Source organism: Paenarthrobacter sp. NPDC089307 (assembly GCF_040685055.1).
Taxonomy (GTDB): Bacteria; Actinomycetota; Actinomycetes; order Actinomycetales; family Micrococcaceae; genus Arthrobacter.
This window is the reverse complement of sequence record NZ_JBFBHE010000001.1, coordinates 172,527-403,212: the sequence shown is the minus strand read 5'-3', so window position 1 is coordinate 403,212 and position 230,686 is coordinate 172,527. Positions and strand designations below refer to the sequence as shown.

At 61.3% G+C, this 230,686-nt stretch carries 204 protein-coding genes, 9 tRNA genes, 4 pseudogenes and 1 riboswitch (1 of these 218 running past the window's edge); of the genes and pseudogenes, 115 read left to right on the top strand and 102 right to left on the bottom strand.

Translation table 11 applies throughout. The features are described from left to right. The 5 genes in view from AB0N72_RS01865 to AB0N72_RS01845 are tightly spaced (at most 30 nt apart) and all read left to right on the top strand, a layout consistent with a single transcriptional unit that may run on beyond the window. A protein-coding gene (locus AB0N72_RS01865) for an ABC transporter substrate-binding protein (RefSeq protein ID WP_363931610.1) crosses the window boundary here: on the top strand, positions 1–98 show its final stretch. It extends 1,138 nt beyond the left edge of the window; the window shows 98 of its 1,236 coding nt (coding positions 1,139–1,236); the start codon falls outside the window, past its left edge; its stop codon occupies positions 96–98. 9 nt (positions 99–107) lie between these two features. After that, the gene (locus tag AB0N72_RS01860; RefSeq protein WP_363931608.1) at positions 108–1,097 is read left to right on the top strand and encodes a sugar ABC transporter permease; all 990 of its coding nucleotides are present in this window, start codon (positions 108–110) and stop codon (positions 1,095–1,097) included. A 7-nt stretch (positions 1,098–1,104) separates the two neighbouring features. Further along, complete coding sequence (locus AB0N72_RS01855; protein ID WP_363931607.1) at positions 1,105–1,956, top strand: carbohydrate ABC transporter permease; 852 nt, start codon at positions 1,105–1,107, stop codon at positions 1,954–1,956. A 30-nt stretch (positions 1,957–1,986) separates the two neighbouring features. Beyond that, positions 1,987–2,760: a ThuA domain-containing protein gene (locus tag AB0N72_RS01850; RefSeq protein WP_363931606.1), complete on the top strand. Its 774-nt coding sequence runs from the start codon at positions 1,987–1,989 to the stop codon at positions 2,758–2,760. Then, a complete protein-coding gene (locus AB0N72_RS01845) occupies positions 2,757–3,902 on the top strand; it encodes a Gfo/Idh/MocA family oxidoreductase (protein ID WP_363931605.1) in 1,146 nt (381 codons plus the stop codon). The genes AB0N72_RS01850 and AB0N72_RS01845 overlap by 4 nt, the downstream gene beginning before the upstream one ends. 78 nt (positions 3,903–3,980) lie before the next feature. On the opposite strand, the gene AB0N72_RS01840 is transcribed toward AB0N72_RS01845, so the two are convergent. Next, on the bottom strand, positions 3,981–4,919 hold the full coding sequence (locus AB0N72_RS01840; protein ID WP_363931604.1) for a LysR substrate-binding domain-containing protein: 939 nt from the start codon (positions 4,917–4,919) through the stop codon (positions 3,981–3,983). A gap of 232 nt (positions 4,920–5,151) precedes the next feature. Here AB0N72_RS01840 and AB0N72_RS01835 point away from each other — a divergent pair, with 232 nt between their 5' ends. Both AB0N72_RS01835 and AB0N72_RS01830 read left to right on the top strand, forming a co-directional pair. After that, positions 5,152–6,270 (top strand): PrpF domain-containing protein, encoded by a 1,119-nt coding sequence (locus AB0N72_RS01835; protein ID WP_363931603.1) that lies wholly within the window; start codon positions 5,152–5,154, stop codon positions 6,268–6,270. A gap of 11 nt (positions 6,271–6,281) precedes the next feature. After that, complete coding sequence (locus AB0N72_RS01830; RefSeq protein WP_363931601.1) at positions 6,282–7,730, top strand: SLC13 family permease; 1,449 nt, start codon at positions 6,282–6,284, stop codon at positions 7,728–7,730. 173 nt (positions 7,731–7,903) lie between these two features. Here AB0N72_RS01830 and AB0N72_RS01825 read toward each other — a convergent pair whose 3' ends face one another. The 4 genes from AB0N72_RS01825 to arr all read right to left on the bottom strand — a co-directional run bounded on the left by AB0N72_RS01825 (position 7,904) and on the right by arr (position 12,139). Continuing rightward, positions 7,904–8,365: a hypothetical protein gene (locus tag AB0N72_RS01825; RefSeq protein ID WP_363931599.1), complete on the bottom strand. Its 462-nt coding sequence runs from the start codon at positions 8,363–8,365 to the stop codon at positions 7,904–7,906. After that, on the bottom strand, positions 8,362–10,791 hold the full coding sequence (locus AB0N72_RS01820) for a nitrate reductase (RefSeq protein WP_363931598.1): 2,430 nt from the start codon (positions 10,789–10,791) through the stop codon (positions 8,362–8,364). Before AB0N72_RS01820 ends, AB0N72_RS01825 begins: the two co-directional genes overlap by 4 nt. Before the next feature lie 78 nt (positions 10,792–10,869). Next, a complete protein-coding gene (locus AB0N72_RS01815; protein WP_363931597.1) occupies positions 10,870–11,295 on the bottom strand; it encodes a ChaB family protein in 426 nt (141 codons plus the stop codon). Between the two features lie 433 nt (positions 11,296–11,728). Further along, positions 11,729–12,139 (bottom strand): NAD(+)--rifampin ADP-ribosyltransferase, encoded by a 411-nt coding sequence (gene arr / locus AB0N72_RS01810; RefSeq protein WP_363931596.1) that lies wholly within the window; start codon positions 12,137–12,139, stop codon positions 11,729–11,731. Positions 12,140–12,289: 150 nt separating this feature from the next. Between arr and AB0N72_RS01805 the strand changes: the two genes are divergently transcribed. From AB0N72_RS01805 to AB0N72_RS01795, 3 genes are read left to right on the top strand one after another with little or no spacing between them, the layout of a single operon-like run. Next, the gene (locus AB0N72_RS01805; protein ID WP_363931595.1) at positions 12,290–13,336 is read left to right on the top strand and encodes a homoserine dehydrogenase; all 1,047 of its coding nucleotides are present in this window, start codon (positions 12,290–12,292) and stop codon (positions 13,334–13,336) included. Further along, the gene (locus AB0N72_RS01800; RefSeq protein ID WP_363931594.1) at positions 13,329–14,744 is read left to right on the top strand and encodes an aldehyde dehydrogenase family protein; all 1,416 of its coding nucleotides are present in this window, start codon (positions 13,329–13,331) and stop codon (positions 14,742–14,744) included. Before AB0N72_RS01805 ends, AB0N72_RS01800 begins: the two co-directional genes overlap by 8 nt. Beyond that, positions 14,741–16,150 carry an aspartate ammonia-lyase gene (locus AB0N72_RS01795; RefSeq protein ID WP_363931592.1) on the top strand — a complete coding sequence of 470 codons (1,410 nt, stop codon included), beginning with the start codon at positions 14,741–14,743 and terminating at the stop codon, positions 16,148–16,150. The genes AB0N72_RS01800 and AB0N72_RS01795 overlap by 4 nt, the downstream gene beginning before the upstream one ends. Here AB0N72_RS01795 and AB0N72_RS01790 read toward each other — a convergent pair. Beyond that, the gene (locus AB0N72_RS01790; RefSeq protein ID WP_363931591.1) at positions 16,125–16,580 is read right to left on the bottom strand and encodes an Lrp/AsnC family transcriptional regulator; all 456 of its coding nucleotides are present in this window, start codon (positions 16,578–16,580) and stop codon (positions 16,125–16,127) included. The genes AB0N72_RS01795 and AB0N72_RS01790 overlap by 26 nt on opposite strands. 118 nt (positions 16,581–16,698) lie before the next feature. Continuing rightward, entirely contained in the window at positions 16,699–18,045 is a 1,347-nt protein-coding gene (locus AB0N72_RS01785) for an aspartate aminotransferase family protein (protein WP_363931589.1), read from the bottom strand. 129 nt (positions 18,046–18,174) lie between these two features. On the opposite strand from AB0N72_RS01785, the gene AB0N72_RS01780 reads away from it, so the two are divergent. Next, on the top strand, positions 18,175–19,764 hold the full coding sequence (locus AB0N72_RS01780; protein WP_363931588.1) for a PucR family transcriptional regulator ligand-binding domain-containing protein: 1,590 nt from the start codon (positions 18,175–18,177) through the stop codon (positions 19,762–19,764). 52 nt (positions 19,765–19,816) lie between these two features. Here the strand turns inward: AB0N72_RS01780 and AB0N72_RS01775 are convergent, their stop codons facing one another. From AB0N72_RS01775 to ppsA, 3 genes are all read right to left on the bottom strand, one after another. Further along, a complete protein-coding gene (locus tag AB0N72_RS01775; protein ID WP_363931586.1) occupies positions 19,817–21,322 on the bottom strand; it encodes a CoA-acylating methylmalonate-semialdehyde dehydrogenase in 1,506 nt (501 codons plus the stop codon). Between the two features lie 159 nt (positions 21,323–21,481). Further along, positions 21,482–22,324: a pyruvate, water dikinase regulatory protein gene (locus tag AB0N72_RS01770; RefSeq protein WP_363931585.1), complete on the bottom strand. Its 843-nt coding sequence runs from the start codon at positions 22,322–22,324 to the stop codon at positions 21,482–21,484. Further along, a complete protein-coding gene (gene ppsA / locus AB0N72_RS01765) occupies positions 22,325–24,733 on the bottom strand; it encodes a phosphoenolpyruvate synthase (protein WP_363931584.1) in 2,409 nt (802 codons plus the stop codon). 343 nt (positions 24,734–25,076) lie between these two features. Between ppsA and AB0N72_RS01760 the strand changes: the two genes are divergently transcribed. The 5 genes from AB0N72_RS01760 to AB0N72_RS01740 are packed head-to-tail and all read left to right on the top strand — an operon-like array spanning position 25,077 to position 29,721. After that, positions 25,077–26,396, top strand: coding sequence for a four-carbon acid sugar kinase family protein (locus AB0N72_RS01760; RefSeq protein WP_363931583.1), 1,320 nt, complete (start codon positions 25,077–25,079; stop codon positions 26,394–26,396). Between the two features lie 18 nt (positions 26,397–26,414). Further along, complete coding sequence (pdxA, locus tag AB0N72_RS01755; RefSeq protein WP_363931581.1) at positions 26,415–27,452, top strand: 4-hydroxythreonine-4-phosphate dehydrogenase PdxA; 1,038 nt, start codon at positions 26,415–26,417, stop codon at positions 27,450–27,452. A 60-nt stretch (positions 27,453–27,512) separates the two neighbouring features. Next, the gene (locus tag AB0N72_RS01750; RefSeq protein WP_363931580.1) at positions 27,513–28,304 is read left to right on the top strand and encodes a DeoR/GlpR family DNA-binding transcription regulator; all 792 of its coding nucleotides are present in this window, start codon (positions 27,513–27,515) and stop codon (positions 28,302–28,304) included. 29 nt (positions 28,305–28,333) lie between these two features. Then, positions 28,334–29,083 carry a dienelactone hydrolase family protein gene (locus AB0N72_RS01745; protein WP_363931578.1) on the top strand — a complete coding sequence of 250 codons (750 nt, stop codon included), beginning with the start codon at positions 28,334–28,336 and terminating at the stop codon, positions 29,081–29,083. Between the two features lie 5 nt (positions 29,084–29,088). Next, positions 29,089–29,721: a nucleoside/nucleotide kinase family protein gene (locus AB0N72_RS01740; protein WP_363931576.1), complete on the top strand. Its 633-nt coding sequence runs from the start codon at positions 29,089–29,091 to the stop codon at positions 29,719–29,721. Between the two features lie 5 nt (positions 29,722–29,726). Here the strand turns inward: AB0N72_RS01740 and AB0N72_RS01735 are convergent, their stop codons facing one another. After that, positions 29,727–30,767 (bottom strand): AAA family ATPase, encoded by a 1,041-nt coding sequence (locus tag AB0N72_RS01735; RefSeq protein WP_363931575.1) that lies wholly within the window; start codon positions 30,765–30,767, stop codon positions 29,727–29,729. Positions 30,768–30,960: 193 nt separating this feature from the next. On the opposite strand from AB0N72_RS01735, the gene AB0N72_RS01730 reads away from it, so the two are divergent. The 6 genes from AB0N72_RS01730 (at position 30,961) to AB0N72_RS01705 (ending at position 37,504) form a co-directional block, all read left to right on the top strand. After that, positions 30,961–31,707: a GAF and ANTAR domain-containing protein gene (locus AB0N72_RS01730; RefSeq protein ID WP_363931573.1), complete on the top strand. Its 747-nt coding sequence runs from the start codon at positions 30,961–30,963 to the stop codon at positions 31,705–31,707. A 105-nt stretch (positions 31,708–31,812) separates the two neighbouring features. Beyond that, positions 31,813–32,238, top strand: coding sequence for a hypothetical protein (locus AB0N72_RS01725; RefSeq protein WP_363931572.1), 426 nt, complete (start codon positions 31,813–31,815; stop codon positions 32,236–32,238). A gap of 200 nt (positions 32,239–32,438) precedes the next feature. Then, positions 32,439–33,932 (top strand): ornithine decarboxylase, encoded by a 1,494-nt coding sequence (locus AB0N72_RS01720; RefSeq protein WP_363931571.1) that lies wholly within the window; start codon positions 32,439–32,441, stop codon positions 33,930–33,932. A gap of 3 nt (positions 33,933–33,935) precedes the next feature. Beyond that, positions 33,936–35,717, top strand: a complete 1,782-nt coding sequence (locus AB0N72_RS01715; protein ID WP_363931570.1) for an N-acetylglutaminylglutamine amidotransferase — start codon at positions 33,936–33,938, stop codon at positions 35,715–35,717. Positions 35,718–35,764: 47 nt separating this feature from the next. Next, a complete protein-coding gene (locus AB0N72_RS01710; RefSeq protein ID WP_363931568.1) occupies positions 35,765–36,574 on the top strand; it encodes a carbon-nitrogen hydrolase family protein in 810 nt (269 codons plus the stop codon). A 108-nt stretch (positions 36,575–36,682) separates the two neighbouring features. Then, positions 36,683–37,504 carry a gamma-glutamyl-gamma-aminobutyrate hydrolase family protein gene (locus tag AB0N72_RS01705; protein WP_363931567.1) on the top strand — a complete coding sequence of 274 codons (822 nt, stop codon included), beginning with the start codon at positions 36,683–36,685 and terminating at the stop codon, positions 37,502–37,504. Between the two features lie 27 nt (positions 37,505–37,531). Here AB0N72_RS01705 and AB0N72_RS01700 read toward each other — a convergent pair whose 3' ends face one another. Further along, a complete protein-coding gene (locus AB0N72_RS01700) occupies positions 37,532–38,272 on the bottom strand; it encodes a GAF and ANTAR domain-containing protein (protein WP_363931566.1) in 741 nt (246 codons plus the stop codon). 107 nt (positions 38,273–38,379) lie between these two features. Between AB0N72_RS01700 and AB0N72_RS01695 the strand changes: the two genes are divergently transcribed. Genes AB0N72_RS01695 through AB0N72_RS01685 form a run of 3 tightly spaced genes read left to right on the top strand, consistent with a single transcriptional unit; the run spans position 38,380 to position 40,418 of the window. After that, complete coding sequence (locus tag AB0N72_RS01695; protein WP_363931565.1) at positions 38,380–39,072, top strand: histidine phosphatase family protein; 693 nt, start codon at positions 38,380–38,382, stop codon at positions 39,070–39,072. A 24-nt stretch (positions 39,073–39,096) separates the two neighbouring features. After that, positions 39,097–39,651: a DUF3090 domain-containing protein gene (locus tag AB0N72_RS01690; protein ID WP_363931563.1), complete on the top strand. Its 555-nt coding sequence runs from the start codon at positions 39,097–39,099 to the stop codon at positions 39,649–39,651. Further along, positions 39,651–40,418 carry an SCO1664 family protein gene (locus AB0N72_RS01685; RefSeq protein WP_363931562.1) on the top strand — a complete coding sequence of 256 codons (768 nt, stop codon included), beginning with the start codon at positions 39,651–39,653 and terminating at the stop codon, positions 40,416–40,418. The genes AB0N72_RS01690 and AB0N72_RS01685 overlap by 1 nt, the downstream gene beginning before the upstream one ends. Before the next feature lie 57 nt (positions 40,419–40,475). On the opposite strand, the gene AB0N72_RS01680 is transcribed toward AB0N72_RS01685, so the two are convergent. Next, entirely contained in the window at positions 40,476–40,856 is a 381-nt protein-coding gene (locus AB0N72_RS01680) for an STAS/SEC14 domain-containing protein (RefSeq protein ID WP_363931560.1), read from the bottom strand. A gap of 619 nt (positions 40,857–41,475) precedes the next feature. Here AB0N72_RS01680 and AB0N72_RS01675 point away from each other — a divergent pair. Continuing rightward, positions 41,476–41,670: a hypothetical protein gene (locus AB0N72_RS01675; protein WP_363931666.1), complete on the top strand. Its 195-nt coding sequence runs from the start codon at positions 41,476–41,478 to the stop codon at positions 41,668–41,670. A gap of 407 nt (positions 41,671–42,077) precedes the next feature. Here AB0N72_RS01675 and AB0N72_RS01670 read toward each other — a convergent pair. Both AB0N72_RS01670 and AB0N72_RS01665 read right to left on the bottom strand, forming a co-directional pair. Beyond that, a pseudogene (locus tag AB0N72_RS01670) lies at positions 42,078–42,725 on the bottom strand (sigma-70 family RNA polymerase sigma factor); the annotation flags it as partial. A 177-nt stretch (positions 42,726–42,902) separates the two neighbouring features. Next, positions 42,903–43,637, bottom strand: a complete 735-nt coding sequence (locus AB0N72_RS01665) for a hypothetical protein (RefSeq protein WP_363931559.1) — start codon at positions 43,635–43,637, stop codon at positions 42,903–42,905. Between the two features lie 917 nt (positions 43,638–44,554). On the opposite strand from AB0N72_RS01665, the gene AB0N72_RS01660 reads away from it, so the two are divergent. The 4 genes and pseudogenes from AB0N72_RS01660 to AB0N72_RS01645 all read left to right on the top strand — a co-directional run. Next, positions 44,555–46,078: a SpaH/EbpB family LPXTG-anchored major pilin gene (locus AB0N72_RS01660; RefSeq protein ID WP_363931558.1), complete on the top strand. Its 1,524-nt coding sequence runs from the start codon at positions 44,555–44,557 to the stop codon at positions 46,076–46,078. A 176-nt stretch (positions 46,079–46,254) separates the two neighbouring features. After that, positions 46,255–47,178 (top strand): class C sortase, encoded by a 924-nt coding sequence (locus AB0N72_RS01655; RefSeq protein WP_363931557.1) that lies wholly within the window; start codon positions 46,255–46,257, stop codon positions 47,176–47,178. Between the two features lie 431 nt (positions 47,179–47,609). Beyond that, the gene (locus AB0N72_RS01650; protein WP_363931555.1) at positions 47,610–48,014 is read left to right on the top strand and encodes a VOC family protein; all 405 of its coding nucleotides are present in this window, start codon (positions 47,610–47,612) and stop codon (positions 48,012–48,014) included. Beyond that, positions 48,011–48,295 (top strand): annotated as a pseudogene (locus AB0N72_RS01645) (helix-turn-helix domain-containing protein); the annotation flags it as partial. The gene AB0N72_RS01650 and the pseudogene AB0N72_RS01645, both read left to right, overlap by 4 nt. A 276-nt stretch (positions 48,296–48,571) precedes the next feature. Here AB0N72_RS01645 and AB0N72_RS01640 read toward each other — a convergent pair. Genes AB0N72_RS01640 through AB0N72_RS01615 form a run of 6 tightly spaced genes read right to left on the bottom strand, consistent with a single transcriptional unit; the run spans position 48,572 to position 55,320 of the window. Continuing rightward, entirely contained in the window at positions 48,572–49,615 is a 1,044-nt protein-coding gene (locus tag AB0N72_RS01640) for an NAD(P)-dependent alcohol dehydrogenase (protein ID WP_363931554.1), read from the bottom strand. 49 nt (positions 49,616–49,664) lie between these two features. Then, positions 49,665–50,645, bottom strand: a complete 981-nt coding sequence (locus AB0N72_RS01635; protein WP_363931553.1) for a D-2-hydroxyacid dehydrogenase — start codon at positions 50,643–50,645, stop codon at positions 49,665–49,667. Then, positions 50,642–51,760, bottom strand: a complete 1,119-nt coding sequence (locus AB0N72_RS01630) for a tartrate dehydrogenase (protein WP_363931551.1) — start codon at positions 51,758–51,760, stop codon at positions 50,642–50,644. Before AB0N72_RS01630 ends, AB0N72_RS01635 begins: the two co-directional genes overlap by 4 nt. Beyond that, positions 51,757–53,307, bottom strand: coding sequence for an aldehyde dehydrogenase family protein (locus AB0N72_RS01625; protein WP_363931550.1), 1,551 nt, complete (start codon positions 53,305–53,307; stop codon positions 51,757–51,759). Before AB0N72_RS01625 ends, AB0N72_RS01630 begins: the two co-directional genes overlap by 4 nt. 32 nt (positions 53,308–53,339) lie before the next feature. Beyond that, complete coding sequence (locus AB0N72_RS01620) at positions 53,340–54,617, bottom strand: FAD-binding oxidoreductase (RefSeq protein WP_363931549.1); 1,278 nt, start codon at positions 54,615–54,617, stop codon at positions 53,340–53,342. A 28-nt stretch (positions 54,618–54,645) separates the two neighbouring features. Beyond that, complete coding sequence (locus tag AB0N72_RS01615) at positions 54,646–55,320, bottom strand: haloacid dehalogenase type II (protein ID WP_363931548.1); 675 nt, start codon at positions 55,318–55,320, stop codon at positions 54,646–54,648. A gap of 330 nt (positions 55,321–55,650) precedes the next feature. Here AB0N72_RS01615 and AB0N72_RS01610 point away from each other — a divergent pair, with 330 nt between their 5' ends. The 7 genes from AB0N72_RS01610 (at position 55,651) to AB0N72_RS01580 (ending at position 62,965) form a co-directional block, all read left to right on the top strand. Continuing rightward, the gene (locus tag AB0N72_RS01610) at positions 55,651–56,574 is read left to right on the top strand and encodes an ABC transporter substrate-binding protein (protein WP_363931547.1); all 924 of its coding nucleotides are present in this window, start codon (positions 55,651–55,653) and stop codon (positions 56,572–56,574) included. 47 nt (positions 56,575–56,621) lie between these two features. Beyond that, positions 56,622–57,518 (top strand): amino acid ABC transporter permease, encoded by an 897-nt coding sequence (locus AB0N72_RS01605; RefSeq protein WP_363931544.1) that lies wholly within the window; start codon positions 56,622–56,624, stop codon positions 57,516–57,518. After that, positions 57,515–58,282, top strand: a complete 768-nt coding sequence (locus tag AB0N72_RS01600) for an amino acid ABC transporter ATP-binding protein (RefSeq protein WP_363931542.1) — start codon at positions 57,515–57,517, stop codon at positions 58,280–58,282. The genes AB0N72_RS01605 and AB0N72_RS01600 overlap by 4 nt, the downstream gene beginning before the upstream one ends. A 3-nt stretch (positions 58,283–58,285) precedes the next feature. After that, positions 58,286–59,419, top strand: a complete 1,134-nt coding sequence (solA, locus tag AB0N72_RS01595) for an N-methyl-L-tryptophan oxidase (RefSeq protein ID WP_363931541.1) — start codon at positions 58,286–58,288, stop codon at positions 59,417–59,419. Positions 59,420–59,498: 79 nt separating this feature from the next. Then, a complete protein-coding gene (locus AB0N72_RS01590) occupies positions 59,499–60,752 on the top strand; it encodes an aspartate aminotransferase family protein (RefSeq protein ID WP_363931540.1) in 1,254 nt (417 codons plus the stop codon). 26 nt (positions 60,753–60,778) lie between these two features. After that, on the top strand, positions 60,779–62,233 hold the full coding sequence (locus AB0N72_RS01585; RefSeq protein WP_363931539.1) for an NAD-dependent succinate-semialdehyde dehydrogenase: 1,455 nt from the start codon (positions 60,779–60,781) through the stop codon (positions 62,231–62,233). A gap of 39 nt (positions 62,234–62,272) precedes the next feature. Further along, entirely contained in the window at positions 62,273–62,965 is a 693-nt protein-coding gene (locus tag AB0N72_RS01580) for a GntR family transcriptional regulator (RefSeq protein ID WP_363931538.1), read from the top strand. A gap of 69 nt (positions 62,966–63,034) precedes the next feature. On the opposite strand, the gene AB0N72_RS01575 is transcribed toward AB0N72_RS01580, so the two are convergent. After that, on the bottom strand, positions 63,035–63,391 hold the full coding sequence (locus AB0N72_RS01575; RefSeq protein ID WP_363931537.1) for a cupin domain-containing protein: 357 nt from the start codon (positions 63,389–63,391) through the stop codon (positions 63,035–63,037). A 262-nt stretch (positions 63,392–63,653) separates the two neighbouring features. Between AB0N72_RS01575 and AB0N72_RS01570 the strand changes: the two genes are divergently transcribed. Next, complete coding sequence (locus AB0N72_RS01570) at positions 63,654–65,810, top strand: glycogen debranching N-terminal domain-containing protein (RefSeq protein ID WP_363931535.1); 2,157 nt, start codon at positions 63,654–63,656, stop codon at positions 65,808–65,810. A gap of 73 nt (positions 65,811–65,883) precedes the next feature. Here AB0N72_RS01570 and AB0N72_RS01565 read toward each other — a convergent pair whose 3' ends face one another. After that, a complete protein-coding gene (locus AB0N72_RS01565; protein ID WP_363931534.1) occupies positions 65,884–66,114 on the bottom strand; it encodes a hypothetical protein in 231 nt (76 codons plus the stop codon). A 249-nt stretch (positions 66,115–66,363) separates the two neighbouring features. Between AB0N72_RS01565 and AB0N72_RS01560 the strand changes: the two genes are divergently transcribed. The 8 genes from AB0N72_RS01560 to AB0N72_RS01525 all read left to right on the top strand — a co-directional run bounded on the left by AB0N72_RS01560 (position 66,364) and on the right by AB0N72_RS01525 (position 73,523). Further along, complete coding sequence (locus tag AB0N72_RS01560; RefSeq protein ID WP_363931532.1) at positions 66,364–67,053, top strand: haloacid dehalogenase type II; 690 nt, start codon at positions 66,364–66,366, stop codon at positions 67,051–67,053. Positions 67,054–67,068: 15 nt separating this feature from the next. Continuing rightward, positions 67,069–67,539 (top strand): RidA family protein, encoded by a 471-nt coding sequence (locus AB0N72_RS01555; RefSeq protein WP_363931530.1) that lies wholly within the window; start codon positions 67,069–67,071, stop codon positions 67,537–67,539. Between the two features lie 116 nt (positions 67,540–67,655). Next, positions 67,656–68,762 carry an alanine racemase gene (locus AB0N72_RS01550; protein WP_363931529.1) on the top strand — a complete coding sequence of 369 codons (1,107 nt, stop codon included), beginning with the start codon at positions 67,656–67,658 and terminating at the stop codon, positions 68,760–68,762. Positions 68,763–68,802: 40 nt separating this feature from the next. Beyond that, complete coding sequence (locus tag AB0N72_RS01545; RefSeq protein WP_363931527.1) at positions 68,803–69,537, top strand: SDR family oxidoreductase; 735 nt, start codon at positions 68,803–68,805, stop codon at positions 69,535–69,537. A 45-nt stretch (positions 69,538–69,582) separates the two neighbouring features. After that, positions 69,583–70,989, top strand: coding sequence for an FAD-dependent oxidoreductase (locus AB0N72_RS01540; protein WP_363931525.1), 1,407 nt, complete (start codon positions 69,583–69,585; stop codon positions 70,987–70,989). 121 nt (positions 70,990–71,110) lie between these two features. After that, a complete protein-coding gene (locus AB0N72_RS01535) occupies positions 71,111–72,244 on the top strand; it encodes an FAD-dependent oxidoreductase (protein ID WP_363931524.1) in 1,134 nt (377 codons plus the stop codon). Positions 72,245–72,422: 178 nt separating this feature from the next. Beyond that, positions 72,423–73,085 (top strand): GntR family transcriptional regulator, encoded by a 663-nt coding sequence (locus AB0N72_RS01530; protein ID WP_363931523.1) that lies wholly within the window; start codon positions 72,423–72,425, stop codon positions 73,083–73,085. A gap of 24 nt (positions 73,086–73,109) precedes the next feature. Then, a complete protein-coding gene (locus AB0N72_RS01525; RefSeq protein ID WP_363931521.1) occupies positions 73,110–73,523 on the top strand; it encodes a methyltransferase domain-containing protein in 414 nt (137 codons plus the stop codon). Here AB0N72_RS01525 and AB0N72_RS01520 read toward each other — a convergent pair. Next, a complete protein-coding gene (locus AB0N72_RS01520) occupies positions 73,497–73,862 on the bottom strand; it encodes a VOC family protein (RefSeq protein ID WP_363931520.1) in 366 nt (121 codons plus the stop codon). The two genes, AB0N72_RS01525 and AB0N72_RS01520, sit on opposite strands and share 27 nt — an antisense overlap. A 225-nt stretch (positions 73,863–74,087) precedes the next feature. On the opposite strand from AB0N72_RS01520, the gene AB0N72_RS01515 reads away from it, so the two are divergent. Continuing rightward, complete coding sequence (locus AB0N72_RS01515) at positions 74,088–74,567, top strand: MarR family transcriptional regulator (RefSeq protein WP_363931519.1); 480 nt, start codon at positions 74,088–74,090, stop codon at positions 74,565–74,567. Positions 74,568–74,587: 20 nt separating this feature from the next. Further along, positions 74,588–75,121 (top strand): DinB family protein, encoded by a 534-nt coding sequence (locus AB0N72_RS01510; RefSeq protein ID WP_363931518.1) that lies wholly within the window; start codon positions 74,588–74,590, stop codon positions 75,119–75,121. 141 nt (positions 75,122–75,262) lie between these two features. Here AB0N72_RS01510 and AB0N72_RS01505 read toward each other — a convergent pair whose 3' ends face one another. Next, positions 75,263–78,607: a galactose oxidase-like domain-containing protein gene (locus AB0N72_RS01505; protein WP_363931516.1), complete on the bottom strand. Its 3,345-nt coding sequence runs from the start codon at positions 78,605–78,607 to the stop codon at positions 75,263–75,265. A gap of 748 nt (positions 78,608–79,355) precedes the next feature. Here AB0N72_RS01505 and AB0N72_RS01500 point away from each other — a divergent pair. Genes AB0N72_RS01500 through AB0N72_RS01490 form a run of 3 tightly spaced genes read left to right on the top strand, consistent with a single transcriptional unit; the run spans position 79,356 to position 82,655 of the window. Beyond that, positions 79,356–80,819 carry an extracellular solute-binding protein gene (locus tag AB0N72_RS01500; protein WP_364081156.1) on the top strand — a complete coding sequence of 488 codons (1,464 nt, stop codon included), beginning with the start codon at positions 79,356–79,358 and terminating at the stop codon, positions 80,817–80,819. Positions 80,820–80,865: 46 nt separating this feature from the next. Continuing rightward, on the top strand, positions 80,866–81,798 hold the full coding sequence (locus tag AB0N72_RS01495; RefSeq protein WP_363931514.1) for a sugar ABC transporter permease: 933 nt from the start codon (positions 80,866–80,868) through the stop codon (positions 81,796–81,798). Then, positions 81,795–82,655 (top strand): carbohydrate ABC transporter permease, encoded by an 861-nt coding sequence (locus tag AB0N72_RS01490; protein WP_363931513.1) that lies wholly within the window; start codon positions 81,795–81,797, stop codon positions 82,653–82,655. The genes AB0N72_RS01495 and AB0N72_RS01490 overlap by 4 nt, the downstream gene beginning before the upstream one ends. A 295-nt stretch (positions 82,656–82,950) precedes the next feature. Here the strand turns inward: AB0N72_RS01490 and AB0N72_RS01485 are convergent, their stop codons facing one another. The 9 genes from AB0N72_RS01485 to AB0N72_RS01445 all read right to left on the bottom strand — a co-directional run bounded on the left by AB0N72_RS01485 (position 82,951) and on the right by AB0N72_RS01445 (position 91,438). Then, positions 82,951–83,403, bottom strand: a complete 453-nt coding sequence (locus AB0N72_RS01485; RefSeq protein WP_363931510.1) for a VOC family protein — start codon at positions 83,401–83,403, stop codon at positions 82,951–82,953. A 147-nt stretch (positions 83,404–83,550) separates the two neighbouring features. Further along, positions 83,551–84,300, bottom strand: a complete 750-nt coding sequence (locus AB0N72_RS01480; RefSeq protein WP_363931508.1) for an SDR family oxidoreductase — start codon at positions 84,298–84,300, stop codon at positions 83,551–83,553. A 119-nt stretch (positions 84,301–84,419) separates the two neighbouring features. Beyond that, on the bottom strand, positions 84,420–85,406 hold the full coding sequence (locus tag AB0N72_RS01475) for a Gfo/Idh/MocA family oxidoreductase (RefSeq protein ID WP_363931506.1): 987 nt from the start codon (positions 85,404–85,406) through the stop codon (positions 84,420–84,422). 141 nt (positions 85,407–85,547) lie between these two features. Then, a complete protein-coding gene (locus tag AB0N72_RS01470) occupies positions 85,548–86,909 on the bottom strand; it encodes an MFS transporter (protein ID WP_363931505.1) in 1,362 nt (453 codons plus the stop codon). 95 nt (positions 86,910–87,004) lie between these two features. Next, positions 87,005–87,997, bottom strand: coding sequence for a Gfo/Idh/MocA family oxidoreductase (locus AB0N72_RS01465; RefSeq protein ID WP_363931504.1), 993 nt, complete (start codon positions 87,995–87,997; stop codon positions 87,005–87,007). Further along, positions 87,997–88,896, bottom strand: a complete 900-nt coding sequence (locus tag AB0N72_RS01460; protein WP_363931503.1) for a sugar phosphate isomerase/epimerase family protein — start codon at positions 88,894–88,896, stop codon at positions 87,997–87,999. The genes AB0N72_RS01465 and AB0N72_RS01460 overlap by 1 nt, the downstream gene beginning before the upstream one ends. Before the next feature lie 4 nt (positions 88,897–88,900). Next, positions 88,901–89,467, bottom strand: coding sequence for a VOC family protein (locus AB0N72_RS01455; RefSeq protein ID WP_364081153.1), 567 nt, complete (start codon positions 89,465–89,467; stop codon positions 88,901–88,903). After that, positions 89,464–90,459, bottom strand: coding sequence for a LacI family DNA-binding transcriptional regulator (locus tag AB0N72_RS01450; RefSeq protein ID WP_363931501.1), 996 nt, complete (start codon positions 90,457–90,459; stop codon positions 89,464–89,466). The genes AB0N72_RS01455 and AB0N72_RS01450 overlap by 4 nt, the downstream gene beginning before the upstream one ends. After that, positions 90,452–91,438: a Gfo/Idh/MocA family oxidoreductase gene (locus AB0N72_RS01445; RefSeq protein ID WP_363931500.1), complete on the bottom strand. Its 987-nt coding sequence runs from the start codon at positions 91,436–91,438 to the stop codon at positions 90,452–90,454. Before AB0N72_RS01445 ends, AB0N72_RS01450 begins: the two co-directional genes overlap by 8 nt. A gap of 139 nt (positions 91,439–91,577) precedes the next feature. Between AB0N72_RS01445 and eda the strand changes: the two genes are divergently transcribed. The 5 genes from eda to AB0N72_RS01420 all read left to right on the top strand — a co-directional run bounded on the left by eda (position 91,578) and on the right by AB0N72_RS01420 (position 96,311). Then, on the top strand, positions 91,578–92,225 hold the full coding sequence (gene eda, locus AB0N72_RS01440; protein WP_363931499.1) for a bifunctional 4-hydroxy-2-oxoglutarate aldolase/2-dehydro-3-deoxy-phosphogluconate aldolase: 648 nt from the start codon (positions 91,578–91,580) through the stop codon (positions 92,223–92,225). After that, positions 92,225–92,782 (top strand): AAA family ATPase, encoded by a 558-nt coding sequence (locus tag AB0N72_RS01435; protein ID WP_363931498.1) that lies wholly within the window; start codon positions 92,225–92,227, stop codon positions 92,780–92,782. The genes eda and AB0N72_RS01435 overlap by 1 nt, the downstream gene beginning before the upstream one ends. A 283-nt stretch (positions 92,783–93,065) precedes the next feature. Next, positions 93,066–94,484, top strand: a complete 1,419-nt coding sequence (locus tag AB0N72_RS01430) for an MFS transporter (RefSeq protein ID WP_363931497.1) — start codon at positions 93,066–93,068, stop codon at positions 94,482–94,484. Between the two features lie 116 nt (positions 94,485–94,600). Further along, positions 94,601–95,413, top strand: a complete 813-nt coding sequence (locus AB0N72_RS01425) for a sugar phosphate isomerase/epimerase family protein (RefSeq protein WP_363931661.1) — start codon at positions 94,601–94,603, stop codon at positions 95,411–95,413. 106 nt (positions 95,414–95,519) lie between these two features. Then, positions 95,520–96,311, top strand: a complete 792-nt coding sequence (locus AB0N72_RS01420; RefSeq protein WP_363931496.1) for an SDR family oxidoreductase — start codon at positions 95,520–95,522, stop codon at positions 96,309–96,311. A gap of 446 nt (positions 96,312–96,757) precedes the next feature. On the opposite strand, the gene AB0N72_RS01415 is transcribed toward AB0N72_RS01420, so the two are convergent. The 4 genes from AB0N72_RS01415 to AB0N72_RS01400 all read right to left on the bottom strand — a co-directional run bounded on the left by AB0N72_RS01415 (position 96,758) and on the right by AB0N72_RS01400 (position 101,188). Beyond that, entirely contained in the window at positions 96,758–97,789 is a 1,032-nt protein-coding gene (locus AB0N72_RS01415) for an aldo/keto reductase (RefSeq protein WP_363931495.1), read from the bottom strand. 135 nt (positions 97,790–97,924) lie between these two features. Next, positions 97,925–99,721: a selenocysteine-specific translation elongation factor gene (gene selB, locus AB0N72_RS01410; RefSeq protein WP_363931494.1), complete on the bottom strand. Its 1,797-nt coding sequence runs from the start codon at positions 99,719–99,721 to the stop codon at positions 97,925–97,927. A gap of 3 nt (positions 99,722–99,724) precedes the next feature. Next, positions 99,725–101,056 (bottom strand): L-seryl-tRNA(Sec) selenium transferase, encoded by a 1,332-nt coding sequence (gene selA / locus AB0N72_RS01405; protein WP_363931493.1) that lies wholly within the window; start codon positions 101,054–101,056, stop codon positions 99,725–99,727. 37 nt (positions 101,057–101,093) lie between these two features. After that, positions 101,094–101,188: transfer RNA gene (locus tag AB0N72_RS01400), tRNA-Sec, on the bottom strand. Between the two features lie 43 nt (positions 101,189–101,231). Between AB0N72_RS01400 and selD the strand changes: the two genes are divergently transcribed. Then, positions 101,232–102,257, top strand: coding sequence for a selenide, water dikinase SelD (gene selD, locus AB0N72_RS01395; protein WP_363931492.1), 1,026 nt, complete (start codon positions 101,232–101,234; stop codon positions 102,255–102,257). 14 nt (positions 102,258–102,271) lie between these two features. Here selD and nrfD read toward each other — a convergent pair whose 3' ends face one another. Genes nrfD through fdh form a run of 3 tightly spaced genes read right to left on the bottom strand, consistent with a single transcriptional unit; the run spans position 102,272 to position 107,691 of the window. Next, a complete protein-coding gene (gene nrfD / locus AB0N72_RS01390) occupies positions 102,272–103,363 on the bottom strand; it encodes an NrfD/PsrC family molybdoenzyme membrane anchor subunit (protein ID WP_363931491.1) in 1,092 nt (363 codons plus the stop codon). After that, a complete protein-coding gene (locus AB0N72_RS01385) occupies positions 103,360–104,370 on the bottom strand; it encodes a 4Fe-4S dicluster domain-containing protein (RefSeq protein WP_363931490.1) in 1,011 nt (336 codons plus the stop codon). The genes nrfD and AB0N72_RS01385 overlap by 4 nt, the downstream gene beginning before the upstream one ends. Further along, entirely contained in the window at positions 104,371–107,691 is a 3,321-nt protein-coding gene (gene fdh / locus AB0N72_RS01380) for a formate dehydrogenase (RefSeq protein WP_363931489.1), read from the bottom strand. A 263-nt stretch (positions 107,692–107,954) separates the two neighbouring features. On the opposite strand from fdh, the gene AB0N72_RS01375 reads away from it, so the two are divergent. After that, positions 107,955–108,362, top strand: coding sequence for a rhodanese-like domain-containing protein (locus tag AB0N72_RS01375; protein ID WP_363931488.1), 408 nt, complete (start codon positions 107,955–107,957; stop codon positions 108,360–108,362). Positions 108,363–108,440: 78 nt separating this feature from the next. On the opposite strand, the gene AB0N72_RS01370 is transcribed toward AB0N72_RS01375, so the two are convergent. Then, positions 108,441–109,382 (bottom strand): LysR family transcriptional regulator, encoded by a 942-nt coding sequence (locus AB0N72_RS01370; protein WP_363931487.1) that lies wholly within the window; start codon positions 109,380–109,382, stop codon positions 108,441–108,443. Between the two features lie 120 nt (positions 109,383–109,502). Here AB0N72_RS01370 and AB0N72_RS01365 point away from each other — a divergent pair, with 120 nt between their 5' ends. Genes AB0N72_RS01365 through AB0N72_RS01355 form a run of 3 tightly spaced genes read left to right on the top strand, consistent with a single transcriptional unit; the run spans position 109,503 to position 112,137 of the window. Then, positions 109,503–110,495, top strand: a complete 993-nt coding sequence (locus AB0N72_RS01365) for a DUF1852 domain-containing protein (protein ID WP_363931486.1) — start codon at positions 109,503–109,505, stop codon at positions 110,493–110,495. A gap of 20 nt (positions 110,496–110,515) precedes the next feature. Then, positions 110,516–111,562, top strand: a complete 1,047-nt coding sequence (locus AB0N72_RS01360; protein ID WP_363931485.1) for a methionine synthase — start codon at positions 110,516–110,518, stop codon at positions 111,560–111,562. A 2-nt stretch (positions 111,563–111,564) separates the two neighbouring features. Further along, on the top strand, positions 111,565–112,137 hold the full coding sequence (locus AB0N72_RS01355; protein ID WP_363931484.1) for a flavin reductase family protein: 573 nt from the start codon (positions 111,565–111,567) through the stop codon (positions 112,135–112,137). 861 nt (positions 112,138–112,998) lie between these two features. Here AB0N72_RS01355 and AB0N72_RS01350 read toward each other — a convergent pair. Beyond that, positions 112,999–113,169: a helix-turn-helix domain-containing protein gene (locus AB0N72_RS01350; protein WP_363931483.1), complete on the bottom strand. Its 171-nt coding sequence runs from the start codon at positions 113,167–113,169 to the stop codon at positions 112,999–113,001. A 92-nt stretch (positions 113,170–113,261) separates the two neighbouring features. On the opposite strand from AB0N72_RS01350, the gene AB0N72_RS01345 reads away from it, so the two are divergent. Together AB0N72_RS01345 and AB0N72_RS01340 are read left to right on the top strand one after the other, a co-directional pair. Further along, complete coding sequence (locus AB0N72_RS01345) at positions 113,262–113,594, top strand: helix-turn-helix transcriptional regulator (RefSeq protein WP_363931482.1); 333 nt, start codon at positions 113,262–113,264, stop codon at positions 113,592–113,594. Continuing rightward, positions 113,591–114,247 carry a hypothetical protein gene (locus AB0N72_RS01340; RefSeq protein ID WP_363931481.1) on the top strand — a complete coding sequence of 219 codons (657 nt, stop codon included), beginning with the start codon at positions 113,591–113,593 and terminating at the stop codon, positions 114,245–114,247. Before AB0N72_RS01345 ends, AB0N72_RS01340 begins: the two co-directional genes overlap by 4 nt. Before the next feature lie 149 nt (positions 114,248–114,396). Here the strand turns inward: AB0N72_RS01340 and AB0N72_RS01335 are convergent, their stop codons facing one another. Beyond that, positions 114,397–115,026 carry a beta/gamma crystallin domain-containing protein gene (locus AB0N72_RS01335; protein ID WP_363931480.1) on the bottom strand — a complete coding sequence of 210 codons (630 nt, stop codon included), beginning with the start codon at positions 115,024–115,026 and terminating at the stop codon, positions 114,397–114,399. A 1,337-nt stretch (positions 115,027–116,363) separates the two neighbouring features. Between AB0N72_RS01335 and AB0N72_RS01330 the strand changes: the two genes are divergently transcribed. From AB0N72_RS01330 to AB0N72_RS01310, 5 genes are all read left to right on the top strand, one after another. After that, positions 116,364–116,717, top strand: coding sequence for a beta/gamma crystallin domain-containing protein (locus tag AB0N72_RS01330; protein WP_363931478.1), 354 nt, complete (start codon positions 116,364–116,366; stop codon positions 116,715–116,717). 88 nt (positions 116,718–116,805) lie between these two features. Next, positions 116,806–117,771, top strand: a complete 966-nt coding sequence (locus tag AB0N72_RS01325) for a hypothetical protein (protein ID WP_363931477.1) — start codon at positions 116,806–116,808, stop codon at positions 117,769–117,771. Between the two features lie 64 nt (positions 117,772–117,835). Further along, on the top strand, positions 117,836–119,110 hold the full coding sequence (locus AB0N72_RS01320) for a hypothetical protein (RefSeq protein ID WP_363931476.1): 1,275 nt from the start codon (positions 117,836–117,838) through the stop codon (positions 119,108–119,110). Further along, positions 119,091–119,810 (top strand): ABC transporter ATP-binding protein, encoded by a 720-nt coding sequence (locus tag AB0N72_RS01315; protein ID WP_364081150.1) that lies wholly within the window; start codon positions 119,091–119,093, stop codon positions 119,808–119,810. Before AB0N72_RS01320 ends, AB0N72_RS01315 begins: the two co-directional genes overlap by 20 nt. Next, positions 119,788–121,086 (top strand): ABC transporter permease, encoded by a 1,299-nt coding sequence (locus AB0N72_RS01310; protein ID WP_363931475.1) that lies wholly within the window; start codon positions 119,788–119,790, stop codon positions 121,084–121,086. The genes AB0N72_RS01315 and AB0N72_RS01310 overlap by 23 nt, the downstream gene beginning before the upstream one ends. A gap of 887 nt (positions 121,087–121,973) precedes the next feature. Here the strand turns inward: AB0N72_RS01310 and AB0N72_RS01305 are convergent. Continuing rightward, complete coding sequence (locus tag AB0N72_RS01305) at positions 121,974–122,324, bottom strand: hypothetical protein (RefSeq protein WP_363931474.1); 351 nt, start codon at positions 122,322–122,324, stop codon at positions 121,974–121,976. Between the two features lie 828 nt (positions 122,325–123,152). Then, positions 123,153–123,896 (bottom strand): GAF and ANTAR domain-containing protein, encoded by a 744-nt coding sequence (locus AB0N72_RS01300; RefSeq protein WP_363931473.1) that lies wholly within the window; start codon positions 123,894–123,896, stop codon positions 123,153–123,155. A 623-nt stretch (positions 123,897–124,519) separates the two neighbouring features. On the opposite strand from AB0N72_RS01300, the gene AB0N72_RS01295 reads away from it, so the two are divergent. The 6 genes from AB0N72_RS01295 to AB0N72_RS01270 all read left to right on the top strand — a co-directional run bounded on the left by AB0N72_RS01295 (position 124,520) and on the right by AB0N72_RS01270 (position 130,219). Next, positions 124,520–125,707: a glutamate--cysteine ligase gene (locus AB0N72_RS01295; RefSeq protein ID WP_363931472.1), complete on the top strand. Its 1,188-nt coding sequence runs from the start codon at positions 124,520–124,522 to the stop codon at positions 125,705–125,707. A gap of 12 nt (positions 125,708–125,719) precedes the next feature. Beyond that, a complete protein-coding gene (locus AB0N72_RS01290; RefSeq protein WP_363931471.1) occupies positions 125,720–127,105 on the top strand; it encodes a M20/M25/M40 family metallo-hydrolase in 1,386 nt (461 codons plus the stop codon). Positions 127,106–127,242: 137 nt separating this feature from the next. After that, on the top strand, positions 127,243–127,710 hold the full coding sequence (locus tag AB0N72_RS01285; protein WP_363931470.1) for a DUF4383 domain-containing protein: 468 nt from the start codon (positions 127,243–127,245) through the stop codon (positions 127,708–127,710). Between the two features lie 660 nt (positions 127,711–128,370). Further along, positions 128,371–129,105, top strand: a complete 735-nt coding sequence (locus AB0N72_RS01280; RefSeq protein WP_363931469.1) for a GAF and ANTAR domain-containing protein — start codon at positions 128,371–128,373, stop codon at positions 129,103–129,105. 86 nt (positions 129,106–129,191) lie between these two features. Then, positions 129,192–129,908, top strand: a complete 717-nt coding sequence (locus AB0N72_RS01275) for a GAF and ANTAR domain-containing protein (protein ID WP_363931468.1) — start codon at positions 129,192–129,194, stop codon at positions 129,906–129,908. Between the two features lie 8 nt (positions 129,909–129,916). After that, positions 129,917–130,219 carry a hypothetical protein gene (locus tag AB0N72_RS01270; RefSeq protein ID WP_363931467.1) on the top strand — a complete coding sequence of 101 codons (303 nt, stop codon included), beginning with the start codon at positions 129,917–129,919 and terminating at the stop codon, positions 130,217–130,219. A 532-nt stretch (positions 130,220–130,751) separates the two neighbouring features. Here the strand turns inward: AB0N72_RS01270 and AB0N72_RS01265 are convergent. After that, entirely contained in the window at positions 130,752–132,260 is a 1,509-nt protein-coding gene (locus AB0N72_RS01265) for a PucR family transcriptional regulator ligand-binding domain-containing protein (protein ID WP_363931466.1), read from the bottom strand. 182 nt (positions 132,261–132,442) lie between these two features. On the opposite strand from AB0N72_RS01265, the gene AB0N72_RS01260 reads away from it, so the two are divergent. The 4 genes from AB0N72_RS01260 to AB0N72_RS01245 all read left to right on the top strand — a co-directional run bounded on the left by AB0N72_RS01260 (position 132,443) and on the right by AB0N72_RS01245 (position 137,643). After that, entirely contained in the window at positions 132,443–134,044 is a 1,602-nt protein-coding gene (locus tag AB0N72_RS01260; protein WP_363931465.1) for a cytosine permease, read from the top strand. A gap of 60 nt (positions 134,045–134,104) precedes the next feature. Then, complete coding sequence (locus AB0N72_RS01255; protein ID WP_363931464.1) at positions 134,105–134,884, top strand: creatininase; 780 nt, start codon at positions 134,105–134,107, stop codon at positions 134,882–134,884. A 65-nt stretch (positions 134,885–134,949) separates the two neighbouring features. After that, entirely contained in the window at positions 134,950–136,200 is a 1,251-nt protein-coding gene (locus AB0N72_RS01250) for an aminopeptidase P family protein (RefSeq protein ID WP_363931463.1), read from the top strand. Between the two features lie 378 nt (positions 136,201–136,578). Further along, a complete protein-coding gene (locus AB0N72_RS01245) occupies positions 136,579–137,643 on the top strand; it encodes a transposase (RefSeq protein WP_363931462.1) in 1,065 nt (354 codons plus the stop codon). Between the two features lie 987 nt (positions 137,644–138,630). Here AB0N72_RS01245 and AB0N72_RS01240 read toward each other — a convergent pair. The 13 genes from AB0N72_RS01240 to AB0N72_RS01180 all read right to left on the bottom strand — a co-directional run bounded on the left by AB0N72_RS01240 (position 138,631) and on the right by AB0N72_RS01180 (position 151,456). Then, positions 138,631–139,596 carry a quinone oxidoreductase gene (locus AB0N72_RS01240; protein WP_363931461.1) on the bottom strand — a complete coding sequence of 322 codons (966 nt, stop codon included), beginning with the start codon at positions 139,594–139,596 and terminating at the stop codon, positions 138,631–138,633. 19 nt (positions 139,597–139,615) lie between these two features. Further along, positions 139,616–140,650, bottom strand: a complete 1,035-nt coding sequence (gene dmpG, locus AB0N72_RS01235) for a 4-hydroxy-2-oxovalerate aldolase (RefSeq protein ID WP_363931460.1) — start codon at positions 140,648–140,650, stop codon at positions 139,616–139,618. Continuing rightward, a complete protein-coding gene (locus tag AB0N72_RS01230) occupies positions 140,647–141,603 on the bottom strand; it encodes an acetaldehyde dehydrogenase (acetylating) (protein WP_363931459.1) in 957 nt (318 codons plus the stop codon). Before AB0N72_RS01230 ends, dmpG begins: the two co-directional genes overlap by 4 nt. Before the next feature lie 39 nt (positions 141,604–141,642). Next, positions 141,643–142,452 (bottom strand): fumarylacetoacetate hydrolase family protein, encoded by an 810-nt coding sequence (locus tag AB0N72_RS01225; RefSeq protein ID WP_363931458.1) that lies wholly within the window; start codon positions 142,450–142,452, stop codon positions 141,643–141,645. Between the two features lie 81 nt (positions 142,453–142,533). After that, positions 142,534–144,150, bottom strand: a complete 1,617-nt coding sequence (locus tag AB0N72_RS01220) for an ATP-dependent acyl-CoA ligase (protein ID WP_224089925.1) — start codon at positions 144,148–144,150, stop codon at positions 142,534–142,536. 13 nt (positions 144,151–144,163) lie between these two features. Beyond that, a complete protein-coding gene (locus tag AB0N72_RS01215; RefSeq protein WP_224089924.1) occupies positions 144,164–144,463 on the bottom strand; it encodes a hypothetical protein in 300 nt (99 codons plus the stop codon). Next, positions 144,460–145,602 (bottom strand): thiolase family protein, encoded by a 1,143-nt coding sequence (locus AB0N72_RS01210; protein WP_363931457.1) that lies wholly within the window; start codon positions 145,600–145,602, stop codon positions 144,460–144,462. The genes AB0N72_RS01215 and AB0N72_RS01210 overlap by 4 nt, the downstream gene beginning before the upstream one ends. A 75-nt stretch (positions 145,603–145,677) precedes the next feature. Further along, complete coding sequence (locus tag AB0N72_RS01205; protein WP_091466909.1) at positions 145,678–147,027, bottom strand: MFS transporter; 1,350 nt, start codon at positions 147,025–147,027, stop codon at positions 145,678–145,680. A gap of 70 nt (positions 147,028–147,097) precedes the next feature. After that, positions 147,098–148,153: an amidohydrolase family protein gene (locus tag AB0N72_RS01200; RefSeq protein ID WP_224089922.1), complete on the bottom strand. Its 1,056-nt coding sequence runs from the start codon at positions 148,151–148,153 to the stop codon at positions 147,098–147,100. A 39-nt stretch (positions 148,154–148,192) separates the two neighbouring features. Next, positions 148,193–148,738 (bottom strand): 3-hydroxyanthranilate 3,4-dioxygenase, encoded by a 546-nt coding sequence (locus AB0N72_RS01195; protein ID WP_224089921.1) that lies wholly within the window; start codon positions 148,736–148,738, stop codon positions 148,193–148,195. Beyond that, the gene (locus tag AB0N72_RS01190; RefSeq protein ID WP_224089920.1) at positions 148,735–149,196 is read right to left on the bottom strand and encodes a RidA family protein; all 462 of its coding nucleotides are present in this window, start codon (positions 149,194–149,196) and stop codon (positions 148,735–148,737) included. Before AB0N72_RS01190 ends, AB0N72_RS01195 begins: the two co-directional genes overlap by 4 nt. Then, positions 149,193–149,981, bottom strand: a complete 789-nt coding sequence (locus AB0N72_RS01185) for a fumarylacetoacetate hydrolase family protein (RefSeq protein WP_224089919.1) — start codon at positions 149,979–149,981, stop codon at positions 149,193–149,195. Before AB0N72_RS01185 ends, AB0N72_RS01190 begins: the two co-directional genes overlap by 4 nt. Further along, entirely contained in the window at positions 149,978–151,456 is a 1,479-nt protein-coding gene (locus AB0N72_RS01180) for a 2-hydroxymuconic semialdehyde dehydrogenase (RefSeq protein ID WP_363931455.1), read from the bottom strand. Before AB0N72_RS01180 ends, AB0N72_RS01185 begins: the two co-directional genes overlap by 4 nt. Positions 151,457–151,577: 121 nt before the next feature. On the opposite strand from AB0N72_RS01180, the gene AB0N72_RS01175 reads away from it, so the two are divergent. The 4 genes from AB0N72_RS01175 to AB0N72_RS01160 all read left to right on the top strand — a co-directional run bounded on the left by AB0N72_RS01175 (position 151,578) and on the right by AB0N72_RS01160 (position 156,588). Beyond that, positions 151,578–152,519, top strand: coding sequence for a LysR substrate-binding domain-containing protein (locus AB0N72_RS01175; protein WP_224089918.1), 942 nt, complete (start codon positions 151,578–151,580; stop codon positions 152,517–152,519). Between the two features lie 131 nt (positions 152,520–152,650). Further along, complete coding sequence (locus AB0N72_RS01170) at positions 152,651–154,297, top strand: thiamine pyrophosphate-binding protein (RefSeq protein WP_363931454.1); 1,647 nt, start codon at positions 152,651–152,653, stop codon at positions 154,295–154,297. 56 nt (positions 154,298–154,353) lie between these two features. Next, on the top strand, positions 154,354–155,193 hold the full coding sequence (locus AB0N72_RS01165) for a cyclase family protein (RefSeq protein WP_363931453.1): 840 nt from the start codon (positions 154,354–154,356) through the stop codon (positions 155,191–155,193). A 615-nt stretch (positions 155,194–155,808) separates the two neighbouring features. Beyond that, complete coding sequence (locus tag AB0N72_RS01160) at positions 155,809–156,588, top strand: isocitrate lyase/phosphoenolpyruvate mutase family protein (protein WP_363931452.1); 780 nt, start codon at positions 155,809–155,811, stop codon at positions 156,586–156,588. A 397-nt stretch (positions 156,589–156,985) separates the two neighbouring features. Here the strand turns inward: AB0N72_RS01160 and AB0N72_RS01155 are convergent, their stop codons facing one another. Further along, complete coding sequence (locus AB0N72_RS01155) at positions 156,986–157,363, bottom strand: MerR family transcriptional regulator (protein ID WP_363931451.1); 378 nt, start codon at positions 157,361–157,363, stop codon at positions 156,986–156,988. Positions 157,364–157,671: 308 nt separating this feature from the next. On the opposite strand from AB0N72_RS01155, the gene AB0N72_RS01150 reads away from it, so the two are divergent. From AB0N72_RS01150 to AB0N72_RS01130, 5 genes are all read left to right on the top strand, one after another. Beyond that, the gene (locus AB0N72_RS01150; protein WP_363931450.1) at positions 157,672–158,613 is read left to right on the top strand and encodes an aromatic alcohol reductase; all 942 of its coding nucleotides are present in this window, start codon (positions 157,672–157,674) and stop codon (positions 158,611–158,613) included. Between the two features lie 451 nt (positions 158,614–159,064). Then, positions 159,065–160,096: an ROK family protein gene (locus AB0N72_RS01145; protein WP_363931659.1), complete on the top strand. Its 1,032-nt coding sequence runs from the start codon at positions 159,065–159,067 to the stop codon at positions 160,094–160,096. 265 nt (positions 160,097–160,361) lie between these two features. Then, positions 160,362–161,003, top strand: a complete 642-nt coding sequence (locus AB0N72_RS01140) for a DUF4192 family protein (RefSeq protein WP_363931449.1) — start codon at positions 160,362–160,364, stop codon at positions 161,001–161,003. Continuing rightward, entirely contained in the window at positions 160,961–161,320 is a 360-nt protein-coding gene (locus AB0N72_RS01135) for a hypothetical protein (RefSeq protein ID WP_363931448.1), read from the top strand. The genes AB0N72_RS01140 and AB0N72_RS01135 overlap by 43 nt, the downstream gene beginning before the upstream one ends. 389 nt (positions 161,321–161,709) lie before the next feature. Continuing rightward, positions 161,710–162,558 carry an MBL fold metallo-hydrolase gene (locus AB0N72_RS01130; RefSeq protein WP_363931447.1) on the top strand — a complete coding sequence of 283 codons (849 nt, stop codon included), beginning with the start codon at positions 161,710–161,712 and terminating at the stop codon, positions 162,556–162,558. Between the two features lie 46 nt (positions 162,559–162,604). Here the strand turns inward: AB0N72_RS01130 and AB0N72_RS01125 are convergent, their stop codons facing one another. From AB0N72_RS01125 to AB0N72_RS01105, 5 genes and pseudogenes are all read right to left on the bottom strand, one after another. Beyond that, positions 162,605–163,444, bottom strand: a complete 840-nt coding sequence (locus tag AB0N72_RS01125; protein ID WP_363931446.1) for an MBL fold metallo-hydrolase — start codon at positions 163,442–163,444, stop codon at positions 162,605–162,607. A 58-nt stretch (positions 163,445–163,502) separates the two neighbouring features. After that, positions 163,503–164,117 carry a CGNR zinc finger domain-containing protein gene (locus AB0N72_RS01120; protein WP_364081146.1) on the bottom strand — a complete coding sequence of 205 codons (615 nt, stop codon included), beginning with the start codon at positions 164,115–164,117 and terminating at the stop codon, positions 163,503–163,505. 80 nt (positions 164,118–164,197) lie between these two features. Further along, a pseudogene (locus AB0N72_RS01115) lies at positions 164,198–165,112 on the bottom strand (alpha/beta fold hydrolase); the annotation flags it as partial. 42 nt (positions 165,113–165,154) lie between these two features. Then, entirely contained in the window at positions 165,155–165,973 is an 819-nt protein-coding gene (locus AB0N72_RS01110) for an alpha/beta hydrolase (protein WP_363931444.1), read from the bottom strand. A 2-nt stretch (positions 165,974–165,975) separates the two neighbouring features. Further along, complete coding sequence (locus tag AB0N72_RS01105; protein WP_363931443.1) at positions 165,976–166,458, bottom strand: hypothetical protein; 483 nt, start codon at positions 166,456–166,458, stop codon at positions 165,976–165,978. A 234-nt stretch (positions 166,459–166,692) separates the two neighbouring features. Between AB0N72_RS01105 and AB0N72_RS01100 the strand changes: the two genes are divergently transcribed. Together AB0N72_RS01100 and AB0N72_RS01095 are read left to right on the top strand one after the other, a co-directional pair. Next, positions 166,693–168,012: an MFS transporter gene (locus AB0N72_RS01100; RefSeq protein ID WP_363931442.1), complete on the top strand. Its 1,320-nt coding sequence runs from the start codon at positions 166,693–166,695 to the stop codon at positions 168,010–168,012. A gap of 158 nt (positions 168,013–168,170) precedes the next feature. Next, positions 168,171–169,019: an MBL fold metallo-hydrolase gene (locus tag AB0N72_RS01095; RefSeq protein ID WP_363931441.1), complete on the top strand. Its 849-nt coding sequence runs from the start codon at positions 168,171–168,173 to the stop codon at positions 169,017–169,019. A 1,149-nt stretch (positions 169,020–170,168) separates the two neighbouring features. Here the strand turns inward: AB0N72_RS01095 and AB0N72_RS01090 are convergent. From AB0N72_RS01090 to AB0N72_RS01080, 3 genes are all read right to left on the bottom strand, one after another. Next, positions 170,169–170,939 (bottom strand): SDR family oxidoreductase, encoded by a 771-nt coding sequence (locus tag AB0N72_RS01090; protein ID WP_363931439.1) that lies wholly within the window; start codon positions 170,937–170,939, stop codon positions 170,169–170,171. Between the two features lie 249 nt (positions 170,940–171,188). Continuing rightward, positions 171,189–172,082: an MBL fold metallo-hydrolase gene (locus AB0N72_RS01085; protein WP_363931438.1), complete on the bottom strand. Its 894-nt coding sequence runs from the start codon at positions 172,080–172,082 to the stop codon at positions 171,189–171,191. A 534-nt stretch (positions 172,083–172,616) separates the two neighbouring features. Further along, positions 172,617–173,666 (bottom strand): AraC family transcriptional regulator ligand-binding domain-containing protein, encoded by a 1,050-nt coding sequence (locus AB0N72_RS01080; protein ID WP_363931658.1) that lies wholly within the window; start codon positions 173,664–173,666, stop codon positions 172,617–172,619. 141 nt (positions 173,667–173,807) lie between these two features. On the opposite strand from AB0N72_RS01080, the gene AB0N72_RS01075 reads away from it, so the two are divergent. The 7 genes and pseudogenes from AB0N72_RS01075 (at position 173,808) to AB0N72_RS01045 (ending at position 183,109) form a co-directional block, all read left to right on the top strand. After that, positions 173,808–174,767 carry an AraC family transcriptional regulator gene (locus AB0N72_RS01075; protein ID WP_363931437.1) on the top strand — a complete coding sequence of 320 codons (960 nt, stop codon included), beginning with the start codon at positions 173,808–173,810 and terminating at the stop codon, positions 174,765–174,767. A 169-nt stretch (positions 174,768–174,936) separates the two neighbouring features. Further along, positions 174,937–175,845 carry an alpha/beta hydrolase gene (locus AB0N72_RS01070; protein ID WP_363931436.1) on the top strand — a complete coding sequence of 303 codons (909 nt, stop codon included), beginning with the start codon at positions 174,937–174,939 and terminating at the stop codon, positions 175,843–175,845. A 9-nt stretch (positions 175,846–175,854) separates the two neighbouring features. After that, complete coding sequence (locus AB0N72_RS01065; RefSeq protein WP_363931435.1) at positions 175,855–177,861, top strand: acetoacetate--CoA ligase; 2,007 nt, start codon at positions 175,855–175,857, stop codon at positions 177,859–177,861. Positions 177,862–177,934: 73 nt separating this feature from the next. Further along, the gene (locus AB0N72_RS01060; protein WP_363931434.1) at positions 177,935–178,387 is read left to right on the top strand and encodes a tautomerase family protein; all 453 of its coding nucleotides are present in this window, start codon (positions 177,935–177,937) and stop codon (positions 178,385–178,387) included. A 94-nt stretch (positions 178,388–178,481) separates the two neighbouring features. Continuing rightward, positions 178,482–179,696 (top strand): acetyl-CoA C-acetyltransferase, encoded by a 1,215-nt coding sequence (locus AB0N72_RS01055; RefSeq protein ID WP_363931433.1) that lies wholly within the window; start codon positions 178,482–178,484, stop codon positions 179,694–179,696. Positions 179,697–180,004: 308 nt separating this feature from the next. Beyond that, positions 180,005–181,330 (top strand): MFS transporter, encoded by a 1,326-nt coding sequence (locus AB0N72_RS01050; RefSeq protein WP_363931432.1) that lies wholly within the window; start codon positions 180,005–180,007, stop codon positions 181,328–181,330. 774 nt (positions 181,331–182,104) lie between these two features. Next, a pseudogene (locus tag AB0N72_RS01045) lies at positions 182,105–183,109 on the top strand (IS481 family transposase). Between the two features lie 413 nt (positions 183,110–183,522). Here AB0N72_RS01045 and AB0N72_RS01040 read toward each other — a convergent pair. The 3 genes from AB0N72_RS01040 to AB0N72_RS01030 all read right to left on the bottom strand — a co-directional run bounded on the left by AB0N72_RS01040 (position 183,523) and on the right by AB0N72_RS01030 (position 186,564). Continuing rightward, the gene (locus AB0N72_RS01040) at positions 183,523–184,062 is read right to left on the bottom strand and encodes a flavin reductase family protein (protein WP_363931431.1); all 540 of its coding nucleotides are present in this window, start codon (positions 184,060–184,062) and stop codon (positions 183,523–183,525) included. 33 nt (positions 184,063–184,095) lie between these two features. Beyond that, the gene (locus AB0N72_RS01035) at positions 184,096–185,118 is read right to left on the bottom strand and encodes an ABC transporter substrate-binding protein (RefSeq protein ID WP_363931430.1); all 1,023 of its coding nucleotides are present in this window, start codon (positions 185,116–185,118) and stop codon (positions 184,096–184,098) included. Positions 185,119–185,220: 102 nt separating this feature from the next. Continuing rightward, a complete protein-coding gene (locus tag AB0N72_RS01030; RefSeq protein WP_363931429.1) occupies positions 185,221–186,564 on the bottom strand; it encodes an NtaA/DmoA family FMN-dependent monooxygenase in 1,344 nt (447 codons plus the stop codon). A 367-nt stretch (positions 186,565–186,931) separates the two neighbouring features. On the opposite strand from AB0N72_RS01030, the gene AB0N72_RS01025 reads away from it, so the two are divergent. From AB0N72_RS01025 to AB0N72_RS01005, 5 genes are all read left to right on the top strand, one after another. Then, positions 186,932–187,810, top strand: coding sequence for a sulfurtransferase (locus AB0N72_RS01025; protein ID WP_363931657.1), 879 nt, complete (start codon positions 186,932–186,934; stop codon positions 187,808–187,810). Between the two features lie 575 nt (positions 187,811–188,385). Beyond that, the gene (locus tag AB0N72_RS01020; RefSeq protein WP_363931428.1) at positions 188,386–189,705 is read left to right on the top strand and encodes an NtaA/DmoA family FMN-dependent monooxygenase; all 1,320 of its coding nucleotides are present in this window, start codon (positions 188,386–188,388) and stop codon (positions 189,703–189,705) included. Continuing rightward, on the top strand, positions 189,702–190,493 hold the full coding sequence (locus tag AB0N72_RS01015) for an ABC transporter ATP-binding protein (RefSeq protein WP_363931427.1): 792 nt from the start codon (positions 189,702–189,704) through the stop codon (positions 190,491–190,493). Before AB0N72_RS01020 ends, AB0N72_RS01015 begins: the two co-directional genes overlap by 4 nt. Then, positions 190,483–191,298, top strand: coding sequence for an ABC transporter permease (locus tag AB0N72_RS01010; RefSeq protein WP_363931426.1), 816 nt, complete (start codon positions 190,483–190,485; stop codon positions 191,296–191,298). Before AB0N72_RS01015 ends, AB0N72_RS01010 begins: the two co-directional genes overlap by 11 nt. Before the next feature lie 21 nt (positions 191,299–191,319). Next, positions 191,320–192,162: a sulfurtransferase gene (locus tag AB0N72_RS01005; RefSeq protein WP_363931425.1), complete on the top strand. Its 843-nt coding sequence runs from the start codon at positions 191,320–191,322 to the stop codon at positions 192,160–192,162. Here AB0N72_RS01005 and AB0N72_RS01000 read toward each other — a convergent pair. After that, entirely contained in the window at positions 192,142–192,642 is a 501-nt protein-coding gene (locus AB0N72_RS01000; RefSeq protein WP_363931656.1) for a GNAT family N-acetyltransferase, read from the bottom strand. The two genes, AB0N72_RS01005 and AB0N72_RS01000, sit on opposite strands and share 21 nt — an antisense overlap. 96 nt (positions 192,643–192,738) lie before the next feature. Further along, the gene (locus AB0N72_RS00995) at positions 192,739–193,233 is read right to left on the bottom strand and encodes a helix-turn-helix domain-containing protein (RefSeq protein ID WP_363931424.1); all 495 of its coding nucleotides are present in this window, start codon (positions 193,231–193,233) and stop codon (positions 192,739–192,741) included. 122 nt (positions 193,234–193,355) lie between these two features. Between AB0N72_RS00995 and AB0N72_RS00990 the strand changes: the two genes are divergently transcribed. From AB0N72_RS00990 to AB0N72_RS00980, 3 genes are read left to right on the top strand one after another with little or no spacing between them, the layout of a single operon-like run. Next, entirely contained in the window at positions 193,356–194,078 is a 723-nt protein-coding gene (locus AB0N72_RS00990) for an SDR family oxidoreductase (protein WP_363931423.1), read from the top strand. A gap of 31 nt (positions 194,079–194,109) precedes the next feature. Beyond that, positions 194,110–194,634, top strand: coding sequence for a PaaI family thioesterase (locus AB0N72_RS00985; protein WP_363931422.1), 525 nt, complete (start codon positions 194,110–194,112; stop codon positions 194,632–194,634). Continuing rightward, positions 194,634–195,665, top strand: coding sequence for a TDT family transporter (locus tag AB0N72_RS00980; RefSeq protein ID WP_363931421.1), 1,032 nt, complete (start codon positions 194,634–194,636; stop codon positions 195,663–195,665). The genes AB0N72_RS00985 and AB0N72_RS00980 overlap by 1 nt, the downstream gene beginning before the upstream one ends. Before the next feature lie 697 nt (positions 195,666–196,362). Here the strand turns inward: AB0N72_RS00980 and AB0N72_RS00975 are convergent. Beyond that, positions 196,363–196,444: transfer RNA gene (locus AB0N72_RS00975), tRNA-Leu, on the bottom strand. A gap of 198 nt (positions 196,445–196,642) precedes the next feature. Between AB0N72_RS00975 and AB0N72_RS00970 the strand changes: the two genes are divergently transcribed. Then, positions 196,643–197,248, top strand: coding sequence for a response regulator (locus AB0N72_RS00970; protein ID WP_363931420.1), 606 nt, complete (start codon positions 196,643–196,645; stop codon positions 197,246–197,248). 134 nt (positions 197,249–197,382) lie between these two features. Here the strand turns inward: AB0N72_RS00970 and pyk are convergent, their stop codons facing one another. The 11 genes from pyk to hisI all read right to left on the bottom strand — a co-directional run bounded on the left by pyk (position 197,383) and on the right by hisI (position 212,637). After that, the gene (gene pyk, locus AB0N72_RS00965; RefSeq protein WP_363931419.1) at positions 197,383–198,876 is read right to left on the bottom strand and encodes a pyruvate kinase; all 1,494 of its coding nucleotides are present in this window, start codon (positions 198,874–198,876) and stop codon (positions 197,383–197,385) included. A 55-nt stretch (positions 198,877–198,931) separates the two neighbouring features. After that, the gene (locus AB0N72_RS00960) at positions 198,932–200,389 is read right to left on the bottom strand and encodes a glutamate synthase subunit beta (RefSeq protein ID WP_363931418.1); all 1,458 of its coding nucleotides are present in this window, start codon (positions 200,387–200,389) and stop codon (positions 198,932–198,934) included. Next, on the bottom strand, positions 200,382–204,995 hold the full coding sequence (gene gltB / locus AB0N72_RS00955; protein WP_363931417.1) for a glutamate synthase large subunit: 4,614 nt from the start codon (positions 204,993–204,995) through the stop codon (positions 200,382–200,384). The genes AB0N72_RS00960 and gltB overlap by 8 nt, the downstream gene beginning before the upstream one ends. Positions 204,996–205,254: 259 nt before the next feature. Next, positions 205,255–206,409, bottom strand: coding sequence for a prolipoprotein diacylglyceryl transferase (gene lgt / locus AB0N72_RS00950; RefSeq protein WP_363931416.1), 1,155 nt, complete (start codon positions 206,407–206,409; stop codon positions 205,255–205,257). Between the two features lie 21 nt (positions 206,410–206,430). Beyond that, on the bottom strand, positions 206,431–207,243 hold the full coding sequence (gene trpA, locus AB0N72_RS00945; RefSeq protein ID WP_363931415.1) for a tryptophan synthase subunit alpha: 813 nt from the start codon (positions 207,241–207,243) through the stop codon (positions 206,431–206,433). After that, positions 207,243–208,634, bottom strand: a complete 1,392-nt coding sequence (trpB, locus tag AB0N72_RS00940) for a tryptophan synthase subunit beta (RefSeq protein ID WP_363931414.1) — start codon at positions 208,632–208,634, stop codon at positions 207,243–207,245. The genes trpA and trpB overlap by 1 nt, the downstream gene beginning before the upstream one ends. 114 nt (positions 208,635–208,748) lie before the next feature. After that, positions 208,749–209,567, bottom strand: a complete 819-nt coding sequence (gene trpC, locus AB0N72_RS00935; RefSeq protein ID WP_363931413.1) for an indole-3-glycerol phosphate synthase TrpC — start codon at positions 209,565–209,567, stop codon at positions 208,749–208,751. A 2-nt stretch (positions 209,568–209,569) separates the two neighbouring features. Next, complete coding sequence (locus AB0N72_RS00930; protein WP_363931412.1) at positions 209,570–209,842, bottom strand: HGxxPAAW family protein; 273 nt, start codon at positions 209,840–209,842, stop codon at positions 209,570–209,572. A gap of 132 nt (positions 209,843–209,974) precedes the next feature. Continuing rightward, positions 209,975–210,586 carry a Trp biosynthesis-associated membrane protein gene (locus AB0N72_RS00925; RefSeq protein ID WP_363931411.1) on the bottom strand — a complete coding sequence of 204 codons (612 nt, stop codon included), beginning with the start codon at positions 210,584–210,586 and terminating at the stop codon, positions 209,975–209,977. Further along, the gene (locus AB0N72_RS00920) at positions 210,583–212,163 is read right to left on the bottom strand and encodes an anthranilate synthase component I (protein ID WP_363931410.1); all 1,581 of its coding nucleotides are present in this window, start codon (positions 212,161–212,163) and stop codon (positions 210,583–210,585) included. The genes AB0N72_RS00925 and AB0N72_RS00920 overlap by 4 nt, the downstream gene beginning before the upstream one ends. 57 nt (positions 212,164–212,220) lie before the next feature. Then, positions 212,221–212,637, bottom strand: a complete 417-nt coding sequence (gene hisI / locus AB0N72_RS00915) for a phosphoribosyl-AMP cyclohydrolase (RefSeq protein WP_363931409.1) — start codon at positions 212,635–212,637, stop codon at positions 212,221–212,223. 89 nt (positions 212,638–212,726) lie between these two features. Here hisI and AB0N72_RS00910 point away from each other — a divergent pair, with 89 nt between their 5' ends. Further along, positions 212,727–213,371 (top strand): TIGR03085 family metal-binding protein, encoded by a 645-nt coding sequence (locus AB0N72_RS00910; RefSeq protein WP_363931408.1) that lies wholly within the window; start codon positions 212,727–212,729, stop codon positions 213,369–213,371. Between the two features lie 86 nt (positions 213,372–213,457). Here AB0N72_RS00910 and hisF read toward each other — a convergent pair whose 3' ends face one another. The 15 genes from hisF to AB0N72_RS00835 all read right to left on the bottom strand — a co-directional run bounded on the left by hisF (position 213,458) and on the right by AB0N72_RS00835 (position 225,386). Further along, complete coding sequence (gene hisF, locus AB0N72_RS00905; protein WP_363931407.1) at positions 213,458–214,234, bottom strand: imidazole glycerol phosphate synthase subunit HisF; 777 nt, start codon at positions 214,232–214,234, stop codon at positions 213,458–213,460. Positions 214,235–214,279: 45 nt separating this feature from the next. Next, entirely contained in the window at positions 214,280–215,140 is an 861-nt protein-coding gene (hisG, locus tag AB0N72_RS00900; RefSeq protein WP_235520531.1) for an ATP phosphoribosyltransferase, read from the bottom strand. A gap of 86 nt (positions 215,141–215,226) precedes the next feature. Continuing rightward, on the bottom strand, positions 215,227–215,490 hold the full coding sequence (locus AB0N72_RS00895) for a phosphoribosyl-ATP diphosphatase (RefSeq protein ID WP_018778638.1): 264 nt from the start codon (positions 215,488–215,490) through the stop codon (positions 215,227–215,229). A 104-nt stretch (positions 215,491–215,594) separates the two neighbouring features. Continuing rightward, positions 215,595–216,080 carry a 6,7-dimethyl-8-ribityllumazine synthase gene (ribH, locus tag AB0N72_RS00890; RefSeq protein ID WP_363931406.1) on the bottom strand — a complete coding sequence of 162 codons (486 nt, stop codon included), beginning with the start codon at positions 216,078–216,080 and terminating at the stop codon, positions 215,595–215,597. A gap of 18 nt (positions 216,081–216,098) precedes the next feature. Further along, entirely contained in the window at positions 216,099–216,806 is a 708-nt protein-coding gene (ribA, locus tag AB0N72_RS00885; protein WP_363931405.1) for a GTP cyclohydrolase II, read from the bottom strand. After that, a complete protein-coding gene (gene ribB, locus AB0N72_RS00880) occupies positions 216,803–217,498 on the bottom strand; it encodes a 3,4-dihydroxy-2-butanone-4-phosphate synthase (RefSeq protein WP_363931404.1) in 696 nt (231 codons plus the stop codon). Before ribB ends, ribA begins: the two co-directional genes overlap by 4 nt. Further along, entirely contained in the window at positions 217,495–218,124 is a 630-nt protein-coding gene (locus tag AB0N72_RS00875) for a riboflavin synthase (RefSeq protein ID WP_363931403.1), read from the bottom strand. The genes ribB and AB0N72_RS00875 overlap by 4 nt, the downstream gene beginning before the upstream one ends. Beyond that, positions 218,124–219,251 carry a bifunctional diaminohydroxyphosphoribosylaminopyrimidine deaminase/5-amino-6-(5-phosphoribosylamino)uracil reductase RibD gene (gene ribD / locus AB0N72_RS00870; protein ID WP_363931402.1) on the bottom strand — a complete coding sequence of 376 codons (1,128 nt, stop codon included), beginning with the start codon at positions 219,249–219,251 and terminating at the stop codon, positions 218,124–218,126. Before ribD ends, AB0N72_RS00875 begins: the two co-directional genes overlap by 1 nt. Beyond that, on the bottom strand, positions 219,248–219,940 hold the full coding sequence (pnuC, locus tag AB0N72_RS00865; RefSeq protein ID WP_363931401.1) for a nicotinamide riboside transporter PnuC: 693 nt from the start codon (positions 219,938–219,940) through the stop codon (positions 219,248–219,250). The genes ribD and pnuC overlap by 4 nt, the downstream gene beginning before the upstream one ends. An 89-nt stretch (positions 219,941–220,029) precedes the next feature. Next, positions 220,030–220,186: riboswitch (FMN riboswitch) on the bottom strand. A 77-nt stretch (positions 220,187–220,263) separates the two neighbouring features. Further along, positions 220,264–220,938 carry a ribulose-phosphate 3-epimerase gene (gene rpe / locus AB0N72_RS00860; protein WP_363931400.1) on the bottom strand — a complete coding sequence of 225 codons (675 nt, stop codon included), beginning with the start codon at positions 220,936–220,938 and terminating at the stop codon, positions 220,264–220,266. Positions 220,939–221,016: 78 nt separating this feature from the next. Beyond that, on the bottom strand, positions 221,017–222,567 hold the full coding sequence (locus AB0N72_RS00855; protein ID WP_363931399.1) for a transcription antitermination factor NusB: 1,551 nt from the start codon (positions 222,565–222,567) through the stop codon (positions 221,017–221,019). Next, on the bottom strand, positions 222,564–223,484 hold the full coding sequence (gene fmt / locus AB0N72_RS00850) for a methionyl-tRNA formyltransferase (RefSeq protein WP_363931398.1): 921 nt from the start codon (positions 223,482–223,484) through the stop codon (positions 222,564–222,566). Before fmt ends, AB0N72_RS00855 begins: the two co-directional genes overlap by 4 nt. Then, the gene (gene def, locus AB0N72_RS00845) at positions 223,481–224,053 is read right to left on the bottom strand and encodes a peptide deformylase (protein ID WP_363931397.1); all 573 of its coding nucleotides are present in this window, start codon (positions 224,051–224,053) and stop codon (positions 223,481–223,483) included. Before def ends, fmt begins: the two co-directional genes overlap by 4 nt. 50 nt (positions 224,054–224,103) lie before the next feature. Then, positions 224,104–225,006: a cytochrome gene (locus tag AB0N72_RS00840; protein WP_363931396.1), complete on the bottom strand. Its 903-nt coding sequence runs from the start codon at positions 225,004–225,006 to the stop codon at positions 224,104–224,106. 308 nt (positions 225,007–225,314) lie between these two features. Further along, a tRNA-Val gene (locus AB0N72_RS00835) sits at positions 225,315–225,386 on the bottom strand. 249 nt (positions 225,387–225,635) lie between these two features. On the opposite strand from AB0N72_RS00835, the gene AB0N72_RS00830 reads away from it, so the two are divergent. The 9 genes from AB0N72_RS00830 (at position 225,636) to AB0N72_RS00790 (ending at position 229,621) form a co-directional block, all read left to right on the top strand. Next, positions 225,636–225,708 (top strand) — tRNA-Gly (locus AB0N72_RS00830). Positions 225,709–225,754: 46 nt separating this feature from the next. Then, a tRNA-Cys gene (locus tag AB0N72_RS00825) sits at positions 225,755–225,825 on the top strand. 38 nt (positions 225,826–225,863) lie between these two features. After that, positions 225,864–225,938, top strand: a tRNA-Val gene (locus AB0N72_RS00820). Between the two features lie 56 nt (positions 225,939–225,994). Beyond that, a tRNA-Gly gene (locus AB0N72_RS00815) sits at positions 225,995–226,067 on the top strand. 24 nt (positions 226,068–226,091) lie between these two features. After that, positions 226,092–226,166, top strand: a tRNA-Val gene (locus AB0N72_RS00810). Positions 226,167–226,222: 56 nt separating this feature from the next. After that, positions 226,223–226,298 (top strand) — tRNA-Gly (locus AB0N72_RS00805). A 176-nt stretch (positions 226,299–226,474) separates the two neighbouring features. Next, complete coding sequence (locus tag AB0N72_RS00800; protein ID WP_363931395.1) at positions 226,475–227,929, top strand: amino acid permease; 1,455 nt, start codon at positions 226,475–226,477, stop codon at positions 227,927–227,929. A 95-nt stretch (positions 227,930–228,024) separates the two neighbouring features. After that, the gene (locus tag AB0N72_RS00795; protein ID WP_363931394.1) at positions 228,025–228,255 is read left to right on the top strand and encodes an antitoxin; all 231 of its coding nucleotides are present in this window, start codon (positions 228,025–228,027) and stop codon (positions 228,253–228,255) included. 148 nt (positions 228,256–228,403) lie between these two features. Continuing rightward, the gene (locus AB0N72_RS00790) at positions 228,404–229,621 is read left to right on the top strand and encodes a benzoate/H(+) symporter BenE family transporter (protein WP_363931393.1); all 1,218 of its coding nucleotides are present in this window, start codon (positions 228,404–228,406) and stop codon (positions 229,619–229,621) included. Between the two features lies 1 nt (position 229,622). Here AB0N72_RS00790 and zapE read toward each other — a convergent pair whose 3' ends face one another. Continuing rightward, positions 229,623–230,663: a cell division protein ZapE gene (gene zapE / locus AB0N72_RS00785; RefSeq protein WP_363931655.1), complete on the bottom strand. Its 1,041-nt coding sequence runs from the start codon at positions 230,661–230,663 to the stop codon at positions 229,623–229,625. Positions 230,664–230,686: the final 23 nt, after the last annotated feature.

Genomic DNA, 230,686 nt, shown 5'->3' with positions numbered 1-230,686 from the left:
GGCCGGACCAAGCCACCAAAATCTACACCGCGATCCAAACCGCTTTGACGGGCAATGCCTCACCGGCCGATGCCCTCAAGCAAGCGCAGGGCCAGTAAGCAGCGGTCATGTCATTGACAACTGACGTATCCAACGCGGCCGGGGCCACAACGGGCAATGCCTCCGGCGACTACAAGGTGGGACCTGGGCAACAGGGCCAGCGCCGCCTCCTGCACAAACGCCGGGAGCGGATCTTCCAGTGGCTATTCCTGGTTCCCGCAGTGATCTACATGGCCTTGTTCTTTGGCTACCCCGTGGTGAAGAACGTGGTCATGAGCTTCCAGGACTACACCACTGCAACGTTCTTTACCGGCGAAGCCCCTTGGGTAGGGGTTGCCAACTACGCAGCTGTACTGTCGTCGTCGTTGTTCTCCACCTCACTGCTGAACACCGCACTGTTCACCATCGGCTCCATCATGGGGCAGTTCGTGATCGGGCTGGCCTTGGCGATCTTCTTCCAGCGGAAATTCCCCCTGAACGGAATCCTTCGCTCTCTGCTTCTGCTGCCTTGGCTCCTGCCTTTGATTGTCTCCAGTGCGGTGTGGCGTTGGATCCTGGACAAGGACAGCGGAGCGCTCAACCGGTTCCTCGGCGACCTCGGCGTCATCGATACCGGCATTCCCTGGCTGACCAGCACGTCCCTGGCATTGATCGCTGTGGTCGGCGTGAACATCTGGATCGGGATCCCCTTCAACCTGACCATCCTTTACGGCGGACTGCAGGAAATCCCTGACGAACTCTATGAGGCCGGATCCCTCGATGGTGCCACCGGGTGGAAGGCGTTCAGGCATATTACGTGGCCCATGCTGCGTCCGGTGGTGAGCGTGGTGCTGGTACTCGGCGTCGTGTACACCCTCAAGGTGCTTGACATCATCCTGGGGCTGACCAACGGTGGTCCGGCGAACTCCACCCAAACCATCGCGACCCAGTCCTACGATCTTTCCTTCCATGGGTTCAAATTCGGCGAAGGTGCGGCACTGGGCAACGTTCTGGTCATCATTTCCCTGGTCTTCGCGGTCTTCTACCTGCGGGCCAGCCGACGCGCTGTGGATGAGTGAGGACACCATGACAACCACGACCCCCGCACCAAGCCTCCCGAAGACGCCAGCGCCGACCCGCAGGAATTGGGGTTACACGGTACTGGCAATCCTCTTCCTGGCCATCATGCTGTTTCCTGTCTACTGGATGGTCAATGCTTCCCTCCAGCCCAACGGCACCACCTTGGAGACCTCCTGGATCCCACTCAAGCCGGACTTCACCGGCTACGCCACAGCGATCACCGAGCAAGCCGGGAACCTCGGCACGAGCCTCGTCATTTCGCTCGGCAGCGTGGCCTTGAGCCTGGCCATCGCGGCGCCTGCCGCCTACGCGCTGGCCTATTTCAAGGTCCGTGGCGCCGGAGTGGTCCTGTTCGCGATCCTGATCAGCCAGATGATCCCGGGCATCGTGGTTGCCAACGCCCTCTACACCGCCTACAACGATCTCGGCCTGCTCAACTCCATCCCCGGCCTGATCCTCGCTGATTCGGCCCACGGGATCCCGTTCGCCATCCTCATCATCCGGGCGTTCATGAACGGCATGCCGGCGTCCGTGATCGAGGCAGCGCGGGTGGATGGGGCCGGACACCTCAGGGCCTTCTGGTCGATCGTGATTCCGCTGAGCCGGAACTCCCTGATTACCGCAGGACTGTTCACTTTCCTCTTCGCCTGGAGCGACTTCCTGTTTGCCCTCACTCTGACCACCACGGAGGCTGTCCGACCGGTCACCCTGGGCATCTTCCAGTACATCGGCGCCTATGTGAACGACTGGAGTTCGGTCATGGCGACGGCGGTCCTCGCCTCCATCCCGGCAATCGTCCTCTTGGTCGCAGCCCAGAAATACATTGCCGCCGGCACCACAGGCGGTGCGGTCAAGTAGGCCGCCACCAACCATCCACAAGGAGAAACCATGACTGACAGCAACCCCATCCGCGTCACTGTGTGGAGCGAAAACCGGCACGAAAAGCGGGACGAGCTCGTAGCGCGCCTGTATCCGGACGGAATGCATGGCGCCGTCAAGGAGGGCATCGAGGAGAACCTGGGGTCCGGCGTCGAGGTCCGCACCGCAACACTGGACGAACCCGAGCACGGGCTCACTGAGGAAGTCCTCGCCAACACCGACGTCCTCACCTGGTGGGGGCACATGTCCCACGCAGACGTTGATGACGACGTTGTGGAGCGCGTCCACCGCCACGTCCTGGCCGGAATGGGCCTGATCGTGCTCCACTCCGGACACTGGTCCAAGATTTTCACCAAGCTCATGGGCACCTCGTGCACGCTTCGGTGGCGATCGGAGCAGGACCGCGAACTGGTATGGACCGTGGACCCCACCCACCCCATCGCCAAAGGTGTCCCGCACCCCATCGAGATCCCCCAGCAAGAGATGTACGGCGAATTTTTCGACATTCCCACACCGGAAGAACTGGTGTTCATCAGCTCATTCAGCGGCGGCGAGGTGTTCCGGTCAGGCTGCACTTTCCGTCGCGGCCACGGCAGGATCTTCTTCTTCAGCCCCGGCGACCAGGACTACCCCGTGTACCACCACAAGGACGTCCGCAAAGTCATTGCCAACGCTGTCGAATGGGCAGTCAGCGACCGCCCCGCACGCGCCGTCCCGGAACTGCTTCGCTATGACACCAACGATTTCTTCAATGGCAAGAGCTACCAGGGAGCCAACGCATGAGCACACCCTTCGCCACCGTCCCCGACGACGGTTCTGCCCTTCGCGTCATAGTGGTTGGCGCCGGCGGCATGGGGCGGGCCTGGCTCCGCACAGTTGAGGAGTCGCCGCTGGTGGAACTCATGGGGATCGTGGACCTCGACCCCGAGGCCGCGCACGCGGCGGCCGCCGCGTTGGGCCGCCCCGACCTCCCCGTCGGTTCCGGTACCGCACAGTTGGCGTCCGACGTCGGAGCCCAAGCGGTCATCAACGTCACCATCCCGGCTGCCCACCATCCAGTCACCACTGAAGCCCTCGCAGCCGGCCTTCCGGTTCTTGGCGAGAAACCGGTGGCGTCAACCGTGGCGCAGGGGTTGTCGCTGGCGGCAGCCGCCAGGCTCCATGGGCAGTTGTTCATGGTCAGCCAGTCGCGTCGTTACAACCGCCGGCTTTTTGAAACCAAAGAGCTCCTGTCCGCGCTGGGCACTGTGGGCATCGTGTCCGCCGAGTTCTTCAAAGCGCCCCGCTTCGGCGGATTCCGTGACGCCATGGACCACCCGCTCCTGCTCGACATGGCCATCCATCAGTTCGACATGGCCCGGTTCCTCCTGGACTCCGATCCCGTGTCCGTGTTCTGCGAGGAATACAACCCGCCATGGAGCTGGTACCGCGGTGATGCCGGCTCCACCGCGGTCTTTGAGATGAGCGGTGGCGAGCGTTTCGTGTTCACCGGCAGTTGGTGCAGTCCGGGACAAGAGACGTCCTGGAATGCCTCGTGGCGCATCAGCGGCGAACACGGCACCGTGCTCTGGGACGGGGATAACCAGCCGGTGTCGTCCGTCCCATGGTCTCCGGGTGCCTCGGTTGATCCGGGGCAGGAGATCGCAGGGTCCCTGCGGGACTTCGTGGCCGCGGTCCGCACCGGCAGCAACCCCATGGGACGGGTCCACAGCAACATCATGAGCCTGGCCATGGTGGAAGCAGCCATCCTGAGCGCCAAAACAGGGACCCGGGTATCGGTGGACGCCCTTCTGGAGGAGTCCTACCAGGAGGCATTGGGCACAGAATCGAACCCCGACGTGCTGGAAGTTCTCATGTCCTGGCCCTCGGTCCGTGCGGTCCTGGCCGACGCCGCGGTGCCGTCTGGCGGGATCGTCAAGCCGTAGCGCCTCAACGCACGACGGCGGGAGGTCGCCGTCGTGCGTTGACTGCTGTTGGATCGGATGAACTTTTGGGAAGCCGCCTCAGAGATATTCGCCGGCTCTCTCGCGGGCGATTTCCAGCAGGGTTGTATGGAAGGCCACTTCCGCCGGCGCATAGACCTTGTCCTGGCGCTGGGCCAGCAACACGCGCCGCAGCGGGGCACTGGAGCCAAGGCTGAGGACCCTGACGTCAGGATGCTGCAACGCAACGGCTGTCTTGGGCACCATGGCTACCCCCATTCCCACACTCACCATTGCCTGGGCCTCCTGGTAGTCATTGGCGAGGAATCCGATGGTGGGTTCAAAGCCGGCATCGTGGGCGGAGCGTTGAAGGACCTCCACCACTGGATGGGCGTCAGCGCGAACGATCCACGACTCCTTCCTGAGCTCACCCATGGAGACTTCCTCACGGTCAGCCAGCGGATGCGATTTGGAGACGAGGACGACGGTGCTCTCCTGGAATACTTCCGTAGTCCTGATCGACTCATCGCGGAAGGGATTCCACGGGTAGTCCCACAACAGGCACAGCCCGGTGACGCCCGATTCAAGATCAGAGACCAACTCATCAAACCGGGCGCTGCGGACCGACAAGCCAATGGCCGGGTAACGCTTCTTGAAGGCGCGGATCACCACCGGCAGGAAGGAACCAGCCAATGTGGGGAACGTGCCGATGGTCAGGGATCCGCGCCGCAAGCCTGCGATCTCATCGAGGTCTGATTGGGCAGCCCGGATTTGCCTGACTATTTTGCGGGCGTGGCCGGCGAGCACCTGACCGGCTTCAGTGGGCACCACCCCGCGTGATCGCCTGTTAAGCAGCGGCTGGCCGACTTCCTGCTCAAGCTTGCGCAACTGCTGCGATACGGCCGATGGGGTGTACATCATGATGTCCGCCGCAGCCGTGATCGATCCCTGCTCAACGACCTCCACCAGCAAGGCCAGCCTGCGGATGTCGTATAAATTTTGGTCCTCATCGTTAAGCAATTGTGCACCCTCCTGAATATTTGGTTCATTCCATATAGCTTGTGCTCCGCAACCTCGATTTCCTGCCTTCTCCCGCGAGAAATGAGCACGGATACCTGTCCTTTTACACCTTCATCACAGTGATTGAAGCTTTGCTACATACTCCTTCAATAATTGCACATTGTCTTCACATGTGATCCGGCTCATGCTGATTGAAGAGCCCGCTGGGAACAGCAGAAGGAGTGCAGGACACGTGAAGATAGAAGCTGAATGGATGCGCGGAGGAACCAGCAAGTGCTGGGTTTTCGAAACCGACACCCTGGCCGAAACCAGCATGGACCTTGACCAGTTGCTCCCGCGACTGTTCGGCAGTCCCGATTCGAGGCAAATCGACGGTGTGGGTGGAGCAACGTCCACCACCAGCAAGGCCATGATCTTGAAAAGGCCCTCTGACCCGTCCGTTGACGTCGAGTTCACCTTCGCACAGGTAGGCATAGAAGAGGCAGCCGTCGACTGGGGCAGCAACTGCGGCAACTGTTCGGCCGTAGTTGGCCTCTATGCCATCGAAAAGGGGTGGGTCACTCCCCGGGGTGAAAACACCCGGATCGTCACCCGCAATACCAACACCGGACAGATCATCATCCAACAGGTGGCAACACCGGCTGGAGCCCTGCCCATCGTCCCGGACACACACATGCCGGGGGTAGCCTTCCCGGGCTTCAGGGTGGGTCTCGGATTCCAGGATCCGGCGGGGAAGACAACCGGGAAACTCCTCCCCACCGACGCACCCCTCGACACCGTGGTGGCCGCCGGAAAGTCCTGGACGGTATCCCTGGTGGACGCCGGGGCTCCTGTCGTCATTGTCCGCGCCGAAGATCTTGGGTTGGACACGAGCCACTACGACTCCTGGAAAGAAGAAGTAGAACAGCAGTTGGACACCCTGGACCTCATCCGGCGCCAGGGAGCAGTCCTGATGGGTATGGCAGCAACGCCCGAACAGGCTGCCCGCGCCGTTCCAAAGCTGGCCATCGTTGGGCCACCGGTCGCGTCCGGCCCGGACAGCGATGTCAACGTCATGATGCTTTCAATGGGCAAGCCGCACCCGGCGTTGGCCATTACCGGCAGCATCGCCCTGACGCTCGCCGCGCGCACACCGGGCACGGTGCTCAACGCCGCCACAGGCAATGGAGTCGGTGCCGTCCTGAAACTCAGGACCCCTGCCGGCGTCATCGAAACCTGGACCGACGAACACGAAGGGTCCATTCTGGTCGGCGTTGACCGGACGGCCAGGACCATCGCCACCAGCATCATCCACCTCCCTGAGACCCTCGGCACCGCCGTCGAGGCCTCACTGGAACCAGCCACTCGATGAGGAGTAACACCATGGCTAAGACTATTTACCAACCAGCTCCCGAGGCCGAGGCCGACATACCGCAGGACCCTTCCAAGCGTCCCAACAAACGCCGCCGTATTCTTCTGGTAACGGTTGCCGCTTCCGTCATCCTGGGCCTGATCGCCATCCTCTTCGGGGGTGCGGTCTTCAGCCCGGCGGCCACCCCGGAATCGGAGCCAACCATGACCGCCACGCAGATCATCCCGCTGGTGATTCTCGTGGTGATGTTCGTCGTCGCCACCAAGTGGCCGCTCAACATCGGCGTGATGGGACTTGTCGCATCATTCGGCGTTGGCTACTTCATGCTTGGCATGAGCGACAAGGAAATCCTGGCCGATTTCCCGGCCAGCATCGTCATCACCATCATCGGTGTGACCTACTTCTTCAGCATGGCCCAGCGGAACGGGACCATAGACATCATCGTCCAAAGGTGCGTCAGGATGGTCAGGGGCAAGACCATGCTCCTGCCCTGGGTCTTTTTCCTTATGGCCGCCGCCCTCACTGCGCTTGGCACCTTCAGCCCGGCAGCAGTCGCGCTGCTGGCACCTGCCGCACTCGGCCTGGCCTACGAATCCCGCATCCACCCCGTGCTCATGGGCGCCTTTGTCATCAACGGAGCACACGCCGGTGGCTTCTCGCCCCTGTCCGTTGCGGGCGTCCTCGTCCACGACATCGCACATAAGAACAACTTCCCCATCGACCAAGGCGCCTTGTTCGCGGCCAGCTTCGCGCTGAACCTCATTCTGTCGGCACTCACGATCGTGCTCTTCGCCCTCATGGGCAAGCTTCGCGACAAGCACTCCAACGAGTACGCCGGCCTCGACACGGTCCGCATGGGACGCCCCAGCGGACAGCAAATCCTGACTCTGGCACTCATCCTCGTGATCCTTGCATGCACCCTCGGCTTCCACATGCCAATTGGCTTCGTGGCCCTGTCGGCCGGTTTGCTGTTGGCGTTGGTCAACATCAAGGAACACAAGACGTTTATTGGCGGCATTTCCTGGTCCACCGTGCTGCTGGTGGCAGGCATGATTACCTACGTCTCGCTGCTCCAACACGTCGGTGTCATTGATACCCTCGCCGAGCAGGCCCTGGCCCTCGGGGCACCACTGCTCATCGCCTTGGTCCTCTGCTACGTCATCGGCGTCGGATCTGCGTTCGCCTCATCCACTGCCCTCCTGACGGCCTTCATCCCCCTGGCAGGTCCCCTGCTGGCCACGAGCTCGCTCAGTGCCTCGGGAACGGTGGCGGCCCTCGCGATCGCAGCAACGGTAGTGGACGTTTCACCGTTCTCCACCGACGGCGCCTTGGTAGTAGCCAACGCCCGGGACGACGACAGGCAACGTGTCTACAAGCAGCTCATGATGTACGCAGGCGGTGTGGTCCTTGTTGCACCGGCCCTGGCATGGGCGCTGCTGGTTCCCACGGGAATCATGTAACCCATCGACAAGAGTCGCCGAATCCAGTTGTTCGGCGAGCGCTCGACGATCACATTCCTGCACACCATCGCAACAGGTAGCCCGAAGGACGGGCGCAGGAAGGGGACGCCAGCGCAGGCTGCAGCAGGGCCACCGGACGGTGGCCCTGCTGCAGCAACGTCATTCCATCCGTCTTACCCTGCCGCCAGCAATGCCTGGGGCGAGGCCTGCTTGATGCGGGTCTGCAGCCATTTCAGCTGGACTTGGGTTTCTTTGTGGCACAGTTTGACGACGCTCAACAACTCCTCATCGCGCAGGGCCTGTCCTGCCTGCTCCACCACGGTCCAGGTGATGTCGACCATGCTGGCGAGAACGAAGACATCCTGCAGGTCACGCAGGAGACCCACGGGGCCCCTACGGGTTCCAGAGAGCCCCTGGATATGCAGGCGTTCAGGCTCCCGGCCCTCACCGGAGCGACCATAGCGTTCGATGACCGGCAGCAAAACCTGTTCATGGTGGTCCGACTGGCCGGCCAGGCTTTGGCAGAGGAAATGAACATCGGGCTCCTCGCCGTGGCCTTCGGCAACCTGGCGAAACGACTCAGCCAGGGTTCGTTCACTCCGGGAGAGCATACCCAGGTAGATGTGGAGGTTCATGGCTGCTGTCCTTCCGGACGGGACGCCGTAGTGGTGGGGGCGGGGGCCAGCCCCGTGCCGCTCCGGAGCCGTTCGACGTTGACAGCGGCATTTTTGAATATGGGTTGCTTGGACACAGGATCCCATTCGGTGAGCGTTAGCTCGTTGGCAGCAGTTGCGTGGACCCCTTGGCCCGTGACGGGTACTCCGTGCCCGCCGTCGGCTGTTTCCCCGTGGTTGCCGGACGTGTCCCAGTAGCCGTAGTGGAATGGGGCGAAGACCGTCCCGGGGCGCACACCACTGACCCGGGCGGGTGCCTCAATGCGTCCTCTCCGTGAGGACACCCGCACCAGGTCACCTTCGGAGATCCCCAGCTGCGCGGCGTCTTCCACAGACAGCTCCACCCACATCCGCGGGGCGGCCGCGTTCAGTTCAGGCGAGCGGGCTGTCTTGGTCCGGGTGTGAAAGTGGTAGGCCGTCCTTCCGGTGGTGTACCGGAGGGGGTACTCGCTGTCCGGTTCCTCGTGGGGCGGGTGGTATGTGGTGGCTTTGAGCAGCGCCCGCCCCTTGGGTGCCATTGCCTTGTACGATTCCGGGCCGGCTTCGGCGCCCGTCAGCAGATCGTGGCCATAGTTTTCGCAGTAGTCCGGGTCAGTGGGGAAGACTCCTTCCCCGTAGAGCCGTTCGGTGCCGTCCGGATGATCCTCGTTGCACGGCCAGGGAATGCCGCTCCCGCCACGGAGCTTCCGGTAGCTCAGGCCGGTGTAATCGCAGGGCCTGCCACGTGAACATTCCTTCCATGCCTCGAAGCCATCTTCAGGAGTTTTCCAGTCAAGCAACGGCGAACCTGCCAGGGTGGTGAATCCCATCCGGTGCGAGTAGTCCAGGAAGATCTCCAGGTCGGCGCGGGCTTCGCCGGGTGGCTCCACTGCTTTGTCCGAAAGGTGCACTACGCGGGATGCATTTGTGAAGGTACCCGTCTTCTCGCCCCAGGCCGCGGCCGGGAGCACTACATCCGCCAGTTGGGCTGTTTCGGTGAGGTAGAGATCCTGAACCACCAGGAACAATTCCGGTTGGGAGAGGATCTTGCGGATTCGGGGCAGCTCGGGCATGGAGACGGCGGGATTGGTGGCTGATACCCAGAGGAAGTTGATGGATCCCTGTTCGGCGTACCGGAAGATCTGCATGGCGTGCGTAGGTGGTGCCCAGTGCGGAATGATTCCGGGGTCGACGTTCCACAGCGTCGCCAATTCCTCCACATGCGCTTGGTTACTCCAGTTACGGAAGCCCGGAAGGTCGCCGTCGGCCCCGCATTCCCTGTTGTTCTGCGCAGTAGGTTGTCCGTTCATCTGGAGGAGCCCAGCCCCCGGCCTCCCAAGCATGCCACGCAGGAGGTGCAAATTGTTGACCTGGCAAGCCGAGGCTGTTGCCTGTGATGACTGATAGAAGCCTTGGAGGACAGTGGACAGGACGTTCCGCGAGGTGCCAAAGATCCGTGCCGCTGCCCTGATGTCATCCGCCTCGACGTCGCAGACTTCTGCTGCCGCCTCCGGGGTCCATGGCTCAACAGTGTCTTTGAGCTCTTCAAACCCAAGGGTGTGCTCGTTGACGTACTGGGCGTCGTACCAGCCCCGGTGGATCATCTCCCGGACCAGGGAGTGCATCAGGGCAAGGTTGGTGCCCGGCCGGAGCGCCAAGTGAACATCGGCGTACCGGGCAGCTTCGGTGTTCCTGGGGTCCACACACACCAGGGCGGGTGGTTCGGGACCCGTCAGCCTGTCCAGGACACGGGACCAAAGTACCGTTTGGGTCTCAGGCATGTTGTGGCCGTACAGGAAGAGGGCGTCACAACTGTCGATGTCTTCGTAGGCCCCTGGCTGCCCGTCCGCCCCGAAGGTCTCTTTGAGGGCGGCCGCCGCAGTCGCCGTGCACAGCCGGGTATTGCCGTCCATGTGCGGTGTGCCGATTCCTGCCTTGCCTATCACTGCCAGGGCGTAGTACTCCTCCAGGAACAGCTGCCCGCTGGTGTAGAAGCCGTGGCTGAGCGGTCCTTTCTCCTCCAGAAGCTTCCTGCTCCGCCCCACGACCCGGCCCATGGCCGTTTCCCAGTCCGTTTCCACAAGGCGGTCACCTTCGCGGATCAACGGGCGGGTGAGGCGGTCCCGGTTCGCGACTCCTTGCCAGCTGGCGAACAAACCTTTGGGTCCCAGCCGCCCTTTGTTGACCCGATCCTGCGAGCGCCCCCGGATGCCGACCATTTCCCCGTTCCGGACGGCAATGTCGCAGCCGCATCCGTTGCTGCACAGCACACACGCGGATTGTACCCACTGGTCGACGTCACTCTCCTGCAGGCCCGCTTTCAGCGCGAGGTCCACACGGACCGGCCACTCCCCTCCCGGCTGGAACGGTGTCCTTGCCCCCCAGATATCGATGATTCGGTCCGCCACAGTACTCCTCCTTGATGGGACAGCGCTGCCGCGTGCAGCGCGGCTGGCTGCGCAGCCGTTGCGAGGATGGGATGCGGTTCAGCCCTCCCGCGCCTTCCTGGTGGCGGCATCGTTGGCCTTTTGGAGCGCCTCCACCAGTTGGTCCTTGGTCATTTTGGAACGGCCTTTGACGCCCAACTGCTTAGCCCGTTGATACAGGTGGTCTTTGCTGGCATTGGCATCGACTCCCCCTGCCGTTGGTGTGTTTGAGTCAGCGCCTTCCTCGGCGTGCGCATCGGAGGGACCGCGCTCTTCCTTGGGTTCCCAGTGGTCTCCCACCTTTTCGTAACTGTGTTTCAAGGAGGCGAAGGCTGTGCGGGCTGCGCGGCTGGAATCGTTGTCGTATGACTCCATTGCTGAGTCATAGGTCTTGGCGAACGTGTCCTGGGCTTTCTGTTCCGAGCGCTGCAGCGTCGAAGGCAGTTCGTCCTTGCGGGCGTGCTCGTTCTTTCCGGTCTTGGGCATGAAACTCAGTCCCCTATCGTGAAACGTCTTGTCATACGGGGCCCCCATTTTGTGACAGACCTCCGCCGTCCAGGCGGCCTTCAGTTCCAACCGATCTGCGGAGTCGCTGGTTCAGTTGGGCTTCGGCGGTTTCACGGCGTTTACCCACCACCAACAATGACGCGGTAACGGGATTATGCTGCGGAAGTGCATTGGCAGCGCGGGCAGGCGGTGTCTGGGACCCCACGGGGTGCCGCCCGGATGTAGTCTTCATGTCGCTGGACCGGATCCTGACTCCAAGGCAGCGCGGTGCATACCTGTCATGCCAGCACGCCTCGGCTTGTCGGGCCCGGCCTATCCGGACCGTTTCAACAAGCTAAGCATGCTTACTAAACGGCCACAAGTGTTTTCCCTGACCGTTCAGGGAGCCGCTGCCCCGGCTGGCAGCGCGGCCCTAATTGATGATCTGGCCACGCTCGTCGGCAAGGATCGCGGCCAAGCGATCCCTCCACGCTTTCAGGGCTCCGGGCTCCAGGCGTGTCCAGTCAGTGACTTCCCGAACCACCCTGAGCGGGGCCGAGCTGCGATAAGACCTGGTGGGGTTGCCGGGGAATTTCTTGTCAGTGACATTCGGATCGTCTTCGAAGCTTCCTGTCGGCTCTACCTCGTAGACCCTGGGTTCGCCGTCGCCGGCAGCAAGCTCCGCAGCGAGGCCCGCACCGTCCCGCAACGCCGTGAAGTAGATATGGTTCATCACCACTTCGGGACGGTAATTGGACCTGAAGCCCGCCCGGAGCAGATCTCCACTTCGAAGATTGGCTTTCGTACCGTGGAAAAAGGGGCCCTCGTCCGGTTGATCATTCACGGCTACAGCCTAGTGGCTGATCGAACAGGCCAAAATATCCCCCCTTTTGGGCGATTCGTCACCCCAGGCAGCCGATCCGGCCATAGGGAACTGACACTCTCAGGGCAGAAGCTTGAAGGACAGCAAACAGCCCCCTCTAGGAGATCAAAAGTGACTGCTTACAACCTGGCCCTGATAGGTTTCGGCGGCGTCAACCGCGCACTGGCCGAGCTGATCCGCGATGAACCACAGCGATTTGCTTCGTTGGGGTTCGAGCTTCGCGTCGTTGCCATAACGGACTTGGCTTTCGGTTCGCTTGTCCAGGCCGAAGGTATCGACCTGGACGCTGTCCTCGCCATGTCGCGGGGGTCATCCTTTGAGGGCCTTCCAGGCGGACACCGGGATCCCCGCAACGAGGACGTCATCAAGAACGGCCCGGCCGAGATCATCGTCGAAGCCACCTTCACCAGTCCCGTTGACGGAGAACCTGCCGTTTCGCACGTGAAATGGGCCATAGAGTCGGGCAAGCATGTCGTGACCACAAACAAGGGCCCCGTAGCCCTGCGGGGTCGGGAACTGAGCAAGCTCGCGGCAGAGAAGGGCGTCCGCTTCGAGTACGAGGGCGCAGTCATGAGCGGAACGCCCGTGATCCGTTTGGCGCACAGGATGCTCGCAGGCCTGGAGCTCAATGCCGTCCAAGGAATCCTGAACGGCACCAGCAACTACGTCCTGGGCCGTATGGAAGCCGGTCTTGGCCTGGAGCAGGCCATAGCCGAAGCCCAGGAGCTCGGGTACGCCGAAGCTGATCCCACCGCGGACATCGGTGGCTCGGATGTCCGGTTGAAGGTTGCCATCCTGGCTAACGAGCTCCTCGGCGCCGATATCCAGCCCCAGGATGTGGAAACCACCGGTATCCAGGACATCAAAAGTGATGACGTCGCCCAGGCGCTGGCAAGCGGCTTCCGTTGGAAGCTGATCGGTGAGGCCCGCCGCGAGGCAGATGGCCGCGTCGTCGCCGTCGTAAAGCCCCTCGCCCTACCGGCCGACCACCCTCTGGCAGGAATCTCAGGAGCCACGAACGCGGTGTCATTCACCACTGACCTCCTGGGCTCCGTCACCGTCTCAGGCCCGGGCGCCGGCCGGGTGGAGACCGCCTACGCCCTCATCTCGGACATCATTGCCGTCCACGAATTCGCCAAAGGAGCAGTCCGTGCCTGAAACCGCCATCGCACAGTCCCACCCGGCAGCGACCACTGATGACCTGGAGGTGCGCAACAAGTTCGACGGCGGCCTCTTGGCTTCCCTGCGCCAATGCACCGAGGCGGAGGTACAGGTTCAGCTGATCCGTACCGCAGCAGCCGCGCCTGCGGCTGCAGCCATGCCCCGCCATGAGCGGGGGCGGATCCTGGACACGGCCGCCGATCTGCTGCAGCAGCGCTCACGGGAGGTCTCGGAACTGATCGTTGCCGAGGCCGGAAAGACCATCAGGCAGGCCCGCAAAGAACTCTCCCGCGCCGTCAACACGCTCAAGCTCTCGGCTGCCGAGACGCGGCGAAACGTGGGCGAAGTGGTTCCCTTCGACTCGTTCGCCGGTTCGGAAAACCGGCAGGGCTGGTTCACCCGCGAACCGCTAGGCCTGATCGCCGCCATCACGCCGTACAACGACGCTTTGAACCTGGTGGCCCACAAACTGGGACCAGCCATTGCCGGCGGCAACACCGTGATCCTCAAACCCTCACAGTTGACGCCCCTGACAGCCATCCTCCTCGTGGACTTACTGCGCGAGGCGGGTCTGCCGACGGAGTTCGTCACCGTTGTCCTGGGTGACAGAGCGATCGCGCAGACCATCATCTCCTCCAAGCTGGTCCGCATGGTCTCCTTCACCGGAGGATTCGCCACCGGCCGGGCCATCGCGGCCAACGCGGGAATCAAGCGCCTGTCCATGGAACTGGGCGGCAACGCACCGGTCATCGTCTTCGACGACGCCGACATCCCCGCCGCCGTCGAGGCCAGTGTGTCCGGTGCGTTCTGGGCAGCGGGCCAGAACTGCATCGGGGCTCAGCGCATCCTCGTCCAGCGCGGCATTTTCGATTCCTTCGTGGAGGACTTTGTTACCCAAACTGCCGCCCTTAAAACCGGCGACCCTCGCAACGAACACACTGACGTGGGACCGATGATCAGCCACGACTCCGCCGCCGACGCCAAGCGGAAAATCGATGATGCCGTGGCCGCCGGGGCCCAACTGCTGACCGGAGGGACACTCAACGGGCCGGTCCTCACCCCCGCTGTGCTCATCAACGTGCCGCGCAGTTGCGAGGCGTGGAGTGAGGAACTATTCGCCCCGGTGGTCGTGATCGAACCCTTTGACTCATCAGAAGAAGCGGTCGAACTGGCCAACGACAGCGAGTACGCACTGCAGGCGGGCGTTTTCACCAAGGACCTGGGCCGCGCCCTGGCAACTGCGAAGGCCATTGACGCAGGTGGCGTCATGATCAACGATTCTTCCGACTACCGCCACGATGCCATGCCGTTCGGTGGCTCGAAGTACGGCAGCATGGGACGTGAAGGGGTTCACTTTGCCTACGAGGAAATGACCCAACCCAAAGTCATTGCGATCGCCTCATGAGAGCCGGCGTGAGAATCGAACGGGACAGCCTGGGGCCAATGGCAGTCCCCCAGTCCGCGCTGTGGGGCATCCACACCGAACGTGCCATCCTCAACTTCCCGATCAGCGGCGTCCACGTGGGGACCCACCGGCACCTGGTCCGTGCCCTCGCGCTTGTAAAGAAGGCCGCGGCGCTGACCAACACCGAGCTCGGCCTGATCCCTGCCGATATTGGTCAAGCCATCGCGTCAGCTTGCGACACAGTGGCTTCAGGGATTGTGGATCACGCGTTTCCCGTGGACGTCGTCCAAGGCGGTGCCGGGACCTCGACGAACATGAACGCCAATGAGGTCATCGCCAACCTCGCACTCGAGGTCCTCGGTCATCCCCGGGGATCCTATGGGGTCATCGACCCCATCGGTCACGTCAACAAATGCCAGTCCACCAACGACGTCTATCCGACCGCAGTGCGCCTGGCGCTGATGTTCGCTGTGGAAGAGCTCCTGGAACAGCTCACCCTGCTGTCCCAGGCTTTCTCCGAGCGAGGCCAGGCGTTCGCGGCCATCCCGAAGGTCGGACGGACCCAGTTGCAGGATGCTGTGCCCATGACGCTCGGGCAGGAATTCACTGCGTTCGCCGTCACGCTCGAGGAAGACCAAGGCCGCCTGCGCGAGGCGGCAGCGCTGCTGAAGGAATGCAGCCTGGGCGCCACAGCCATCGGCACCGGCATTACCGCCGACCCGCAGTACGTGGAGCGTGTCATCGACAGACTCTCCGGGGCCAGCGGGGTCCAGTTGACCCGTGCACGCGACTTTGTTGAAGCAACCTGGGACACCGGGGCGTTCATGACATTTTCCGGCGCCCTCAAGCGGACCGCCATCAAGCTGTCCAAAATCTGCAGCGACCTGCGCCTGCTCTCCAGCGGACCCCAAACCGGGCTCGCCGAGATCCACCTGCCACCTCGGCAGGCGGGCTCCTCCATCATGCCCGGCAAGGTCAACCCAGTTATCCCCGAAGTCATCAACCAGATCGCGTTCTTCGTCGCAGGCGCCGACCTCACGGTCACCATGGCATCTGACAACGGACAACTTCAGCTCAATGCCTTCGAACCGGCCATCGCCCACGCGCTGCTGCAGTCCCTGGGTTGGCTGGCCAACGGCTGCAGTGTGTTGCGCGAACTATGCGTCACGAGCATCGAAGCCAACGAGGCGTTGCTTCAATCCAGGGCGCGGGCCTCCACAGCACAAGCCACGGCACTGCTCCCATTCCTCGGATACGCAGCAGCGGCGGAGCTCGCCCACAGGGCCCGTTCCTCCGGGCAGAATGTCCTCGACCTCGCGCTCAGTGAAGGCCTGATCTTCCCCGAGCAGTTCAATGTCCTGGTGCACGGGGGCCGGGATGTCAGCGGGGAGCCTGCCTGTCGATGACTGTTGAGAGAGATAACGCCGTAGTGATGTCGCGGACACCGGGAAAGGCAGAAACTTCGCGCCAGATCTCCTGGATCCTCGCGGCGTCGGGCGCCTCGACCCTGACGACGAGATCGAGTTCTCCGCTGACGACATCGCAGGTGGCGATCTCCGGAATTTCACGTAATCCGGCGATGACGTCACTTCCGCGCATTCTGTCGTGACGTTGAATCAGAAGCACTGCGTTGACTGTCGGCGTTCCTTCCCCAGCCGCTTCCTTGATGGTGTACCCGTTGATGTAGCCATCGCGTTCCATCCGCTCGATCCGCTGCCGAACCGCGTTACGGGACAGCAGCACCCTTTCCCCCAATTGGGCCAGGCTGATCCGTGCGTTACGTCGAAGCTCGGCAAGGATCTGCGCATCTATCCCATCGCGTGGGCTTCTCGGCACGGGCGCTCCTGACTGGGGGGTGATCATTGGCTGGGTCAGCACACAGCGGATAACAACATATCCCATCCAACGGCCGCGAGTTTTCCCGCCATCTGCCCATGTGGCGTTTCGTCCGGGCTTAAAGCGCCACCGCGCCCAGTGCGTGGTCGTAGATGGCAAGTGCTGTGGCGACTTCTTCGGGGGTGACCACCGCTGGTGGGACTACGTGGATCCGGTTGTCGGCAATGAAGGGCAGGAGACCCAGGCGGAGGAGTTCAGCTTTGATGCGGCCCATGTACGCAGGTGCGACTGGCGCCTTGGTGGCACGGTCCTGGACGAGTTCCATGGCCCAGAAAACTCCACGGCCACGGACCTCGCCGATGACCTCGTGCTTGGCGGCGAGGGCCAGAAGGCCCGGGCCAAGGTGGTCGCGGCCGATCCTGGCGGCGTTGCCGATGATGCCTTCTTCTTCGAACGCGTCAATGGAAGCGACCACGGAGGCTGCGGCAAGCGGGTGGCCGGAGTACGTCAGGCCGCCGGGGAAGACGCGTTCGTTGAAGGTAGTCGCGATCACGTCGGAAATAATGACGCCGCCCACCGGCACGTAGCCCGAGTTCACACCTTTGGCGAAGGTGATGAGGTCCGGGGTGACGTCGAAGGCGTCCAAAGCGAACCAGTCGCCGGTGCGGCCAAAACCTGCCATGACCTCGTCAAGGATCATGACGATGCCGTATTCGTCGCACAGAGCCCGGACGCCCTGGAGATATCCGGCTATAGGAACCAGGACCCCGGCAGTTCCGGGGACGGTTTCGAGAAGGACCGCCGCAATGGACTGCGGCCCTTCGCATTCGATGGTGCGGCGCAGGTGGTGGAGGGCGCGCTCGGTTTCCTGCTCCGGCGTTTCGGCCCAGAACTCCGAGCGGTAGAGATAGGGCCCGAAGACGTGGACGTGCCCGCGCGCGTATTCGTTCGGGATACGGCGCCAATCGCCGGTGGCCACGATGGCCGCCCCGGTGTTGCCGTGGTACGAACGGTACCGGGAGATCACCTTGTCGCGGCCGGTGTGCAGGCGGGCCATACGGATAGCGTTCTCATTGGCGTCAGCGCCGCCGTTGGTGAAGAAGACCTTCTCCATGGTTGCCGGCGCGTGCGAGAGGATCCTGGCGGCGGCTTGCCCCCTGACGTGGCTCGCATGCGAGGGCGCCACAGTGGCCAAGGTGGTGGCCTGCCTGGCGATCGCGGCAATGAGCTTGGGGTGCTGGTGGCCAATGTTGGTATTGACCAGTTGGCTCGAAAAGTCCAGGTAGGTTTTGCCGTCATGGTCCCAAACAGAGCTGCCCAACCCGCCCGCGATCGCCAACGGCTGCAACGATTTCTGCGCGGACCACGAATGGAACACGTTCGCGCAGTCGAGGTCCGTGGCTTCTGCGTTGGTGATGGCTGCTGATTCCTCAGCGATAAACGTTTCCGGGTGGCTGGCGACCATGACGGTTCCTTTTCATTGGAAGGCGGTGGGGCTTCCTCCATCATGTGCTGCAAGCCTGCGGCGGCGGCCTGTACCTTTGTACAGTCACCCAGATGAGAATAGACGTTTTTACACCCGAGGACCCTGCCCATGCCACCAAGCCTGAACGTACTGCTCCGCAGCCGGACACTGAAGCTCCGACTCGTGGTTCCAGACCCCGCTTCACCTGCTTTGGACGAGCCCATCAGCTGGGTGCACAGTTCGGACCTCGAGGACCCAACGCCCTTCCTGGACGCCGGCCAGTTGCTGCTCACCGACGGCACGCAGTTCACGCTGGAACCAGGCACGACGGCGGAACCAGGCACGACGGCGGAACGCGCCTACGCGGGTACGCCACCGGAAGTGCGGAAGGGTGTGGGGTACGAGGAGTACGTCCACCGCCTGGTGAAACACGGAATCGCTGGTCTGGGTTTTGCGACCCAGGTCATCCACGGGACGTTGCCACCGGGCCTGGAAGAAGCATGCCGCAAGCACGCGCTGCCCTTGCTGGAGGTACCGGACCGGACGCCGTTCATCGCAATCATCCGCTCGGTGGCGGACCATCTTGCCCAGGAGGACCACGCCCGCGCCGAATGGTCGCTGCAGGCGCAGCGTGCCATCTCCCGGGCAGCCCTGCGGCCCGATGGGCTGACTTCGATAATGGGCGAGCTGGAGCGTCAACTCCACAGCTGGGTGGCGCTGTACGACGCGGCAGGCAATTACGTCCGCATGCCACGGAACAGACCCATTCCCTCGGACATCCAGTCCCGGGTTAGCGAAAGGGTCCGAAGGGCGCTGGACCTGGGCACGCGATCTGCTTCGAATCTGGACATCGACGGCCAATCAGTGACGCTGCAGACACTGGGCCGCAAAGGCAGCTTGCGCGGGGCTTTGGTCCTGGGCGCCATCGAGCCCATGGACCCGGCCAGGACGGACATTGTCAACACCGTCATCGGCTTGGCCAGTCTCGCACTGGAGCAAACCCGCACCCTCGATACCGCCCGCAGGCACCTCCGCGCCGGAGTGTTCGAGCAATTGCTGGCGGGCAGCACCGACGTCGCAAGCAAAACGGCCCGCCAGGTGTGGGGCCCACTCCCCCGCGACCCCCTCCTGGTTACAGTGTCCCGCCACGAAAACCCGGCGCCCACCCTCCTTGAGGCCTTGGAACTGCTGGCCGACGACCACCGCGGAGCTGTGTTTTATGCCCTTCGGGGGGAATTCCTGGTGGTTCTGGCCGGAAAGCAACATCAGGGGAAAGTCATGGACCTGGTCACAAAGCACGGCCAGTGCGGGATCTCGTCCGAGGCCACCATGGACGGACTCACCGCAGCCCTCGAAGAAGCAACTCGGGCCCTGAAGAGGGCCGCCGAACTGGGCAGGGACGCCGTCGCGTTTCCGGAACTTTCCGAAGGCGGAATACTGGGCCTGCTGCACCAGGAGAACGCAGGTCCGCTGGCGCGTGGGCTGCTGCAGCCCCTCATCGACCATGACGACTCCGAGCAGACCGAGCTGCTGCCTACAGTGCGTGAATGGTTTGCCAACAACTGCGTCTGGGACAAGACCGCGCGACGCCTGGGCATCCACCGGCACACACTGAGGAACAGGATCGATGCAGCAGGCAGGATCTTGGGCCTGAATCTGGACGGCATCCGCGACAGGCTGGAACTGTTCGCGGCAGTGCAGTTCCTGGAGGAAGCGTAATGCCGAAAAGGACCTCCGGCCCTGGCGCTGGAGGTCCTTTCGCGGTTACCGCTTAGTTTTGCGGGAAGCCGAGGTTGATGCCGCCGTGGCTGGGGTCCAGCCAACGGGAGGTGATGGCCTTTTCGCGGGTGTAGAACTGGAAGCCCTGCAGACCGTAGGCCTTGGAGCTGCCGAAGATGGAGTCCTTGAAACCGCCAAAGGAGTAGTAGGCCACGGGGACGGGGATGGGGACGTTGATGCCGACCATGCCCACCTCGACTTCGTTCTGGAAGCGGCGGGCCGCGCCGCCGTCGTTGGTAAAGATGGCTGTGCCATTGCCAAAGGCGCCGTTGTTGATCAAGTCCAGGCCCTCTTCGTAGCTGCTGACACGGACCACGGCCAGCACCGGGCCGAAGATTTCCTCCGTGTAGGCGCGTGAGGTGACAGGGACGTCGTCGATCAAGGTGGGACCGAGCCAGAAGCCGTTTGCGTCACCGTCCACTTCGATGCCACGGCCGTCAACCACCACGTTGGCGCCGTCTTCGATTGCAATGTCGATGTAAGAGGCCACCTTGTCGCGGTGCTGCCGCGTGACCAGGGGACCCATGTCGCAGTTGCGGCGGCCGTCACCGACCTTCAGGGTGGCCATGCGCGAGGTGATCTTCCCGATCAACTCGTCGGCGACCGGTTCGACCGCCACAACAACGCTGATGGCCATGCAGCGTTCGCCGGCGGAACCGAAACCGGCGTTGATGGCGGCGTCGGCCGTGAGGTCCAGGTCGGCATCGGGCAGTACCAGCATGTGGTTCTTCGCCCCGCCCAGGGCCTGGACGCGTTTGCCGTTCTTCGCCGCGGCCTCGTAGATGTACTGGGCAATCGGAGTGGAACCAACGAAGGAAACCGCCTTCACATCCGGGTGTTCCAGCAGTCCGTCCACGGCCTCCTTGTCACCGTGCAGGACGTTGAAGACACCGTCCGGAAGTCCCGCCTCGGCGAAGAGGGCGGCGAGCCAGTTGGCCGCCGTCGGGTCCTTCTCGGACGGCTTGAGGACCACGGTGTTCCCCGAGGCGATCGCGATCGGCAGGAACCACAGCGGAACCATTGCTGGGAAATTGAAGGGGCTGATGATGCCCACCACCCCCAGCGGACCTTTGGTGGAGTAGACATCGACGCCGGAGGAGACATTCTCTGAGTGCTCACCCTTGATCAGGTGCGGGAAACCGGTGGCCAGTTCCACCACCTCAAGGCCGCGGGTGATTTCACCGAGCGCATCGGAGACCACCTTGCCGTGCTCGGAGGTGATGATCTGCGCAAGTTCGCCCTTGCGCTCGTTCAGCAACTCCCGAAAGCGGAAGATGATCTGCTGGCGCTTGGTCATGGACAGGTCCCGCCAAGCCGGGAATGCTTTCTGCGCCGCGGAAATCGCCGATTCAATGTCGGAGCCGTTAGCCAAAGCCACACGCTTGGTCTCGATACCACGGGCAGGGTCGAACACCGGTGCCGTGCGCTCGCCGGCCGACGGCGACTCAGCGCCACCGATCCAGTGCGAAACGATGGGAAGTTCCTGGTTTACTGACATGCGTCTTCTCGCTTTCGAGTCCGTGGGGATATTGCCGCAGGCGGCTTGCCAGCCACGCTAACCGCGACTGATCCCGTCACGGACCCGACATATGTCAGATCAGGCGAAGCAAATTCAACAGATGTCCCCCCGGTCCTCTCCGGCGATGCCAGGTTGCCGCTAGTGGTGGAGTTGCATGCGCTGCAGGACAGTGGCGGAAATTTCTTCCACTGACATGGACGCTGAGTTGACGTAGGGGATGTCATTGGCCCGGTACATGTCCTCGGCGTTCCGCAGCTCAAAGGTGCACTGGTGCAGCGACGCGTAGTTGCTGCCGGGTCGCCGCTCCTGGCGGATCTGGCTCAGGCGGACGGGCTGGGAGGTCAGCCCAAAGCACTTACCCGCGAAGGGCAGCAGGGGTTTGGGGAGTGCCAGGTTGTCGAAATCCTCGTCGACCAAGGGGAAGTTGGCAGCGAGGATGCCGTGCTGCAACGCAAGGTACATGGTGGTGGGTGTCTTACCGCAGCGGGAGGGGGCGATGAGGATCAGTTCGGCGCGTTCGAGCGCACGCAGGGATTGGCCGTCGTCGTGTTCAATCGCATACTCGACGGCGGCCATGCGGGACTGGTAGCGCACGGCATCTCCGACACCATGGGCCTGCCCGGGCTTGCCGTTGGCCGGCGCGCCAAGGGTCTGTTCCAGTTGCCCAATGTGGGTACCGAACAAATCGAAGAACTGCCCACGGCTCCCGGAAAGGACAGCCCGGATATCCTGGCCCACCGCCGTCGAGAAGATGATCGGGTCCGGGCCCGTAGCGGCCACCCTGTCGATCAGCGCAACCACCTCGCGCGCCTGCTCGACCGTGGTGATGAACGGGATGGTCCGCCGTTCCAGCCGCTGGCCCGGGAACTGCGTCAACAGCGTGTTGCCCAGGGTTTCTGCGGTAATCCCGGTGCTGTCGGAAAGGAAGAACACCGTGGGGGCGGGCGGGGAGCCCGCCCCCACGGCTGGGGACTCTGCCATTTAGGCGGTGGTGCTCGTGGTACGTGTGGTACGGGCCAGGCGCAGCCAGGTCTCGGTCACGGCGTCCGGGTTCAGCGAAATCGAGCTGATGCCCTGTTCCAACAGCCACTCGGCGAAGTCCGGGTGGTCGCTGGGGCCCTGCCCGCAAATCCCTACATACCGGCCCTTGGCCCGGCATGCCGCAATGGCCATCTCCAGCAGTTTGGTAACCGCCGGGTTCCGTTCATCGAAGCCTTCGGCAACCAGGGCGGAGTCCCGGTCCAGCCCGAGGGTGAGCTGGGTCAGGTCGTTGGAACCAATGGAGAATCCGTCAAAGTACTCCAGGAACTCATCGGCAAGGAGCGCGTTGGCCGGCAATTCGCACATCATCACGATCTCCAACCCGTTCTCTCCGCGTCGCAGCCCGTTGGCAGCGAGGAGGTCGATGACGCCGCTGGCCTCGGCCAGGGTTCGCACGAACGGGACCATGAGCTTGATGTTGGTCAGGCCCATGTCGTTGCGGACGTACTTCAGTGCTTCGCATTCGAGTTCGAACGCCTGACGGAAGGAAGCGGAAAGATACCGGGATGCGCCGCGGTACCCGATCATCGGGTTTTCTTCCTCCGGTTCAAACGCCGGGCCGCCGATCAGGTTGGCGTACTCGTTGGACTTGAAGTCCGAAAGCCTGATGATCACCGGTTCGGGCGCAAAGGCCGCGGCGATCGTCGAAATGCCTTCGGCCAGGCGCCGAACGTAGTAATCGCGCGGACCATCGTAAGCGGCGGTCTTCTCCTGGATCTGCCGGACCGTGTAGTCATCCAGGCTCGCCGGACGCTCGATTTCGCCGGCGACAGCCAGCAGGGCGTTGGGGTGGACACCGATTTGCCGGTTGATGATGAACTCCAGCCGGGCCAAGCCCACGCCATGGTTGGGCAGCTTGGCGAAACTGAACGCCTGCTCCGGGGTCCCGACGTTCATCATGATCTTGACCGGAGCTTCCGGCATGGTCTCCAGGCTTGTCTCATGCAGCGAGTACTCCAGGAGACCCTCATACACGAGTCCGGCTTCGCCCTCGGCGCAGGAGACCGTCACCGGAGCACCGTCCTTGAGGATCTGGGATGCATACCCGGTACCGACAACGGCCGGAATGCCCAATTCGCGGGCGATGATGGCGGCGTGGCAGGTCCTGCCGCCACGGTCGGTGACAATGGCGGCGGCCTTCTTCATGATCGGTTCCCAGTCAGGGTCCGTCATGTTCGCCACCAGGACATCGCCCTCCTGGAACGAGGCCATTTGGTCAATCGAGGACAGTACACGCACCTGACCCGCACCGATACGCTGGCCGATTGCGCGTCCCTCCACCAACACTGTTGAACGCTCGGTGAGCGTGTAGCGGGAAGTTACGCCGGCGGCTTTACGCGACTCCACGGTCTCTGGGCGGGCCTGCAGGATGTAGAGCTCGCCGTCAATCCCGTCCTTGCCCCACTCAATGTCCATGGGACGGCCGTAATGCGCCTCGATTGCCACTGCGTGGCGGGCAAGCTCCTGAACTTCAGCGTCGGTCAGGCTGAAGCGGCTCCGCGAATCCTGCGGCACCGGAATGAAGTCGACGGTCCGGCCAACCTCATCGGAATCCGTGTACACCATCTGCACGGCCTTCTCCCCCAAGCCGCGCTTGAGGACTGCCGGGCGGCCAGCTGCCAGAGCCGGCTTGTGGACATAGAATTCGTCCGGGTTCACCGCGCCCTGAACAACCGCTTCACCCAAGCCATACGAGGACGTGATGAAGACAGCGTCCGTGAAGCCGGTTTCGGTGTCCATGGTGAACATGACACCGGAAGCGCCGACGTCGGAACGCACCATCCGCTGAATGCCTGCCGAGAGCGCTACTTCCGAATGCGTGAAGCCGTGATGTACTCGGTAGGCGATGGCACGGTCGTTGTACAGGGACGCGAAAACATCCTTGATGGCAAGCAGGATGTTCTCGATGCCACGAATGTTCAGGAACGTCTCCTGCTGGCCGGCGAAGGATGCATCCGGCAGGTCTTCAGCCGTGGCGCTCGACCGGACCGCCCAGGAGACGTCAGCGCCGTGTTCCTGGGTCAGGCGCTCATAAGCGCTCCGGATGTCTTCTTCGAATCCGGCCGGGAAAGGCGTCTGCCGAATCAGGGTACGGATTTGCTGGCCGACCTTGGCCAAAGCAGCAACATCGCCGCTGTCCAAGCCCTCCAGGATGCCTTCTATCCGGGCATCCAGGCCTGAGTCCGCCAGGAAACGCCGGTAAGCGTCCGCCGTCGTCGCGAAACCGCCTGGAACCTTCACCCCGGCCGAGGCGAGGTTTCGAACCATCTCCCCAAGCGATGCATTTTTGCCGCCGACCTGGTCAAGGTCGGACAAGCCAAGCTCAGAAAACCAAAGAACGTTAGTCATAAATTGTGTCCTCCATTGGGCACGCTCTGACAAGCGCTGAAAAAACTAGGTCTTGCAAGGATCAAGGCCACAGGCCCCGGATGCAAACAAATGTGATGCGTGCAACAGCGCGGGGAGTAACTGCGCTTCCTCCTGCCGCGTGACTTGACTGAGCCAGGCGGAATGGATAACCGGGGCGGCGGTAGGGCGGATAACGGCGAATGCTCCAGACCCCGGAGCTAACATGGAGCGTGCGTTAAATACGCATTGTCAATTGCGTGATTCGCGCAATCATGCCATGATGTTCAAGATCGTTCCCGGCAACATGGGGGAAAGGCGGGCAAATGACGCGGAAGGGGTCGCGGTGGCTTCCATATTGGTGCAGGCAGACGATTTCTCGGGCGCGGCCGAAGTCGGTTCCTGCTTTGTCCGCTATGGACTCACCACCCAGCTCATCCTGGAAACCCTCAACGACGACTCCGCAGGCGGAAACGTCACCGCCGGGATCGCGGCGTACGCCCCAGTCAGCGACGTCGTCGTCGCTGACACACACACTCGCGGACTGTCGGCATCCGAAGCCGGGAAAGCTGTTGAGGCAATATTCGCGGGCTCTCTCGCCGCGAACACCGACATCTGGTTCAAGAAAATCGACTCCCTCTGGCGTGGCAACATCCACGCTGAAATCGAGGTCCTTAACCGGCTGGGACACAGCGTTGTTGTGGCGGGGGCGCTCCCCCAACTTGGCCGCTCCGTGCGGCACGGAAAGCCTTATGTGAATGGACTTCCCCTGGACCGGACGGACTTATGGCAGGCCGAGGCCTCCACCCCGCCCTCAACCATTGCGGGCCTGGTCCAACCGGATTCTCCGGAATCAGTTCAAATGCTCAGGCTGCCCGAGGTCCGTTCCGCGCACTTCCCGGCAATACTGGCTGAGGCGCTCACTGACGGCGATCCCACGATAGTGGTAGTTGACGGAGAATCCGCCCAAGACCTCGAACAGGTCGTCAGGGCCCTGTGGCAACTGGGCTTCGCCCACCGGGGTCGACGCATAGTCCTTGCCGGAACCGGGGGTCTTGCGGACGTCCTGGCCCGGCGGCTGGCTTCCCGAAGTGCGCGAAATGCGCAAACTGCCACCGGGACTAACGTAACCACACCTGAACCGCAGCCGGACGCGGTACCGGTCCTCGCCGTCGTCGGATCCGCCTCCGCCGTTGCCACAACCCAACTGGCGCACCTTGAAATGGCTGGTTTTGGAATCATCAGGCTCGATCCCGGGAACATGTCCGCACATGGCTCGCAGCTTGGGCCGGCCAAGCAAATCCTGCGGAGTTCAAACAAACTGGCAGTGACGCTTCAAGAAGGCGGCGTGGATCCGCACCAATCAGCCGACATCGTCCGAGCACTTGCCAGCTTCGCCGTGGACGCTGTCCAGGGGACAAACGCGGACCTCATCCTCACGGGTGGGGCAACAGCCCGCGAGGTCCTCGACGTGCTCGGGCTCCGCTCCCTGATGCCGCTCGCCGCAGTACAACACGGCGCTGTCCTCAGCCGCGCAAGTGACGGAACTCTTGTGGGAACCAAGCCCGGCAGCTTTGGCGATGCCCACGCACTGACCCAACTCCATCATCAGATGCAGCTGCGCCGCGCCCACCCTTCCGACATCACCACCACATATTCGGCTTAACTGGAATCTGGAGAAAACATGACAACATCCGAAAGCATCACTTCCGGGCAGGACGCCCTCCCCCTCGTGGCCGTAACCATGGGCGACGGCGCCGGCGTAGGACCCGAGGTGGTGGTAGCCGCAGCGTTGGATCGGCAAAGCAACGCTGAGTGCCGCCCCGTGATTATTGGCGACGCGCTGCGGCTCCGACAGGCGGCGGAGATCCTGGGAATCGATGCCGACATCGAGTCAATCGGCAGCGTGGAAGCAGCAGTATTTACGCCGGGCCGGGTCAACGTAATCGACCTGGCGTTGTTGCCGGAGGACCTCGCCTGGGGCGAGCTCTCCCCCGTCGCCGGCCACGCAGCCCACGAATACGTCCGCGTCGCCTGCGAACTCGCCATGGCGGGCCGCGTCCAAGCCATCTGCACCGCCCCACTGAACAAGGAAGCGCTCCACGCTGCAGGGCACATTTCCCCGGGCCACACCGAGTTGCTCGCCCAGCTGACCGGCACCGAAGAAGTGTCCATGATGCTCTCCACGCCAAAGATCCGCGTGATCCATGTGACCACGCACATTGGACTCGTTGATGCCATCCGGAAGATCGAGCCTGGCCTGGTGGAGCGCACCATCCGCCGGGGCCACGAAGCCTTGGTGCGGGCCGGTATCCCGGACCCCAGGATCGGCGTGTGCGCCATCAATCCGCATGCCGGGGAGAACGGCCTCTTCGGCCAGGGGGAAGAAGCGGAGAAGATCGAGCCCGGCGTCAAGGCCGCGCAAGCTGACGGAATCAACGTTGTGGGCCCGTTGCCCGCTGACACGCTGTTCTTCCTGGCCGGCAGGGGTGACTACGACCTCGTGGTGGCCATGTACCACGACCAAGGCCACGGCCCCGTCAAGGTTCTGGGAATCGAGGCCGGCGTGAACATCACGGTCGGCTTGCCGGTTATCCGTACCTCCGTGGACCACGGCACGGCGTTCGACATCGCAGGCAAGGCAATTGCCGATTCCCGCAGCATGGTCGAAGCCCTCCACCAGGCTGCCGGGATGGCGACCCGCCCCGGCGTGGCTGTCTGACCGATGCCGGAGGGCTACGGGGCTAGCATGGTTAGCACTGCCACGGTTAGGAGACCCGGAATGCCCTCGGCGAGCGCAAGGCGCGAGGAGATTTACCATCTTGCCGTGACCACCGGCCTGGCGTCGGTGGAAGAGTTGTCGACCCGGTTCGATGTCACCGCCTCTACCATCCGCAGGGACCTGGCGCTCCTGAACTCACAGGGGAGGCTTGCGCGGACTTACGGCGGCGCGATGGCGCTCGGGGCCCACCCGGAGGCTTCCCTTCGGCAGCGGATCGGCGAAGCGTTCGAGCAAAAGCACGCCATAGCGCGCTGGGCAGCCTCAGAGGTACGGACCGGGGAGAACATACTTCTCGACGCCGGATCCACCGTTGGCGCTTTGGCTCACGAATTGCGCGGGTTCGGTGCTTTGTCCGTGACAACTCCGGGTATCAATACGTTGCAGGAACTGGCCGATTCCGAAGGCATCGACGTCGATTGCCTGGGTGGCCGACTCCGAACCATCAGCCAGAGTTTCGTGGGTCCCTTGGCGGAGATGGCCTTGGAACGAATGAGCTTTGATCGCGTGTTCCTTGGCGCAGACGCCGTCACCGCTGAGGACGGAATCTGCGAAGCAGACCACTCCCAAACGCGTCTCAAGGAACTCATGGCGCGGCGGGGCAACAGTGTCTATGTGCTGGCCGACTCATCGAAGCTGGGGTTCCGCCCCTTCCACGCGTGGGCCCGGATCGCCCTCCCCTGGACACTTGTCACCGATGACGGCGCCGATCCGAAGCAGCTCAGCATGTTCAAGAGCACAGGGGTGACGGTGCAGGTCGTGGCCGTATCCAGTGACGAGGCGGCCGGGACCTGAGCCACAGCGACTTTCGATAGTGTTGGCAGATGCTCATCGAAATTTTTGCCGCCGAAGGCACGGCTGAGGCCATGGTTACCCGCCCTTCCACCGGAAACGGGGCCTTTCCCGGGATCATCTTCTACATGGACGCGTTCGGTGTCCGTCCCCGCATCGAAGAGATGGCCCAACGCATCTCCGACTGGGGTTACGTAGTGCTGGTGCCAAACGTCTTCTACCGTGAGGGGTCCATTGCGGGACTCGCCCCGGCCGGAGACATGACCACGCCCGAAGGAAGGGAAGCTGCGGGCAAGGCTGCTTTCCCGCGGGTAGCCCGCTTGACGACGGAGAAGGCACTGCCGGACATTGAGGCCTGGGTATCTGCGATCACGGGGATGGAAGGCGTAGCGCCGGGGCCGATCGGGACCACCGGCTACTGCATGGGTGCCCGACTGGCCGTTCGGACCGCCAATTCACACCCACAGCTGGTAGCTGCTTGCGGCGGCTTCCATGGCGGCGGTCTCGCCACCGACGCCCCGGACAGCCCGCACCTGGGCCTGCGCGACGCACGTGCCCGGTTTGTCTTTGGACACGCCGACCACGATTCCAGCATGACCCCGGAGGCGGTCACGCGGCTCGGGGTTGCCCTGGATGAAGCTGGCCTTGAGGCGTCCAACACCATATATGCCGGGGCGCCGCACGGCTATTCCATGGCGGACACGTCCGCCTACGATCACCAGGCCACAGAGCGGCACTTCCAGGAACTGCGGGCACTGTTCGACAACACACTGAAGAGCTGATGCCGGTGCAGGCCATTCACTGTGGCGACACCGCGCAACTTGCGGAGCGTCTGCGCAGCAGGGCCACCTCCGGGAGCCGCCGGATTATCGGGCTGGTGGGTCCCCCAGGCGCGGGTAAGTCCACACTCGCTGAACGTCTTACGCAACATCTTGGCCATGGAAGCGCCATTGTGCCCATGGACGGCTTCCATCTGGCAAACACCATCATTGACGGGACCCCGCTCAGGGAACGCAAGGGAGCCATCGATACCTTCGACGTCGGCGGCTATCTCTCCCTCCTGCAGCGACTTCGGGAGAATGAAGAAGACGTCGTCTACGCGCCCACATACCGCCGGGGCCTGGAGGAACCAATCGCAGCGTCCATAGCCATCCCCAAGTCGGCGGCGTTCGTCATCACCGAAGGCAACTACCTGCTGGCAAACCACGGCCCGTGGGAGCGCGTTCGCAGCTACTTGGACGAGGTCTGGTTTGTGGAAATACCGCCGGAAACCCGCGTTTCACGGCTCATCCAACGACACATTGAGTCGGGCATGGAACCTGCCGCTGCCCAGGCGTGGGCACAAGGACCTGACGAAGCCAATGCCCGGTACGTCGAATCGACCAAGGCCTACGCTGACGTCATCGTCCGGTGCCCTTAGTTGAATCAGGCGAGCCAGCGCCACCAGCGCGGCTGAACCGCTTCCGGCGTCGGGTCCGGCTCCGGCTCGGGGACCTCGCCCAAGGCGAGCGCGGCCTCGACGATGTCATCAGCCGTGAGAGTCATGACGGCCTCGCGATCAAGCGCGTCCAGGCTTTGTTCCTCATTGTGCGATAGCCGCAGCGCCTGACGATTGAGCGCCTGCTCGAACAGTGTGCGGGCGAACCGAGCATTGCCGGAGTCTTCCCCGGCATGGAGACCGGTCAGGATACGGCGCAACATCTGGTCGGCGCCCGGCTCCAGCGTGTACTCGTGCTGGGCAAGCATCTGATGGAAGATCGTATCGAGCTCGTCCACTGAATAGTCCGGAAACGTAATCTCGCGGGCAAACCGGGAACGCAGCCCGGGGTTCGAGAGCAAAAAGGCCTCCATCAGCCGGGGGTAGCCGGCCACAATCACCACCAGTCGGTGCCTGTGGTCCTCCATCCGCTTGAGGAGGACCTCGATTGCCTCGGGACCGAAATCCATCCGGCCTTCCTCGGGGGTCAGAGCGTAGGCCTCATCGATGAACAGGACGCCGTCGAGTGCCCGCCGTATCACCCGGTCCGTCTTGATGGCGGTCGCCCCGACATACTGCCCCACCAAGCCCGAACGGTCCACCTCCACCAGGTGGCCTTTCTGGAGCAGACCGACCGCACGGTACATTTCGGCCAGCAGACGTGCCACGGTCGTCTTGCCCGTACCTGGGTTCCCCAGGAATACGAGGTGCTGTGATGTTGCAACCTCCGGCAGTCCGTGTGCCTTCCGGCGGGCCTGGACCTGGAGTAATGCCACGAGGCCCCGGACCTGTTCCTTGACCGTTTCCAGTCCCACCAGCGCATCGAGTTCAGCCTGTACCTCGGACAATGGGCGTGCAGGCCCAGGCCTGGCACCGACGAGATCGCCCACCAGGTCGTCCACGCGTTCGGAACCTGGCAGCTTGAGCTGGTTGGCGAGATGACCGATGGTTTCACGCAGGTCATCAAGCGGATTGCGGCTGGCAGCCATAGGACTACTGTAGACCTTGATTCCGCGGCCGACGCGGCGGCGTCTGCCACTTCGGACCAAGCCCCCCCAACCCCACTTCTTTGTCGTAGTACCATTTTGGCGTAGTACCATAATTCTGCGCTGAAGAAGCCCGGCGCCTCCTTTCGTACCCAGGAGGTAGAAAGCTTGTCCGGCTTCACCCAGTGTTTTCAGGATGGCCAGCGTGGCCATTGACGAGAACAGCAGCGATTTTCAACGACTCCACCAACTCATCACCGGCACTCCCGACGTCAAGGGGTTCATTGACGGCATGACCCGGTATGCGGCAGCGACATTAAGCAGGGCCACCGGGGTGCGGGTGGAATGCGCGGTGACACTTTGGCGGCGGAAACGCGCGACGACCATCGCAGGCAGCAGCGAAAACGCAATCCTCATGGACGGCATCGAACAGAGCATCGGTGATGGTCCCGCTCAGACAGCGTTGGAAATATCAGCCCCAGTACTCCTTGCCGATGCAACAACGGACCGCCGTTGGCCCCAGTACTGCAAGGACCTCACTTTCGCCGGCGTACGAAGCGTTTTGGGCATCCCGCTCAGCTTGGGCGACGACGCTTCGGCAGCCCTGAACTTTTTTGCCCCGGAAACCGGAGTGTTTACCAACGCTGCGATCGATGAAGGCACTGAGTTCGCCGATATCGCGGCCCAAGCCCTCCGGCTTGCTCTCAGGATTTCGACGGCGGACCTGCTCGCCGAGGACTTGAAGGCCGCCATGGCCCGGAGGACGGTCATCGACTTGGCCTGCGGAATCATCATCGCCCAGGGCAACTGCACCCAGGACGAAGCATTCGACATTCTGACCAAGGCCTCTCAAAACCAGAACCAGAAACTCCACGACGTCGCCCAGGGCATCATCACACGCCGCACGGGCGTCAGCGGAATTTCGGCGACCTTCAAGAACTGACATCTTGCTAAGCAGCCTTACTAATGTTTTCCTTGTATGTGGGACGAAGAGTTCGCATTGCTGCCCGGTCCTGTCCGGGCAGCCCCACCTAACGATGGAGCAACCATGCATGGGATCACAGGCCCCCGCGTTCCCTCGCTGACCACCGATGCGCGTCCCGTCGGATGCATTCATTGCGGAACCAGCAAGCGCGTTGCCATCACCTCCATCGAGTCCCTTCCGCCCCATCAGGGTGAACTCCACGTCCGGGTTGGCTACCTGTGCCAAACCTGCCAGGCCAACTATGAACATGTTGCGCGGTTCCGGGACGTGGCCGCCACGCTGAACAGGAAGGAATCCTTTGATGGACTCCTCCGCTTCGCTGGCGAGTACTTCCACTGCGGGGAACCCATGCCCATCCTGGGGACGAACACGAAGAGCATCTATGCCCCGTTGTCCACGGAACTGCCCCCGGAGGAGACTCCGGCGGTGAATGTCGGGACCAAAGTGCTGCGGTGCCAGTGCGGGTTCCAGCTGGAGCTCCCGGCCTAGCCAGAACTGGACAGCACCACCCTCCTCCATGGCGCGCCGGTTGCTTGGCGCCCGACACCCGCACCTGGCGAAGCAATGCCAAGGCGACAGGTATTGCCGGCAAATAGTAAGTACGCTTACTATTGACTGGAGTTGAGGTTGTGCATCCAGCCCCGCCGTATCAATGCGACGCCCTTGGCGGCCATGATGCAGGAGGACACATGGACCAGAATGACGCGCCAGTACTCGAAGCCCTGGCCGAACATCAGAAGCTGGAAAGATACGGGTACACGCCACCGGCCCACAGGCAGGGCCGCGGAGTCGATCCCCGCGTTCTCGCCGTGTTGGGCGAGCAAAGCTTCCGCTCCGATGTGGTAGTCAGCTCAGGGTTGGATGACCGTTCCTCCTCCAACGGGTACCTGTCGGATGCCGAGTCCCTCATGGCGGAGGCGGTCGGAGCGGACAAGGCGTTTTTCTCCACGTGTGGCAGTTCTTTGTCGGTCAAGGCTGCAATCCTTGCGGTAACCCGCGGTACTGGAGAACTGCTCATTGGCCGGGATGCCCACAAATCCGTCACGTCCGGATTGGTGCTGTCCGGACTGCAGCCGCGGTGGATCAGGCCGCAGTGGGATAACGACCTGAAGCTGGCGCATCCGCCTTCCCCCCAAACGGTGGAGGAGATGTGGCAACGATACCCTGATGCTTCAGCGGCCGTGATCGTTAGCCCTACGCCCTACGGGACCTGCGCCGACCTCGAAGCCATTACCCGGATCTGCCACCAGCGGGGCAAACCGCTGATCGTGGATGAGGCATGGGGTGCGCATCTGCCGTTCCATGAGGACACCCCCACGTGGGCCATGTCTGCCGGCGCCGATATCTGTGTTGTCAGCGTGCACAAAATGGGGCTTGGCTTCGAACAGGGATCCGTGTTCCACCTTCAAGGAGGCCTGGTGGATCCGGTCAGGTTGAACCAATGCGCAGATGTCCTCTCCACCACCAGCGCCAACGTCATGCTGTACGCGGCCATCGACGGTTGGCGCCGCCAGATGGTCCAGTCGGGCCACTCCATGATCGACCGCGCCCTGGCCTTGGCGAAAAAGCTGAGGACCGATATAGACCAGCTGAGCGGACTTCATGTACTCGAAGACGAGCTTGTGCGTGAGGAAGCGTCCCATGACCTGGATATTCTGCACATCCTCATTGATGTCTCCGGCTTGGGAATTTCGGGGTTCCAGGCCACTGACTGGCTTCGCGCCAACTGCAGGCTGGACATGGCCACGACGGACCATCGCCGGATCGAGGCCGTCATTTCGGTCTCGGATGACGCTGAAACAGCTGGATGGCTGCTCGACGGATTGGGCAAGCTGGTCGACGCTGCCCCTGGTATGCCGGAACCCGTGAAGGTCATCATCCCGGACGAGGAAGATCTATACCTCAAGACAGTCATGCTTCCCCGGGATGCTTTCTTCGGACCTGTGGAGGTAGTACCTGCCGCCGAAGCCCCGGGACGTATCGCCGCGGAAATGGCGACCCCCTACCCGCCCGGAATTCCTTTGTTGCTGCCGGGTGAGCTGATAAACAAAGCGGCGATGGAGTATCTGAGAAGTGGAGTCAAGGCCGGCATGGTGCTTCCTGATCCCGCTGACCCTTCCTTGGACACCGTGAGGGTGGTCCGCGAGGAACCACACAACCGGAACAGTCTGGACAAGGAATAGGCCATGTGTGGCATTGCCGGTGAAATCGCATTCCATGGAGTGCGGGCGGACCGCGCTCTTGTTGAGAAAATGATGGACTCCATGGTGGATCGGGGCCCCGACGATGCCGGTGCCTGGAGTCAGGGCTGGGTGGCATTCGGGCACCGGCGCCTGAGTATCATCGACCTCACCGACGCGGCGACCCAGCCGATGGTCGAAGAGTCGGAAGGACTCGCACTCACTTTTAACGGGTGCATTTACAACTACGGCGAGCTCCGCGCACAGCTGGAGAGGGAGTTTCATTTCCGCTCGCACAGCGACACTGAAGTCATCCTGAAGGCATACATGAAATGGGGGGAGGAATTCGTACACCACCTCGTCGGAATGTTTGCCTTCGCCTTGGCCGACAAAACCCAGGAGAAGGTGTTGCTGGTTCGGGACAGACTGGGAATCAAACCTCTCTACATCGCCCACACCGCCAACGGCGTCCGATTCGCATCGACGCTGCCGGCCTTGGTGGCCGGAGGTGGCATCAATACCGACATCGACGAAGCTGGACTCCACCATTACCTGAGCTGGCACTCGATTGTCCCGGTCCCCCGGACCATCCTCAAGGGCGTGCAAAAACTCCCCGCCGCCACCATGCGCGTCATCCGGCCTGACGGAGGATCCCAGGATTACCGCTATTGGAAACCGGAGTACACCCGGAAGGAACAGTTTGCCGGCTGGAGCGCCACCGACTGGCAGGCCGCCGTGCACGATGCCCTGCGAACTGCGGTAAAGCGACGCATGGTGGCCGACGTGCCTGTCGGAGTCCTGCTCTCCGGCGGCCTGGACTCAAGCCTCCTGGTAGCCCTGCTCGCCGATGAGGGTCAGCGTGATCTATCGACGTTCAGTATTGGCTTCGACGCCGTGGGTGGTGCTGCTGGCGATGAATTTGAGTACTCGGATTTAATCGCCCGAACCTTTGGTACCAGGCATGAGCAACTGCATGTCAACACGTCGGATTTCGCTCCAGCCATCGATGGCGCAATTTCCGCCATGTCCGAACCGATGGCGAGCCACGACGTCACGGCATTCCACCTGCTGTCCAGGACTGTTGTAGACCATGTAAAGGTAGTCCAATGCGGCCAAGGCGCCGATGAGGTATTCGGCGGCTACAGCTACCACCAACCTGCTGCTGCTGCACGCCGCGCAGAGGCGTACGCGTGCTTCACGTCTGCATTCGTTGACAGGTCCCATCAGGAAGTGGTGGAGTGCCTTGAACCTGAGTGGTATTGCGACGCTGATGTCAGCGGCAGCCTGCTCCAAGCAGAGCTCGCTGCGCCGGGTGCTGAATCTGCTGTGGATGCGGTCTTGCGGCTCGATACGCACCTGCTGATGATCGATGACCCAGTCAAGCGCCTGGACAACATGTCCATGGCCTGGGGGCTGGAGGCCCGCGTTCCGTTCCTCGACCAGGACCTGGTGGAACTTGCAGCCTCCTGCCCCCCAGAACTCAAAACATCCCAAGGCGGCAAGGGAATCCTCAAGGACCTGGGTCGTCGGTTGCTTCCCAACGAGGTCATTGATCGTCCCAAAGGGTACTTTCCCGTGCCGGCTCTGCAGCACCTGGAGGAGCCGTTCCTGACCATGGTCGAAGACGCCCTCCACGCCCCGGAAGCAAAACAGCGCCGGCTCTTCCGCCCGGACTATGTCCAAAGCCTGTTGGCAGAACCCAATCACCGACGGACGCCGGTGAACAGCAACGTCCTATGGCAGTTGGCGATCCTCGAGATGTGGCTGCAACGCCACGGTGTGGGCTGAAGCTCCCCGGGGTTCACTGCCATGGAGTCAAGGCGCACCCTTTTCCTATGAGAATCGCTGCAGGTCAATTCAGCGCGGGGACGGACCCGCAGTCCAACCTCGGCAGGATTCGGATGATGATGGTCGCAGCCGCCAAGGACGGTGCAGATCTTCTGGTGCTTCCTGAATCAAGCCTCTACGCAAGCAATGAGCCGCCGACCGTTCTTGCTGGAGTTGCCGAGCCCCTGGACGGTCCGTTCATCAGCGGCATCGCAGAATATGCCGCGGCACTGCACCTGCCGGTAGTGGTGGGAACGACCGAAACCAACGCGGCCGGGCTCCCGTATAACACTCTCGTGGCCTTGGACGCCCGCGGCCACGTGACCGCTACATACCGTAAGGTCCACCTGTACGACGCATTCGGTTACCGGGAAAGCTCGGGAATCTCCCCAGGGCCGATCACCCGGCCAACGCTGGTTGACATGGGAGGCATGCGGCTGGGGATGCTTACTTGCTATGACCTGCGGTTTCCGGAAAGCGCCCGACACCTGATCGATGCCGGGGCCGATGTCCTGTTGCTGCCTGCCATGTGGATCGCAGGTCCCGGAAAGGTAGAGCACTGGAACACCTTGGTCCGGGCGCGCGCCATCGAGAACACCTCATACGTTGTTGCGGCAAACCAGTCAGGTCCCTTGGCCACAGGCCACAGCATCACAGTGGATCCTTTCGGCGTTGTCATCGCCGACGCCGGCGCAGCGCCGGGAGTCATCGCCGCCGAGCTGTCTCCGGACAGGATCAAAGAAGTCCGGGCCAAGGTTCCGTCGCTCCGGAACCGACGCTTCGCCGTCGTGCCAATTGAGTCTGAGCGTCGCGATTAAGGCCACTGCGCTTCGTGATCGTTGTGACGCGGGATTTTCACCCAACCGAAACACGTAAACGCGTCCTGCGCCCTAGACTTAATCCGGATAAGCCCCTGGAAGGACCCCGTGGAAAACACAGACGCTACCCTGCAACCCGTGATCGGGCTGACCACCTACCTTGAACCGGCCGGTACAGAAGGTTGCGGGCAGGTGGATGCGGCATTCCTTCCCGAAACATACCTTGCCCCGATCATTTCAGCCGGCGGCCTCCCGGTGATGCTGCCCCCTCAACCCACGGGTCCCCGGGCAGTTGAGCTTCTGGTCGGCCGACTGGATGGCCTGGTGATCCCGGGCGGCTGGGATGTGGACCCGGCACTCTACGGCCAGGCGCCCCACGAACAGACCGACCCTCCGCATGTGGAGCGCGACGCCTGGGAGCAGGCCCTGATCCTCGAAGCCATCCGCCAAGACCTTCCACTCCTGTGCATTTGCCGGGGTGAGCAGTTGCTCAATGTCACCCTCGGCGGCACCTTGCACCAGCATCTTCCCGATGTCACTGGGCACTCGAGGTATCAGGCCGGTGGTTACACCTTCAACACCATTCCAGTGCAAGTGCGGCCGGAATCAGTTGTGGCACGTTTGATCGGGCAGGGGCTGAAAACTGTCCCGGTGGCGCATCATCAAGCGGTTGATGAGCTCGGAGAAGGCCTCATTGCCAGTGCGTGGAGCGATGACGCCATAGTTGAGGCCATAGAGCACCCGGCCTCCACGTTTACCGTCGGTGTGCAGTGGCACCCCGAAGAGCTGCCGGAGGAAACCGGCCTGTTCAAGGGGTTCATCGAGGCAGCGCGCGGAAAGTGCCTTTCCCGCCTGGTCCCCGCCACAGACGGCGCGCAAGCACTGGATCCCCTGTTCCCCGCCACGTCTGAATCATTTCCATCCCTCTAGCTCTCCACCTAGGACGCTCGGAGAATTTCAGTCTTCGAAGTGGGCTGAAGCACGGCCCTCACTGCCGGAGAAACCTTTGATGATGCCCACGGCGACGTCGTGAACCTTCTCATTCCGGTGCTGGGAAGCGGTGGTAAGGAAGTTATAGGCTTCCTCTTGCGTGCAGTGGTTTTGGGTCATGATCATCCCGCATGCCAGGTCGATCGCAGTCCGGTGGTCCATCGCAGCTTTCAGGTCAAGGGCCAACAAGTCGGCGGTGACGACGCGCAGCGCGAGCCGCAATGCCTGCCCTGCCATGTCCCCGAAGACCGTGGCCTCCTCGATGGCACGTTCGGTGAAAAGTCCTGTTTCGGGCGCGAAAAAGTTCAGGGCCGCCGATGCGTCCTCGCCCAAAGCCAGCGGGATGCCGAGCACGCTGCGGGCGCCGGAGGCCGCCAAGGTTGTGCAGTACTCGGGCCAGCGGGTGTCCGAGCCGGTGTCCGCCAACAGCACCGGCCGCATGCTCTTCAAGGATTCCACGCACGGACCATACCCCAGGGACTGCTCCACCCCGTCAAGGAGGATCGCCTCATCGCTGCTGCCTGCGATGGTTAGCGCCCGCTTTCGTCGCCATAGCGTGACAGCGCATTCGACGCTGGCGCCCGTGGCCCGGCTCAAGGTGGTTGCCGCGTACCGGGTGACACCGTCCAGGAAGGCCTTGATGTCATCGGCTCCGATAATCAGTTGGTGAAGACGCTGGAAGTCCTCGTTCTGCTCATCAGTTTCCATACCCCCATCCTAGGAAGTGACGGGCGAGAGACAAGATATGGTCGCGTCTTGCGCCGATGTTGCCCGGAAACCCACGCCTCAAAGCAGCGGGTATATAGGCTGGGTGGATGGCGACAGTTATTCTCGTGCGGCACGGCCGCACCACGGCCAATGCCACTGGGTTGCTGGCCGGCCGGACCCACGGAGTTGGACTGGACCAAATTGGGCGCGACCAAGCTGCTGCGACCGGAGACCGCCTTGCGTCAGTGCCTTTGGCCGGAGTGGTATCGAGCCCTCTTGAGCGCTGCCTGCAGACCGCCCGGTTCATCATCGATCGCCAGCCCGGCAGGCCCGCCGCGCCAGTCGATGACGATCTCACCGAGTGCGACTACGGAAAGTGGCAAGGCCGCGCGCTTAGTGATCTCGCCACCGAGGAACTGTGGCCGTCCGTGCAGACGCAACCATCCGCCGTCGTTTTTCCGGGCGGCGAATCCATGGCCGCGATGCAAGCGCGCTCGGTGGCAGCGATCCGACGCCATGACGCCGCTTTCGAAGCGGAAAACGGGCAGGGCGCTGTCTGGGTGGCAGTAAGCCATGGCGACATCATTAAGGCAATTCTCGCCGACGCACTCGGTATGCACCTGGACCTTTTCCAGCGTATTAACGTGGGCCCTGCCTCGGTATCAATCGTGCATTACGGCGCCAGCCGACCGACGGTCTACGCAACCAACACGGACGCTGGTGATCTGTCCTGGCTGGCGAAAGGCCTCCGTTCCGGCGATGCACCGGTAGGCGGCGGGGCGGGCCAGAAGACGCCATGAACCTGATGTGCATAAAATAGCGGCATGCCTACGCGTGTTCACGAGTTTGCCTGGCCTGACCGGGTTGTCATTGGCACCATCGGTGCCCCGGGGGCGCGCACGTTCTATCTTCAGGTGCGTGCGGGCACGCAGATCGTGAGTATTGCCCTGGAGAAACAGCAGTCGGCACAGCTCGCTGAGAAAATCGACGAAATCCTCGATCAGCTCATCACCGTCAAGGGCAACCCCTTCAGCGTTCCGACGAGCAGTCCCGTCGAACTCGACGACGACGAACCCCTCGAGGCTCCGCGGGAACAGTTCCGTGCCGGCGCAATGAGCCTGGGTTGGGATCCGACCACCGCCCAGGTTGTCATCGAGGCATACCCCATCACCGATGTCGATGCAGATGAGGACGACGAACCGCTTGACGGATTCGATTCCGGCGAACCGGAAATGCTTCTTGTGCGAATGCCGGTCGGAACCGCTCGCGCCTTCGCCAAGCGCACTCGTGAGATTGTCGCCGCCGGTCGTCCTACGTGCATCATTTGCGGTTACCCCAAAGACCCCGAGGGCCACATCTGCACCCTTCCCGAGGTCTGATGCCGGCGTCCGACCTGATCACCGCAGAGCTGACGCTCACTGGCCGGATCACGTCAGCCTCGAATGCGACATTCCTTGGCAGCATCGGTGAAGTGTCAGTGGTCTACAAGCCGGTAGCAGGTGAAAGTCCGCTGTGGGATTTTCCCCACGGCACCCTCGCCCGCCGGGAGGTAGCAGCCTATCTGGTCTCCCAGGTCCTGGGCTGGGACATCGTGCCGCACACCTGGCTCCGCGACGGTCCTTTAGGCGAAGGAATGGTCCAGCTCTGGCAGGAGGAAGACCCAGCCCAAAGTGCCGTTGACTTGGTCGCAACGGACCAGGTTCCGCAGGCTGGTTGGAAACAAGTCCTCGAAGGAGAGGATGGGAACGGACGGACTGTCGCCCTCATTCACGAAGACACGCCTGCGCTCAGGCGCATGGCGGTGTTCGACGTCGTCGTCAACAACGCTGACCGTAAAGGCAACCACATCCTGGCCATGGCGGACGGACGCCGCCACGGCGTGGATCATGGACTCACCTTTCACAGCGACCACAAGCTGCGCACGGTGTTGTGGGGATGGATAGGAGATGCACTCACCGCCGAGGAACACGACGGCGTCGAGCGTGTCAGTGACGCACTCAACGGGGGTCTGGGAAAAGACCTCGCGGACTTGCTCAGTGCCGAAGAGATCGATGCTTTGGCCGCGCGGTCCGCCCGGTTGCGGCTGACGGCCAGGTTTCCGCCACCAGGCGGAGGGACGCCAGCGGTGCCATGGCCGTTGTTCTGATGCAACCCACCGGGCGCCAGGCCCAGCACAATCAGGAGTCCGCCGGCCCGCGAGGGATCACTGGGACCGAGGATTGAGGAGCCAAGCCATAGCTTCGTCACGGGATGTGAAAAAACGAGTGGGACATGGAAGCGCACGCTTTGCCATGGCGAAATTCGCGATCACACGATTGACCGGGTTCGAGCCAAGCAAGGCAATCCGCGAAGCAGCACATCGGGTGCTGAAAACGGACTTAGCCTGACGGGTCACCGATTGCGTGTTCGATATGTCGATCAGCATCGGGTACTCGCCACCTTCGGCGACCTCATTGACCTTTGCCATGGCTGCGTGCACATCATCGGCCACCAACGCGGTCCCTGGTTTCCAGACGAGTTGCAGAAACCCGCGAGCGTCAAGCTCGACCGTCCCCTTGCCACCATCAACGATGATTGGTTCCATATTCACTCCCCCACAACGGTTGAGGCCAGACTAGCCGCCTCCCGGGAGTTGAGCCACCAATCTTGCAGAGTCCCCATGAATGCACTCCACCATTAACCAGCGCGGGGCTTACCGTGCCGGCCGATTTCCAGGCAGTTGCCGGTACCTGACGCTGTAACGCGAAGCTCTCCTGTGCCCGGTAGCTGTGGTCCTGGTCGTCGCCTTGATGGATCCCGGCTTCTAGAACGTGCTGGAAGAGGAAAATGGTTCGATGCCGGGGCCGGTGAACCGGTAGTCCAACCTGGTTGATTCATTGGGCCGGGATATTCCTAGACAAAACTCCATCGTTCCTGGCACAACAGCCTCCGTAGTGCAGCGAACACTATGGGAATTTACGTCAAAAGCTGAGCACTTCCACTCTGCTGGTTCGATGGTTTTGCCGGGGATGATGCGTGCACCCTCGGACAGGCTAAACGTGACTTCTCCGGGTCCTTGCCCGCCCCCGGCGACCGTGAACGTGATCTTCAGATCGGCTTCGGAGGCTGTGGTTCCGGGGAACGCGTCAAAGGTGGCCACGACATGTGACTCCGGCGAGGGGGTAGCGGTAGCTGTAGGTGTTGCCGATTCAGGTGGGGTTGGCGTGGCAGATGAAGTTGCCGTTTCGCTTGGACTTGGCGTCGCCGAAGGCTCCGCCATGCGCGTTGCGGATGAGGAGGATGACGGGGTCGGTCGCGTGGGCTTGAAAGATGGGTTTGCCCGGCTGACGGCTCCCACCCTGGGTCGAAAAAGTTCCAGCAAGGGCGTCACAGATTCTGCGGCGGACCCTTCCGTTTGAGGCAAACCGTTGACTCGTTCCCGCGGCTCTTGGGGTGAAACCGGATAAGCCGTTTGCCCGGTTTCGCCGCTCGGCATGACTGGCCCGCTTGGGATGAGGACAGGGGTGGGGGCGGCCGATACAACAGGAGCTTCCGCTGTGGGACTGGGCGAGGCGGAATGGAGAGCGCCTCCCAATACGATCGTGGCCCCAGTTGCCACCACAGCGACAGAGGCCATCGCGGCTCCGGCTTTCCATAAAAGCACCATGGCCTTTGGAGCCAAACTGCCGAGCAAGGTTGACCCGCCCCCGGCGAGGATCTGGCCAGCGGCAGTAAAGGAGATTCCGGCTACCATCGGGAAGACTACTGCCCGCATGGCACCTTGGATATCGTCGAGGTCCGCTAGAACTGCCGTGCATTTTGAACAGGATTCGAGGTGGCTTCGAACTCTTTGCTTCGCGGACTTCCTCAGCCCGTCACGCACATAAGCCCCGAGCATGCCTGCGTAAGGTTCGCATTCCGCCGCCACCGCGTCGCTTACGTGGCTTTGAAGGTATGCCTTTCGGAGACCTTCCCGTGCGCGCAAGGCCAGGGAAGACACAGCGTTGGGTGACAAACCGAGAATGTCGGACACTGCCGCTGGCTTCAGGCCTTCAATATCGACATACCAAAGTACTGCGCGCCAGCGTTCCGGAAGGGACTGAAACGCTGCAGCCACGGCACCGCTCTCAAATTCCCCCATAACCGGGTCGGCATCGAAAGACTCGGTATCAAGTGCGAACAGATCACCCCTGGCTTGGACCTTGGACGCTGACCGGTTTCTCGCAAAAGCCATGCGTCGGACAACTGTCAGCAAATACGCCCGGAACAGGGTGTCGGGTCCTTTTCCGGCCAGCAAGTGTTGGTAGACAGCGACGAAAGCCTCGGCGACGACATCGTCCGCATCGCTGTAGTTGTCGACCAAATTCGCAGCGATGTATTCCGCCACCCCGACGTGGCGTCCGTAAAGGACCTCGAAGGCAACCTTGTCCCCCCGTCGCACCCTCGCGATTAGCTGTTCGTCACTGTCAACCATCAAGCCAGATTCATCGTGCAAGCCCACAGACCCCCTTTTAGAGGGGAGTGCGGTTACAGACAGATTCGTGATGCGATATCTCAAATTGTTCTGGGCTGGACCGCATGGCCCCAGTGCGGCCGGGCAATGTGTCGCCAGCAGCCTCGTATTCCCGGGACACGTAGGCACCGCCCCGGCTCAGCGGGACCTTCGACCGCCGAACAAACCCTGTTCGGGGCTATCAGGCACATCGCGGAACCCCACACGAACGTGGGTCCCCTTGGACACCAGCTTCTCCACCATGCCCACGAAGCGCATAAGAGCGGAATAACCGATATCCGACCTGGGCAAGATGACGTGAACTTCGGCCTCATGTACGGCGCCCACGGCATGCACAGGGGAGAGCTCAGCCCCAAAGGCCAGTCCGATCTCCACTGTCAGCAACCAGGGCAAAGGACGCTTGTGGCTACATTCCAGGTAAACGGTCACCAGAGTTACCTCGTCCCGCATGCTTTTGCTGCCCGTGGACAGCCCTTTGACCAACATTTCAAAATGAGAGACCGCAACCAGCCCGTTGGTTATGTCCGTGCAGCTCGGGAAATCCTCAAGGTGTTCGTTCTCAGCAACCCAGCCCTCCACAAGAGCTTGCATGGAGTCCTCATCGGACGGGAGATCCGCGGCTGCGAAGAAGGCCCTGAAATCCAGCATGGTCTCCCCGATTCCGACGCCGTTGTAGGCCCGGGCCGTCCCCAGCTGCCTGGCGGCGGCGCCCAACGAGGCACCAACAACATTGGCTTGGATCAATGCCTCGACTTCCGGAACCCACCAATCGTTGAACCGCCAGCCGCCAGATCGGCTTGCAACCTTCCAGCGTTCCCTGAGTCTTGCCGGATCGCTACTGACAGGGCGCAGATGAGCAAGCGAAATCTTCATACTTGGAAGTGCGTACTGGCCAGTAGTTATGACGCTGTTCTGCTGGTGAATCGCCTGATGCGGGACCGAACCCGGATTTCCCAGGCATCGTTCCGCCTCCATGCTGGTGGTGCCCTGGGGGCTAATCCAGACCGGCATCCCATTGTCGGCAACACCCTGTTCCAGCGAGGTTCAGGATTTGCCGAATAGGCGTTGGCGCAAGGTGGCGGGCAGATTTCAGGAATTGCATCACGATCAAGGAATTGCCTGCACTTACCCCATATGAGCCGTGCACAAACAAATCTTGTCCCCCTCGGATGAACGTTCCCGGTGAGGCAATCCACTCCCCCCTGCGGCCGCCTCCCAACCTGGCCGGGGCGGGACGCTGCTGTGATGAGAATCACACGCCAACTGCCAACACGAATCGGTGTCACCACTGACTTAAGTCCGGGACCGATAGTCGGGTCCCGGTTGAAAAGAGGCCATGAGTCTTTGGGAGGAAAGGAAGGACATTCACATGTACCGGCCGAGCGCGCCACGGACGTAACGGCCGTGGCAGAGGCGACTTCCACTACTCGCCGGGCACCGGAGCACGTGCCCGTCGAGAAGATCGGTGGATCAGCCAACTCTGCCGGTGTTCCCGATTCCAGCCGGGCAATCCACAACGACGCAATGGGGCGCCAGGGGCCTGTAACAAGTACCAGCGAGACGGAATCACCCCGTGGGTGTACTGGCTCGAGGAAACTTCAGCCCCTCAGGGGATTCAATCTGTTGGCCGACGTCCAATTCAGTATCCCCTGGGGCAAGGCGACGGCGGAGGTGTCGTGTCGACCAGCGACGACGACGGTGGCGAACCATTCCTCGGATACCAAAAGATCCGGAACCACAACTTTTTTACCGAGCATCCGTACCACCCAAACAAAAGAAAGAAGATACACGTGAGTATTCCGAGCAACCGGCGGTTTTGGAAGGCCGCCGCCACCACGGCAGCGGGGGCGATTCTGGCCATGTCCTTCACAGCAGGACCAGCCTCAGCTGCGCCCGTGGTGGACGGGGACCAAATCGGTTCCATCACCATCCATAAGTACGAAAAGCCAACAAGCACCAGCGGCGGCAACAACGGCGGCGGTCACAACGGCGGCTCGAACACCGGTGGGGGCAACAACCTTGTAGCCCCTGACACCACCGGCCTGACTCCGCTGGCAGGAATCACCTTTACCATTCAGCAGGTCAACACCATCGACCTCGCCTCGAATGCCGGTTGGGACGCTGCGAACAACCTCAGCAACGTCTTCGACGCCAGCAACGCTGCGGGCTCGATCACCGGCGCCGGTTACACGCTCGGTGCTGGCACCTCCCAGACCACCGCGGCAGACGGCACTGCCGTCTTTGGAAACCTTCCTGTGGGCCTGTACCTTGTCACGGAAACGGGCTACCCGGCAGGCGTAACCCCGTCCGCTCCGTTCCTGGTATCCGTACCGATGACGGATCCGGACAACAAGGACAACTGGATCTACGACGTCAACGTCTACCCGAAGAACTCCATCACCGGGGCCACGAAGACCGTCGAGGACGCCGAAGACATCAAGCTCGGCGACCAGATCGACTTCACCATCACAGGTGACATCCCCAACGAAACCGTCATCGATGGCTACAAGATCGTTGACCAGCTCGACGCCAAGCTCACGTACGTCGGCGCTAGCGCAACTCTGGTGGATGGCACCGTACTGACCGAGGGCACCGACTACAACGTGGTGTTCGATTCCGCCACGAACACCGTGTCGGTCGTCTTCACCCAGGCAGGCCGCGACCTGCTTGCAGCTCACAACGACACCAAGGTACAGGTTGTTGTGAACACCACGGTCAACAAGATCGGTGAAATCGAGAACGAAGCCCTGGTTTACCCGAACGCTGCCAGCTTCAACGTCACCCCGGGCCAGCCCGGCGGTCCCGTTGTTACACCCCCCGTTGTCACCAAGTGGGGCGAAATCACCTTGCAGAAGGTCGACCAGAACGGCGCAGCACTGACCGGTGCCGAATTCTCGGTCTACGCAAATGAAGCTGACGCCAAGGCAGGAACCAACCCGATCGTACTCAACGGCGAGACTGTCTTCGCCGTTGCTGCTGACGGCACCTTGACCATCTCCGGTCTGCGCTACTCGGACTGGGCCAACGGCGCGGCCGTAGCTCCGGGCACCCCGGACTACCGCACCTACTACCTGGTTGAGACCAAGGCACCGACTGGCTACGAACTGCTGGCCCAGCCGGTTTCCTTCCTGGTCAACTCCACCACCACCTCGGTCGGTATCGACCTCGCAGTCAAGAACGTCCCCTCCAACGGCGGATTTGAACTGCCCTTCACCGGTGGCGTTGGCACGACCGTGCTGTATGTTGCTGGCGGTCTCCTGGTAGCCGGAGCACTCCTGCTGTTCGCCCGCTCCCGCAAGACGAGCGACAACTAAATAGCATTTCCCCTGGTCTGACCAGGAACGAAGTGGGGAAGAACGCCACCAGGCGTTTTTCCCCACTTTGATTTCCACCATTTTGCCGCCACAGGCGCCCCTATCCACCTCCACACCTCCCCCAGGACGTTCCGATGACCATGCTCAAATCCCGGCCTCGACGGCGAAGAGAACCCGTGATCAAAAACTGGACCTGGCAGCGGCTGGTCATCGTCCTGACTGCTGTCATTGGCGTAGGAATCCTGCTGTATCCGACGGCGGCGGCATGGTTTTCGGACCGGGTGCACGCCACTGAGATCAGCGGCTATGTCGACGCGGTCAATGACATCGCTCCTTCGGCCCAAGCCGCCCTCCTGGATGAAGCGCGTCAATTCAACGCCGAACTGCCCTCGGGGCCGCTGCGCGACCCGTATTCACTGAATGAAAAAGGCGAACAGGCAGTCATCGGAGCCGGCTCGGAAGCCTACAAAAAGCTACTCGCTGTCGGACCGGGCGGAATGATGGGCCGTATCAGCATCCCCTCCATCCACGCCGACCTGCCCATCTTCCATGGCACGGACGAAGATACCCTGGCCAAAGGCGCGGGGCACCTCTTCGGATCCGCACTCCCGGTAGGCGGTACCAGCACACACAGTGTCTTGACCGCACACTCCGGCTTCGTCAACGCGACCCTTTTTGACCACCTGAACGAGGTCGTCGAGGGCGATGTCTTCAGCATTTCCGTACTGGGCGAAACCATTTACTACAAAGTCGACCAAATTCGAACTGTCTTGCCTGAGCAGACCGATGACCTGCGCAAGGTGGACGGCAAGGACTACGTCACCTTGGTGACCTGTACCCCCAAGGGCATCAACACCCACAGATTGCTCGTCCGCGGCGAACGCATAGACCCACCTGCCAGCGACAGCGCACAAACCATGCCCAGCCGGGCCGCGGATCCTGGCTTCCCCTGGTGGGCACTGGCCATCATCGGCTCAGTTGTCCTGGCAATCTTCGCCACCAGGCCAAGGCGTCGTGGTGCTACTACTGAGGAGCCTGCAGCAGAACCAGAGGACGTTTCCGTAGACGGGATGTTCTCCCAGGGAACTGAGACTTGGTGACCAGTCCACAGGAAAACCGCTAAGCAGAAGGCGACCCAGCAGGGCACCGACTCCGGCCCAGTGAACACTACTTTTTGGACACCAAGGAACAATGGTTTGCGAAGAAAGCGGTGCTGGTATTAACCTCTTGCTACTGAAACCGGCATGGGCAGGATTCGCCCGGAGAGGAGGAGCGCATCACCGCTGACCAATCCACGCAAAAACGTCCATTCCCACTGAAAGCCCCCCCGAGGGGCTTTCCCTATGTCCAGGCTCCTCATCGTCGCGCCGATGCCTCGAATTTGCCTGGCTGGACGTACTGCCCGAACCAGTCCAGTTCGCCGTCATTCCCAAAGCTACCGGTTGACCAGGTCCTTCGACTACCTCCTGCACTTCGGTCATAGCACGATTAAGGCTTGACGTCGCACTTGCATTTTGCAAGTATAGGCCCCATGAGCCTCTTCATCACCTGCCCCGTTGAAAGCGTTGAGCGTTCCACCACCTTCTACACCGTGCTCGGCTGGACACTCAACACCAAAATGTCCGATCACAATGTGTCCTGCTTCGAAATCGCGCCCGATCAGTACGTCATGCTCGGCAGCCGCGAGATGTACGCAAGCGTCGGCGGCGCCGAGGAATTGGTTGGCGGACCTGACACTCCCTCAAAGGTCACCGTCTCCTTCGACCTCAGTAGCCGCGAGGCAGTGGATGACCTCATCGAACGCGCCCGCGCCGCTGGCGGGCGGATCGGTGACACCGACGACTACCCCTTCATGTACCAGCGCCAATTCGACGACCCTGATGGCTACCACTACTCACCGTTTTGGATGAAGCCGGACGCCGATCCCATAGCGTGAGCAATCTCGCCGCGTCCCTCGACATCGTCGGAGCACGGTGGGCCCTGCTCATCGTGGAGCGATTGCTCGACGGGCCACAACGGTACGGCGATCTGCAGCGCGACCTCGGCGTGCCGACCAACATCCTTACCACCCGCCTGCGCGAGCTCGAGGCTGCCGGCGTGCTGTCCCGACTGCCCCTCAAGCACAACACCAGGGCCTACGCTCTGACCGATCGCGGGCTCGCCCTGCGAGAAGCGATCGACGCGCTGGCCCTGTGGGGCGCCGAGGAACCGCCTGGGCGTGGCACAGAATCGCGTGACGCTCCGAAAACCTCCCCTGCAGCTACTGCACCGGAACCAGCGTCTCCGCCACCCGGGGACGGACCGTATCAGGCTCCACCAACGCCGCCTCGTGGCGACTCAGAAACCCAAGCTTCCAAGAAGTAAAGGTTCCATCGTTCCCACCCCACTTCCTTCGGGAGTGGAACACGACGGCCGGGACTGTACCCCGCCCGGGAATGGCCATTGCCTGCGCTTCCGTTCCCGGCCAATGTGTTCAACCCTACGGATCGCATTTCAAAGCGTTGCGGCGTCCATGACGAAGCGGTAGCGGACATCGCTCGCCAGTACCCGTTCGAAGGCTTCGTTAATCTGGCTGGCGCGAATGACTTCGACCTCTGCGCCGACCCCGTTCGCGGCACAGAATTCCAGCATTTCCTGGGTTTGTCGGATGCCACCCATTTTGGAGCCCGTCAGGTTACGTCGCATGCCAATGAGGGACCAGGCACGTTGACTCAATGGTTTCGAAGGCAGGCCGACCAAAACCATGGTGCCGCCAAGGGCCAGCAGAGACAGATATGCATCAACATCGATGTCCGCTGAGACTGTGTTGATGATCAGATCCAGTTGGCCTCTGAGGTACTCGAACGTTTCGGGCTCCGATGTTGCGTAGTACTGCTGGGCGCCGAGCCGGAGTGCGTCCTCCCGCTTCTTGAGCGACTGGCTTAGGACCGTCACCTCGGCCCCCATGGCAGCGGCGATCTTGACGCCGAGATGGCCCAGACCGCCCATGCCGATGATGGCCACACGTGTCCTTGGCCCTGCCCGCCAGTGACGGAGCGGGGAGTACATGGTGATGCCCGCGCACATCAGGGGCGCCGCATCTTGAAGGGATACTCCGTCGGGGATCCCCAGAACATAGTTCTCGTCAACAACAATGCTTGTGCTGTAGCCGCCGGCAGTGGGAAGCCCGTCACGTCCGAACGAGTTATACGTGCTGGTGGAGCCTTGAAGGCAGTATTGTTCCTCACCCTCACGGCAATTGACGCATTCCCTGCAGGAATCAACAAAGCAACCCACTCCGACCCGGTCCCCAACGAGGTGACGGGTTACCTTTCGTCCCACTGCTTCCACCACCCCGGCGATCTCGTGGCCAACCACCAGTGGGTAGTGCACCCCTGCCCACTCACCGCGGGCAGCGTGAATGTCTGAGTGGCAGATCCCCGTGTACTTGATGGAAATTCGAACATCAAAGTCACCGGGATCGCGCCGTTCCACGGTGCCGGGCACAAGGGCCGATGTTGGAGAAGAAGCTACATAAGCCCGGGCAATGGTTGGCATACCGATGGCGTCTTTCAGTAGCGGGTCAATTGGAGGAGTGTTGAAGGACTCAGGGAAACGGGACGAACCCGAGCTTCTTGTCCACAATGTTCTGCAGTGGTAAGCCTCGGCTGAACCGCCAGAGGTTCTCGACAAACAGCTGACCGAGGTCATCGAGGTAGTCCTCGGTATCGCCACTCATGTGCGGCGTGAGAATGACGTTGTCCATGCTCCACAATGGGTGCTCCGCTGGCAGTGGTTCGGGATGAACTACATCCAGGGCCGCCCCTGCAATGGAGCCGGAGGCGAGCGCCTGCACCAAGGCGTCGGTGTGAACGAGGTCCCCGCGGGCAACGTTGATGAGATGGGCGGTGGGTTTCATGGCAGCGAGGACTTTGGCGCCCACCAAGCCCCTGGTGTCTTCGGTCAGGGGTGCGGCCAACACGAGGTAGTCGAAATCGTGAACTACCAAGGAAAGTTCCGACGATGAATGGATCTCTTCGAAGGACTCATCCCCCGGTCTCCTGCTGCGTCCGGCGCCGCTGACACGCAGGCCCACTGCTCGAAACAGGGACGCGATTTCGCGTCCGATGGATCCTGTCCCAACCACCAGTACACGCTGGCCCTGTATTTTCCGTGTGATGCGGTGCTGCCAACGCCCGGCCTGCTGAAGCCTCAGCGAACCCTGCGAGTCCTTTGCAATGTCCAGGACGAACCCCAGCGTGAACTCGGCTATGGCACGGCTCAGGACTCCACGCGAATTCGTGTAGACAATCCCGCTGTTGATGAGGTCATCGAACAAGAGTCCGCTGATGCCCGCCGCTGAAACATGGACCCATTTCAGCGACGAGGCAGCGGCCCAGTTCTCGCGCAGTGCGGGCGAGAACGAATGCCATTGATAGAGCACATCCGCGCCATCAATTGCCTTGGCCAAACCGTCTGCCTTGCTCAGGCGGACCTCGGCCAGTTCCTGGATTTCGTTCAGCCGGGGCGGCAGCTCTTCCCGGTAGAGCACAGCGACGACTGGCCGCTTGGTCGCGGCAATCGTCATGATGACGACGCCGATGCTGCCGCTGGCTTTTCGGAAGCACCCGCATCCGGGCTGACAGCATCCAAGTCGTCGATGGCGGCCAGAACCGCCGCCGTGAACTCCGACGTCGACGACGGTCCCCCAACGTCCCGGGTGCCCAAGCCTTCGCGCAGGGCAGACTCAAACGCCAACTGCAAGTGCTCTGCGGCTGCCGGGTGGCCCAGGTGCTGAAGCATCATCGCGCCGGACCACATCTGGCCCACCGGGTTTGCCAGTCCCTTCCCTGCGATGTCCGGAGCAGATCCGTGCACCGGCTCAAAGAGGGAGGGGAAATTTCCTTCGGGATTCAGGTTCGCGCTGGGAGCCACCCCGATGGAACCGGTGACGGAGCTGCCGAGATCAGAAAGGATGTCTCCCAGCAGGTTGGAGGCGACAATAACGTCATATGTCCATGGCCTCAACACCAAATGTGCGGCCAACGCGTCCACGAGTTCGCTGCTGAGCGTCACATCAGGGTAGAGGCGGGTGGTTTCTTCCACCACCTCGTCCCAAAAGGGCATGGTGTGGATGATGCCGTTGCTCTTGGTGGCCGAGGTCAGGTGGCCCCTGCGGGAGGACGCGAGCGAGGCGGCGTAGTGCGCTGCCCGGGACACCCCCAAACGGGTGAAGATCGTTTCCTGGACGGCGGCCTCATGCGGCAGGCCACGGTACATGCGTCCACCGACCTCCGAGTATTCCCCTTCGTTGTTTTCACGCACGATGAGGATATCGATCGGTTCCTTGCTGGCCAGAGGCGACTTCACGCCGTCGAGCGTTTTTACCGGCCGCAGGTTGATGTACTGCTGGAATTCGCGGCGAATGGGAATCAACAGCCCCCACAGCGATTCAGCATCGGACACCTCCGGGGAGCCCACGGCGCCGAGGAATATGGCGTCGTGCTGCGCCAGCGGATCGAGACCGTCCACGGGCATCATCCGCCCGTGCAGCGCGTAGTAGTCAGATCCCCAGTCGAAGTGCGTGAACTTCAGGCTGATGGAATGGATCCCAGCGATTCGCTCAAGGGTTTCGATGGCCGCAGGGACCACTTCCTTGCCGATGCCGTCGCCGGCGATGACCGCGATTTTGTGGGTAGTCATGATGCGTTCCGTTCTGAGGTGCCCGTCAGCTGCTGCCAGCGGGTGGCGGGCTCCGCCAGTTTGATAATGGTGCTCTTGGGCTCGGTCATTTCGCGGACTGCGTGCTTGACGCCTTCACGGCCCACTCCGGACTTCTTGAACCCGCCAAACGGCATGGAATCGATCCGGACGTCGCTTGTCTCGTTGATGACCACCGCCCCGACATGCAGCTTGTCGGCAATTGCCAGGGCCAGGTCAATGGATTCGGTGAAGACACCAGCCTGGAGCCCGTATTCGGAGGCATTGGCCGCATGGATGGCGTCGGAGATCTGGATAAAGGGCATGATGCTGACCACGGGGCCAAACACTTCCTCAATGATGACGCGGGCCTCTGCCGGCACATCGGTGAGAACGGTTGGCTGGTAGAAGGCGCCGTTGCGCTGACCGCCCACACGAACAGTGGCGCCGGCCGCCTTGGCCTCCTCCACCCATACCTCCACCCGCCGGGCCTCCGCTTCGCTGATGAGCGGGCCGATATCGGTGCTGCGGTCCATCTTCGCTCCGACACGGAGCGCGCGGGTCCCCGTGAGTACCTTTTCAAGGACTTCGTCGAACAGCGAAATGTGGACGTAAACACGCTGGACCGACAGGCAGTTCTGGCCGGCCACACCGAATGCCCCGGCGACGATCGCCTCAGCAGCAGCTGCCGGTTCAGCGTCGGCGCAGACGATCGTAGCGTTGTTGCCGCCCAGTTCCGAAAGGATCTTCTTTGCTCCTGCGGCGGCAGCAATGCGGTCAGCAGTGGCCGGCCCGCCGGTGAAAGAGATGAGGTCCACCTGGGGGTCGGTCACGATCGCTTCGGACACCCCGGGTCCCGACACGATCGCGGCGATGCGACCTGTCGGAACACCGGCCTCAAGCAACAGCTGAACGAAAGCCAGCCCGGTCAGCGGCGTGCGGCCTGAGGGTTTAAGTACGACGCCGTTGCCTCCGATCAGCGCCGGGCCCAGCTTATGTGCCACGAGGTTCAGCGGGTCGTTGAAGGGCGTAATGGCGGCGATGATGCCAACAGGCTTCCGGCTGTACCAGCCGATCTTGTTGGCTCCGGCCATGCTGTCCTCAAAGCCGAGAGTTTCCCCCACCAGTTCGCTCGACGCTGCCGCCGAAAGCCGCAACGTCTCGATGCAACGGCGAACTTCACGCTCGGCCTCGTTGATGGTCTTGCTGCTCTCGGCGGCAATGATCTCCGAAAACCGTCCAGACTGCCCAGCCAGGAGCACTGCAGCCCGTTCCAGAGCCTCGCGGCGTTCACGGAGAGGCCATTCATCGTCCAGGAGGTGGCGATGGATGTGGGCGACCGCCCGGCGGACCTGCTGAGGGGTTGAAGAACACACAGTGCCCAACAGCACGCCGTCTTCAGGGTCCCGTACTTCCAGCATCCTGTCCGCCGTCTGCCACAGGCCTTCGAGGAACGCGCCACCGGGAAGCGCCGCAACGTTTGCCCGTCTGTAGGCCGTTTCTCCAGCTGTTTTCAGGCGCGCTCCAGCGGCGGTTGTTGATGAACTCATGGAAACCTTTACCTTGACTGACTAGCGGGATGTCACTTGATTCGGTCGATGATCTTCGCGGCTCCGCCAATGAACGGCAGGAACCATGGCGGGCCGAAATGGCCTGGAACCGCCGGGTTCTTCAGGTCTTCCCACACATTTGCCGACTTGTCGCCAGCCATGTAGTGGGCCATTCGCTTACCCATGTGAGCCGCCATTTGAACACCGTGGCCGCTGTAGCAGAGGGAGTAGAAGAGGCCGTCGTGCTGGCCGGCATGGACCATCTGGTCCATGGAGAGATCCACCAGACCGCCCCAGATGTAGTCCACCTTGGCGTTGGAGAGGTACGGGAAGAGCTCAGTCATGGCCTTGTGCAGGATTTCGGCGCTCTTGACGTCCGAATCCGGGCTGGACAGGGCAAAGCGCGCGCGGCCTCCGAACAGCAGCCTGTTGTCAGGAGTAATCCGGAAGTAGTAGGTGAGCATCTTGCTGTCGGACGCCTGGCGCCTGTTCGGAAGAATCCGGTTCACCACCTCTTCGGGCAAGGGCTCTGTGACAATGATGAAGCTGCCCACCGGGATCACGCGGCGCTGCAGCCACGGAGTGACGTTGCCCGTGTAGCCGCTGGTGGCGACCAGCACCTGCTTGGCCCTGGTGATTCCCCGTGTGGTGTGGACGTCGTGGACTGTGCCCGAGACCTTCTTCAGCTCTGTGACGCCCGCGTTCTCGCAGATGGCTGCGCCGTTGTCGACTGCCACCTTTGCCAGGCCGTGCACGAACTTTCCTACGTGGAGTCCCGCACCCAGCGGATCCATCATGGCACCCTGGTAGAAGTCCGTGCCGATTTCGCCGTGGATCTCTGACTTGGGGATGACCTTTACGTGGTGGTCTACCAAGTTGGCGAGCAGCTCCTGGGATTTCAGGAAGCCGTCGTAGTGGGACTTGTGGAACGCCAGAGAGAGCTTGCCGAACCGCTGGAAGTCACAGTCGATACCGTTGTCGTGCACCAGCTTCTCGATGGTTTCGATGGCGTCGTTGTACTCACGGAACATCTCAACGGCCCGGGGAGCGCCGTAGCGCTTGACGGCGGTGCTGAAGCCAATGGCCAAACCAGTGGTTGCCATGCCCCCGTTACGGCCCGATGCGCCCCAGCCAACAGTGTGGCGTTCGAACACTGCCACGCTGGCGCCTTGCTTGGCGAATTCGAGGGCCGCTGAGAGCCCGGTGAAACCGGCACCGATAATTGCAACATCAACGTTTTCCGGGACCGGAGTGCGGCGGTAGTCGCCGGAGGGCTCTGCAGTATCGAGCCAGTAGGGAACAAGTTTCACAGGGTTGGCCTTTCGCCTCGACGTCGGTTCAGAGACCGAGGTGCTTGTTGATCTCGTCCAGGGACTTGGCAGTGCTGAGGTCGTAGCCATGACCAATCGGGTCATAGCCGCGGTCCAGCATCCAGAGGTTACGGAAGCCCATGTCGTGCATGGGATGCATGTCGTACCGCGTGTGGGAAGAGATGTGCAGGAAGTCCTCCGGCTTGGCATTCAGGGTGTCAAGCATGTACTCGAAGGCCTGGTAACGCGGCTTGTAGGCCTGGGCCTGCTCAGCGGTCAGGACGGCGTGGAAGTTAGCGCCGAGTTTGGGAATGCTGATGTCGAGGAAGCTATCGTCAGCGTTCGAGAGGGCCACGAGCTGGTAGTTGTCCCCCATGAGCTTGAGTGGGGCCGGCACGTCGTCGTGGGCGCCCCAGCCACGGACAGCCTCGGCAAACGCTGCGCCGGCACCTTCGGTGGGTCCAATGCCCCAGCGCTTGCACACTCGATCAAAAGAATCCTGAAGGATCTGCTCATATGGCTTGAAGTTCCCCAGGACCTCGTCAAACCTGTATCCGCGGAACTGCTTCTTGAACGTCGGCCACTGCTCTTCAGAGATACGCCCGTCGAGCAAACGCCGGGTGGTGGGATCGATGTCGAAGTTGATCAGCGTGCCGTAGATGTCAAAGGAGATGTACTTCGGCCGGGAATTGGTCTCTGCCATGTCGATTCCGTTTCTTGTCGGGAGATTGAAGCGGGCGTTGGCCCCATGTAAAGGTGTCGAGCGGGCTGCGTCCGCCGCATGTCCGGGCGGGCGGGTTGGGAGCTGCTCGAGCGATACCTCGACTCTAGGGTGCAAAATTGTCAATTGTCAACAGTTTTAACCGGAAGAACAGAATGATTCTCATCTGCCGAATCGGGGAAAAAGTTTCTGTAAATTGTTGACAATCTACTGTTGAGGGGGTTGCATTGCAGTAGATGACGGAGAGATCCGGATCACATTTCAACTCAAGACTCCCCCTCCCCACCGCCCTACCCCTCGAAGGGAAGCACTATGAAGATTCGCACCAAGGCTCAGACTGCCGCCGCCGGGCTTGCCGTTCTGCTGGCACTGAGCGCATGTGGCGGCACCGCCAACAGCGACTCTGCAGGCAGCAGCAAAGCAGCCAGCACCACCGACATCTCCGAGGGCGTCCAGCCCGACGAAAAAGCTGTGAGCCTCTTGCCTGCATCCTATAAGGACAAAGGTGAACTGACGGTAGCAATGGACCTTCATTACCCGCCGACAACCTTCCTGGCCGAGGACAACTCGACTGCCATCGGCTTGAACCCCGACATCGCCCGCCTGGTAGCCAAGAAGCTCGGGCTGAAACTGAAGTTCCAGGACACGAAGTTCGACACCATCGTTCCCGGCCTGGATGGTGGGCGCTACGACTTCACCGCCACGACCATGTCCAAAACGGACGAGCGGTTGAAGGTGCTGGACATGATCGACTACTTCAAGGCCGGCAGTTCCGTGGCCGTGGCCGCTGGTAACCCACTGAAGCTCACCAACGAAACCCTGTGCGGCAAGAACATTGCCGTTACCCAAGGTTCGACGGGCCAGCTTAAGCGCGTCCCGGCCCTCAGCGAGCAAACCTGCACTTCCAAGGGACAACCGGCGATCAACGCAGTGACACTGCCCAACGTCCAGGAAGCCCTGACTCAGCTGGCGTCCAAGCGCATCGACGGAATCTTCTATGACACCACCTCGCTTGCGTGGGCCGGGAAGCAGCAGCCCAACGCCTTCACCATCCTGACCCCGCAGGTTGACGTCGGCGCCAGCGACCTTACCGCCATCGGCGTCAAGAAGGGCTCACCCCTGACCCCTGCTCTTCAGGCAGCCATCCAGTCAGTCCTGAACAGCCCGGAGTACAAGAAATCGCTGGAGACTTGGGGACTTGAGTCCGGCGCCATCACTGACGCCAAGTTGAACTAGCGGGTTCACCGATGAGACAAGCAACTATTGAGAGAAGCAAACCGGCAATGAACGGTATGGACGCGACACTCAAACCTCGAATTCGTCGCAGGAGCACGTTTGAGTACGTCGCATGGGTCCTCTGCATTGTTCTTGGCTTGGGCATCCTGGCCTCCGTAGCGACGAACCCGAACTTCAAATGGGACGTCGTGGCGAAGTACTTCACCCACGAGGCAATCCTTCGCGGGCTGATGCTCACCATCTTCCTCACCGTGGCCAGCATGGTGCTGGGTACCCTCCTGGGCTTGGTCATTGCCATCATGAGGTCCTCGAAAATCAAGCCCATCGCGGCCACGGCAGGTCTCTTCATTACCCTGTTCCGCGGCACCCCTGTCCTGGTCCAGCTGATTTTCTGGTTCAACATCGCAGCCCTCTATCCGAACCTGACCATCGGTATCCCCTTCACCGACATCGGCACGGCGATCGACACCAACGCCCTCATGGGCCCGATCACCGCAGCCCTGATCGGCCTGACCTTGAACGAAGCGGCCTACATGGCCGAAATCATCCGCGGCGGATTCTCTTCGGTCGGCAAGGGACAGATTGAAGCTGCCGACTCCCTGGGCATGAGCGCATCCATGAAAATGCGAAAAGTCATCATTCCCCAGGCCATGCCCTCCATCATCCCCGCCACCGGCAACCAGGTGATCGGCATGTTCAAGGAAACCTCCTTGGTCTCCGTCCTCGGAGTAGCCGAACTTCTCCAGAGCGCCCAGCTCATCTACGCACGCACCTACGAGACCATTCCGCTGCTGATCGTGGCCAGCCTCTGGTACCTCGTGATGACGCTGTTGCTGAGCTACCCGCAGTCCAAGCTCGAGCAGAAATACTCCCACACCTCCGCCAAGGTCCCCCGCAAGGCCAGGAAAGTCGTACTGACCGCACCGGAAGGAATCGCACGATGAGCAACGACGGCACCATCCACGCCCGCCGAATCCGGAAATCCTTCGGACCCAAAACGGTCCTTCACGATATCGACCTCGACATCTCCAGCGGTGAAATCTGCTGCATCATCGGCCCCAGCGGCTCCGGCAAATCCACCCTCCTGCGCTGCATCAACGGCCTTGAAACCGTCGACTCCGGAGTGCTCAAGGTCAACGGTGAAGACTTTGGCTACTACGAAACGGACAACGCCTACCACGCCTTGCCACCCAAGAAACTGGCCGAACAGCGCACCCGTGTCGGTATGGTCTTCCAACAATTCAACCTCTTCCCCAACATGACTGCGCGTCAGAACGTCATGTCCGGACCAGTCCTGGTCAAAGGCGCCGACAAGAAGCAATCCGCGAAACGTGCCCAGGATCTGCTCACCAGCGTCGGCCTTGGAGCCTTCGGCGACCGCTACCCCGCCGAGCTCTCCGGCGGGCAGCAACAACGCGTGGCGATCGCCCGCTCCCTGGCAATGGATCCCGAAATCATCCTTTTCGACGAACCAACCAGCGCCCTGGACCCCGAAAAAGTTGGAGAAGTCCTCAGCGTCATGCAGGACCTCGCCAAAAAAGGCATGACCATGGTGGTTGTCACCCACGAAATGGGCTTCGCCCGTGAAGTTGCAGACACCCTGCTCTTCATGGATGAAGGCTTCGTTGTAGAACGCGGCGACGCACGCCAAATACTCACCGACCCCAAAGAACCCCGTACCCAGACCTTCCTTAAGCAGGTGCTGTAAGCCATGGATGGAAAGCTAGCAGTCATTGGCCTTGGCAGCATCGGAAGCATGGCACTATGGCAAGCCTCGCGGCTGTCCGATTCGGTGGTGGGATTCGAAGCCCATGCTCCTGCCCACTCGCGCAGTGCAGCCGGCGGAGACACACGGCTCTTCCGTATGATTTATCGCGGAAACCCCGCCTACTACCCCATTTTGGAACGTTCCCGCGAACTATGGGCAGAACTCGAAGCAGAGACCGGGCAAAGCGTCCTCACCCGCTGCGGCGGACTCTCCATCGGCACAAACGACGGACCCTACCTCCGCAGCCTGCTCGAGACGACACGAATCACAGGTGCCGCCCACCAGGTCTTAAGTCGTGAGGAGATGGCCGAACGCTACCCGCAGCACAACCTCCGCGCCGACGACGTCGCCGTCTACGACCCCTTCGCCGGCGCTCTGCGAACCGACCGCGCCATCACCGCGGCCATCACGGCAGCGGAATCCAACGGCGCAACAGTCAAGACCAACACTCCTATTGAGAGCATCACCGAGACCGACGACGGCGTCGTTCTCACTTCCGGTGCCGACTCCTGGACTTTCGACCGGGTCATCGTCGCCTCGGGCGCCTGGTCCAAGCAGCTCATGCCCGAGTACCTCAAGGCCCACACGGAAACCAGGCGGATCTTCCTCACGTGGTTCGTCGCCCGTGACGCCGAACAGTTCGCCCCGGAGAAGTTCCCGATCTTCATCAGGATTTCGGGTGACCGCTCCATGTATGGCGCACCGGCAGTGGACGGCGTAACCGTCAAAGCTACGCTGGACGGTCGCGGGGCACCAACACCCGCTGCCGATTCAGTACCCCGCGAACTCAGCACGGCGGAGATCAGAGAGACCACCGAGACAGTTTCGGAATTCTTCCCGGGGTTGAATCCAAGCATCGTACGCTCTGATGCGTTCCCGGACCTCTACACCTCCGATTCACATCCCCTAATGGGTTTCCTCGGCGGCTCCAGCAGGATCTACTCAGCCACCGGCTTCTCGGGGGCCGGTTTCAAAATGGCTTCGGGCTACGGAGAAATTGCAGCCAGCGAAGCACTCGGTAAACGCTGGTTCGACGGCCTGGACTTCCTTCGCCCGGAGAGGTTTCAGGAGCGCTAGCGAGCTTCGCATCGGTCAGAAGCACCCCTCAATATCGCGTATTGTTGACAATCTACAGTTCCTAAGAAAGTATGAAGCCATGGCAACACTCAGCCCCATCCTGAAGCAGGCCACTCCAGTGGTCGTGGACCATGCGTCCGGTAGTTGGATCCACGCCACCGACGGCAAAAGGTACCTTGATTTCACCACCGGCATTGGAGTCACCAGCACCGGTCATTGCCACCCGGATGTTGTTGCCGCAGCCCGCGAACAGGTGGGCAGGATTGTCCATGCGCAATACACCACTGTCATGCACAAACCGCTGTTGGAACTCACCGAGCTGCTGGGTGCCGTATTGCCCCCGGGCTTGGACAGCGTCTTCTACGCTACTTCCGGTTCCGAAGCAGTAGAAGCCTCCATCCGCTTGGCCCGCATGGCCACCGGCAAGCCCAACATCATCTCCTTCCAGGGAGGGTTCCACGGTCGGACCGTCGCCGCGGCGTCGCTCACGACAGCCGGAACCAAGTTCCGTTCAGGCTTCTCCCCCATCATGGGTGGCGTCCATGTAGCCCCGTTCCCGCATTGGTACCGGTATGGCTGGGACGAAGCCACCGCCGTCGAATTCGCGCTCAAGGAACTGGACCACCTCCTGCTGACCATCAGCGCCCCAAGCGACACGGCCGGCTTCATCATCGAACCAGTCCTCGGCGACGGGGGCTACATCCCCACCCCCATCGCCTTCCTCCAAGGACTGCGAGAGCGCGCGGATAAGCATGGCATCGTGCTTATCCTTGACGAAGTCCAGGCTGGCGTCGGCCGCACCGGCAAGTTCTGGGGACACAACTGGGCGGGGATAACGCCCGACGTCGTCATCACCGCCAAGGGGCTGGCGAGCGGCTTTCCCATCTCGGCAATCGCCGCCTCCGCAGAACTCATGGGCAAGGCCTGGCCGGGCTCACAGGGCGGAACCTACGGAGGGAACGCCGTCGCAGCAGCAGCCGGCGTCGCCACCCTGGGCGTCATCAAACGCGAAAACCTCGTGGAAAACGCTCTTCACCGCGGTGACGAACTACGTGCAGGGCTGGAGACCCTCCAAGGCGAGTTCAGCGGAATCGGCAACGTCCGCGGCCGGGGCCTGATGCAAGGCGTCGAATTCACGGCAGCGGACAAGACCCCTGATGCCGCAACTGCGCTGGCGGTCCAACAGGCAGCCATCAAGGAAGAACTCCTGCTCCTCACCTGCGGGCCGCACGGCAACGTCATCCGCCTCATCCCGGCGTTGAACGTCAGCAGTGACGAGATCCAGGTCGGCTTGTCCCGTTTCTCGCAAGCGCTGAAGTCGGCCACCTCCTAGTCCCCTTGATTACTGAAAGAGCCACCATGTCCCACTCATTTGATCCCAGCTCACTGCAAACGGACCTGTTCATCGCTGGTCACTGGCAGCCGGCCGCCAGTGGTGCCACGTTTGCAGTAGAGAACCCCGCCACGAACGAAGTCATCGCCCACGTCGCGGACGGCGGTCCCGATGATGCCGCCTCGGCCATTGAGGCCGCCGGGCGGGCACAGGCAGCGTGGGGCAAATCCACTCCCCGCGAACGGGCGGACATCCTCCGCCGCGCCTTCGACCTCGTCATTGCAAATACGGACCAACTGGCAGCAATCATGACAGCCGAGATGGGGAAACCCCTGGCGGAGGCAAAGGGCGAGGTGGCCTATGGCGCCGAGATGCTCCGCTGGTTTTCGGAGGAAGCTGTCAGGATTGGTGGCGACAACGCCACCTCCGTGGATGGCAACACCCGCATCCTCATCACCAAGGAACCAGTAGGGCCTTCCGTGCTGGTGACCCCCTGGAACTTCCCCCTCGCCATGGGTGCTCGCAAAATCGCTCCTGCCGTTGCTGCAGGATGCACCATGGTGTTCAAGCCGGCGGAGCTGACGCCCCTCACATCCTTGGCGCTCGCTGCCATCTTCAAGGAAGCAGGACTTCCCGACGGCGTGCTGAACGTTGTGACGACGTCGAGCGCTTCCAGCGTGGTCCGGACGTGGACGGACAGCGGGATCGCCCGCAAGATCAGCTTCACTGGTTCCACTGAGGTGGGAAAGATCCTGCTGCGGCAAGCTGCCGACAACGTGATGCGTTCCTCCATGGAGCTCGGCGGAAACGCCCCCTTCATTGTGCTGGCCGACGCGGACATCGAGAAGGCGGTCGACGGAGCCATGAAAGCCAAGATGCGGAACATGGGAGAAGCCTGCACCGCCGCCAACCGCTTCTTCGTCCACCGCTCCGTAGTGGAAGAATTTGGCGAGAAGTTCTCGAAAAAGATGTCAGAATTGCAAGTAGGCAATGGCGCTTTGGCGGGGACCGACGTCGGACCCCTTATTGAGCAGAAAGGCCTGGATAAGGTCGAAAGCCTTGTCGCAGATGCAGTCTCCAAGGGTGCGCGGATTCTGACCGGAGGAAGCCGTCCGGAAGGCCCGGGGTACTTCTACTCCCCCACCGTGCTGATGGATGTTCCCAAGGAGGCCACTCTGATGTCGACGGAAATCTTCGGTCCGGTCGCGGCGATCACACCGTTCGACAGCGAAGACGAAGTCCTCCGACTGGCCAACGATACTGAGTGGGGCCTGGTGGGGTATGTGTTCACCGAGAGCATGGACAAAGCTCTGCGGTTCTCCGCCGACCTGGAGGTGGGAATGGTTGGCTTGAACACCGGACTGGTGTCCAATCCCGCCGCACCGTTCGGCGGCGTCAAGCAGTCCGGGTTGGGTCGCGAAGGCGGCAAAATTGGGATTGACGAGTTTTTGGAATACAAGTACACCGCAGCAGCGGTCTAATAGATTCAACTTGCCGAAGCATGGAATGAGGGGATGTCAATGGCGGCACCGGAGGGAATGTTCGTTTTGGAGGGCCGGCCCACGGCGCAGCTGATTGCTGACCAATTACGTGAGCTGATTGTGCAGGGAGCTTTCAGCCCTGGGCAGCAGGTCAATGAATCAGCGCTTGCCAGCCAGCTCAGCACGTCCAGGGGTCCGCTCCGCGAAGCCCTGCAGCGACTGTGCCAGGAAGGCATCCTGGTGAGCAAGCGCAATCGTGGCGTTTTCGTCCTGGAGCTCTCCGCAGAAGACATCCGGGAGATCTACGCAGTACGCGAAGCAGTGGAGCTCGCCGCCGCCAATACACTTCTGGACTCCAAGCCGGATCAGGTGACTGATACGTGCAGGGAACTCAAGGGCATCATCCGAAACATGGCCAAACAGGTCGCGGCGTCGGATTGGCAGGCTATTGCCCGGCTGGATATGCAGTTCCACACGGCCTTTGTGTCCGGAACAGGGAACACGCGGCTAATCCGTATCTACGAGACCCTTGCTGCCGAATCCAGGATGTGCATCCTCTCCCTTGAGGTGGCGTATCCGCGCATTGATGCACTTGTTCAGGAACACCAGATGATCCTGGACCTGCTCGAGGCACGTGATCGAAATGGCCTTCAGGAGGCCATCAAACGCCACATGCAAAAGGCCATAGAGGACCTTACTCCCAGGCCGGAAGTAACCGGCATAACCGCTTAGGCTTTATGGATTTCACGTCATGATGGAAAAGGCCCGGCTCATTGCGAACCGGGCCTTTCCCTTTGCCTTCTATTTCGTGGGGACGTCAGTCACAACCCACATTTTCCGCAGCGTCTCGTGAATTGTCCATGTACCCGTCCAACCGGCCGGTGTCACGAACAACGTACCAGGACCAATGTCAAAGCTGTTCCCGTCTTCCTCCGTTATGGTTCCCTTGCCACTGAGGATCTGGCAGATCTCGTCATAGCCGGGGCGAGTGCTCTTGAAAACTCCGGGCGTAACCTCCCAGATACCCGTCTTGTGTCCGTCCCGGGCCCACAGGCGGAACGAGACTTCGGTCTGACCGGGCGTGCTGGTTGTTGACTTGGGAATGGGTTCCCCGGGGTTGGCTGTGAATGCGTCGTTCAAGACAGTGGCCTTGACCATTGCCGCTCCTTCCGGGCCTGAGGCCCTGCGTTTACGTGCCCTCCGTCCTTGGGGAACACTAAGTCAATCCTAGCAATTGTCAACAATCGACGATAGCTTCCAAGCGGAATATCCACCATCCGCATCTTTTGTGGTTAGGAATGCACTGATCGGACAGTTCATCGGAGCTGGAAACCAACGTGATTTCAAAGGTCTGGTCCACCCTGCCCCGCGAGAGTAGCGTCACTCGAAGGACGTAGCCGCACCGCCGAAGGAGCCGGAAATGGCTGGATGGAATGCCGATACCGCCGCTGGCCCGCTGGGTGCCGGGACGGTCACCCTGGTGGAGGGCACCACCTTCTGCATTTCGCTGCCCAGCGGCGACATCAGCCCGGACCATCCACATGGGCTTTTCTTCCAGGACACGCGCATCCTCTCAGCATGGAGCCTGACGGTGAACGGTCAGCCTGTGGAGCCCCTGACCGCCCAAACGACGCAACCATACAGGGCAGTCTTCGCCGGCCGCATCACCATGTCCGACGGATACGCCGATACGCCACTCATCGTGGAACGGTCACGTGAATTGAGCTTTGGAATGGCCGAGCACATCACCATGAGGAATTACTCCTCGAAGCCGGTGGAATGCCTCATCGAAATCGCCGCAGCCTCCGACTTCGCCGATGTATTCGAAGTAAAGGAAGCACGAGTACAAACGCACTGGGAAGAAAGCCGCGAGACCGATGCCGACACACTGACCATTCGCGCCCACTGGCAGGAAGTCAGCAAGGCAGTCGTCATAAGCTGTGAGTTCGCTGACGCTGGCACTGAAGGTTTCACGTACCGCGCAGTTATCCCGGCCCGCGGACAGTGGAGCACCGACATAAGGGTGATGCCTGGCGTGGAAGGGACCACACCCGCAGCGCCTTACACGCGTCCCGCCGTCGGCAAACTATCCCGAAACGAACAACGCCGGCAGGAATGGGTAGCCAAAATTCCCGTCCTGCAGATGGGCAACCGCTCAATCGAGAGGACCTTGAGGCGGAGCTATGACGATCTCGGCGCCCTCCGCATCGAGGACCCCGCCCACCCGGAAAGAGTGGTGGTGGCAGCCGGAGCCCCATGGTTCATGACGCTGTTTGGTCGGGACTCGTTGTGGGCCTCGGAAATGGCCATGCCGGTGGATCCCTCGTTGGCCTTGGGGACACTGCAAACGTTGGCCGAGCGCCAGGGAACGGTCGTTGACCCTGTGACTGAAGAAGAACCGGGCAAGATCCTGCATGAGGTCCGGTTGGACGTCTCCAGCAGCCTGGCCTTGGGCGGCAAGTCAATTTACTACGGCAGCGTCGATGCCACTCCCCTGTTCGTCGTGGTTCTGGGTTCGGTGAGCCGATGGGGCTTCGCCAAGGACACCATTGCCGCCCTTTTGCCCCACGCAGACCGGGCCCTGGACTGGGTCAGGGACTATGGCGACAGGGACGGCGATGGTTTCGTCGAGTACGAGCGTCTTAACGATCGCGGACTGATCAACCAGGGTTGGAAAGACTCTTGGGACGGGATCAATTTCGCAGACGGTCGGCTCGCCCAGCCTCCCATCGCGCTGTGCGAGGTCCAGGCGTACGTCTATGACGCGTACATGGCCCGCGCCTGGATGGCTTACGACGCCGGTGACGCACCCTTGGCGCGCGAACTCGCCGATCGCGCGGCCCAGTTGAAGGCACGTTTCAACGAACAATTCTGGATGCCGGACCGCGGCTACTACGCGATCGCGTTGGACGGCAACAAGCGGCAGGTGGACGCGTGCGCCTCCAACATGGGTCACTGCCTGTGGGTCGGCTTGGTGGACGAAGATAAGGCGCCTGCCGTGGCAGAGCGGCTGATGTCGCCCGAGATGTTCAGTGGGTGGGGCGTCCGCACGCTGGCAACCGACATGGGCGCCTACAACCCCGCCAGCTACCACAACGGATCCGTCTGGCCGCACGACAATGCAGTCATTGCGGCGGGGCTTATGCGCTATGGATTCGTAGAGGAAGCGCAACGGATCGCTACGGCCCTGCTCGATGCGGCCGACTACTCCGAGGGCCGCCTCCCCGAGTTGTTCTGCGGATTCAGCCGGGAGGACTACAGCGAACCCGTGCCCTACCCCACAGCATGCTCACCGCAGGCCTGGGCAGCGACTTCACCCATCCAATTGATTACGAGCCTGATGAGGTACGACGCCCACGTGTCCAATGGCGGCTTCTGGATGGATCCGCAGCTACCCGCCTCCTACGGCGATCTGCATATCACCAACGCGCCCATGGCCGGCGGCAGGGTAACCATCGATATTGCCGATTCGGTCCCCAAAGTGCAGGGACTGCCGGAGGGGATGGTGTTCCATCAAGGACACCGACCGTGGCTGACCGAGCTCGTGGAACAGGCAGGGCAGCGCTGGAAGGACTAGGCCGATGCCGGCATCAGTGGGCGCCGGGAGCGCGCTACTCTTCGAGCGAACGGGTCGGCCTGCTGTGCCAGGATTACGCCCCAACAAGGGAAACTGTCCCTGGCTGGCCGCCGTGCGCCGCTTTTCGCAGAACCCACACGGTTGGAACACCGTCGACCGCAGGCATGATCTGGCCCTCGGTAATGAATGTCGCGGCTTCTTCATGCCAACGTAGCGACCACCATCCGGTTTTTGGGCAGTGGTGGCCGGTGCTGGCCGTCTCAAAGTGGTCCAGGGCCGAGGCAGCAGGGCGTCGCTTCTTCATGGAGATTTCCTTCGCTTAGATGGTGGAGTGGGGATGACAGGAAGACATGAGACCAGCGTAGCAATTGTCAACAATCTACGAAAGGGTGCTTTGAATAATTTCGAGTGGGCCCGGGAAATAGCCAGACCGGCGACCCGGCGAACGCTCTCCAACAATCATTGACAACCCAGCTAACCCGGCGTATTGTCGACAATCGACGAACGCTTTGATCATCGTCGTCGACAATCGACAAACCTGACCGGAGGAAAAATGGCATTCGCAACCACACCGAAGTTCGCTACATTCGACATGAACGGAACGCTGATCAAGTTCAGCATCAACGACGCGCTCCGTGAGGTCTTGGGCGATAGGCTCCCGGCCGAGATCGCCGAGGAGTACCTGCAGGCATGCAAGGCCTACCGCTTTGATGAATGCTTGGGTAACTACATGCCGTTCCACCAGATCATCGCCAATTCCATGGAACGCGCGTCGCGCAGGCTTGGCATGGAGTACGACCCGGCAGACGCTCGCGCCGTGTACGAGACCATCCCTACGTGGGGTCCCTACCCGGGTGTCACAGAGGCGCTGAACCGCCTGGCTGCGGCTGTGCCGCTGGTCATCATCACCAACAGCGACACGGCGCATGCCACTCGCCTATCCGAAAATCTCAAGGCACCGTTCGAAGCAGTCATCAGCGCCGAGCAGATGGGAATGTACAAGCCACGGGTCGGTGCATTTGAGTACATGTTCGACAAGCTTGGAGTGACGCCGGACGAGATCGTGCACGTTTCCGCGAGCCCGATGTATGACCTGCGACCTGCCGCGACCCTGGGCATTAAGAATAAGGTGTACGTTGACCGAGGCTTCGAGCACGACGAAAAGTGGCTCGGCTACGAACGCATCACGGACATCGCCGATCTCCCTGGGCTCTTCGGCTTGCCGCGTCCCGAAGGCTCCTGAGGCACCGTGGTACAGATGGGCACCATTAAGGCCGCCTCGGCTTCGGATCGACTCCACGCTCTGGGACTGGAGCTTCCCAGCCTTGCCGAGAACCCCTACTACGTAGATCACCGCGCCGTGGGTTCGAGCATCCATATCTCAGGGCAGCTGCCATTCAAGGATGGCGTGCTGCTGGGACAAGGGGTTGTCGGTCGCGATGTGGATCTGGAAACAGCCCGGAATCTGGCAAGGCATTCGGGGCTTAATTGTCTGGCGGCCGCTGTGCAGGCAGTGGGAGATCTGGACCGGGTTCGGATAATTCAAATGCTGGTCTTCGTGGCCAGTGCCCCGGACTTTGGCCAGCAGTCGCGCGTCGCCAACGCCGCCAGCGAATTGCTCCTTGAGGTGTTGGGTGAGAACGGTCGGCATGCACGGACCGCCATTGGCGTCGCCGGCCTACCGCTCAATAGCCCTGTGGAAATCCAGATGGTCTGTACGGCCGTATAGGAACTGGGAGTAGTGGCCTGGTCCTGGACCGGTGGAACGAAGTCCCCGTCCACAAGCAACGAGGGAGCACCCTTAAGGCCTCCTCCCCCAATCACATGATCCATGAGGAGAACAGCGTGAACAGGCTTCAACAGGCACTGGACAGCTTGCTCGATCGAATTGATACTCCGGTGCCGATCGTGTTGGTCGATGTGCTGCAGGACAATATCGATCGCATGCAGGCCTTCGCCACCGGGCGGAACCTTAGCGTCAGGCCACACATCAAGACACACAAGTGCATCGAAATTGGCCGGCGCCAGGTAAAGGCCGGCGCGGCTGGAATCACCGCGGGCAATGTGGGTGAGGCGGAGGTGTTTGCTGCAGCCGGCTTCGACGACATCTTCATTGCCTACCCGATCTGGCCTTCGGGGACCAAAGGCGTGCGGATCCGAAAGCTTGCTGTCAACACGCGGCTACGGACCGGCGTCGACAATTTTGCGGCAATCGATGCCCTCGCTGATGCGATGGGCTCTGAAGCGGAACGGCTGGAGGTAGTGATCGAGGTCGACTGCGGTGCCCGTCGTTCGGGGGCACCTCCCGAGGCTGCAGGCGACCTCGCACGTGCCGCCCGCAGGAGAGGGCTTGCCCCGGTCGGCGTCTTCACGTATCCGGGCCACGGCAGCTCCAGCCAGGAAGCGCGCAAACGTGCCGCGATGGACCAGGAAGCCGCGCTCATCGCCGCCGTGCGCAGCTTTTCTTCGGTAGGCATGAGTGCTGATGTAGTCAGCGCAGGATCCACACCAACCATCGAATACGCAACCAGCAGCATCATCACAGAGATCCGGCCAGGCGAGTACGTCTTCAACGACCTCAACAACTCCAGGCTTGGTTCCTGCACCGAAGACCAGATCGCACTGTTCCTCGCCGGCACCGTAGTCAGCGATTGGGTTCCCGATCAGGTCATCCTCGACGTCGGCACCAAAGCACTGAGCCGGGAAGGCAGCCCGGAAACGGGCTACGGTTCGGTCGCTGGCACTCAGGCGATCCTGTCCAAGTTGAACGAGTACCACGGCTTCCTGCCGCTGCCCGCCTGCGATTTCAGCCCAGGCGTCGGCGCCGTACTTCCGATCGTGCCCAATCACGTCTGCCCGGTAGTCATCAACTTTGAAGAGCTGATCGTCACCGACAGCGCGGGCACCTCTTTGGAGCGCTGGAAAGTGGATGCCCGTGGATTCCTCAACTGATCCATCACCAGCACATCTACATCACAACGGAGAGAGCGACATGAGACTTGATAGGACCACCGCTGTGGTAACCGGAGCCAGCAGCGGAATCGGAGAGGCAGTGAGTTCACATTTCCGCCGCGAAGGCGCCCGCTTGCTTCTTACCGGCCGCAGGGACCAACTCGACAGCGCCCAGACCGAGGACCTGTACATCCCCGGCGACCTCAACGACGAAGCGTTCGTCCAAAGCCTGGCCCGCAACGCGGCGGGGTCGTTCGGCACTGTGGATGTGGTCGTCCTTAACCACGGACTGCAGGTCAGCGGTCCCTTGACGGAAATGAGCTACGAGGACGCGAAGAGCGTGCTCCACAGCAACCTGCTCAGCTCGTTCCTGATGATGAAGCACTTCGCGCCCTTGATCCCGGCAACCGGAGGATCGTTCGTCTTGGTCGGCTCACGGCTCGGCATGGTGGGCAAGCCCGACGAAGTCCTGTACTCGGCAGCCAAGGGAGGCCTCATCATGCTCGCCAAAGGAGCCGCCATCGAATGGGCCTCACGGAATATCCGCGTCAACGTCGTCGCTCCGGGGTTGACTATGACCCCGGTCATCGAGGCCTCGTTCCAACGTCGCGACGACCCCCAGGCCTACCGCCGGGAACGCGAAGGCCAGATCCCGCTCCAACGCCTCGCCACCCCCGAAGAGATCGCTGACGCCATCCTCTTTATGGCGTCAGCTGAATCCTCGTACATCACCGGCACTGTTCTGCCCGTTGACGGTGGATACACAGCGTTCTAACCCAACAGCTCCCTTTCCAACGGCTCCACACAAAGTAGGACAACGATGAATGCCCTTGCAACAACGCCCCGAAACGGAGACCTCGGCTTCTGGATGGCCGGACTCGCGGACAAAAAGCCTACCTACCCCCGCTTCGCCGGACAGGACTCTGTGGACCTCGCCATTGTGGGCGGCGGCTACACGGGGCTATGGGCCGCGTACTTCGCCAAAAAACTCGAACCCTCACTCAAGGTGGCTGTATTTGAGGCAGAACAGATAGGTTACGGCGCTTCCGGACGAAACGGCGGCTGGCTTTCAGCAATGGCCCCCGGAAACCGTGCCACCTTCGCACGCGCCTCCGGAGACGGGGCAGCAGCGAGCAGGGCCTTGCAGCAGGAGTTTGTGGCCGGCGTCGATTCCGTCCTGGAAATCCTCCATGCTGAGGGCATTGACGCAGACCAACACAAGGGCGGAGCCCTGGTGGCCGCCCACACCAAGGCCGGCCATGGCCGTCTGATGGCCAGACGCGCGGCAGACCTGAAATACGGACTGACCGAAGACGAAATCCAAATGCTCGATCGGGATGATTTTCAGAGCCGGATCAACATCTCCACCGTCCATGGCGGGCTCTATTACAAGCATTGCGCGAGATTCCACCCCGCGAAACTGGTCTACGGCCTCGCCGGTACCCTCACGTCCATGGGGGTCAGCATCCACGAAAACAGTCGTGTCAACAGCGTTGGGCGAAACACCCTCACCTTCGCCGACGGACGAGTCAATGCTGCCAAGACATTCATCTGCACGGAAGGCTACTCGGGCCCGTTGCTTGGCACCAGAACCCTGATACCGATCAATTCCTCCATGATCGTGACCAAGCCGCTGTCAGACGAAGCCTGGCAACAAATCGGCTGGAACGGCCTCCAGTGCCTCAGCGACTCAGCGCACACCTTCATCTACTCGCAGCGCACAGCGGATGGACGAATCACCATGGGCGGACGGGGCGTTCCCTACCGCTACGGCTCAGGCACCGGAGGAACTGGCTCAACGGCCCAGTCCACCGTAGATCTGATCCTGCAAAAGCTCAGGACATTCTTCCCCGGCATCCCCTTCGAGGCGGAGCATGCCTGGTCAGGAGTTCTGGGCGTGACCCGCGACTGGAACGGCGGTGTCCAATGGGATCGGTCGTCGGGGATCGGGTCTTCAACGGGCTACGCGGGACACGGCGTCACGGCAGCCTATGTCGGTGGCCGGACCCTCGCGGAGTTGGCCTTCGAATACAAGACCGAACGGACCACACTTCCCTGGGTGGGATACCGCGCACGCAAGTGGGAACCGGAGCCTATCCGCTGGCTGGGTGTCCATGGCATGTACCGTCTCTTCGGCCTGGCTGACCAATGGGAGGAGCGCCGGGATTCCGACAAGACGTCGCTCCTGGCCAAACTCGGCAGCAGGCTGGCCGGCCTCCACGAATAGCACAACTACCCGTGTTTTCACCTGACTTCTTTGAAGGGAAGCATCATGAAAAGCATCACTAGACTCCAGGCGGCAAATCAGCAATCACCGAAGCAGCAATCCACCAAGGGGTGAACAGAGCATGGATGGAAGACTCGCAGTCATTGGACTAGGTAGTGTTGGCAGCATGGCCTTGTGGCAGGCATCCCGCCTGACCGGCGCCGTCTCCGGATTCGAGGCGCACTCCCCTGCGCATGGGAGGAGCGCCACGGGCGGTGACACCCGCCTGTTCCGCATGATCTACCTTGGCACCCCCGACCTCTACCCCATTTTGGAACGCTCACATGATCTGTGGGCTGAACTGGAAGCAGATACCGGACAGGACATCCTTACACGGTGCGGCGGACTGTCCATAGGCACCGCAGGCGGGTCCTACATCAGCAGGCTCTTGCACACCGCTCAGCTCAACGGGGCCGCCCACGAGATCCTCAGCCGTGAAGATCTCGTCGAACGTTATCCGCAGCACAAGCTGCGCGCAGACGACATCGCGGTCTATGACCCACATGCGGGGGTCCTGCGCACAGACCGGGCTGTCACTGCGGCTGTTGGCGCAGCGGAAGCCAACGGAGCAGCCGTGTACATCAACACCCCGATCGACAGCATCACTGAAACCCACGACGGCGTTGTCATCACCTCGGGCGACAAGTCCTGGACCTTCGAAAATATCATCGTCGCCTCTGGGGGCTGGTCCCGGCGATTCATGCCTGACAATCTTCGGGCGCACACGGAAACACGCAGGGTCTTCCTATCGTGGTTCGTTGCCCGCGATGCATCCCGCTTTTCGCCGGAAAAATTCCCCGTCTTTAGTCGAATGTATGAGGACAGCGCAATATATGGGGCGCCCGCCGTCGATGGGGTTACAGTCAAAGCCACCTTGGACGGGCGGGGAAAAGCCGCCGCTGATCCCGACGCTTTCCCCAGGGATCTCTCTGAAACGGAAATCGCCGAAACGTTGAAAACGGTCTCGGACTTCATCCCGGACCTGATTCCAACAATTGTTCGCTCAGACGCATTTCCGGACCTCTACACCAAGGACCGCAACCCGTTGTTGGGGCGGCTTGGCGAATCAAGCCGCATCTATTTCGCCACAGGCTTCTCGGGAGGCGGCTTCAAGAACGCCACCGGATATGGCTACATCGCCGCGCATGAAGCGCTCGGCTACAAGCCAATCGGAGGGCTGGACTTCGTGCGCCCGCAACGGTTCAGGACCGCCTGATTCCAATACAGCGTTGCAACTTCCGCGCTCCCCACCACCATCTGAAGCGTTACACGACCACTCTGCGTGTCCCCGGCTCCTCCCCCCACGTTGATCGTCGACGGCGAATGGCGCGGTGCGGTCCGAGATGGGCAAGCTTTGGGCGCTGTATAATCGACAATCGACAAGGAGGCCCCCGGTGGATCGCAAGTTTGAGTGGCAGGAACAGCGCACGACCACACCGGACGGCGTCTACCGCGTGCTCAGAACCGCGATATTGGACGGAACCGTCGCGCCCGGAGAGCAACTGCGCGAAACGCACATTGCAACGGACCTCGGCATCAGTCGCTCGCCTCTGCGTGAGGCGCTGACAAAGCTTGAAGAAGAAGGCCTGGTGGTCAAGGTCCCCTTCCGGGGATCATTCGTTGTGGAAGTCAGCGCTCGGGATATCGCTGAGATCGCATCGATCCGCATGCTTGTGGAACCCTATGCTGCCGAACTCGCTGCGCCGACATTGCGGGATGCGGAGAGCCTTCGACTCAAGCAGACCCTTGAGGAACTCCACCACGCCACGGATACGAGCGATATTCCTGCCAGCATTGATGCCCATCTGCGATTCCACCGGCTCTTCTACGAATACTCCGGAAATGCGGCACTGCGCAATCTCTGGAATGGTTGGGAGAACAAGCTTCGTCTTTACTTCGCAGCCGATCACCCGACTTACACCGACCTCCATCAAATAGCCGTTGAGCACGAAAAGCTGGCTGAGCTTGCTCTGGATGGTGACATCGAGGGCTACCGCCAGGAAATGCTCAGTCAGTTCCATAACGCGCTGGGCTCACAAACTCCGGACCCTACGTGACGGTAAAACCGGAGGAGACTGCCGGTGAATGTTGAAGGGCTCGACCTCGTTCCTGAATTTATCGAAAACGCACGCATGCGCTTCCCCGACGTCCCTTTTCGCTTGGGGTCCTTCCTCAACTTGGACGCAGCAGATGGATCAGTGAAAGGTGTGCTGGCGTGGTACTCCCTGATTCACCTGCCGCCAGAACAATTGTTGTTGGCGCTACGGGAGATTGCTCGTGCCCTCGCCCCCGGCGGACAACTACTGGCTGGATTCTTCGAGGGTTCGCCTGGCATGCCTTTCCCGCACGCTGTTACAACGGCCTACTACTGGTCGGTAGAGCAGATGACGCACTTTCTCAGTGAAGCTGGTTTCGACGTGATTGAGGTAGAGACGCGCCAAGACCCTGGCACGCGAGCCCATGCCGCCTTAACCGCTGCTGTCCGCTTGGGCTGAACGCACGACGCACCATTCGTTGCCTTCCGGATCCAGGAGGACTTGGAAAGTGCCCACAGCATCACTGTGGATTGCGCCAATCCTGACAGCTCCGAGCGCCTCAGCGGCCGTTGTGGCTGTCGGTACATCGTCCACGCATACGTCAATGTGCAGGCGGTTCTTCCCCTGCTTGGTCTCCGGGACCCTCTGGAAGGCTAACCGGGTCCATCCCGGCGGATCTATAAATGACCATGCTGCACTCTGGTGTACAGGTTCGCCGCCCAGGATCGAAGCCCAGAAAGCCGCCAGCGACGCCGGGTGTTGACAGTTAACCACTACTTCATCGGCGCTCCCAATCATCGTTCGACCCTACCGTCCGAAGTCGGCTCTCACACCATGTCCGCGCCATATGAGCAGTGTTATCTCACTTTCGCGGGGATCGGCGATGCCGGACATGGAGTGCGCCATCAACCGCCTAACGATCATCTGCCAGGTACTGGGGCGTCATGCACTCCCCCTGCGGGTGATACTGCTAAGTACTTAGTGCATTAGCTTAGTACTTAGCAACTTGCTACTCTTGCTGCCATGACTGATCCGGTGGAAGTAATCCTTGAGCAGTGGAACAGGGAAAGACCCGACCTCGACGTCTCACCCATGGCGGTTATCGGGCGGATGGCGCGGGTTGCAAAGAGCTTCGAGGAACGACTGTCCCGCACATTCGCCGAGCACGGGCTGGACACCGCAAGCTTTGATGTCCTGGCCACACTGCGTCGAGCAGGCGACCCCTTCGTGCTAAGCCCAAAGGAGTTGACGGGCAGCTCGATGGTCACCTCCAGCGCCACCGCACAACGGCTGAACAAACTGGAAGACGCCGGGTTGGTTACCCGCACTCCCAGCGCGATGGACGGGCGGGGTAAGCAGGTACAACTCACAAAACAGGGCCTGGAAGCCATCGACAATGCCCTGTCAGCCCACGTTCAAAAAGAGCACGAGCTGCTGGTAAACCTATCTACCACCGAACGCCGGAAACTTGCATCTCTCCTGGCGAAACTCGACAACACCTAAAGGTAAAGAGGAGCGCTCGCATGACAATCGTGCCGGACCAGAAAGACTGGACCTGGGTACTCTCCAGGCCATGCCCCGAATGCCGCTTTGACGCGGCTTCGAATGATCCCTCCACCGTACCCGGGCTTGTGCGACAGATGCTGCCACGCTGGCAGACAGTGTTGGAACAAAAAGACGCAGCTGTCCGACCGGATGAGCGCACCTGGTCTGCACTGGAGTACGGATGCCACGTACGGGACGTTTACGGAATCTTCAACGAGCGCTTGAAGCTGATGCTTGCCGAGGATGACGCCCAATTCGCTGACTGGGACCAGGACCAGGCGGCCATCGAAGGAGACTACGCGAACCAGGACCCCGCGCAGGTTTCGCGGGAACTTGTAACCGCAGGGAACAAGATCGCCGATGCTTTCGCCGCCGTGGGGCGCTCCCAGTGGGATCGCACCGGCACGCGTAGTAACGGAGCTGCTTTCACCATGGTGACGTTCGCACAGTACTTCCTGCACGACGGCGTTCACCACCTGCACGACGTCGAAGGCAACAGCACCTCCCGTTAGTGGTGGTTCAACAAAGCGAATACACCTCAACACCACCCTTTGATCCCTGCCTCGGCCCGGCCCCGGCGCTCAGACGCGCCGGTCGCCCAACAAACCCAGCCACCGCAAGCGGGTTGCTGAGGCTCGTGTCGGGCCCAAAGGCTAGGGTGCGGCGAGAATTTCAATGATCGCGAGGTTCCACCGGTCGGTTGTTGGGGATGTGTCGTTGATGGTCACGGGCGCGCCGTTTGTCGGTGTGGCGGCGTTCTGTCGTTGGACCCAATACGTGTCTCCCGCTGGCGCCAGGAACTGGTCAACGAGTGTCTGGTTCGCCCCTGGCGTGTGGGAAATCGGGTTGGACCAGTCCGTACCGACGCCCCAGACCCAGGATCCGGCCCTGGTGGTGGTGAGGGTGGCCGTTGGTGCGCCCGAGGAGGCGTTCGCACCCAGTGTTGATCCGGGTGTGGTGTCTGCCCCACGGAAGGCGACGACGGTCATGGCGGCCTGCCAACTGCCCGAGGCCTGTGTGGCGGTGATAGTCGCATTCGAAATCGGGCCAGGCGCGACGGCTTGCCAGATCTCGGCGGTGCCCGGTTGAGTGTTCGTTCTTTGTCGCAGCGTCCAGGTCAGTCCTGCACCGGCAACGCTGGCTATCCGGCCTGAATTCGCGGAGCTTGGTCCGTCCGAACTGATGAAGGCAACCACGAGTTCGTTGGAGCCGGTGGTTGTTACACCCGGGGCGCTGATCGTCGTCGTGCTGGTGCCTTGGTGGACCGAGACGATCTTGTCGATCGTGACGCCGGGAGGTGCTGCAACGGCTTGCGCCGTGGCAGTGTTCGACGGCGGGCTGACATTGCCTGCTGCGTCCAGGGCCGCGACTGTGTAGGTGTACGTCGTCCCGGCGACCACCGAACTGTCGGTGTAACTGGTCGACGGCGAAGTCCCGATCACGGTTCCGTCGCGCGAAACCCGGTACGAGACGACACCCACGTTGTCCGTACTGGCCGTCCACGTCAGGGCGATCTGCCCGGCAGAGGCAGAGGCAGTCAGGCCCGCCGGCGCCGTTGGAGGGGTGGTGTCCTGGCCCGGCGCCGGCAACCGGACCATGCCGGCTGTGGACGGAACACCATTGCCGTCAACGATGGAGAGCAGGTAATACCCAGGAGGGGCGTAGTTGCCGCTGTCAGGCATTTGGACGTTCAGACCGCCAGAGGCTTGCGAAAAGTTCAAGTTCAGGGCCCTCGCGTTCTCATCGAAGGCATGGGTCACGGATCCTGACTTGATCAGGGACACCGATTGGATCCGGGCCGCGTCCGGTGTTCCGATGAACGCGGTCGAACCGTACTGGACGCTGCCCGGTACGCTGGAGATGGTTGGCCGTGGGCCCTTGAAGAGGTACGGCGGAGAGTAGATCTGGTAGCTTCTCTGGTCCGTAACCCCGTCGTCCCCGCCGCTGCCGGATACGAAGACCCGACCGTCCGGGAGCAAGACGGCAACCGAATGGTAGAGGCGGGGAACCGACATCGGCGCCATGGTGCTCCACGTTCCTGCCGCCGGTTGCCAGACCTCGGCCTGCATCACGGCTTTGGTGACATCCTGACCCGACCTGTCCGTTCCGCCTCCGGTGGCAAGGACTGAGCCATTGGGCAGGTTCGTCAGGTTCACGAAGCTACGGGGAAACGTCATGGGGGCCGTGGCTTGCCACGCGGGGCTTGGCGCGTTCATGTCCAGGATGTAGGCCGTATTGGTGGACTGCCCCGTGAAGCCCCCGTCCGAGGCCGATCCGGCCTTGATGAATTTGCCCGGCGCGTAGTTCGCAATCGAGCCGCCGTCCAGGACGCGGGAGTCCACCGTGGTCCATTGCTGCGTGGACACATTGAGGGCCAGGGTCGAGGTGGCTTGTTCGGACGCCCCTGCCTGGAGGATGCGTCCGTCGGGCAGTTGATACATGAAGGGGTAGTACGGGATGCTGCGGTCCGCGCCTGTCAGGTCGGTCCACGAGTTCGTGGTGGGTGAATAGACTTCCGGGATGGTCACGAGGTCCGTCAAGCTGGCGTTCGAACCCGAGGTCACCAGGACCCGTCCGTCGGCCAACGTCGTCGCTGTTGGATACCACCGTGGGTGGTTCATGGGCGCCAGGGTTTGCCAGGTTTCCGTGACAGGGTCGAATGCCGTCACATCGCGGATACCCAGTCCACCTTTTGTCGAGGTTCCTCCGACGACGAGAATACGGCCATCGGAAAGGACCGCTTGCCCTGCGCAGAAAAGATCGGCGGCTGCGCTCGGTACTTGGATGTAGCTGCCTGTTGCGGGATCGAGCAAGTACTGCTGGCCCCCTTGGGAGAAGTCACCCTGCCATGTGAGAACCTTGCCGGTGGGTGTCAGTGCCGCGTGGATGGACACCTCCGGCCAAGCGACGACAGGGCCCCACGAGCCGACCACTGACGGGTCCGTACTGGACCCGGCCGCAGTGGTGAAAGTCGCGTCGCCCGAGACGGCAAGATTTCCTGCCGCGTCGACGGATTTCACCCTGTAGTGGTAGAGGGTGCTGGCCGAGAGCCCGGACAACGCCTGCGAATGCGTGGTCTGCAACGTGGAATTCTGAGCCGTGCTCTGGCCGTATGCCGTGGTTGTGCCGTATTCCACTTGCGAGTTCGAAGCTTCGTCGGTGGTCCAAGTGATGGTTGTTCCGCTGGAACTGGGCGTGCCGGCAGATATGGAAGAGATCACGGGCGCGGTGGTGTCACCTGTTGCCGTCGAGGCCGGAAGAATTTCTATGACGGACAGGTTCCACTTGTCCGTTGTGGGTGCTGTGTCATTGATCGCCACCACGGTAGGAGGTGCCGCCGTCGTTATCGCGCTTTGGCGCTGGACCCAGAACGTGTCGCCTTGGCTTGAGAGGTACTCATCGACCTTTGTCTGTCCGGCGCCGACCGTACGGGCGACGGCTTTGTCCCAGTCATTTCCCGCCCCCCACACCCAGGAGCCTGCCCGCGTTGTGGTCAGGGAAGCGTTGGGCGCCCCCGAGGCTGCGTTTCCTGTTCCAACGGCGCCGTCAGTGGCTAAATCCGCGCCGACGAAGGTGACAACAGTCATCGACGACTGGTAGGAGCCCGAGTTGGTGGCTGTAACGGTGACGTTTGTCAGAAGGGTCGGCGCGACAGCCTGCCAAATCTCCGCGGTGCCCGGTCGGGCGTTGGTTCGCTGGCGCAACCTCCACGAGAGGCCGCCACCGACGACCGAGGAGAAGGTCTCCCCGGGGGCTTGAGGCCCGTCCGACATGACGAAGGCAATTAGGAGTTCATTCGTCTGGCTTGTCGTAAAGGCGGGCGAGACTATTCGTGTCGATGGGGTGCTCTGGTGCGTGCTGACAATCCGGTCCGTAGCCAGAGGTACGGCAGCTGCCGCGGGCGCGGGCGACGGGAGCCCGCTCACGATGGATACGGCGACTGCAAGGGATAAGCCCGCAAGCAGCACGAGGGGCCGTGACGAAAATATGCGTTGCATGGTTGGTCCTAACGACCGCTCAAGGAGGCTCCACTGCGCTGTCAAACGGTTTTCCGCTAGACAGCGCTCGCGTCCACTGACGTGTGCAGTCAGGTCTCGCAGGCGACGTCGACCGCTTCAGCCGCCTGCTCATGGACTCTTACGAACAGGGTGATCTCCTCAGGATTCTGCAGGGAAACGCATCACCCATCGGGCGGAGACCATGCGTTCGGTAAGCGGCACGGGTAAACCCCTGACGGCGGCAATTCTGCCGCCCGAAACGCCGGGCCGGGCACGTCGGCGGATGGGAAAGACCTAACTGGGCTGACATGGATACCTCGCGAGAAGCGCCCAGGTGGAAGACGGCAATGTACGAGGGCATCGACTTCACCTGGCATCTCTTCGCTGGGCTAATGCACTTAAATCAAGCCCTAAGCGCCGAAGCCCGCCATCTCCGTGGTGGGGATGGATTTCCAGGTTTCCGTCACGCACCGCTGTCACGGTCAGTTCCACACTCGAAGAATAACTGTCCCTGAGCTGTCCTCGCAATGGAAGTTGATCAGGCTATTCCACCGCCGCGCCTGCTCGTCTTCAGGCACGGTGGTCTACTGCTGAGACTCAGCCTTCGAACTGCCGAAACCGGGTTGCGGATCGGGAGAGCCGCCCTGAATAATGTCACCCGCTGTGATTAGGGGTGTAAATACTACGTACCGACAATTCACCGGGACGCGCTTGCCCTGCCCCATCGGAGCACACATCAAATCTTTCCTTGACAGCGCCACCTAACAGCTCTAAATTTAGTGCAACCGATCTCAGCAACCGATCTCACTGCTATTTTCCGGAAATGCAACCGATCTCAAAGGAGAGAATCGATGACCGCATCAACTTCTCCAGAGCGTCGGGCGTCCCTCATTGGCACGCGTCGGTTGAGCACGGCATGGTTCCGCTTCCGCACACCCGTTCACAGGAGAAATTCATGATCAAAAAGCGATGGGGCTTGGCGCTCGCAACAGCCGTCGTAGCCAGCCTGGCCCTCAGTGGCTGCTCACCCTCAGCGTCTGAACCCAAAGGGCCCGTGACGCTGAACTACTGGGACTTCCTCGATCCCAGTCAGGCCAATCCTCGCTCGAGCGCCCTGAAGGAGAACATTGCGAAATTCGAGGAGGCAAACCCGGACATCAAAATCAACCTCTCCGTCGTTTCCCTCGGGGATATGTTGAACAGGCTGCCGCAGGCTGCCGCAGCTGGTCAGGCACCGGATGTCTTCAAGATGTACACGCCCGTCGTTCCTCAAATGGCATCCGCCGGCGTCTATTCTCCGCTGCCCGATGCGGCCTCCAAAGTGACCGATTGGCTGCGCCCAACCGACACTCTGGCCGGTCCGGATGGCAAAAAGGTCGCCGTGCCGTATGAGTATCGGACCTGCGCCCTTTACTACAACCAAAAGATCCTGTCGCAGATCGGGGCGGCCGTTCCCACTACTTACGATCAGGTGGTCGACGTCGCACGAAAGGCTGCCGCTGCCGGGTTCACCGGTTTCGGAACCGGTTTCTCCGACACTGACAACTCAGCCATCATCAGTACCTTCTTTAACTGCTTCATGTCGCAGGTCGATCAGGATATCTGGAACAAGGACGGACAAGCGGATTTTGCGACATCCAAGGGCAACGAGTTCGGTGAGTTCCTCGCCAAACTCAGGGACGCGAAAGCTCTGGGCAGCAACGTCGTTTCGGATACATATGGGACCGTTGCGGATGGCATGGCAAGCGGTACCGTCGCAATGGCGATTCTGGGTACAGAACGGGCCGTCTCCTTTGGCAAGCAGAATCCGGATCTCAAATGGACTGCCTTACCGAAGGCAAGCACTGGCGATACCACCGGTACCACCATTGGCTGGACCTTGGGAATAGGCAACGGCAGCAAGAACACCGAGGCCGCCTGGAAGTTCATCGAGTACATGACAGGCCCCGAGGCCGGCGCTCGGATGGCAACGGGAGGGGAGGTACCTACCCGTGCCGCTACCTACGAGCAACCGTTCTTCACCTCGCCGGAAGCTAAAACCGTCAATGACATAGCCGCCTACGTCAAGAGCAACAGTGAGCCGCGCACTTATTCCACCACGTGGACAGCACTTGCTACCGGCCTTTCCCAGGCCGGTCAGAAACTGACTTTGAACGGTTCGTCAGGCAGCGACTTTATCCGTTCCGCGCAGGATGCCGCCAACAAGAAGTAGCCGCCGGGGAGCCTGGGAAGTCAGGCTCCCCCGGAAGGGACCGAAAATGTCAACTAAAAGCCCAATCCGCACCTCGCGCCGGACCATTGCTTCACCATCGGGCTCCCAAGCCATTCGCCGGGTCCGTAAGGACCGGATGGTGTGGCTCTACGTAGTTCCCGTGAGCGTCGTCTTCTTGTTCGTCTTTGTGGGACCGCTCATCTACACAGCATGGACAGCCCTCCACGAGACGACTTACTACCAAATAGGCAAGTTCTCAGGTCTCAATTCTTTTGTCCGGCTGTTTTCGGACTCAGACCTTCCAAGCCGAATCTGGACGACCTTGGTGTTCTCCCTTGGCGCTCTGGTTATTGCACTACCGGCGGGGCTGTTATCTGCGATAGTGCTGAACAACCTCCATCGCTTCAAACGTACGGTCCGCAGCTTATTCCTGCTGCCTTGGCTCATGTCACAGGCCACAGCGGGAACAATCTGGCTCTGGTTCCTTAACCCAAACTACGGGCCAGCCTCCGCTATCACCAAGTCCCTCGGGTTCGGTCCCACTGATGTGTTCTCGTCCCCTACCAGCGCCCTTGTGGCAGTAACACTGATGACGGCGTGGTGGTCCTACCCTCAAGCCATGCTCCTCTTCCTGGGCGCCCTCCAGACAATTCCGGAGGAACTCCGCGAAAGCCTCAAAGTGGACGGCGGCGGCGTCTGGCACGGGTTTGTGAACATCACGCTCCCCTACCTGCGCAACACCATCGTTTCCGTCGTCGTCGTTCTGCTCATGCTTTACGTACAGATGGTGACCATCATCCTGGTTACCACCAGAGGCGGCCCCATCGGTTCCACGGAGACGCTGTCCATGCGGGTCTACAACCAGATGTTTGACAAGTTCGATCTCTCCGGAGCATCGGCAACAGCAATCCTGCTTTTTGCCGTCAACATCGTCCTGACTCTCGTCGCAATTCGCTTCCGACGGAAGGAAAGCCTGTGAGCACTACAACCCCGCGCCGCTCGCGCAGGTCCAGCGCCGCCATTCGCGCCATTCCAGCCTGGGCATACATCATGCTCTCGGCCGCCGTCGTGCTGCCGCCCGTTGCATGGATCGTGTCCACGTCACTGAAAACCGCCTCCGACACACTTGAGTTCCCGCCAAAGTGGATACCGGACCCCATCTCTTTCGAGGGCTTTGTCGGGCTACTTACCTCGACCAACGTCCGCTTCTTTGCGAACTCCCTCATCTATGCTGGCGGCTCCATCGTGCTTGCACTGGCTATCTGCATCCCGGCAGCCTATGTAGCCACGAGATACCGAAGCCGCCGCATGGAAGCTCTGATGTCCGGAATCCTGGTCTTATCCATGGTCCCGGCGATAGTGGTCTTTATCGCGCTGTACTCCATGTTCGTCAAGACCGCCTTGATCAACACCTATCCGATGCTGATCGTCGTCTACACGGCTATCATTTGCGGCCAAACCATCCTGTTTCTGCGCAACTTCATTGAGAATATCCCCGTCGAGATTGAGGAAGCGGCTGCAATAGATGGCTGCTCCCGGATGCAGATCCTGTGGCGAATCATCCTCCCACTCATCCGCCCCGGGATCGCCGCCGTAGCGATCTTCATTTTCGTCTTCGTCTGGAACGACTTCCTCGTAGGCACAGTCCTGGCAACTACAGAAGACATGAAGACCGTCCAGAACGGTATCGTTCGCTACATAACCACCGGCTTTGGTAGCTTCTGGGGACTCTTCGCTGCATTCATCGTCGTGGCTTTCATCCCGGTTCTCTCAATATTCCTGGCTTTCCAGCGATGGTTTGTGGCCGGCATGACCTCCGGTGGTGTTAAGGGATAACTGAAGCCACCCTTCAGCTGCAGCCCACCACAACGCAAAAGCAGGCCCCGTGAACGCCTCCCGGCGGTCACGGGGCCTGCCCTGTCAGCACCACTGACGTCCTACTCCCTGACGGATCCTGGAGTCGGAGCGGAGGGCCCTCCGCCCTTGCCCTCCACCCGGACTAACCACCGGCTCTTGTTCATCGCATCCTCCGGCTAGGCACGTGAGGACCGGCCCGGCGCTCGGTACCCATACCGCCGTCGGGCTCAATCGAAAAGGCGGAAGACGTTGCGGCACTTAGGGATCGAGCAACTCACGAGTCCTCGTTCGGGCGCCAGTCTGGCGGCTGAATCAGCTCTACGCGGTTTCCGTCTGGATCGAGGAGATAAACCAGCCACCCGCCGGCAATGGGGCCTGAGGACGGGGCAACGGGTTCGGATACCGCGCTGTAACCGAGCGCTGTCATCCGGGTGTAAACCTCTCGGACGTCAATATCTGTAAAGGCAAGGTGGGCCGTGCCCGGTTGAGCCTCTGATGGATTGACGGCGGGCAGTAGCGGCTCGGCATGGGCGAGTTCCAAACGAAAGGTTCCGTCAGTGGTAGCGAGAAGCATGGCTCTGACTTTGACGTCGGGACGGCCGTAAAGTTCTCCGATGTATGGTCCCGACGTCCACGCATCCAAACGCGTGAGCCCCAGGCCGTCAACATAGAAGCGCTCGCTGCGTTCCATGTCCGTAACGTGCAGGGCAGTGTGGTGATGTCGCATTATGTGTCTCCTGGGTAGGTCAAGGACCCGTCTCTGATTGCTGAATTGCCTGTCAGGATGAGAGCAGCCCTAAAGGTTTAGTCCCTGGGTGAATGAGGCGAGTGCGAAGCCGTACGAGGGGCCAATTTGAACCCCCTGTCGGGCGCTTCAGGTTCCTATTCCCAGATGTGCTCCGCCTGCCACATCGAGGGACACTCCGGTGATGTAGCGGTTGTCGGGATCAGAAAGGAAGAGGATGGCCCGGGCAACCTCATCGGGTTCGGCAAACCGGCGCATCGGCAGCTGCGCTGCCCTCTTCGCTCGATTCGCTGCTGCGTCCGGCCCGGAATCCCGGGCAAATTGCGCCCACATGGGGGTGTTCACCGGTCCTGGTGCGATGGCGTTCACCGAGATGCCGTTAGGTCCGAGCAATTCAGCAAAGGACCACATGATGTGGAGGACGGCGAGCTTGCTCGCGTTGTAGGGCAAGTAGTTGAGGCGTGATTCTTTGGCCGCAACTGAGGACAGGACCACGATGGCGCCCGCTGTGCCGGTCCCAAGCATGGATTTTGCGGTCTCCCGGACCATGGTGAACGTCGCGGTTGTGTTGATTCTCAGGATGGAGTCGAACTCTTCGGTAGTTGTCTCCATGATGTCCGGAGTGGGCCCGAGTACTCCGGCTGCGTGGACGAGGACATCGACACGGCCGTATTTGGCTTCAATGTCCTGTACGACTGTTGCGCATTGTTCTTCCGAGGTGATGTCAAGGGAGTAGAACGTTTCCAAGGACTGGTCCTCTTTGGGAGAACGGTCGGCGCCGATGACCATGGCGCCAGCCGCTGCAAGTGCGCTGACAGCAGCGTCACCGATTCCCCCGCTTGATCCGGTTACCAGAACCACCTGATCTTTGAGGCTCATCGATTCTCTCCGCTCTGGGCGCAGCTTGACTGCACTGCTCCTGCAATCGGAGCGTGATGTGCTTGCTTCATGTTCGTTCCTTACTGATGGGTTGTCGTCCGTTCGGGTTTTGATGATGCTTAGGGGGCTGGCACCTCCGGTGCGGACGAGGCCGCCGCTGTCCGGAGGGCATCGGCGATTTCCGTGGCGCGTAGTGCCTTGGCGAATGTCACGGGAGGGGTTTCACCTGTGCAGAATCCCAGGGCCACTTCTGCCTGCCGGAAGAAGAGGTCGGAGGGCGCGAAGGTTTCCTCGTGTTGTCCGCCGTCACGGCCCCACGAACGGAGGGAATCGTTTGACCACAACATGCGGCCGCCGGCGGCAAGAACATCGATGGCGAGGCTCCAATCCCCCTGGTTAAGCCCTTGGGGTTCCTGCCATGGGGACCAGTAGCTTTGCATGGTGAACACCACTCCGGAGGGGAATTCGAGCGTGGAAACGACGTGTTCGGGTACCGCAGTCCCGTAGAGTCTGCTGCTGGCGCTGGTGGCCAGAACTTTCGGGTCGCCATCGAACCACGAAGCGACAAGTTCGATGGCATGAATGCCATTGACAACCGCAACACCACCCTCGCTCGGATCAGCACGCCATGAGTCGATGTTCTCCTTATGGGCGACAGATCGAACGTGCACGGCAATCACATCGTTGTCTTTGACCCACTGGGAAATCAGTGGGACGGCCGGATGCTGGTGAAGCGTGTACCCCACCATCAGTCGTTGGTCTACTCCCGAAGCGGCGGCCATGATCGCTGCACCTTCTGCATCTGCTGCCACTGGCTTTTCCGTCAGCACCCGAAATCCCCTGTTCAGCAGATCCGCGCATACCTGGGGTTGCAGGGTGGTGGGCAAGGCGACGACGACCAGGTCCAGGACACCAGGATGAAGCTCCTGGAGGCCGGGCACTACCTGCGCCCCCAGTTCCCGGGCCAACGAGACCGCCCGCTCGCCCTTCTCCACAAGATGGGTGACAGTGGCACCCGCCTTGTGGAATGCCCGGGCATGACGGGATCCTGCCCACCCGGCCGCGCCCACTACCGCGACGCGTGGCGGCTGTGCCGCCGTCGTCATAACGCTGGCCCCAGGACGATAGGGCCGATTGCAAAAGTGGTGTTCATGAAATCTCTCCTTTGAGTTGAGTCGGAAAAACGAGATTTGTTGCGTAGATCGGCGGCGCCAAACTCTTGCGTCTCCATTTGGCTGTCAATGACGTTAGGTTTCTTGGGATCGCGTGTCGCCGGTGTTGGCTGCCGCCTCCTGTCTGCAGCCCGCTCCGTTCGTCTGTGGACCGGCCAGTGTTTCCGCGGGAGCCCGCTTCGGAACCGGCGAGTGATCCTCAAGCATGCGTGGCTTGTTGACCATGATGGCCCCTGCCACAAGCACCACGAGCCAGGCACCGAGCATGCCGAATGAGGGCAGCCAGCCGTCCCCTGGATTGTGAAGGAGCGCGAAAAGGAACGGGCCGACGCTTGCCAGGGCGTAGCCGGTTCCTTGGGCAAACGCTGACAAACTTCCTGAACCGGACTGAGTTCGACTTCGCTTATTGATCATGGTCAACGCGAAGGAGTAGGCACCTTGGCCCAATCCGGCTATGACGACCCACACCGCTGCCGATGCTGGTGGAACAAAGATGATGCCTGCGTAACCTACAGCGAAGGCGAGGGCAAACAGGGCGGCGACAGGTAGCGGGCGGGACATTCCTGCTACAACCACGGGCACAATCAGAGCGACGGGCAAAGCAAGGAGTGAATAGAGTGCCAGCATCGATCCAGCACTTTCCTGACTCATCCCTCTGTCCACGAGGACAACCGGCAGCCAGGTGAGCGCCGCAAAAGTATTGCTGGAGCAACCAGCAAAAACCAGTGCAGTGCCCCAACAGATTGATGATCGCCAAGGTTTGGTCCCGTTCGCAGGAGGCGCCTCCTTAGGGATCGCTGGTGAGGTCCGCGAGCGGGTAGCGCTCCGTCCGGCCACTGGAAGTATCAGCCAAGGGAGCGCGGCAACCGCGCTGAGGGCAGCCCAGATTCCTATGGAGAACCGCCAGCCATATAGAGTCCCCAAGGGGATGGCAAATTGGGCGGCCACCGCCGTACTGACGCCCAGGAGAGTGACATGCAGCGCTGCGAGAATCCCGATTCTGTCGGGAAAGTACTTCCTTAATAGGGGCGGAGCCACGACATTTACCAGGCCAATCCCGAGCATGGCGATGAACGTGAAGACCAAAAATACCAAGACGTTCCATCCCACTGCGCGGCCGACCTGACCACATGTTGTCAGCAGGATCGCTACCAGCAGCAGGTGTTCGAGCTGGATGCGCCGCAGAAGCGGCAGCGCAAGGAAACCCATCACTGCGAAGGCGGCGGTTGGCAACATCCCAAGAATCCCCGTGGTCACCGCATCGAAGGGAAGGTCTGCGCCCATTTGGCCAAGGAGCGGCGACACCGCCGAGACCGCTTCCCGTGCGCTGAACGCAACCAGAAGGATCCCTGCCAGCGCGATCAGACGCCCCCGAAAAGGTCGCCCGGCTGTTCCCCTGACCCGTAGTCCGCGCACAGGCAGGCGACGTGGAGCCATGTTGCACCTCCCTATACACGACAGGCTGGCTCAGGCCACCAGTTCCAAAGAGCCCGCTTCCAGAGGCCTGTGCAACTCTGACAGAGGCGGACGGTTCAGCTTGCGTTGACTGCGTGGCTCGCCCACTCGCGGCCGGTTTGCTCCTCTGTGGGCAGTCCGGCGGCGGCGAGGATCTGGTCCAATAGGCGCTGGGTGCGTACTGCTTCGCGGCCTGAAGTCAGCGGCTGGGCCCTGTCGGCCACCCGGTCCAGGAAATGGTGAACGGCGGCCGAGAATCCGAGGGTGTCTGTCGCAGTAGCCCAGCCGTACGCTTCGGCGCTCAGTTCCCGTGAAGTGGTGACGCCGTTGATGGTGGTGGAAACGGTTTCGGGTGCCCTGACTTCGACGGTCTTCCCATCACCGTAGGCGTCCAGTTTCTCGTTCCATGCTCCCGCTGTTCGGGCTGCCATCAGGACACCGGTGTTGCCGGTGCTGAAGCGGATGGTCGCTGCGATTCCGTCTTCTTCCCAGGGATCCTCACCAGCGGCGTGGGCGGCCACGTGCTCAGGTTCGCCCCCGCAGTACCAGCGCAGGAGATCGACCATGTGGATGGCGTTCTCGAACGTCGCACGGTATTCGGATCCAGGGCGGTTCTTCTGAGCAACGCAGAAGGTAGCCCCTTTGTCGCCAAAGGCTTCCCGGCCAGCCTTGTATACGGGTGCGTAGCGCCGGTTGAAATCAACCATGAGTATCCGTCCTCGCTTGTCGGCGAGGTCGGCCAGGTGTTCTGCTTCCTTGGTCGCCGGGGCAAGAGGCTTCTCGCAGAACACGTCCACGTCGCGATTGAGGCAGAGCTCGACGGCGTGGGCGTGCTCGGAGCGCGGGGTCAGCACAAACACTGCATCCAGTTCCTGTGCGGCCAGCATCTCCTCCACGCTCTTATAGGCGGCGTTGAAGCCCCAGCGCCGGACCAGGCTGCTCGGATCTTCGCGCCGGGAAACCAAGGCGGCCAACTCGACGTCGTCCCGCTGTACGAGGGTGGGCAGCTGCGCAATCGTGGCGATGTTGCCCGCGCCAATAACTCCGACGCGGAGGCGGTTGGTGTTCATCAGGCGTTCCTTACTTCAGCAAGATCAGTGAGCATTGAGCGCAGGACGGAGGCGGATTCCCGGAATCCGTCCTCGGGCGCGGGTAGGTCTTGGGGGTGCCAGCGGTATTCAAGCTCGATGCTTAGCACATCGTCGTAGCCGTGTCGCAGCAGGGCGGCGAGAATTGGGGACCACGGAACGACGCCGCTTCCGACGACGCGGGAACGGACCGCGCGTTCCGAAGCGTTGACCCGGGCCGTCTCCGAGGCTCGGAAGGTCGCCGTCGGGTCGGTGAAGACAAGGTCTTTGACGTGGACGTGGCCGATCAGGTCACCTTGGACGGCGAAGGCTTCTTCGTAGCTTTCGTCGTGGGTGAAGGTCAGGTTGGCCTGGTCGTAGAGCACTCGGACGGACGGCTGGGCTATCTCCCGGACCAGGGCCGCGGTGTCCGCAGCGGTCTGCGTCATGGTGCCGAAGTGGTTTTCGACGCAAAGGACGACGCCGGCTTGCTGGGCTTCGGGGGCAAGGGTCTCCAGCGCCTTTCGCAGCTGACCCCACCGTGCCGCGTGCCCGGTATCTCCAGGATGCCACGAACCGGCGTAGACACGCACCCGGTCAGCGCCGAGCAGTTGTGCGGTGTCTATGGCTCCACGGAATTCGTTGACGGCCTTGTGCCATTCGGTATTGTCCAGTGAGTTGATGGCGGTGGTGTAGGGCGTCAGACCCACGATGGGTATACCTTCGCCTTGGGCCGCTTTGAGTGCCTCCATTGCGGAGTGCCGGTCCCCCAAGGGCAAACCAGACTTATAGTCATCCTGGTATATGACTTCGGCTGCATCGAGCCCCGCGGCCCGGAAGAGACTAAGTGCTTGGGGAACCGTGTGGTTCGGGGTGCCTAGTGTGTGACCCGCTAGCCGCATTGTTCTATGTCCTTTCTGAAGTGTTTGGTGCTGCCGTCCAGTCCTGGGGACCGACCAGCCTGGGTGGGGCCGGGACGCGGGATCGATCCACGATTTCCATCAGCAGGCCCCAGGGCGTTATGAAATAGGTCCAGCGGTTGCCGGCTACGCGCGGACTATCGCCAGCGACTTCCTTGCGTTCACCGAGCACCCGTACCCCTGGTGTTTCCTGCAGGACGGCGATGGCGTCATCGACGTCGTCCACGACGAAGCACAAGTGGTGGCCTCCGGCGTCGCAATGCCTGGGTGGCGTCCCACGCCGCTCAGCGCTGCTCCACTCGAAAAGCTCGATGTTGAGGTTCGGTGGCAGGCGGAGCATGGCAAGTGTCAGCTTGGCATCGGCAGGGACATCGAAATTCGTTGGCATAAATTCTTCGTCCGGCCCGCGTTCGGAGCGATATAGCTCTTCGGCTCCGAGGACGTCGACGAAGAACCGGATCCCTTCGTCAAGGTTTGGAACGGTCAACCCGACGTGGTCTGTGTGCTGGAGCCCCGGGAGTCTCCGGAGCCTTTGCTCCTGTACCGCGCTCATTTGCGCGGCCCCGAGGTGGAACGCCTGACCAGAAGCTCGGGCTCCAGGACGATATGATCTACCGACCCGTCCAGATTTTGTTTTTCAGCCAGTTCGATGGCGATGTGTCCCATGTCCGCGATCGGCTGGCGGACCGTGGTCAGGGCTGGGTTGAACCGAGCGCCGAGGGCCAGACCATCGAATCCGACCACCGAGACGTCTTCCGGTACCCGCACGCCGCTGCTGCCCAGTGCCGAGATCACGGCGAAAGCCACCATGTCGTTGGCGGCGATGATCGCGGTGGGCGGATTGTCCATCTCCAGGAAATGCTCGGCACCGCGTGTACCCGCATCCAGATCAGACCCGCTGTCCAACACTATGGGTGCGCTCCCGCTCTGAGCAGTGAGATCCAAGTAGGCGTCCATCCGATCCTGGGCAGTGTGGGTGCCCGCGATGCCGGATACATAACCAATCCTGGTGTGCCCCAGGCCGTGCAGGTGCTCCAGGGCAAGCATGATGCCTCGGCGGCTGTCTACCGTGACGGTGGGCACGGAGGTATCACCCTCCACGCGGTCGATCACCACAACCTTGTGGCCGAAATCAAAGCGCTTCAACGCCTCGGTATCAACCTTGGTCGATGGAGCAACGATCCCGAATGGGGCGTACATGGCCTGCATTGCCGTGAAATATCCATCAGTCTTTGCCGGGTCACCGTTGGTGACGCAGAGCATCAGTTGGTAGCCGCGCTCGTCTGCTGCCTGTGTCATCGTTTTGGCAAGTTCCGCGAAGAAGGGGTTTGTGATATCCGGAACGATCAGCGGAATGATGGTGCTGGTCTTCCGCCGAAGCGCCTGAGCCAGCGGACTCATCGTGTAGCCGAGTCCCTCGGCGACCCGGAGGATGTGTTCGCGTGTTTCGCTCTTCACCGCCTCCGGGCGTGAGAACGCCCGGGAGACCGTTGACCGGTGGACACCGGCGGCTTTTGCGACGACGTCGATACTCAAGTCAGGCATGTTCTTTTCCTCCGTGCTGGTCGTCATAGGCCTGCCAAATGGGGCGCATGACATCTTCGAGTTGGGCCAGCGTGGGCAGGCCCCGGAATCCATCTTCCAGTGTCCGGGCGACGCTGCGCACAAAAGGATCGTAGAGAGGGTCGCTGTCCACGTTGATCTTGTCAACGTCCGTCGTTCCATCCAGTGCCGTGAAAGTAGCTGTGCCATCGGAATCAACGGTGGCGAATCCACTGTCCCCGACCGAGGTAAAGCTGCAGTACCGCTTCAGCGGTGAGCCAGGGAACGCGTAGCCCACCTCTATAATCGCTTCGCGTCCCTTCGGCGTCGTGATGATCAGGCTGGCATGGTCCTCGATGGCTTGGCCGTGAAGAACTGATGAGAGCCGGGAATCCACCTGCGATGCAGGCTCCTCGCACCCTCGGAGGAACAGGTCGACAAAATGCGGGCCCAGGTTCGCGAGGCAGCCGCCCCCGGCCTTAACCGGGTCCAGCATCCACGGATTGGCATTATCGAGATACCGGGCCGGAGGGCCAGCAATGAATGACGCTCGCTGGTAAGTGGGTCTGCCGGCCTTGGCCAACCAGTTCTCTGTGGGCCCGCCGCGCTGGACCAGGGGGACAGTGGCCGGTACACCAGCTGCTTCGGCAGCTCGCCGCACAGTGGCCAGCTCGTCAAGGGAAGTGCCCAACGGCTTTTCCACCACGAACGGAATACCCCGCTCGATCAGGGCCAAGCACTTTTCCGCCATACCCTCGTGGGGACCAAAGACGTAGGCGAGTCCGACGTCGGGCAAATTTACCAGTTTCCGCCAGTCAGCCTCAACCGGCGCTCCCCAGCCAGCGGCGAGTCTTTGCACCTGCACACGGGATACGTCATCGTCGCCTACTGCGATCATGTCGTGCTCTTCGGCCATGGCCTGCGCGCAGAGCGGGACATGCCAGTGGGAAGCGCCAAGAATAATCGTTCGTACATTAGTCAACCGCAATACCCCCTTGTATGAGATCGGTTGCTGAGATCGGTTGCAATAACACTATGGATGGTGGGAGAGTTTGTCAACGAACATCAATGGAGCCGGGCCGCTCGATAAAAAGATGCCACCCGGCCAGAGAGAGGCCGCCATGAACAAAAAACTTCGCACCCTGCAGACCATCGACGAGTCCGGGGCCGTACTGATCGTCCGGCTGGATAGTGCCGAAGTCGCCGAAAAGGTCGCGGAGGCCGCCATCGAAGGAGGCTTCCGGGCGCTGGAGATCACCCTTTCGGTTCCCGGTGCCGTAGACGTGATCCGCAGGCTGGCCGCCAAGCACGGACCAAGCGGTGTGGCGGTCGGCGCAGGAACCGTACTCGACGAGCACGCCGCGTACGAGTGCATTCGCGCCGGGGCCGAGTTTCTGGTCAGTCCGCAACTGAACCCTGCGATGATCCGTACAGCAAACCGCTACCAGATACCAACAATCAGCGGAGCGTACACCCCTACGGAATTCGTCGAGTCTGCCGAGGCAGGCGCTGACATACTCAAACTCTTCCCCACTGAAGCGGGCGGTGTGGCCTATGCGAAAGCCGCGCTGGCACCACTGGCACATCTGCCCATCATGCCTGCTGGTGGCGTGACTCTGGAGAATGTGGGCGAATGGTTCGCCGCTGGCGTGGCAGGCGTCGGCGTCGGCAGCTATGTAACAAAGGCGTGGCAGCCGGACGGCGACTTTACCCGCGTCACCGAAGCAGCCAGGTCTTTTCTCGCTGCAGTAGCAGAGGCCCGCCGGTAATGTCCACGGAAGTCTTCATCGTCATCGGACCGGCCGGCTCAGGAAAAACCACCATTGCCCAACAAACGGCTGAAAAGCACCAGGCGGCATACCTGGACAAGGACCGGGTGAGCGGCCGTTTTGTCGAGTTCGCCCTGACCGCCACCGGCCATGACCCAACCGACCGCGAGTCCAACGACTTCTATCGCGCAAACCTGTTGCCTCTCGAGTACGCGACCCTCATGGATGTGGCCGGGATAAACCTGCGCCTCGGCCGGTCCGTGGTCCTCGATGCCCCTTTCGGGGCCTATTTTGGCGACCCGGACTATTTGGCCAGGGCGGCAAATGACTTCAACTGGCCGTCCCCCGTTATCACTGTGATAAGGGTCCGGGTGCCGCAAGACGTTCTGCGTTCGCGGCTCACCCGCCGCGGCCTTGAGCGCGATCAGTGGAAACTTGCGCACTGGGACGACTATTGGGCCACCTACGGCAAGCTGGAATGCACCTGGTCCGGCGTGCAGTTTCAGGACCTCAACAACGAGGCTCACCTCCCGTCGATTGATGCCGCCTCGCGGTGAGGTGCAACCGGCTTTGGCTTCGACGCTTCGGAGGGGCCGAACGTTGACAAGCATCACATCGCATCCGTATTGTTGAATGCAACCGATCTCAGCAATCGATCTCATTCGGGATCTGGAGGTCAATTGAAAGTTTTACCGCTACAGAGGAAGCAGCGCCGCACAGCCTCCGTCCTCGGCCATCCGTTATCCAGTCGGACCCATCTGGGCGGCCCGACCCGCACACGAGGTGCTCAGAACCAAGCACTATAACCACAGCGCTAAACGTGAAAACATGGAGAGTTCAATGAAGACCTCAAATGAAGCCGTCGGCAGTCCCGACACTTCGGGGCGTCCCGAAACGCCCAAGCATCCGCGCCGCACCCTGAACTTGGTGGCGGGCACGATCGGCCACTTCGTTGAGTGGTACGACTGGTACATTTACGGGCTGCTAGCGGCAGTATTCTCTTCCCAGATATTCCCCAGCGACTCCGCTTTCGCTTCCCTGATCGCCGCCCTGCTCACCTATGCCGTTGGGTTTGTTGTACGGCCGCTGAGCGGAATCATTATTTCTCCGCTGGCTGACCGCTTCGGTCGAAGGCTCATCCTAACGCTGGCCATCTCAGGGATGGCACTCGGTGCCCTGATCATCGGCCTAACCCCCTCATTCGCAACAATCGGCTATGCAGCGCCCGTTCTCTTCCTGGTTGCACGCGTTCTCCAAGGGGTCTCGGCCGGCAGTGAGGCGCAGAGCGCCATCGCCTTCATGGTGGAACATGCTCCCTCAAACCGCCGGGGACTGTTCGGTTCGTTTTCCAATATGGCGAGCGGTCTCGCGACCCTCGCAGCTACCGGCGCCGCGGCAATGGTTACTTCATCCTTCTCGACGGCCGACCTCGCCGCCTGGGGATGGCGCATCCCATTCGTTGTGGGAGGCTTGCTCGGCATCGTCGGTCTAATCCTCAGGGCGCGGGCAGAAGAAACCCCCGAGTTTGAAGCCGAAGCCCTCGTCGATCAAAAATCCGGCGCGGCCCGACTGATGGACCTCCTGCGCGAACACCCGAAAGCGCTGCTCCAGGCCGCCGCGCTCTCTGCCCCGGCCGTGGCTTACTACACCTGGGCTACCTTCCTTCCCACGTACGCCAAACTGACCACAGGCCGGGACTTGTCCTCAACCCTGGCTGGAAACGTTATCGGGCTGGTTCTGCTGGTGATTATCGTGCCGCTCTGCGGTGCGCTCTCGGACCGACTAGGTCGACGCAAAATCTTCCCAATCATCGGCGCCATCGGCATGATCGTTCTCTTCTACCCCCTGCTCCTGATCCTCAACCAGCCGGGCTTCTGGGTATACGTCCTGGTATCGGCTTCAGGGTGGGTTGTGCTCGGTATCTGGCAGTCGGTGTACCCGACCATCCAGGCCGAACTGTTTCCGGCATCAGTTCGGGTGTCAGGCATCGGGTTCGCGCACCAGATCGTGATTGCTGTCTTCGGCGGCACCGCACCGTTGGTCGCTGCTGCATTCGTCGGAGCCGGGCAGCCGATGCTCGTCGCCGTCTACATGATCGTCGTCGTTGCCCTCTGCCTCGTCGTCTACTTCACGCTGCCGGAGACCGGCAACCGTGGGGACCGCTCCACCGTGGCACTCGCTGACCCGGAGGTACTCAAAGGCGAACAGTTGGTTTCGGGAACAACGTCCATGGTCGACGTATCCAGGCACTCCAAATAAACACTCGGCAATGAGCTGTCGCAGCTCGGCCCCAGTGCAAAATTCATAGCGCGTTATAAGAAGAGGCCTTCTTCTACGTGGCGCGAAACCGAGAGGACTTCTCCTACGTGAACAGCATGATTATCAATACGTTTTCATACCTGTGGTCAGCGACTGCCATCGATGCGATCGCCGAACTCGTCGACAACGGCTACAAAACGTTCGAAGTTCCAGTAAGTTCTCCTCACTGCTGGCCGGATGAACTACCAAGCTCCGAACGCGCGTCAATTCGAGCCAGACTCAGCAAGTACGGTGCGAAAGTGCGGTCTTTGAACGCCGGCGGATACGACATCAATCTGGCCAGCCCGGGCGCCAACATGCGACGCAAAAGCATTGAACACATCAAGTCAGTAATTGACCTGGCCGAAGCTTGGGGCTCCTCCGAGGTCGTGATCTCCCCCGGCACACGCCGCCCAATGATTTCACCTTCCCTCGAGAACACCTATGGATGGATGTACGAGAGCCTGGAAAACCTCATCCCTCTGGCCAAGCAGGCGGGCGTACGGCTGCTGTTCGAAAACACACCGTATTGCTTCACCCCCACCATTCGGGACCTGGCAGGCGTGGTAGGCACCATCAACGACGATGCAGTCAAGATCGTCTACGACGTCGCCAATGCTGCCTACATCGAAGAGGATCCCGTAGCGGCTCTGCGTGAGCACCATGAATCCATCGGACTCGTGCATATCTCGGATACCGGCACGGACACTTGGGGGCACGACCCCATCGGCACAGGAGTCATCGACTGGGAGGGTCTGGGCAGCGTCGTCAGGGACACCTGCGGAGTCAGCAACGTTGTCCTGGAGATCATTCGGGAGGAGAACCCGGTACAAGAATTCGCAAAGGCAATGCAGGATCTCAAGAACCACGGATGGGAACTGGAAAGTTAGCCCCACGCCCGGCATTGAGCGGTACCAAGAATTTTCCAACCGTAAGAAACTGCATTGTTGAGAGTGAATTTTCAATGCGAAAAAACCTTTAAGAGGAGTTTGTGTAATGAGGGCTTTGGTCAGTGGCGGAAGCAGCGGAATCGGCGCAGCAGCATCCCTGAGACTCGCGGAAGCGGCTCTTACGCGTGGAGTGCAGCCAATGATCGCCGTATGCGGACACGAATCAAACAGCAGTCAAGAGCAGGTTGTTCGGTCAATACAGGCGATCGGAGGCACCGCCATCGCACTGGCAGGTGATCTCGGCGATCCCGAGTTGCCAAGCCAGTTGGTCAAAGCTGCCGTTGCAGAATTCGGCGGCCTGGACGCGCTGGTAGCCAACGCAGGAATCGCGAACCCCGGAGCCATATGCGACGTCTCCCTTGAGGACTGGGACGCAATGTTCTCCGTCAACCTCCGCGGATCATGGCTTCTCGCCAAAGCAAGCTACCAGCACTTGAAGGACAGCCACGGAGCCGCTTGTTTCACCTCCTCCATGTCAGGCCAACAACCCCATGCCGGGTCAGGAGCCTACAGCCCCAGCAAAGCTGCCCTGACGATGTTGGCCCAGACGCTCGCCTTGGAATGGGCGCCCGACGGCATCCGCGTAAATGTGGTCTCCCCAGGCATGACCCAGACACGGATGACCGAAAAGATGTACGAAGATCCCAAAATCAAGAAGGCACGGGAAGATATCATCCCGTTGGGGAGGATCGGAGATCCAAGGGACATCGCCAACGTGATCGAATTTCTCGTGAGCCCTCTATCCGGCTATGTCACCGGTCAAGATATCTGTGTCGATGGCGGCTTCTCAAAGTCCATTCTTAGTCATATTCCTGGTCGACCCAGTTCAATGTCCTAAGCCAAACTACAACCGGGTTCAGAGCCAGTAACGTCCTGCTGCCCCGTCGCCAATAAGCGGATGTTGCGGCGAGTTCTCGCTTCGCGGGGGGGAGAGGTGGGGCTGGAAACTGCCACTCTGCGGCCGAATTTGGAACCATCGCCTTCGTGGGCAGACAGTTCATTAATGGCCATGCTGGCGACGGGAGTATCGCTGCGTTTTCTGCGCCTCGGTCCACTCCCGCTTCACGTCCCACTACTCCCGACAGGCCGACGACGTCCAGCGCCATCCCGACGACGGCACCTCCGCGGACCTCGCCGCCCGATGGAACGCCAACACCGCTACGGCCGCAGACCCCGGAGAACCGTAGGCGGCTGCCTAACCAGTACTACTGTTGGCATTCAAAGCCACCTCACGACAGACGGCGTCGGCCTTGGGCCAACGCCGTCTGTTCTTGGTTTTTGAGGTTACCTGCCGCCTTCGATCTTGCGGCTGCGCTGTTGGATTGCCATGGGTCCGTAGGGATATACCCCGACGCGCGGCTGGCTTGCCTGGGTCAGAAGCTCAGTTTCCTCAGGCGTGAGTTCAAGCTCTGCGGCCGCAAGGTTGTCCGACAGTTGCTCCACGCTGCGGGCGCCGAGAATCACGGAGGTCACCGCAGGCCGGTCCACCAACCAGGCCAACGCCACCTGCGAGGCGCTCACGCCATGGTCAGCAGCAATCTTTTCCAGGGTTTCGATGATGTCCCAGGTGCGGGGGTCGTCGTTGCGGGCCTGCCATGCTTCCATGCCCCGGGTCGGATTCTCCCCAAGCCGGGTTGCGCCAACGGGTGACTCGTCACGCCTGTACTTGCCCGAGAGCCACCCACCGCCCAGAGGCGACCACGGCAGCAGGCCGATGCCCGCATCGAGGGACGCCGGGACGACCTCCCACTCGATCTCACGCACCAGCAGGCTGTACTGCGGCTGCAGGGTCACCGGCGCGCTCCAGCCATGGGCCTTTGCCAGGTGGACCGCTTTGGTTACCTGCCATCCCAGAAAGTTGGAGAAACCGTAGTACGCGATCTTGCCGCTGCTGACGGAGTCGTGAAGGAAACGGAGAGTCTCCTCCAGCGGCGTGATGGGATCCCACGCATGCATTTGGTAGAGGTCAATCTGCTCCACTCCCAGGCGCCGGAGGGAATCGTCGAGGGCTTTGGTCAGGTGGCGGCGTGAGGTGCCCACATCGTTCGGGAACTTGCCCATGGGAAAGCGTCCCTTCGTGGCCAGTACCACTTGGTCCCTCTGTTCCGGTCGGCTCGAGAGCCACCGTCCGATGATTTCCTCCGAGACGCCGGCACTGTAAACATCCGCCGTGTCGATGAAATTGCCGCCTGCAGCAACATACTCGTCCAGGATCGCGTGAGACGTTTCCTCGGTGGCTTCAGCCCCGAACGTCATGGTTCCGAGCGCGTAGTTCGATACCACGGCCCCGCTATTGCCCAATGTGCGGTATTGCATAACTCTCCTCAGTTCTCTCATCGAGGTGGTCCTGTCGGAGTCGACGATACGCACATCGCGGGGCGTGGTCAGCAGGTTTTCCTGCCCCTGTTCTTCCTAGGACGGGCAGTCCTACCCTCCCCCGACCTCCGGAAGTCAGCGCACCACTTTGCGGTGCCCGGCGTCCAGGCGCTCCGTCCAGCCACGCGAATCGAGGTATTCCAGCAGCGGAACCGCCACCCGACGTGTTGTGTGGAGCGCTTGGCGTGCCTGGCTCGTGGTGAAGGGCTGCTCGAGGCGGGCGAGCGTTCGCATCGCAAGCGCCGGCGCCGTTGGCAGCAACACCACCCCGTCACGCAGCCGCAGCACGCGACCCTTGCGTTCTGCAGCGGCAAGTTCCCGGACACCCAGACCCAGAGCTGCCAACTCATCGGATTCAGGAGCACGGAACGCCTCGGCCCTCAGCCTGCTCTCCAAAGTGGCAATGGCCTGCTCGATGGGACCAAGATAGTCGTGGCTGCCCGGCAGGTGAATGTGCCCGCCGTCCTGCTCCAAGGCAGCACCCTTGATGACGTGGGAAAGGAGCTTTCCGTCGGGCAGCTTGAGCAGGTCCTGCGCCGCGCCCATGGAAAGACCGGGAGCCAGGGGATCTCGTTCCTGCAACTGTTGGACTGCGGTGTGGAGCCGATGCTGCCAGGCCTCGAGTACGGGGGCGTGTACCCACCAACCGCCTATGACTTGTACGCCGGGCGGCGCGTCGGAGTCGAGCCCGGCCAGGAGTCCAAGCTTGAACAACTGTTGGACGTGGACCGCTCCGCGGGCCGCTACCTCTGCCTGGACGTCTCCACTGGGATCCATGCGTGCAAGCCGCTCGGCCCAGCGGGCGCCGTCGCCGCGTCGCCGCAGGGCAGGCGGATCAGCATCGAGGACACGCGCGCCACCGAGCACAGAGCGGCTCCCCGGGTCCCGCAGCACCAGCCTGTCCCCGGGAACGAGGGGCAGTTTCCTGTCGAGGACGAGACGGGCGTGGTCAGCGCCGAAGCGACGTAATCGTGCGGGCACAGACGCCGTGCCGACATGCACCGTGAGCTGCTCCGGCACTTCCAAATAGCCCACTCCCGTGATGCGCTGGATGCCGACAACCGCAGTTGCAGGCCAAGCACCGGGAGTAACCAGCGCGTCTCCCCGCCGGACATCCGTTGCGGCGAGGTCACGGAGGTTCAATGCCACCCGGCTGACCGGTTCCACCGAGGTGCATGCCGTGTCACGGCTCTGCAGGCCGCGGACCGTTACGGGTCGGGAACGGTCGTGGCCGAGCAGCTCCAGCCGGTCCCCCTGGCTCAACGTTCCCGCAGCGAGCGTTCCGGTAACTACTGTTCCTGAACCGGTGATGGTGAACGAGCGATCCACCCACAACCGAACGCGACCTGTCAGGGCAGCGGCAGGCACGCGCGCGAGAACATCGTCAAGGGTGGCACGCAGCTCATCGAGCCCTGTCCCGTCGACGGCGGACACGGCTACTGCGGGCGCGTCCTGTAAACCGGTCCCTTCCAGCTCTGCGCGGGTCCGCGAGATTACCTCTGCGATCCGAGGGCCTGATGCCCTGTCCGTTCGGCTGAGCACTACCACCCCATGCTCGATGCCGAGAGCAGCCACTGCATCGCGGTGGTCGCTTGACTGTGCCTGCCACCCTTCGTCGGCGGCGACGACGAAGCAGACAACCGGCGCCGGCCCGATTCCGGCAAGCATGTTCCCCAGAAACCTTTCGTGCCCCGGTACGTCTACGAACGACACGTCCCGTCCGGACGGCAAGGTGGTCCAGGCATAGCCCAGGTCAATGGTCAGTCCGCGGCGGCGCTCCTCTTCCCAACGATCCGGCTCCATGCCGGTCAGGACGCGGACCAAGGTGCTTTTACCGGAATCGACGTGGCCTGCGGTGGCTATGACGTGCACTGCTCAGCCAGCCCCTCCGGCATCGGGGCCCGCCAGGAGTGCCAGGGCCTGCTGCACCGCTGCGAGGATCCGTTGATCATCCGCAGCCGGAACGCAGCGCAGGTCAATGAGGCATGCGCCGTCGTGAACACGCGGCAGGACAGCCGGGTTTCCGGTACGCAAACGAACTGCGAGATTCTCGGGAAGCTTCAGCGCCCATCCCGGCAAGGGAACTCCGGGAGCACCGCCACCTCCCACCCGGCCGTCATGGGCGACGACAGGAACCCCCAGGGCATGAGCCAGTTTGTCGGTCCGGCGACGCAACTGCCCGACGTCGGCATGCAGCGCCTGGACGACCGGCGGCGGTCCGCCCGCAAGAGTCGCCTCGAGGGCAGCGAGCGCAAGTTTGTCCGCCCGCACGGCGCGGGCAAGCGGGTGCCGGGCCAATCGTTCGATGATCTCCTTACGGCCCAACAGCAGCCCGGCCTGGGGGCCGCCCAGAAGTTTGTCACCGCTGGCGATGACGACGTCGGCCCCTCCCGCCAGGGCCGAGGCAACATCAGGTTCATCGGGGAGGTGGGGGTCGGGGGCCAACAGTCCGCTGCCCAGGTCTGCCACGAGCGGTACTGCGTTTGCCTTGGTTACCGGGCTGAGCTCCTGGAGCGCTACCGACGACGTGAATCCCTCCACGCGGAAGTTGCTCGGGTGGACCTTGAGGACGCAACCGGTGACCGGGCTGAGGGCGTTTTCATAGTCACGCAGGTGGGTCCTGTTGGTGGTACCCACCTCGCGAAGCCTTGCACCAGTGGATTCAATCAGGTCTGACAACCGGAAGCCGGCACCGATCTCAACAAATTCTCCGCGGCTCACCACCACCTCCCGGCCGGAGGCCAGGGCCGTGGTGGCCAGGACCAGGGCAGCTGCTCCGTTGTTGACCACCAGGGCGTCCTCAGCGGCAGGACAAGCGAGGAGCAATGCAGCCCTCGCACCGGCTCCCCGGCGGGACCGGCCGCCACTGGCAAGGTTGAGCTCCACGTCGACGTAGCCGCTGGCGGCAACAACCGCTTCAACCGCATCAGCAGAAAGGGGTGCGCGGCCCAGGTTCGTGTGGACGATGACGCCAGTGGCATTCAGGACAGGACGATGGCTTGTCGCCTGATGGCCAGCGACGGCGGCCTCCAGGGCCGGCACCACTTGGGCGGGTGGGAGCTCGCCGCGCCGGGCCTGGTCCTGGATATCCCGTACGAGTCCGCGGATGACCTGTGCGCTCATCCGTGTGCTGGCTTCGAGGACGACCGGCAGCGCCAACAGGTCATTCGTGCGGGGAATCAGCCGGCGGGGATCGACCTTGTCCACAGCCCTCCTCGTGTCACGGCATCAGCATGCCGATGTTTGGCGGTGGCGGACGGGAATCGAACCCGCCAGGCCGAGATGCTCGGCCTCACCGGTTTTGAAGACCGGGGGGCCCACCAGGACCCGGACGCCACCGCGCCTCAATATAGCAGGTTGCTTACGAGGGTACGCTGAACAGGTGAATGAGACTCAGACCACAACAAACGACGTCGATCGGGGCACCGGGGAAGAGCTGCGGCTCACCGAGTATGCCCACGGCGGGGGCTGCGCTTGCAAGATCCCGCCGGGCGAACTCGAAGACGCGGTCCGCGGCCTGATTGGCCAACCGGGGGCGGACGTTTTGGTCGGACTCGACAGTGGAGACGACGCCGCAGCGGTCCTGGTGCGAGACGATCTGGCGGTTCTTTCCACGGCCGACTTCTTCACCCCGGTAGTAAACGACGCTTTCGACTGGGGCCGGATCGCCGCCGCAAACGCCCTCTCGGACATCTACGCCATGGGCGGACGCCCCGTCACTGCGATCAACCTGGTCGGCTGGCCCAGGGGCGTCCTGCCAATGGAATTGATGACCGAAGTACTCCGAGGCGGCCTGAGTGTTGCGTCCCAAGCAGGCTGCCCCGTGCTGGGCGGGCACTCTATTGATGATCCTGAGCCGAAGTATGGCATGGCGGTGACCGGAGTCGCCCACCCCGACAAGCTTCTGCGCAACGACGCCGCGCAGGCCGGGTTGCCCATCACGCTAACCAAGCCCCTCGGCGTCGGACTTCTCAACAACCGGCACAAAAAGACCGGTGAGGTTTTCGCTGAGGCGGTGGAGACGATGGCGGCCCTGAACCGTGACGCGTCGGAAGCGGCGGTGGCCGCGGGCGTTCGTGCGGCCACGGATGTGACCGGTTTTGGCCTTCTGGGGCACCTGCACAAGATGGTCCGCGCCTCTGAAGTGGGCGCGGTGATCGATCTAAAGGCAGTGCCACTGCTCGATGGTGCCCTGGAAGCACTGCGTGACGGCTTTGTATCGGGAGGGACGCGACGGAACCTCGAATGGGTACGTCCACATCTGGCGTCCGCGCCCGGCATCACTGAAGACGATCTGCTGCTTCTGGCCGACGCCCAGACCTCCGGTGGGCTGTTGGTGGTCGGTGAACTGCCGGGGTACCCGGTGATTGGCCACACCACTGCCGCCCTGGGCATCGAGATCCGCTAGAGCTTGCGGCTGTATCAGCTGCCGGTGGTGATCCCGTCGTTGCTGATGCCGGCAGCGCGGCGTGCAGCCAGCCGCTTCTTCTGCGGTTCGATCGTGTAGCGGGGATCCCGGGCCGAGGACAGACCCGCCTCGAAGACTCCGAACCGTGTGAGGGCGGAGGCGGCCAGCAACGCGAGCCCCGACGCTGCGGCCACTGCGCGGTTGCGACCAGCCAGCAGCGCGCCGAGGCCACCGCCAACCGCCAACCGCTCGCTCCACCTGAGCATGGCTCCGGCTCTGCCCTGGTGCAGCGGCTCTGCTGCTATCGGGTCCATTCGGCGCTCCATTACCTTCATGGCTGCCACGTCGCCCAGGACGCCAAGCACTGCAAGCTTCCTGGCGGGACCTGCCTCACGTACCGGCGTGGTGATCATGGCCAGTCCGGCTGAGGCGAGACAGGCCGAACTCACGAAGACAAACGGCAGTTCCTCGTGAGCGGCGTTCCACGTTGGTGTGGCGGTGTCGCCCAGCAGGACAGCCGTGTACGCCGCCAGCGGACCCGCGAACACGGCCGCCTCAAACCCTGCCGGACCCTCGACAGCCTGCAGCACCTTCCGCAACGGACCCAGCGGGAGCCTGGAACCGAGCAGCCGGTCAATCTCGGCCGCAGCCGCTACGGCAGTGCCGGCGCTGAAGGCGCTGAGGATCCAGGAGCCCACACTCATCGGAGAGGTCACTTTGAAGGTCCGCAGCATGTTCAGGAAGCGCTCGGGCCTGCCCAGGTCCTTCACCAACGCTCCGGCGCCCAGGCCCACTGCTCCCAAGGCGCCCAGCCGGGCATTACGTCGCAAAATCGGACGCCCGGTCAGCTGTCCACCAAGACCAAGCAATGCCGAACCTCCGGCGACACCGCCAAGGAAAAGGTAAAGAGCCACGTCATCGCCCCAAGGCGCGGGTTTGACGACGGGCCGGCCGTAATAGGACGTGAACTCCGGCTCGGGAACCATGGGCATCTCCCGGAAGCCGTCGCTGACGTCCCGGCGACGACGTGCTCCGGGTTTGCCTTCCTGCCGCCGTCGGCGGGCAGGTTCCGAGGGCCGCACATTATCGAACTCCGAGAGGGTCACGCGCGTCCTCCCAGGAAAGCCAGGGCAGCCGCCGCGGCCATCCCCGCAACCGCCATGGCGGCCCGCCGGTACATCTTTGGCAGATCGGCTGTCGGCACCCGGGGGTCCGGCGGAAGTCCATAGACTTCCGGTTCGTCCAGCAGCAGGAAGACCGAACCTGTTCCGCCGACGCCATCGTTTTCGTTCGCGCCGTACAGCCTGGCTTCCGTCAAACCCTTGGCATGCAACTCGGCCACGCGATCCTTTGCCGCCTCCACCATGGCGTCGTGGTCGCCAAACTTGATGGACGTGGTGGGGCACGCCTTGGCACAGGCGGGCGTCTCGTCGTCGAGCAACCGGTCGTAACACAGCGTGCACTTCTGGGCGATGCCCACATTGGGTGTTGAGGGATGTTGGCCGTGCTGGTCATTCCTGCTGGTGGGCACTTTGACCGTGCCGTTGCTGCGTCGCTCGATGACTCCGAACGGGCACCCCGCCACGCAGGTTCCGCAGCCGTTGCATACGTCGTCCTGCACTACCACCGTGCCGAATTCGGTGCGGAAAAGAGCTCCAGTGGGGCAAACGTCAAGGCATCCGGCATGCGTGCAGTGCTTGCAGACGTCGGAGGACATCAGCCAGCGGAAGTCTGCCGTGTCCGGCGGGGTGGTGTCCGCCTCGGCGAGGTCGGTGCCCGCCGGCGATGCCGGGGACGGAGGACCGATGCGTGGCATTCCCAGATTGACCAGGGCGCGGCCTGATTCCCGTGCTTCGACTATCCGTTCCTGGCCCTGCTCGATAAAAGCGACATGGCGCCAGGTGCTGGCGCCAAGTGATCCGGTGTTGTCATAGGAGGACCCGAGCAGCTCAAGGTTTCCATCCTGCGGGTTGTGGTTCCACTCCTTGCAGGCGACTTCGCAGGCCTTGCAGCCGATGCAGATCGACGTATCAGTGAAGAACCCCTTGCGCGGATGGTTGTGCTCCCAGTGGGCATCGGTGGTGGGGTCGGTCGGTCCGGACAACTGGCCCATTTAGTCCTCCAGCGTGGGGTTGATAGCAGGGTCTATGCCTTCGGCTGCCGGGTCAGTGACGGCAGCGTTGCCGGTCTCGATAGTCACTCCGGCCCGCTCGCGGTACTCGGCAACCAAGGCAAGAAGTTCCTCTCCGCGCGGGCGGCGCCCCGGACGTATGTCGCAGGTGGCAACCTTCGATTCCTGTATCTGGACGTTGGGATCCAGGGTTACACCCAACAGGTCATTGGCGGCGTCACCGCTGACGACGGCGTTGTTTCCGACACCCCAGTGGTAGGGCAGCCCAATCTGGTGGACGGTATGGCCGCCGACTTTCAGTGGTGCCATCCGGTCGGTGACCAGCACCTTCGCCTCGATGGCGGAGCGCGGCGAAATAATCGTGGCCCAGCCGTAAGGCTCCAGTCCCAGTTCTGCCGCCAGTTCAGGCGAGACCTCACAGAACATCTCAGGTTGCAGTTCGGACAGGTACGGCAGCCAACGGCTCATCCCGCCCGCTGTGTGGTGCTCGGTGAGGCGGTACGTGGTGAAGACATAGGGGTAGACGTCCGCGCCACTGGTCCCCGCGCTCGGTGCGCTGGGGTTATCGGCCCGGGGGAACACCAGCCGCGCAGGGTTTTGCTGCTGCGCGTAGAGCGCATTGGCCACCGGCGATTCCTGGGCCTCGTAATGGGTGGGCAGCGGTCCGTCCAACAGGCCCTTGGGCGCGAACAGCCAGCCCTTGCCGTCGGCTTGCATGATGAACGGATCGTCGCCGCTCAAGGCTTCGGGACCACCGACGGAAGGATCAGGATGGCTGCCTGGCGCACGGTCGAGCGGGAAGTCGGGCACGTCGTCTCCGACCCACTTACCCTGGTCCTGATCCCACCAGATGTACTTCTTGCGCACACTCCACGGCTTACCGGCAGGGTCCGCCGATGCCCGGTTATAGAGGATCCTGCGGTTCGCTGGCCACGCCCATCCCCATTCCGGAGCAGCCGGCCCCTGTTCCTGGCCTGGTTTGCGGTTGGCCGCATGGTTGAAGCCGCCAGCGTACACCCCGGTATAGATCCAACAGCCAGCCGCAGTAGAACCGTCGGCCCGAAGTTCGGTGTAGGCGGAGAGGGGTTTCCCGGCGTCGGACCCATCAAGATGACGGCCGTTGATTTCCGCCAGCACTGCCTCCGCGTCCGGGTCGCCATGTTCGTCCGTGGGATAGTCCCAGGTCAGGTCGAGCAGTGGCCGGTCCCGTTCGTCGTCGGAACCGGCAAGCTTTTCCCGGATCCTGCGGCCGAGCTCGAAGAAGAACTGAAGCTCGCTTTGGCACTCCCCTGGCGGCGCCACAGCCTTGTGCCGCCACTGAAGCAGCCGCTGGGTCTGCGTGAAGGACCCGGCCTTCTCCACATGGGTTGCTGCCGGGAGGAAGAACACTTCTGTCTCAATATCTTCGGTCCGCAACTCCCCGGATTCGATTTCCGGGCTGTCCTTCCACCACGTCGCCGACTCAATAAGGTTCAGGTCACGAACCACCATCCACTTCAAATGCGCCATCGCCAGGCGCTGCATACGGCCGTGGGCCGACCCAACAGCGGGATTCTGTCCGAGCACGAAGTAGCCTTCCACTTCGTCCTCGAGCATGCCAATCACTGTCTCGTAGGTTCCGTGGGCTCCGTTCAGCCGGGGTAGATAGTCATAGGCCCAGTCGTTGTCCGCGTTCGCGGCCTCGCCCCACCAGGCCTTCAGCAGGCTGATGGTGTAAGCGTCGGCGTTGGCCCAATAACCCTTCTGTTGTTTCGAACCGATGGTGGACAGATATTTTTCGAGGGTGTCGTGGCGGCCGGCACTGGGCATGGGCAAATATCCCGGAAGCAGGTTGAAAAGGGTGGGAATGTCCGTGGAGCCTTGGATGCTGGCATGCCCACGCAGGGCCATGATTCCGCCACCCGGGCGCCCCATGTTCCCCAGCAGCAGCTGCAATATGGCCGCAGCCCGGATGAACTGCGCGCCCAGGGAGTGCTGGGTCCAACCCACGGCGTAGGCGAAACAGGTGGTCCTGTCCCGTCCCGAGTTTTCCGTGATGGCACGGGCCAAGTACTCGAAGTCCGCAACGCTGATGCCGCACATGTCCTGCACCATTTCCGCGGTGTACCGCGCATAGTGCCGCTTCACGATCTGGAAGACGGTCCGCGGATCCTGCAGTGTGTCGTCACGCTCAACCTCTGCGTGCTCCAGGGGCGGGCCACCGCTGCCGTAGGCGTGGCCTGCGGCCCGGGCAGTCGCATCGGCACCGTGTTCGGACCCGGGACCCGGTTCGTCAATGCTTCCATCGCCCCGTTCCGAATATGCCCACGAAGACGTGTCGTACGCGCCCTTCTCCGGGTCGAACCCGGAGAACAGGCCGCCGAGGTCCTCGGCGTCGCGGTAATCGTGGTGCACCAGTGTGGCGGCATTGGTGTAGGCACTGACGTACTCCTTGAACCAGAGGTCGTTGGAGATGACGTAGTTGATCAGGGCACCCAACAGAACAACGTCGGACCCGGCCCGGATGGGAATGTGCTTGTCCGAGACCGCCGAGGTCCGCGTGAACCTTGGATCAACGTGAATGACTTTGGCTCCCCGTGCCTTGGCCTCCGCCACCCACTGATAGCCAACAGGATGGCACTCGGCCATGTTGGAACCCTGGATAACGATGCAGTCGGCGTTGGCCATGTCCTGCAGCGATTGCGTAGCACCGCCGCGTCCAAACGAGGCTCCCAAACTGGGAACCGTGGCGGAGTGTCATATGCGGGCCTGGTTCTCGGTCTGCACCGCCCCTGCGGCCGTGAACAGCTTCTTGATGAGGTAGTTTTCTTCGTTGTCCAAAGTGGCGCCGCCCAAAGAGGCTATGCCCATGGTGCGGCGCAGTAGCCGGCCGTGATCGTCGTGCTGTTGCCACGTCCTGCGGCGCGTCTCGATGAACCTTTCCGCGATCATCTCGACGGCGGTATCGAGCTCCAGGTGTTCCCATTCAGTGGACCGCGGTGCACGGTAGAGCACTCTGGTCTGGCGACCCGGAGAGTTGACCAACTGTTCGCTGGCGGAGCCTTTGGGGCACAAGCGGCCGCGGGAGATCGGTGAATCCGGATCGCCCTCAATTTGGATGACCTTCTCGTCTTTGACGTAGACGCGCTGTCCACACCCAACGGCGCAATAGGGACAAACGCTTTGCACCACGCGGTCGGCAGTTGCTGTTCGCGGGGTTATTGCCTTGGTTTTGGCAGACGTGACCGCCGGTCCACGGCCCAAGAGGTCGCCCGTACCCAGTTGACGGACGACCGGCCATTGAAGAAAACTCCGCGGCACCATCTGTGGAGCATAACCCAAACCATGGCGGCAGCAACAGGACTACCGGCACGTGGCGTCCACAGCGGTGGCGGATTAACGACGGCGGCCGCGCAACCGCCGTCGTCGGCTGTTTTGAGGTGGTGGGCACCTGGGACCGGTTCCGTATCCCGGGCGTTCATTCTCTCGTTTAATGGAGGAAAGACTGACTGAGCAGCAGCCAGAGGGAGAAAATCACGACGATACCGCATAGTCCCGAAGGCGGGCCCGCAGCCAGGCGTGGGAGCTTGGCTGCGAGTGACTCCCCCGGGATTCTAACGATCGACCAGTTACTGGCTGAGAGCCGCATCGGGCTGGAGCGGGTCCACCCCTCGGATCTGGAGGGGGAGATCGAAAACGGCGCCCTCGTCGTTGACACACGGCCGGTGGAGCAGCGGAACCGTGATGGTGAGCTTCCGGGAGCGGTGGTCATTGACAGGAACGTTCTTGAATGGCGGCTCGATCCCTCCAGCCCGCACCGCATCCCGACCGCCGGCGACGCTTCCCGGCGGATCGTGATCGTCTGCAACGAGGGCTACAGTTCCAGCCTTGCCGCGCACACACTGCAACGGTTGGGGCTGCTTCATGCGACGGACCTCATCGGCGGTTTCCAGGCGTGGGCGGCACTGCGCAGGGAATCGAACCAACCGGATTAGACCGTCATCTCGTGTTCACATGGCCGCCCCCGGTCCAGCCGCCTCGCCCCAGCAAGCAGCCAACCGGCGACGTCGGGCTTAGTCAAGCAGCGCTACGCCGAACTCAGCGACGACAGCCCGCAATTCCCCAAGGTAGCGCTGCGCCTGGTCGGTAAGCGGAATCGCGGCGTGACCGATCCAGCCGATCTCGATGCGTTCGTCAACGTCGAGCGGGATGGCAACGATCTCCGGGTCGAGCTGCCCGCTGATGATACCCGTCGAGATCGTGTAGCCGTGGAGCCCAATCATGAGGTTGAAGATCGTCGCACGGTCGGAGACCCGGATCTCCTGCTTACTGGACAAGGTGGAGAGAATCTCCTCGGCGAAGTAGAAGGAGTTGTTCGCACCTTGATCGAAGGTTAGCCGCGGCAATCCGGCGAGATCATCGAGGGTCGCACGCTCTTTTGAGGCGAGCGGGTTCTTCCGTGAAATGAAAATGTGCGGATCGGCCAGGAAAAGCGGATTGAACGCGAGCCCGGATTCCCGGAGCAGCTTGTCGATGACTTTCCGGTTGAAATCGTTCCGGTAGAGGATGCCTATCTCGCTGCGGAGCGTCCGGACGTCCTCGATGATGTCCCAGGTGCGGGACTCACGCAGCGAGAACTCGTATTCGGCCACCTCAGTCGCCTTGACCATCCGGACGAAGGCGTCCACAGCGAACGAGTAGTGCTGCGTTGACACCCCTAGCAGACGTCGCCGCGGTGGCCTGCCAAGGTAGCGCTGCTCAAGGAGAGCGAACTGCTCGACGACCTGCCTGGCGTAGCCGAGGAACTCTACCCCGTCGGCGGTGAGGGTGACTCCGCGGGCGGAGCGGAGCAGGAGCGCACGGCCCACCCGGGCCTCAAGGTCCTTCATCGCGGCGGACATTGTCGGCTGCGCTACGTAGAGAAGATCGGCGGCCGCGGAGATCGATCCCTCAGCGGCAACTTCTATGAAGTAGCGAAGCTGCTGCAAGGTCAATCCGCTCGAAATTTGGGCCATAGGTAGATTCTATATGCCCGCATAGCAACCACTAGTTACCTGATAGCCCTCGGAAGGTTGCACCATGGATACACCACCTTCTGAAAGGCCGTCTCCGGCCATCAACAACGGATTGGCAACATGGCAGACGACTTCACCTTCAGCATCACCACGACCCCCTTCAACGAGGACTACTCCCCGTCGGAAGGCTCGAGGATCACGACGAATTTCGCCAACCTGGCACGTGGCGAGCACCGCCAGGAGAACCTCCGCAACGCCTTGACCATGATTCGGCGCCGCTTCAATGATCTCGCAGACTGGGACAATCCGGACCGGGACCGTTACACGCTCGAGCTTGAGATCGTCTCCGTTCAGATAGAGTTCACTGCGGAGGGCACGGATCAGCAGTTCCCGCTGTTCGAGGTTCTCGACATCCAGATCGTCGACCAGCTGAACGGGGTCCGGCACCATGGGATCGTGGGGAACAACTTCTCCTCCTACGTCCGTGATTTCGACTTCAGCGTCGTACTGCCAGCGGCAGCAGCGGAGTCAGGCAAGCCCAGCATTCCCGAGGACTTCGGCGACCTTCACGGCAAACTGTTCCAGCAATTCCTCGATTCCCCGGCCGCCCGGGAACGCTTCCCGCAGCCGCCTGTGGTGTGCATCAGCGTCTCCACGAGCAAGACCTACCGGCGAACGGAAAACCGTCACCCTGTCCTGGGCGTCGAGTACCAGCAGGACGAGTTCTCGCTGACGGACGCGTACTTCGCAAAGATGGGGCTGCAGGTTCGCTACTTCATGCCACGCGGCAGCGTTGCTCCCCTCGCCTTCTATTTCCGGGGCGACCTGCTCAACGACTACACCAACCTGCAGCTCATCGGCACCATCAGCACCATGGAGACGTTCCAGAAGATCTACCGCCCGGAGATCTACAACGCGAACTCGGCCGCCGCCCACCTCTACCAGCCGAGCCTGGGAGAGCAGGATTACTCGCGGACCCAGATCGCTTACGACCGCGTCGAGCGCGCCCAGCTCGCGGTCACTCAGGCGAAGTACACGGAGGAACACTTCATCACGCCCCACAAGGACCTGCTGGACCAGTGGACCGCCAAACAACCCGCTCTCGTCAACTGACCCACGGAGACTCGTCAATCATGAACACACTTTTGCCCACCACCGTTGTCGGAAGCCTGCCCAAACCATCGTGGCTCGCCCAGCCGGAGACCCTATGGTCCCCGTGGAAGCTTGAGGGAGATGCCCTGCTCGAGGGCAAGCAGGATGCGCTGCGCATCGCCATCCACGAGCAGAGCCGACGCGGCATCGATATCGTCAGCGACGGCGAGCAAACCCGCCAGCACTTCGTCACGACCTTCATCGAGCACCTCAGCGGGGTCGACTTTGAACAGCGCAAGACCGTGCGCATCCGCGATCGCTACGACGCCAGCGTGCCGACCGTCGTCGGACCGGTGCGCCGCGAGCGGCCAGTATTCGTCGAAGACGCAAAGTTCCTCCGCGCAACCACCGACCGGCCGATCAAATGGACTCTTCCCGGTCCTATGACCATGGTGGACACGCTCTACGATGACCACTATAAGAGCCGCGAGAAGCTGGCCTGGGAGTTCGCTGCGATCCTGAACCAGGAGGCGAAGGAGCTGGAAGCGGCCGGCGTGGACATCATCCAGTTCGACGAGCCCGCGTTCAATGTCTTCCTCGACGAGGTCAAGGACTGGGGCGTGGCCGCGCTTGAGAGAGCGGCGGAAGGGCTGCGTGCGGAGACGGCCGTGCACATCTGCTACGGCTACGGGATCAAGGCGAATAATGACTGGAAGGCGACGCTCGGCTCACAGTGGCGGCAGTACGAGGAAACGTTTCCGCTGCTTCAGAGCTCCAGCATCGACATCATCTCGCTGGAATCCCAGAACTCCCACGTGCCCATGGACCTCATCGAGCTTCTCCGTGGCAAGAAAGTCATGCTCGGGGCAATCGACGTCGCAAGCGAGACCATCGAGACCCCGGAGGACGTCGCCAACACCCTCCGCAAGGCCCTGCAGTTCGTCGACGCGGACAAGCTCATCGCAAGCTCCAACTGCGGCATGGCGCCGTTCCCCCGGGATGTCGCACTGGCGAAGCTGAGTGCTCTCAGCGCCGGGACGAACATCATTCGCGAGGAACTCGCCCGCTCCGCCCCCAAGGTGTCATAACGATGTTTCACGCCTACCCCACAGACACTTGGCTCGAGGCTCCGAATCAAAGCTTCCCGACTTCCCTCTCGGCCGACGAATTCAAGGCACTGTTCCGAGGCCATCCGGGAGGTGTCGCCGTCATTACGGCCGACGCCGGCGAAGGACCGGTGGCGCTGACGGTATCGTCGGTCGTGTCTGTGAGTGCGGAACCTCCGTTGCTGATTTTCTCGGTATCGGCATTGTCCTCTGCGTCGGAGGTGCTTTCGCGCGCAGAAACCGTCGTCGTGCACCTGCTGGACGCGCACGACGTCGACTTGGCGAAGTTTGGAGCGACGCCCGGCGCCGACCGCTTTGACCAGACGCACCGCTGGTCGACCCTTGCAACCGGTGAAGCTGTGTATGACGATGCCCGCGCTTGGGTGCGCTGCGCCGTCATCAATCGCATGGAGGTAGGGACCTCCACCATCATCGCCGTTCACGCCCTGGAGTCCCGCGTAATGCGTGATGTCCAAGCCGGCGAACCCGGCGACGCCCTGGTCTACCACAACCGTTCATGGCACCGTCTGGGCGAGCATTCCAAGCTTGACGGCTGAGGGCCGCGCCAACAAATGCGCGGCAGGAAGCCAAACTGCTCACGACGGCGGGAGGTAACTCCCGCCGTCGTCCTCGTTAACATCGGAGCGTCTTAACGGCGCCGTACTGGCGATCGATGAGTTCCATCAGGACTCCATGGACACCGAAGCGAAACGCTCGGCGCGATAACCACGTATCAAAGAGGGCCGGAGGCCGACCCGCAAATCAAACAGTCCATAGCGGCCGGCCAGACGCTATTCGGGCCGATGAGTCAGAGGCACTTGTCGAGCGTTGTACACGAGCTAAAGCAAAACCCCTCCGAAGAGCGATCATGCCGCGCCCGAGGTGGGACTCGAACGCGATTCCCGGCCTTGCCATTACTGGGATCCCGCGGAAACATGTGGAATCCGGGACAGTCCGAGGCGAAAAGTGTGGACATTGTGCACACTCCCCTTCTGCCCTCCCTGCGCAAAACTATCCTCCCCGAAGGAGGCGGGACAGTACGAACCGCTAGAAAACATTCGTTGCATGCGCAAGCCCGCACGGTGTAGCCGCAGCCCCGTGGCTAACGAAACGCAAATTGTCCTAGCGTCAGGGCCTAGGGTCTAATCATGAACTTGCCGTGCAGGCTGGGAGCCGTACGAGCTCTATCGCTAGGACTCGACCCTGCTGACATATTCCATCGCTGAGTTAGCTTCTCCAACATCAGGATCGGCACTCGTTGGCAGGTAAAGATCTCTCACAAAGGCTTCGAACGCCTCAGCACTGAGCTGCTCCAAAGGCAACACGCCGGGCATTGGTTGACCAGCTGTAGTCGTAGGTGAATCGTACTCTCCATTAGCCCGAACGGTGGCAAGGTCAAGATGGAGAACTTGGCTCAGCTAGGGCAATTGACGCGCACGTGGGCGCGACGCGCCTCGTTCCCAAGTGCTGATCGCTTGCTGCCCAAGGCCGCGCTCGCGCGCTACGGCCTTACGATCGAGACCTGATGCCTCGCGAGCCCTGCCCAACAGCGCCCCCAAGGCAGCGCCCCCAAGGTTAATATCGCACACCACCGAGCATTGCACCCATCTCCCCACATGAACCCGCTGCTGACTCCGGGGGTCCAATTTGACTTCTAAGTCTATATAGCTAGATTAGGGTGATGGAGACTCTGGGACGCGTCACACCCGCCACCGCGCTTGTCCTGGAGGCTTTGTTGTCAGCGGACAGAGTATGGGGCCTGCAAATCGTGAAAGACACGGCTAAGAAGCCGGGCACGGTTTACCCCATCCTGGAGCGCCTTGAATTGGCGGGCTGGGTTGAGGGGGAATGGGAAGAGGAGGACGGCCGCAAGGGGCCTCGTCGCCGGTATTACCGACTCAGGTTAGACGCCCGCCCGCTGGCTCACGCCTATGTCAGGCAGGTTCAGTCGCGACTTCCTTCCGTTCCGCGACCATCCCCGGCGCTGCCCCAGTATGCAGGAGGCCGGGCGTGAAGCCTGCAGTAGCCGCCCTGGCGATGTGCGTCGCGTTGACGCCAGCAAGACTTCGCGCTATTCGCGAAGAGCAGTGGAGGGCGGACCTCAGGGACGGACCAGGGATGGGTATTTCTTCGACTGCGGTGTTAGTCGGCATCGTTTGTGCGTCGGTAAAGTGCCGTCTCAACGATTTGTCACGGCGCGGCAGCATGGCACTGTCGCGCCTTACTAAGGGGGAAGACATGAAATTGATATTAGGTGTCGTGGGCGCTGCCGCAGTCCTGGCTGCCGCCGTGGTCGTCGGTGTTCAAGCCAACGCCGCGAGTCGGCAGGATGATTCCTTGATGGTTAAAGCACCCATGGAGGATCGGGTGCTAGGCGGATACGAAGGGTGGTGGACCTCGACTCCGGTCGCCGGAAACTCCGCCGATCTGCCTCGGGAGACGGTGGCCGTTAATACCACAAGCGGTGAAATTGTTGACGTCTTCAACCGCGCCAAGAGTGCTGCTGGACAGGAAATGTCGGTTTCAGACGTGGAGTTCGTCGTTGTTCCGGACGCGGCGTGGCCAAAGCAGTCGGTGGTGATCATCGATACAGCTTCAGGAAAAGTCATTGAGGATTTCCTGGTAGATGAGAAGGGCTTCCCCATCATTTCGGATGGCGACCAGTAAGCCTTTCGCAAACCTACTTACGTTCCAACCAAGCCATCAGTCTCGTGGCACTTGTCGGGAAGCACGTCGGACAGAAGGCACAAAAACGCAGGACTTTGACGGCGGTCAAAGTCCTGCGTTCGTTCATTCCTCGGCAAAGGACGGAATGCCTAGTAGATGGATACACCTGTTACAGTAACGGCACCACTAAAGTAAAAGCACGTTGTCCTCGGTGTTACCGGACCCCGCCTCGGGCTGGTGTAGTAGTTGCCATCAGAAGCCTGATACGTAACGTTTCCATTATTGTTCCCCGGGCACAGTGCCGTGATTCCCGGCATGTAGAAGCTCATGCTTCCTGCGTTCGCGAAGCACCACTCTTTTTTATCCGCGCCGCGAACGATGCTGTAGAAGTCCACGTTGTTGCAGATCGGGTTAGTAATCCGCTTCTGGGGTTGGGTAGCAGCTTCGCGCTTGATCGTCTTCACCTCTGCGGCAGTGGCTGCCGGATAAAACTTCTTGACCTCGCCCAGGCTCGCCCCACGAAGGACAAAGTCCTTTACGCTGTACAGACTCCGGACCTCGTCGTCGGAGAGCTTGTGACTGTTTTCTGGGGTAATCACTTGGCCGCCGTCGATCTTCTGACCCGCTGCGGATTCGCCGAGGTAGGCAATATTGCCGGACGTCGTGCCTCCGACGTACGAAGTGTTGCCGGACGAGGCGTTCGCCGCTCCTACTCCGCTGCCGGCCAGCGCTGACAGAACAATTGTCAGAACGACAGCCGACTTGCTTAGAAATCGCATAAATCCCCCATTTGAGTTATTTTAAAATAATGCCCGTGCGAAGTTGATCATCTTGATGTTCAAGAAGACATTTGCAGTGTGGTCCCAATGTGACGACTGTTGATGAATCAGGCAAATGTCACTGCGCACATTTGTTTGCAGTCACAACGTATTGGATACGCTACTAGTAACTGCACCTGATGAAGATGGGCTGCCTGTCAGTGCCACTAAGTGCAGATAGCAGAATCTGAATGTGACCGAATGTCAGGCGTCCTGATAACTGCCGGCACGATCGATTCCGTCATGCGGCATCGACACCTTGAAGTCATGCATTGAAAGTCCCCCAGATCTTGACCCGTGTGATCAGTAAAGAAAAAAATAACACGATTAGACGAACCGAACGAAATTTTATGGGTACGGCGTGTTTGGAGCTATTACTTGCGCGCCCACTAGTAACCGCCCGACCGAGTTGAACGCCTTGAAGCGTCAGGCGAGCCGACTGGATGACAGCCCACCGGTATTTCCAAGCGGTCCTGGCCTCCGCGAGCCTTGGTTGCGTTGACACTGTGAAGGCTCAAGCCACTGAACTTCTTAATCGGGCAGCGGACTCCACCCTTGCTATGACCGATCCCGCTGCGCGGCAAGGACAATACCCGAACATCCGGCAGCACTGAACGGGCGCACCGGCACGGCTACCGACAGAATAGAGAACGAGGTGAGGACCGATGCCATCCTGGACCCAGAAAGCCAGCCCTTACTCCGCATGGGCGCCGTCGACGAAACAGGAAACTCCACATCCCCGCCGGCACGGCAACCGCCTGGACAGCGACCCGAACGTTAGCCGTAGAAGCTACGGCCAACGGCCTTTGTGAACTGGAGCACTCGCGACAGATCTGCCATGGCAGATTCAGTGGCAAACGGGGCGGTCCACCCGAACCAACGCAGGACCTGTTCGCTGAAACGCTCAGGGTGTGATGTCATGCCAAGTTACTCGAATGGGACGTCAAACTCAGGTCGCCCACAACCAAGAGACAAGCATTGTAGTTACACAGACTCGTCGAGCTATGCCAGCGCCGTGAAGGTAAGACGCTAATCGAATGGTATTCACGTGGATATCGCTCGCATCAGTTAACAGCCGCCGAAATGCGGCCAGAGAGTAGCACAAGGAATAGAAAAATTCATGTCAAACCGAACGCGCAGACGGACCTTACTTGGCGAATCGCCTCTAGAAAAATGTAGTATCTTAGTATTGGTTTGCACTTGATGCGATCGAATCCCTTTGGGGGGGAGAGTTCTTCAGCTGTACGAGGAACACTGCAAGGGAGCGGACCTAATTTTAATTAGTCCAAAATGATCGGTTGATTATGAAAATAAGTAGAACCATTAAAACACTCGGCGCAGGGCTGGCAGTTGCCGCTTCCGCCGTATTGTTCACCGCACCGGGTGCTCAGGCGGCCAACATGGTGACGCCGTGCAACAGCAACGCGTACTACCAAACCATTAAGACCAATGGCGAAGCGTTTTGCTTTGCCAACTATGGCGATGTGTACGTGACAGTGCTGAACACAATCACCCTTTCGACGGGAAACAACTCGGGCATGGTGACTTACAAGTCGAGCATTACACCCGAGACCACCTCACCCCTGCGTCCCAAATGGTGGCGCGGTAGTTTTGGTGGAGCCGTGAACGTCATCACCGTTCACATCCGCTAGAGGCAAGTTCCAGGGCGATGCCCAATGGCATCGCCCTGGAACCAAGTCGTTCACCGGACAATACTGGAAGGTTGTCTCCCAGATTCTCATGAAGCTCAGTTTCATTCTCAAGACTTCAATCACCATTTCTGTCCTCGGGCTGGCAGCCTGCTCCAATGCCCCGAGCGTCACAGGAACCAGCACACCACAGGCTAGCAGGCCCTACAGCCAGCCTTCGACGAAGGTCGACGAAAATGATCCGTATAACGGCTATCTAAGTAAAGAGCTGCTAAACATAAACTCATCTCTTACTGAACTGCAATTCAAATGCTATTCTTCAAATGGCTACCCTGAATTCCTTGAGGTTCTTCCGGATCAGAAAGCCGATGATTTCCGAACGCTGGCTGAGACGCCTGACTTTTCCTCCACGTTCAACTCGTATGGCGAAATGCCGTGGCGTGCCTCCGCTGAAGAAGCCAGAATGCGTGGGTTTGGACACGATCTGACGCCACTCGTTCGCTCTGTGGTGGTCATGGATGCGGCGTTTTCTGCTGTTCAACAGGATTGCCATGGTTGGGCTGTGAAGAAGATCGGTGGAGACCCATCCCTGATCCGCAACTACACAACTCTCGGCAACACACTCGCGAGTGAGCTCAACGCTGCTGCCGAAAAGATGAGGCCCGCCCTCAACGATCGCGTCTTTGCCTGCATGTCCGAAAAGGGAACACCTGTCGACAAGAACGGACCCAACAAGAACCCGGTCTGGCAGGTCGATTTCCAGATTCCTACTGGTAACGCATCCGAACCTCCTTGGCCCGATTTAACTAAGGGCGGCAGCGTGGTTATCAACCCGGGGCGACCCGGCACAGCGTACATGCCTACTTCCGAGGAGTCACGCGCCGCTGAGGTGATGTACCAATGCTCCGTCGATATAGGGGCGCAACGTGAGTGGCAGCAAACTTTGACGGAGGCCAAAGCTTCAGCAATAGCTGCCCAAGAAGGGCAATTGTCCGAGTTGAACCCTTTGATCAAAGAGCTAGCAAAGTCGGCCGCAGCGGCAACTCAACAGAGTTAGCGCATCAGCTGGCCATATGAGCAGCACTGGCAGATGTGCCGGGGTTGTAGGTCTGGAGTAGTACATGAGCACCAATGAGCCCGAGTTTGAATCAATTGATTCGACCGCTGACTGCGGGAACCGTTCGCCGCGTCCCATCGTGCCAAAAAATAGTCGTCGTAGGACTATCCTCTGGATGGGCTTCAGTGGCCTACTTATCGCTCTAGTAGTTGCGGTGGCACTGATCGCATTGCCACTACTCAAGTCGCCGGCTCAAATCGCTGCTGATGCGGCGCCTCCACCTGCGGAACCTGTCACGGCGGTCGTGGAAAAGCGATCCTTGACCTCGCAGGTTGTCATGCGTGGCGTTCTGGCGCCGGGTCCGAGTTTCGCATTCAAGCCCTCAGATGCATTGATTGAGAAGGCTCCTGTTGTGACGGCGACTCCGCTCAGCATCGGAAGCCGATTCGGCGTCGGTGCTGTAGTTCTTGAAACAAACGGGGAGCCACTCATTGCAATGAACTGGCCGTTCCCGGCCTATCGCGACATCGAAGCAGGCAACATCGGGCCGGACGTAGCGCAGCTACAGCTTTCTCTTGCAGCCCTTGGGTATTCAACTAGTCAAAGTTCAGTGTTTGACGTTGTGACACAGAGGGGTCTTACGAAGTTCTACACAGACCTCGGCTACGAAGTTCCAAGAAAAGCACCTGCGTCCAGGAGCGGTCTTTCTGATGCAGGACCAGCGGCTGGAAGCGGGGCACCGGTTGTTGACGTTGTTTACCTCCCGGCTCGGAACGTTGCCGCTGTTCCAAAATCAGAGAATGTCCTGACGAGCCTCTCGGTAGGCATCGGAACCAAGATCATGGCAGCTGATGCCCCACTAATGACACTGGACGGTGGAAGCAATATCGTGACCGCGTCGACCTCACCCGAAAGAGCTGCGACACTGAAAGTTGGTGACAAGGCACAATTGACCAGCGTCGACGGCAGCACAATGATCCAGATGGAAGTCCAGTCGATAGGCACGGAACCTGGCGAAATAGCGGGGCTGGGAACCGGTGTACGGATTGACCTCAGGTTTGTCGACAGTTCGTCCGTACCGCCAGTAGGGGCGGCTGGTTCGACGCAAAAAGTTACCGTTACTACAGGTGGTGAGCTGGCACCGGTTCTGGTAATCCCGATTACGGCCGTCTACTCCAACGCCAATGGGACCAGTTACGTTATCCCTGCCGCCAGACCTGACGACACGATAGCGGTCAGCGTGGGTACTAACGTCGACGGTTGGGTCAAGGTCATCCCAACAGATCCCTCGCAGTTAGGTGAAGGGGACCGAATTGTAGTTGGGCGAACCTTTGAATAGGGGCCAAACCGAAGTCCCGTTAATCGAGCTGACCGGCCTGTCCAAAACGTACGCTGGCGTCGTCCCTGTCGTGGCGCTGAGCCCGACCAGTCTCCGCATCTATGAGGGAGACCAGATAGCGATCGTCGGGCCATCAGGATCTGGAAAGTCCACGCTGCTCAACGTGTTGGGGTTGTTAGACGCTCCGACAATGGGCAGTTACAAGCTGCAAGGCGTCGAGGTGGCGGTCGAAGACGACCTCATTAGGGGAACAGTCCGGGGGCAGAGGTTTGGATTCGTATTTCAAGCATTCCATCTCTTAGCAGGGCGCACACTCGCTGAAAACGTCGAGTTAGGCATGGTGTACTCAAATGTTAAACCGAAAGAGCGCATAGATCGGGCCACCAGGGCCTTAGAACGTTTGGGCCTCGGACATAGAGCACACGCCGATCCGAGGCACCTTTCTGGCGGTGAACGTCAACGAGCGGCAATCGCACGAGCTATTGCCACAGAGCCACGCGTCCTGTTCTGCGACGAGCCAACCGGCAATCTAGACAGCAAGAACACAGGATTGGTGATGGACCTCCTTGACGGATTGAACGAATCTGGGCTCACAATCGTCATGGTGACACACGACCAGCATCTAGCGCAGCAGATGAAGCGTTGCGTCACCGTCCGGGACGGAATCATCAGCGAAAATGAATCGCTTCGACATGTCTAACTGGCACCCAAGAAACCAACTCGCAAAGCGAAATTCACGGCGACTTAGGGCAGCAAGTCTGGGCCTAACACCGACACGCCTCACCTTTCGAGATCTCGTGGTCGAATCCTGGCGTTCTGTCAGCCGCAATTATTCGAGATCCCTCCTAACGGCCATCGGCACCCTACTCGGCTGCGCTGCCTTCGTCGCAACTCTTGGAATCACAGGCACGGCGAGCAACCAGGTTTCTGCAGCATTTGACGTCAGACGCGCCACGGAGGTTACAGTCGTGGCCGACACTGCAGCCGGTTCCAAGGAAGAAAGCGTCCAGCAAGCGGACACTTGGTTCTCACCATCGGCCGTCACTGAAATTCGCAACCTTAGCGGCGTGGAACACGCGGGCAGGATCATGTCAGCGAGTGCCATCGACGTCAATCGCTTTTTCGTAGAACAGAGTCAGCCTGTCCCTGTAGAAATGTACGCAATGGATGAAGGGGCCCTCGCCGCGGTCGCTCCCCACCTGCTCAAGGGGCGGCCGTTCGACTCCGGGCATGAGGCGAGAGCGGACGCTGTAATCATGCTCTCAAAGGCCGTGGCTCAGAAGATCGGTGTCACGCAAACAGGAGCCGCTGTATTCATCAACGATCTCGGATACACAGTCATTGGTATCTACAGCGATACAGAGAGAATTCCAGCTCTTGCCGGCGGAGCAATCATTCCGGTTTCCAGCTTCCAAAAAAACGCCGTCTCCGGGGACCAAGTCCCGAAACGGCAGATACTAATCGAAACCGTCGCTGGGGCTGCTGCCCAAGTTGGAGAACAGGTCCCTTACGCGGTAACTCCGAACAACCCTAAACTTCTGCAAATTGCAGCTCCACCGGACCCCAAGACACTCCGGCAGGAGATTGAAGGGAGTGTGACTCAACTCAGCCTCATGGTCAGCCTGATCACGCTCGCAATCGGAGCCGTATCTATCGCTAACGCAACTGCCGCAAGCGTGGTTCTTCGAACTCCCGAAATTGGTTTGCGGCGAGCCCTCGGTGCGCGTAGGGGTGATATCTTCATGCAACTCTTAGGGGAAACAGTGGCCCTAGGCACGTTCGGCGGGCTCATAGGCTCGGCCCTTGGACTGATCACTACTATCGTTGTTTCGGCAATTAATCGATGGGTCCCCGTCTTAGATCCCGTTACTCTTCTGTTGTCCGTAGCCGCAGGAACGACGGCTGGTGTGCTCGCAGGCGCCTGGCCTGCGGCCAAAGCCACAACGGTCAGCCCAGCCCAGGCACTAGCTCGCTAAAGCAGGAAGCCGACATCGATATCAGACGTCGCTCTTGGTAGAGCCACCAATAGCAAAGCCCCCGTGCTGTCCGGCGCCAGGAGGATCGACCGGACATCATTGACACACCTTGCGGGGGCCCACACGGGGCAGGGGGTCATTCATGATCGCCACGCTGTCGCGGTGACTCCAGACATGGCTAGAACTGGGGTGAAAGATGTAAAACGACCGCACCGCCTGAATCCGCAGAGCGGCGGTCGGATTGGCAATCCTTGAGGCAGCGGGCTTCGGGTGCAGGACAGACACGCCAGGTGGCACCCCTGTCCTCAGCCAAGCTAGGAAGGCTCACATGTCCTCAAGCCGAAACTGCTCGCAAGACCGCCCGACCAGGACCAGGAAATCCCACCACAGCTGCAAGGACGCGACTTGACCGTGTTCAAAGAGTGTCCCGTTTGCCGCAAATGCTCCAAATAGAGCTCAATGAAATGCTATTCCGCGTCGATGTCCTTTGCTGGTCTGTCCGAGGTTTTGTGCAGGTCCCAGTGCGTAAAACCTCTACAGGCCGACACCACCACACGCCAACGTTCGCCTTCCCCTGGAAGGCGAGGCCGAAATGAGCCGCCCTTGATGCCCGTTGCGCCATTGCCTGGGCGGCCTCCGCTCGCGCTGCGGCCTCGGTGCTGGCGTCCGCCTTTGGTATGGCCACCACAGCGCTGACCAAGCCTGCAGCAACGGGCACAGTCACAGGGAGTGTAAGGGGAAGGCACACCAAGAGGTAGCCCTGCAACGACCAAAAACATCCAACATGACGATGATGGGACCCAGGCTAGCGGGCCGCAAAACCACTCCGCGGGTGTCCCACTTCCTTGGAAGTGGAACGATCAAAGAGGGGACGCTGGCCGGAACGTTCAGCCATTCCTGTCTTCGGAGATGGCTTCCAGGGCGAGGAGCATCGCGTTGGATTCCTCAACCGAGAAGCGCGTGACAATAGGCCACTCCCACCCGGCGCCGTAGTAATCATCGGTCACAGCAATACGAGCGATACGGATTGCCACTGGCAGGTCACTGAAGTCCAGACCTTCCCCGCTGTCCAGGGCATCGACAAGGCTGTGGCGCTTCGAGTGGAAGGCCGTGTTGTCCGCAAAGTCCAGCTTTCGAGCGAAATAGTCCGACGACGACGCTGGACCGCTCCATACACGGAGTGCCGTCAGCAGGAAATCGCATAGGTCATCGGCAGGGTTGGTCAGCACTCTGGTCACAGATAAAGCTAACCACGCTCTATAGAGGGGTGGCACTTCCTTGGAAGTGGAACACCCAAGAGTGGGCCACTGCCCAGCAGCTGATGGGAATCAGTTAGCGCAGGGAAGCTTGGACCAGATCTTGAGCGTGATGAATGAGCAGGGTAACTGTTGGCCCCAGTTCTCTTGAAGTGGGACACATTGAGAAGTAATGCTCGATGGCAGCGGCTTTTGGATCGAACCCTGGGGGCCAGACGAACGCCGCTACGTCTGCCTGAAGGACGAGAATCTTGTCATCTGGGCCTAAAACGCCGGCCACAGCCTGGCACGAACTCGCTTCCCTACCAGAGATCTTCTGGGTGTGGCTGGGCTACATGAAGCCTGCTGTATTTCATCTGCCCTAACTCGACCGCTCCCCGACTTGGGCGAGAAGAGACCTCTCTACTCTCCCGCCAGATTTCGGTAACTAAACACCGTGCAAACCCAACACGACCGACCTCAAGAAGCCGCCATCTCTAAGGAGGGTTCTTGGGGTCGGTCTGCCTCTCGCAGAGTCCAGTCAGGTCCAGAAACTGGTCTGTCGACAACCTGGTACTGCTGCAACGACGGGCGGACCTGTGTCTCCGCCCGTGAACACACAGGCTGAGCTAGCAACAGAACCTCGTCCCATTTCCTTGGAGCTGGGACACGGTCAAGAGTGGTACGCTCCCCAGATCATTAGTCGATGCAGAGAAACTTGGATTCGTTTTTGTCATCCTTGGCTGGTGAGGGCGCCAGATCCAACGACGAGGCCATGATCGGGAGAACCAAGGGCGCTGCACGCACCGGTTGGGTGCCACCAAGCTCTCCCTACTTCTCAAAGTGCGTCGTGGCAGGCCGGACCTTGTTCCCCGTTAGTCGGCCAATGATGCCCTCAGCGACATCGTGGAGTTTTTCGTTCCGGTTCTGGGATGCCTTCTGCAGGAACTCAAAGGCTTCCTCCTGGTTGCAGTGGTTTTGGACCATGATCACCCCGCAGGCCAGATCAATGGAGGTCCGTCGCTCCATGGCCGATGTGAGATCGTCGGCCAGCAGGTCAGCAGCTGCGATCCGCAGCGCAAGACGCAAGGCTTGGGCTGCAATCTCGGCGAATACCGTGGCTTCCTCGACGGCCTCTTCGGTAAACAAGCCGGTATCGGGGGCGAAGAAGTTCAGGGCAGCCGAGGCGTCCTTGCCTAGGTCCAAGGGCACCCCGAGAACGCTCCGGACACCGGCAAGGGCAAGGTCCTTGCAGTATTTGGGCCAACGCGGGTCAGCGCCAGTGTCGGCAAGAAGTACAGGTTTGGACGTTTCCAGCGCCGCTTGGACGGGGCCGTCACCGAGGGCTTGTTCGATGCCGTCAAGCAGGATTGCGTTATGGCTGCTTCCGGCGATGGTGAGCGCGCGTTTACGCCTCCACAACGTCACAGCACATTCGATGTGTGCCCCGGTAGCCCGGGACAGGGTGGTGGCCGCGTAGCCGGTCATGCCGTTCAGGAAGCCCTTGATATCCGTCGTTCCGGTAATGAGCTGGTGAAGGCGTTGGAAGTCTTCGTTCTGTTCCTCGGTGTCCACGCGCCCAATGGTAGAAGAAGAACCTCAAGACAGCTCCAGAAGCCCGGCAGCCGGACACTTTTGGCCCGAGACGAGAACGTGGCGCCTGTAGCTATTCGGGCTATAAATTAGCTGGTGCCTGTTCGATGGCGCGGTCCACCCTTGATTGGAACGCCTTCGAAACTTCCCTCCAACACTGCGACCGCTCTACCAGGACGTGATCGGTCCAGCATCACGCGACTATAGAGTATTGCGCGCCCAGAGCCGACCTTCAGCCCGGTACCAAGTGATCCTTTTCCTAAAAACTGGGGCACTTTTGGCAGGCGCACTCCCTCATCGCGACTTTGATTGTCAGCGTGCATCTCTTTCAGACGTCGCGGCCGGATGTGGGCATCGGCGTGACCGGTGTAGTTGTCCTCAGCAGCTCGCCAAGACGTGGAATTTCAACGGAACCCATGACGGACACTGGTGGCATGGGAGGGCAGGTCTTTTTTTGTCGGGGGCTATCGGCTGGAGCAAGCGCGGGTTACCCTGAGTTAATCAGCATCCTTATTATCGGGGTTGTTGATGGAGGCTCGTGCATAGGGTCGTTCGCCTATCGGCAACGCACTCTGCGGATGCCGCCACCTCCAAGGACGGTCGTCATGGACGTTTCGCTGAACAGCACACCCCGCAGGTCACGTCCCGGAAGGGCCCGGACTTTCGGAGTCGAAGAAGAATTCCTCCTGGTCCATCCGTCCTCTGGCAGAACAATGCCTGTTGCGGAGGAAGCCTTGATGCAGGCTTTGGACCTCCCGGCGTCGGCGTCAGCGTTGACTCTTGAAGTTAAACAGGAGCAGCTTGAAGCCGTTGGCCCGGTGTGTTCGACGTTGCAGGAGCTTGAGGCCTCCATCCGGGCTGGACGGTCTCTTGCCGATGCAGCTGCCGGCAAGGTCGGGGCCAGGGCGGCAGCGTTGGCAACCTGCCCGTTCGGTGGGCTTCCAACCCTTGTTCAGCAGCCCCGCTACATGGACATGGCCGCCCGGTTCGGCCTGACTCTTCGGGAGCAGCTCACGTGCGGCTTCCACGTACATGTTCAGATCACCTCAGCTGAGGAAGGCGTGGCTGTGCTTGACCGGATCCGTGTTTGGCTGCCGCTTCTACTGGCACTGAGTACCAATTCACCTTTCTGGCAGGGATCCGACAGTGACTATGCAAGTTTCCGCTATCAGGCGTGGAGCAGATGGCCGACGGCGGGACCTACCGAACGGTTCGGGTCCGAGGGCCAGTACCGGCGTTACGTTCAGTCGTTGCTGGCTTCCGGTGTGCTGGTGGATGAAGGGATGATCTATTTCGATGCGCGGCTCTCACGCAACCACCCCACGGTGGAGGTCCGCATTGCTGATGTCTGCATGGAGGCCTCTCATGCGGCGGTCATCGCTGCCATAGTCAGGACCCTCGTTGAACAGGCGGCGCTGGAATGGCGCGCAGGCATACCAGCGCCGCGGCTTTCTGCGGACCAGTTACGCCTGGCTTCGTGGAAGGCCAGTGAGTCCGGCGTCGACGGGATGCTCCTGCATCCCTTGCTGAACACGCCGTGCCCTGCGGAGGAAGCCTTTCAGACCCTCCAGACCCATATACGGCCGGTTTTGGCCGCCAACGGAGAAGAGCAACAAGTCACGGAGGCGATCAAGCAGATGTTGTTCTCAGGCACGGGCGCGCGGCGTCAGCGCGAAGTGATGAAGCAAACCGGTGACCTTGGCGCGGTGGTGAGGGACGCCGTCGACCGGACCCACGCTGCCGCCGATTCTGTTCGCGATAACCGACGGCATTCGTCCCTCGAATCGGCTTAAGGGGCGAAGCGAATGACCGACAACGAAAATGTCCGTTCGTATCTCGACGATCACAAGCCGCAGTTCATCGACCGTTTGTCGGAATGGGTGCAGATACCCTCAGTGGCCGGTGTTCCCGAGCGCAGGCATCACCTCACGCGTTCGGCCAACTGGCTGGCAGGAGAATTGCGGGATGCGGGGTTCCCGACCACCGAGATCTGGGAGGGCGCCGATGGGCCGGCCGTCTTTGCGCAGTGGTTGGGTGCCCCAGGGGCGCCCACGATCCTGATTTACAGTCACCACGACGTCCGCGCAGTCAAGGAAGAAAACTGGGATCAGACATCACCCTTCGTTCCTGTTCTTCGGGACGGACGCCTGTACGGGAGGGGCAGTTCGGATGCCAAGGGCCAGGTCATGGCCCACATCTGGGGGCTGAAAGCCCACCTGGCGGCCACGGGCTCCGATGCTCCGGCTGTAAACCTGAAGGTGATCGTCGAAGGTGAGGAAGAAGCCGGCTCGGGCGGTCTCGCGGCCATCATCAAGGCTCACCGTGCCCGCTTGAAAGCAGACGCGGTGATCTTCTCCGACACCCTTTTGTGGAAACCCGAGCATCCGGCGGTTTGCACCTCAATACGAGGGATGGTTCCGGTGCATTTCGAGGTTTACGGGCCGCTGGTGGATATCCACAGCGGTGCGGTGTCCGGCCCTGCGCCCAACCCTGCCCTGGAGATGAGCAGGATGCTCGCCGGACTCCACGACGGAAAGGGACGCATATCCTTCCCATCGTTTTACGACTCCGTGGAGTCAATCTCCCCCCAACGCCGCGAAGAGCTGGCTGCGCTTCCCTTCGATCCCCAGGAGTGGTTGGAACGCTCGCGGACCCGCAGCATCATGGCCGAAGCAGGATACTCAGTCCTTGAACAACTATGGGAGCGTCCCGCACTCGAAGTCATAGCCCTTGTAGCCGGCGATCCCGTTGGAGTGAAGCGGGCCACAGTGCCATCCATGGCCTCAGTGGACATCAGCATCCGCACGGTCGCAGGACAGACCGTTGCCGAAGTGGCATCCCAAGTCCGGCACTGGTTCGAGACAACAAAGAGCGATAGCTACGGCTACGAGTTATCCATTGACACCGAAACTGCGCAGGAACCGTACAGGACTCCCGAGAATCCTGTCCTTAATGCCCTGTCGAAAGCCATGGCGAAAGGCTTCGGTGTGGAGAAAGTCGGACGGATGGGCAATGCTGGCGGAGGCCCCGCGGAACTGCTGTCGAGGTCCTTGGACCTGCCCGTGGTGTTCTTCGGAACGGGATTGATTGAGGACAACTGGCACGACAGCGACGAAAGCGTCAGCGTGGAAATGCTCCACTCCGGAGCGGCCACTCTTGCCTTCCTCTGGGAGGCGCTTGGCAAGGCCTGACCTCCTTGTAAGCCATGAATGACGGCCCGGCACTCAAGCCACACCTATAGCCAAAAATAATAAGGCTGCTTACCATGTCCCCATGGCCATCGGTACCCACCCACGTTAACCATCAAGCCCTCAATAAAGGAGAAGAAATGACACCCACCAACAATCCGCCCCGGAGCCGCGCCACGATTCAACGAGCGGCCCAGATAGTCGGAGCCGTGTTCCTGCTCGTAGGGGTCTTGGGCTTCATCCCCGGGGTCACCTCCAACTACCAGAGCCTCTCATTCGCCGGCCACGCCTCGGACGCCCTCCTGCTGGGAGTCTTCCAGGTCTCGATACTTCACAACATCGTGCACCTGCTCTTCGGGGTCGCGGGCATCCTGATGTCACGCACCGCCGGCCAGGCCCGCAACTATCTTGTCGGTGGTGGCGTCATTTACCTGGCCCTATGGATCTACGGGCTGCTCATCGATCAGGAATCCCAAGCCAACTTCGTCCCGGTCAACAGCGCTGACAACTGGCTCCACCTGATCCTGGGCGTGGGCATGCTTGCCCTCGGCCTGGCGCTCAGCCGCCGGAGGTCCATCAAACCAACAGCGACCACCACCAAGCGCTAAGGCACAAATAACGACCGCACGACAGAAGGTCAGTTGGAAGCCGGCCTGGTGGCGACCCACCAATCACAGGCCTTAACTACCACGCAACCGGTCTCCTCCGCACCGAGGCGGGGACGATAAAGGCAGACATCACTGCAGCGCAGCCAGCATGAAAGATCTGGGGGCCCGCCTACTGCTTGACGGGCCACCGCCCAGAATGCCTGCGCTTACGCGAGACACTTATACAGTGACACCCATCACTCAAGATTCATGCCACCTGCTCTCAAGATCTCCTCAAGAAACGCATCGGCAGCTACGAGGCGTGAAGGGACTACTCCCACGGCAGGATCCGCACAATGTGGATTCGTCGCTGTGGCGGCGTTCTGTAATGGTTCGATGGCGCAATGGGCCTCTTTAGCGGTGTGCCTGTCTTTTTGGATTAAGCATCTGTGGGAGCGGCTCGTTTCACGGGAAGAAGGTCCGACCAACGAGGGACGGGACTAGGATCAGTAGTGGAAGCGCTAGGTTCCTGGCCTACGTGAATGTATGCAACTGGGTGATCGAAACCCGCTCCGGCGGCTGCATGATGTTGGTGTCATTGTGTTTGTTTTTTCTATTTTCGGGTAGGAAAGATGGACTGGAGAAGGCTGTACGGCAGGTGGCAGCAGACAGGGGGTTGCGGTGAACGGGGAATTGACAGACGCGCAGACCGACGTGCTGATCGATGTGCTGCTGGACAGTCCGGACATGACTGTTTTCCTGCAGCGGCTGATCCAGATCTCCAGCCGGGAGCTGGGCCACGTCCTCGGTGAGGGCCATTGCAGCGTGACCGTTTTGCGCGAACGCAAACCGGTAACAGTGTGCGCGAGTGATCCTGAGACCGCTGTCATGGACGAGGCGCAGTACGCATCCAGGCAAGGACCGTGCTTGGAAGCCATAGCCTCCGGGCAAATCGTGGAGGTCGTGGACTTCCGGACAGAACAACGTTGGCCCAGGTATACAAAATCCATGGCCAACAGTCCGATGCGTTCTGTCCTGGCCGTACCCATTGCGCTCCAATCCTCTGGTGGCGCAGCCCTTAACTGCTACAGCACGGATCCTGGACCGATTCCTGAACTGGCAAAGACGACGTTGCAGGAGTTCACCTCGGTAGCGGCACGGGCGGTGAGCCTGAGCGTGCGGCTGCAAACCCAGGCAGAGAAATCCGCGGATCTGGCGGCTGCGTTGGAGTCACGCACTGCCATCGATCTGGCCTCGGGTGTGATCATGGCCCAGACAGGCTGCAACCACAAGGAAGCAGTGGCGATTCTGATCAAAGCCTCGAGCAACCGCAACGTGAAACTCAGGGACGTTGCCCTCTCGATCCTAAAACGCTTTGACGGCGCGAAACCCGAAACGTATTTCGATTCACCCTAGTAGCGCTCACAAGGGAAGGAGCTGCTCCTCCCATCATCATCCGCGGTAGCCAAGGCTGTCCTTGGCACGATAGAGGCGAGAAAGCAATGAACAATTCCCTTCCACTGGCAAGTGAACTTGCTGCCTTGGCAGGACAAACGGCAGGCGGTTCCCTCACAGAGGAGAACGCCTCCAAAGCCGTGCAATCCCTGGCCTACGTTCTCAAAGACTCAGTCCCCACAGCCACAGGCGCCGGCGCGTCGATCATCAACGCCCGCGGCCGCCGTGAAAGCACAGGCGCAACCGACCCGGTAGTGCTGCAAGCCGACAAACTCCAATACCAGCTCGGGCAAGGGCCGTGCCTGAGCGCCTGGGCAGAGCAACGTGCCATCATCATCGAAGACACTTGGGAAGAGACTCGCTGGCCCGCATGGACGTCACAGCTCGCCGATCTTCCGCTGCGTTCGGTCCTCAGCGCCCCGCTGACCACCGAAGGCCGACGCATCGGCGCGATCAAGGTCTACTCCTCCTCCCCCGGAGCGTTCGATGATCACTCAGTGTTCCTGATCGAACGGCTCGCCACCCCCGCCGCTGTGATGCTCGGCAACGCCCGGGACAGGGAAGCCACGGCACGGATAAGCTCACAACTGGTTGAAGCCCTGTCCAACCGCGACCTTATTTCACGGGCCCAAGGTGTGCTCATGGAGCGGATGAACATCACAGCCCCTGAAGCGCTGTCTGTCATGCTCTCTGCCTCCAAAGGCGAAGACAAACCCTTGCATGAAGTAGCGCGGGAGATCGTCAACGGAATGACCAACCAATAGGAGATCCTGTGGAGTCGTTCGACGAACCAAACGGACAAGCACAAGCAACCCGGCAAGCCATGGAAGAAGCCGGCCTTCGGCTCAACGCCGTCTGGATGCGCTACTTCAGCTTCACCGGAGAAGCCGGCGAGTACGAACTCGATGCCTACCTCAACGGATCATTGGAACTCCCCGCCCACGAACGCGACCTCATCTCCCATGCCGTCAACGAACTGATCAAGGAACTCCCACCCCGGCGCATGGCGCCCTACAGCAAGAACCGCACCGGGCCCCACCAGGACCAGGACTCATCAAAGGACAACCCCTCCTAGCGTCCACAGCGCCACCGGGTCCATTGCCTCCTCTGCCGCCAGGACGCTGGTTGTCAGTACAGGTGGCAGCGAAGTTCGCATCGAGCAGCACCGTGGTCTGCGGGCCCATCCGTCTGGGTGATGTGGGCCTCGTGCGCCGCTGCATCGGCGTCGGTTTCGATCCTTTGGATCGATGCGCCCGATTGGGCAGCCTTCACCGCGGCCTCGACCTTGGCCGCGGCGTCTCCGGTCAGGATCTCTCTTCAGTTTTGCCGTTGGCTCGATGCGGTCCACGGGGTGCTGAGCCTTAACCGGTCCGATATCCAGCGGACCTAGCGTAGCCAACACTTCCGACTACCCTCCCAAAAGTGTCTCGTGAACGATCGTTAGCGGAGGCTTCTTTGCTTTAGGTTTGGGTTTGGACGACTTCACAAGCCACTTCATGTCTCTGGTTGGGATGGAACCGAATACGTTTGACCTGGCCCTGGCTCGCTTTGACCTTTCGAACAGCCGACCCGCCCGGTACGCTCAGCACAACCTCCGTTGCGAGCTCTCAGGCACGGGCGCCGTCGCTTAGCCGGGCGTTTCCCCGCACGAGCTTGACGGCAAACGCCAGCGCACCAAGCCTGCCGGTTCCGCGCGGATCGCCGCCCAGGACCTCGAAGATCCGGGCGAGCCGTTTATGGAGGCTTTGCCGCTCAAGGAAGAGGACCCGGGCTGCCTCCGCCGTATTGCAACCCTCGGTGATCCATACGTCGAGGGTCCGCACAAGCTCGCCTCCGCGCCGCTGCTCAAGTTCCATCAGCGGCCCCAGGGTCTCCTCGACGAAGGCATCTACGGCATGGCGCGGCAGCTCCCGCTCGGCGAAACGCTCCACTACGAAGTCAGCACTGTCGTAGACGGCGTGCTCCCATTTCGATGCGCGTCCGAGCCGCAGGGTGGTCCGCGCTTCGATGAGCGATCGTGACGCCCCACGGATCGACGGTTCCGTCGGACCAATCGCGCCGAGAGCCCTATTACCCGCAAGCGATTCGCGGAGCGTGCCGATCAGCTCCTGCCTGGCGACGACATTGCTGCCGCGATCGAACGCCACGAGGGCGATCAAGAGATCGCCGTGAGCGTGGAGGCGGACGTGGCCGCCTTTGGCGCGAAGTGCGCGCTCGGCCTCTGGCGCGGGACGTCCAGAGTCCCGCGACCGGAAAATGGCGACTGCGACAGGGACGTCGGGCGGTAGCCCTGCGGCCTCGGATAGTTCGTGGAGCTGGTCTCCCCCTCCCCCGGCCACGATCATCCGCATTAGCGCGTCATCGGCCATTCTGGCGAGGCTTGGCCGGTGTCGTTGCGACAGGGCAAGCGCCACGATGCCGCGGATACGTTGGGCCACGGTCTCAAGGAGATCCCTGTCTTCCGAAGTGGAGCAAATCTCAAGCCTGGCGATGTCGATGCCGCCGACGTTCAAGTCGACGCTAAGTGACGGCGGATGGGCGCGGTCCGGCTCGACACCGGCTGATTCCATCACCACCCCTCGCGGGTCGATCACGGCGACCGAGGCATCCAGGGCGTTCGCCGTGAGCTCAAGGATCGGAAGGAGTGGGGAGCCGCCCGCAGCCATCCGCTCTGCGAGCTGCTGCGAGAGGGCGTCGGCGATTTGGAGGGCCTCGACTTGCCGCGAGACGATACGGCGGTTCACCCATTCGGCGACCTCGACAAATGGCACAACGTTCCGCAGTTCCACGAGGGGGAGTCCAGCATCCTCGGCTGCGGCGAGCACATCGCTGGGAATGCTCCGGCCGCCGGCTGTTTCGAAGGCGACGCACGCGACCCCGCGCTCTGAGAGGCTACGGATGTACTCGAGCTGCGCGCCTTCGCGCAGGGCCAGGAAATTCTGGCCGCCTACCAACAGCAACTCTCCGCCCCGGAGCAGCGGTGCAATCTGCACGACCTCGCTTGAGTGCACCCAGCGCACCATCCGCCGGGCAATCACCTGCCGTCCAGCCAGGATCACCGGTTGGCCGGGCAGGAGGGCCTCGCTCGCCAGGACTTCGCTGAGGGGAACTGCCATGACGTTCTTCCTTTCCCATTGCTCATACATGTAACGCACATCTCGTAACGGCGACATTATGTATCCCCGCTGAGCATTTGCAGGTGACAGAGTGAGTCTACTTGCTGCGCGCATCCAGCCCTAAAGTGGAAGAAGCCGGCTACTCGCTTCCCCCCAGCGAAAACAAGAGAAAGTAGTCTCACATGAGCCTTCGTCCTCAGAGCCATTCTGAGAATGCCACCCACCTCGTCGAGGATGTGCTGCAGCCTGTTCCAGAGTCGGCCCGCACCACAAAACTCTCCGGGCAGTTCTGGATCTGGGCAGGGGCCAACGTTGCCCCCATCAACTGGATCCTTGGCGCCCTCGGCATCAACATGGGCCTCGGCCTCGCAGACACCATGACCGTACTGGTCCTTGGCAATATCATCGGCATGGTCGGATTCGGTTTCTTCGTGCTCCTCGGCCAGAAGACCGGGGCGACCGGCATGCTGCTGGCCCGCGGCGCCTTCGGCCGTCGCGGCGCCTACATCCCAGCCGCCATCCAGGCGATCGTCGCCGTCGGCTGGTCCGCAGTAAACACCTGGGTCATCCTCGACCTGGTCATGGCCCTCTTCGGGATGATCGGCTGGGTGGACCCCGCACAGGAAAACCTGGCATGGAAGATCTGCGTCGCGGCAGTCATCATGAGCATCCAAGTGGCCATCTGCTACCGCGGCTACGGCGCGATCGCCAAATTCGAGCGCATCACCATGCCACCGACCCTCCTGGTCCTCGTGGCAATGTCCATCGTGGCCTGGACCCAGCTGCCCATCGACTGGAGCTACGCAGGCCCTGCCGGCGCCGTTCTCAGCGGCGGAGAGCGCCTCGCCGCAATGTCCGGCATCATGACCGCGATCGGCATCGGATGGGGCATTGGGTGGTTCACCTACGCTCCGGACTACTCCCGCTTCGTATCCAAAGGCATCGCACCGCGCAAGCTCTACCTCACCTCGGTCCTTGGCCAGTTCCTGCCAGTCATCTGGCTCGGCCTCCTTGGTGCAAGCCTGGCGACCATGAACGGCACGGCCGACCCCGGTGAGCTGATCGTGAAGAGTTTCGGAGCCATGGCCATCCCGGTCATCCTGCTCGTAATCCATGGTCCGATCGCCACCAACATCATCAATCTCTATACCTTCGGCGTGGCCACCCAGGCCCTCGACATCAAGATGTCGCGCAAGAAGATCTCGATCATCGTCGGCGGCTTCTCGATGTGCGCCGTGATCCTCTTCCTCTTCGCGGAGGACTTCGCAACCCTCCTGGACAGTTGGGTCATCGCAATCGCTGCCTGGGTCGCCACGTGGGGCGGCATCATGGCAGTCCATTACTTCGTCTTTGAACGCCGGCACAAGAACTTTGAATATCTGTTCCTGAACCCGCGCGACAGCCGGCTAAAGGCCGTCAACCCGCGTGCGCTCGTCGCGTTCGCAGCAGGCCTGGTCATGACATGGCTGTTCATGTACGGTGCCCTGCCGATCTTCCAGGGCCCCATTGCCACGGCCATGGGCGGCGTGGACCTCTCCTGGCTGGCCGGCTCGCTCACCTCGGGGGCGCTGTACTTCGCCCTCGCCTATCCCCGGTTCCGTAACCGCGTCCACCAGGGCGTGCCGCTCGGCATCAAGGAAGGAATCGACGACCAGGAGTACCTGGATGCGCACGGTGACGCGACCGTTGGTGACACAGCGGACGACGGCGGGAGGCCGGCGTCGCCCGTCCGGCCGCCCGTCAGCGGGGTCGCCTCCGCAACAAGCAACATCACCACTCCCTGATCCTCACCCCACCTTGGCGGCGGGGTATGAACCCCCGCCGCCCCAATTCCCAGGAGAACCATGCCCAGAAGCGTCTACATGGAAGAACTCGACGCGTTCACCTACCGCGACGCAATCGCTGACGGCGCTCCGATTGTCATTCCAGTCGGCTCGATCGAGCAGCACGGACCACATCTGCCCCTAAACACCGACGTCCTCCTCGCAAAGGCCATGGGCGCGCACCTCGCCGGGGCCGTTGGGGGGCTCGTCGCCGCTCCGATTTTGTACGGGTACAAATCGCAGCAGCGCTCCGGCGGCGGCAACCACCTCGGCGGCACCACGAGCCTGGACGCGGCGACTTTGATCTCGATCGCCCGGACGCTCACCCTCGAATTCGCACGGCATGGCGCACGCCGTCTGGTGTTCCTCAACGGCCACTTCGAGAACTACCAGTTCCTGTACGAAGGGGTTGAGCAGGCCACGACGGAGCTGGCACTGCGTGGCCAGGACGTGGCCGCCATCCTGCTCTCCTACTGGGACTTCGTCGACGAAGGCACCATAGAGGAGATCTACCAGGGCACATTCCCGGGGTGGGACGTTGAGCACGGAGGCGTCCTTGAGACCTCCCTCATGCTCCACCTTCACCCGGAGCTCGTTCGCCTGGAGCGGGTCATGGACGCGCCTGCCGCCCAGCTTCCCCGTTACGACATGCTGCCGGTCCGGGCAGAGCTCACGCCCGAGTCGGGCTGCCTTTCTTCGGCCAAGGCTGCCAGCGAATCCGCTGGACAGCTGTTGCTGGCCCGGACTTCCAAGGCACTCGCAGAGGCGATCGGCCCGGAACTCGCTTCACGGTTGGGCTAACCGTAACCGCTCCCCCTTCAAACCATCCTTCCAACCACACAACATCCTCTGAAAAGGAGACACCCATGTCCGTCGATACAACCGTCACGAACGTCACCGAGCTCGAGCGCCTCAAGGTCCTCCACAACGGAACCAAGGGCAAGCTCACGTTCTCCGATGCCGAGTTCGAGCGCCGCCTGGCCGGCCTGCGCCGCATCATGGCAGCAAAGGAACTCGACGCTGTGGTGCTGACCAGCTACCACGGCATCAAGTACTACTCGGACTTCCTCTACACCACATTCGGCCGCAACTACGCGCTTGTCGTCACCCACAAGGACTCTGTGACCATCACGGCGAACATCGACGCCGGCATGCCGTGGCGAACCTCTTACGGCGAGAACATTGTCTACACCGACTGGCGCCGCGACAACTTCTACTTCGGCATCCAGGAGGCCCTGCGTCAGCGCGGCGTCAAGGCCGCCCGGATTGGCGTCGAGGACGACGCCCTCCCCACGCTGACCCGCGCGAAGATCGCTGCCGCCTTCCCTGACGCAGAGCTCTTCGATGTCTCCCAGGACGCCATGCGCCAACGCATGATCAAGTCCGCAGAGGAGATCGAGGTCATCAAGCACGGCGCCCGCATCGGCGACCTTGGCGGCGAGGCCATCCGCAATGCGATCCGCGAGGGCATCACCGAGTACGAAGTCGCACTCATCGGCACGGAGGCCATGGTCCACGAGATCGCCAGGACCTTCCCGGAGCGCGAAGTCCGCGATACCTGGGTCTGGTTCCAATCCGGCATCAACACTGACGGCGCTCACAACTGGGCTACGACCCGCAAGCTTGAGAAGGGCGACATCCTCTCGCTTAACTGCTTTCCCATGACTTCCGGATACTACACAGCCCTTGAGCGCACGCTGTTCCTCGGCCAGCCGGACGAGCGCTCCCTTGAACTGTGGAACATCAACGTCGAGGTGCACCGCCGCGGCCTCGAGCTCATCAAGCCCGGCGCGGTCTGCAAGGACATCGCCGCCGAACTCAACGAGATTTACATAGCCCACGGCCTGCTGCCCAACCGCACCTTCGGATACGGACACTCCTTCGGCGTCCTCTCGCACTACTACGGCCGCGAGGCAGGCCTGGAACTGCGCGAAGACATCGAAACCGTCCTTGAGCCGGGCATGGTCGTTTCCATGGAACCGATGATCACCGTGGCCGACGGCCTCCCGGGCGCCGGCGGCTACCGCGAGCACGACATCCTGGTGATCGGCGAGGACTCCGTAGAGAACATCACGAAGTTCGGATTCGGTCCCGAGCACAACATCGTCGGAGCCTGATCCCTCGAAACATGCCCCCTTCGCCGCGCGGCGAAGGGGGCGTGTCCCGTGCGGGAGCGCAGCCGATGCCCGGGAGGGCTTCCTCCACCGCGTCCAACGCTTCGCCACTACCCTGGCTGTACAGCCGCCTCGGCTTCTCCCTCCACTATCGGGCCCTCTGGCGCAAAGAACTTCGTCATGGACTGCCGCTGGGCCGTGAACCAGAGGCAGAAGGACTCGAACGGGATTCTCTGCCGTGTCCGCCCTGGGAAGCCGCGGAAAGATACGACCTGCAGTAAACGCGGCGGCCAGGTGGACATGACCTTATAGGAGCCTGTTCGGAAGAGTCCCATTACTGTCTTGTCTGCCGCCCGGGCCGGCGTGCCCTTTTCTCATCGCATGCAAAGGTCAGGGTTTCATCATGGCAAAGGAACTCTGAAAGTCATCGCCGGGATCGACACCCACGCCGGTACCCACCACGTCGCCCTCATCACCGACACCGGCAGGCACCTGGCCGACAGGGAATTCCCTGCCGCGGGGTCCGGCTACCAGGGCATCATCGGGTTCATCGCAGAGTTCGGTCCGGTCCTCGCCGCGGGTGTGGAAGGGGCGGGCAGCTACGGTGCCGAACTCTCACGCGTACTCGTCCGCGAGGGGATTCACGTTGTGGAGGTGATGTGCCCGAACCGGCAGGCCCGCCGGCTGCAGGGAAATCCGAACCGCTCGACGCCTATCAGGCTGCCGAATCGGTATTGTCCTGCCGCGCCGGCGCCACCCCGAAATCCCGGGACGGAGCCGTGGAATCGTTGCGGGTACTGCGCCGAGCGCGCCACCGCAATGCGCGCCCGGGTCGCCGTGATGGCCCAGGTCAAGGCGATCCTGGTGACCGCACCGGAAACGATCCGCGCCAGATACCGGGCCATGAGCAGTCCCGCTTTGATGGCCGCGCTGGAAAAGACCCGGCCCGCCGGACCGGCCTCCGAGCCACTCACCAGCACCGCGACTGTGCTCAAACGCCTCGCCGTCCGCTACCGGCACCAGGAACTGGCACTGATCGACGCCGAACTCGACGCCATCCTCGCCCTCCACGCACCGATGCTCCGCGATCTACAGGGCGTGGGCACCGACGTCGCCAGCCAGCTCCTCGTAACGGTGGGAGACAACCCCGAACGCGTGAGCTCCGAAGCGAACTTCGCCGCACTGGTCGGCGTCGCTCCGGTCCCCGCATCATCGGTAAAGACCTCCCGGCACCGGCTCAGCCGCGGCGGCGACCGGCAGGGCAACAAAGCCATCCACCGCGTGGTCCCCGTGCGGATGAGGTACGACAGCAGGACCAGGGCCTATGTGGTCAGGCGACGCCAGGAAGGCAACAGCACCAAGGAAATCATGCGCTGCCTCAAGCGCTACGTCGCCCGGGAAATCTACGACCAACTCCTCCACCCGCAACCGGGACCCGACGCCTGAACACTCCGGACGGTACGCACGACCAAGCAGCTGACCCTTCAGCAAGCCGCCGACGCCCTCCACGTCTGGCCCAACTGCCAGTCCCCTGCAACAGCGCATATGTCGGATCCCGGGTTGGCCCGCGTGCTGCCTGCCTGACCATGGCCACGCAAGCACCGGGGTCAAGGGCGGCCGCATGGCCGTCGCGCAGCGATCGCAGGAGCGACCCTTGAGGCCGGAGCGGCGGCCACGGTGGCCTGCGCGGCCGTGTGGCCCAACAACCGTTGACAACAATTGGAGCATCAATGTCCAAACCCCCTTTAGCCTGACAAAGGCATCCATCCGCCAGGTCTCATCGCTCCAGGAACGAGCCGAACCCAGGATCTTTGACGAAGGATTTTGTCGTCATGTCGTTCTCAGCATTCCTACACATGAAGAGGTGTAGGACAACCACGACCTACCGAACGAACCAGGAAAGGAACGCATAGCCCCAGTACAGAGCCAGCGGAGGGCCCACCAGCCAGGGCTTTGAACCCGCTCCCCCCACAACCAAAGAGGCGACCCGCGGCGCCAGGCACTCCCCGCGGCCAGTGTCAGAGGGACCTGACCAACCAGAATGTACACACGTTAAAGCAAAAACCCCTCTGACGAGGGGGTATGCCGTGCCCGAGGTGGGACTCGAACGAGATTCCGGGCCCTGCAAACACTGGGAAGCGGCGGAAACATGCCAAGTACGGCTCAATCCGCCCGATGTACAACCCAGTCCGGGGCGGAAAGTGTGGACATTGTCCACACCTCGTTTTTTGCTCAGACGATACTTCGCTCGATCGACTCACACGAAGGGGCGCTCAAAATCTGCCCCCGGAAATCGACGGGCTGCTTCCTTTGCAGCTTCGCTGCTGGATGAGGTTTTCACACCGCGCGTGACCAGCGGTCAGGAGAAGCCCCTGACCTCCAGGGGTTTTTCGACGCACTGCTGGTACTGCCGGTGTGACTAAGGACCGATAGCTAGGGTATGAGAATGCCTTTCCCTTGGAGTCGGCCCTCTTCAAGTTCCTGATGCGCGCGGCACGCGTCTGATAGGGGGTATTGAGTGCTTACCAGGACTTTGAGTGCATTGCTCCCAGCAGCAGTGAAGATCTCCGATGAGCGCCAGCGCCGCTCGACGGCATTTTGCAAGAACGATGCCATGGATGGGCGCATGAGGGTGATTGACTTACCGGCTATCGTTCCTTGCAGGTCGACAGGAGGGACGGGACCCGAGTGTTGGCCAAATGACACCAAGGTGCCGCGAACGGTGAGCGAGGCAATTGACTCAGCAAAGGTCTGCCTACCGACGCAGTCGTACACAACATCGACCCCGCGGCCATCGGTAAGGTTCCGGACGTCCGTGTTGAAGTCGGCGCGACGGAGATTTTGATCAGCTCCAGCCTGCAGAGCGAGGACTTCCCGCTCGTCCGTCGGCGCAGTAGTTATGACCCGGGCGCCCTTGGCCTTTAGTAGCTGGATAAGGAGCAAGCCCATTTCGTCTCCGCCTGTGTTGATCAGGGCCGTGTGGTGGTCGCCGACAGCAAACGAGGAATTAATCAAGTAGTGGGCAGTCAGCCCTTGGAAAGTTAATGCGGCCGCGGTGACATCGTCGATGTCACCTGGTATCGGCAAAGCTCTTTCCGCGTCGACCAGGACGTATTCCCCATAGCAGCCGACACTTTCTGCTGTGGCTATGCGATCGCCTTCGTTGAATTCCTCAGCCCCTTCCGCTGCTTCTACAACAGTGCCTGAGGCTTCCGTGCCGGGTATGTAGGGATAAATTGTCTGGCGCGTGCCTCTTCGTTCAAGGGCGTCTCTGAAGTTGATCCCAGCAGCGGCCACCCGCACCAGCAACTGCCCCCGCTGAGGGACAGGACGTGGAACCGTTAGATAGTTCAATACTTCGGGCCCGCCGGCGCGGGTGGCAACGATTGCGTGTGGCATAGCGTCCTTGGTAGGGGTTTCAGTTGGTTTCGGCCGCCTGCAGGTTCAATGCCACGTCGACGATCATGTCTTCCTGTCCTCCTACATAGCCGGCTTTGCCCACTTCCTGGAGGATCTGCCAGGCCGGCACCCCGTAGCGTTCTGCTGCCCGCTCTGCATGGATAAGGAATGAGGAATAGACCCCGGCGTAGCCTTGCATGATTGAAGCACGGTCCATGACGGGCATGCGGGTGATGATGGGTTTCACAATGTCTTCCGCTGCGGCCATCAGACCCTGGGTGTCTACGCCCGTCGAGATATCGAGCCGATCGAATGCTGCAGCAAGTACTTCCGTGGGCGAATTGCCTGCCCCTGCTCCCAAGGCAACAAGAGTGCCGTCGATCTGCCGCGCACCGGCGCGTACAGCGAAGACCGAATTGGCGACGCCGAAGCTCAGGTTTTGGTGGCCATGGAACCCTACCTGCGCATCGGCACCGAGTTCGGTCACCAGGGCCGCGACCCGATCCGCGACATCTTCAAGAATCAGGGCACCGGCAGAGTCGACGACGTAGACACACTGACATCCGGAATCCGCCATAATGCGGGCTTGCTTGGCGAGTTCCTCAGGGCTGGCGCGATGGGAGAGCATGAGGAACCCTACGGTTTCCATGCCTAAATCCCGTGCGTGGGAGAAGTGTTGCGTGGAGATGTCTGCTTCGGTGCAGTGGGTCGCGATCCGCGCAACTGTTGCGCCGACGTCGTATGCCTGGTTGAGGTCGTGAATGGTGCCGAGGCCCGGAAGCATGAGCACGGCTATCCTGGCGCGTTTGGCTTCATCGACGGCGGCCTTGATGAGTTGCAGTTCCGGCGTCAGGGAAAACCCGTAGTTGAAGGACGAGCCACCCAGGCCGTCTCCGTGGGTCACTTCGATCACTTCGACGTGGGCATCGTCGAGGGCCCGCACTACGCTTCTTACGTGCGCTTCGGTGAATCGGTGACTCATTGCGTGGGAACCATCACGCAGGGTGGTATCTGTCAGGCGGATGCTGGAACCGCTGTTTTCGGTAGTGGTCATGATTGGCTCCTGGTGTTCTCGGTGGAGGCTGTGACGAGCTCAGACTCGTCCATTTTCTCGGCAAGCAAGTCTGCAGTGCGGGTTGCTGCCGCGGTGATAATGTCCAGGTTGCCGGCATATTCGGGAAGGTAGTCCGCGGCACCTTTGACCTGGACCCACACGCCGACTCTTCCGGCGCCGTTCCAATCTTCGCGGGCGCTATCGAACTGTGGTTCGATTCGCAGTTCGTATCCGGGAACGTATTCGCGTGTTTTTTCGACAGCCTCGTTGATCGCAGCCCGGATCCGCTCCTGGGTTGGACCCGGTTCGGCCGCTTCTGCCGGTATGGCGCAGTAGATGGTGTTCCTCATGATCATGGGCGGTTCTACAGGGTTGATGATGATGATTGCCTTGCCTTGCTTGGCACCACCGACGAGCTGGAGCGCCTCTGCGGTAGTTTCAGTGAACTCATCGACGTTGGCCCGTGTGCCAGGGCCGGCAGACTTCGATGCTATGGATGCCACGATTTCCGCGTAATCCACTGGGACTACCGACGAGATCGCGGCAACGATCGGCGTCGTCGCCTGGCCGGCGCAGGTAATCATGTTGACGTTCATGGTGTCGGTGATGGATTCCAAATTGACTACCGGAGCGACGTAAGGACCCACCGCGGCAGGGGTGAGGTCGATGGCCCGGATGCCCGCCTCTCGGTACTTCGGGGCATTCGCGGCGTGGGCTTTAGCGGAAGTACATTCGAACACGAAGTCCGGTTTGTCCTCCTGCGCCAGCAGCCACTCGACGCCTTCTGAAGAGACTGTCACGCCGAGGCGGGCTGCGCGGGCAAGGCCGTCAGAGTTGGGGTCGATGCCGATCATGTATTTGACTTCGACGTTTTTCGAGCGACGCATGATCTTGAACATCAAGTCGGTCCCGATGTTGCCTGAACCGACAATTGCGGCGGTCTTCTTGGCCATGTGGGTTTCCTTTGATTGGTAGCCGTTGTTATGCGTGGGCTAGGTGAAGTGGATTGTCAGGGATCCAAGGTCGCCGAAGTCTGCGGTCGCGCTGCTGTCAGCAACCACCGGAAGGGCCTTGGTGAATGATCCCGGGAGGACAAGGTGTCCGGCTTCCACGGCAACGCCTTGTTCTCCCAAAATGTTGGCCAACCAAACCAGCGCCAGGATCGGGTCACCCATGACAGCCTGGCCAGTACCGGTTTCCACCGGATGGTCGTCAATGCGCAGGGTGCATTCGACCTGTTTGAGTTCGTCGACGCGGATATCCAGCGGCGTTCGGCCGACTGCGATGGCGCCGCAGGAAGCATTGTCCGCCACGGTGTCCACCAATCGGATATTCCAGTCAGCGATGCGTGAATCGATGATTTCGATCGCAGGGTAGACGGCTTCCACGGCATCAACTGCTTGCTGGTAGGTGACGCCGGGGCCCTGAAGTGCATCTTTGAGCAGGAAGCCGAATTCTGGCTCAACTTTTGGAGAGATGAAACTGTCGCTGGGGATTTGTGCTCCGTCGTGATGGACCATGTCTTCGAAGAAGAAACCGAAGTCGGGCGAGTCGACGCCAAGTTGTGCTTGCATGGCTTGGGAGGTCAAGCCGACTTTCCTTCCGGCGAGGATCCGACCGGCTGCCTGGTGTTGCTTCAATTGATCGGCCTGAACCTCGTACGCATCCTGGATGGTCATGGCGGCCAGCCGATCACGCAAGGGTGGCACAGGGGCTCGGGTAACTGTGGCGGTAAGCAGCTCTTGGGCGAAGCCCTGCAGGACCTCTTCCCGCCGCTGTCCGGTCTTGGTGGTTATATGCATTGTTGTTCCTATCAGCGCGTGAAGACTTGCCGGTTTGTCGTTGTTGGCAGCTGGAGGTTCCATGGACGGTCCTCGACTGGCTTATCTATGGCCCGTGGGGCTCAATGCCGGCGTGGATAGCTTGTGCGGCTGCGATTCCCTGTCCCATTGGGCTGCTGCAGTGCCCTCTTCTCTCAGCACGGTCTTCCGCACTTTGCCGTTTTCGGTTTTCGGGAGGTCCTGAACGATGCGTATGAAGCGCGGGATCGCGTACTTCGCAAGCCGAGGCTCGCAAAAGGCTTCGATGTCGCTGAACTCCAGGGATTCCTTGGTGATGATTGCAGCCATGACTTCGTCTTCACCGAGTTCGGAGTCCACGGCGTAGACTGCGGCTTCGCTGATCAAAGGGTGTTCGAGAAGGACGTGTTCTACTTCGGCTGAGGAAATGTTCTCGCCCCTGCGGCGGATGACGTCCTTGATCCTGTCCACGAACCGCATCCAGCCGTCTGCTTCCACCACGACGCGGTCCCCCGTATGGAACCAGAGGTCCTTCCAAGCCGCGACGGTGGCTTCGGGCATCCGATAGTAGCCAGTGGCGAAGGCATGGGGTTGGTCGCTGCGCAGCAGCAGCTCACCTGGTTGTCCGGCGGGAACTTCCAACCCGTGCTCGTCGACGACACGGGCACTGAAACCGGGCTGCACTCTTCCCATGTAGCCGGGCCTTTGCTCGCTACGGCTGGAGGCCACGATTGAGTTGGTTTCAGTTGAACCGTAGCCGTCCATCAGGGTGATCCCGAACCGATCGCGGAAAGATGCCAACAACCCGGCAGGTGTTGCCGGCGCGAGCGCGGCGACCACTCCGTGCGCCCGGTCCAGTGGAGTAGGTGGTTTGCTGGCGAGGATGCTCACCATGGCGCCGAGCAGATACGTGAATGTCGCGCCTGCGCTGTGAACATCCGACCAGAACCGCGAGGCCGAGAATCGGGGTCCCAGGACGTATTCGGCACCGCTGACCAATGCCTGGCTGAACGCGTTCAGGGCGTTTGTATGGAAAAGCGGCAAACAGGTGTACAGAACGTCTGCCTCTGTGATTTCAAGCTGACGAGAGACATTTACGCCCCACCAGTAAAACTGCCCATGCGGGCATTGAACGCCTTTGGACACTCCGGTGGTACCGGATGTGTAAAGGATCGCTGCCGTGTCCCCGGGTAGTACGGGCGCAGGCTCAGCAGTGGATGTTGTCTCGGGCAAGCCTGTGACAGGGTAGCGACTATCAAGCGCTGAAGCTGCCTCATCAAACAGCCAAATCTGGCGCAATGCAGGAAGGTCCGGGAGCCTATCCACATGTTCAAGCAGCGCCGACTCCGTAACAAGGAGTGATGACTCGGAATTGGCAAGGATGTGATGAAGCTGCTCTCCTCGTGCGGCCGTATTGATGGGAACAGCAATTGCTCCCACCCATGCGCACCCCAGGATGAGATCAAGAAGTTCGATGCGGTTGCTGGACATCAGTGCGACACGATCACCCGGGCGAATATCGTGCTTCAACAGCACTCCCCCGGCCAAGGCCACAGCTTCGAGCATTTGCCGACCATCGCGTCTAACGGAACCGCAGCGCAAAAGCGGCGCGTCCGGGTGTTCTTGTGCCCGGTCCATCAACAGGCCGGGAACCGTCATGGAGGCGGCACCTGAACCTGCACGGTAGGTATCTTCGGACATGGTTCTCCTAAATTTAATATCTCTGGAAAGGTACGTAGCCAGCCAGGGCCGTCTCTTGGCTGTCCGTATTGGTGAGGCTGATACGGTCGCCCGCCCTGGCTGTCCCCCCAAGAATCCGGGCAATGAATTGAAGGTCCTCCGGGCAGACGATGGTGGCTGTTTGCTGCCCGTTGGAGAGCAGTGTGACATTTTCAACCACTCCAAAATCGATGTCATCTTCGATGAAGGAGGTGTCGGAGCAGTTGGAGCAGATGAGCCGGAACGGGAAGTAGGCAGCCCGGCAATTGGCGCATCTTTGGAATACGGCACTCATTCGGCGGCCTCCAACACTGTCATGTTTGCGCAGGCGCCGTAGCGGTACAACACCATGCCGTAACCGCTTACTGCGGCAAGTCTCGCTTGCACCTGCCTGTCTCCTCCTTGACCCCGCAACTGCCGTGTGGCCTCCACCAGGCCATGCATTCCGCCAGCTGATCCCGCCTGACCGGCGGAGAGCTGCCCTCCTGAAGTGTTGAGGGCGAGTTCCCTGGATTGAATCCGGGCCCGGATAAAGTCCGGGATGTCCGCGCCATCAATAATTGCTCCCATGTCCGCGAGCTGCGCGACGACCATGGCGGGATAGTCGTCGTAGACACTAATGACATCCATATCCTGCGGAGAGACACCTGCCCTCTCCCACGCCAACGGTGCGCACATCCGCAGACCGGTGACCAGACCGTCACCCTTCTGGTGGTCCGAATTATAGGACGCAGTGGTTGAAAGAACTCTCGCCCGGCGGCGCCCCCTTGCTCTTTCATCTGCAACCAGCACAATCGCATCGGCACCGGTAACGGGGGGTACACAGTCAAATCGGCCCAGGGGCGTTGCGACCATCGGTGCATCGAGGTACTGCTCAAGCGTCAGGGGCGCTCGATAGACCGCCCCTGGGTTCAGGGCCGCCCACTGCCGCTGGGCCACGGCAATGCGTCCATAGTCCTCCCGAGTCAGACCAAACTTCTCCATCTGGCGGGTAGTCAGCATGGCAAAAAGCGCGTTGGGACCTGACATCGGCAACGGGGTCAAATGGTCAGCCGTGGCCCGGTTGTACTTCGCAACGAGGTTGGCGAAGGCACCATGGTCCATGAGATCGCCCGCAGCGAGTACAACAACCGAGGCATCGCCCGCTTCGATGGCGTGGACTGCGTGCTGCAGCATGTTCCCGGCGCTGGCACCACCGTTGGTATCTTGCATGAGCCACGTCAGCTTCAGACCCATCCTCCATGCGAGGTCGATAGCGTGGTCTGGGTCCAAGGTAAAGCTTGATACTGCGAAACCGTCGACGTCGTTGGGGGGAAGCCCGGCATCTTTGAGCGCGCGGCTCACCGCGTCAACGAGTGTGCCCGATGTTGTGGTCCCCGGTTGTGGATGCCGCGTGTACGGAGATTCGCCGGCGCCGATGATGGATACTGCCATGTCTGGTTCTCTTCTGTTCAGTTGGGTGGAGCCCACGGAGTGCCACAGTGGGGGCTCCACCGGGAATGGACGAGGCTAGCGGCGGCCGACTCTAATGTCGTCGATGTGCTTCTGGGTATCCGTAGGGGATGTTCGGTGCTGGCCCACGTTCCTGGAAAAGGCCAACGCAATCAGTGTGATGGCAGCTAGGCCGATCGCGTACAGGGCAACCGGCGTTGAGCTGTTGTAGGTCAGCAGGAGTGCGGTAGCGATGAATGGTGCCAGTCCGCCGGCAAAAACAGCTGCTACTTCGTGGCCCAGTGCCATTCCTGAATAGCGGACTTCGGGGCTGAACAGTTCGTGGAAGAAGGCGGGCTGGGCCCCGATCATCGCGGCGTGGCAAATTCCGTTTCCGATGAAGTAGGCGAGAACAATAAGGCCTGGCGAGTTCGAATCGATGAGCCAGAAGAAGGGGAAGGCCATGAGTGCCAGTGCGGTGGCCCCAATTGCGTAGACTTTTCGGCGGCCGATCTTGTCGGATAGATGCCCAAAGAAAATGATGGTGCAGAACGCAAACAGCATCGAGAGCATGACGCCCAACAGCAGCGTTCCCCGTTCGACTCCCACATGCACACCGTAAACAAGGGAGAATGACAGCAGCAGATAGGAGCCACCGTTTTCTGCCATCCGGAGACCCATGGCGACCAGGATTTCCTTGGGGTGTGTCCGCAGTGCCGCCAGTACCGGCAACGCCGCCCGTTCGCCGTCGTTCTTGACCTGTTCGAATTCTTTGGTCTCCGGCAAGCGGAACCGGATGTACATTCCCACGCCGAACAACAGGATGCTCAAGAGGAACGGCAAGCGCCAGCCCCACGCCAGGAATTGTTCCTCTGGAAGTAGCTGGGCGAGATAGAAAGCTGCCGAGGCGAGGACAAATCCGAGGGTAACGCCGCCCTGGCTGAAGGCCGAAAACAAGCCGCGGCGCTTATCCGATGAGTTTTCGCTGATGATCAGAACGCCGCCGCCCCACTCACCGCCGGCAGCGATGCCTTGGAGAACGCGCAGAACGACCAGCAATATGGGGGCCCAGATGCCTACCTGCTGGTACGTGGGCAGCAGGCCCATCAGGAAGGTGGCGATACCCATGATGGTCAGGGTCAACACCAGGGCCGTTTTCCGGCTCACCCGATCACCGATGTGACCGAAGAGAATCCCGCCAAAAGGACGGGCAGCGAACCCAACCGCGAAGCCTACGAAGGCTCCCAAAGTACCAACAAGCGGGTCAGTGCCGGCCGGGAAGAACAGTTTTCCGAATACGATGGCAGCCGCCGTCGCATAGAGGAAGAAGTCGTACCATTCGAGCGAATTCCCGATGAGGGATGCAACGATATAGCGCTTAATTCCATGGCTTTTGGCGTCGCTGGCGCCTGGGGCTTTTTGTGACATGAGCGTCTCCTGGGAGAAAGGGGGGTTAGGGGCGAAGATCCACGACAGCGGGGATCCTTCGGGTCAGCCATCAAGCACTGGCCGGTGTTTCGTTGAAGGTCCGGACGTCAGCGTCGACGTCCATCCCGAGAAATTTTTGTGCGTTACTGCTCAGGATTTGACTCTGTTGTTCTTGAGTCAAGAAGGCAGACTTTCTGATGAGGTTTCCCGCGGGCCTTTCGCCCAAGGGGTAGGGGAAATCGGATCCCAGCATGATGTGCTCGCTTCCCATGACGTCGGTAAGTAGCCGCAAGGAGGCGTCATTGAAAACTACTGAGTCCACGCTGAACCGGTTCAGGTAGTGAGATGGTGGGAACTCGGATGTGGCGATGAGGTCCGGACGCTGGTGCCAGGCATTGTCCATGCGCCCTACCCAGTAGGGAAAGGAGCCACCTCCATGTGCAAAGCACAGGCGTAGGTGGGCGGGCAGTCTGTCGAAGCCCCCTCCGAGGATGAGCGACAGTATGGACAAGTGTGTTTCCCCGGGCATGCCCACTAACCAGCGTGCCATCCATCGATCGAGCCGGGGTGAAGTGGGCATGTCCCAAGGGTGCACAAAAACGGCGGCATTCCGGTCTGCGCAGTGTTGCAGGAAGGTGATGATGCCTTCATCGTCCAGGTCACGGTCGCCCACGTGGTTGCCGATTTCAACGCCTACGTGGCCGTTCTCCAGTGACCGGTCAAGTTCACGGCACGCAGCATCCGTGTCCTGCAGCGGCACCTGGCAGAAAGGGATGAGGCGTTGGGGTGCTGGATCACAGACCTCCAACGCCAGATCATTGAAGATCCGGCTCACTTTGACCGCTTCTTTTGGATCGCGGGCGTAGGAGAAGAACACTGGGGTAGGTGAGACAACCTGTACGTCCACACCGTCCGCATCCATGGCGGCGAGCCGCTCTTCGGCGGCCCAGGCGTTAGAGCGGAGGGGCCGGAATTCAGCGGAGCCCAGCATGAGCATCGCTTCCCGTTCCGAATCGCTGCGAAGCCACGGCCAAGGCCCGTTTGCGCCAGTTTCCTGGGCAAGGTCGGGCCACCCGTTCGGCACGTAGTGGGTGTGGATGTCGATGGTTGGTGAAAGGTTGGTCACAGGGATCTTTTCCTTAGATGCGTTTTCCGGAGGGGTTGCTTAGCCCCGGCCGGGGTGGACAGCCCCGCAGTTCTTGCACGTGCGCGCGGAAGCGTCGCTGGCGTAGAACTTCTCGAATACGGGCGGCAGGTCTTCCACGATGTCCCGGACCTGGAGTTCGACCTCGTGAATGAGGTCGGAACACTCAAGGCAGTACCACTGGAACTTCTCCGTGGTTCCTTCCTCCCGGATGCGCTCGATCACGATGCCGATGGACCCGGCTTCGGGTCGCTGGGGTGAGTGGGGGATGTTGCCCGAGAGCAGCCACATCTCGCCCTCCCGGACGTCTACCCTCTTGATGCCTTCGTCGGTGACGACGTTGACATGCATGTTGCCCTTTACTTGGTAGAACCACTCCTCGTAGGGATCGACGTGGAAATCTGTGCGCTGGTTCGGGCCGCCGACCACCTGGACGATGAAGTCATCGACCTGGGTCCACATTGCTTTGTTGTTTACCGGCGGCTTCAGTGAGGCCTCGTTTTCGGCCAGCCACTGCTGGAAGTTGAAAACGGGAAGGATGCTTGTTTTGTTGGTGCTTGTGGTCATTGTCCTGCTCCTTGTTGTTCCAGTTGTTGTGTTGGTGTTGTCGGCGGTTGCCTCCTGTGGGCTATCGCCTGGATTTCGATGAGAAGGTGTGGATGTGGAAGTTGATGGACAGCGACGGTGGTGCGGGCCGGCCCGTGCTCGTCGAAATACTGTCCGTACACTTCGTTGTAGCCGCCAAAGTCATTCATGTTGACGAGGAAAGCAGTGACTTGAACGACGTCGTCGAGAGAGGCGCCGACGCTCTGGAGAATGCGTCCAATGTTCTCGATGACCGCTTGGGTCTGCGCACGAATGTCGAGGTTCGTGGTGCCCAGTTCGTCTGCTTCAACACCAACGAAGGTGTTGTCCGGTCGTCTGCTGCTTGTCCCGGAAACGTAGATCACGTCACCGGCAGTCTTGACGTGGGGAAAGCGGCCACGGGGCTTTGCCATGTCCCCTACAAGTTTTGCCCCGCTCATGCGTCAGCTCCTGCCGTCTCCAGTTCAACGCTGCCGATGCCGGCGACGATGGCCGTGATGGTGGACCCTGGTGAGAGCGGAACGGCAGCAGTAGCTGCGCCTGCCAGCAGTACTGCACCGGCCGGGAGGCCGGCTCCGTGGCGGCGGTACATCCGGGCAAACTCCCGCAGTGCGTTCAGGGGGTCACCGAGGATAGCCGAAGTGGTCCCTGTTTCGGTGATGGATCCGTCGACAAGCAGTGTTACCGTCCGGCCGGCAAGATCGTCCGTAAAGGTAGCCCACTCGCCCAGGACGTAGCGACTGGCCGAGGTATTGTCAGCAACGACGTCAGCGAGACTGAACGAGAAGTTGAGATAGCGCGAATCGATGATCTCAAGCGCGGGTGCCACTGCGTCCACGCTTGCAATGATCTGCTCCTCCGATGCATCTGGCGGGACGGCCTGGCCGAAGCGGAAGGCGACTTCGGGCTCAACGCGTGGGTGAACGGACCCGTCAAGCCGAAGCCGGTCGCCGTTGTGCACTTCCATGGTCGAGGTGAGGAATCCAACGATTACTTCCTTCACGCCCATCTGCGCCATCTTCGCCTCGCTGGTGAACCCCAGCTTCGCGCCCGTAAGGTGCTCTCCCCGCGCCAAGCGAAGGTCCCGCAATTCGGTCTGTACCTCATAGGCAGCGTCAAGCGACAGCACGTCGCCGAATTGATTTATGGCGATACCTTTACGTTCGGCCTGATCGAGTCTGCGCGCTATCTCGCTGATTGGTGGGGCTGGGTGGGTTGCGGTCATCGTGTTGCCTCGCTCAGGTTTACGCACACGTTGGTGGGTTGGGTGTAAAAGTGGAGGGAGTGGGTTCCGCCTTCGCGGCCGATACCGGACAGACCGGCTCCGCCGAAGGGTGAGCGCAGGTCGCGTAGGAACCAGGTGTTGACCCATGTAATTCCGGTGTTCATGCGGCCAGCAACCCGGTGTCCTCTCTCCAGATTGGTGGTCCAAACAGAAGCAGCCAGGCCGTACTTTGTGTCGTTGGCCAGGCGCACGGCCTCTTCCTCGTCGTCGAAGGGAATCAGGCCCGCGACGGGGCCGAAGACTTCTTCGCGCATCACGGGTGCGTCGTGGCTGAGCCCGGTCCAGAGTGTCGGTTCAATCCAAGCGCCACCGCTGAGTTCGTGGCCCAGATTGGGGATCCCACCGCCCACAATTGCCTCACCGCCTAGCTGCTTAGCGCGTTCGAGGTATGAGAGAACTTTTTGCCTGTGAGTAAGGGAGATCAGTGGTCCGGTGGTGGTCCGGGGATCCATGGGCTGACCGAGCGTCAGGCCTCTGGCGCGCTCAGAAAGTCCAGCTACGACATCGTCAAAGATGGGACGCTGGATGTAGACCCGCTCGGTGCAGAGGCAGACTTGCCCGGTGTTGGTGAAGATCGACCGGGTGAGCCCGTCCACAGCAGCTTCGAGGTCCGCGTCTGCGAAAACAAGTGCAGCATTCTTACCGCCGAGTTCAAAAGAGACCGGGCGGACGTTGGACGCCGCCGCGTGCATGATGGCCGAACCTGTGGACGACTCCCCTGTAAAGGTGATTCCGTCGATGCCTTCATGCGTGGTGAGGAATTCGCCAGCCGATCCTGGACCAAAGCCGTGGACCAGGTTGAACACACCATCGGGTACGCCGGCCTCGGCCATGATCTCAGCCAGGAGGGTCGCGGACGACGGCGTTTCCTCCGATGGCTTGACGATCACCACGTTGCCGCAGGCGATTGCGGGAGCCACTTTCCAGGTCAACAGCAACAGAGGCAGGTTCCACGGCACTACTACGGCGACTACGCCCAGCGGCCGGCGCAAAGCGTAGTTCAGGGCCCGTCGGCCGTCGGGAAGTTCGGTGAGGAAGGAGTCCAGGCCTTCGGCGGCGATGATGTCTGCAAACGCGCGGAAGTTGGCTGCTGCACGGGCTACGTCGAGGTCCCTGGCAAGTGCTTCCGGTTTGCCGGTATCGGCGATTTCGGCGGCGAGCAGATCGTCGAATCGTGCTTCGATGCGATCCGCGATACGCCGCAGCAGGGCTGCGCGTTCATTGACTGTGGAACTCCCCCAGCGGCCTTGCAGTGCGCTCCGACCGGCCTTAACCGCCATGTCAATAGTGCCGCGGTCGGCCTCGGCAACGTGGGCGACAACGCTGCCATCGACGGGGCTGATCTTTTCAAAAGTCTTGTCGGCGGCGTCAAGGAAGGCTCCGCCGACGAAGTTACGCAGAGTAGGAATCGCCATGATGGGTGCTTCTCCCGGTTCGTCGGTGTGGGTTGTATCACCAGTCTGCTGGACGCAAACCATGTCCGTCGAATGCCTTTTCGGGTGCAAGCCATGTCCATATGGGCATATCATCATCGGCATGGACATCAGAACCTTACTGAATGGCCCCCTGAAGATCCGTCATCTGGTCTTGGTCTTAGCTATCGCCGATCACGGGACAATCGTCAGCGCGGCCAGGCACCTGTACATCACGCAGCCCGCGGTCAGCCGCGGTTTGCGCGAAGTTGAGGATGCCCTCGGGGCGCCTCTTTTCGAAAGGGGCGCCCGCGGGGTCCGCCCCACACCATTTGCCGAAGTCTTCATCAGTCACGCACGGGCAGTGGTCGGCCACCTCCAGCAAGCGACCCAGCACATAGCAGAGCTGGCGGACGCCAGCGCCGGCTCAGTGACCATCGGCACGTATGTCGCAGGAGGCAACCTGCTGCTGCCCAAAGCGATTGCGCGGCTAAAGCAACAAAGGCCACATGTCAGCGTCCACGTCCACGAAGCAACTCCTGATCGATTGACCAACGGACTGGTCGCGGGAGAAATCGACATAGTCGTTGGGCGCCTTACCCCGCATCCTGACGTTCCTGAATTGCAGCAGGCGGCGCTGTACCATGAGCCCTTCGAGGTCGTGGCACGACATGGTCATCCTGTTTTTGAGCGGGGCGAGACCGCCTTGAACCAATTACGGAACTACCCGTGGGTCATGCCTGTAGCGCAGACGGCACTGCGCGGGGAACTCGAGAGCGCCTTTGCCCGTGAACGCCTGGACCTTCCCGAACAACAAGTAGATTGCTCCTCTACCATGACGCTTCGTGCCATCGTCGCCGAAACGGACTTTCTTGCGCTCCAGCCGCGCACTATCGGCACCGCCGATCCCCTGCTTCGCATTGTCGGAGCGAGAATCAAAGGCATCAGTCAAACGGTTGGCGTGACCACTTTGCAGGACAGGCTGCCGAGCCCGGCAGTGGTGTTGATGCTGCGCTGTTTTGAACAAGTAGCTGTCGAAATCCGGAAGACCCTTTCGGCTTCCTGATGGCGTGACCTCATCCGCAGCTATGCCTTATTCAGGCTCCCTGACTGAAATAGGCATTAGCCAGACGAGCCCGTCGCAGGCAGCATTTTCGTATAGAGCTTCCAGCAACCAGAACCAGAGGTACCAATCAGATGCGTGTTTTTGAAAAAGTGGCCGAAACGCTGATAGGGCTTGGCGTTCGCCAAGTCTTTGGTGTTGTCGGCAGCGGCAACTATGACGTGACCAAGGCCCTCATTGCCGGCGGCGCCACGTACGTGGCGGCGCGTCACGAGGGTGGAGCCGCGTCTATGGCGGACGCCTTTGGACGAGTAGGCAGCTCAGTCCCTGTAATCTCCTTGCACCAGGGATGCGGGCTGACAAATGCCATTACCGGCATCGCGGAAGCCGCGAAATCCGGCACACCAATGCTGATTCTCGCCGCCGAAGTTGCGTCTTCGGCTATTCATTCCAATTTCCGCATCGAGCAGAGCCATCTGGTTGAATCCGTTGGAGCCGCCAGCTTCCGTATCTCCAGGGAGACTGCCGCCCGGGACGTTGCCCTTGCTTACAGGACGGCAGTGACGCGCCGCATTCCTGTGCTGATCAATCTCCCCTTGGACATCCAAAACTCCGAAACCACTGAGGAGTTTGCTGCCTCAGCTGCCAGCGGGGCCTCCCTTTCAACGGTGACCGCACCAGTTGCCGAAGACATCAGCCACCTAGCCGACCTCATCGAGCGGTCGAATCGTCCCGTCATCATCGCCGGCCGCGGGGGGCGCGGTGCCGGACCTCAGCTCCGCGAACTTGCGGAGGTTTCGGGAGCCCTTTTGGCAACCTCGGCGGTCGCACGCGGGCTGTTCAATGACGATCCGTTCTATCTGGACATTTCCGGTGGCTTCAGTACACCGCTGGCGGCTCGCACCATCCAGGACTCCGACCTCATCATCTCCTTTGGTTCTGCATTGAACATGTGGACCATGCGCCACGGCGAACTCATTGGCCCGGCCACCACTGTGGTGCAGGTAGACGTTGATCCACTGGCCCCCGGCAAGCACCGGACCGTGGACTTCGGCGTCTTGGGCGACGCAGGGCTTACGGCAGCAGCAACAGCCGTTGAGCTCCGCAGCCGCGGTTTCTCCCGTGTTGGCTACCGAACCGAAGAGATCGCACAAGCCATCAAGTCCGAAGGCCGATGGCAGGACGTCCCTTACGAGGACCTGGGCGACGGAGAGCGCATCGATCCCCGGACCCTCACCATTGCTTTGGACGGGATGCTCGACAAGGAAAGGGTGGTGGCCGTCGATTCGGGCAACTTCCTCGGATATCCCAGTGCCTTCCTTGATATTCCTGACGAGAACGGGCTCGTCTTCAGCCAGGCCTTCCAATGTGTGGGGCTGGGTCTGGCCAGTGCAATCGGGGCAGCATACGCACAGCCGGACAGGCTCCCGGTCCTCGGCACCGGAGACGGCGGCGCCCTGATGGCGGCAGCGGAGATGGAGTCCGTTGTGAGGCTGGGTATCCCGCTGGTGGTCATCGTCTACAACGACTCTGCTTACGGAGCGGAAGTACACCACTTCGGCGAGGACGATGACGCTCTGGGGCTTATTACTTTTCCCGACACCGACTTCGCAGCCATCGCGCGCGGTTACGGCTTTGCAGCTCAGACCGTGCGGAATCCCGAGGATTTGGAGCCAGTGCGTCAGTGGCTCGACGGAAGCCGTGACAAGCCGCTGCTCATCGATGCAAAGACCGTCAGCTTCGCGTCCTGGTGGCTTGAGGAAGCATTCAAGGGCCACTAATGCCGATTAAAGCCACTAAGGAAGGGCACCACATTGAGCACACAGGCATCACACATATGACCAACACAACACCAACGCCGGATGTGCTGGCCAACCTGATTGAAGGCCTTGCCCAGGGAAGCATCCGCGTCATCGACCTGACAACGCCCTTGACCCCTGAAACTCCGGCCCTGCGCTTGCCGGCACCTCTGTCCAACGTCATCGATCTCAGTCTCGAAGAGGTCGCGGCATACGACGAACGCGGACCGATGTGGGCGCACAACAACATTCACGTGGGCGAACATTTTGGCACTCACGTTGACGCGCCCATCCACTGGGTCAGTGGGAGGGAAGGACGGGACATTTCACAACTGCCACCCGAAAGACTCGTCGGCCCCGCCGTTGTGATCGATGCGACCGCTGAAGCCGCTGCAGACCCCGATTTCCTGCTTGAGGTCCGCCACATCAAGGCTTGGGAAGCCCGGTACGGCAAGTTGCCCAAGGGTGCATGGCTGCTTTACCGCACAGGATGGGATGCTTTCGGACACAACGAAGCTCTTTTCCTCAATGCTGACGAATCGGGTCCGCATACACCCGGCGTCTCTGCAGAGTGCGCGCATTGGCTCGCTGAGGGGACCGACATTGCCGGCTTTGGTGTCGAAACCGTTGGGATCGACGCCGGTGCAGGCTTCAGCTTGGAGCCGCCTTTCCCCATGCATCATTTCCTTCTCGGTAACGACAAATACGGGGTCACATCCCTGAAAAACCTGCACCAGTTACCGGCCGCAGGCGCTTTCATCGTCGTCACTCCCCTACCCATCGTGGGCGGAACGGCGAGTCCGGCCCGTGTCCTGGCGTTCATTGAAGAGTCCAGGCACGGAGCAACTGCCAAGGACGGCCCAATCGAAGGAGAATGATCTCTTGATTCATGCGGAAGGCGCCGGCGGGCTTCATGCAAGGGCAATTCGATGATGCTATATCCCGCATCTGAGTGGCACCGCTTGGACGGGGTCCCCGTAGAGATAAGGCAGCGGGGAGCGTTGGTCCGCGCGGGAACGGTGGAAGCCGTAATGCCCGACTCAAGCATGATCTGGATGGCAGCGGACGGGCCTTACGGGCGTGAATTGTTCCAGGCTGCGGACAACTACGAGGTTTGGCTCGAACCAGGCCAGCTCGTCGGCGCCCTCCGATACCGAATGACCGACGACAATCTTTACCCGCCCAGAAGGCGAAAACGGCCCCAGCGGCGTGTCGACCACACCGTTCAAGGATACGTAATGGGTGCGTGAGCCCGAGAGATACCTTTTCGGGCTGAAGCAGGTTCACCTGCGACGGCCCTTTCGCCCCTCAGTGCGGGCTCGCCCCGGCTACGACCCGAACCTGTTGTGCAGCAAGCCCCCTAGAAGGCTGCATATGCAGCGTTTCTTGCCCGTGCTCTCCCCCTGCACATTTTCCACCCGAATTGTCATTGACGGCGCCATTGCGTATGTGACTCTGCCGAGTGATCCCAGCCATGACCACGGAGGACTACCATGACCGAATACAACATCAACGCCCGGGCAGAGAAATTGAAGGCTCTGCATGAGGCACCGGAAATCCTGAGTGTAGTCAACGTATGGGACGCAATCAGCGCCTCGACCGTTGCAGCCCTTCCTGAGACGAAAGCCATTGCCACCGCCGGGCATTCGATTGCGGCCGCGTATGGCTACGCCGATGGAACCATGCCCCTGGATGTCGCGCTGGATGGCGTGAAGAGGATCGTCAACGCGGTTGAAATTCCGGTCACCGCAGATCTCGACGACGGTTACGAAGACCCAGCCGACACTATCCGCCGGGCGATTGGCATCGGCGTCGTGGGCGCCAATGTCGAAGACCGCTTGCGCCCATTTGATGAAGCTGTCGCCCGGGTGAAGGCGATCGTCGACGCCGCCAACGGCGAGGGCATCGCGTTCCAGCTGAACGCACGCACCGACGCCATTGCCAAGGGCGGTCAGCGCCCGATTAAGGACAGCATCGAGGACGCCATTGCTCGTGGTCGCGCCTTCCTGGATGCAGGCGCCGCGTTGGTATTCGTCCCTGGCGCCCTGACACGCGACGTTATTGAGGCGCTCGTCGCAGGCCTCGGACAGGGCAAATTGTCCGTGATTGGCGCCCCCGGAGCGCTTCCCGCAGCCGAGCTCCAAGAACTTGGTGTTGCACGTGTTTCCTATGGTCCCTTTACTCAGCGGGTCGCCTTGCGCGCCCTTCAGGATCTCGCCACCGATCTGTACGGTTCCGGCGTCATCCCCCAGGACACCCCGGCCCTGAACTAAACCAAGTCAACCGGTCCTGCATCACGGGCGGGACCGGTCACGGGCCGGATCGCATCTCGAAAGCGGCCGTTCCTCACGCAAGGGGACAGGCGTCCATGTCCACCGGAGAGCAAAATGGCCTTCATCTGCCCACCCCCGGGCGACATCTCGCGAGTCAATCCTGGACGTCAGGGATGTTCATCCTAAGCGGGATCTATTCCATTCACGCCGTACCAAGCGATATCGGTCAGTTCACGCCTGTGACTGTCAGTTCAGGATCGCGGATTTCCCCCAAGCGGCTGGCGGCATTGCACTCCCGATTGATCAACCCCTCACAAGACAGGCTTTGGACATTCAGCGTTCGTAGCCCACGCATGGTTACAATCTAAAAATTTCACGAAGCAAGGGCACGTGGAAGTTAGGTCGATGTCAGCAAATCTGCGTGATTTGTCCGCTGAAGGTAGTCGATGACAGCATCACGACTCTTTTCCAGGCACACGATTCTGTTCTCCACAACGCGTAGTTCTTGAGCAAGCTCCTCCGCCAGAGCCCGATTGCCCACAGTGGATTGACGTTGGGTTGCTGGAGTTTCGATGTTGAGCACTATTTTGATCATCTTCGTCGACAGGCCGGCCGCTATAAGTGCCCGGACGTGACGGGCATGCTCGATCTGCTCGTCAGAGTACTCGCGGTACCCGTTGGTCGAACGTGACGCATCGATGAGCCCCTGCTGCTCGTAGTAGCGGAGCATCCGAGTTTGGACGCCCAGTTCCTTGGCGACATCACCGATCTTCAACGTGGACATCCTTTCGCTTCGACCATCGACTTGACCTTGACACTAATGTCAAAGTTTACGCTAACTTTCATACCGCCCGCTGATCCGCTCTTACGCGGGTCTCATAGGTCAAGGGAAGAGAGACAACGAGTCTCTCGCATGAAATGGAGGACAGGTGCACCGTCGCGCACATCAGATGTGCACAGCATGAGCGTTCGGGGTATAACGCTCGGACGCTGCGTACGCGTTACGGCGTCGGGCGGTCCGACTCCTCCTCCACCTGAGCAATTGCTGAATAAAGCGTGAATACAAGTAAGGACTCTGCGCTAATGACTAAAGAAATTCCGTCCGCCCGTTCGCGGGACATCCTCATCATCGGAGCGGGAGAACTCGGCATGCCCGTCCTGCGCAACGTGGCACGGCGGGCACGAGACGTGGACGGCTCAACTGTCAGTGTGCTCCTGCGGGCGAGTGCTATCGAATCCGTTGCGCCGGATAAGCAGCGCGACCTCGCCGAGATCCGAAACCTGGGCGTAAGGATTGTCCAGGGCGACCTGGTCAAGAACTCGGTCGATGAACTCGCGACGATCTTCGCGAACTACGACACCGTGATCGGCTGCACGGGCATTACCGCCGGGCTCGACACGCCCATGAAAGTTGCGCAGGCCGCTCTTCAAGCGAAACTCCCGCGATACTTCCCCTGGCAGTTCGGTGTTGACTTCGACGTTATCGGTCGGGGAAGCCCCCAGGACATCTTCGACTCGCAGCTGGACGTACGGGATCTGCTCAGGTCCCAGAACGGAACCGAGTGGGTGATCATCTCCACCGGAATGTTCATGAACTACCTCTTCGAACCAGGCTCCGGGATGGTCGATCTCCCCAGCGACACTGTCAACGCGCTGGGCAGCCTTGATACAGCTGTCACCGTAACGACCCCCGAAGACATCGGTGTCCTCACGGCTGAAATCCTCTTTGCTGAACCTCGCATCCGCAACGAGATCGTCTACCTTGCCGGTGACACCATCACATACGGTGAGTTGGCGCGGACCCTTGAATCCGTGCTTCAGCGCCCGTTCAAGGTTGTGGAATGGACAGTGCCTTTCCTCCTGGACGAGCTGGCCAACGACCCGGATAACATGACACGAAAGTACCGTGCCGTTTTTGCCCAAGGCCGAGGAGTGGCCTGGCCAAAGGACGACACCTTCAACGCGAGGCACTCAATTCCGGTCACCAGCCTGACCGAGTGGATCAAGGACAACATCGCAGCCTGACAGGACAGAGGGACTGGCAGATGCTGCCCCCTTTGCCCCGGGTCTGGGCGGCCCTGACGGGGCGGCCCAGACCCGAGGCAAACAGTTCGCGCGAATTCGCTCAGCTTGCAGGGCCCGTGGAGTCCGAACTTCGGCTGGTTATCTGCCATCCGACTCGCGGAGCGAGTTGTCGCGGCCATCAACTGCACGACCTGAGCTATGTCGACGTCGTGGATTCTTCATACCGATTTGCCCGAAGCGATGTCGTGGCCCTGCAGGGCGGGCCACTGAGCAAGCTCGACCTATTCAGCTTCGAGCGCCCAGGGTCGATGTACTTCAACAGGTATGGCTGCGGGGCAGTTCTGGACGTAGGGCCCCGACGGGGGTTTAGGCGTTGACAATGTCCACGCCGCCTTTGGCGTGACAAAGCACCGGGCTTGCGAGATCCACTGTCGGCCCGTACGTGGACCGGATGATCACCCAAGGTCTCCTTGTCGAAAGCGCCGAAGAGAACCAGGGCACCGGGAGACCTTCAAGAAGGTTGCAGCTGGGCGACAAGGCCGGGGTGGTGGCCGTCGTCGAGCTTGATGTGACCTCTGCGCAAATAGCCGTACTGGACTTGCGGTCGACTATTCTCGGGCGGTCGTGGATATCCATCGCCCAGGACGCAGAGGTGGAGGAAACCACTGCGCGCATTGTTTCCAAGGTGATGGGTACGGTTGACGATGCCGGAAGAAAAGGTGATCTTCGGTGGCTTGTGCTCGGCGTGCCTTCTCCCGTAACCACGGTTCGAAATGTTGCAGAATCCGTTTCCAGATCCGGCTACTGGTGGGATAACTTCCCACTAAGCGCTGCGATTGCACTCCATACAGACGTACCTGTGACCGTGGAAAATGACGCCAACCTAAGGGCGGTCGCCGAGTCTCCGGAAGCTCGCGAAACCGGTCCCATGATCTACGTCCACCTTTCCTCCGGGCTGGGAGCCGGAATCGTGGGGGCCGATGGCGAACTATATCGGGGAGCCGACGGTGTCGCAGGGGATATAGGCCACATGAGGATCGGAAACAGGTCTGGGAAACTGTGCGCCTGCGGACGTAAAGGATGCGTCGGGGAAAGAGTTACCCGACTCTCTGTTCTTAGAGATGTGGGGCTTCTCCATGATCAAGATCAAAGCTCCGGCATGGAAGCACTGAGACTCCGAATTCGACAAAGTGATACCGCCGCGCTGGAACGGATTCGAGAGTATGCATCGCTGACCGGAGAGCTCTTAGCGACCGCTGCCAACTTCTACAATCCCCGGACCGTCATTTTGGGCGGCGAGATGGCATACCTGGGGGACGAGGTTCTGTCGGGAGTCAGGGCTGGCATATATGAACACTCCTTGCCCATCATAAGCCGTGGCCTCTCCGTCAAACTGTCAACACAGCGAGCGGACGGAGCTTTGATCGGGGGCGGCCAGTTAGCCGCCCGGAAAGTATTAAACAAGATCACCGCGGGTCCCTGATTTCGGCGGCCGAAGCTCTTTTTCAAAGCATATCGATGTCGGGATGGCATGATCGTAGGGAGGGTAGGTCGGTATCTGTCTATATCCGAGCTTTCGATACAGAGCCTCAGCTTCCGGCTGCTTACCCCCTGTTTGCAGGATAACGCGGCGGGCGCCTGCACACGCAGCAATCATAGTGCTGGCCTGTCAAACGCCTATGGATAGCTGGAGCTCCCGCAGAACGGGCCCCGTTAGCAACATCCAAAAGCGCCGAGGAGTCAGGACAATGAACGCCCTCACCACCAAAGACCCCGCCGATCTGCTCAGCTTCATCGGCCATACCCTGGGCTTCTGGCCCCAAGAGAGCCTCGTCTGCATCACGCTGAACAAAGACAAAGTCGGCGCCACCCTTCGCATTGACCTCCCCAAGGAGCCAGGCTACGAGGTCCACTTCGCGCAAACCGTCGCCGCCTACCTCACATCCGACGAACGAGCCAACGGCATCGTCTTCGCCCTGTACACGACAGAACGACCAGAAACAGGAGAAGCAAGGCCGCGCAGGGCGACCATCGCAGCCCTCACCGGCGTCCTCGCACACGAAGGCATCACCATCCGCGACGGCATCTACGTCACCAACACCACCTACGCCCCCTACGACAAGACGCCCGGCAGCAACATCGCCATCCCCATCAGCACCACCGAATACTCAAGGGTCAACGCAGAATTCATCTACCGCGGCAGCACCATCGCACCTTCGAACCAGGTGACCCTCCCAGTGGCGACGGACCAGCGAGAGCAGCCACCGCCGTCGAACACCACATGCAAACCATCCTCAACGGACCACCAGCGGCAGCCACCCACGAAGCCCACCGGCTCTGGACAAGCATGCTCGAGACCACGGACTACCCCACCGACACGGACGTCCTAAAGCTCATCGCCTACTACCAGTTCCCCCACATCCGGGACCGGCTCATGGCAGACATCCCCGGCATCAACCAACCACCCGAACACATCCTCTTCGCCCAAACCACCCAAGCCCCCGACTGGTCACGCATCGAATGGGCCAAACAACTCCTCACCCACACCTACACCCTCACAGCCCCACAACACGCAGCACCCATCCTCACCACCATCGGCTACATCAACTGGCCAGGGGTTACGCGCAGACCGCAATACCAGGAGCAGGGGCGATCCCAACACCTTCGCGGTGATCAAAAGCCCGCCGCCGGCCGTGGTCGTCGATGACCATACAGCAGCCGAGTCATCGGTTTTTGTATCCAGCCAGGCCGAGCGTTATTCGAGATCGGCATGCATGACGAAGAACTGGCTGCGCCAAGATAGTTGAGGCGCGGCGCTCTATCCCCCATGCGTCGGACTTAGTTTGGGGGCGCGGTCGGCTTCCTGGCTCATCACCAGGACCGGCTGGCTCCCGCCGGGGCCATGGGGGCGTAGCGCCCACGTCGGCCCTTGCGACGACCGGAAATGCGTACTGTTGGCGCAGCTGTTGGCGCAGCTGCTCGTATTTCCGCGGTGGCAGGGTAGTTCCTGCATACACCATGGACGTAACCGGCTATCATTGTATGATCCTTACTTTGGCGCAGTAGCCACACCTAGACTTTCAGGAGTAATCGAGCATGGTTCAACTTACTTACGAGACCCTCGTGTTAGATGGGACGCCTCGGGCGGAAGGACAACTCCCAACCGGAGAACGGTTCGTAACCTCGCCGCTTACACTGACGCTGATCAGCGGTGAAAAAGATGCAGTGTTGGTGGATGCCCCTTACACATACGGGCAGATTGCTCGTGTTCGCGGCTGGCTCCAGGACAGCGGCAAGAGGCTGGCTTTTGTCTATATCACCCATGGGCACGGCGACCACTGGCTGGGCGCCGAGGAACTGCTGAAGCACTTGCCGGGAGTTCCCGTGTACGCCACAGAGGGCACATTGGCGAAGATGCGTACCGAGGCGGTTGATGGAAGAGCTCAGTTGTGGGATCGCTCCCTGCCGGGGCTTATTCCGCCAAGTACCGTGATCGCTCAACCCGTTCCGGACGGAGGCTTGTCTCTTGAGGGGGAAGCCTTGGAGCCAATTGCCCTTGGGCATACCGACACCGATGACACGACTGCACTCTGGGTCCCTTCCATCAGTCTTGTCGTGGCAGGTGACGCAATCTACAACGGCGCACATCAGATGCTGCTTGAGACCGGCAACGGCGGACTAGACGCGTGGTTGGCTGCCATTGACATCATCGAGTCGCTGGATCCCCTGTTTGTGGTATCCGGGCACAAGGCGCCGGGCGCGCCTGATGACCCTCGTTGCATCCAGGAGACGCGGCAGTACCTGCTGGATTCCCGCGATGCGTTGGATCGAGCGCAGACTCCGCACGATTTTTATGATGAGATGCTTCGCCTTTACCCGCACCGGGTTAACGCATCTCCTGTTTGGTACGGGGCCCTAGGCCTGGTAGGGGCCCAGGAAGCCTGAGATATTGGCTGTGGGGTTTCGCAAAGGCGGACCCCACACCGTGCCATTATGGGGCTGCTGTTGCGGTAATGCTTCGCCAAAGCGCTTTAGGATTGACGTGCTCGGGATATCTGCCCAGCATGTAGGCGAAGAGTTGCTTGGCGGGCAAACCCAACTCGAGAGCTCTGGTGTAGTCGGTGATGTATCGTCGGGTTTCCTCGATGGCGTCAGGACTATGGTCAACGTCGGGAGCGGCATGTCCCGCCACCACATATTCGGGCTGAAGGCGATCGAGGTTATCCAGAGCGGCAAGCCACTGTGCAGCGCCGCCATCCCTCACCTCGTTGAGAGCGAGATGGCAACGGTTATAGACCGAATCGCCGGCCACAATGAGCCGGATTGAAGGGATCCACAGCGCAGTCGTGTCATCGGTGTCAGTGTGTCCGAGCTCGAGCACCTGGACGGATGCACCCTCCAAGAGAAGGTCCGACGTGCTGGGACGGACAATGATGGATCCGCTCGCGACCTGACCAGGAAACCGCTTGTCCCACAGTTCGCCGCGAAGCCGGGAGTACCGGTACATATAGTCACGGGTCTGGCGTGTGGCACTCACCATCGCATGAGGGAATTGGCTTTGAACGGCAGAGGCTCCCAACCAGTGGTCGCCATGGCCATGGGTGATGTAGATCAAGTTGAGCCGACTGGTGAAGGACTGAACCCACTTGATCGCATCCTCGACAGCGGCAAGATGCCAGGGGGGATCGACAAGTATCGCCTCACGAGTCCCATAGATCAACGTTGTGTTCATCGGGGAAGAAGTAGCCGGGTGACCGAACGGCACCCCCGGTGTTTCGCGTTCCAACACCGGAGGCGAGGTGAAAACAGCAAACTGCAAACCGGAGTTCACGCCCGTGGACACTCCCGCTTCGGCCCTGACACCATATGCCTCGAGTTGGGATCTTTGGTCAATTGACAGAGAACTGAGCGTGCGTCCGATCACGCTGCCGTGCTCTCGATGCACGCACATTGGCGATGTTGCCGCAGGAGGACGAGTCGTGCCAGACCGCTCCGTTGTTCTTGGACCGGTCATAGAAGGCGACACGGCACCATTCGTTCGGACAAATCTTAAGCCTGCGGGATTGTCCCTCCATCTGCGCGTCATACAAAGCCCGAAGGACTTCAGCAACAATAGCCCGGTGTCCTGAGGCAGCGGCGGATGCAAGACGGACTTGACCATCTTCCAACGCAAGAGTTGCCCTGGCCGTGACGGTTGGAGACGGTCCCGGCGAAGCGGCAATTCCTGTCCCATCACTGCCTGCCAGCGTTGACATCAACGCGGTACGGAAGCGACGAAGGGGCTCAAGGTCTTCTTCGTCGAGGACAGGTACGCTCTCGCGGTCGTCTAGTTCCCGCCAGGCGGCGGAGACCCACGCGGAAGCATCCTCTGGTGTATCCAGCAAGTCGACGCCCCTGATGGTCCGCCCCGCAGAAATAGTGTTGACAAAGTCCTGAACCAGCCCAAGGTTTCCCGGGCCGGGTTTCAGGCTGTAACGGTCGGTTGCGCTGTACAGATTTCTCACCTCCGAAGGTAAGGACATACTACCGGATGCTCCTTAGGGACGAACAAAGTGGCCGCACCCGGTCGGGTGCGGCCACTCTTTCAGCTAAGGAGGTGTCGGCGGAACCAGTCACCGGCGCCCACAGCGGTGACGTCGAAGTATTCGTAATATGCTTCGAAGTGACCACCGTCGTAGGTGACCAACTCCTTTGGCTCGCCGGCACGTTCGAACGCTTCCAGTGCCAGGTCGGTAGGAGTGACTGTGTCCTGCAGCCCGACAATCATCATCAGAGGAGTCGGGGAGATCCGCGTGACCCACACGCCGGGATCGTAGGACTGCGCCTTCTGTGTTGATCGCAGCGTAATTTGGTGGTCATAGCGGGCCGGGCTGTCGAGGGGGTGGCGGGCTTCGTAGGCGGCCATCTCGGGGTCTCGATAGGCGCTCGGGACGGACGGATCAGTGGAGACCAGCAGTTGCCTTTCCGGCTCCGCCCCGCGCAGTTGTGCCAGCATGTCGTCGTGGAACCGCTGTTGCAGATGGGCCCGGGCTTCGGAGGCGGGATTCCGACGCCGGCCCTGTTCGTATCCGCTTATGGTCGGAATCTGTGAAACCACGGCCTTGATGCGGGCGTCGCTCCCTGCGAGGACGAGCGCATGTCCGCCAGCGTAACTGGAGCCGAACAAGCCTATACGGTTCGGGTCTACAGTGTGTAGATTGGCGAGGAAGGTGACCACGAACCGCCAATCATCGATTTGCTGCCATGGGTCGATGTCTTGGCGGGGCCAGCCCCCGCTTAGGCCGAACCCGCGATGGTCATGCGCCAGAACCACGAACCCTTTTTCGGCAAAGTACTCGGCGTAGTGCATGAGGCCACCCTCAATGAGTCCCCCGAACCCGTGGGCGAGCGTAATGGCAGGACGCGGATGTTCACCGTCCTCCGGGGACAACAACCATGCATGCAGGCTTACACCTCCTTCAACAGGTATCCACACTTCTTCTCGCGTTACTGTCATAACTGCCTTCTCCTGTCCTTCTTTTTGCTACCGATGCGTTGGGACCTACACCTGCGAACTGACGCCCGAGATGAATTTCCCCAGAATCTCTGCCAAGGCACCTGGGTCCTCGAGATGGGGGTAGTGGCCGGTCCCGGATACTTTCTCTACAGTTATCGCTGCAAACCGCTGTGCAGTTTGGCTGCGGAGCTTCTCTTCAGGGAAGAAGGCGTCGTCCGATACGACAAGGAGGGTTGGAGCGGCAACTGCCGAAGGGTCTTTACCCAGCGGGTGTCCTCCGATCCATGCCATCAGAGATTGGAGTGAGGCCTTCTCTGTCTCCGCAGGAGTGGACTCGACGATGCGTAGTACAGTGTCTTCGTCGGCGCGATGGGCCATTCCGGTCCTGATTTGGCCGAAGTTCTGTGGGTCCAGCTCCCGGGCGCCGCCGCGGAATGTTTCGATTTCTTCTGTGCCGAGCGGCCATCCTGCCAGAGGCGCAGGTGTCACGAGCACAAGGCCCTGGACGGCATCTCCGAGTTTACGGGCCACAAGTTCGGCGACGGCGCCGCCCATTGACTGCCCCACCACGATGATGTCCTCGCCGGATTGCAGCTCGGTGTGGACGGCCTCTAGAACTTGCTCGGAGAAGTCTTCAAGCAGACCCGGGCTGTCCGTTTCGTCGCGTTCGGCTTCCTGGCGTTGCACAGCAATGAAGCGCCAACCTTCAGTGGCATGGGAACGCTCTAAAGCGTCGATGACCCACTGCCATCCGAGAGCACTGTCGCGCCATCCGTGGGTGAACACAATCACTCCCCGCTTGCCCGTACCTGCCTTCAGATAGGACACCCCGGACGTGGCGCGCTGCTCGTCTAGTTTAATCATGATCAGGCCACCTGCTCGCTCCGGATCGGCCATACCTTGTCTAGTGTCGTGGCGTCCGTGTTGGTTGCTTCGATGGAGACGACGCGCAGTCCGTCATCCCGGCGAGCGATCACGAAGTGCACTGCCAGCCTTTCGATTTCTGATTCATCAGCGCGGCGTCGGGACCAGATCACATCGACGGCGGCGCTGTGGGGGTTGAAAACGACGACCCTGCGATCCGGCACCGCCGTATGCGTGTAGCCAGCGGCTTGGAGCCGGGCGAAGGTAACCTTCAACCACTCGATCACTTCCTCTCCCGTGGCGGCCAACTCGACAGGGCCGGCTTCTGTACCGACCCACAGTGGTGCTCCCCAGTAATCGAGGATGAAAGAAGGGTCGTCTCTAACCTCTGCGACCGTGACCCATCGCGGGAGATAGTCCTCGAAAAACCACTGGGTGATCTCCGTGTAGGTGTCGTCGAGCTGCTGCTTCTGGGATGGCGACATTGTCATTCCTTTTCATCTAGGGGCCAGACAGGCATCCAGCGCCATCGCTGAAAGCATCTCATCTGCCAGGCGGATGTAATGAGCATACGCGCTTTACTCCGTGTCGCACACCCTAGATTGCTTCCGAATAATCAGCGGGCCTAAAAAAAGATGCTTGCCAACGTAGTGACCATTAGCTGTATGATCCTTACGTATCTATGTAGTGACCATCACATGTTGAGCAAAGGGGCTTATATGTCAAAAACAGGTGCACCAGCACTTCTTCAGGGTGAAGTAGGGGCGGATTCCTACCGCGCCGGGAAGGCTTGGGCTTTCACAGGTACTCTGCTGCTCCTCTACGTCATGAACTGGGGTGATAAGGCCATTCTGGGCATAGCCGCTCAGCCCATTGCTCAGGAGTTCGGCCTGTCCACAACCCAGATCGGGCTCGTAGGGACATTGTTCTATGTGGCCTTCACTCTGACCGGGTTCTCCGCAGGATGGTTGCACCGCAAACTAACTCTGAAGTGGGCACTCGCACTTCTGGCCGCGGTTTGGGCCGTGGCAATGCTGGTTCCGGTCCTGGCGATGGGGGGATTCATCGTCATTCTGCTCTCGCGCATCGTCCTCGGGCTAGGGGAAGGTCCCGCTGCAGCGTTGATCCTCAGTGGCATCTACTCCTGGCATCCACGAGCCAAGCGGGGCATCCCGTCCTCCGCCGCAATTTCCACGAGCAGTGTTGCGTCGCTCATCATCGCACCCCTGATTGCACTCGTGATTGCCGCATGGGGTTGGCGTTCAGCCTTTCTGATCCTGGCTGTGCTGTCCGTGGCGTGGATCGCGCTCTGGGTCACCACATGGAAGGACGGGCCTTACGCCGAGAGCGTGAGGCCTGAGGGTAAGGGTAAGGACCACGCCACCGAAATATCTGTCCCTTGGCGCAAAATCTTCCTCAACCGCAGTTTCATCGGTGGGGCCGTTGCGATGTTTGCTGCTTACAGCATTGCCTCTGCTGCACTGACGTTCGCGCCAACGTACTTCCAAAAGGGGCTGGGGCTTTCACAATTGGCAGCAGGCACGTTGCAGTCTGTCATCGGAGCTGCAGGTCTGGTGGCGATGCTTTCAGCTGGCTTCATCGGGGATCGACTCTTGGCTCGAGGAGGCTCGTCCAGGGTCTCGAGAGGTATTCTTCCCGGAGTGGCCATGCTTGTCGGCGGTGTGCTTCTGGCAGTACTGGTCACCGCCCCGGAAGCTGCAGTCGGCGTGGCAGTCTTCGCCATCGGATATGCGCTCACGTCCGTCACCATTCCTGTGCTGAACGCCGGGATCTCCGAAGTTGCGCCCCCGCAGCAGCTTTCCGGAACGCTGGCGGTATTCATGGGAATCATGTACGTCGGTGCGGTTCTGGCACCACTGGTGACGGGCGCAATTGTGGATTCGTTCGGCGGCGGACCAAGCGGCTGGGGCGTGGCATGGCTGGTGTTCGGGTTACTCGCCGTTATCGGAGGAGCATCCACGCTTGTGGCGTTCAACCCCACACGCGACGCAGCAGCAGTTCAGGGCACCGCCGCATAATTCGGGGTCAACCACTCATAGCGGAGGGGGTCGAGACGACAGGTTCCGTCCCGACCCCCACCGCTTCAATCTCCTAGGGCCGAGCTTCCCTTAGTCGTTACGACGGCGATGCCTTTTCAAACCAGCCCTTCCATTGACCTAGAACGGAAAACACAAGCATGGCAACTCTGTCCTATGAAGTTTTGGTGCTCGATGGCACTCCGCGTGCCGGAGACCAGCGGCTTCCCAGCGGAGAGGCAATAGTCTCTTCCCCCTTGGCGATCACACTCATTTCGGGCGAGCGGGATGCCGTCCTTGTCGATGCCCCCTATACATTCGGGCAGATTGAGCGTGTCCGAAACTGGATTAGAAGTTCAGGAAAGACACTCCGCTACGTCTACATCACGCACGCCCATGGTGATCATTGGCTGGGCGTGGGAGAACTGCTTGCGGACTTCCCCGGCGTAAGAGTCTATGCAACACCGGGCACGCTCGGGCGCATGGAGCATGAAGCGACTGTAGGTCGCGAGAAGCTGTGGGATGCACTCTTCCCGGGGCTTGTCCCGCCATCACCCTTGATCGCCGAGTCCGTTCCCGCAAAGGGCTTTGAAATCGAGGGAAACACGCTGATCCCGATCGAGCTCGGCCACACTGACACCGATGACACAACCGCGCTCTGGGTTCCCTCGATGGAGCTCGTTGTAGCAGGCGACTGCGTATACAACGGCGTGCACCAGTACTTGCTCGAATCCTCGGAAGAAGGATTCACGTCGTGGCATGCGGCCCTGGACACGCTGGCAGCGTTGGAGCCCAAGGTCGTGATCGCTGGCCACAAAGCCCCAGGCGCACCCGATGACCCCAAAAGCATCGAAGAAACCCGCGCTTATCTCAGGGACGCACAGCATCTTCTCGCGACTGTATCCGGTCCCGCAGAGTACTACGAGGCCATACTGCGTCGATACCCTTTCCATGTGAATCCAGGCCCGGCCTGGTATGGGGCATTGGGACTTCTGAGCGCCACACCCTAGCAGCCCACCAGCACCCGGCGTGCTCCCGACAGCGGAGAAATATTCTCCTGGCAGTTGTTGCAAAAGGTCAAGTCAGAAATGGAATCATTCTTGCCGACGCCCCAACGTCTATTCCTGGTCGAGGATGTACAGGAGGCGGTCCTTCGTAGGCTGAAGCTCTTTTTCGAAGCATATCGATGTCGGGATGGCGTAGTCGTAGGGATGATAGTGGCTATCTGCCTGTATCCGATTTTCGATAGAGAGCTTCAGCTTCTGGCTGCTTACCTCCGGTTGCAGGATAACCCTGCGGGCGCCGGCACTAGACCGGTCACCGACCACTGAGAGGGCGTGCCCGCTTATGTCACACCTTGCGCTAAACAACGAGGCAAGGTTGAGAGATGAGCCCGTCACAGGCGCCCGGTCTATCCCGCGCCGTCCGAGGTCATGGCAAGGATCTTCGCCGAGTTCGCTGCCACGCGAACCCGACGCCATCTAACCCGTGCCTCCAAGTAAGTCGAACCCAAATCTGACCTTAGAGCTGCCTGACAAGGGAGAACTTGGCCAACGGACGGGCTCCCATTCGTTCGTTCTTCCCTGCCCGCTTCGGTTGCAGCTGGTAACAGATGCGCCGAATGCCCAAACGGACTCACGACGGCCACAATGTCAGGACGATTTCGATCGTTCTCGCGCTTCCCCACGCGTTTTCCTTGCCCAGCAACTGTCAGGATGGAATCTCTGAAGGTCATGACCCGCTGTCAATCAAAGGAAACTTAGTACTAGCCTGACGCCGCCGCCGCAGCTGCCGTCCACCGTACTGAGGGAGGGAATAGACTCACAGCGACTCACAAGGACTCACAGATGCCCCCGATGCCTGATCCCTTCCGCCCCACGGCGGGGGCTACTCCCCCGAAACCTATCGGACGCGAGGGAATGCTCGACGAGTTCGAGTACGGCCTTGGGCTTGGATCGGCGCCCCTGGATTGTTGATTGTCATCACCGGCGCCCGTGGCATCGGCAAGACAGCGCTGCTTAGCGAGGCCCAAGAAAAAGCCCGTCGGCAAGGCTGGATCGTAGTCTCCGAAACCGCCACGCGGGGAGTAGGAGTGGCCATGGTACTGACGGAGCGAGTTCCGGGCCGTGCAGTTGAGCCACGGCCCGGAACCTTATGGCTCAGAAAACTCCAGCGTCCAGGCCTCCGTCCAGCACCAGTCCCGAGCCGGTTGAGAAGGATGACTCGTCTGAGATGAAGAACATTACTGCCTTCGCGACTTCGTCAGGTGTGCCGTAGCGCTGCTGCTTCTGACTGATAAGCCCGTCGAAGCCGCCCGGCGGGAGCCCTAACGAGGATTCGAACCCACTCACGTGGCTGCTGACCAGGTTGGTTGCGACGAAGCCGGGAAGTACAACGTTCACTCGTACGCCGTGACCGCGCAGCTCGATAGCTGCAGTCTTCGTCAGGTTGACGACCGCTGCTTTGGAGGCTCCGTAGGATCCGCCGAACGGTGTCCCGCCCAGTGCCGTTACCGAGCCGATGTTCACAATGCTTCCACCGCCGCTGGCGACGATTGCGCGCGCGCCATGGCTCATGCACAGGAAGACTCCGTCAAGGTTGATTGACATTCCGCGGCGCCAGGTGGCGAGGTCCATCTCGATGAGGGACCCGATCGTCATGATTCCTGCGTTCGGAATCATGACGTGAAGGCCGCCGTATGTTGACACAGCGGTGTCGACGAGCGACTTGACCTCGCCCTCATCGCGCACGTCGCAGGCGACGGCGGTCGCATTGCGCAGTTTGTCGGCAGCGCCTTGAGCGGCCGCCCCATCGATGTCGGCGACGACGACGTTGGCGCCGGCCTCGCTTAAATGGCTTGCAATGGCGAAGCCGATTCCGTTGGCGGCGCCTGTAACGATCGCGGTTTTACCCTGGAAGTTGTACGTCATTGGGACTTCCTATCTTGTGGACTGCGGAGGGGACTGACGGTAGCGTCGATGCGACCGTCGAGATGAAGGCACCGTATGAGGATCTGGCGTCCAAATGTCTCGCTGGTTGGACGGTACTCCAGCAGACTATGAACAGAGTCCGACGTGGTTCTGTGACATCTGCGTCCAAGGGGGTGCCTGTCTTTGATAGAACTGAGCAATTTGGATCAGTGGCCGGAGCTCACATTTGGCCGGATGACCCTTGAACCGTTACTGGGCTCCCGCGTACTCGGCGCCCTGGCGGCGCGCCATGGCACTAGCGGCGGAGAATTCCAGCGTCCAAAGGTTCCCGTACTCCGGGTACTTCCCTCTCATGATGGCGACCAATTCGTCCGCATCCTTTGCGACCTCAAAGGCGGCGGTGAAGTCGTGTATGTAGGTCCGGGTCTTTGCGATCATGGTGTCAACAGCGAAATCGTCTCCGTCGGGCCTGCGGTGACCGGCCACGATCATCCGCGGCTGGAGGCTCTCAATGGTGTCTACTGTTGCGAGCCAGTCCTTCCATTCCTCGGGAGCCGAAAGCCCGAGCATCTGATGGATTTCGTTGTAGATGGAGTCGCCGGCTATGACGACATCGATTTCGGGGACATGGACGATGCTCGTGGGGTGAATATCGGCCTGCTTCACCTCAATAATGCGCACAGGGGAACCGTCGACGAAGAGCGTGTCACCTTCCAGCGGCTCCGGAAGGGGTCCCGGCGCGACGTGAGCATCTCCGAACAACATCCGCCATTGTTCCGCCTGGATCTCCTTGGTCTGCTTCATGGATTCGATCACACCTGGCAGGGCCACGTACTTCGCATCTGGGAATCGCTCGAGAAGAGGCCCGGAGCCCAAGTAGTGGTCAGCGTGGTCGTGGGTGACGTAGATCGTGGTGAGCTTCTTTTCGGTCCGCTCGATCAGATCACCAAGATCCTGGACGTCATCCTTGAGGTACAGCGCATCGATCAGGACCACCTCAGTTGCGCCGCTGATAAGAGTGGCCGTAGTTGGCGAGAACTTGCCGGTTGGAACTCCCGGGTAGTCGACGGGGACGTCGGGCCAGCGGCCGGTGAAGACTGTTGCGCGGATGGGAACACCGGGCGTGTGCGTATCGGATGTCAAAATATCCTCCAGTTGCTGTTCTCGGCCCAGGGGCCGCCGCCGGTTCTTCCCGGTCGATTCTTCTCACGCTATGCCGGACAACAATTTGCTTCGTAGTATCTGCGCGCCTCTCGTTGGAATCTTTGCGCCTTGGTCGTGGCATCACCATTTGAGCCGCTGCCAGATCAAAGACGCGGCAGTGGCCTTAGGTGGGCCGGGCACAGCTGGTCTGCGCTGTTGGAAGCTGGGTGCGCGGCAGCGTCCCAGTTAGGACCGATGTCCTTCTTCGACGGTCTGGGGCAGATCGCTCTCCTGCCAGCCGACACGCTCGACGTTACTCGTGGACTGGACATTCCGGCACAGATCACACCTAGCACGTCGTCACCGCAGACGAATGAGCAGCCGTCACTCAGCGGTCGGCCGGCGTGAGTGGCCGCAACTCTTGCAAGAGCTTGGTACTGGTGGCGTATCCAAAGCGCCTGAACCTGAGAGCGGGTCACCATTGGCGTGGGACGTCTGCACCCCGCCCCGGGCAGGCGCTGACTCCCCGAATGACTACTGCGCGTCCGGTAGCGCTTGGTCCTTCTGGCCCAAAGCGCCTCCAGGAGAACCGCCTGCCGTGCGGCGGAGACTGGAAGGCGCCACACCGAACCATCTCTGTACCGCATGGGTGAGGCTCGACTGCTCACGCAGACCGACGCGGACGGCGATCTGGGATAGGGAAAGGTTGCTGTTCACGATTAGGTCACGAGCTTGGTCCCGCCGGACCCGGTCGAGCAGTTCCTTGAACTTAGTGCCCTCTTCCGCGAGCTGTCGTTGAAGTGAGCGAGGGTGGAGGCTCAGAATTCGCGCGACCTTTGGCAGATCTGGCCGGTCAGGACCGGGATTTCCTCTCAGGATGGTGGTGACGAGCTCAGAGACCGGGGTGACCTCGTGCCCGAAGTGGGTTTCTAGGAAGTCGAGGGCGATTTCCCGAAGGAGGTCGTTGCCCCCACTGATGGGAACGCTCAGGAGCTGCAGAGGTACGCGCAACACTGCGTGAGGACGGTTAAACGAGACCTCGGCGCCGAAATGGGCACGGTATGTCGGGGCGGGTGCGAGCGGCGGATGGGGCAGCCAGACAGAACGAAGCCCGTAAGGCCGTCCGCCGTTCACTAAAGTCACGACCCTATGCGCCATGCCGATCCCGTAGTCAACGAACTGGGCAGAGGTGATACCCAGTGAATTGGCGTGCTGAATTCCGACCATCGTCGAGTTCTGGCGTGGGTCTGGGATCAGCGTTTGGGACAATGCCGGGCTTAGAACGAAGAGGAAGCGGTTGGCGCACTCGAGAGCGTCCCCGATCGTGCGGGAGTTCTCCATCGCGATTGCGAGAGGTCCCAGGATATGCGGGTCCTGCTGGCCCGCGATCCGCAATCCCAGGTCCGGGATGGCGAACCGGCCCGCAGCGTCCTCCAGAATTCTTTCCACCAATCGGGCGCTGACGAAGGCGTTATGCCGCGCGACCAGCTCTTCTGAGATGCCGTGCCCACTTAGAAAGTCTCTTCCCCTGCCACCCGCGTCATTGATTAGGGCAGGTAGCCCACGCAGGACCGAAGAGCGCATTGGTACATCGCGTTCGCGCAAAAGCAAATCCTTGTCGTGTGGAAGCAAGTATCAGGTCATGTCCTGAGCGGAAAATGCCATTAGATGTCATGTCCACCCAGTGGCCAGGACATATGCCGGAGACAACAACGGAGCACCAACATGATACTTGCCCAGCCGACATCGGATACTCTTCACGAAGTTTCACTGGAAGAGCAGCATCACCAATGGCGACGCGCCTTGCACGACCGTCTGGCCGACTTGGAATTGCGTCCCGGCCGTGAATTCCAGGGTCACGGCTCAGCCGTAGGCCGGGATCTCGGCGATCTGCTCCTCACCGACTGGTACTGCCCTGCTGATTTGGAAGGCGTCCGCGGAAGCGCACTTGCATCAAGGGATGCAGAGTCGCTCCTTTTGTTAGCAGTGACCGCTGGACTTCAGGTGGTGCAGACGTCGGATGACACTGTCGTTCTCCGGCCCGGTATGTTGCTGCTGATGAGCACGCGGGCTGCCGCTAAAATCATCATCCCCGACGAGGTGAGGAAACGCACTCTTCGAGTGCCAAAGACAGCGCTCAGCCCTTATGACACTGGGAGAGGAGTCCCCGACGTCCTCTGCGTCGACACCGCCAGCAACCCCCTTGCCCGGCTTGCGCAGGACTTCATACATGGCGTCGACTCTCAGCTGACCGAGATGACGGCTGCAGACGTAGAGAGCGTCCGAACCGCCCTTCTCGTCCTCATTGCAGGGATGATCCGTGCCGCCCACGCGCCTGATGTGGCAGATACCGATTTCCTGCCCTTCCTCCGTCGCGCAATGGAAGATTGGATCGCCGAACACCTCGGGCAGGGCACCATAAGAGTCGGCGACTTGGCCGCGGCACATAATGTTGCACCGCGGACGGTTCACCGGGCCTTCGCCACTACCGGCGACACCATGGGATCGGTCGTGCGCGCCCATCGACTTGCTGCTGCGCGCCACGATCTGGTTCACAGCGCACTGAACATCGGCGCAATCGCTCACCGCTGGGGATTCTGCGACGCCAGCCATCTTGGGCGGGAATTCCGGAGAGAATTCTCCATGTCACCGGGCGACTACCGCGCTGCTCACGGCATCGCATGAGGAAATGCATAGGCTCCATGCCCTGCCGGTCAACCGTGCTCTCGCGGACTCCTTCCCTGGACAGCGCTGGCGCGTTAGTTCCACTAAGGGGCACGGCTGTTCTATGAGGCAGACCATACAGATTTTAGCGTTGGTATATCGGACCTGACAGAGAGAAAGCGAACCAAAGATGACTCGCGAAGACATTGAATTCAACGGCGAAGGCGGAGTGGCCCTTCGAGGGTGGTTCTACCACGCAAGCAGCAACACAGGCTCCCCGGCTCCGGCCATCGTGCTGACGCACGGCGTCACCGCCGTCAAGGAAATGCACCTCGACGACTACGCAGAATACTTCGCCGAGGCCGGATTGAACGTTCTCGTGTACGACCACCGAAACTTCGGCGATAGCGAGGGCACCCCGCGACAGGAAGTCGACCCGGTCCTGCAGTACCGCGACATCCGTAACGCCATTACCTACCTCACGACACGACCCGAGGTCGATGCGTCGAGGATCGGGCTGTGGGGCACCAGCTTCGCTGGCGGCCACGCCCTCATGGTTGCAGCGATTGATAAGCGGGTGAAGGCCGTCGTGGCCCAGGTTCCGTTCATCTCGGGATCGGGCACGCTCAGCCACTTTATTCGACCGGACTTCGTCCCGCACACTCGTGAAATGTTCGCTGGCGACCGGCAGCACCGCTTCACCGGCGGTGAGCCCAACATGATTCCCGTAGTCACTCCGGACCCGAGCGGCCCGGCCCTCATGGCCTCCACGGATGCATACGAGTGGTTCACCAAGACGGCGGCCAACCGAGCGCCCAATTGGAAGAACGAAGTGACCGCTCGAAGCCTGGAACTTGCAACAGAGTACGAACCAGGACGTTACATCAGTCAGATTTCACCGACTCCCTTGCTGATGATCGTAGCCACCAACGATGGCGTCGCTCCCCACCAGTTCGCGCTCGACGCTTTCGAGAACGCACGTGAGCCGAAGCAACTCATCTTCAGTCCGGGTGGCCATTTCGATGCCTACACGGGACCTGGTTTTGACAAGAGTGCCGCTGCTGCGAGGAACCACTTCCTCCAGCACCTCGCCAACTGATCAGCATCGATGAGTACTTTCGCCAGCCGCACCGAAGCGGCGTCCGCTAGTCCTGGGCAGGGCACGGTCATGAGGCCCGCCTACTCCGGCGTCCAACTCAGTCAAACCGGCATCGGCAAATATGCTGCCTGGCTCGCCGACCGCGGCCACCGGCTCCAGTCATACGAGGACCTCTGGGCATGGTCGATTGATGATCTTGAAGGGTTCTGGGCTTCCCTGTGGGAATACTTCGACGTGCCAGGGTCTGCCGGGACTCACGTCCTGGCGGAGCGAAGCATGCCCGGCGCCAACTGGTTCCCCACCGCACGTGTCAATTACGCTGAATGCATACTTGGGCGCATCAAGGATCCAGGCCAGCTTGCGATCCTCGGCCGGTCGCAGACCCGCGAACCGGTCGAACTGACCTTCGGTGAACTCGCGGAGCAGGTACGTCGGGCCCGCCTCGCGTTTCGGTCCTTGGGCGTACGCCGTGGTGACTTTGTCGTCGGATACCTGCCCAACGTACCGGAGGCAGTAGTAGCGATGCTGGCAGCAGCATCGCTGGGAGCAGTGTGGGCCTGCTGCCCTCCCGAATTTGGTGCACGCAGTGTTGTGGACCGCATTGCTCAACTGCGGCCCAAACTCCTCATAGCGGTCTCGGGCTACGCGTACGGCGCCAAGCAGGTGGACCGGACTACCGAGCTCCAGACCATCCGGGAAGCGCTGCCCACGGTAGAGAACGTCATCGGCCTGTCGTACGGCGTTCACAAGGTCTCAGACCCGGACCATGACTGGTCTGTCCTGCTCGAGGCACAGAGGTCGAAGGAACCGCTCCAGTTCGAGCCCGTTTCCTTTGACCACCCGCTTTGGACGCTGTTCTCTTCCGGCACGACCGGGCTGCCGAAGGCCGTAGTCCATAGTCACGGTGGTATCACTCTCGAGCACCTGAAACTCCACAGCTTCCACTACGACACCCGCAGTGGTGACCGGGTCATGCTGATGGCCACGACCGGCTGGACGGTGTGGAACGCCATGGTGAGCGGACTGATGCTCGGGGCAAGCATTGTGCTTTCGGACGGCAACCCGCATTTTCCTGGTCTTGAAGAACCGTGGCGCAGCGTGGCCGATGATGGTGTCACCCTCTTTGGTACCAGCCCTGGATTCCTGTCGGCTTGCCTCAAAGAGGGCATGCGCCCGGGGGAGAATTTTGACCTAAGCGCCATGCGGATGCTGTCGGTCACGGGAGCCGTGCTTCCGCCGGAAGTCTATGACTGGCTCTATGAGGTGTTATCGGCCGATGTCTACGTGAACTCCCAAAGCGGCGGCACGGACATCTGCTCCAACTTCGTAGCCGGCAATCCTTGGCTACCGGTCTACCGAGGTGAAATCTCCGGTCCCTGCCTCGGCGCGGATGTAACAGCCTTTGACGAAAAAGGCCAAGAAATCACCGACCAGGTTGGCGAACTCGTCGTTCGGTCCCCCATGCCATCAATGCCGGTCGCTTTCTGGAACGACAAGGGAGCACAGCGCTATCGGGAGGCCTACTTCGACGTATATCCGCGGGTCTGGCGGCACGGGGACTGGGTCACCGTGAGTGCCCGGAGAAGCTTTGTCATTCAGGGACGTTCGGACGCCACCCTAAACCGTGGCGGCGTCCGCCTGGGAACCGCGGAGTACTACAACCTTGTGGAAGGTCTTCCCGAAATTCAGGACAGCCTTGTTGTCCACCTCGAAGACAACACGGGCGGGCCCGGTGAATTGATGCTGTTCGTAGTACTCGCCGCCGGTCAAGAGATGAGCGTCGAGATGGCGAACATGCTCAAGAGCGTTATCCGAAAGGAACTCTCGCCACGTCACGTACCGGATCTCGTCGCGGCCGTCCCGGCGGTACCGCGGACCTTGACGGGCAAGAAACTCGAGACACCGATCAAGAAGATCCTGGCCGGAGCAAGACCGGAGGCCGTGGTTTCCCCGGGGGCCGTCACTGACTACGACGCCATCCAAGCTTACGTTCACGCTCTCTCACAAACCGGCTAAGACATCTCGCCAACCGCGCCATGCCGTGCGCAAGTTCAACGTCACCACCCATCAATTATCAGGAGGAAATGCTATGCCGTACTGGGAAATTTTCACCCCCGAAGGGGCTTTCACAGATGAAGACAAAGAGCGTCTTACCGAGGCCATCACCGATGTCTACGTTGAGTGGGTAAACCTGCCCAAATTCTACGTCTGCGTCCGGTTCCAAGAAATGGCCCCCAACGAGATGTACGTCGGCGGGAAGGCCAAAAACAACTTCGTCCGCATCGTCATCGACCACATCGCCCGGAAGATGGAGAACGAACAGATTCAACTCGGCGCCTTGGCCGCCTTCGAGGCCGCACTCGAGCCCTTCGTCAAAGACCGTGGCTACGACTGGGAGCTGCACATCGACGAGACCCCCAAGGAGCTATGGCGTACCCAGGGCCTCATCCCACCGCCCGGTGAGTCCGACATCGAGAAGCTTTGGGCCAAGGAAAACCGGCCCATTCCGTACGATTTGGAGACCCTGGCACCTCTCCCCTAAGAACCTCCCGGGTGCACGGCTTGCACCCGTGCACCCGGGACCCATCCCTCCTTCCCTTAACCGACCTCGAAGATGCCCTTAGAAAGTTATTGCCATGCCTGAAGCAGTCATCGTCGCTCACACCCGCACACCTATCGGCCGCGCCATGAAGGGTTCATTGAAGGACGTCCGGGCTGAAGACCTTGCCGCCGCCGCCATTGACTCAGCCCTGGCCACGGTTCCACAGCTGTCCCGAGATGAGATCGGTGATCTCCTCCTCGGATGCGCACTGCCCGGCGGGGAGCAAGGAGGGAACATGGCCCGACGGTTGGCTGTCCAGCTTGGAATGGACGCCCTTCCCGGTGCGACCATTACGCGCTTTTGCTCTTCATCTCTCCAAACCACCCGTATGGCCTTCCATGCTATTAAGGCCGGCGAGGGTACCGCATTCATCTCCGCCGGCGTCGAGTCGGTCTCGAGCACCGTCCGAGGCAGCTCCGAGCACCCAGGTACCGAACATTCCCTCTTTGACCAATCACGCGCACGCACTGCAGCTCGCAACATCAGCAATACACCCTGGACGGACCCGCGCCGGGATGGTCTTTTGCCTGATGTGTACATCAACATGGGCGAAACAGCTGAGAATGTCGTTTCACTAACCGGAATCTCCCGGGCACGACAGGACGAATGGGCAGTCCGGTCCCAGAACCGGGCCGAGGCTGCCGTTGGGCGTGGCCACTTCCAGCGAGAAATCACCCCTATTAAGCTCCCGGATGGCACCGTGATCTCCGCTGACGATGGCCCCCGGCCCGGTACAACATATGACGCGGTCTCTCAGCTCAAACCAGTCTTCCGTGAATCCGGAACGGTCACAGCAGGAAACTCGTGCCCGATCAATGACGGCGGCGCCGCGCTGATTGTCATGTCCGACATCCGGGCACGAGAACTGGGCATCACCCCTCTCGCCCGCGTCATCTCGACAGGAGTCACAGCACTGTCCCCCGAGATCATGGGCTTGGGCCCGATCGAAGCGACGAAGCAGGCCCTCGCGCATGCAGGGATGAGCATTAGTGACATCGAACTGGCCGAAATCAATGAGGCCTTCGCTGTCCAGGTATTGGGCTCCGCGGATGCCCTGAAACTTGATGAGGACAAGATCAACATCAACGGTGGTGCTATCGCTCTAGGACATCCTTACGGTATGACCGGTGCCCGCATCACGGGAGCACTCATCAACAACCTTCGAACACAGGATAAGACCATCGGCTTGGAAACGATGTGCGTTGGTGGCGGGCAAGGGATGGCCATGTTGATCGAACGTCTTTCGTGATTCCAAATGCTCCAACTCCCTCTGCGTTTGGCTACTCTCTGCGCACGTAGCAGGCCCCGTCGCCGTTCTGTCGCGGCCCAGTAGTTGCCGCCGTGCCAGCCATAGGACAGCCGGCACGGCCGAACCGCCAGCGGCGTACGAGCAGACTGGGCGCAACTTTCGCCAATCACCAGTACCCGACTAAGAACTCCTGCAACCAATTATTTGTCGCCCGCAGCTCCGGCAGTACCACCACGGCGGAAGGGCTCGAACCCGTCCTGCATCCATACGGCATTAGTTAGCCACCCTAGCCAACTTTAGGAGACAACATGACCGGTTCCGCAGCCCACAACGCCGTGGGCATCCGCGGCTCTCATGGAATTGACCAAGCACCTATTCAACGTCAGCGGCGCCGGGCATTTTTCGGCGCCAACGCCGGGCACGCCATAGAGTTCTACGACTATGGGGTTTATGGGTTCCTTGCTTCGGCAATGGCAGTGAATTTTTTCCCGAGTACCGACCCGGTTGCTGGACTGTTGGCCTCCTTCGCAGTCTTCGCGTTAAGTTTCTTTGTAAGACCAATTGGCGGACTTATCTTCGGTCCGCTTGCCGACAGGGTTGGCCGAAAAAGGACCCTATTGACCGTTCTCTTACTCATGTCGGGGTCCACCTTCCTGATCGGCGTCCTCCCCAACTACGAGCAGGTTGGGCTCTTAGCGCCACTGCTGCTGGTTGTGGTTCGCTTGCTCCAAGGCCTTTCTGCCGGCGGTGAAGTCGGGACGGCCGTTGCCTTCGTGGCTGAGTATGCTGGCCCCCAGCGCCGGGGTTATTCAGTCAGCTGGCTAATGCTCACTGCCGTTCTCGGATTTCTTGTGGGCTCTGCGGTATCCAATGGACTGGGCGCTGCCCTCGGAACCGATGCCATTCAAAGTTGGGCCTGGCGCATCCCCTTCCTGCTGGCGGGGCCGCTGGGAGTCGTGGCCATATACATTCGCATGAAGCTTGAGGATAGCCCCGTGTTCCGGGCGCTTGAAGAATCAGGAGACGTGGCGAAGAGTCCCCTCCGGTCAGCTTTAGGTGTACCGCGGATCCTTGGCTTGACCTTTTCGCTCATAGTTATGCACGCATCGATCTTCTACCTGGTCTCCAGCTACCTCCCGACTCATTTGCGCACAATCATGGGCTTTGATTCTGGAACAATTCTCTGGGTGTCAGTTGCGGCGCTCATCTACGCGGGCCTGCTGATGCCCATCTGCGGACACCTATCAGACCGATTCGACCGGCGTAATCTGCTCTTGGGAGCGGCCATCGCCGGCTGTTTCTCGATGCCGGCGTTCTTCGTTTTTTCACCTACCGCGTCCACATTCGTCTTTTTTCTGTTGCTGTTGGCTCTCGTGACGACTTTCGGATTTTTCTCGTCTTCAGTAAACGCACTCCTAGCGGACTTGATACCTGCCAAAATGCGAGCGACGGTCCTGGCCTTCTCGTTCAACACCCCCATCGCTCTCTTCGGTGGAACTGCGCCGTTCATCTCCACCTGGCTGATCCAAGAAACCGGGGACGTGTCGTCACCGGCCTGGTACTTCCTCGGAACAGCACTGGTCACCACCATCGGGCTGCTCCTAATCAGGAAAAGCGACTACATTCGGGCCTGACCGGCAGCAATAAGGGGAAATGCGGTTACCAGCATGCACGCCCAGCTCCTGACCGCACCTTGCCCTCCCATTCCTGAATCCGCGTTCCACATTCCCGCCCTTCCAGCGGCATTTATCCAACCATCCTTTCCCACGCAGCCTCTACGCCCCTGAAACGAGCCGCATGCAGTCCATCCGCGCATATGAGCGTCCTCTTGACCGTCCTATTCTGGATTGGACGAAGCTAATCCCCGGGGAAACAGTAATAATGGTCGACCGCCGAGGTCTTCGCTCACATATGACCGTAGATACCGTTAATGACGAGGGAACTCTAATATGGTTGCTGCCCCAGACGATCGGGGATAGAACCCTGTACCTCCGAACAGATCCGGTCATGCTTCACAGGACCATATAGGTGCATGCCCGCCTACCCAACGTGCAGTTACCTTCAGCTACTCAACTCAGCGGGCTATATCCGCAGCTGGCTCGCTGATGGGGAAAAGAACCACGACGGGCAGCGGAAGGCGCAAACTCGAACGGAACGGACCAAACATGCCTACACATAGTTGCTGATGTGGCGCCTCAATCCTGGGCGGACGTCTGGAGGACCAGGGAACTGACCTCTGGAGCGCCTTAGGTCTCATTGTCACCGAGTTATCGGAACGTCGAAGATCTCTGACACGGCGCTAGATGTACTGGGCCGGGACGTTGTTGACATGTAAGGCTTGAAAACGAGGAGGACCTCCGGGCTAAGTGAAGCTGTCTAATTCACACACTTTGCGCTCGGAGGTCCTCATGTCCCACGTTAATGCCCGCCTAACAGTTCACGGAAGACGCCTGATCGTTGACCGTGTGGCTGCAGGCCGCCCGGTCTCTCATGTCGCGGCAGAACTGGGCGTTTCCCGGCAGACCGCATACCGGTGGGTCAGACGTTTCCGGGCCGAAGGGCATGCCGGGCTGCCGGACCGCTCGAGCCGGCCGAGGTCAACCCCGACCCGGACGAGTACCGACCGTGAACAAGCCGTTCTGGACGCGCGCCGCAGCGTCAGGTTCTGGCCCCTGCGGATCGCGGCGCTCACCGGCGTCCCGGCCCGGACTGTGTCTCGGATCCTGCACCGGCACGGGGTTCCGCCGCTGGCGGACTGCGATCCGCTGAGGTACCCCGATCCGAGCTCTCAGAACAACCACCACCCGGTATGAACGGGCCCGGCCTGGGGAACTGATCCATCTGGACGTCAAGAAGCTCGGGCGTATCCCGGACGGCAGCGGCTGGCGGGTCCACGTCCGCTCGGAGCAGGTCAGGGCACGCGGGATCGGCTACGACTACATCCACCTCGCGATCGATGACCACACCCGCGTCGGCTACGCAGAAGTCCTACCTGACGAAAAAAGGGTGTCACCGCGGCCTGGTTCCTCACCCACGCCGCGGACTACTTCGCCGGCCACGTCATTCACCGGATCGAACGCATCATCACCGACAACGCCTTCGCCTAGCGCAACTCCGCCGCGTTCCATCAGGCCGTTACCGACCTCGGAGCAGTCCAGCGCTTCATCAAGCCCCACTGCCCCTGGACCAACGGCAAAGCCGAACGCTTCAACCGGACCCTGCAAACCGAATGGGCCTACCGGCAGTTCTTCACCAGCAGCTCCCACCGCCAAGCCGCACTTGCGACCTGGCTCCAGCACTACAACACTGAACGAATCCACACAAGAATCGGAACCACACCCATCACCAGGGTGTCACCAACCCAATGGCGCAGTACAGCTAGATCGCACGTCCTTAAATTACTTCGACCTTGATCACATCGACGTCCCCTGGCCGTCCGCTTGCAGTTGGCCTTCACGGACGCGGGCTCTGCTCCTGGAAGTCCACTGCCCGGGGCGGCCCCCAGATAATGAACTGATGACGTACGTGGCCCAGCCCCGTGCTCGTTGACATCCCCCAAGCCTACGGAAGCGCTGTCTATCTTAAGAGCGGGCCTCCAACAAGTCCGCTTGAATCATATTTGAGAATACATATGCTACGTCTCGCTAGCTGCCTGAGTGGCGGAGAAGTCTGCCGGTAACGTCGCCTTTTACTCGCGGTCTCGCTCGGCCGGCCCCGCGCAGAGAAGGAACCACTAGTTCCCGGCCAGGGTGTCAGCGGGACCGGTTTGAGGCGTCGATTACGACCCCGGTTTTCAGTCTGCGCCGGTGGCACGGCGCCGGTCCCGTCATGTGATCACGGAGAAGTCTCCGAGCCGATGCCATGTGCGGTTGTGGTATACCAATGGCCCGGCTTCATGTTCGGGTTCGCGAGCAATCGCTCCCTGCAGCGCGCGGGCGACAATGACAGTTGAGCCCCCGGCCTCAAGACGGGTGATAATTTCTGCGCGGGTCCAGGCGCGGACGCCGCGGTAGAGCGGCTCCCCGGTAGGGAGGCGAGTCCACTTGTCCTTGTCGGCGAATCGGTCAATGCCGCTAGTGGAGGCTAACTTGGCGACCTCGAGGTCGTGTGCGTCCAGTAGGTGCACGACAACCGAATCGCTGGACAGGATGGATTGCGTCGCCGAGGAAATCGCGGACAAAGAGAAGACCAATAACGGAGGGTCGACACTAATCGACGCCACCGACGTCACCGTCAGCGCTACGGGACCATCCGGGCCTTCCGCAGTGATTACAGAAACGCCGCCAGCGTGGCCCCGGAACAGCGCCTTGAAATAGGACGTATCGAGTCCGTCGGAGGGGAACGGCCAGGTCGTTTTATTCGTCATGCTGGTACCGCCTTTCGTGTGGAAAGCAGGGGGTCACTTCGCTCGTGACGACGGTAGGAGCAATTCATCGAACGAAATCTCGGGCACCGCCGCGTATTTCCTTCCGACGGAGAACCAAGCGGCGAGTTTAGCCTCATCGACCGGCGCGGTGCTCGAGCTGAAGCTTTCAACCGTCATTTTCTGCAGCAGCCCGGGATACGCCTTGTCCAGCACTACCGGGTCAGCGCCGGTCTGCTTTTTGACGTGAGCAGCCTGTTCCCCCAGCGGAAGGTCGAGGAACCACGTGTTCGTTTCCGTGGTCGCTTGGGTGAACTTCTCAGCGATCTCGGAGTTCTCGTCGTACCAGGCGCCCGTCGCCCAGAAACCGGCGGCAGCGCTCTCGGTTCTTGCGATGCTCTCCGCCAGTCTCTTGGGATCATCCAGGGAACGTACGTCGCCGTCAGCCAGCCATTTCTCGGCACTGATGGCAGACCCCGTGTAGGCAGCATCGACCTGGCCGGTAGCAAGCCGAGATGCAAATGTGGTCTGCTCGGGGACGATGACCCATTTGATTGATTTCACATCCACGCCAGCGTTGTCAAGGATCAGCCACGCCAAGGTCTTGAATAGCGGAGGTGCGCCGACAGCCACTGTGGCCCCCTTGAGATCGGCTACGGACTGCAACGGGCTGTCGTCTTTAACGAGTAGATATGAGTTCCCGCCGGCCGTGCCGTTGAGCGGAGTGACGAGACCGACGTCGAAGCCGTTGCTGGGGGCTGCTGCGCCCCCGAACAGATCCGAGTAGGCGATATCGACGCCTCCCTGGACCGCAGCGCTGATCGCATCCAGGCCTGTGGCGACGTCTTGCACCCTTACGTCGAGACCATATTTTCTGAAGATCCCAGCTTCCACGGCAGCCCGGAATGAGACGGGCATGATCCCTCCGGGGGCGGCGGCGACCTTCACTGTCGTCGATTCGGCGCCGTTCAAATGGCCACCGGTGTTGCTGGTACTACTGCACGCGACCAAGCCCAATACGAAGATCAAAGCAACGGGCAGGAGACGATTTGTTTTCATAAGAGTTCCTTTTCGCAGAAGTGGGATCAGTCGTCCTCCCGAGCCGCGGTACGCGCGTCCTCCCGAGCCGGGGTACGCGGCTGGTATATGTCCCTACAGAGATCAGAATTTAGGAGACGTGAGGCCGAGATTCTGCCTCAAAGTACTGTTCGGTCCATACTCACGTCGGAACAGACCTTTGTCGCGCAGCCTCGGCACGACAAGGCGCGTGAATCGTCGAAGGTTCTCCTTGTCGGCGGTGAGTAGAAGACCGTCCAAAGCTCCCTCGTGGAACCATGCCTCGATCTTGTCGGCCACGGCCTCGGCACTCCCGACGAAGCTCGTCTCAGGCCGAGCGAACTCGAGCGCGGCCTCCCGAATGCTCTGGCCTTTGCTTTTGGCCCGTTCGATGATTTTCTCTGCGGTCGGAGTAAAGCCGACCGAGTGCTTAATAAAGCCGTCGGGGAATGGTTCATCAATATTGATCGTGGAGAAGTCGAAATAGTTGAAAAACCGCGACACGATGCCCAGCGCGTGTTCGACGCCGACGAAACGGGCGCGCTCTTCATAGTGTGCCCAAGCCTCCTCCTCGGTCTCGCCGACGACAGGACTGAGACCGGGGATGACGACGACCTCGCTGGGATCGCGCCCGGCGTCGACTGCCGCTTGCTTGAACGCTTCGTAGGTGCTCTGGGCATCACTCAGTGAGTCGGTAAGCCCAGCGGGAAACACCGCATCTGCATATCTACCCGCGAGTCTAAGCCCGCCCTCCGAGGCGCCTGCCTGGAAGATAACAGGCTCGCCTTGCCTAGATCGTTCAACATTCAGGGGCCCGCGGACCGAGTAATAGCGGCCGTTATGGTTTAGCGGATGAGCCTTGGACCAGTCTGCATAGAGACCGCTCGCCCTATCGCGCGGAAAGGCGTCGGGTTCCCAGGAGCGCCACAGCCCCTGCACCACCTCGACGAACTCGGTGGCTCGTTCATATCTCTCAGCCTTGTCGGGCAGCCGCTCGGCCCCGTAATTTTGTGCGTGCGCGTCGATATAGGACGTCACTACGTTCCAGCCGACTCGGCCGCGGCTGATCAGATCCAGTGACGCGATCTGCCGCGCGACGTCATACGGCTGGGAGTAGGTTGTGCTGATCGTACCGACCAGCCCCAGCGAGGTGGTGTGCGCCGCGATCGCTGCCAGTGCGGTGACCGGCTCCACGCGGCTGAGGAACTGCCAAGCCGATTCCTCCGTGATCACAGCCGTGTCGGCGATGAAGCCGAAATCGAAAGTACCTTCCTCGGCAATTTGGGCGAACTCGATGAACGAATCGATGTTCGAATTTCCGTCGGCCGGATGATTCTCGTCCCGCCAGTGCCCGCTGGCGATGCCTTCGATAAAGGTACCGAGAACCAAGTGTTTGCGAGACGATCCGTCACGGCGCTTGTTGTTTCCTTGGAAATGGGCGGCTGTCATCGTCCTGTCTTCCTTGCACGCCGGTTAGTGCCGAAAAGGAGTACCTAGGACAGAACCGATCTTAGGCAAACCATGGTCCAGCACGCGCAGAACGCGCATCGTGGGTGGTCTGCCGCGTATCGACTGTCGCCGCGACGACCCGAGCATAAGCAGACGGCCACTGATAGGCGGAATAGTGTTACCCGCGATTACAGCTGAGGGGTGGGTCGGCAATCGGACCGAGGCCCTAACGTCACGGACGGTCTCACTCAGTAACAACCGCTATGGCTGGACAGCGCAAGTGCCAGAATGGCTCAGCGCCGTCCCGGGCGCAAACCAAACGGTCCCGCAGCCCGTCGTTCCGACCTAGTCAGAGGGGAGACACCCCATTACGCAAGAACAGTTCGTCCCAATTCATACTCGAGCGGGCTCGCTTATCTCTGCTGCTGAGCTCCATCACGAGCTCAGTTCCGGCACGCAGCCGCTACTGCTTGATGTGCGATTCACGCTTGAGGACGGTCCGCGGTACAGCGAGTACCTTGATGGGCATCTTCCCGGGGCAGCCTTTGTCGATCTCGAGCATGATCTAGCGGGCAATCGCACTCCCGGCCTCGGCCATTACCCCGTGCCCTCGCCAGAGGCCTTCGCCGAAAGCTCCCGGAGATGGGGTCTCACGACCACGTCGGATGTCGTGGTGTACTCGGGGTACACAGGCATTTCAGCGGGGCGGCTGGCATGGCTACTTCAGTGGTACGGGCACGACAAGGTACGTATCCTCGACGGCGGTCTCCTCGGATGGACCCGCGAGGGCCTTCCACTTGAGACTTCAGAGGTCCCTTCGTCGGCCTTTGGTGGTTTCGCACCGCGCGCCCAAAGCCATCTGGCAGCGTCGACTTCAGACGCAATGGAGCTCGGCCGGCGTGGCCAACTGGTGGATGTGCGGGCGCGATCGCAATTTGCCCTGAAGACGCCTGATCAGCGACGCTCCACCCGCCGTCCCGGCCGCATCCCTGGTGCGATCAACATCCCGGCCACCTCACTTCATCGGCGTAACGGGTTGCTGCGCAGTTCAGCGGAGATGAAAGCTGCTTTGGAACAGCACGGCATTGATTACACACAGCCGGTGGGCGCGTACTGCGGTGGCGGAGTGGCGAGTGCGTGGGCTACCTTCGTCCTGCGCGCCGCCGGCGTCGATGCACGTCTGTTCACGGCATCGTGGTCTGAGTACGCCGCAGATCCCCGTCTTCCGGTGGAGATCGAGCCTTGAACGACCGAAGCTGTCATCGCAGGTAACACAGTTCTAGCGCGGACCAGCGGTTCCTTTAGGGTCGAAGTGTCGCGGCGACAGTCGACTCGCGGCAGATCATCCAGAGACGCTGTCTGCGTGCTGGTCGATGATTTGCCTTGTGGTCGTCACCTCGGGCTTTCGACCTCCCTTCGCGCGGATCTTCGTCCCTGATCCTCCTGCTGAATGGATCGACTGATGCCCCACCTCGCCGTCCCCCCATCGCAACCTGTCAAGAAGCAGGCAAAAGTAAACGTCCCATCCTTTGGGACAGATCGCCCAGCCGACTGGTCCACGGTGTCCGAGTTGTTTGGAGAAGCTGTCCGCTGCGCGCTTGTCGGACGCAGCAGCGGCGCCTGATGCTCTCGGCCCAGAAGACGCGAGCACTGATGACTGCTACCCGCCTTCCGGTCTTGTCAGAGTGAAGCATCCCACCGACGGGTACGGAACGGGCCCACGTCGTCATCCCCGGGACCCGCTTCGGCCAGGCTGTTTGTTTGTCGACCATACGGATGACCCATCCCACACCCGCATCGAACCCGAGAGACCCAACTAGAATGGCACGCAGAAAGCAACTCATCATCGCAACCTCAAGCTGGCCCATCGGCCGCCATGCCAGCGCGTGGCGCCTGCCGGAAGCGCTCATACCGCACCCGGTGGATCCCACCTACCTGGCCGACACGGCGGCTGCTGCCGAGAGGGGACTGTTCGACTACTTCTTCGTTGGCAACGCCATCTCTTCCGAACCGTCACGCGAACGAACTTGGACGAACGACGTCTTCAAAGCGGAGGGTTTCGCGCTCGGTGCGTTCGTGGCCGCTCGCACCTCGCACGTTGGAATTGTCGTCACCACAAACACGACTTACGCTGACCCTTACGACACAGCCCGTTCTGCAGTCACCCTCGAACACTTAAGCGGCGGGCGTCTCGGACTAAACCTAGTGCTTGGACTGGCCGGCATCGACCTGCCCGCCGCGAACTACGGGCGTATGGCGCATCCGGAGCGCGACACCCGGTATGAGAGGGCTGAGGAGTTTACGACAATTCTTCGCGACCTGCAGCACAGCTGGGACAAGGACTGGTTCGTCGGGGACCGCCAGAGTGGGCGGCTGTACAACTCTGATGCGTTCCACCCCATCCACTTCGCTGGCACTCATCTAAGCGTCGACGGTGCGTTGAACGTCCCGCCGCCTATCCAGCCAGAGATTCCACTTATTCATGCTGGCACCTCTCCTCAGTCGCTGGCCTTCGGGGCAAGCCATGCAGCTGTGCGCTTCAGCCCGTACTTCGGCACCGAATACAACAGCGACTACTACCGAGCCGTTCAACAATCGAGCATCGATGCGGGTCGAGACCCGGATGATGTCGCAGTGCTCCCCGGCATTACCTTCTACGTAGGAGGGACCACGACGGAAGCACGCGCGAAGTTCCGGGAAGTCCAGCAACTTGTGATGGCCGAGTACGCGCCCGCCGCAGTCTCGCAGGCGGTGGGCCAGGACGTCACTGGCGTATCGCCAGGAGAGCGCGCAGCGGACGTGCTGAGCGATGACACGCTCCATACATCCCCCTGGCTGCAGACCGCTTTCGACGCTTTCGGAGGGCACGACGTGACCCTGGAGGACCTGTTCCGCTACACAGCCAACGCCGGGCACCTCAATCAGAACAGCGTTGTAGGCGACGGACGCTACGTCGCTGACTGGATCGCGGAGCGGTTCGAGGGGCGCGTGCTGGATGGCGTAAAGGTGTTCCCGCCCTACTCCCGCACTCCACTCGACGCGTTCGTCGATCTCGTCGTTCCGGAACTGCAGGCCCTCGGCCTGCACCGCACAGAGTACGCTGGCACTACGCTCACGGAGCACCTCAGGCAGTCACGATGAGCACAATCGTCGTGGAGTCTGCAGGCAAGGAATATTTGACCGCCGACAGCCGCCGTGTCACTGGCCTCGAACCGGTATCCCTTCAGATCCGCAGAGGCAGTTTTGTCTCCTTCGTAGGACGATCCGGATGCGGCAAGTCGACTCTGCTACGGCTAATCGCCGGGCTGGAGACATCAACATGGGGATCAATCTCGATCGACGGTGCGGAAGTATCCCAGCCCCCGTCGCAGTTGCGCTACGTTTTTCAGTCGTACAGCGACTCGCTCCTGCCGTGGAAGAGCGTGGGCAGGAACGTCGAGTTCGGTATCAGGCATGCCCACCGGCTGCCTGAAACCGAGCAGAATCGGAGGAACTGGCCGGCAATCGCCCAAAGACGCCTCTCCGACGTCGGGCTTGGCGACAAAGCTACCCGCTATCCTTCCGAGCTGAGCGGTGGTCAGCAGCAGCGGGTCGCGATCGCCCGTGCCCTGGCGTCGCATCCGGAGATCCTGCTGCTCGACGAGCCGTTCAGCGCTGTGGATGCCCTGAGCCGCTCGCACTTGCAGGACCTCGTCCTGCAGGCCTGGCACGAGCTCGGGCTTACGGTGGTGTTCGTCACCCACGATATCGATGAGGCACTCTACCTCTCGGACGAGATCTACGTGTTGGCACCAAACGGCAGGGGGATCCAGGACCACATCCACGTTGACCTCCCCCGGCCGCGCAATCAGCTAAGTACCCCAAGCCTGCCCGAGTTTTCACGCGCGCGTGCGCGCCTTCTCAGCGAGGTGCTTGGCGATGAGCTCTGAGTCCCGCCTGCCAGTCACCCGCCGACCAGTGCCGCAGTTAATCCGGCGTCTTGCCGAACGCCGCATCGTTGGATGGATACTCGTCGTTGTACTGCTGCTGATGTGGCAGTTCAGTGCGACCCTCGCGCCGCGACCCGGGCTTCCCCCGCTCACCGCCATCTTCTCGGAGTGGTTGGCCCAGATGCAGGGCCGCGAACTAATTCCAGCGCTGCTGGATACAGTCGTCACTACCCTCCTCGGCTTCAGCCTCGCAACTGTCATCGGAGTCGTATTCGGATTCATGATGGGGCGCATCCGTATTGTTTTGGCACTACTTGAACCGGCCGTCGAGCTGATTCGACAGACCCCCGTAACGGCGCTCTTCCCACTGCTGATCTTGTTCCTCGGAATCGGCCAGCAGTTGGAAGTCACCACGATCGCTCTAAGCGCCACCTTCCCGATTCTCATGAACTCCTACGCTGGTGCCCGCAGCGTCTCGCGCACGATGAGGCTGACGTCAAAGACCTACAAGCTCGGCTGGTGGCAGACACAGGTGGAAGTGGCGATCCCCGCTGCGCTGCCTTTCATACTAGTCGGCATGCGGCAGGCCCTCGGAGTCTCGCTCGTGCTCGCCGTCGTGGCCGGAATGCTCGCCGGCAACAGCGGCATCGGCTACTTCATCCTGCAGGCTCAGCAGATGTTAGACGTAACGGCGCTCTTCGCCGGAATCTTCAGCATCGCGCTGGTTGGGTACCTGCTGAACCAGCTGTTCCTCCTCGCGGACGCGCGCCTCATACGCTGGCGTCGCCATACCACGGACTCCTAACCTCTCCAGAAAGGAAAAGGCATGCGCCATTTCATTGAGGCCTCGGAACTGTCCATCGCGCTGACAGGTGACCGGCCACCCGTCGTCCTCGATCTCAGATTCGACCCCGGAAAGGGCTCGGATATCTCACGTTATGAGCAGGGCCACATTGTCGGTGCCAGATTTGTGGCACTGGAGCAGACGCTCGTCCAAACTGAGGCTGCGACCCTAGGACCACTTCCGGATCCTCTCGCGCTGGAGGAAAGCCTCCGAGGTCTTGGGTTAGACAATGACACGCCGGTTGTTGTTTATGACGACACCTCGGGCGGCCCTTCCGCTCGTGCATGGTGGGTACTCACCTGGGCAGGCGCAACGCAGGTGCGTACGCTAAACGGCGGCCTCGCAGCGTGGAGGGCCGCCGGTCTGCCGCTCGTTCCCGGAAGTGATGCCACGCCTGTCGCCAAGGGAACCTTCACTGTTGCTGCGGGCGGCCTTGCCTCCGTGGAAGCTGACGATGTCGAGCAAATCGTTGCGAAGCGTTCCGCGATCGTTATCGACACGAGGGCGCCTGCGCACTTCGCGGGAGATCCCGAGAAGGCGCGCAGCGGACACATACCCGGCTCGGTGAACCTCCCACAAACGGCTTTCCGCGGCGCGGACGGGCGACACGTGACGGATGCAGCCACCACCGACCTCCTCTTCAGTGCCGGCGTCAAGACAGACACGGACATTGTGCTCTCCTGCGGTGGCGGGATTTCGTCGGCCTACGTCGCGCTCGTCCTGCTCGAACACGGCAATAATGTGATGCTGTATCCCGGCTCGTTCTCCGACTGGGTAACCAACCCCGCCCATCCGGTTGAACAGTCACAAAGTGTGAGGCCCTGATTCCGTCCGCCGAAGCTCTTTTTCGAAGCATATCGATGCCGGGATGGCGTGATCGTAGGGAGGGTAGGCCGGTATCTGTCTGTATCCAAGTTTTCGGTACAGAGCTTCAGCCTCTGGCTGCTTACCTCCGGTTTGCAGGATTAGGCGAGAGGCGCCCGCACCGGAGGCAATCCTTTCGAGTTCAGCCATTAGTGCCGTCGCGGCGCCCGTACCGCGGGCTGCAGGGTCAGTAATGACCCGTTTGATCTCCCATTGCCCGTTCAATCGGCGGAGGGCGCCGTGCCCAATGGCTTCACCAGCACCGCTAATCACGAGCACATTGGCAATGAAATCTTGCGGTGGTACGGTCAAGGCTCTCCTCGCTGCTTCGGAAAGTTGGGGCTCTTTTCCGGTGCCATACCTCGCCAGAAGCTCGTCCGTTAGTAGGTCCCGCAGACGGGCTGCTCGGGGGTCATCAAAGTTAACCGCCTCCAGCGTCATTTCCGCCGTATTGCCGGACATCCAGTTCCTCCTTGCGTGCGCTTGTCAGTATTTCTCGTTTCGTGCGGCCGCTGCAGGGCGGCGGCCGCAGCATGTTCAATCGCTTGGCGAATCCGCTATTGATTCACGGGTGCTGTCGGCAGCTGAAACCAGCGGTCCCAGCATGAGGCTGCCCTGCTTGAATTCTTCGCCGCATGCTGCGCACGTCAGGACCGGTTCCAAGTCGGCCCCGCAGTTGTGCCGGTAAGAGGCGCGGGGTGTCTTGTCGCGCATCCAGGTACTGCTCCAGGCCGCGAGTGAGATGAGAATGGGAGCAACTTCGGCCCCGGACGTTGTCAGGTGGTATTCATGCCGCGGGGGGCGCTCCGAATATTGGACGCGCTCAATTACGGCATGGTCTTCCAAGGTCCGCAGCCGGCTTGTCAGGATGTCGCGTGAGGCGCCGGTATTGAGGGCTATCTGGTCGAAACGATGGACGCCCAGGGACATCTCCCGAAGCGCCAGCAACGCCCAGCGCTCACCCAGCACCTCAAGTCCTGCTGCGATGAAGCACGCCCTAGGTCCCACCCTCGCGGTATTGATTGGTGTCATCACTCCCTGCTCCAGTGTTTTCTCTAAGCATACAAGTAGGTTGGATATTCCAACCTACTAAGCTACTGTGACATTCGAGGGCTACGTAACCGCGCGGCCCTGTCTGAACTTTAGGAGAATCCATGCCAAGTCTGTCTGGTGCCATCGTTCTTGTAACCGGCGCGAATGGGGGTTTGGGCCGCGAGTTCGTGAAACAGGCCCTGGCCAGAGGCGCGGCCAAGGTCTATGCGACAGCCCGCCATCCCCGGGAGTGGCATGACTCCCGAGTCATCCCTCTCGCTCTCGATGTCACCAGTCCTGCCTCGATTCGGGACGCCGTGACGCAGGCTCCGGACGTCAATGTCCTGATCAACAACGCAGGCATTTCCGTCGAATCAGACACTCTCGTGAATATCTCCGACGAGGAATTCCGCAAGATAATGGAAACCAATTTCTTTGGACCAGTCGCCTTGACACAGGCCTTCGCCCCAGTGCTCGCTACCAACGAGGCCTCAGCGATCGTCAACATCCACTCGGCGCTCAGCTGGATCGCGCTCACCGGCGCCTACAGCGCATCAAAGGCCGCACTGTGGTCTGCAACAAACTCCTTCAGGCTCGAACTGGCACCCCAGGGCACGCACGTAACCGGCGTGCACGTCGCCTATATCGACACCGCCATGGCTAAGGGTGTCGACGCCCCAAAAATTTCCCCGGAGGAAGTGGTGCGCAAGTCATTCGATGGGCTCGAACAGGGGGATTACGAGGTCATCGTGGACGACATCACTGCCGACGTAAAACTTGGCCTCGCCGGTCCCATCCTGGGACTCTACCCGGCGCTGGCAGCCAGCGCCGCGGCAACAGCCTAAAAGACACCTTCAGACCCAGAGGGCTACATTCATGACAAGCGATGCCTCCGCTCAGCGCTCGGAAACCTTCACCTGGACCGATCCTTCGATCGCCCTCCAGAAACTGCCACAACTAACCGGCATGGACTACTTCTCAGGCCTCAGCAACGGCAGTATCGCGCCGCCGCCGATCGCGTCCTTGATGAAATTTGAACTCGCAGAAGCTACCCACGGACACGTCGCATTCGAATGTTGGCCCGGGGAAGCCCACTACAACCCTTTAGGAATAGTGCATGGCGGCCTGGCCTGCACGCTCCTCGACACGGCCCTCGGCTGCGCAGCACACACAACTCTGGCCGCCGGCTTCGGCTATACCTCCATTGACCTGGCGGTGAAATACCTCCGGCCTGTCACACTCCGGAAGGGCGCCCTCCGAGCAGAAGGGTCAGTGGTAAAAGCCGGCTCCCGGCTGATTTTCGCCGAAGGCCGACTCTGCACCGCCGACGGTGAACTCCTCGCTACCGCCACGAGCACACTCCTCGTCGTTCCCCACCAACCAGATGCAGTGACAGCATAATGCGCAGCGCCGCCGCTGTGGCCCTTGTCCCCGCCAGCCAGGAATCTGTGCAGCCTACAAACGGCAAGCCCGGCATGCACGCATTGAGCCGTTTCGGGATTCCGTTGGGCCTGGCAGGTTTGGGCGGCGGCTGGTCCGCCGCGAGGAGCTATCTCGGCGCCCCGGTCTGGCCGGAGGAAATTATCTTCGGAGCAGCCACCATCGTGTGGGGGATCCTGACTGTCATGTACGTGGTCCGGGGACTGCGGCAGAAAGGAACATTCCGCGCTGACCTTAAGCACGAGGTGGCAGGGCCTTTCGCCTCGTTTATCCCATTGGTCGGGATCCTGCTTGCCTCCCACTACACCCAATACCTGCCGCCCTGGGGGGACTGGTTGAGTGGCGCGTTCATCACAGCGCTGGCCATCGTCGCCGCGCAACTTTTTGCTCACTGGGTCACCGGCGGAGTATCAATGCAGTCCATCCACCCCGGCTACCTACTGCCTGTCGTGGCCGGATCCTTCGTCGCCAGCATCGGATTCTCAACCATCCACGCCCATGAAGCCGCCATCGCCACGTTCGGCGTCGGCATGCTCTTCTGGCTTCTCGTCGGAACGATTGTCACCGTCCGGCTCATGACCGGAGGCGAACTGGCACCAGAAGCCAAACCCGGGCTGACCGCCTACCTTGCGGCTCCTGCAACAGCAAACATCGCCTGGATGGTGTCACACCCCGGCCCAATGGGCGCCGTGCAACTCTGCCTCACAGGAGTCCTGACGATTATGATGCTACTGCAGGTCATACTCCTCCCCCAGTACCTAAAACTTTCTTACACACCAGGGTTTTGGGTGTTCACCTTCCCGGTGGCGGCAACGACGAACTATGCCATCCGTTGGCTCGCGGCGGCTGACTTCCCGGGCAGGGAGATTTACTCCTGGACCATACTCGGCCTCGCAACAGCCTTTACTCTCACCATCGGCACACGCGCTGTTACAACCTCCATCGGAACATACTTGGCGAAACGAACCGGACGAGTCGAAAAGGGCGACTGATCGTGGATTGGGGGTGGCAGAAGGCAGAGATGTCTACTCGGACTTGACTGCACCCCAACCTGACGTCAGGTCCTGCGAGGTTGGCGTCAGGTTATAGCCTGTTTCATCATTATCTGACGGCAGACGCCCAAGGTCATAGATCTTATCCTGACAGTCCGTCGGGCTAGAGACAGGACAGCCCTGCCGCCCCTCGTTGGAATGCAGCTGCCTACAAGGCATACAGCACCACGGATTCCGCCTTCGTCATGTCGTCGAGTCCAGCGGGCTGAATGAACTCGTGACGGCAAGATAGAGAGCAGACCGCGGTCAGAAACAAAACAGACTTAAGTGTGCACACTGTACACACCCACTTTGGCCCAACAAAGTCACTTTTCACCGCCGTGACTGGACGGAAATCTCATGGCTCAACCCGATGAAACAGAAATCGCACGAAGTCATGTCGTAACTGATCCCACAGTCCATGAACACGTGTAGGCCACTCCGGACCTACCGGACAGAACTGGAAGAAGGAATCGGATGACCCCAGCTCAGAGCCAGCGGAACGCCCACCAGCCAGGGTGCTGATCCCGCTCCCCCATCCCTAACTGAACAGGCCGCCCCCGGCGGCCAGGCACCGTCCGGGACTCCCATTCAGAGGGACTTGTCAACATTTGTCCACACTTAAAAGCAAAAACCCCTCTGACGAGGGGTTATGCCGTGCCCGAGGTGGGACTCGAACCCACACACCTTTCGATACCGCATTTTGAGTGCGGCGCGTCTGCCAATTCCGCCACTCGGGCGCGGATTACCGGGAAGTTAATTCTCGCTGACTGCTCCCATTCCTGTGAGCAACGCGATCCGTTCCCAGCACGCGAAACTACTCTACATGCAGATAGGCTGATTCAAAGAACCGGACGCGCTGATGCAACAAAAACCAGCCATCAATGAGTCCACACTAAGATGGACATGAACCCGCCGAACCTTTTCAAGGAGATCCCGTGACCGAACAGACGGAGTCCACGTCTACAGCCCAGCCGGCCCGACGTGTTGTCGTAGCCGAGGATGAGACCCTCATCCGCTTGGACATTATCGAGATCCTGAAGGGCGAAGGGTACGACGTCGTAGGCGAGGCCGACAACGGCGAAAAGGCCGTGGAGTTGGCCGAAGAACTCAAGCCTGACCTTGTCCTCATGGATGTCAAAATGCCCGTCATGGATGGCATCTCTGCGGCAGAGAAGATCGTGAAGGCCCGGATTGCTCCCGTTGTCCTGCTGACCGCCTTCAGCCAGAAGGAACTGGTGGAGCGTGCACGCGATGCCGGTGCCATGGCATACGTCGTCAAGCCGTTCTCCCCCGCAGACCTGATCCCGGCCATCGAGATCGCACTCAGCCGCCACGAGGAAATCAAGGCGCTCGAAAACGAGGTTTCGGACCTCCAGGAGCAGTTCGCCACGCGCAAGCTTGTAGAACGCGCCAAGAGCCTGCTGACCACCAAGATGGGCCTGACGGAGCCGGAAGCTTTCCGCTGGATCCAGAAGACCTCCATGGACCGCCGCCTCAGCATGCGTGAGGTTGCCGAAACCATCATCAACCAGGTCAACTAAGGCAAGAACCGAAACAACGACGGCGGCCGCGCACCTCACATGAGGTGCGCGGCCGCCGTCGTACTCACCGGAAAGCAAACAAAAAAATGCGGGCCCCGCCACAAAGACGGGGCCCGCATTCAAGAGCGAAGGACTTAGCTCTTGGTCTTGGACTTCTTCTCCGGCCACGGGCCGACGGGTTCCTTGCGCGAACCGTCATCTACCTTGGACGTGTCGGCCAGGTCACCAACCTTGTGGACCTTGAGGGAGTTCGTGGAACCGGCCTGTCCTGGAGGGGAACCGGCAGCGATGACCACAAGGTCGCCTTCGTCCACGAGATCCATTTGCAGCAGGCTCTTGTCCACCTGTGCGGTCATTTCGTCAGTGTGCCCCACGGAGGGAACAAGCACCGGCTGGATGCCCCAGGTGAGGGCCAGCTGGTTCCATACGTGCTCAACGGGTGTGAACGCGAAGACCGGCTTGACAGGGCGGAGACGTGACAGGCGTCGTGCCGAGTCACCGGACTGGGTGAAAGTACAGATGTACTTGGCGTCCAGCTGGTCGGCGATCTCGACGGCGGCACGGGTGATGGCGCCACCGCGGGTCCTGGGCTTGGTGCCCAGCGGGGGGACGCGCTCAAGGCCGTGTACCTCGGTGGATTCGATGATCCGGGCCATGACCTTGACGGTTTCGATCGGGTACTGGCCAACGGAGGTTTCACCGGACAGCATGACTGCGTCGGCGCCGTCGAGCACTGCGTTGGCACAGTCGGAAGCCTCGGCACGCGTCGGACGCGGGTTGTCGATCATTGATTCCAGGACCTGGGTTGCCACGATCACGGGCTTGGCCCAGCGACGTGCCAGTTCGATGGCGCGCTTCTGGACGATCGGCACCTCTTCAAGGGGCAGTTCCACACCGAGGTCGCCACGGGCCACCATGATGGCGTCGAACGCATCGATGATTTCGTGGAGCTGCTCCACGGCCTGCGGCTTTTCGATCTTGGCGATCACCGGCACGCGGCGGCCTTCTTCGTCCATGATCTCGTGAACGCGCTTGATGTCGGAGGCATCCCGAACGAAAGAGAGGGCGATGAGGTCAGCGCCGCGCTGGAGTGCCCAGCGGAGATCGTCCTCGTCCTTTTCGCTCAGTGCGGGGACGTTGACGGCAACACCGGGCAGGTTGATGCCCTTGTTGTTGGACACCTTGCCGCCGACCGTTACGGTGGCAACAACCTTGACGTCGTCAACTTCGATGGCGCGCAGCGCAACCTTGCCGTCGTCGATCAGGAGGGCGTCGCCCACATTGACGTCTTCGGTGAGACTCTTGAGCGTGGTGGAGCAGATGTCCTTGGTACCGGGTACGTCTTCGGTGGTGATGGTGAACGTGTCACCAACGGCTAGCTCGTGCGGGCCGTCAACGAAGCGGCCGAGCCGGATTTTGGGTCCCTGGAGGTCGGCCATGATGGCAACAGGCTTGCCCAGCTGCGCCGCAGCCTTGCGGACGTTCTCATAGGTGTTGTCGTGCACGGAGTAGTCGCCGTGGCTCATGTTCATGCGAGCAACGTCGACGCCGGCCTCCAGCACCGCGAGGGTGTTGTCGAAGCTGGAGATTGCCGGGCCGAAAGTTGCCACGATTTTAGCGCGTCTCATATACCTACCCTAAGTAGTTCATGCTGATTGAGTAAAAGATCAGTTCCTGCCGGCGCTATAAGACCGCGATTGCCCGGTCGGTGGGGGCGACCGGTGCCGGGAGAATGGTGCTTCCCATCAGGAACTTGTCCACTGCGGCCGCGCAGGCGCGGCCTTCCGCAATGGCCCACACAATCAGTGACTGGCCACGTCCGGCATCGCCGGCAACAAACACTCCCTCAGTGTTTGTCATGTAGTAGCCGTCGCGGGCTACGTTGCCCCGACCGTCGAATTCTGCGCTGACCTGTTCCGTGATTCCCGCCGGCTCTGCACCGGTGAAGCCGAGGCTCAGGAAGACCAGGTCGGCCGGAATAATCCGTTCTGTACCTGCCTTGGGCAGGCGCTTGCCGTCAACGAACTCTGTTTCGGCAACCTTGACGCCGGTGAGCTTGCCGTTCTCCCCCACAAACTCGACGGTGGACGCAAGGTAAGTGCGTTCGCCGCCTTCTTCGTGGGCACTTGCCATCTCGAACAAGGTGGGGAATGTCGGCCAGGGCTGATGTGCGGCGCGTTCCGACGGCGGCTGTTTGCCGATCGCGAGCGTGGTCACCGAGGCCGCTTGGTGGCGGTGCGCGGTTCCGATGCAGTCGGCACCGGTATCGCCACCACCAAGGATGACAACGTGCTTGCCACGGGCATCGATGTGGTTCTCCGGGGTCTCCCCCGCTACCACACGGTTCGCCGGGACGAGGTAGTCCATGGCGAAGTGCACGCCTTCAAGCTCGCGGCCCGGGATGGGCAGGTCGCGCGGGACGGTGGCCCCGGTGGCGACTACGACGGCGTCGTAACGGCGGCGCAACTGCTCCCAGGTCACGTCCGTACCGACGGCGACGCCGGTACGGAAGCGGGTGCCTTCAGCCTTCATCTGCTCGAGGCGGCGGTCGACCTGTTCCTTCTCCATCTTGAAGTCGGGAATGCCGTACCGGAGCAGGCCGCCAATCTTGTCGTCACGTTCGTAGACAGCAACGGTGTGGCCAACGCGGGTGAGCTGTTGCGCCACGGCCAGGCCGGCAGGTCCCGAACCAACCACGGCCACCGTCTTGCCGGTGAGGCGCGTCGGTGGAAGTGGCTGGACCCAGTCGTTGTCGAATGCCTGGTCGATGATGGAAACCTCAACCTGCTTGATGGTCACCGCAGGCTGGTTGATCCCGAGCACGCACGAAGCCTCACACGGTGCCGGGCACAACCGTCCCGTGAATTCCGGGAAGTTGTTCGTGGCGTGAAGGCGCTCGATGGCTTCTTCACCCTTGTCCCGCCATACGAGGTCGTTCCACTCGGGAATGAGGTTTCCCAGCGGGCAGCCCTGGTGGCAGAACGGTACGCCGCAGTCCATGCAGCGGCCGGCCTGGCTTTTCAGGACACCCTTTTCCTGCGCTTCATAGACCTCTTTCCAGTCCATGATGCGCACGGAAACGGGACGGCGTGGCTGCGTCTCGCGCTGCCGGACTTTCAGAAATCCGCGTGGATCAGCCACCGGTTACCTCCAGGATTCGAGACCATACTTCTTCGCCATCAGGGTCCAGGCCCTCTTCAATGGCGTCGAGACGGGTTTGCAGGACTGCGGCATAGTCGCGCGGCAGCACTTTGGTGATGCGGGCGGCGGTGTCGTCGAAGTTCTCGAGCAGACGGCCGGCCAGGACGGATTCGGTTTCCTCGACGTGCTTGGTGAGGAGACCGTGGACAATGTCACGGTCCTCGGCGTCGAGTTCCAGGAGCTGGAGTTCACCGGTATCCAGGGCGAGCTTGTTGACGCGCTCGGGCTGCAGGTCCAGCACGTACGCGGTACCGCCCGACATGCCGGCTCCGAAGTTGCGGCCGGTGCGGCCGATGATCAGCGTCTGGCCACCGGTCATGTACTCACATCCGTGATCGCCAATACCTTCGACGACGGCGGTGGCACCGGAGTTGCGGACCAGGAAGCGTTCGCCAACCTGGCCGCGCAGGAACATCTCGCCGCTGGTGGCACCGTAACCGATGACGTTGCCGGCAATGACGTTTCGTTCGGCCTGGAACACGTTGGTACGGTCCGGGCGGACGATGATGCGGCCACCGGAGAGGCCCTTGCCGACGTAATCGTTGGAGTCGCCGAACATGCGCAGCGTGATGCCGGCCGGCAGGAACGCACCCAGGGACTGGCCTGCAGTGCCATTGAGCGTGATGTCGATGGTGTCAGTGGCCAGCACATCAGTGCCGAACGTCTTGGTTACCACGTGGCCGAGCATCGTACCCACGGAACGGTCGGTGTTGATGACGTCCAGGGTGATCTTGACGGGCATGCGGTCGCTGAGCGCTTCCTGGGCCATGGTGATCAGGCGCTGGTCGAAGTGCTTGTCCAGCTCGTGGTTCTGGCCCGTCATGTTGCGCAGCGGCACGTCGTCATCGAACTCGAGCCCATGCAGGATGGGGTCGAGGTCCAGCCCTTCGGCCTTCCAGTGGTCGATGGCCTCGCGGGTGTCCAGGACTTCGGCGTGGCCGATGGCCTCTTCCAGGCTGCGGAAACCAAGCTCGGCGAGGATTTCGCGGACTTCCTCAGCAAGGAACTCAAAGAAGTTGACCACAAACTCGGGCTTGCCGTTGAACCGCGAGCGAAGCTCGGGGTTCTGCGTGGCAACGCCCACCGGGCAGGTATCCAAGTGGCATACGCGCATCATGATGCAGCCGGAAACCACCAGCGGAGCAGTGGCGAAACCGTACTCCTCGCCACCGAGCAGGGCAGCAATGACGACGTCGCGACCGGTCTTGAGCTGACCGTCGACCTGAACCACCACGCGGTCGCGGAGACCGTTAAGCATGAGGGTCTGCTGGGTCTCGGCCAGGCCGAGTTCCCACGGCACGCCGGCGTGCTTGAGCGAGTTCAGCGGCGAGGCGCCGGTACCGCCGTCGTGACCTGATACCAGCACGACGTCGGCCTTCGCCTTGGTCACGCCGGAGGCCACCGTGCCGATCCCGACTTCCGAAACCAACTTCACGTGGACACGTGCCGAAGGGTTGGCGCGCTTGGCATCGTAGATGAGCTGCGCGAGGTCTTCGATCGAGTAGATGTCGTGGTGCGGGGGCGGCGAAATGAGTCCGACGCCAGGGGTTGAGTGGCGGGTCCGGGCTACCCACGGGTAGACCTTCTGCGCCATCAACTGGCCACCTTCACCGGGCTTGGCGCCCTGTGCCATCTTGATCTGGATGTCATCGGCATTGGTGAGGTAAAGGCTGGTTACGCCGAAACGTCCGGAAGCGATCTGCTTGATGGCAGAGCGGCGCTCCGGATCCAGCAGGCGGTCAACGTCCTCGCCGCCTTCACCGGTGTTGGACTTTGCGCCCAGACGGTTCATCGCGATGGCGAGTGTCTCGTGTGCTTCCTTGGAGATCGAGCCATAGCTCATCGCACCTGTGGAGAAACGCTTGACGATGCTGGAAACCGGTTCCACTTCTTCCAGCGGAACCGCCGGACGGACACCCTCCTTGAACTTGAGGAGCCCACGCAGGGTCATCAGGTTCTCGGACTGGTCATCAACGCCCTTGGTGTAGGACTTGAAGATGTCGTAGCGGCGTTCGCGTGTGGCGTGCTGCAGGCGGAACACCGTCTCCGGGTTGAAGAGGTGGGGTTCGCCGTCGCGCCGCCACTGGTACTCGCCGCCGCCGAGGAGCGGCTGGTGCGGGTGCTCGATGCCGCCTTCGGGGTACGCCATCTGGTGGCGTGCGGAAACTTCCGCTGCGATGACGTCGAGGCCGACGCCACCGAGCTGGGAGTGCGTGCCGGAGAAGAATTCGTCCACGAGTTCCTGGGACAGGCCCAGTGCCTCGAACGTCTGTGCGCCTGTGTAGGACGCGACAGTGGAGATGCCCATCTTGGACATGATCTTCAGGACACCCTTGCCCAGGCCCTTGATGAGGTTGTAGACGCCGTCCTCGGCCGTCACGCCCGTCACATCGCCGTTGGAGATCAGCTGTTCCACCGATTCCATGGCCAGGTAAGGGTTGACCGCCGAAGCGCCGTAACCAATGAGCACGGCAACGTGGTGTGTCTCGCGGACGTCACCGGCTTCGACCACCAACGCGGTCTTGGTGCGGTTGGCGCTGCGGAGCAGGTGGTGGTGAACTGCGCTGACAAGCAGGAGCGAAGGAATCGGTGCCCACTGGGCGTTCGAGTCGCGGTCCGACAACACCACGTACTGCACGCCGCGGTTGATCGCACCGGAAACCTGCTCGCAGATCTCCGTCAAGCGGGCACGCAGTGCCGCTTCCCCGCCCTCGGGGCGGTAAAGGCCGCGCACCTTCATGGCGATGCGGTCGCCGTCGGGGCTTTCGATGTTCGCGATCTTGGCGAGCTGGTCGTTGTTGATCACGGGGAACGGCAGCGAGATCTGCGGCTGGCGGACCTGCTTGCCATCAAGCAGGTTGCCGTTGGGGCCAATGGCGCACTTCAAGGAGGTCACCAGCTCTTCGCGGATGGCATCCAGCGGCGGGTTGGTCACCTGGGCGAAGGACTGCACAAAGTAGTCGAACAGCAACCGTGGCCTCTTGGACAGAACAGCCACAGGAGTATCAGAGCCCATGGCGCCAAGGGGCTCAGCGCCGGTGCGGGCCATCGGTCCGAGCAGAATCTTCAGCTCTTCAGTGGTATAGCCAAAGGTCCGCTGACGGATATTCACCGATGCCGCAGTGTGGAGTACGTGCTCACGCTCAGGCAGTTCATTGATGTCGATCAGGTTGTCCTTGAGCCACTCCGCCCACGGGTTGGCTGCAGCAACTTCGGCCTTGACCTCGGCGTCGTCAATGATGCGCCCGGCTTCGGTATCCACCAGGAACATTTTGCCCGGGGCAACCCGACCCTTCTTGACCACATTGGAGGGCTCAACTTCAATCACGCCAACCTCGGAGGCGAAGATGATCAGGCCGTCTTCGGTGATCCAGTACCGGCCAGGGCGCAGGCCATTGCGGTCCAATGTTGCGCCGACCAGGCTGCCGTCAGTGAAGGACACAGCAGCCGGACCATCCCACGGCTCCATGAGGAGGGAGTGGTACTCGTAGAAGGCACGGCGTGCCGGATCCATGGTGGCGTGGTTCTCCCACGCCTCCGGGATCATCATCATGATCGAGTGCGTGATGGGGCGGCCGGAGAGCCACAGAAGCTCGGCTACCTCATCGAAGGAAGCAGAGTCCGAGGCACCCGGGGTACAGATCGGGTACAGCTCTTCAGGGGTGTCGCCCAACAGCGGGCTGGCCAACTGAGACTGACGTGCACGCATCCAGTTCCGGTTGCCCTTGACCGTGTTGATCTCACCGTTGTGCGCGATCGTACGGAAAGGCTGTGCCAGGGGCCACGACGGGAACGTGTTCGTGGAAAAGCGCGAGTGGACAATGGCGAGCTTGGTCTTGAAGCGCTTGTCCGAAAGGTCAGGGTAGAACGGCTCCAACTGGGCCGTGGTCAGCATGCCCTTGTACACGATGGTGCGCGAGGACAGCGACGGGAAGTACACGCCAAACTTGTTCTGGGCGCGCTTGCGGATCCGCCATGCGCGGGAGTCCAGCTCATTGTGCTCAAGCTGCTCACCGTTGGCAGAGGCAAAGAACGGCTGTGAGAAGTAGGGCATACATGCCCGCGCCATGGCTCCGACGAGGTCAGCGACCACGGGAACTTCACGCCAGCCAAGGACCGTCAGGCCCTCGTCGGCGGCAAGTGCCTCAATGCCGGCCTTCGCCGTTGCAGCTTCCCGCGCTTCAGCCGGCAGGAAGGCGGTGCCTACCACGTACTGGCCAGGCGCCGGAAGTTCGAATTCTGTGACGGCCCGGAAAAACTCGTCGGGTATCTGCATGAGCAGTCCCGCGCCGTCGCCGGTTCCTTCGTCGGCGCCCACGGCGCCGCGGTGTTCGAGATTGCGGAGGGCGGTCAATGCCGCTTCCACGATGTCGTATCCCGGTTCCCCGCGGAGCGTGGCGATAATGGCCAGGCCGCAGGCGTCCTTCTCCGTATCAGGGTTGTAAAGACCCTGGGCCTCCGGAAGCGCAGCAAAACGCTTGAACGGAGACATGGCACCCTGCGGTTCGATGTTTTCGGACCAACCGGGGTTATGAAGATGGGTCATGGGAGACGTCCTTCCTCGAGATCGTGCGTATGGAAGGGACAACATTGGCCCCACCTTGCATGCCCTGTGACGGGCACAACAAAGCGCTAGTTATTGGAATTGTAGGCCAGCCGATCCAGCGCAACGAACAGTTACGCAGACCTCTGGCCCCGGCTTGACCAGTGAACATCGGTATGCTGCGATCCGGTTTCCGGGGTGCCACGACGCTGTGGACTGGGCCCTACGAGCGGTGACTCTGTTGCCCCTTTACCTACGGCGACTACTTGGTGTCGTCTGCCTTAGGCGAGGATCCGGATGCTTTCCTGGCGGCGTTGGCATCAACTGGGAGTTCCGTTGCGGACGTGGTGTCCTGGACGGATTTAACTGATGCATCCCGCGGCCCGTCAACGTTGCCCGGATCACTTTGGTTATCAGGGAGATTATCACGCAAACCACTATCTGAGACAGATGCGTCCACATCATGACTGGTGACGCTCGTCACCGTGGAGGGGCGGTCCTCGGCCTCTTTTTCCGGCTCACGCCCCGGCAAGTACGGGCTGTCCGGCACCGGACGGCCCCGCCGGGCCAAGACCAGGAAGATGACAAGAGCGGCAACGAAGACGAAGATGCTGGTCCAGACATTGAGCCTCGTGGTGATTCCGAAGAGCGTAATCTGCTCGGCGTCGTCGATGCGCAGTGCTTCGATCCAGACACGGCCCAGCGTGTAGTACATGGCGTAAAGCCAGAACAAGCGGCCCCAGCGGAAAGCAAACTTCTTGTCCAGGAGCAGGAGGATGGCTACTCCAGCGAGGTTCCAGAGCATCTCATAGAGGAACGTCGGGTGGAAGAGCGTCCCTGCCGCCATGTCCGGCGGGAAGTTCGCGTTGGAGGGATCGATTTCCAGCCCCCAAGGCAAAGTGGTCGGGGCACCGAACAGTTCCTGGTTGAACCAGTTACCCAGGCGGCCGATTGCCTGCGCCAGCAGCAGTCCGGGCGCGGCTGCGTCCAGGAAAGCCGTCAACCTGACCCCGGCACGACGACACCCGATCCAGGCGCCCACCACGCCAAGCACCACAGCGCCCCAGATGCCCAGTCCCCCGCGTTGGATCTGTGGGATCAGGGAGAGGTCGCCAGTTCCGTCGAAGCCGGGGCCGAAGTACGCATCAGGTGAGGAGAAGACGTGGTAGAGGCGCCCGCCAATGATGCCGAACGGGATGGCCCAGATGGCAATGTCCCAGAGGCTGCCTTCAGGCGCACCGCGCCGCTCCCACCGCGCCGAAGTCAGCCAGAGGCCAACGATAATGCCCGCGAGGATACAGAGCGCGTAAGCGTGGATGCGCAAAGTCCCCCACGGCAGCGGAATGTCGAAACCGGACCACGACGGGCTCGGGATACTCAGGGGGACCATTGCCGCTGCGTGGAGGACGGTCTGCATGCGCTTCGCTGTTTCCTTTTCCTAGGCTTCTGCAGCTGCGCGGCCCAAGCCGGCGCTGAGGTTCTTGGTGAGTTGCCCGACGGCGTCCACCCCGCCATCGCGGAGGGCTGCCACCAGCGCGGTACCCACAATGACACCATCGGCATAGGCCGCGATCTCACGGACGTGGTCGGGGTTGGAAACACCCAGGCCGACGCACACCCGATCGGCACCGGCCGCGTGGGCGCGGGCCACCACTTCTTCGGCGGCGCTGCTGACCGAAGTCCGGGTCCCGGTGACGCCCATGATCGAAACAGCATAGACGAACCCACGGCTGGCCTTGACGGTCATGTCCAGACGCTCCGGAGTGGACGACGGTGCCACGAGGAACACCCGGTCCAGTCCATATTTGTCCGAGGCTTCGAACCACTCAGCGGCCTCGTCGGGGACGAGGTCAGGGGTGATGAGCCCTGCTCCCCCGGCTTCGGCGAGACGGCGGGAGAACTCATCCACGCCCATGCGCATGACCGGGTTCCAGTACGTCATGACCAGCACGGCGGCATCGGTGGTTGCGGTGATTCCCGCTACCACGTCAAAGACGTCTGCTACGCGGAATCCGTTGGAGATCGCTTCCGTGGTGGCCGCCTGGATGACCGGACCGTCCATGACGGGATCGGAGTACGGGATGCCGATTTCGATGAGGTCAGCCCCGTTACGGGCCAACGCAATGCCGGCCTCGATGCTTTCCTGCACCGTTGGGTAGCCGGCGGGAAGGTACCCCACCAAGGCGGCGCGTCCCTCTGCCCGGGCTTTGTCGATGGCTGCCGCGGATTTGCTGGCGGTTTGCTCGTTCATCAGTTCTGGTCCTCGATATCGTCCGCAGCGTTGTCGTCCGCAGATGCCTCGGACGCACGGTCCGAGGGCCCCTTGGGCTTGCGGGTGGACAGGGTGGTGCCCTTGACGTGCCCCTCTTCATCCAACATGTTGAACCACGCCGCGGCGGTCTCCACGTCCTTGTCTCCACGTCCGGACAGGTTGACGATCACGGTCACTTCGGACGGGTCTTCTTTGCCCTCGGTGAGGCGGCGGCCTATCTTGATGGCACCGGCCAGGGCGTGGGAGGACTCGATGGCGGGGATGATGCCCTCTGTCCGGCAGAGGAGGCTGAAGGCGTCCATGGCCTCGGTGTCGGTCACGGCCTCGTAGGTTACGCGTCCGATGTCGGCGAGGTAGGAGTGCTCCGGGCCTACGCTGGGATAGTCCAGGCCCGCGGAGATGGAGTGGGACTCAATGGTCTGCCCATCTTCGTCCTGCATGAGGTACGAGCGTGCGCCGTGCAGCACCCCGGGACGTCCCAAGGAGATGGCCGCTGCGTGGCGGCCGGTTTCCACACCTTCGCCGCCGGCTTCGAAGCCATAGATCTGTACGGAGGCGTCGTCCAGGAATGCGTGGAACAGCCCGATGGCGTTTGAACCGCCACCGATGCACGCACAGATGGCGTCGGGGAGCTTTCCGGTCTGCTCGAGGATCTGGCTGCGCGCTTCTTCGCCGATGACCTCGTGGAAGTAACGGACCATGGCAGGGAAGGGGTGCGCTCCGGCTGCGGTACCCAGCAGGTAGTGGGTGTGCTCCACATTGGAGACCCAGTCACGAAGGGCGTCGTTGATGGCGTCCTTGAGCGTCTGGGAACCATTGGTGACCGGAACAACCGTGGCGCCGAGAAGCTGCATCCGGGCGACATTCAGGGCCTGACGGCGGCAATCCTCGGCACCCATGTAGACCACGCATTCAAGTCCCAGCAGTGCTGCGGCCGTAGCGCTGGCAACGCCGTGCTGGCCGGCACCGGTCTCTGCGATAACGCGGGTTTTGCCCATACGCTTGGCCAGGAGCGCCTGGCCAAGGACGTTGTTGATTTTGTGGGAACCGGTGTGGTTGAGGTCCTCGCGCTTGAGGAAGATCCGGGCGCCACCGGCATGGGCGGAGAAGCGCTTGGCCTCCGTCAGCAGGGACGGCCTGCCCGAGTAGTTCTTGTTAAGGTCCTTCAGCTCCGCGATGAAGTCGGGATCGGCCTTGGCCTTTTCGAAGGTGTCCTGGACTTCGTCAAGGGCGGCGATGAGAGACTCGGGCATCCAGCGTCCGCCGTAGCTGCCGAAGTAGGGTCCCGATGCGTTGCGCAGCGAAGGGCCACCTTGCAGGAATGCGTCCGCCGCATTCTCTTCTGAGCCGGCTGTTGGCGCGTCGACCATCAGTCTCACCGTCCTGTTCCAGTTAGTTCTTTGGGTAGTTCCACCTGCCACAAGGCAGCCACGGGCTTGCGTCCGGGCTGCCTCATGACTGTTTGCCGTAACTCAGTAACTGCCTCAGTTCCTGACGGCGATGGCGGCAGCTCCAGCTGCCTTGAATTCGGTAATTCGTTCACGCGGGGTGGAGTCGCTGACCAGCGCTTCCCCTACGAGGATGGCGTTGGCACCACCCGCCGCGTAGTGCGCCACATCATCGGCAGTCCGAACTCCGGACTCGGCGACCGCAACTGCCCCGGCAGGAATCAATCCGGCCAGCGAGCCGAAAACCGAGCGGTCGACGTCGAGCGTCTTCAAGTTGCGCACGTTGATGCCGATAATCCTGGCCTCAGCGGCGACAGCCCGCTCAATCTCTTCTTCCGTATGCGTCTCCACCAGGACGTTCATGCCCAGTTCGTGGCTCAATGCTCTGAAGTGAGACAGTTCGGCGTCGGACAGTGCAGCGACGATGAGCAGGATGAGGTCCGCGCCATGGGCGCGGGCTTCCCAGATCTGGTACTCGTCAACCGTGAAATCCTTGCGGAGCAACGGCGTTTCGACGGCGGCGCGAACAGCGTCGAGATCGGCCAGCGAACCGCCGAAGCGGCGCTGTTCGGTGAGCACGCTGATGACAGAGGCCCCGCCGTCGGCGTACTGCACGGCGAGCGATGCGGGATCGGCGATGGAGGCGAGATCGCCCTTGGATGGGCTGCGGCGCTTGATTTCGGCGATGACTTTCAGGTCGCTTCGGTCCGATGATGGTCCGCCCAAGGCCGCCCAGGCATCGCGGGCCGGAGCAATCCCGGCCACGCGGTCCTTTAGCTCCTCAAGGGACACGAGACCGCGGCGGGCCTCCATGTCCTCCTTGACGCCAACAATGATGTCATCAAGAACGGTCACGATTAGTGGCCGTTGTTCTGCAGCTTGCTGCCGCCCACTCCGTAGCCCGCCTTGCGCATTACCAGGCCCACGATAAGGCCGATAACCATGACAACCAGGCCGCCGACGAAAATCGGAGTGCTGGCGATGACGAAAGCAATGGAGGAAATCAAGGCACCAACCAGCATCACAATCACGCAGGTCCAGGCAGCCGGGCTGTTTCCGTGACCGATGGCGTCAGAGTGGCTGGCCATCTTGGAATCAGCTTGGTTTGCGGACACTGTGGTTTTGCTCATGTGAAATCTCCTCAGGATGAATACTGCTTACATTCTGCCATTTATTGACGTCAGCCGGGACATCGTCCGACGTCCTGGGCAACCGGGGCGCCAAAATCGCCCCGGAGGTGCCCGAAACCTGCTGGCTGCTGCCTACGTGGGGTCCTCGCCGCGTGACAAACTGTCCCAGCTGTCAATCTCGTCCACAGGCTCGCCGTCATGCCTGCCGCTGGCGCCGGCGTCGTATTTGGTCCGCGTCTTCCAGTACCGGCCAGCAACCGGCAGGATCACGGCGCACACGGCCAGCAGCGCTCCGGCCACTATGGCCACCACCGGGAACGCCGTTGCCGCAACTGCCGCCTGGCCGCCCGCAAGGCCGGTTGCGGCAGCGATGGCACCTTGGGCCGCGCCGAGTGGATCAGCCAGGACTGTCGCGGCGGCGAGGATGATCCCGGCCGCGGACAACGCAATGATGACGGCGATGATCCACCGTGCGATCCTGCCGGCAATGGATGCGGCCAGGCCGCCTGCCAACGCCACCAAAGCCAGCGCAGTGACTGCCGTAGCCGCCTTGTTGCCGGGGACATCGAGGGTGCCGTTGGACGATACTGCGGGATCCAACTGCACCTGAAGCCACGTCTGGGTAGTCGTTCCGAAAACAGCCAAAGCCAGCACTACGGCCGCCAGGACCAGCGTGGACTTGCGGGCCCAGCGGGGCGAAGTTCTTGTCGGAGCCGCGGAAGCGGCGGAAGCGCCGGCGCTCACGGGGCTCCAGTCCCGCCGTCGGGCGTTTCGTCCCGAACGGCATCCACCGGAATATTCTGCAGCGAACCGGCTGTGTGTACGGCGCGGAGCGGCGCAGCTGCTTTGTTCACCGTTTCCAGCGCCTCCGAAGGCTTGTGCGAATCCGCAACAATTCCGCCGCCGGCCTGGACGTAGGCGCGGCCCTCGCGGAGCAAAGCAGAGCGGATGGCAATGGCCATGTCCATGTCACCTGCGAAATCCAGGTAACCCACCACGCCGCCGTAGATGCCACGGCGGTGGGGTTCCAGCTCATCAAGGAGCCGCAAGGCCCGCGGCTTGGGCGCACCTGACAACGTACCCGCCGGGAAGGTGGCCTTAAGGACGTCGTAGGCCTTTGCATGGGGCGCAAGCTCTCCCACCACGGTGGATACCAGGTGCATGATGTGGCTGAAGCGCTCCACTTCCATGAATTGGGTGACATCGACGGTGCCGGCGACGCACACCTTGGAGAGGTCGTTGCGCGAAAGGTCCACCAACATGAGGTGTTCTGCGCGTTCCTTCTGGTCCGCGAGCAACTCCGTAGCCAAGGCCTTGTCCGCTTCCACGGTCTTCCCGCGCGGACGCGAACCGGCAATGGGGTGGGTAATCACTTCCTGGCCGGTCACCGTTACCAGTGCTTCAGGCGAGGACCCCACGATCGAGTACTCCCGGCCGTCTGCATCCTCCAGACTGAAGAGGTACATGTAGGGGCTGGGGTTGGTGTTGCGCAGCACCCGGTAAACGTCCAAGGGATCCGCGGCGCATTCCATCTCGAAGCGGCGGGAGATCACCACCTGGAAAACTTCGCCGTCCACGATCGCTTCCTTGCCGCGGTCGATGGCGTCCAGGTACTTGGCTTCGTCCCAGCGTTCCTGCACGCTGGAGGCGAAGTCCAAGGCTGCCGTGTCCAGCACGGAGACAGGCTGCGGAACGGGCGTGCTGATCTGCTCCAGGAGCCCCTTCACGCGGGCCACGGCATCGTGCCAGGCGTCATCGACGCGTTCGGTGCTGTCGTCAAAGTTGATGGCGTTGGCAATCAGAAGGACGGTGCCGTCCACGTTGTCGTGTACTGCCATGTCGGTGACCAGGTTCAGTGCCATTTCCGGCAACTGGAGGTCGTCCTCCGGCGGGGACGTCAGTCGCTCCCAGTGGCGCACCGCTTCCCAACCGAGGAAGCCCACAAGTCCTGAAGTGAAGGGCGGAAGGTCCTCGAACCGGTCGGTTTGGAGGGCAGAGATCGTATCGCGCACAGCCTCCACTGGGTTCCCGGAAACGGGCACGCCCACGGGCGGCTCGCCGATCCAGTGCGCCTGGCCATCCTTGGTGGTCAGCGTGGCACGGGACTTTGACCCGATGAAGGAATAGCGCGACCAAGCGCCACCCACGGCTGCTGATTCCAGGAGGAAGGTACCGGGTTGGCCCTTGGCGAGTTTCCGATACAGCCCGATGGGGGTCTCTGCATCGGCCAGGACTTTGAGCCGGACAGGGATGACACGGCTGTGGACGGCGAGTTCCCGGAACTCTTCCAGGCCCGGGCTGATGATTCCAAGGTCCTGCATGGCTATGTTCTCCGCCTTTTGGTCTGAGGTGGTGCGTCAGTGGAAAGTGCTGGGTGCCTAAGCCCGGTTGCCCGTAACGACTGGGAAGTCGCGACCATCGAAGCAGGTCCGGGTTCCGGTGTGGCAGGCTGCGCCGATCTGGTCCACACGGATCAAGAGGGCGTCGCCGTCGCAGTCCAGGGCGACGGACTTCACGAACTGAACGTGTCCGGAAGTGTCGCCCTTGCGCCAGTACTCCTGGCGGGAACGGGAGTAGAACGTGACGCGCCCGGTGGTCATGGTGCGGTGAAGAGCCTCGTCATCCATCCATCCGAGCATGAGGACCTCATTAGTGTCATGCTGTTGCACAATGGCCGCAACCAGGCCGGCGGAGTCCCTCTTAAGGGCACCCGCAATCTCTTGCGGCAACGGGCCCGCGGGGTCGCTGGAGAGCTCCACGGCGGGAGAGGGGCTGGGGGCGGACTGCTCTGACATCAGATCAAGTCTAGTGCCTTTGGCGGGACTCCGGTTCTGCGGCGGTTCCACTGCGCAAGAGTGCTCCGATCGTGCTAGTTTCACAAGTGATGCATTTCGTCGATCCCTCCCGAGAAGTACTGGCCGAGACCCTGCTGGCGGCCGGACCTGACTCCCCCACGCTCTGCGAAGGGTGGAGGACACGGGACCTTGCCGCGCATCTGTACCTGCGGGAGCGGAAAATCGCTGTGGGCATAGGCCTTTTGATTCCCAGTTTGGGCAAGGCCTCGGAAAAAGCCACCACCAAGCTGGCTTCCGGGCTGAAGAACCCGGACGCTTATGCGGACCTCGTAAAAACCTTCCGTTCCGGACCTCCGGCGTTCTCTCCGCTGAAGATCAAGGCGCTGGACGAAACCTCCAACCTCATTGAGTACTTCGTGCACACCGAGGACATCCGGCGGGCCGGCGACCGCTGGGCGCCGAGGGCCCTGGATGAGGCCTACTCGGATGCCCTTTGGAACGACCTCATCAAACGCGCAGCGTTCCTGTACCGCGGCGTCGATCTCGGCATTGTGCTGGTCAGGCCCACCGGACCCCGCCACGTGGCCAAGCGCGCCCCCGTCTCTGTGGCCATCGTTGGCGAACCTGGAGAGCTGCTCATGCACGCCCACGGCCGCACCAACCAGGCCCTGGTCACCTTCGAAGGCCAGCCCGACGCCGTCGCGCTTTTGCAGTCGGCGGACATCGGCCTCTAGAACAAACAACGCGAGGTCACTTATGGCCCATCCCCGGGGGATTTCCGGGCCATAAGTGACCTCGCGTTGCTGTCTTCTGTGCGAAGCTAGCGGACTTCAAAGCCTGCCGTGCGGATCGCGGCCTTGACCTGGGCGATCATGTCGTCGGGACCAAAGTGGAACACCGAGGCGGCCAGCACAGCGTCAGCACCTGCTTGGACAGCCGGCGGGAAGTGCTCCGGCGCTCCGGCACCGCCCGAGGCAATGATCGGAATGTTCACTGCGGCGCGGACCAAACGGATCAATTCGAGGTCGAAGCCGTCCTTGGTACCGTCGGCGTCGATCGAGTTCAGCAGGATCTCCCCCACTCCCCTGTCAGCAGCTTCTTTGGCCCAGGCGATGGCGTCGATCCCGGTACCCGTCCGGCCACCGTGCGTGGTTACTTCGAAACCGGACGACGTCGGAACGTCACCTTCCCGGGTACGGCGCGCGTCAACGGAGAGCACCAGCACCTGGGAGCCGAAGTGCCGGGTGATTTCGTCGATGACGTCGGGCCGGGCAACGGCGGCCGTATTGATGGACGCCTTGTCTGCGCCGAAACGCAGGAGCTTGTCCACTTCGGCCACGCCACGTACGCCACCACCAACAGTCAGGGGAATGAACACTTCCTCCGCCGTGCGGCGAACGACGTCGAACGTGGTTTCGCGGTTTCCCGACGACGCTGTGACGTCCAGGAACGTCAGTTCGTCCGCCCCGCCGTTGTCGTACCGGTGGGCAAGTTCCACCGGGTCCCCGGCGTCGCGAAGGCCTTCAAAATTGACACCCTTGACGACGCGGCCCGCGTCCACGTCCAGGCAAGGAATGACGCGTACGGCTACAGCCATGTGCTGCTCCTCAGTTCTGCTTGCTCTACTCGATCAGTGCGTGGGTCAGATCCGGCAAGCGTGGATGCTGCTGACCAGGATGGCGCGCGCGCCGAGGTCGTAGAGCTCATCCATGATGCGGTTGGTTTCCTTTTTGGGAACCATGGAGCGCACGGCGACCCATTCGGAATCGCGCAGCGGCGAAACCGTCGGCGATTCCAGGCCGGGGGTCAGCGCCGCAGCGTCTTCCACCAGGTCCTTGCGGATGTCGTAGTCCATCAACACGTACTGTCGCGCTACGAGCACGCCCTGGAGGCGGCGGATCAGGATGTCGATTTCCTTGGCCGTCCCGTTGGCTGCGCCACCGGAGCCTGAACGGCGGATCAGGACAGCTTCAGACTTCAGGATCGGATCCCCGAAAATTTCCATGCCGGCAGCCTTGAGCGTATTGCCGGTCTCGACGACATCGGCAATGGCGTCGGCGACGCCGAGGCGAACGGACGATTCCACAGCGCCATCCAGGCGGACGACGGTGGCGTTCACGCCACGTTCGGCGAGGTAATCGCGCAGGAGGCCGTCATAGCTTGTGGCCAGGCGCTTGCCCTCAAGCTGCTCGACGCCGGTGAAGTCGCCGACGGGGCCGGCGAACCGGAACGTGGAGGGCGCAAAGCCCAGGGGAAGCAATTCTTCGGCTTCCACCTTCGCGTCAAGCAAGAGGTCCCTGCCGGTGATGCCGACGTCCAGGGTTCCCTGGCCTACATAGACGGCTATGTCGCGGGGACGAAGGAAGAAGAACTCGATGTCGTTGTCGGGATCGACCATCACCAGTTCGCGGGAGTCGCGGCGCTGGCGGTAACCGGCCTCGGACAGCATCGCCGAGGCGGCTTCGGACAGGGATCCCTTGTTGGGGACTGCTACACGGAGCATTTGGGGAGACTTTCTTTTTGGAATGGAAGTTTCAGGCACATCGGCCACGCGGCTGGCTCCGCCCGGGGGCAGGCGGAGTGGCGTGGCTAGAGATGCTTGTAAACGTCTTCCAGGCTGAGGCCCTTGGCGAGCATGAGGACCTGCAGGTGGTACAGGAGCTGGGAGATTTCCTCAGCGGCGGCCTCGTCCGATTCGTACTCCGCGGCCATCCAGACTTCGGCGGCCTCTTCGACCACCTTTTTGCCGATGCCGTGGATTCCGGAGTCCAGCTCGGCTACCGTGCGCGAGCCTGCCGGGCGGGTCGCTGCTTTCTCACTCAGTTCTGCGAACAGCGTCTCGAAATTCTTCACGCCCTCCAGACTACTTGCTCCGGGGCCGACGCCGCTTGTTGGGGCCTTGCATGACGAAGGGGATGTGAGTGAACACACACCCACATCCCCTTCGTCGAGGAGTATCAGCTGTACTGCTTGAGCCTCACTGCCGTGGCCAGCGCAGCTGTGACTGCCTCGTGGCCCTTGTCTTCCTGGGAACCGGGAAGGCCCGCCCGGTCAAGGCCCTGCTGTTCGGTATCGCAGGTGAGGACGCCGAAGCCAACCGGCACGCCGGTGCGGACGCTGACGTCGGTGAGTCCCGACGTCGCGGCCTGGCAGACGTAGTCGAAGTGCGGGGTTCCACCGCGGATGACCACGCCAAGGGCCACGACGGCGTCAAAGTGCGGTGCCAGCCTCGCGGCGGCAACCGGCAATTCAAAGCTGCCCGGAACCCGCAACAGTGTGGGTTCTGCGATGCCGGCTTCCTTCGCGGCGCGAAGGGCGCCGTCAACCAAGCCGTCCATGATCTGGGTATGCCAGCTTGCCGCCACGATAGCGAGCTTAAGCTGCGAGGTTTCCTCGGGGTTGAGGGTAGTGAGGTCGATGGTGGGCGCGCCGTGTCCGCTCATGGTGTGCTGTGGGTCCGTTCAGTCTTGGTTGGTGTCAAAGGTCTGGGGTGAAGCTGTTTTCTTGCCATTGCTGACCGGCTCTACATCGAGGGTCAGCCGGTGGTCCATCCGGTCCTTCTTGGTCTGCAGGTACCGGAGGTTCTGCTCCCGTGATGGCACTTCGGTAGGCACCATCTCCACGACAGTCACCCCGGCCTTGTCCAGCCGGTGCTGCTTATCGGGGTTGTTGCTCAGCAACCGGACTTCATGGAGGCCCATCTCGGCCAGGATCTGTCCCGCCGCGCTGTAGGAGCGGGCATCAACCGGCAAGCCGAGTTGCTCGTTGGCCTCGACCGTATCGAACCCGGCCTCCTGCAATGCGTAGGCCTTGATCTTGTTGGCCAGGCCGATTCCGCGCCCTTCCTGCCCACGCAGGTACAGCAGCGTTCCGCCTTCTTTGTGGATGAGCTCCAATGCGAAAGCAAGCTGTTCACCGCAGTCGCAGCGGTAGGAACCAAACACATCGCCTGTCAAGCATTCGGAGTGCAGGCGCACCAGCGGAGCCTGCCCTCCTTTGGGCGGGTTCGGCGAGCTCACGGCGAGGTGTTCCACGCCCGTGACATGGTCCGTCCAGGCCTGCGCGATGAAGTCGCCAAAAGCCGTGGGCAGTTGGACGATGGGTCCTCCGCTCACCGGGTGCGGCCCGGGATCCGTGTGCTCACTGCTGCGTGTTGTCGATGCGGTCATCGCTTCTCCTCGTCTACCCGTGAAACATCCGCCGCCTGGGACTCTACCGCCTCAACATACGACACCAGTTCCTCGATGGAGATGAGGGGGCATCCATGTTCGGCGGCAAACCCGCGCAGGCTGTCCAAGCGCATCATTTCACCGTCGTCATGTACCAACTCTGCGATCACACCCACCGGGGCGAGCCCGGCCAGACGACACAAGTCCACGGCAGCTTCCGTGTGTCCCGGACGTTCTCGTACTCCCCCCTTAACGGCCCGTAGCGGAAAAATATGCCCAGGACGGGTGAGTGACGCCGGAGTACTGCCCGGATCTGCCAGGATCCGCGCCGTCAAGGCCCGGTCGGTGGCAGAGATACCCGTGCTGACTCCAATCGCAGCGTCACAGGAAACAGTATAGGCAGTACCCTTAGCATCTTGGTTGATTTCCACCATGGGAGGCAGAATCAGGGCGTCGGCACGTTCGCCTTCCAAGGGGACACAAATGACGCCGGAGGAATACCGGATGGTCCAACCCATGAGGGCGGGGGTGGCATGTTCTGCGGCAAAGATGATGTCGCCTTCGTTTTCCCTGTCCTCGTTGTCCACCACGATCACAGCCCTCCCGGCCGCCATGGCTTCGATGGCGGCTTCCACCGGATCCAGGCCGGGACGCTGCTCCGTTGTTGGCTGGGGCTTCGTGGGCGCACTCATCGGGTGCCTCCCTGCTGGGGAGCGAACGACAAAAGGCGTTCGGTGTATTTGGCCAGGACATCCACTTCCAGGTTGACGTGCCCACCCACGGGCTTCGCCCCCAGCCCTGTCTCTTCCAACGTGGTGGGGATGAGGCCTACTTCGAACCACGCCTCCTCTTCGGTGGCCGGGCTGACTGCCGTCACGGTCAGCGAAACACCGTCGACGGCGATCGAACCTTTCTCCGCGATGTAACGCGCCAGCGGGGTCGGGACGCCGAAACGCAAGCGATCCCAGTTACCCAGGCCTTCACGCTCCAGCAGCTCACCCACGCCGTCAACGTGGCCTTGGACCACATGGCCGTCCAGCCGGCCGCCGGCCGGAACGCAACGCTCCAGGTTCACGGTGTCCCCCGCTGCCAGTTCCCCGATGGTGGTCCGCGTCAGGGTCTCGCCCATGACATCGACACTGAAATCCTGGCCGTCGATGCGGGTGGCCGTGAGGCACACACCGTTGACGGCGATGGATCCGCCCAGCGCCAGGTCCCCGGTGGTGGTAGGTGCTTTCAACCGCAGTGTGGCGCTGGCATCGTCGTCATGCTCGATACCAAGGACGGTGCCTTGTTCTGCAACGATTCCGGTAAACATCAGTGTCCTCCTGTGACATGTTCCGCGGCTTCAGGATGTGAAGCCAATTTCTTCTTCGGAATCGAATTCCTGGTGGTGTTGGCGGTGCGTTCCGCTGGCCGGAGATGGAGCCGGAGGTCGTTGCCGAGGGTGCGTACCGCTCCCCCCGCGGCCTCGTCCCATACCCAGTGCTGGGCATCGGCGAGCGTGGTGATGCCAAGGTCGTTCAGGGCCGGCGTCCCGGATCCCAGCAGTGTCGGCGCCAGGTAGACAATCAGCTCGTCCACCAACCCGGCTGCCAGGAAGGTGCTGAGGATGCTCGAACCGCCTTCGACCATTACGTGGCGGATTCCCTCTTCGAAAAGCATGCCCAGCGCCTCTTCGGGGTCCCTGGTGGCCAAGTGCCGGAAGCGGCCGTCAGTTCCACGTACCGCCGCGTCCTCGGGTACGTCCCGCAAGCCCATGACTGCCCGAACGGGTTGTCGTGTTGAGAGTCCACCGTCAGGAGTGCGCGCCGTCAGCCTCGGGTTGTCGATGAGCACGGTTCCCGTCCCTACCAGGATCGCGTCGATGAGGCGTCGCAGAGAGTGGTTGTCTTCCAGCGACTCCGCGCTGGAGATCCACTGGCTGGTACCGTCAACAGCGGCGATCCGGCTGTCCAGGGTCTGTGCAACATGCAAGGTGACGAATGGACGCTTCGCCGCAACGGCGTCGAACCATTCCCGGTTGAGATCCAGTGCTTCTTCGAAGCCGAGCCCGGACGTAACATCGATCCCCGCCGCGCGCAGGGTCTTGGCGCCGCCCGCGGCAGGGTCATGCGGATCGTCGACGGCGTAAATCACCTTTGTGATGCCGGCCGCAATGATTGCCTGGGCACAGGGGCCCGTCCGGCCTACATGGTTGCAGGGCTCAAGGGTGACCACCATGGTGGTGCCCTTGATGTCGACTCCCTTGCGCCGGGCCTCAGAGATCGCGTCGGCTTCCGCGTGGGCCGTTCCAGCGCCACGGTGGTAGCCGGTGGCGAGTTGCTCGCCCCCGGCGCCGAGAATCACTGCCCCGACCAGGGGATTTGCTCCGCGCGGACCTGCCAGTGCGGCGGTCAGCGCCGCTTCCATGGCGGTTTCTTCATTCGGATCGTATGAGCTCATCGCACGACTCCCGCGGCGACTGGAACTGGTTGAACAGCGCCGCGCTCACGCTTTTCGGCACGCCACCAAACAAAGAACCCAGCCAGGGTAAAGAATCCGTAGAACAAGTACATGACAGCGCTGGCATAGTAGCCGGCGCTGAAGAGCAACGGCACTCCCACGATGTCCACAGCCACCCAGATCAGCCAGAACTCGGTCCATCCACGGGCCATGCCGTACGTGGCCAGGAGCGAGCCCATGAACGTCCAGGCATCTGCCCAGACGGGTGGGTAGGAGCCCAAGGCGTCAAACAGTGGCGTCAGGGCCGCGGTTCCCGCGATCATCACGCCGATCAGCACCAGGCGGACCTTGTTGCCGGCCCAGCCCGGGATCACTGCCCGGCCCTGGGTACTCGATTGCCGGCCTTGCCGCCACCGGTACCAGCCATAGATCGCCACGGCAATGAACATCATCTGCCGGCCGGCCTGTCCCCACAGGGTAGCGGGCGCAGCGGCGCCGAAGACGTTGCCGAGGAACACGGTGAGCAAGAGAATGTTGCCGATGATGCCTACCGGCCAGGCCCAGACTTTCCGGCGCATTCCGCCGAGGGCGCTGAGCAACCCAAAGATGTTTCCAAGCACTTCGCGTAAGACAAGAGCAGATCCTCCAATGGGGATCTGTGCTTCGAAGAGCCATCGCAGAAAGTCCATGCCGTTCCTTCCCAGTTAGCCGCGATGGCTCCGGGGGTGTACGACAGCGCAATGCCGGGCGTCACAAAGGGAACGCCCACGGCATGACTGCACGTGCTTCTCCCATCCAGACTTTAACTGTCGGTACCGGAATTTCACCGGTTCAACCGTCCGCCATCGATATCCGGATCACTCAGGACATCAATGGCTCGCGGGTCGCGGACTATAACCGCCGGTTCGGACTTACACCGACCCCGGAGCACGTATGTGTGTTGTTATTGTGCCATAACTACGGCCACGGCCAGGCTATTCCCAGCTATCTTCGTAACATCCGGTGACGACCGTCAGGACTTTGCCGTCGTGACGGCCTGGCCTGCCGCGCGCAGCCGATCGATCGCTGCTGCCGGGTCCTCATGCCCATAGACTGCCGAGCCCGCAACGAAGACGTTTGCGCCCGCCTCTGCAGCCCGGACGATCGTCTCTTCCGTGATGCCGCCGTCCACCTGGATGGCCACGCCAATGCCGGAACCCTCGATTGCCGCCCGGGCGCGACGGATTTTTGGCAACGTGATGTCCAGGAAGGATTGACCGCCGAAGCCGGGTTCCACCGTCATGATCAACAGCATGTCCAGTTCGCTGAGCATGTCGAGGTACGGCTCCACGGCAGTGGCGGGCCGCAAGGCCATACCCGCCTTGGATCCACGGGCACGCAGTTCCCGGGCCAACTTGACCGGCGCCATGGCGGCCTCGGCGTGGAAGGTCACTGACGCGACGCCGGCGTCCGCGTAGGCAGGTGCCCAGCGGTCGGCGTCGGAAATCATCAGGTGCGCGTCCAGCGGAACCGGACTGACCGCCTGTATCCGCTGGACCACAGGCAAGCCGAGTGTCAGGTTGGGAACGAAATGGTTGTCCATGACATCGACGTGGACAGCATCGGCGTTGCTGATCCGCTGCAACTCCGCCTCAAGGTTGACGAAGTCCGCAGACAGGATGCTCGGGTTGATACAGCACTGAGACAAGGCAGCCCCTTCGGGTCGGTGTGGTTCGCGGGATGACAGCAGCAGGAGGACATTTCCGCTGCAGCCTGGTACGTCCGGTTACGGCTTCTTGCGGATGATCGCCATGAACATGGCATCGGTCTGGTGGATATGCGGCCACAACTGGGCAGTGAGCTCATGCCCTGCGCCAAGTTCGCCGGTAAGGCTGACGTGGTCAAGTGCCTGTCCCGAGTCGAGCAATTCCAGGTCCTCACGCTTGGCCAGGACGTCGCTGACCACGGCAGTGGTCTCAGCCGGGTGGGGCGAACACGTCACGTAGGCCACGACGCCGCCTGGCTTGACGGCGTCAATCGCGGACTTCAAGAGGTCACGCTGGAGGGGACCGAGGTCGCCAATGTCCTTGGGTGAGCGGCGCCACCGCGACTCGGGCCGGCGGCGGAGGGCTCCCAGGCCGCTGCACGGGACGTCCACCAGGACGCGGTCGAAGGATTCGCCGTGCTCTTTGCCGACCTCGCGGCCGTCGCCCGTCCGCACTGTCCAGGCTTCACCGGGGACGGCCGAAAGGGCCTGCTGGACGAGCTTGGCACGGTGCGGCGCCGGCTCATTGGCCAGGAGGGTAGCTCCATCGCGGTAAGCCAGGGCAGCCAGAAGCGCTGCCTTGCCGCCGGGACCGGCACACAGGTCCAGCCACTTCTCGCCTTCGGCGGGACGTTCCCCCAACTCCACGCCGGCCAAGGCCCGTGCCACCAGCTGTGATCCGACGTCCTGGACACGCGTTGTGCCGCGTCGGACAGACTCGAAGCGGCCAAGGTCCCCGCCTGCGGACAGAGCCGAACCTTCCACCAAGCCGCCGGCCGTGGCCCCATTTTCGAAGGCTTCATCAAGGTCGCCAAGTCCGGGCAAGGCCACAAGGTTGACCACGGGAGCCGCATTGTCCGCCTCCAGCAGAGCGTCGATTTCGCTCTTGGGACGCCCGTGGTTTACCAGCGACTGGCGCAACGCGCGGACAATCCATTCCGGGTGTGCGTGGCGCAGTGCGGCAATCCTGGTTTCATCAGTCTCGTGGTCCAGCAGGATGTCCAGCCACTCGTCCATGCTGTGGGCAGTGACCTTGCGGAGCACTGCATTGATAAGCGCCGACGGGCCGGCCCCGATCACTGCCCGCGCCAAACCAACTGTCTGGTCCAAGGCGGCATGGGCAGGTACGCGCATCGAGAGCAGCTGGTGTGCACCGATCCGGAGGGCATCCAGGATGGCGGGGTCCAATTGCTCGAGGGGCCGGTCCACGCAACGGGCCAGGATGGCGTCATAGGTGCCCTGCCCGCGCAACGCCCCATAGCTCAGCTCGGTAGCGAACCCGGCGTCGCGCCGGTCCAGGCGGTGCTCCCGGATCCGTGCGGGAAGGACCAGGTTGGCGTAGGCATCCTCAGAAGCGACGGCCCGGAGCACCTCGAAAGCGACCAGACGGGCGGGATCGGCGCGGCGGGTTCGCTGCGACGGGGCGTTGTTGGTGAAGCCGCGCTGGGGCCCCCTGTTCCGTTCCCTGCCCTGGGCGTTGCGCTGGCTCCCGCCCCGGGCTCCTCGATTGCCTTGCCCGCCGCCGTCCCGGCTCCCGCTGTTGTTGGGGCCTCGGCGGCCGGACTCGCTCATTCGAATACCACTCTCTCAGGTGCTGCCAAGCCGCGGGCCCAATCGGCCGACGACATCATTTTCTTGCCGGCCGGCTGGATGCGGCCAAGTTCAATTGCATGGGAGCCGGTTCCCACCAGCACGGATTTTCCGTCCACGCGTACGGCTCCCGGCGCGAGGTCCTTGACCTCGGGCCTCAGTCCCACGGGTTCAAGCTTGACCCGTTGCCCTTCAAGGGTTGTCCATGCTCCCGGCTCCGGTGTGACGCCGCGTGCCTGCCGGTTCAGGGCCAGTGCGGGCCTCTGCCAATCCAGGCGCCCGTCCTCAAGGGTGAGCTTTGGAGCCAGCGACACTTCCCCGGTTTGGGGTTGTGGCGACGCTTGTCCTGCATCTATGGCAGAGAGCGTCTGGCTCAGTAGCACCGCACCACTGAAGGACAGCCGTTTCAGCAGATCGCCGGCGGTGTCGTCAGGGCGGACAGTCTCCGTGAGGGTCCCGAAAACCGGACCGGTGTCCAGGCCCTCCTCCAACTGGAACGTTGCCGCACCTGTGATGTCGTCTCCGGCCATGAGTGAGCGCTGAACGGGGGCAGCCCCGCGCCAGGCAGGCAGAAGGGAGAAATGCAGGTTGACCCAGCCGTGCTTCGGAACATCCAAGGCAGTGCGGGGCACTATCCCTCCGTAGGCCACGATTGCGGCGACGTCCGGGGCATATTCGCCGATGCGGGCAGTGGTTCCAGCGTCCACCTTTGCTGCGCGGATAATGTCGATGCCGAGTTCCTCCGCGCGGGCCGCCACCGGGGAGGGCGTCATGACGCGTTTGCGTCCCAACGGGGCATCGGGCCTGGTCAGTACGGCAACGACGTCGAAGCCGGCCTTGACCAAGGCATCCAACGACGGCACGGCCACTGCGGGAGTCCCCGCAAAAAGTACCCTCACTCAGGAACTCCAAAGCTGCCGCCACCGAAGCTCGAGCCCACGGTGGTGGCACGCTTGGACGTGGTCTGCTCAGTAATGGCGTGATAGTTGGCGTTCCGGATGGCGCGCAGCGCGGCCTTGCGGTCCTCACCTTCAAGCCTGTCCGTGTACAGAACGCCGTCAAGGTGGTCGGTCTCGTGCTGGAAGCAACGCGCGAGCATTCCTTCGGCTTCCACGGAGACCGGATTGCCGTTGAAGTCCACACCGGTTGCCCGGGTGGTCCGGTAGCGACGCACGGGGAAGCCAAGGCCGGGGATCGAAAGGCAGCCCTCCACTTCGTCCGGCTGGAAATCCTCGCTGTTTTCCAGGACTGGGTTGATGATGTGGCCTTCCACTCCCCCGATCCGGTAGGTAAAGACGCGCAGGCTGACGCCAACCTGGGGCGCAGCGAGGCCCGCGCCGTCCACGTCTTCCATGGTTTCGGTCATGTCAGCTACCAGCTTGGCGAGCTCCGGACCGAAGTCCGTGACGGGGTCGGCCACGGTACGCAGTACCGGATCCCCGATAATTCGGATACTCAAAATTGCCATGCGTTGCCTGTCCTCACGATCGTCAAACACCGGCCCCTGCGTTGCGGAGCCTAAGCCAGTTTAGTGGAGGCCATCGCACTGCCGCTTTGCACCGGTGCAGAACCTGCCGCTGCGAACACCGGCGGAGCAACCGGAAGCAATGCTTGTCCGGCAGCGGTGACATCGGCAGACATTTCCCAGACCCGCCGAAGAGCACAGAACTTCCACCAATGGTGCTTGAGAATCTCCGGGTTGGCCCGCATGGGCCGTACTTCCGTCTCCCCAATGGCAACTGCCAGGAGCATCGGATTGTCCCCATACCTCCATGGTTCCCATTCACCAGCGACGGGATCCACCAGGCTTTCCTCGGCTTTCATCCCGGCGGTAAGTTGCATGACCACTTTGTCATCGAGGGACTTCACCGTTCCATCGCGCGTGGTGCCCTTGGTCTTGTAGTCGATAAGGCAGATGCGTCCATTGATCTTGGCTACGAGGTCGAGTGTTCCCGCGTAGCCCACCGTCTTGTTCCAGACAGTAATCTCCGGAGCGAGCGGTTCCACCCGGTACAGCTCCCACCACTCATCGAACCGGGCAGCAAAGGCCTGCTCACCGTTGGCGGCCAGTTCCTCCCGGCATTCCTGCATACGGTGCGGGCGTCCAAGCGCCCGTAGCGCCACCTGCTCGCAGTAGGTATGCACCCGATCGCCGCGGGCGGCCGCAGCATCCCGATAGCTTTCAGCTGCTTTGGCAGCCTTGTTGACTGCCTGCCGCACTTTCGCGGGACTTCCAAGGATTGCCGGAAGCTCAGGGTCCGCCGCCAGGCTGCTTGCCCCCATGTAACTGAACCAACCATCCAAGGCATGGGCCTGTTGCCCTATCACCGTGGTGATGGATGGCACAGAGAATTGCTCTGTGGTGGAGCGGGCATACATCCGGCCGTAATCAGTAGCGTGGGCAAGCAGTGGAGCAGTCATATAAAGACTCTGTCATAGAGGGCCGACAGAATTCTCCGGCGGGATGATCATTGCAAGCTGCTCCGGCGCCAGCCTTGCCAGCTTCCCGGCAAGGATCGGGGCTCTTAGGGCAAGCTCTTCAAAAGGTCCGGCGGTTTCCCCCTGGATCCGGGGCCGCTCTGCTTCTTCTTCTGCGCGCACGTACGGAAGGTGCTTCTCAACTGCGATTCGTGACGCAGGAAGGCCTGGCTATTTTCGGGAGAGCGGGCAGAATACGCGAAAAACCCCGCCTCAACTGAGTCAATCAGTCAAAGCGGGGTTCCCGGTTGTGGGCGATACTGGGTTCGAACCAGTGACCTCTTCGGTGTGAACGAAGCGCGCTACCACTGCGCCAATCGCCCGGGTGCATAGAAAACACTAACGGACCGCGGGCCGATTGCAAAACGGACGAAAGACTGACGACGAGTACCGAACTACATCCGTGGAATTACAGGCGTGCAACTCGCCTGAATCCGCGTCAATACAAGGATCCGGCGGTCACCGCACGCGACAGCAGGCAACCGATTTGGAGAATGCAGGAACCTCCTATAGAGTTTTTACTCGTCGGAAAGCGACGGAATGCCTACAGGGTTGCCCGTCGGAACCGCACTGCGGACGTAGCTCAGCTGGTAGAGCACCACCTTGCCAAGGTGGATGTCGCGAGTTCGAATCTCGTCGTCCGCTCGCAAGGCACTGTCGAGGCAAGAATTCCCCGGAATCCTGCTTACACGGTGGGTTGGCCGAGAGGCGAGGCAGCGGCCTGCAAAGCCGTATACACGGGTTCGAATCCCGTACCCACCTCGGTGAAAACCATGTCTTCCAGCTTTGGCTGGATGCATGGGCGATTGGCGCAGCGGTAGCGCGCTTCCCTGACACGGAAGAGGTCACTGGTTCGATCCCAGTATCGCCCACCAGAACAAGGCAACTTGTTTGTTGTTGAACTCCAGATTCACTCTGGCAGGCAACATGTGCGGACGTAGCTCAGCTGGTAGAGCACCACCTTGCCAAGGTGGATGTCGCGAGTTCGAATCTCGTCGTCCGCTCTCCTCATTGCAGGACCCGGAAACGGGCGATTGGCGCAGCGGTAGCGCGCTTCCCTGACACGGAAGAGGTCACTGGTTCGATCCCAGTATCGCCCACCAGAACAAGGCAACTTGTTTGTTGTTGAACTCCAGATTCACTCTGGCAGGCAACATGTGCGGACGTAGCTCAGCTGGTAGAGCACCACCTTGCCAAGGTGGATGTCGCGAGTTCGAATCTCGTCGTCCGCTCCAATGAAAAAGCAGCTCCCAGGAGCTGCTTTTTTTATGCCCTCATTTGCCCGTGACCCAATTCATTATGAGAAGTAAACGATAAACCTCAGAAGAAGTCGCTTTATCTAATGTGATTCCCCTCGCATAATGTACTGCGAGCTCATCACCGTTCCACGCCAACCGGCAGGAGTACCCCCATGAATGTACAGACGGCTTCAAAGTCCGTCCTGAGGCGCAAGCCCATCGACGACATCGAGGAAGAAAGCAAGCACAGCGGACTTTTCAAGAGTCTTGGCCTGTGGCAGCTGACGGCCATCGGCGTCGGCGGAATCATCGGCGTCGGCATTTTCTCGCTGGCGGGCCTCGTGGCCCACGGCAGCGAAGGCAATCCGGGCGTTGGCCCCGCAGTACTGTTTTCCTTCCTGATCGCAGGGCTCGCCTCCGGCGCAGCGGCCCTGTCCTACGCCGAATTCGCCGGCATGATCCCCCGCGCCGGATCGGCGTACACGTACGGCTACGTGGCGTTGGGTGAAATCATCGGCTGGTTCATCGGCTGGGATCTGCTTCTTGAATACATTGCCATCGTGGCCGTGGTGGCCATCGGCATCTCCGGATACTTTGATGCCTTCCTCTCCGGCATCGGAATCCACATGCCAACCTGGATGACTTCCACCGCCGACGAGGGCAAGGGCGGCATCATCAACCTGCCGGCAATCCTCGTGTGCTTGTTGGTCACATGGATCCTGAGCCGAGGAACGAAGGCTTTCGGCCGGTTCGAGCTCGTAGCCGTGGCGATCAAGGTCATTCTGATCCTCTTCATCATCGGGCTTGGGATCTTCTACGTGAACACCGAGAACTACAACCCGTTCATGCCCAGTGGTTTCGGTCCCGTCGTGGCAGGCGCCGCGACCGTCTTCTTCGCAGTGTTTGGCTACGACGCCATGAGTACCGCCGCAGAGGAAGCCAAGGACGGCAAGAAGCACATGCCCAAGGCCATCATCCTTTCGCTGATCATCGCCATGCTGCTCTACGTTGCCGCCACGTTGGTCCTGACCGGCATGCAGAACTACAAGGACATCAACCCGACAGCTGGGTTCGCCTCGGCATTCACCGGCGTGGGCCTGCCCGTGATCGCGACCATCATCTCGGTCTTCGCGGTGCTGTCCATCCTGACCGTCATGCTCACGTTCCTCCTCGGTGTCACCAGGGTCTGGTTCTCCATGAGCCGCGACGGACTCCTGCCCGGCTGGTTTGCCAAGACCGACCGCCACGGCACCCCCCAGCGCGTCACCTGGATCGCTGGTATCGCTTCTGCGTTCCTCGCAGGCGTCTTTCCCATCAAGGAGGTCGCGGACCTCACCAACATCGGCATCCTTGCGGCCTTCGTCGTGGTCTGCGTTTCGGTGATCGTCTTCCGGTACACCAAACCCAACGCCGCCCGTACCTTCCGCCTTCCACTGATGCCCGTTGTCCCTGCCTTCGGTGTCCTGGCGTCGGCCTTCCTGATGTTCCAGCTGCACATCGAAACCTGGATACGTTTCGGGGTTTGGCTCGTCATTGGCCTGGTGATCTATTTCTCCTATGGCCGCAGGCACTCCCTGATGAACCCGGACAGTCCGCGGCACAAGGTTGCCGACAACCTTCCGAAATAGTTATCCACAGGCCGCGGTCGGGCACCTTGGCACCTCAAGGAACTGGTGTTAGGGTCGGACGCGGAGGAGCAACCTGGCTCCGCGATGGAAGGGAGGTGCCCGTGGGTTTAATTGACGACCTGAAGGGCAAGGCTCAGGGTCTCATTCAGGGCAACGAAGAAGCCATTAAGAATGGCATCGAAAAGGCCGGAGACTTCGTCGACGAAAAGACTGGCGGCAAGTTCGCAAGTCAGGTTGACGCAGTGCAGAACGCCGCTTCCGATTTCGTGGCCAAGAACGATGGCGAGCCCGAGGCTCCCGTCGCTGGTGAGCCGACGCAGCCGTAGCTGCCTGAGCCGCCGTACCAGATACGTCAAGGGGGCACCGGTCCCGCCGAGAGGCGCCACCGGTGCCCTTGCCGTTTAACGGCAGCTCGCATTTAACGGCAGCTGCCGTTTATCGGCAGCAGCCCGCAGCTCGGGTACTTTGGACTCTATGCCTTCCACCACCTCGCCGACCGTCCACCGCCGCGCCACGAAGGAGGCGTTGGGCCCCCAGGTCACTGCCGGGGTTGTCACCGCGCTGGTGGGATTCACGTCCTCATTCGCCGTTGTGCTTGCGGGCCTGCGGGGAGTAGGCGCCAATCAGGGGCAGGCGTCCAGCGGACTGCTGGCGCTGACCCTCACTTTCGGACTGGGTATTCTCTGGTTGTCGTGGCGGAGCAAGATGCCGGTCACGCTGGCGTGGTCCACTCCCGGTGCCGCCCTCCTTGCCACTGCCGGGATGGTCGACGGCGGATGGCCGGCTGCCGTGGGGGCCTTCCTGATCGTCGGGGTGCTCATTGTCCTCACGGGATTGCTTCCCCTGCTGGGACGGTTGATGGCGAAGATTCCCACCGCCCTGGCACAGGCCATGCTTGCCGGTGTCCTTCTCCCCTTGTGCCTTGCACCCTTCAAATCGCTTGGTTCAGCGCCGTTGCTGGTGGCTCCAGTGGTGCTGTGCTGGATCGTCCTAATGAAATTCGCCCCGCGGTGGTCTGTCCCGGGCTCCCTGCTGGTGGCCCTTGCGGTTATTGGAATCCACATTGTTTCTACGGGCGTCCAGATCCCCGGCGAGGGCCTGCTGCCACGTCTTGAATGGACCACGCCGACCTTCTCAGTGGAAGCTGCCATCGGCCTGGCGCTCCCCTTGTTCATCGTCACCATGGCGTCCCAGAACATACCCGGGGTGGCCGTGCTGAAGTCGTTCGGGTACAACACGCCGTGGCGTCCATCCATGCTGGTCACCGGCGCGGGAACCATCGTGGGCGCACCTTTCGGTGGCCATGCGATCAACCTCGCAGCACTGAGCGCCGCACTGGCCGCTGGCGAGGAAGCAGGGAAGGATCACAGCCGGCGCTGGATCGCAGCGTTCGTCTCAGGCGTGGCATACCTGGTCCTGGCTGCGGCTTCGGCAGCCCTGGTCACCGTAGTGGCGGCAGCGCCCGCCGGCCTGCTTGAAGCTGTAGCCGGACTCGCGCTGCTGGGCACCCTTGCTTCGTCAATTTCCTCCGCCCTGGCTGTCGCCCACGAGCGGATTCCGGCCTGCCTGACGTTTTTGCTGGCGGCGTCGGGCATTTCATTCGCCGGCGTCGGCGCCGCTTTCTGGGCTTTGGCCGGCGGAATATTGGTTTGCTGGATTTTGAAGAGCCGCGAACCGCTCAAGTCGTCCTGACTCAGGCAGGCTCGTGGTTCTGAGCCTCGCGGGCAAGAGCCGTCAGGCGCGATACGGCACGGAAATACTTCTTCATGTAACCGCCGGTCATCATCTCTTCGGTAAAGAGCTTGTCGAAGGGTACGCCGCTGGCCAGGATGGGCACATCCTTGTCATAGAGCCGGTCGGCCAACACCACGAAGCGGAGCGCGACCGCCTGTTCGGTAATGGTTTCGACGTCGCTCCACACCACGGCTTCGACGCCTGAGATGAGCTGGCGGTAGCGGCTCGGGTGTACGGCCGCCAGGTGGTTGACCAAGGTGCGGAAATCATCCACGGCCACGGTCTTACCGTCGAATTCAGACCTCATCCGGTGCTTGAGTTCTTCGGTCTTGAGCGGCGCGGGCGCAGCTGGCAGGCCACGGTGGCGGAAGTCCTCGCCGTCGATCCTGACGACGTCGAACTGGTCCGCGAGGACTTGGATTTCGCGCTGGAAGTCGACGGCGGCGAAGCGGCCTTCACCCAACGAACCGGGCAGGGTGTTGGACGTAGCCGCAAGCTTCACGCCGGCGTCGGCCAATTCACGCATGAGCCGGGACATCAGCACGGTGTCTCCCGGATCATCGAGTTCGAATTCGTCGATGCACACCAGTTTGTAGCTGCTCAGCGCTTCCACGGTCTTACGGAAGGACAACGCACCCACCAGGTTTGTGTACTCCACGAACGTCCCGAAAGCCTTGGGGCCGGGAGACCTGTGCCAGAGCGACGCCAGGAGGTGGGTCTTGCCCACGCCGAAGCCGCCGTCGAGGTAGATTCCGGCCCTTGTGGCCGGTGCCTTCTTGGCGAACAGCTTCTTGAAGAGTCCGGCGTTGTCGCCGTTGCCCACCCCATCAGCAAAGGCTGACAGGAGTTTCACGGCGTTGGCCTGGCTTGGCTGGGACGGATCAGGCCGGTAGCTGTCGAACGACACCTCTCCGAATCGGGGAGACGGGTAGAAACCCTTGAGGAGTTCCTCCACGGAGACTGCCGGTGTGCGGGCAGCCAATTGTTCGATCTTTACCACGGTGGTCCGTTCCTTCGGCATTG

What these genes read in the sequence shown, in the direction of transcription:
- AB0N72_RS01030 (WP_363931429.1), bottom strand. Translation starts at nt 186,564, where the DNA reads ATGACAGCCGCCCATTTCCAAGGAAACAACAAGCGCCGTGACGGATCG.
- AB0N72_RS01130 (WP_363931447.1), top strand. Translation starts at nt 161,710, where the DNA reads ATGGTTCAACTTACTTACGAGACCCTCGTGTTAGATGGGACGCCTCGG.
- AB0N72_RS01710 (WP_363931568.1), top strand. Translation starts at nt 35,765, where the DNA reads ATGAGAATCGCTGCAGGTCAATTCAGCGCGGGGACGGACCCGCAGTCC.
- AB0N72_RS01825 (WP_363931599.1), bottom strand. Translation starts at nt 8,365, where the DNA reads ATGAACCTCCACATCTACCTGGGTATGCTCTCCCGGAGTGAACGAACC.
- AB0N72_RS01570 (WP_363931535.1), top strand. Translation starts at nt 63,654, where the DNA reads ATGGCTGGATGGAATGCCGATACCGCCGCTGGCCCGCTGGGTGCCGGG.
- AB0N72_RS01225 (WP_363931458.1), bottom strand. Translation starts at nt 142,452, where the DNA reads ATGCATATAACCACCAAGACCGGACAGCGGCGGGAAGAGGTCCTGCAG.
- trpA (WP_363931415.1), bottom strand. Translation starts at nt 207,243, where the DNA reads ATGAACGAGCAAACCGCCAGCAAATCCGCGGCAGCCATCGACAAAGCC.
- AB0N72_RS01575 (WP_363931537.1), bottom strand. Translation starts at nt 63,391, where the DNA reads ATGGTCAAGGCCACTGTCTTGAACGACGCATTCACAGCCAACCCCGGG.
- AB0N72_RS01050 (WP_363931432.1), top strand. Translation starts at nt 180,005, where the DNA reads ATGACCGGTTCCGCAGCCCACAACGCCGTGGGCATCCGCGGCTCTCAT.
- AB0N72_RS01005 (WP_363931425.1), top strand. Translation starts at nt 191,320, where the DNA reads ATGCGCCATTTCATTGAGGCCTCGGAACTGTCCATCGCGCTGACAGGT.
- AB0N72_RS01265 (WP_363931466.1), bottom strand. Translation starts at nt 132,260, where the DNA reads ATGGCAGTTCCCCTCAGCGAAGTCCTGGCGAGCGAGGCCCTCCTGCCC.
- AB0N72_RS01515 (WP_363931519.1), top strand. Translation starts at nt 74,088, where the DNA reads ATGACTGATCCGGTGGAAGTAATCCTTGAGCAGTGGAACAGGGAAAGA.
- AB0N72_RS01135 (WP_363931448.1), top strand. Translation starts at nt 160,961, where the DNA reads ATGCTCGAGACCACGGACTACCCCACCGACACGGACGTCCTAAAGCTC.
- AB0N72_RS01080 (WP_363931658.1), bottom strand. Translation starts at nt 173,666, where the DNA reads ATGCGCTCTTCGGTCCTGCGTGGGCTACCTGCCCTAATCAATGACGCG.
- AB0N72_RS01475 (WP_363931506.1), bottom strand. Translation starts at nt 85,406, where the DNA reads ATGACGACGGCGGCACAGCCGCCACGCGTCGCGGTAGTGGGCGCGGCC.
- AB0N72_RS01750 (WP_363931580.1), top strand. Translation starts at nt 27,513, where the DNA reads ATGCCCTCGGCGAGCGCAAGGCGCGAGGAGATTTACCATCTTGCCGTG.
- AB0N72_RS01020 (WP_363931428.1), top strand. Translation starts at nt 188,386, where the DNA reads ATGGCACGCAGAAAGCAACTCATCATCGCAACCTCAAGCTGGCCCATC.
- AB0N72_RS01185 (WP_224089919.1), bottom strand. Translation starts at nt 149,981, where the DNA reads ATGACCGCAACCCACCCAGCCCCACCAATCAGCGAGATAGCGCGCAGA.
- AB0N72_RS01365 (WP_363931486.1), top strand. Translation starts at nt 109,503, where the DNA reads ATGGCAGACGACTTCACCTTCAGCATCACCACGACCCCCTTCAACGAG.
- AB0N72_RS01845 (WP_363931605.1), top strand. Translation starts at nt 2,757, where the DNA reads ATGAGCACACCCTTCGCCACCGTCCCCGACGACGGTTCTGCCCTTCGC.
- AB0N72_RS01205 (WP_091466909.1), bottom strand. Translation starts at nt 147,027, where the DNA reads ATGTCACAAAAAGCCCCAGGCGCCAGCGACGCCAAAAGCCATGGAATT.
- AB0N72_RS01630 (WP_363931551.1), bottom strand. Translation starts at nt 51,760, where the DNA reads ATGACTACCCACAAAATCGCGGTCATCGCCGGCGACGGCATCGGCAAG.
- AB0N72_RS01240 (WP_363931461.1), bottom strand. Translation starts at nt 139,596, where the DNA reads ATGCCACACGCAATCGTTGCCACCCGCGCCGGCGGGCCCGAAGTATTG.
- AB0N72_RS01520 (WP_363931520.1), bottom strand. Translation starts at nt 73,862, where the DNA reads ATGATTGGGAGCGCCGATGAAGTAGTGGTTAACTGTCAACACCCGGCG.
- AB0N72_RS01110 (WP_363931444.1), bottom strand. Translation starts at nt 165,973, where the DNA reads ATGATTAAACTAGACGAGCAGCGCGCCACGTCCGGGGTGTCCTATCTG.
- AB0N72_RS00800 (WP_363931395.1), top strand. Translation starts at nt 226,475, where the DNA reads ATGAATGTACAGACGGCTTCAAAGTCCGTCCTGAGGCGCAAGCCCATC.
- lgt (WP_363931416.1), bottom strand. Translation starts at nt 206,409, where the DNA reads ATGCAGACCGTCCTCCACGCAGCGGCAATGGTCCCCCTGAGTATCCCG.
- AB0N72_RS01295 (WP_363931472.1), top strand. Translation starts at nt 124,520, where the DNA reads ATGGACGTTTCGCTGAACAGCACACCCCGCAGGTCACGTCCCGGAAGG.
- AB0N72_RS01060 (WP_363931434.1), top strand. Translation starts at nt 177,935, where the DNA reads ATGCCGTACTGGGAAATTTTCACCCCCGAAGGGGCTTTCACAGATGAA.
- AB0N72_RS01615 (WP_363931548.1), bottom strand. Translation starts at nt 55,320, where the DNA reads ATGGCAGAGACCAATTCCCGGCCGAAGTACATCTCCTTTGACATCTAC.
- AB0N72_RS01190 (WP_224089920.1), bottom strand. Translation starts at nt 149,196, where the DNA reads ATGAGCGGGGCAAAACTTGTAGGGGACATGGCAAAGCCCCGTGGCCGC.
- AB0N72_RS00790 (WP_363931393.1), top strand. Translation starts at nt 228,404, where the DNA reads ATGCCTTCCACCACCTCGCCGACCGTCCACCGCCGCGCCACGAAGGAG.
- AB0N72_RS01485 (WP_363931510.1), bottom strand. Translation starts at nt 83,403, where the DNA reads ATGCGACATCACCACACTGCCCTGCACGTTACGGACATGGAACGCAGC.
- AB0N72_RS01105 (WP_363931443.1), bottom strand. Translation starts at nt 166,458, where the DNA reads ATGTCGCCATCCCAGAAGCAGCAGCTCGACGACACCTACACGGAGATC.
- AB0N72_RS01535 (WP_363931524.1), top strand. Translation starts at nt 71,111, where the DNA reads ATGGATGGAAGACTCGCAGTCATTGGACTAGGTAGTGTTGGCAGCATG.
- AB0N72_RS01385 (WP_363931490.1), bottom strand. Translation starts at nt 104,370, where the DNA reads ATGGGCCAGTTGTCCGGACCGACCGACCCCACCACCGATGCCCACTGG.
- AB0N72_RS01625 (WP_363931550.1), bottom strand. Translation starts at nt 53,307, where the DNA reads ATGAGTTCATCAACAACCGCCGCTGGAGCGCGCCTGAAAACAGCTGGA.
- AB0N72_RS01210 (WP_363931457.1), bottom strand. Translation starts at nt 145,602, where the DNA reads ATGGCAGTATCCATCATCGGCGCCGGCGAATCTCCGTACACGCGGCAT.
- AB0N72_RS00910 (WP_363931408.1), top strand. Translation starts at nt 212,727, where the DNA reads ATGCATTTCGTCGATCCCTCCCGAGAAGTACTGGCCGAGACCCTGCTG.
- AB0N72_RS01420 (WP_363931496.1), top strand. Translation starts at nt 95,520, where the DNA reads ATGAGGGCTTTGGTCAGTGGCGGAAGCAGCGGAATCGGCGCAGCAGCA.
- AB0N72_RS01360 (WP_363931485.1), top strand. Translation starts at nt 110,516, where the DNA reads ATGAACACACTTTTGCCCACCACCGTTGTCGGAAGCCTGCCCAAACCA.
- AB0N72_RS01195 (WP_224089921.1), bottom strand. Translation starts at nt 148,738, where the DNA reads ATGACCACAAGCACCAACAAAACAAGCATCCTTCCCGTTTTCAACTTC.
- AB0N72_RS01255 (WP_363931464.1), top strand. Translation starts at nt 134,105, where the DNA reads ATGCCCAGAAGCGTCTACATGGAAGAACTCGACGCGTTCACCTACCGC.
- AB0N72_RS01555 (WP_363931530.1), top strand. Translation starts at nt 67,069, where the DNA reads ATGGGCACCATTAAGGCCGCCTCGGCTTCGGATCGACTCCACGCTCTG.
- AB0N72_RS01055 (WP_363931433.1), top strand. Translation starts at nt 178,482, where the DNA reads ATGCCTGAAGCAGTCATCGTCGCTCACACCCGCACACCTATCGGCCGC.
- AB0N72_RS01215 (WP_224089924.1), bottom strand. Translation starts at nt 144,463, where the DNA reads ATGAGTGCCGTATTCCAAAGATGCGCCAATTGCCGGGCTGCCTACTTC.
- AB0N72_RS01065 (WP_363931435.1), top strand. Translation starts at nt 175,855, where the DNA reads ATGAGTACTTTCGCCAGCCGCACCGAAGCGGCGTCCGCTAGTCCTGGG.
- AB0N72_RS01250 (WP_363931463.1), top strand. Translation starts at nt 134,950, where the DNA reads ATGTCCGTCGATACAACCGTCACGAACGTCACCGAGCTCGAGCGCCTC.
- AB0N72_RS01585 (WP_363931539.1), top strand. Translation starts at nt 60,779, where the DNA reads ATGTCCCACTCATTTGATCCCAGCTCACTGCAAACGGACCTGTTCATC.
- trpB (WP_363931414.1), bottom strand. Translation starts at nt 208,634, where the DNA reads ATGGTCGACGCGCCAACAGCCGGCTCAGAAGAGAATGCGGCGGACGCA.
- AB0N72_RS01590 (WP_363931540.1), top strand. Translation starts at nt 59,499, where the DNA reads ATGGCAACACTCAGCCCCATCCTGAAGCAGGCCACTCCAGTGGTCGTG.
- AB0N72_RS01505 (WP_363931516.1), bottom strand. Translation starts at nt 78,607, where the DNA reads ATGCAACGCATATTTTCGTCACGGCCCCTCGTGCTGCTTGCGGGCTTA.
- AB0N72_RS01665 (WP_363931559.1), bottom strand. Translation starts at nt 43,637, where the DNA reads ATGAAGATTTCGCTTGCTCATCTGCGCCCTGTCAGTAGCGATCCGGCA.
- AB0N72_RS01775 (WP_363931586.1), bottom strand. Translation starts at nt 21,322, where the DNA reads ATGTCAGTAAACCAGGAACTTCCCATCGTTTCGCACTGGATCGGTGGC.
- AB0N72_RS01495 (WP_363931514.1), top strand. Translation starts at nt 80,866, where the DNA reads ATGTCAACTAAAAGCCCAATCCGCACCTCGCGCCGGACCATTGCTTCA.
- pdxA (WP_363931581.1), top strand. Translation starts at nt 26,415, where the DNA reads ATGACAACATCCGAAAGCATCACTTCCGGGCAGGACGCCCTCCCCCTC.
- AB0N72_RS01160 (WP_363931452.1), top strand. Translation starts at nt 155,809, where the DNA reads ATGACCGAATACAACATCAACGCCCGGGCAGAGAAATTGAAGGCTCTG.
- AB0N72_RS00995 (WP_363931424.1), bottom strand. Translation starts at nt 193,233, where the DNA reads ATGACACCAATCAATACCGCGAGGGTGGGACCTAGGGCGTGCTTCATC.
- ribA (WP_363931405.1), bottom strand. Translation starts at nt 216,806, where the DNA reads ATGACCGCATCGACAACACGCAGCAGTGAGCACACGGATCCCGGGCCG.
- hisF (WP_363931407.1), bottom strand. Translation starts at nt 214,234, where the DNA reads ATGGCTGTAGCCGTACGCGTCATTCCTTGCCTGGACGTGGACGCGGGC.
- AB0N72_RS01140 (WP_363931449.1), top strand. Translation starts at nt 160,362, where the DNA reads ATGAACGCCCTCACCACCAAAGACCCCGCCGATCTGCTCAGCTTCATC.
- AB0N72_RS01610 (WP_363931547.1), top strand. Translation starts at nt 55,651, where the DNA reads ATGAAGATTCGCACCAAGGCTCAGACTGCCGCCGCCGGGCTTGCCGTT.
- AB0N72_RS01220 (WP_224089925.1), bottom strand. Translation starts at nt 144,150, where the DNA reads ATGTCCGAAGATACCTACCGTGCAGGTTCAGGTGCCGCCTCCATGACG.
- AB0N72_RS00930 (WP_363931412.1), bottom strand. Translation starts at nt 209,842, where the DNA reads ATGAGCAAAACCACAGTGTCCGCAAACCAAGCTGATTCCAAGATGGCC.
- AB0N72_RS01715 (WP_363931570.1), top strand. Translation starts at nt 33,936, where the DNA reads ATGTGTGGCATTGCCGGTGAAATCGCATTCCATGGAGTGCGGGCGGAC.
- AB0N72_RS01165 (WP_363931453.1), top strand. Translation starts at nt 154,354, where the DNA reads ATGACCAACACAACACCAACGCCGGATGTGCTGGCCAACCTGATTGAA.
- AB0N72_RS01145 (WP_363931659.1), top strand. Translation starts at nt 159,065, where the DNA reads ATGATCACCCAAGGTCTCCTTGTCGAAAGCGCCGAAGAGAACCAGGGC.
- AB0N72_RS01605 (WP_363931544.1), top strand. Translation starts at nt 56,622, where the DNA reads ATGAACGGTATGGACGCGACACTCAAACCTCGAATTCGTCGCAGGAGC.
- AB0N72_RS01855 (WP_363931607.1), top strand. Translation starts at nt 1,105, where the DNA reads ATGACAACCACGACCCCCGCACCAAGCCTCCCGAAGACGCCAGCGCCG.
- AB0N72_RS01100 (WP_363931442.1), top strand. Translation starts at nt 166,693, where the DNA reads ATGTCAAAAACAGGTGCACCAGCACTTCTTCAGGGTGAAGTAGGGGCG.
- AB0N72_RS01070 (WP_363931436.1), top strand. Translation starts at nt 174,937, where the DNA reads ATGACTCGCGAAGACATTGAATTCAACGGCGAAGGCGGAGTGGCCCTT.
- AB0N72_RS01770 (WP_363931585.1), bottom strand. Translation starts at nt 22,324, where the DNA reads ATGGCAGAGTCCCCAGCCGTGGGGGCGGGCTCCCCGCCCGCCCCCACG.
- AB0N72_RS01285 (WP_363931470.1), top strand. Translation starts at nt 127,243, where the DNA reads ATGACACCCACCAACAATCCGCCCCGGAGCCGCGCCACGATTCAACGA.
- AB0N72_RS01320 (WP_363931476.1), top strand. Translation starts at nt 117,836, where the DNA reads ATGAGCACCAATGAGCCCGAGTTTGAATCAATTGATTCGACCGCTGAC.
- AB0N72_RS01695 (WP_363931565.1), top strand. Translation starts at nt 38,380, where the DNA reads ATGGCGACAGTTATTCTCGTGCGGCACGGCCGCACCACGGCCAATGCC.
- AB0N72_RS01345 (WP_363931482.1), top strand. Translation starts at nt 113,262, where the DNA reads ATGGAGACTCTGGGACGCGTCACACCCGCCACCGCGCTTGTCCTGGAG.
- ppsA (WP_363931584.1), bottom strand. Translation starts at nt 24,733, where the DNA reads ATGACTAACGTTCTTTGGTTTTCTGAGCTTGGCTTGTCCGACCTTGAC.
- AB0N72_RS01725 (WP_363931572.1), top strand. Translation starts at nt 31,813, where the DNA reads ATGCATGGGATCACAGGCCCCCGCGTTCCCTCGCTGACCACCGATGCG.
- AB0N72_RS01150 (WP_363931450.1), top strand. Translation starts at nt 157,672, where the DNA reads ATGACTAAAGAAATTCCGTCCGCCCGTTCGCGGGACATCCTCATCATC.
- AB0N72_RS01310 (WP_363931475.1), top strand. Translation starts at nt 119,788, where the DNA reads ATGAATCGCTTCGACATGTCTAACTGGCACCCAAGAAACCAACTCGCA.
- AB0N72_RS01010 (WP_363931426.1), top strand. Translation starts at nt 190,483, where the DNA reads ATGAGCTCTGAGTCCCGCCTGCCAGTCACCCGCCGACCAGTGCCGCAG.
- AB0N72_RS01545 (WP_363931527.1), top strand. Translation starts at nt 68,803, where the DNA reads ATGAGACTTGATAGGACCACCGCTGTGGTAACCGGAGCCAGCAGCGGA.
- AB0N72_RS01450 (WP_363931501.1), bottom strand. Translation starts at nt 90,459, where the DNA reads ATGCCTGACTTGAGTATCGACGTCGTCGCAAAAGCCGCCGGTGTCCAC.
- AB0N72_RS01430 (WP_363931497.1), top strand. Translation starts at nt 93,066, where the DNA reads ATGAAGACCTCAAATGAAGCCGTCGGCAGTCCCGACACTTCGGGGCGT.
- AB0N72_RS01720 (WP_363931571.1), top strand. Translation starts at nt 32,439, where the DNA reads ATGGACCAGAATGACGCGCCAGTACTCGAAGCCCTGGCCGAACATCAG.
- gltB (WP_363931417.1), bottom strand. Translation starts at nt 204,995, where the DNA reads ATGACCCATCTTCATAACCCCGGTTGGTCCGAAAACATCGAACCGCAG.
- AB0N72_RS01685 (WP_363931562.1), top strand. Translation starts at nt 39,651, where the DNA reads ATGCCGGCGTCCGACCTGATCACCGCAGAGCTGACGCTCACTGGCCGG.
- AB0N72_RS01040 (WP_363931431.1), bottom strand. Translation starts at nt 184,062, where the DNA reads ATGACGAATAAAACGACCTGGCCGTTCCCCTCCGACGGACTCGATACG.
- AB0N72_RS01650 (WP_363931555.1), top strand. Translation starts at nt 47,610, where the DNA reads ATGAGCCTCTTCATCACCTGCCCCGTTGAAAGCGTTGAGCGTTCCACC.
- AB0N72_RS01425 (WP_363931661.1), top strand. Translation starts at nt 94,601, where the DNA reads ATGATTATCAATACGTTTTCATACCTGTGGTCAGCGACTGCCATCGAT.
- AB0N72_RS01325 (WP_363931477.1), top strand. Translation starts at nt 116,806, where the DNA reads ATGAAGCTCAGTTTCATTCTCAAGACTTCAATCACCATTTCTGTCCTC.
- AB0N72_RS01095 (WP_363931441.1), top strand. Translation starts at nt 168,171, where the DNA reads ATGGCAACTCTGTCCTATGAAGTTTTGGTGCTCGATGGCACTCCGCGT.
- AB0N72_RS01785 (WP_363931589.1), bottom strand. Translation starts at nt 18,045, where the DNA reads ATGGTCGCCAGCCACCCGGAAACGTTTATCGCTGAGGAATCAGCAGCC.
- AB0N72_RS01180 (WP_363931455.1), bottom strand. Translation starts at nt 151,456, where the DNA reads ATGGCGATTCCTACTCTGCGTAACTTCGTCGGCGGAGCCTTCCTTGAC.
- AB0N72_RS01230 (WP_363931459.1), bottom strand. Translation starts at nt 141,603, where the DNA reads ATGGCCAAGAAGACCGCCGCAATTGTCGGTTCAGGCAACATCGGGACC.
- dmpG (WP_363931460.1), bottom strand. Translation starts at nt 140,650, where the DNA reads ATGACCACTACCGAAAACAGCGGTTCCAGCATCCGCCTGACAGATACC.
- AB0N72_RS00920 (WP_363931410.1), bottom strand. Translation starts at nt 212,163, where the DNA reads ATGCAGGACCTTGGAATCATCAGCCCGGGCCTGGAAGAGTTCCGGGAA.
- hisI (WP_363931409.1), bottom strand. Translation starts at nt 212,637, where the DNA reads ATGTCAGAGCAGTCCGCCCCCAGCCCCTCTCCCGCCGTGGAGCTCTCC.
- eda (WP_363931499.1), top strand. Translation starts at nt 91,578, where the DNA reads ATGAACAAAAAACTTCGCACCCTGCAGACCATCGACGAGTCCGGGGCC.
- def (WP_363931397.1), bottom strand. Translation starts at nt 224,053, where the DNA reads ATGGCAATTTTGAGTATCCGAATTATCGGGGATCCGGTACTGCGTACC.
- AB0N72_RS00840 (WP_363931396.1), bottom strand. Translation starts at nt 225,006, where the DNA reads ATGACTGCTCCACTGCTTGCCCACGCTACTGATTACGGCCGGATGTAT.
- AB0N72_RS01780 (WP_363931588.1), top strand. Translation starts at nt 18,175, where the DNA reads ATGCCACCAAGCCTGAACGTACTGCTCCGCAGCCGGACACTGAAGCTC.
- AB0N72_RS01455 (WP_364081153.1), bottom strand. Translation starts at nt 89,467, where the DNA reads ATGAGCGCGGTACAGGAGCAAAGGCTCCGGAGACTCCCGGGGCTCCAG.
- AB0N72_RS01560 (WP_363931532.1), top strand. Translation starts at nt 66,364, where the DNA reads ATGGCATTCGCAACCACACCGAAGTTCGCTACATTCGACATGAACGGA.
- AB0N72_RS01075 (WP_363931437.1), top strand. Translation starts at nt 173,808, where the DNA reads ATGATACTTGCCCAGCCGACATCGGATACTCTTCACGAAGTTTCACTG.
- AB0N72_RS01580 (WP_363931538.1), top strand. Translation starts at nt 62,273, where the DNA reads ATGGCGGCACCGGAGGGAATGTTCGTTTTGGAGGGCCGGCCCACGGCG.
- AB0N72_RS00980 (WP_363931421.1), top strand. Translation starts at nt 194,634, where the DNA reads ATGCGCAGCGCCGCCGCTGTGGCCCTTGTCCCCGCCAGCCAGGAATCT.
- AB0N72_RS01540 (WP_363931525.1), top strand. Translation starts at nt 69,583, where the DNA reads ATGAATGCCCTTGCAACAACGCCCCGAAACGGAGACCTCGGCTTCTGG.
- AB0N72_RS01415 (WP_363931495.1), bottom strand. Translation starts at nt 97,789, where the DNA reads ATGCAATACCGCACATTGGGCAATAGCGGGGCCGTGGTATCGAACTAC.
- AB0N72_RS01735 (WP_363931575.1), bottom strand. Translation starts at nt 30,767, where the DNA reads ATGGCTGCCAGCCGCAATCCGCTTGATGACCTGCGTGAAACCATCGGT.
- AB0N72_RS01510 (WP_363931518.1), top strand. Translation starts at nt 74,588, where the DNA reads ATGACAATCGTGCCGGACCAGAAAGACTGGACCTGGGTACTCTCCAGG.
- AB0N72_RS01275 (WP_363931468.1), top strand. Translation starts at nt 129,192, where the DNA reads ATGAACAATTCCCTTCCACTGGCAAGTGAACTTGCTGCCTTGGCAGGA.
- AB0N72_RS01175 (WP_224089918.1), top strand. Translation starts at nt 151,578, where the DNA reads ATGGACATCAGAACCTTACTGAATGGCCCCCTGAAGATCCGTCATCTG.
- AB0N72_RS01700 (WP_363931566.1), bottom strand. Translation starts at nt 38,272, where the DNA reads ATGGAAACTGATGAGCAGAACGAGGACTTCCAGCGTCTTCACCAACTG.
- ribH (WP_363931406.1), bottom strand. Translation starts at nt 216,080, where the DNA reads ATGAGCGGACACGGCGCGCCCACCATCGACCTCACTACCCTCAACCCC.
- AB0N72_RS01690 (WP_363931563.1), top strand. Translation starts at nt 39,097, where the DNA reads ATGCCTACGCGTGTTCACGAGTTTGCCTGGCCTGACCGGGTTGTCATT.
- AB0N72_RS00985 (WP_363931422.1), top strand. Translation starts at nt 194,110, where the DNA reads ATGACAAGCGATGCCTCCGCTCAGCGCTCGGAAACCTTCACCTGGACC.
- AB0N72_RS01730 (WP_363931573.1), top strand. Translation starts at nt 30,961, where the DNA reads ATGGCCAGCGTGGCCATTGACGAGAACAGCAGCGATTTTCAACGACTC.
- AB0N72_RS01640 (WP_363931554.1), bottom strand. Translation starts at nt 49,615, where the DNA reads ATGCCAACCATTGCCCGGGCTTATGTAGCTTCTTCTCCAACATCGGCC.
- AB0N72_RS01830 (WP_363931601.1), top strand. Translation starts at nt 6,282, where the DNA reads ATGGCTAAGACTATTTACCAACCAGCTCCCGAGGCCGAGGCCGACATA.
- AB0N72_RS01815 (WP_363931597.1), bottom strand. Translation starts at nt 11,295, where the DNA reads ATGCCCAAGACCGGAAAGAACGAGCACGCCCGCAAGGACGAACTGCCT.
- AB0N72_RS00875 (WP_363931403.1), bottom strand. Translation starts at nt 218,124, where the DNA reads ATGTTTACCGGAATCGTTGCAGAACAAGGCACCGTCCTTGGTATCGAG.
- AB0N72_RS00855 (WP_363931399.1), bottom strand. Translation starts at nt 222,567, where the DNA reads ATGAGCGAGTCCGGCCGCCGAGGCCCCAACAACAGCGGGAGCCGGGAC.
- AB0N72_RS01600 (WP_363931542.1), top strand. Translation starts at nt 57,515, where the DNA reads ATGAGCAACGACGGCACCATCCACGCCCGCCGAATCCGGAAATCCTTC.
- AB0N72_RS01860 (WP_363931608.1), top strand. Translation starts at nt 108, where the DNA reads ATGTCATTGACAACTGACGTATCCAACGCGGCCGGGGCCACAACGGGC.
- AB0N72_RS01355 (WP_363931484.1), top strand. Translation starts at nt 111,565, where the DNA reads ATGTTTCACGCCTACCCCACAGACACTTGGCTCGAGGCTCCGAATCAA.
- pnuC (WP_363931401.1), bottom strand. Translation starts at nt 219,940, where the DNA reads ATGGACTTTCTGCGATGGCTCTTCGAAGCACAGATCCCCATTGGAGGA.
- ribD (WP_363931402.1), bottom strand. Translation starts at nt 219,251, where the DNA reads ATGAGCTCATACGATCCGAATGAAGAAACCGCCATGGAAGCGGCGCTG.
- AB0N72_RS01480 (WP_363931508.1), bottom strand. Translation starts at nt 84,300, where the DNA reads ATGAGCCTCAAAGATCAGGTGGTTCTGGTAACCGGATCAAGCGGGGGA.
- AB0N72_RS01335 (WP_363931480.1), bottom strand. Translation starts at nt 115,026, where the DNA reads ATGCGATTTCTAAGCAAGTCGGCTGTCGTTCTGACAATTGTTCTGTCA.
- AB0N72_RS01000 (WP_363931656.1), bottom strand. Translation starts at nt 192,642, where the DNA reads ATGACGCTGGAGGCGGTTAACTTTGATGACCCCCGAGCAGCCCGTCTG.
- AB0N72_RS01290 (WP_363931471.1), top strand. Translation starts at nt 125,720, where the DNA reads ATGACCGACAACGAAAATGTCCGTTCGTATCTCGACGATCACAAGCCG.
- AB0N72_RS01635 (WP_363931553.1), bottom strand. Translation starts at nt 50,645, where the DNA reads ATGACGATTGCCGCGACCAAGCGGCCAGTCGTCGCTGTGCTCTACCGG.
- ribB (WP_363931404.1), bottom strand. Translation starts at nt 217,498, where the DNA reads ATGAGTGCGCCCACGAAGCCCCAGCCAACAACGGAGCAGCGTCCCGGC.
- AB0N72_RS01465 (WP_363931504.1), bottom strand. Translation starts at nt 87,997, where the DNA reads ATGAACACCAACCGCCTCCGCGTCGGAGTTATTGGCGCGGGCAACATC.
- AB0N72_RS01015 (WP_363931427.1), top strand. Translation starts at nt 189,702, where the DNA reads ATGAGCACAATCGTCGTGGAGTCTGCAGGCAAGGAATATTTGACCGCC.
- pyk (WP_363931419.1), bottom strand. Translation starts at nt 198,876, where the DNA reads ATGAGACGCGCTAAAATCGTGGCAACTTTCGGCCCGGCAATCTCCAGC.
- AB0N72_RS01260 (WP_363931465.1), top strand. Translation starts at nt 132,443, where the DNA reads ATGAGCCTTCGTCCTCAGAGCCATTCTGAGAATGCCACCCACCTCGTC.
- AB0N72_RS01680 (WP_363931560.1), bottom strand. Translation starts at nt 40,856, where the DNA reads ATGGAACCAATCATCGTTGATGGTGGCAAGGGGACGGTCGAGCTTGAC.
- AB0N72_RS01795 (WP_363931592.1), top strand. Translation starts at nt 14,741, where the DNA reads ATGAGAGCCGGCGTGAGAATCGAACGGGACAGCCTGGGGCCAATGGCA.
- AB0N72_RS01170 (WP_363931454.1), top strand. Translation starts at nt 152,651, where the DNA reads ATGCGTGTTTTTGAAAAAGTGGCCGAAACGCTGATAGGGCTTGGCGTT.
- AB0N72_RS01850 (WP_363931606.1), top strand. Translation starts at nt 1,987, where the DNA reads ATGACTGACAGCAACCCCATCCGCGTCACTGTGTGGAGCGAAAACCGG.
- AB0N72_RS01470 (WP_363931505.1), bottom strand. Translation starts at nt 86,909, where the DNA reads ATGGCTCCACGTCGCCTGCCTGTGCGCGGACTACGGGTCAGGGGAACA.
- AB0N72_RS01090 (WP_363931439.1), bottom strand. Translation starts at nt 170,939, where the DNA reads ATGACGTACAACTTCCAGGGTAAAACCGCGATCGTTACAGGCGCCGCC.
- AB0N72_RS01035 (WP_363931430.1), bottom strand. Translation starts at nt 185,118, where the DNA reads ATGAAAACAAATCGTCTCCTGCCCGTTGCTTTGATCTTCGTATTGGGC.
- AB0N72_RS01745 (WP_363931578.1), top strand. Translation starts at nt 28,334, where the DNA reads ATGCTCATCGAAATTTTTGCCGCCGAAGGCACGGCTGAGGCCATGGTT.
- AB0N72_RS01370 (WP_363931487.1), bottom strand. Translation starts at nt 109,382, where the DNA reads ATGGCCCAAATTTCGAGCGGATTGACCTTGCAGCAGCTTCGCTACTTC.
- AB0N72_RS01565 (WP_363931534.1), bottom strand. Translation starts at nt 66,114, where the DNA reads ATGAAGAAGCGACGCCCTGCTGCCTCGGCCCTGGACCACTTTGAGACG.
- hisG (WP_235520531.1), bottom strand. Translation starts at nt 215,140, where the DNA reads ATGCTCCGTGTAGCAGTCCCCAACAAGGGATCCCTGTCCGAAGCCGCC.
- AB0N72_RS01245 (WP_363931462.1), top strand. Translation starts at nt 136,579, where the DNA reads ATGCAAAGGTCAGGGTTTCATCATGGCAAAGGAACTCTGAAAGTCATC.
- solA (WP_363931541.1), top strand. Translation starts at nt 58,286, where the DNA reads ATGGATGGAAAGCTAGCAGTCATTGGCCTTGGCAGCATCGGAAGCATG.
- AB0N72_RS01435 (WP_363931498.1), top strand. Translation starts at nt 92,225, where the DNA reads ATGTCCACGGAAGTCTTCATCGTCATCGGACCGGCCGGCTCAGGAAAA.
- AB0N72_RS01460 (WP_363931503.1), bottom strand. Translation starts at nt 88,896, where the DNA reads ATGCGGCTAGCGGGTCACACACTAGGCACCCCGAACCACACGGTTCCC.
- AB0N72_RS00990 (WP_363931423.1), top strand. Translation starts at nt 193,356, where the DNA reads ATGCCAAGTCTGTCTGGTGCCATCGTTCTTGTAACCGGCGCGAATGGG.